This window comes from Azoarcus sp. PA01 (assembly GCA_001274695.2).
Classification (GTDB): Bacteria; Pseudomonadota; Gammaproteobacteria; order Burkholderiales; family Rhodocyclaceae; genus Aromatoleum.
Window position 1 is genome coordinate 1,033,128 of sequence record LARU01000002.1, and the last position, 230,686, is coordinate 1,263,813.

Here is a 230,686-nt window from a genome sequence, read left to right on the forward strand (position 1 = left end):
ACGCTCGCGTTCTTCCGCCAGACGCTCGCGCCCGGCCTGTCGCTACGCGTGGGCCGGCTCCGGGCGCCGTTCTTCATGCTGTCGGATTCGCTCTACGTGAACTACGCGAATCCCTGGGTGCGCCCGCCTGTCGAAGTGTACGGGCTCAACCCGTTCAACGACCTCGACGGCATCGATCTCATCTACCACGCCCGGATCGGCAAGCTCGACGCCGAAATCCACCCTTATTACGGCCGCAGCACGATCCCGTTTCCGCAGGGCAAAGCTCGCCTCGAGGCGAGCCGGGGCATCAATCTGGTGCTGACGCAGGGCAGCTTTTCCCTGCACTTCGGCCGCACTCGCGCGCAGCTCGAGATCGACTATCGCGACCCCCAGCATATCGCGCTTGCCGCGGACCTCAATGCGGCAGGCCTCGGCAGCGTGACGAGGGAGCTCGCGGGCGGCGACGGCAAGGCGAGCTTCGATTCGGCCGGGCTGCAATGGGACGACGGTCGCTGGCAGGTCAGCGGGGAATACGTACGCCGACGCGCCGACCGCTACGTGACGAGTTCGAGCGCGTGGTACGTCAGCGTCGGCAGGCGCTTCGGTGCTTTCACGCCTTACGTCTCGTTCGCCCGCCAGATCCTCGACGCGCCGATCGCGCGTGCGGCGATTCCCTCGTCCTTCGCGGCGCTCGAAGCTGACTGGAAAGCCTATCTGACGTCGCGTAACAACGCCCAAGGCAGCATTACCACTGGAGGACGCTGGGACCTATCCCCCGCCGCCGCGCTCAAGGCGGAATTCACTCACGCCCGCCTGGACCGCAACGCGTGGGGGTCCTACTTCCCGCGCGGCAACGTGCAGACCACTCCGATCGGGGGAAACACCGCGAACACGTTCAGCCTGTCGCTCGATGTGACTTTCTGAGGCGACACACGTGAAACGGCTCCCCTCCGGAATCCTCGTCACGGCGGCGCTGACGCTGTTCGCCCCGCTCGCGGTCGCGCAGATCTTCATCGTCACCGGCACGCGCGGCGCAATCGACGAATTGTCACGACAGCAGGCCGAGCAGTTGTACCTGGGGCGCACCCGCAGCCTGCCCGACGGGACACCGGTCGCGCTTGCCGACCTGCCGGCAGGCAGCGTGCGCGACCGCTTCTACGAGCAACTCACCGGCAAGAATCCGAGCCAGATCCGCGCCTACTGGTCGCGCATGGTTTTCACCGGCCGCGCGCTGCCGCCTCAGCAAGTCGGAAACGTCCGCGAACTCGGCGCGCTCCTCACCGCCAACCCGAATGTCATCGGCTACCTCCCCGCGGCCGACGCGGACTCGCGCATGAAAGTGCTGCTCGAGCTTCCCTGAGCGCGACGTTTTTCTGCCCTCGACTCGAATCGCGAGCGCAATACGCTTGACCGATCCGGCAGGCGATGTTGTAATGCGAATCGTTCCTATTCGTTATATGAAACATGCCAAACGATCTCCCCCTTCCGTCGCGAGCCACGCACCGCCCTCCGGTCGAGGGGGCATCGCAGGCAAGCGCGACGGAACAGCACGCACAGCCGATCCCGAGCACCGAGCTGCTGCTCGGGCGCCCGAGCGTGACGATCGACCACGACGGAATGCATTACGTCCTGCGCGCGACCCGCGCCGGGAAACTTATCCTGACAAAGTGATCCCGCGCCAAGCGGGCGAACAAACGGCACAACGAGGCTAGACTATGTACGTCTGCGTCTGCAACGCGGTAACGGATCGCCACATCGAACAGGCAGTCAGCGAAGGGGCATCGACCTTGCGCGAGCTGCGCGCGCGACTCGGCGTGGCGAGCGAGTGCGGCCGCTGCGCGACGTGCGCCCGTGATTGTCTGCGTTCCGCGCTGGCAGAGCAGACCGCGGCTCCGGCTCCCGCCGGCGTCGCGTCCTCGTTCTCGTTTGCCGTGGAGGCCCTATGAAAGGCGACGTCAAAGTCATCCAGTTCCTCAACAAGCAGCTAACCAGCGAGCTGACTGCCGTCAACCAGTATTTTCTGCATGCGCGCATGTACAAGAACTGGGGGCTCGAACGGCTCGGCCATCACGAGTACGAAGAATCGATCGAGGAAATGAAGCACGCCGACAAGCTCATCGGCCGCGTGCTGTTTCTCGAAGGACTGCCGAACCTGCAGAACCTGAACAAGCTCCTGGTCGGCGAAAACGTCCCCGAGTGCCTGGAAGGAGACCTGAAGCTCGAAGTGGCGGCGCGGACCGACCTCATCGAGATGATCGCGTACTGTGAAACCTGTCAGGACTATGTTTCGCGCGAACTGTTCGAGGAGCTCCTCGAAAATACCGAAGAGCATATCGATTACCTCGAAACGCAGCTGGAACTCATCGGCAAGGTCGGCCTGCAGAATTACCTGCAGTCGCAGATGGAAAGTTCCAGCTAGGCATCGCCGCCGGGGTCGGGCGCGCGTTGCCGCGCCCCTTGCTGCACCCGGTTGCCCCTTCCCATTCACGTCACAGCCCCTTCACACCGACTTCCCAGCCACTCCCGCCCGTTCTCGCGCAGAACCCGCCAGGCACCGGACCCCGATACGAACAGGCGAACATGAACCGACCGATTTCTCCGCTCCGCGGCATGACTCCGCTGCCCGCAGCTTTTGCCGCGCATCGCATCGCGCTCTACCTCGTGGTCGCCGCTGTGGCAATCGACCGTCTTCTCGGATGACCTCTGAGCTGCCTGCAGGCGCCAGCCGATACTTCCGCAGGCGGCGCGAACCAGACCCGATGAACCTTCCGCATAGCCTTTCTTCAGATTCGTTTCTCGACCGCCAGGGTGCCACGCCGCGGCGCGCCGCGTCCGCTGCGCCCCGTCCGGGACCGTCCCGCCCGAGCGTCGCCCGCCAGTCGCGCCTGCCCGTCGGAGCACGCAACCGGCGCGAGCGTCGCCTGATGCTCGTGCTCGTCGCGCTCGCGCACGCCGCCGCGGCGATCGGGTTCGCGCGATTTCAACCGGCGCCGGCCGAAGCGCCGCAGCCTCCGATCACCGTCGCGCTGATCGAGCCTCCCGTCGCGGTGCCGACGCCCGAACCGCCGGCGCCCGTGCCGCCGGCGCCCACGCCGCCGCCGAAACCGGAAGTCAGCAAGCCGCCACCCCCGAAACCCGTGCCGCGGCGCGTCCGCCCCACACCTGCGAAAGTCGCGCCGCCGGTCCCGGTCACGCAGGCGCCTACTGCGGTCAGCCGCGAAGAGCCGCCGCCTGCGCCCGCCGAACCCGTCGCCGAAACGCCCGCACCGCCCGTCGCCGCGCCCGCCACGCCGCCGGCCCCTGCCCGCGCGGCCGAATCCCGGCCGACCGAAACCGTCGCGGCACGCTTCGACGCCGCCTACCTGAACAACCCGGTCCCCGCGTACCCGCCGCTGTCGCGCCGGATGCGCGAGGAAGGCAAAGTCCTGTTGCGCGTCTTCGTGACAGGCGAAGGCCTGCCGGGCAAGATCGAGCTTTCCGCCAGCTCGGGCTCGGCGCGTCTGGACACCGCCGCGCGCAACGCCGTGTCCGGCTGGCGCTTCGTACCGGCGAAGCAGGACGGACGCAATATCGACGCGTGGGTCGTCGTGCCGATCATTTTCAAACTCGAAGGAATGTGAACATGCCTAGCGACACTTTCGGCCTCGCGCACCTGTGGGGCCAATCCGATCTCATCATCAAGCTCGTCGCTTTCGCGCTCGTCGTCATGTCGGTCGCAAGCTGGTACCTGATCCTGGTGCGCAGCGTGCGCCAGCTCCGCGCCCGCCGCTTCGACCACGCCGTCGAAGCGTTCTGGAACGCCCCGCATCTCGACGAAGGCCTCGCGCGGCTGTCCGGCGCGGCACCCGATTCGCCGTTCGAAGCGCTCGCCCGCCAAGGCGCGGCGGCGACTGAACATCTGCGCCGGCACACGCACGACGACACGCTCGGCGGCAAGCTCGACGCCGACGAGTTCGTCACCCGTGCGATGCGCAAGTCGATAGCGCTGTCGACGGCGCAGCTCGAGTCGGGCCTCACGGTGCTCGCGTCGATCGGCTCGACTGCGCCTTTCGTCGGCCTGTTCGGCACCGTGTGGGGCATCTACCACGCGCTGATCGGCATCAGCACGTCGGGGATGGCGACGCTCGACAAAGTCGCCGGCCCGGTCGGCGAAGCGTTGATCATGACTGCGTTCGGCCTGTTCGTCGCGATCCCGGCAGTGCTCGCGTTCAACGCGTTCACCCGCGCGAACCGCCTCGAACTCTCCGAACTCGACGCGTTCGCGCACGACCTGCACGCGTGGTTCACGACCGGCACACGGCTCGCGAGCGCGCCGATCGGCGACGTCGCCGCGGGCGCGAATGCGCGCAGCGCGGCGCCGGTCAAGCTGCACGTGCCGACGCCGGGAGCGGCGTGATGGCTTTCGGCGGATTCAGCCAGGAAGGCCGCGGCGCGCCGATGAGCGAGATCAACATGGTGCCGCTGATCGACGTCATGCTGGTGCTGCTGATCGTGTTCATGATCACCGCCCCGCTGCTGACCCATGCAGTCAAGATCGATCTGCCGACCGCGGCCAGCGCAGCGGCGAACGAGAAGCCCGAAACGGTGACGCTGGCGATCGACGAGGCCGGCACGCTGTACTGGAACGACCGCCTGATCAGCGACGCCGAACTGCAGGCCCGCTTCGCCGAAGCTGCGGCGAAGCCGGTGCAGCCGGAGCTGCACCTGCGCGCGGACCGCGACACGCGCTACCAGAAAGTCGCCGAAGTGATGTCCGCGGCGCGTCTCGCCGGCATTCAGAAAATGGGCTTCGTCACCGTTCCGGAGAACTGACCGGCCCGCGCGCGGGGGCGTCCACATCCACGCTCCCGCCTGCCCGTCTCTCCCGCCTGCCCGTCCCGCCGCCTGCCCGTCCCGCCGCCTGCCCGTCCCTCCCGGCCGCCGTCCGCGCGGCCTGCCGCGCCTGTCTCGCGGCGAGCGGCAAGCCGTGATCACCCGCTCCGCGCGGGGCGCGGGAACCCCTGCCTGCAATACGATACAAAGCAGCGACATGCCTTCCCGTATTCTTCGGGCTGCAATCCTTATCGAATACGCGGCACACTGCGCGCAGGCAACTCCAGTCCGGTCACCGACATGAATCCCTCCGCACCTTCCCCGAAGCGACGCTGGCGTCGCACCGCGATCGCCTTGCTCGGTCTCGCACTGCTCGGCGCAGGCGGCTATTTCGCGTGGTCGAAATATCTCGCGAAACCCGACGAAGCGTCCGGCTACCAGTTCGCGACCGTGACGCGCGGCGACATCGAGGACGTCGTCACCGCGACCGGCATGCTGCAGCCGCGCGACTATGTCGATGTCGGTGCGCAGGTGTCCGGGCAGTTGAAGAAAATTCACGTCGAAGTCGGTTCGGAAGTGAAAGCCGGCGAGCTGCTCGCCGAGATCGACCCGATCGTGCTGCAGAGCCGCGTCGATGCGACGCGCGCGCAGCTGCGCAACCTGCGGGCGCAGCTGATGCAGCGCGAATCCGAGCGGCGACTCGCCGACCTGCAGTTGCGCCGCCAGCGCAACCTGATGGCCGAAGACGCGACCACTGCCGACGCGCTGCAGACGGCCGAAGCGACGCAGCTCGGCGCGCAGGCGCAGGTCGAAGCGCTCGAGGCGCAGATCGACCAGAGCGAATCGAACCTGCGGGCCGACGAGGCGAACCTCAACTACGCGCGCATTTATGCGCCGATCACCGGCACCGTCGTGTCGATCACCGCGCGCCAGGGCCAGACGCTGATCGCGAGCCAGCAGGCGCCGGTGATCCTGCGCGTCGCCGACCTGTCGACGATGACGGTGCAGACGCAGGTCTCGGAGGCCGACGTGAGCCGTCTCACGCTCGGCATGGACGCCTACTTCACGACGCTCGGCGGCGAAGGGCGCCGCTGGCACGGGACGCTGCGCAAGATCGAGCCGACGCCGGTCGTGCAGAACAACGTCGTGCTCTACAACGCATTGTTCGACGTGTCGAATCCCGAGCAGGCGCTGATGGCGCAGATGACGGCGCAAGTGTTCTTCGTCGTCGCCGCCGCGCGCGATGCGCTGCTGGTGCCGATGTCGGCCTTCTCCGCAGCAACGCCGCGCGCGACGCGCACGGCTGCGGGCGGCGACGCCCGCCCGGCGCGCCCGCGCCCGCCGACCAGTGGCACCGCCGGACCGCGTCATCGCACCGTCCGGGTCGCGACGCCCGAGGGCACGCTGCAGGAGCGGCGCGTCGAAGTCGGCGTCAGCAATCGCGTCCAGGCCCAGGTGCTGGCGGGCCTCGACGAAGGCGACCGCGTCGTCTCCGGCGCCGCGCTGCGCCCCGACCCGCCCGCCGCTGCGCGTCGCACGCCGCGGCTATGAAAACGGAGCCGTTCATCGGCGCGCTGCGCGCTGACCGGAAAGTCGGCTCATCCACGGGCGTGCCGCTGATCGAACTGTCCGGCGTGACGAAAACGTTCCGCAACGGCGAGCTCGCCGTCGAGGTGCTGCATGGCATCGATCTGACGATCCTGCCGGGCGAATTCGTCGCCATCGTCGGCAGCTCGGGCTCGGGAAAGTCGACGCTGATGAACATCCTCGGCTGCCTCGACCGCCCGACGAGCGGCAGCTACCGCTTCATGGGCCGCGACGTCGCCGCGTTCGACCGCGACGACCTTGCGCGGCTGCGGCGCGAGACGTTCGGCTTCGTGTTCCAGAGCTACCACCTGATCGGCGGCGCGAGCGCGCGCGAAAACGTCGAAGTGCCGGCAGTCTATTCCGGCATGCCACCGGCCGAACGCCACGCGCGCGCCACCGGACTGCTCGCGTCGCTCGGCCTGGGCGAGCGCCTCGAGCACCGGCCGAACCAGCTCTCCGGCGGCCAGCAGCAGCGCGTGTCGATCGCGCGCGCGCTGATGAACGGCGGGCGCGTGATCCTCGCCGACGAGCCGACCGGCGCGCTCGACAGCAAGAGCGGCGCCGAAGTCATGCAGCTGCTCAACACGCTGTCCGCCGACGGCCACACGATCATCCTGATCACGCACGAGCGCGAAGTCGCCGAGCAGGCGCAGCGCATCATCGAGATCCGCGACGGCCACATCATCGCCGACCCCGGCCCGCGTCCGCGGCCCGGCGTCGAGCCTGACTTCGCGCCGCACGTCGACCGCAGCTCGCCGCTGTCCGACATCGTCGAAGCCGCGCGCACGGCGTTGCGGGCGCTGCGCGCGAACATTTTTCGGGCCGCGCTGACGCTGCTCGGCATCGTCATCGGCGTTGCCGCAGTCATCGCGATGCTCGCGATCGGCGACGGGGCGAAGCAGGACGTCGTCGACCGCATCAGCTCGATGGGGACGAACCTGCTGACGGTGCGCCCCGGCGCGCCGAACCAGCGCGGCCGCGACACGGCGACGCTCGTGCTCGACGACGTGCGCGCGATCGCCGCCTTGCCGAACGTCCTCGCCGCGGTGCCCGAACAAAGTTCGACGGTGACGATCCGCTCCGGCCACGCCGACCACCGCACTTCGGCGAACGCGACCGGCGCCGACTTCACGCTCGCGCGCGCGTGGCCGATCGCCCGCGGCACGTTCTTCAGCGCCGCCGACGAACGCAGCTACGCGACGGTCGCCGTGCTCGGCCAGACGGTCGCGAAGGCGCTGTTCGGCGACGCCGACCCGGTCGGCGAGTTCGTGCTCATCAACAGCATCATGTTCCAGGTGCTCGGCGTCATGGGTCCGCAAGGCGCGACGCCGTGGGGCACCGACCAGGACGACGTGATCTTCGTGCCGTACTCGACCGGCAGCCTGCGGCTGTTCGGTCAGCGCCACCTGCGCAGCGCGACGGTCGCGGTCGAGGACGTCGCCGCGATCGACGACACGCAGGCGGCCGTGCACGAGCTGCTGCAGGCGCGCCACGGCGGCATCGAGGACTTCCAGATCCGCAACATGGCGTCGGTCATCGAGAGCGTGTCCGAAACACAGAACACGCTGACGGTGCTGCTCGGCACCGTCGCCGCGATCTCGCTGCTCGTCGGCGGCATCGGCGTCATGAACATCATGCTGGTGTCGGTGACCGAGCGCACTCGCGAGATCGGCATCCGCATGGCGACCGGCGCGCGGATGAAGAACATCCTGCAGCAGTTCCTCATCGAGGCGCTCGTCGTGTCGGCGCTCGGCGGCGTCATCGGCGTCGTCGTCGGCCTCGGCGCCGCAGCGATCATCGAAGCTTTCGACACGCCGATCGTCTACTCGGCTCCGCCGGTGCTGCTCGCGTTCGGCTGCGCGTTCGCGACCGGCCTCGTCTTCGGCTACCTGCCGGCACGCAAGGCAGCCCGCCTCGATCCGGTCGTCGCGCTCGCTTCGGAATGACTTTCCCGATGTCTTCGTCCGCCTTTCCCGCGCCGCACCGCGGCTCACCCCGACCCGGCCTGCGCCGGCTGCGCACTTTGCTCCCTGCTGCCGTTGCACTGCTCGTCGCCGGCTGTGCGATCACCGAGCCGGCGACGCGGCCCGCGCTGACAATGCCGTCAGGCTGGTCCGAACCGGTGCCCGCAATCGCGCAGCAACCCGGAGCCGGCTGGTGGCGCAGTTTTTCGTCGCGCCAGCTCGAAAGCCTGATCGGCGAAGCGCTCGCCGGCAGCCCGGATTTCCGCATCGCGGCCGAACGCGTGCGCCAGGCCGAGATCCGGTTGCGCACTGCCGGCGCGTCGCTGCTGCCGTTCGCCACCGTCGGCGCCGACACCGACTGGCGGCGCACCGAGCCTGCGAGAGGACGTGCGATCGACAGCGAATCGTCGGGCGCGAGCCTCGCGGTCAGCTACGAAGTCGACCTGTGGGGCCGGCTGGCCGCAGGCGTCGCGGGCGCCGAGGCGAGCCTTGCGGCGACCCGCCACGACTTCGACGCGGTGCGGCTGACGCTCGTTGCCGGCGTCGCGAATACGTATTTCCAGCTGCTCACGACCCGCGCCCGCCTCGACATCGCCGGCGACAACCTCGCGATCGCCGAGCGCGTTTTCGACATCGTCGAGGCCCGTTATCGCAACGGCGCTGCGTCCGCGCTCGATGTCAGCCGCCAGCGCGGTACCGTGCTCGCGCAACGCGCCGCGCTGCTGCCGCTCGAAAACCAGGCGCGCCAGACGCTCACCGCGCTCGCCGTGCTGCTCGGCCGCGTCCCGCAGGACTTCGGCGTCGACGGCGAGACGCTCGTCGCACTCGCGATTCCCGAAGTCGCCCCCGGCCTGCCGGCCGACCTGCTGGTGCGCCGCCCGGACCTCGCCAGCGCCGAAGCGCAGCTCGCCGGGGCGGACGCCGACGTCGCCGCCGCGCGTGCCGCGCTGTTGCCGGCAGTGCAGCTTTCGGGCTCGGCCGGCCTCGCGAGCACCGCGCTGCTGTCGCTCGCAAATCCGTCGAACAGCGTCGCGCTCAGCGCGAGCCTCGCGCAAACGCTGTTCGACGGCGGGCGCCTGCGCGGCGACGTCGAGGCGGCGCGCTCGCGCCGCCGCGAATTCGTCGAGAATTACCGCGCCGCGATCTTCACCGCGCTCAAGGAGGTCGAAGACGCCCTCGGCAACGCCGACCGCAACCGCCGCGAGGAAGACACGCAGCAGCGGATCCGCGATGAAGCGGCGCGCGCGCTGCGGCTCGCCGAGCTGCGCTACCGCGAAGGCGCCGACGACCTCCTCGCGGTGCTCGACGCGCAGCGCACGCTGTTCCAGGCGCAGGACCGGCTCGCGCAGCTGCGCTTCGCGCGGCTCGCCGCCGCGCTCGACCTCTTCAAGGCGCTCGGCGGCGGGTGGGAGCATTGGGGCCCGGCAGCTCCCGGCGACGCCGAAAACATCCGGCAGGTATCCCGGCGCTGACGCCGGGGACTGAGCGGCTGCGCCCGCCTCTTCACCGCCAAACCCGGCGGCGCGCCTGCCCTGCCGACAATCATGGCTCGCGACGGGCCATGCCGAGCCTGACCGGTACGGCCGCGGCCGGACCCCCGCGGCGCCGTTCCTGCCGGCCGTCCTGAGTCCTGCCACCCGTCGTCCCTCGCGGACGGGATATTCATTTCGCAATAGCGCATCTCGAATTGACTATTGCGAATTCTTCTCATTCTTCTTATCATTCTCTCACGTACCGACTCACGCCTGCCATACCCGGCTCACTGCAATTTTTCAAAGGATTCCCGATGCATCGCTTCCCGCTTCGCACCCTCGCCGTCGCCGCGCTGGCGAGCCTGTCGTTCGCCGCCCACGCCCTGGAATACCCGATCGGCGCGCCGCAGCACCGCAACGGCATGGAGATCGCAGCGGTCTATCTGCAGCCGATCGAGATGGAACCGGAAGGCATGATGAAGAAGGCATCGGAGTCCGACATCCACATCGAGGCCGACATCCGCGCGCTCGGGAACAACCCGAACGGCTTCGAGGAAGGCAGCTGGATCCCGTACCTGACGGTCAAGTTCGAGATCGCGAAGATCGGCAGCGACTGGAAGCAGTCGGGCGAATTCATGCCGATGGTCGCGAGCGACGGCCCGCATTACGGCGACAACATCAAGCTCGCCGGACCGGGCAAGTACAAGGTCAAATACACGATCCTGCCCCCCGGTGCCGCCCACCACGGCAGCCACTTCGGCCGCCACACCGACCGTGCGACCGGCGTGCGCCCGTGGTTCAAGGAGTTCGAGGTCGAAAACGAGTTCACGTACGCCGGCGTCGGCAAGAAAGGCGGCTACTGACATGTCGCTGCCGCGATTCGCCCGGACCGCCGTCGCACTCGCGGCGCTCGGGACAACCGGCGCAGGCCTTGCCGCGCCGACCCAGGACAAGGTGCTGGCCGAACTCGCGCGGCTCGCCGAACGCATCGAGAAACTCGAACAGCGCAACAGCGAACTCGAAGCGCGGCTCGCGGCCGCCGCGCCCCCCGCTCCGGCACTCGCGCAACGCGTCGACGCGCTGGAGCAGGCGAACCAGGATCTCGCCACGAGCCTCGAAAGCGACCGCATCAGCGAGCGCGAACCCGAACTCGCGATCCGTCTCAAGGCGATCGAGGAGCGCACCAATGCGATGGGCGCGCCGTCGCGCCTGGCCGAAACCCTCGATGGCATCGCGGTCGAAGGCAGCGTCGCCACGGTCGCGCAGCGGATCGACGGCGATGCGCGCGAAGACGGCAAGCATGAATCGCAACTGTCATGGCGCGGCGACCTCGGCATCACGCTGCCGACCGGGAACATCGGGCGCGGCCAGGGCGAGTTCTACACGCAATTGCGAATGGGCCAGGGCGACAGCTTCACCGGGTTGAAACCGGCGTTCACCGCCGCTTTCAACAGCCTCGCGTTCCAGACCGGCGGCGGTTCGGAGGAAACCTACGCGATCGTCGCGCAGGCCTGGTACCAGCTGACCACCCCGCTCGGCGACAGCGCGAGGTCGCGACACAGCCTGCAGCTCACGGTCGGCAAAATGGACCCGTTCGTGTTCTTCGACCAGAACGCGATCGCCGACAACGAGGCCGAAAAGTTCCTCAACAACGTCTTCGTGCATAACCCGATGCTCGACTCGGGCGGGGGGATCGGCGCTGACAGCTACGGTTTCACTCCCGGCCTGCGCCTCGCGTACCGCAACGAAAGCGGCGCGCCGGACTGGTGGCAGGCGTCGATCGCCGCGTTCGGCGCCGGCGAAGGCGCGCGCTTCGGCCGCAGCTTCGACAAGCCGTTCGTCATCGGCCAGCTCGAGTACGGGCGCAAGACCCACGGTTTCGACGCCACTTACCGCCTGTATGCGTGGCGCAACGGCCAGTACGAAGGCTTCGATGCGACGACCCGCAGCACCAGCGGCTGGGGCGCGAGCGTCGACCAGCGCGTGCATGAGGACGTGACCCTGTTCGCGCGCTACGGCCAGTCGAGCAGCAGCAAGGTGGCGTTCGACCGCGCCGTGACGATCGGCACCGAGATCGCCGGCAACGCGTGGGGACGCGGCGCCGACAGCGTCGGTCTCGCATGGGGCTGGCTGCGCGCGAGCGACGAATTCCGCGACGCCGCACCGCTGCTCGACGATTTCGGCTTCGCTGCGCGCGGCGCCGAGCAGGTTGCCGAGCTGTATTACCGCTGGCACCTAAACGACCAGCTGTCGCTGACCCCGGATCTGCAATACGTGCGTCGCGCCGCCGCCGACCCCGACGCCGACGCGATCACCGTCGTGGGGCTGCGCGGGATGTATGCGTTCTAGGCCTGCGCGCCCCTCCTGCCCCGCCCGGCTGCCCGCCGCGCGGGGTTTTCGTCATTTTCAGTACAGGAATTCCCGATCGTGATTTTTCCGCGCCTGCTCGCCCGTGTACTGGGCATCGTGGCCCTGACGGCGTCGAGCGCCGTGCAGGCCGACCTGCCGACGTTCCAGGTCGTCGCCGAAAACGGCCGCTTCACCCCCGACACGATAACGGTGCCGGCCAACACCCGCTTTCGTCTGCAGCTGACGAACCGCAACGCCGGCCCCGAGGAGTTCGAGACGACGAGCCCGTTCAAGGAGCTGGTCGTCGGGCCGGGCGTGACGCGCAGCACGATTTTTCCGCCGCTGAAGCCCGGCACCTACCCGTTCTTCGGCGAGTTCCACCCCGACACGGCAAAAGGCCGGTTCGTCGCCCAGTAACCGACGCTCAGGAAACATCATGGGTAATTCACTCTTCATCGTGTGGCGCGAGAGCGTCGAAGCGATCCTGGTGATCAGCATCCTCTACACGTGGATTCGCGCCCGCGGCGACGGCCGCATCGGCGTGCATCACCTGTGGGCAGGCGTGGCCGGCGGGCTGCTGCTCGCCGGCGTGCTCGCGCTGGCGATGCTCGGGCTGCAGAGCCAGCTCGCCGGCGACGCGCTGGAGGCCTTCCAGGCCGCGATCGTCATCGTCGCCGCCGGCCTGATCACGCACATGGTGCTGTGGATGCGTGCGCACGGACGGCACATGAAGCGCGAGCTCGAAGCGGGACTGTCGAAAGCGGCCGACGCTGCGGGCGGGGTATCGGTCGCGCTGCTCGCGGCGATCGCAGTCGGCCGCGAAGGCGCCGAGACCGTGCTGTTCCTGTACGGCCTCGGCCTCGAGCAGTCCGGCGACGCGCTCAATCGCATGCTCGCCGGCGCCGCGCTCGGCTTCGTGCTGGCACTCGCAACGGCGTGGCTGATCCAGCGCGGCTCGCACTGGCTTCCAAGCAAGGTGTTTTTCGGCGCGACCGAGATCGTGCTGTGCCTGCTCGCGGCTGCGCTGCTCGTGTCGGGGGTCGAGCGGCTGATCAACCTGGAATGGTTGCCGCCGCTGCTCGAGCCGGTGTGGGACAGCTCGGCGCTGCTTGCCGACGGCAGCGCGGCCGGCGGCATCGCCGCGGCGTTCGCCGGCTACCGCGCGCAGCCGTCGCTGACGGTGCTGATCGCGTGGTTCGGCTACTGGACGCTGTTCGCGTGGCTCGGGCGCGCGCCGCGGAGAGCCCGGCGATGACGAGCTGCGGTCTGCCCGCGGTACGCCCGCCGCGGCTCGCGCGCCTCGGCGACCTGATGCGTCGTCACCGCAGCGCGATCGTCGGGACCCAATGGGCAGTGCTCGTCGCCTACGTTTTCCTCGTCGTCACACCGGCGTTCCTGCCGCTGCCCCCGTCCGGCGCCCACCTGTGGGACAACCTCACGCTGTTCGCGCAGTTCGTGTTCTGGGGCATCTGGTGGCCGTTCGTGCTGGTGTCGATGATGCTGATGGGGCGCGTGTGGTGCGGCGTGCTGTGCCCGGAAGGCTTCGTCGCCGAGCAGGTGTCGCGCGTCGGCCTCGGCCGGCCCGTGCCGCGCTGGATCAAGTGGGGCGGCTGGCCGTTCGTCGCGTTCCTCGCGACGACGGTGTATGGGCAGCTCGTCAGCGTGTATGAATACCCCAAAGCCGTGCTGCTCGTGCTCGGCGGCTCCACGGTCGCGGCAGCTGCGGTCGGCCTCGTATACGGCCGCGGCAAGCGCGTGTGGTGCCGCCACCTGTGCCCGGTCGGCGGCGTGTTCGGCCTGCTCGCGCGCCTCGCGCCGGTGCATTTCCGCACCGACCGCGAAGCGTGGCAAGCGCATCCGGAAAAGCCGGTAACTCCGGTCAATTGCGCGCCGCTGGTTGACATCCGCCGCATGGAAAGCGCGGCCGCGTGCCATATGTGCGGGCGCTGCAGCGGTCATCGCGACGCGGTGCAGCTGGTCGCCCGCGTGCCCGGCGCCGAAGTCGCGAAACTGCGCAGCGATGAAGCCGACATCTGGGAAGCACGCCTGCTGGTGTTCGGCGTCATCGGCACTGCGATCGGTGCGTTCCAGTGGTCGGCGTCGCCGTGGTTCGTGCAGGCCAAGCTCGCCGTCGCCGAATGGCTCGTCGAGCGCGACGCCTTCGCGCTGCTCGACAGCGACATTCCGTGGTGGGTGCTGACGCATTACCCCGAAGCGAACGACGTCTTCACCTGGCTCGACGGCCTGATGATTCTCGGCTATATCGGCACGACGGCGCTCGTCATCGGCGGCTGGATCACGCTGTGGCTGCGTGGCGCCGCGCGGCTCCTCGGCGAAGCGGCAGCGCACCGTCGGCTTGCGTACGCGCTGATTCCGCTCGGCGGCGTCGGCGTGTTCCTCGGCCTGTCGGCGCTGACCGTGACGCTGCTGTCGGCCGAAGGAGTCATGCTCGGGGGCCTGCCGCTCGTGCGCGCACTGCTGCTCGCCGCTGCAGCCATCGCGAGCTTCGTGCTCGGCGCGCTGCACATCGGCCGCGCGACAGCGTCCGCGGGGCGCCGAGCCGCTGCGCTGCTCGCTTTTTGTGCCGCAGCCGCAGGCGCGGTCGCGCCGTGGGTGACGATGTTCTTTGTATGGTGAAACGCGGTGCGGAGGAAGACGGCAGTCCGTCGCACCGACGCATTCAGGCGAAGGGTTCCTGAATGCCGGACGCGATCAGCGTCTGCGCCGCTGCTGCGGACCGAGAGGTCCGCGGCCTTCGATATGACGGAACGTGATGCGCCCCTTGCTCAGATCGTAGGGGGAGAGTTCGAGTGAAACCTTGTCGCCGCACAGGATGCGGATGTGGTGCTTGCGCATCTTGCCCGCGGAGTAGGCAACGAGGTTGTGGCCGTTGTCCAGGGTGACGCGGAAACGGGAGTCGGGCAGGACTTCAACTACCATCCCGCTCATTTCGATCAGTTCTTCCTTGGCGATGACGATGTCTCCAGAAGCAAAGCAGAAAGGGAAAAAGTCCGGCATGCGCCGTAATTTTTCCCTCGGGGAGGCGTTCTTGAAGGAATGCCGCAGTCCCGGCCCCGGCTGGGGCCGAAGGCATGGCGTTGCTGCCATGCCGCGTCCGGGAACGCTCAGTCAGCCGGACGGATGTTCGACGCCTGCTGGCCTTTCGGGCCGGAGGTGACGTCGAAGCTGACACGCTGGCCTTCAGCCAGGGTCTTGAAACCCTGTCCCTGGATCGCGGAGAAGTGCGCGAAAAGATCGTCGCCACCGCTTTCCGGAGTGATGAAACCGAAGCCTTTGGAGTCGTTGAACCACTTCACGGTACCTGTTGCCATGTCTTGAATATCCTGAAAAATGAAGGGACGTGCCCTAGGGTGAGGGCGAAGCTCAAGACGGCAGGGTGATGAGGGAGAGATACCGCAGAAAAGCAGATACTGAACCTGACAACAACGGTGCTACTTGAAGATCGCTGCGGTGCACTGTGGACTGGATCGCCGGGTTTTGCAAACGGAACGCACATTCTTACATCTGCGCGGCTTTGCATGAATGCCTGCAGCATCTCCGGTTCCCGCCGCTCCGGACCCGGCCGAACGGCGGCGGCGGCAAATCCGAGCGGTGCGCCACACGGCGTCGCGGACAGTTATAATCTCCGTCTGCCGAGGAGCGCTGCGAGACTTTCGTCCCAGGCTCGGCTCATTTTCCGCAACTGCGCTCACCTTAACCCGTGCCGGGCACGGGGTGACGAAGGTGAGCCCACCGCAGCACCCCTTCCCGGCCACACGTTCAAGGAATTCACATGAACTCTGTGGCTGAAAACTTCACCGATTACGTCGTCGCCGACCTCGCGCTCGCCGGCTGGGGCCGCAAGGAAATCCGCATCGCCGAGACCGAGATGCCCGGCTTGATGGCGATCCGCGAGGAGTTCGCCGCCGCGCAGCCGCTCAAGGGCGCGCGCATCACCGGCTCGCTGCACATGACGATCCAGACTGCGGTGCTGATCGAGACGCTGACCGCGCTCGGCGCCGACGTGCGCTGGGCGTCGTGCAACATCTTCTCGACGCAGGACCACGCCGCGGCCGCGATCGCGGCGTCCGGCGTGCCGGTGTTCGCGGTCAAGGGCGAGTCGCTCGCAGACTACTGGGACTACACGCACCGCATCTTCGAATGGCCGGCCGCGAACGGCGCGCCGGTCTTCAGCAACATGATCCTCGACGACGGCGGCGACGCGACGCTGCTGCTGCACCTGGGCGCGCGCGCCGAAAAGGACATCGCGGTGCTCGCGAACCCCGGCTCGGAGGAGGAGCGCGTCCTGTTCGCGGCGATCCGCGCCAAGCTCGCGCTCGATCCGACGTGGTACTCGAAGCGGCTTGCCGCGATCCGCGGCGTCACCGAGGAGACGACGACCGGCGTGCATCGCCTGTACCAGATGTTCGAGCGCGGCGAACTGAAGTTCCCGGCGATCAATGTCAACGATTCGGTGACGAAGTCGAAATTCGACAACCTGTACGGCTGCCGCGAGTCGCTCGTCGACGGCATCAAGCGCGCGACCGACGTCATGGTCGCCGGCAAGGTCGCGGTCGTGTGCGGCTACGGCGACGTCGGCAAAGGCTCGGCGCAGGCGCTGCGCGCGCTGTCCGCGCAAGTGTGGGTCACCGAGATCGACCCGATCTGCGCGCTGCAGGCGGCGATGGAAGGCTACCGCGTCGTGACGATGGACTACGCCGCCGAACATGCCGACATCTTCGTCACCTGCACCGGCAACTACCACGTGATCACGCACGATCACATGGCGAAGATGAAGGACCAGGCGATCGTCTGCAACATCGGCCACTTCGACAACGAGATCGACGTCGCGAGCATCGAAGGCTACGAGTGGGAAGAGATCAAGCCGCAGGTCGATCACGTGATCTTCCCCGCTGTGGATGGCAAACCCGGCAAACGCATCATCCTGCTCGCGAAAGGCCGCCTCGTGAATCTGGGCTGCGCGACCGGCCACCCGAGCTACGTGATGTCGTCGTCGTTCGCGAACCAGACGATCGCGCAGATCGAGCTGTTCACGCGCACTGCGGACTATCCGGTCGGCGTCTATACGCTGCCGAAGCACCTCGACGAGAAAGTCGCACGGCTGCAGCTGAAGAAGCTCAACGCGCAGCTCACCGCGCTGCGCCCGGACCAGGCGGCCTATATCGGCGTGCCGGTCGAAGGGCCGTACAAGTCGGCCCACTACCGCTACTGACCGGGGCGCATCATGCACAGACCCGAACTTTCGATCGAATTCTTCCCGCCGCAGACGCCCGAAGGGGAAGAAAAACTGCGGGCGACGCGCGCTGCGCTCGCGGCGCTGAAGCCGACGTTTTTCTCGGTGACGTACGGCGCGGGCGGCTCGACGCGCGAGCGCACGTTCTCGACCGTCAGGGAGATCGCCGCGGACGGCTTTGAAGCCGCTCCGCACCTGTCGTGCATCGGTTCGACGCGCGCCGGCATCCGCGAAATCCTCGACGACTACGCGTCGGCCGGGATCCGGCGCATCGTCGCGTTGCGCGGCGACCTGCCGTCGGGGGTCGGCGATCCGGGCGAGTTCCGCTACGCCAACGAGCTCGTCGAGTTCATCCGCGCGGAAACCGGCGATCGCTTCCGCATCGAAGTCGCCGCGTACCCGGAATGGCATCCGCAGGCGAAGAACCCGAACGACGACCTCGCGGCGTTCAGGCGCAAGGCCGAAGCCGGCGCCGATTCGGCGATCACGCAGTATTTCTACAACCTCGACGCCTACCTGCATTTCGTCGACCAGGTGCGCGCGATGGGCGTGGCGATCCCGATCGTGCCCGGCATCATGCCGATCGCGAGCTTCTCGAAGCTCGCGCGCTTCTCGGACGCGTGCGGCGCCGAGCTGCCGCGCTGGATGCGGCGCAAGTTCGAGGGGTACGGCGACGATGCCGAGTCGATCCGCGGGTTCGGCCTCGACGTCGTGACGAACCTGTGCGAGCGCCTGCTCGCCGCCGGCGCGCCCGGCCTGCATTTCTACAGCATGAACCAGGCGGGGCTGACGACGGCGATCTGCGAGCGGTTGAAGCTCGGTCCGGGGTAAGCGCGGCCGCCGCGGGGAAGATTCAGCCTGCGGCGGGCGCGCCGGTCACACGTCAGCCAATGCCGTGGCGGCGCATCCAGCGATGAAAATCCTCGCGCCCGGCCGCGCTGCGCAATCGTCCCAAGTGCAGCGCCATGTTCTCGACCATCGTGTGCGCGGCGATCGCCGCCATCACTTCGAGCCGTGCTTCGGTGCTCAGCCCGTGCTCGGCGAGCTTGCGGTCGAGCTCGCAGAAGTGGTTCGCCATCAGGCTGCGCGCTTCGTGCTCGTCCAGGGCAAGGCCGTCCAGATCCAGCCGGTCTTCAGCCTCGATCTCGGCGATCAATGATTCAACGGATTGTGGCGTCATCGCGGACCTCCAGCTGGCACTTGGTGGCGATTGGACCCGCGCCACCGTCATCAGTGCCCGCCGCGATCCGCCACCCATCTGCTGCGGGACTGGCGCGCGCGAAAAATCAGCGCTTGCGGCTGCTCCCGCCGAACAGCGAGCCGAGCACGCCGCGCACGATCTGCCGCCCAACCGAACTGCCGATCGTGCGCGCGACGGTTTTCGCCGCGATATCGACGAGCCCGTCGCGCTTGCCGCCGCGCGGGCCGGTCGAACCGAACAGGATGTCGCCCATGCCGCCCATCAACCCGCCCGAACCCGAACCGTCGGCCGCGCCGGAGCCGGACGCCTGGGCTGCCTCCGCCGCACCCGCTGCGGTCGCCGCCGCCGCCTGGGCCCGCAGCAATTCGTACGCCGACTCGCGGTCGAGCAGCTTCTCGTAGTGACCGTACAGCACCGAGCCGCGAATCGCCTGGCTGCGCTCATCAGCCGTCAGCGGACCGAGCCGCGACGCGGGCGCGATGACCGAAACGCGTTCGACGATTTCGGGACGGCCTTTTTCGTCGAGGAAGGACAGCAGCGCTTCGCCGACGCCCAGCTCGGTGATGGCCGTGGCGGCGTCGAACGCCGGGTTCGCGCGCATCGTCTCGGCCGCGGTCCGGACCGCTTTCTGGTCGCGCGGCGTGAACGCGCGCAACGCGTGCTGGACCCGGTTGCCGAGCTGACCGAGCACGGACTCGGGCACGTCGAGCGGGTTCTGGGTGACGAAATATACGCCGACGCCTTTCGAGCGGATCAGCCGCACGACCTGCTCGACCTTGTCGACGAGGGCTTTCGGCGCGTCGTCGAACAAGAGGTGCGCTTCGTCGAAGAAAAACACCAGCTTCGGCCGGTCGAGGTCGCCGACTTCGGGCAGCTGCTCGAAAAGCTCGGCGAGCATCCACAGCAGGAACGTCGAATACAGCGCGGGAGAGTGGTACAGCTTGTCGGCGGCCAACACGTTGATGACGCCGCGGCCTTCGGCATCGGTTTGCATCAGATCGGCGAGGTCGAGCATCGGCTCGCCGAAGAACCGGTCGCCGCCCTGCTCCTCGAGCGCCAGGAGGCCGCGCTGGATCGCGCCGATCGATGCCGCCGAGACGTTGCCGTACTGCGTCGTCAGCGACTTCGCGTTCTCGCCGACGTGCTGCACCATCGCGCGCAGGTCCTTCAGGTCGAGCAGCAGCAGGCCGTTGTCGTCGGCGAGGCGGAAGACGATCTGCAGCACGCCGGCCTGCGTGTCGTTGAGGTTCAAGAGGCGCGCGAGCAGCAGCGGCCCCATGTCGGAGACCGTCGCTCGCACCGGGTGGCCACTTTCACCGAACACGTCCCAGAACACGACGGTGTTCGCGCGCGGCGTGTAGTCGGTGATGCCGATCGCGGCGAGCCGCTGCAGCAGCTTGTCGCTCGCGACGCCGGGCGCGCCGATGCCCGACAGGTCGCCCTTGATGTCGGCGACGAACACCGGCACGCCGATGCTCGCGAAGGATTCCGCCATCTTCTGCAGCGTCACCGTCTTGCCGGTGCCGGTCGCGCCGGCGACCAGGCCATGCCGGTTGGCAAGACGCGGCAACAGGTTGATGTCCTTGTTGCCGGCGCGGGCGATCAAGAGCGGCTCGACCATGGCGAAATCCTCGATGGATGAATTCGCCCGAGTTTAGCAGGATGCCGGGGCGCCGGACCCCGGCACCCCGCGGCGATCACGCCGGAACGCGTTCGATGACCAGCGCGATGCCGTGGCCGACGCCGATGCACAGGCTGACGACCGCGTAACGCCCGCCGCGACGCTCGAGTTCGCGCGCCGCGGACAGCGCGATGCGCGCGCCGGACGCGCCGAGCGGATGGCCGACCGCGATCGCGCCGCCGTTCGGATTGACGCGCGGATCGTCGAACGCGACGTCGAGCAGCTTCAGGCAGCCCAACACCTGCGGCGCGAACGCTTCGTTGATCTCGATGACGTCCATGTCCTTGAGCGTCAACTCGGCGCGCGCGAGCGCCTTCGGGATCGCGTAGGCCGGCCCGACGCCCATGATGCGAGGCTCGACACCGGCGACCGCGCCACCGAGGATGCGCGCCATCGGCGCAGCGCCGGCCCGTTCGCCGGCCGCGCGGCTGCCGACGAGCAGCGCGGCCGCGCCGTCGTTGATGCCCGAAGCGTTGCCGGCAGTGACGACGCCGTCGGCGAACAGCGGCTTCAGTTTCGCGAGCGCCTCGTACGTCGATTCGGGGCGCGGATGCTCGTCCTCGGCGACGACCAGCGGCGGCGTCTTGCGCCCGGTCGGCACCGAGATCGGCAGGATCTCGCCGGCGTAGAAAGCGGCCTCTTTCGCCGCCGCGTATTTCGCCTGCGACGCAGCGGCGAAGCGATCCGCGGCGTCCCGCGTGATGCCGAACTCGGCAGCGACGTTGTCGCCGGTCTCCGGCATGCTGTCGTTGCCGTACTCTTCGACGAGGCGCGGATTCGGGAAGCGCGCGCCGATCGTCGTGTCGAACACCTTGAAATCGCGGCTGTACGCCGATTCGGCTTTCGCGACGACGAAAGGCGCGCGGCTCATGCTTTCGACGCCACCGGCGACGTAAAGCTCGCCTTCGCCGCAGCTCACCGCGCGGGCGCTGTCGAGCACGGCGGCAAGGCCGCTGCCGCACAGGCGGTTGACCGTCTGGCCGGCGACCGTTACCGGCAGGCCGGCGAGCAGCGCGGCGTGGCGCGCGACGTTGCGTGAATCCTCGCCGGCCTGGGCCGCGCAGCCGAGGATCACGTCCTCGACGTCGGCGCCCTGGAACGGCGAGCGGGCGAGCACTTCGCGGATCACGGTCGCGACGAGGTCATCCGGGCGAACCGCGGCGAGCTTGCCGGCGTGGCGGCCGATCGGGGAGCGCAGACCGGCGTAGATGTAAGCGTCGAGCATCAATAGTCCTTGTAGGGAGAGCAGGTTCAGTTTTCGGGAGTCAGCAGCGACACGCCAAGGCGCGCGCGCCGGATCAGCCACGGACTCGGGCGATAGCGCGGGTCGCGGTAGAAATCGTGGAGCCGCTCGAGGATCGTCAGCACCGTCGCGGCGCCGAGCGCATCGCCCATCGCGAGCGGGCCTTTCGGGTAGCCGAGGCCGAGCCGGACTGCGCAGTCGATGTCGTCGGGTGTGGCGACGCGCTGCTGCGCGATGTCGCAGCCGATATTGACGATCATCGCGACGACGCGCTGCGCGACGAAGCCCGGGCTGTCGTGGATCACCGAAACGACGGTGTCTTCGCCTGCGAGCGCGGCCCACGCGGCGTCACGCGCCGCGGGCGTCGTCAACGGGTTCGTCATCAGCGTCAGGTGGCCGTCGAGGAACAGCGGATCGAGCGCGAGCGTGCGCGACGGGTCGAGCCCTTCGGCGAGCGCGGTCGTCGTCGTGTCGAAGCCGACCGGCAGCACGAGGCACACCGAGCTGTCGCCCGGCCGCTCGCCGTAGTCGATCGGAATGCCCCGTCCGGCGAGCAGCGTCAGCACGCGCGCGTGCCCGACCGCGTCGCTCGGGCTGACCCAGATCGGCGTCTGCGTCAGGGCCGGGACTTCCGGCGTCGCGACCGGCTCGGCCTGGCCGTTCGTATACGTATAGAAGCCGCGCCCGCTCTTGCGCCCGAGCAACCCCGCGGCGAGGCGCGTGCGCGTCAGCGGCGACGGACGGTAACGCGGCTCCTGGTAGTACTGCGTGTAGATCGACTCCATGACCGGATGCGAGACATCGAGTCCGGTCAGGTCGAGGAGCTCGCACGGCCCCATGCGAAAGCCCGCGGCGTCGCGCAGGATCGCATCGACCGCCGGAACTTCGGCGATGCCTTCGCCGAGGACGCGCAGCGCTTCAGTCAGATAGCCGCGCCCGGCGTGATTGACAATGAACCCCGGGGTGTCCTTCGCGCGCACCGGCGTGTGCCCCATGCGCCGCGCGAGCGCCGTCAGCGCTTCGCCCGCCCACGGCGCGGTCAAGGCACCGTCGATGACTTCGACGATCTTCATCAGCGGCACCGGGCTGAAAAAATGGAAGCCGGCGACGCGTTCGGGCACGCGGCAGCCGGCGGCGATCGACGTCACCGACAGCGACGACGTGTTCGTCGCGAGCAGGCAGTCGTCGGAAACGATCGCTTCGAGGTCGCGGAACAGCTGGCGCTTGGCGTCGAGATCCTCGACGATCGCCTCGATCACGAGCTCGCAGTCGGAGAGATCCTGCAGCGTGTCGGCGATGTGCAGCCGCGCGACCGCGGCCTGCGCGTCATCGGCACTGAGCTTGCCTTTCTCGGCGAGCTTCGCGAGCATCTGCGCGACCGCGTCGCATGCTTCGGCCGCCGCGCGCGGGCGGCTGTCGAAAAGCCGCACCTGCACGCCGCCCTGCACTGCAATCTGCGCGATACCGCGGCCCATCAGGCCGGTGCCGACGACTCCGAGAGTCAGGTTCTGGCGTGTCGCATCGAGCATGATTCACCTTCCTTCAAAGTTGGCTTTCCGTTTCTCGAGGAAGGCCTGCATGCCTTCCTTCTGGTCCCGGCTCGCGAACAGCAATTGGAATGCCTTGCGCTCGAGCATCAGCGCCGTCTCGAGCGACGCGTCCTGGCCGGCGATCAGCACTTCCTTGATCTGCGCGATCGCCAGCGGCGGCAGCGCCGCGATCTGCGCAGCGAGTTCGAGCGCATGCGCCTGGACGTCGGCGTCGGCGACGACTTCGCTCGCGAGGCCCATCTCCAGCGCGTCGCGCGCGCTGACCGGCTGGCCGGTGAGGACCATCTTCATCGCCTTGAACTTGCCGACCGCGCGCGTCAGACGCTGCGTGCCGCCGGCGCCCGGCATGATGCCGACTTTCACTTCGGGCTGGCAGAACGACGCGGACTCGCCCGCGACGATGATGTCGGCGTGCATCGCGAGCTCGCAGCCGCCGCCCCACGCGTAGCCATTGACCGCGGCGATCACCGGCTTCGGGCAGCTCGCGATCGCCTGCCACAGCCGATGGGTGTGACGCAGCATCATGTCGATCGCCCCGGCATCGGCCATCGCGCGGATGTCGGCGCCGGCGGCGAAGAACTTGTCGCCGCCCGTCAACACGATGCAGCGCACGTCCGGGTCCTGCCCGAACGCGGTGAAATGCGTGGCGAGCTGCTGCCGGACTTCCTGGTTCAGGGCATTGCGAGCGTCGGGCCGGTTCAGGCGCAGCAGCACGATGCCGGGCGCCGGGCGCTCGATGAGGACTTCGTCCATGGCTTTCCCCTTTTGTTTCGCTCTGCGAACGATACGTTTGCACTACACGTTGAATGAACAATACGGTCTTTGCCGTCCGGTGTAAATACTGCGTCGCGGAGCGCCACGTCGCCTTCGCCACTGCGAGTTTCGCTGTGCGAATCACGGTGCCGCATTCGCGTTGACACGTGCGAATTCGCCATGCCACCATGCCTGCGGAAAACGAAACTCGAAACCGCCACGCGGAACCCCCGGGACTTCTTATGGATGACGACATCCAGGTATTTGCCGACGACGAAGAAAGCAAGGACCGTCAGTTCGTCAACGCGCTCGCGCGCGGCCTCGAGCTGCTGCGCTGCTTTCGCCCCGGCGACACCGAACTGAGCAACGCCGAACTCGCGCGCCGCACCGGCCTGCCGAAACCGACCATTTCGCGGCTCACCCACACCTTGACCAAGCTCGGCTATCTCGGTTTTTCCGAGACCCGCGGCACCTACCGTCTGGCCGCCGGCGTGCTCGCGCTCGGCTACGCGCTGCTGTCGAACCTCGACGTGCGCAAGGTCGCGCGGCCGTACATGGAAGAGCTGTCCGAGTACGCCCAGGTGTCGGTGTCGATCGGCGCGCGCGACCGCCTGAGCGTCGTCTATATCGAGAGCTGCCGCAGCAGCGCGAATGTCACGTTGCGCCTCGATGTCGGTTCGCGCATCCCGCTCGCGACTTCCGCGGTCGGGCGCGCGCTGCTGTGCGGCCTGCCGCAGGGCGAGCGCGACTACCTGATGGATCACATCCGCCTGCGCGACGAGGAGAACTGGCCGCGCATCAAAGCGGGCATCGAGCAGGCACTGCGCGACTACCACGAGCGCGGTTTCGTCGTGTCCGCCGGCGACTGGCAGAAGGACGTACACGCGATCGGCGTGCCGATGACCGGCGTCGACGGCGAGCGCGCGATGGCGTTCAACTGCGGCGGCCCGGCTTTCCTGCTGTCGCGCGAGCGGCTCATCGGCGAGGTCGGCCCGCGTCTCGTCGAGCTCGTGCACAAGGTCGAAGCCGATCTCGGCCGCGCCTGAAACACTTTCGGATCGAGTCGTTCCGCGCCGCGCCTCGCGGCGGAACGCGACGAAATACAGCCTGTGGAGATGGAAAAATGAGTCGTGAAGCAATGGAATTCGACGTCGTGATCGTCGGCGGCGGCCCGGCCGGGCTGTCCGCAGCGATCCGCCTGAAGCAGCTCGCCGCCGACGCCGGCAGCGAACTGTCGATGTGCGTCATCGAGAAAGGCTCGGAAGTCGGCGCGCACATCCTGTCCGGCGCGGTGATGGACCCGCGCGCGCTCGCCGAGCTTTTTCCCGACTGGCAGGCGCTCGGCGCGCCGCTGAAAGCCGCGGTCACCGAAGACCGCTTCCTGCTGCTCGGTGACACGGGCGGGCGGCAGCTGCCGAACGCGCTGCTGCCCGACTGTTTCCACAACCACGGCAATTATGTCGTCAGCCTCGGCAACGTGTGCCGCTGGCTCGCGGCCCAGGCCGAAGCGCTGGGCATCGACGTCTATGCCGGCTTCGCCGGAGCCGAAATCCTGTACGACGCCGAAGGCCGCGTGACGGGTGTGGCGACCGGCGACATGGGGCGCCTGAAGGACGGCTCGGAAGGCCCGAACTTCCAGCCCGGCATGGAACTGCAGGCGAAATACACGCTGTTCGCCGAAGGCTGCCGCGGCCACCTCGGCAAACAGCTCGAAGCGAAGTTCGACTTGCGCCGCGACTGCGATCCGCAGACTTACGGCATCGGCATCAAGGAGCTGTGGGAACTCAAGCCCGAACGCCACCGGGAGGGCCTCGTGATCCACACCGGCGGCTGGCCGCTCGACCCGGACACCTACGGCGGCGGCTTCCTGTACCACATGGAAGACAACCTCGTGTCGGTCGGGTTCGTCGTCGGCCTCGGCTACCGCAACCCGCACCTGTCGCCTTTCGACGAGATGCAGCGGCTCAAGACGCACCCGCTGCTGAAGGATTTCTTCGCCGGCGCGCGGCGCGTCGCGTACGGTGCGCGCGCGATCGCGGCAGGCGGCCTGCAGTCGATGCCGAAGCTGGTGTTCCCGGGCGGCGCGCTGATCGGCGACGACGCGGGCTTCCTCAACGCGAGCCGCATCAAGGGTTCGCACTGCGCGATCAAGTCCGGTTCGCTCGCTGCGGAAGCCTGTTTCGCCGCGCTCGCCGCAGGCCGCAACCACGACGAGCTCGCCGCCTACCCCGAAGCGTTCCGCGCCAGCTGGCTGTACGAAGAACTGCACAAGGCGCGCAACTTCAAGCCATGGATGAGCAAGGGCCTGAAGACCGGCTCGCTGATGTTCGGCATCGACCAGATCGTGCTGCGCGGGCGCGCGCCATGGACGCTGAAGAACAGCGCCGACCACGGCAAGCTGCAGCCCGCGGCCGACAGTGTGCCGATCGTCTATCCGAAGCCCGACGGCGTGCTGACGTTCGACCGCCTGTCGTCGGTGTTCATCTCGAACACGAACCACGAAGAAGACCAGCCCTGCCACCTGACGCTCGGCGACGCCGCGGTGCCGATCGACGTGAACCTCGCGCAGTTCGACGCGCCGGAGCAACGCTACTGCCCGGCGGGCGTCTACGAGATCGTGCGCGACGAAGCCGCGTCATCTGCCGACAGCGCGCGGCTGCAGATCAATGCGCAGAACTGCCTGCACTGCAAGACCTGCGACATCAAGGACCCGACGCAGAACATCACGTGGGTCGTGCCGCAGGGCGGCGAAGGGCCGAACTACCCGAACATGTAGCGCCACCGGCGGCCACCGCTTTCGCGAACCGGCGCGGCGCGTGGCGTCATGCCGCCGCACCCCCGAGCCTGCGTCACCCCGACCCCGCATCACCCCGACCCCGCATCACCCCGACCCATTTCGCCCGCGCGAGCGCGGGCAGCAAGGAGACCTCATGAAACCGCCCCGCGTCTATGCCATCGACGGCGTCGTCCCGGTCATCGACCCGAGCGCCTACGTACACCCCTCGGCGGTGCTGATCGGCGACGTCATCGTCGGTCCCGGCTGCTACGTCGGCCCGTGCGCGAGCCTGCGCGGCGACTTCGGCCGGCTGATCCTGATGGCCGGCGTCAACGTCCAGGACACCTGCGTCATCCACAGCTTTCCGGACCACGACACGGTGGTCAACGAGAACGGCCACATCGGCCACGGCGCCGTGCTGCACTGCTGCACGATCGGGCGCAACGCGCTCGTCGGCATGAACGCTGTCGTCATGGACAACGCGGTCGTCGGCGAGAACGCGTTCATCGCCGCGTGCAGCTTCGTCAAGGCCGGCATGCAGGTGCCGCCGGCCACGCTCCTTGCCGGCACGCCGGCGAAAGTCGTCCGCCCGCTGACCGAGCAGGAGATGGCGTGGAAAGTCCAGGGCACGGGCATCTACCAGAACCTCACCCGCCGCTGCCTCGCGACGATGGTCGAGACCGATGCGCTCGCCGCGGTCGAGGCCGACCGCAAGCGCATCGTGATGCCGGAAATCGTGCCGCTGAGCGAGCAAAAACAGCGCAGCTAAAAAAACCGGCCCGACGCGGTTGCGTCGGGCCGGTGAAAACTCCGGCGAATCAGGAAGGAGGAGAGGGAGAAACTTTCGCCGGAGGCAAGACCGGGTTCAGGCGCGGTCTCAGCGCCAAAGCTCAGAGCAAGCGTCGTTCCCTGCGGGGCGGCCCGCGAACGGGCGAAAGCTCGGCGCCGCAAAAAGTCCGGGCAGCCCCCCGGGGGCGGCGTCGAAAGGCCGGAACGGCGGGTGCGGTGCGAACAGCGCCGGCGACACCGCGGACGCCTGGTCGGCAGCCGCGCCGTCCGTAGGAGTGTCGTCAGCGCGCATGCTCGCGGATCAGGTTGCGGGCGATGACGAGCTGCTGGATCTGCGTCGTGCCTTCGAAGATGCGGAACAGGCGCACGTCGCGGTAGAAGCGCTCGATGCCGTATTCGGCCAGATACCCGGCGCCGCCGAAGATCTGCACTGCGCGATCGGCGACGCGGCCGCACATCTCCGACGCGAAGAGCTTCGCACACGCGGCTTCGGTGCCGACGTCGAGCCCTTCGTCACGGCGCCGCGCGGCGTCGATCACCATGCTGCGCGCGGCATAGATCTCGGCTTTGCTGTCGGCGAGCATCGCCTGGATCAGCTGGAACTCGGCGATCGGCTTGCCGAACTGCTTGCGCTCCATCGCGTAGCGCAGCGCGTCGTCGAGCATGCGTTCGGCGACGCCGACGCATACTGCAGCGATGTTGATGCGGCCCTTGTCGAGCACTTTCATCGCAGTCTTGAAGCCGACTTCCTCGCGCCCGCCGATCAGGTTCACGGCCGGCACGCGGCAGTCGTCGAAAATCACGTCGCAGATGTGCGCGCCCTTCTGGCCCATCTTCTTGTCGATCGGGCCGAGCGACAGGCCCGGCGTGCCCTGTTCGACGACGAACGCCGAGATGCCGTGCGGCCCTTTCGCGTCGGGGTTCGTGCGGGCCATCACCGTGAAGATGCCGGCTTCCGGTGCATTCGTGATGTAGCGCTTCGTGCCGTTGAGCACGTAGCAGTCGCCGTCGCGGCGCGCGCTGGTGCGCAGGCTGGCGGCGTCCGAGCCGCTGTCCGGTTCGGTCAGCGCGAACGAGCCGATGATCTCGCCGGACGCGAGCTTCGGCAGGTAATGGCGCTTCTGCTCCTCGGTGCCGTCGATGACGATGCCCTGGGCGCCAATGCCGTTGTTGGTCGCGAACAGCGAGCGGAAGCACGGCGAAGTCTTGCCGATCTCGAAGGTCGCGAGGACTTCTTCTTCCATCGTCAGCCCCATCCCGCCGTATTCCTCGGGAATCGACAGGCCGAACAGGCCGAGTTCCTTCATCTCGTCGACGAGCTCCTGCGGGATCTGGTCGGTTTCGGCGACGTGTGCTTCCTGCGGCACGAGGCGTTCGCGCACGAAGCGCGAGATCGTGTCGAGAAGAATGTTCAGAGTCTCCTGATCGCGGATCATGTCCTTTTCCCTCTCCGGTGCTGTGTTGTGTTTGTCTGGGTCATGCGGTGTGCGCGCTCCGACCGCTTTCTGCCGTAACCGAATACCTCCGTTCGCCCTGAGCCTGTCGAAGGGCAATCGCAGGGCTTCGACAGGCTCAGCCCGAACGGTATTTCGTCAGCGGGTTAATAACCCCCGGCCAGAGCGCAGCGGGCTTATTTGGCGTGCTTGCGGAACTCCGGCTTCCTCTTCTCGCGGAACGCGTTGCCGCCTTCGGCCGATTCGGCCGTTTCGTAGTACAGCTTCAGCGCGTGCATCGCAAGGCCGCCCATGCCGCGGATCATTTCGGTATCGACGTTGAACGATTTTTTCGCCAGCGCGATCGCGGTCGGGCTCTTCTCGACGATCTCGTCGCACCACTTCTTCACTTCGGCGTCGAGCTGGTCGTGCGGCACGACCGCATTGACGAGGCCCATCGCGAGCGCTTCCTGCGCCGTGTAGCGGCGGCACAGATACCAGATTTCGCGCGCCTTCTTTTCGCCGACGACACGCGCGAGCAGCGCCGTGCCGAAGCCGGGATCGACCGAACCGACGCGCGGCCCCGCCTGACCGAGCTGCGCCTTTTCCGAAGCGATCGCAAGGTCACAGACCGTCACGAGCACGTTGCCGCCGCCGATCGCGAAACCATTGACGCGCGCGATCACCGGCTTGGCGATGTCGCGAATCGCGCTCTGCATCTCCTCGACCGGCAGGCCGATGACGCCGCGGCCGCCGTAGCCGCCGTCCTGAGTGCCCTGGTCCCCGCCGGTGCAGAACGCCTTGTCGCCGGCGCCGGTCAGCACGACGACCCCGATGCTCTTGTCGAAGTCCGCGTCCTTCAGCGCGAAGATGATTTCTTCGCAAGTCTGCGCGCGAAACGCGTTGTACTGCGCGGGGCGGTTGATCATTATCGTCGCGATGCCGTCTTCTTTCGTGTACAGAATGTCCTGGTATTCCATTTTGATTTCCTCTGAAGGTTTGATTGGGGGTCGCTTGGCGGGGCTCAGCCGGCCATCGTCAGGCCGCCCGACACGCTCAGCACCTGGCCGGTGATGAACGACGCGTCGTCGCTCGACAGGAACACGATCGCGCCGGGCAGGTCGTCGGGCTGGCCGAGGCGGCCGAACGGCACCGCGCGCGTGAAGGCGGTGCGCAGCTTCTCGCCGCGCTCGCCATCGCCACAGATGTCGTCGAGCAGCGGCGTGTCGGTCGGGCCGGGGCACACGACATTGACGCTGATCTGCTGGCGGGCGAGTTCGCGCGCCATCGTCTTCGAGAACGCGATCAGCCCGCCCTTGCAGAACGAATACACCGCTTCGCCCGACGAACCGCCCCGGCCGGCGTCCGACGCGACGTTGACGACGCGGCCTGCGCCGCGTTCGACCATGCCTTTGACGACTGCGTGGTGCATGTACAGCGCGCCGTACAGGTTGATCGCGACGATCTTGTCCCACAGCGGCTTCTCGGTGCTGAGGAAATTGCCGACCTTGTCCCAGCCGGCGTTGTTGACGAGCACGTCGGTCGGGCCGAGCGCTTCTTCCGCCGCCGCGACCGCGCTGATCACCGACTCCTGGTTCGTCAGATCGACCGCGAACGCCTGGGCGTTGCCGCCTTGCGCGCGGATCTCCGCGGCGACCGCTTCGGCCGCTTCGCGGTTGATGTCGAACACCGCGACTTTCGCGCCTTCCTCGCCGAAGCGGCGGCAGATCGCCGAGCCGATGCCGCCTGCGCCCCCGGTGACGATCGCGACTTTGTCCTTGATTCCTCTCATCTGTGCTTCCTCCTGTTGGATACCGTTCAATTTCCGGCCCGTTTGCATCCGGGCCGCTGTTTGCGTTTCAATGGGCGCCGTTCGAACCCTGCCTGCCCATCCGATGACCGACGTTTCCGCCGCCAAGAACCTCGCCACGATCGAGATCAGCAACCGCCTGTTCTTCCGCTTCTTCCAGGCGGCCAACACGCTGCACACCAAGGGCACCCAGGCGCTCGACGAGTTCGGCGTGACGACCCAGCAGTGGTCGGTGCTCGGCGCGCTGTCCCGCCCGAAGGCGAAAGACGGCATGGGCATCAACGAGCTCTCCCGCTTCCTGCTCGTCAGCCGCCAGAACCTGTCCGGCCTGCTGACCCGCCTCGAACGCGACGGCCTGATCGAACGCGCGACCAGCGAGGAAGACCGCCGCTCGCGCAAGGTCCGGCTCAGCCCCAAGGGCGAGGAGCTGTGGGTCAAGCTCGCCGAGCCGATCCACGCGTTCTACGACCAAGCGCTGAAAGGCTTCTCGTTCGACGACCGCCTGCAGTTCATCCATTACGTGAGCCTGCTGCAGCGGAACATGGCGAAGCTGTAGGGCGGAACAGCGAAGCGCCTTCCGCCGAATGACGATCGCCGGTGGCGGAAACGCGGCGGATAACGCCTTCGGCTCATCCGCCCTACACGCCGTCACGACTCGTTGCGTGCACTGCACTAGACCCTGTGCGCGTCGAGCTTCTCGCGCCCGATGATCATCTTCATGATGTTCGCGGTGCCGTCGCCGATCTGCAGGCCCATGACGTCGCGGTAGCGCTGGCCGAAGTCGTAGTCGCTCGCGTAGCCGCCGTGGCCGTGCGTGAGCAGGCACTGATGGATGATTTCGCACGCGAGCTTCGGCGCCCACCACTTGCACATCGCCGCTTCCGACGTGTGCGGCAGCCCCTGATCCTTCAGCCACAGGGTGCGCAGGCATAGCGCACGGCAGGCTTCGTACATCGTCTCGGCTTCGGCGAGCGGGAACGTGACGCCCTGGAATTCGCCGATCTTCTTGCCGAACGCCTCGCGCTCCTGGATGTAGCGCCAGGTCTCGTCGAGCGACGCGCGCACGACCCCCATGCACTGCAGGCCGATCAGCGCGCGGCTGTAATCGAAGCCCTGCATCACCTGGATGAAGCCCTGCCCCTCGTCGCCGAGCATCATGTCCGCGGATATGCGCACGTCGTCGAAGAAGATCGAGCCGCGGCCGACCGGGCGTGTGCCGATGTCGTCGAACGCGGTGCGCGTGATGCCCGGCAGGTCCATCGGCACGAGGAACGCGCTGATGCCGCGGGCGCGCTCGGCTTCGCTGCCGGTGCGCGCGAAGACGACTGCGACGTCGGACTGCGTCGCCATCGAGATCGACGTCTTCTCGCCGTTGAGGACGAAATCGTTGCCGTCGCGCACCGCCTTGAGCTTCAGGCGCGCGGCATCCGACCCCGCGCTCGGTTCGGTCAGCGCGATCGCGATCGTCTTGTGCCCGGCGATCACCTGGCCGAGCCACTCTTTCGCGATGTCGGGCCGCGCATGGCCGGCGACGATCTGGCCGCACAGCGACGTCAGCAGGTTCACGTACGAGACGTTGAAGTCGCCGTACGAAATCTGCTCGAGCAGCAGCCCGCTAGTGACGCAATCGACGCCGAGCCCGCCGTGCGCCTCGGACAACTCCGGCCCGAGGAAACCGAGTTCGCCCATTTCGCGGATCACTTCGCGCTCGATGCGCTCGGCTTTCTCGCGCACTTTGTAGCCCGGCGCAAGACGTTCGCGGGCAAAGCGGCTCGCGGTATCGACCAGCGCCTGCTGCTCCTGACTGAGACTGAAATCCATGACCTCTCCTCCTTTCTAACGTCGCATCGATTCTAGGAGAGCGAGGGTTTTTGTGTCAATAGATTGTCTTATCTTTAAGTTACGAACGGTAACTCCACACCGCTGCGCCTCCTCCGTTTGGCGATAAACACCTTTCTAACTAGCGGTTCTACGTCAAACTTCCAGTTACCCAGCGCCGAGATACAACGCCGATATATAACAAGATATTGACTTATAAAAATCGAAGCGATAGCTTTGGTGCGCCGTCGGACAAACCGCCGGAAGACGAACCCAAGGAGAGAGACTTGCGCGCACAACGATCAGAAACCGGAGCGACGGACGCCGCGAAATCTGGCGCAGCCGCCGATGCCGCACTGCCGTTCAACGAATCCAGCAGCGAGCTGGTCCGCCAGTGAGCGGGCCGGTCGACAGAGGAAAATGACAATGAACTTCGAACCGGTACTGCTTGCGGACCGCATGGGCCCGATGAAGGCCGCCAGCCTGTGGCGCGACGAGACGATCGACGTGCATTTCCGCCGCGCGCACGAAAACTGCCCCGACAAACCGGCGGTGGTCGCCTATCGCGACGGCCAGCCCGAGCCGGTGCGGCTCAGCTACCGCGAGCTCGACCGCCGCGTCGACCGCATCGCGCGCGGGCTTGCCGCGCTCGGCGTCGGCCGCGGCGACGTCGTCACCTTCCAGTTGCCGAATCGCTGGGAATTCGTCGCGCTCGCGCTGGCGTGCGCGCGCATCGGCGCGGCGGCGAACCCGGTGATGCCGATTTTCCGCCAGCACGAACTCACCTACATGCTGAACTTCGCCGAGTCGAAAGTCTTCATCGTGCCGGCGGTGTTTCGCAAATTCGACCACGCCGCGATGGCGCGCGAACTGCAGCCGAAGCTGCCCCATCTGAAGCAGGTCGTCATCCTCGATGGCGAGGGCGACGACAGCTTCGAGCGCCTGCTGATGCGCGACGATTTGCCGCCTCTGGCCGGCTCCGGGCTCGGACCGGACGACGTCGCACTGCTGATGTACACGTCGGGCACGACGGGCGAGCCCAAAGGCGTGATGCACACGTCGAACACGCTGTTCTCGAACCTGCACGCGTACATCGAGCGGATGGAGCTCGGCGCTTCGGACGTCGTTCTCGGCGCGTCGCCGATGGCGCACCTCACCGGCTACGGCTACCTCGCGATGCTGCCGCTGATCCTGAACTCGACGACCATCCTGCAGGAAACCTGGAACGCGGCGCGCGCGCTCGAGATCGTCCGCGACGAGGACGTCACCTTCAGCATGGCGTCGGCCGCGTTCATCTCCGACATGTGCGCCGCAGTCGAAGCCGGTGCGCCGGTGTCGCCGAAATTCACGAAGTTCAACTGCGCCGGCGCGCCGATTCCGCCGGTCGTCGTCGAGCGCGCCTGGGCACTGATGGGCCTGCGCGTGTGCTCGGCGTGGGGCATGACCGAATGCGGCGCGGTCACGATTACCGAACCCGCCCGGGCGCTCGAGAAGTCCGGCGTATCGGACGGCCGGCCGGTGCCCGGCATCGAAGTGAAGATCGCCGATGCGAACGGTGCGCAACTGGCGCAGGGCGAAACGGGCAGCCTGCTGATCCGCGGCGCGTCGCTGTTCGCCGGCTACCTGAAACGCCCGCAGCTGAACAGCGTCGACGCCGAAGGCTGGTTCGACACCGGCGACCTCGCGTTTCAGGATTCCGAAGGCTACATCCGCATCAACGGCCGCAGCAAGGACATCGTCATCCGCGGCGGCGAGAACATTCCGGTCGTCGAGATCGAGAACCTGCTGTACCAGCATCCCTCGATCACGACGGTGGCGGTCGTCGGCTACCCGGACCGGCGCCTGGGCGAGCGCATCTGCGCGTTCGTGTCGCTCAAACCCGGCTCGACGCTGACGTTCGCCGACCTCACCGCGTATCTCGACCGCCAGCAAGTTGCGAAACAGTACTACCCGGAGCGGCTCGAGATCGTCGCCGATCTGCCGCGCACGCCGGCCGGCAAGCTGCAGAAGTTCAAGCTGCGCGAGACCGCGAAAACCTTCGGCGACGCTGCGAACGCCGCCATGGAGAAGTCCTGATGAATCCCGTGATCCTCGTCGAAACCCGAAACAAGGTCGGCCTGATCCGCATCAACCGGCCCGAAGTGCATAACGCGCTCAACGACGACGTGATGACCGAGCTCGGCCGCGCGCTCGACGCGTTCGAGGCCGACCGGACCATTGCGTGCGTCGTGCTGACCGGCTCCGAAAAAGCTTTCGCCGCGGGCGCCGACATCGCGGCGATGCGCGCGATGGACTTCATGGACGCTTACAAGTCGGACTTCATCACCCGCAACTGGGAGCGGCTGCGCACGTTCCGCAAGCCGGTCATCGCCGCGGTGAATGGGGTCGCGCTCGGCGGCGGGTGCGAACTGGCGATGATGTGCGACATCGTCTTCGCCGCCGACAACGCGCGCTTCGGCCAGCCGGAGATCAAGATCGGCACGATCCCCGGCGCCGGCGGCACGCAGCGCCTGCCGCGCGCGATCGGCAAGACCAAAGCGATGGACATGTGCCTGACCGGCCGGCTGATGGACGCGCAGGAAGCCGAGCGCGCCGGCCTCGTCGCGCGCATCTTCCCGGCCGCCAGCGTGCTCGACGAGGCGCTCGCGGCCGCCGCGCAGCTCGCCGAATATTCGCTGCCGGTGCTGATGATGATGAAGGAGTCGGTCAACCGCGCCTACGAGAGCCCGCTCAGCGAAGGGTTGCTGTTCGAGCGCCGCACGCTGCACGCCACTTTCGCGCTCGCCGACCAGAAGGAAGGCATGAACGCGTTCGTCGAGAAGCGCAAAGCGCAGTTCGCGCACTGCTAGAAGCGCTCGATCCAGGCTCACACCAAAGGGAATCAATGCACAAAAAACAATCCGCCGTCGCAGTCGGCGCTGTTTTGACGGGTTTGGCGTCGGCGCCCGTCACGGCTCAGTCGACGGGGACACTGTACGGCGTCGTCGACGCCTACTTCGGCTACGGAAAAATGGGCGACAACCGGAAGACCGGCATCGATTCAGGGGGCCTCACCGGCTCCCGCATCGGTTTTCGCGGCAGCGAAGCACTGGGCAACGGCGTGGCGGCCGTGTTCGCGCTCGAGTACGGGCTCCTGAACGATGCCAACGAAGGCATCGGCACCACCGGACTGCGCGCCCGCCAGCAATTCGTCGGCCTGAAAGGCAGCTTCGGCTTCGCCGGCCTCGGCCGTCAGTACGCGCCCGGCTACTACGTCTTCAAATACGACGGCGCGATCGGCACGCCGTGGGGGCCGCAGGCGATGCTCGGCATCAAGGCCGGCGCGACGATCGTGCCGGCGAGCCCGGCACGCGCGAACAACGCGCTGAACTACATTTCGCCGAACATGGGCGGCCTCACCGTCAACACGATCTACGCGTTCGGCGAGGAAAATCAGGCGACGAACCGCCGCCAGGGCGATCGCTTCAGCATCGGTGCCGAATATGCGAATGGACCGCTCGGCGCGAACGTGATCTACCACGTCGGCCGGGACATGCCCGCCACAGTCGGCGTCGACGACAAGAAGGAATGGTACGCGGGCGGCTCGTACAATTTCGGCGCCGTCACGTTGCTTGCCAGCTACCAGCAGGTCGAGCAGGATTCGGACACCAACAAGGTCTACCAGATCGGGGCGATCGCGCCGGTCAGTCCGGCCGGCAAGCTCCACTTCGCGATCGGCCACCTCGCTCACGAGAATTCCGACCTCGACGCGACGAACCTGACCGTCGGCTACGGCCACGCGCTTTCCAGGCGAACCACGGCTTACGCTTTCGCCACTCGGGTCAACAACGACTCCGCGCAGAATGCGACATTCGTCGCCAGCGCGGTCGGCCTGGCGGGCGAGAACAGCACGAACCTCATGGTCGGCGTGAATCACACGTTCTGATCCTTTCCCGACCGGGCGCCGCGGCGCCCGCTTTCCTCGGCATGCCCGGCGCACCAGGCGCCGTCAGCGGAGTCAGCCGTTGCGACGGAAGCACTGCGGGCGCTGCTCGATCAGCTCTCGAATGAAGTCCCACACGACGCGGATCCGCTTGATCCGCAGCAGGTCTTCGGGCGCGGCGATCCACAGGGTCCGGGTCACGAGCGACTGTCCGGGGAACACGCACACCAGGTCGTCGGACAGTTCGGCGACGAAAGGCGACAAGGCCACGAGTCCCATGCCGGCCGCGGCAGCCTCGCGCTGGGCAAGCACGCTGGTCGAGGTGAAGCTCCTGCGGGGATGCGGAGTGAGCTCTTCGAGGACGCGGAAGTAGCCGCTGAGCGAGCCGTCGTGGATGTAGTCCACGAAACTGTGCTCGGCGAGGTCGCTCAACTCGCGGATCGGCGGATGGGAGTCCCGGTAGCCCGGCGAGCAGTAGATGGAATAGTCGACGTCGGTCAGCCGCGCGACCTTGTAGCGTCCCACTTCGGGCGGGTCGAGCGTGATCAGGATCTCGACTTCGCGCGTGACCAGGCTCGGATACTGCGGCTGGGGCATCAGCTGGACATGCAGTTTCGGGTGCTCGGAATGCAGTTTCGCCAAGCCCGGTGCGATCAGGTGAATGCCCAGACCTTCAGGCGTGCCCACGCGCACCGATCCCGTCACCCGCACGCCCAGGCCCGCACTTTCCTCGACGGCTTCGAGCAACGCGCTTTCCATTCTTTCGGCATGGGGGATGAGCGCATGACCGGCCTCGGTCAGCGAATACCCGGTGCGCCGGCGATCGAACAGGACGACACCGAGGCGGGCCTCGAGCCGGTCGATGCGGCGTGAAACCGTCGAGTGCTCGATGTTGAGGCGCTCGCCGGCGAGCGAGATCGTGCCGAGCCGTGCAACCGCGAGGAAGATGCGCAGGTCGTTCCAGTCAGGGAGGGCGTCCATGCGGTCCATTGTGCATTCACGCACAAGTCGTGTGCAACCCATTGCTTTGGTGCGAGAAAACCGCCGCCCATAATTCCTGCACGAAGCTCTTCATTCAAGCACCCCGCCGCACGCTTCGAGCTGGAAAACGGAGAACGTTCCGATTTCCGCTCCCGGTCGCAATGCTTTCGCCGCAATCACAGACGTCACCATGATCGACTGCGAAGCGGGTCGGCGAAACCGGTCCGTGCCTGCAGATGGCAGGCACGCACGATGAAGAAAATGAAAGCCGGCTCGTGTGTCGACCAAAGCGCGAGGTCGAAGCGCTCGGGCCAGCAACTTCCCAGGCTAAAAGGAGACAACCCATGGAACTCGATGCCGTCTTGCTCCCCCCCCCGTCGTGCCGTCTGCAGCGCCACCGGCCTGTGGCCCGATCGCACGATCAACGACGAACTCGATGCGTGCGTCGTCGACTTTCCGGAAAAAGTTGCGCTGACCGCGATGCGCGCGGAAACCGGCGAACTGCGGCGGTTTACGTACCGAGAACTGGCTGCGCTGGCCGATCGCGTCGCCGTCGGTCTCGCGCGCCTTGGTGTGGGCCGCAATGATGTCGTCGCGATGCAGCTGCCGAACTGGTGGCAGTTCACCGTGCTGTATCTCGCCTGCACGCGCATCGGCGCGGTCGTCAATCCGCTGATGCCGATTTTCCGCGAGCGCGAGCTGTCGTTCATGCTCGCGCACGGCGAGGCGAAAGTACTGGTCGTGCCGAAGAGCTTCCGCGGCTGCGACCACGAGGCGCTGGCGCGCGGACTGCAGCCGAGCCTGCCGGCGCTGCAGCGCATCGTCGTTGTCGAGGGCGACGGCGCGGATTCGTTCGACGCGCTGCTCACGACGCCGGCCTGGGAGAACGAACCCGACGCTGCGGACATCCTCACGCGCAGCCGCCCGGGTCCTGACGACATCACCTTGCTGATGTACACGTCGGGCACGACCGGCGAGCCGAAAGGGGCGATGCACTCGGCCAACACCGTGATGGCGAACCTCGTCGAGTACGCACGGAAGCTCCGTCTGGACCACGACGATGTCGTGCTGATGGCCTCGCCGATGGCACACCAGACCGGCGCCGCGTACGGAATGATGCTGCCGATCCTGTTGCGCGCGCGCTCGGTGATCCTCGACAAATGGGAGCCCGCGAAGGCGGTCGAGCTGATCCGCACCGAAGGCGCGACGTTCACGATGGCCTCGACGCCGTTCCTGACCGACCTGACGAAGACCGTGCAGGCGCTCGGGCTGCCGGTGCCGACGCTGAGAAGCTTCCTGTGCTCCGGCGCGCCGATTCCGCCGCCGCTCGTCGAGCAGGCACGCAAGGTCCTCGGCACGAAGATCGTGTCGGCGTGGGGCATGACCGAGATCGGCGTGATCACGATGATCGACCTCGACGACGACGACGAGCGCGCCTACTCGACTGACGGCAAGGTGATTCCGGGTGCCGAAGTGCGGATCGTCGATGAAGAAGGGGTCGAGCTTCCGCGCGGATCGGTCGGCCGTCTCGTCGTGCGCACCTGCTCGGCGTTCGGCGGCTACCTCAAGCGGCCGCAATGGAACAACGTCGATGCCGACGGCTGGCTCGACTCCGGGGACGTCGCGAAGATGGACGAGCGCGGCTACATCCGCATCAGCGGTCGCAACAAGGACGTCATCATCCGCGGCGGCGAAAACATCCCGGTGTTCGAGATCGAATCCTTGCTGTATCGCCATCCGGCCCTCGACCAGGTCGCAATCGTCGCCTACGCGGACGAGCGGCTCGGCGAGCGCTGCTGCGCCGTCGTCGTGCCCAAGCCCGGCCAGACGTTCGACTTCGCGGCGATGGTCGACTTCCTGAAAGCGCAAAAAGTGACGCTCCAGTACATCCCCGAGCGCCTGATCGTGCGCGACGCGATGCCGTCGACGGCGACCGGCAAGATCCAGAAGTTCAAGTTGCGCGAGCTGCTGCGCGACGAGCTGCTTTGACCCCCGCAGCGAGGCAGGGTTAGGTCGCGTTCAATCATCAACGCAAAAACAAGCGGATTTCGCGACCCCGTACAACGAAGGAGACAGGCAATGGAAAAGACCGTGAAGACGGCCCGGCAATTGGTGGAGGAGACCGGCACCGGCGTGGTGTCGGTCGGCCCGGACGCGCCCGTGATCGCCGTGCTGCAGGCGATGGCGGACCACGACGTCAGCGCGGTGCTGGTCATGGACGAGCAAAAACTGCTCGGCATCGTCACCGCGCGCGACTGCGTATTGAAAGTCGAATTGCTCGGCCACACGGCGACGGACACACGGGCACACGAGATCATGAGCCGCGACGTCCTTTGCGTCGCCGCCGACGATTCCAGCGAGCGTTGCATGGGGGTCATGCACAACAAGCGGGTGCGCCATCTTCCGGTGATCGAGCAGGGCCGCGTGATCGGAACGCTTTCCATGCGCGACGTGCTGGAAGAAGTGGTCGCCGAGGACGAGCACCTCATCAGGGATCTGGAGCGCGAGCGTATCGAGTCCAGCGGCGAGACCGGCGGCAGCTACTGACCCGGTCTTCCCCCAACGCACTCGAAAGGCTTTTCAAATGTACGAATTCATAGTCGTCCTCGCGGCGCTGCTGTTCCTGATGTTCGTCGCGTACCGCGGCTTCAGTGTGATCATCTTCGCCCCTGTCGCCGCCCTCGGCGCCGTGTTGTTCACTGATCCGTCACTCGTCCCGGCGATGTTCACGAGCGTCTTCATGGACAAGATGGCCGGCTTCATCAAGCTCTACTTCCCGGTCTTTCTGCTCGGCGCGGTGTTCGGCAAGGTCATCGAGCTGTCCGGCTTCTCGAAGTCGATCGTCTCCGCGGTGATCAAGCTCGTCGGGCGCGACCGGGCGATGTTCTCGATCGTGCTCGTTTCCGCGATCCTCACTTACGGCGGCGTGTCGGTATTCGTCGTCGTGTTCGCGGTCTACCCGTTCGCCGCCGAAATGTTCAGGCAGAGCGGCATCCCGAAACGCCTCCTGCCGGGAACGATCGCGCTCGGTGCGTTCAGCTTCACGATGGATGCGTTGCCGGGCTCGCCGCAGATCCAGAACATCATCCCGTCGGCCTTCTTCAACACCAATGCCTGGGCCGCCCCGTGGCTCGGCGTCGTCGGCTCGACCTTTATCCTGCTGGTGGGCCTGACCTATCTGACCTGGCGGCGCAAACAGGCGGCAGCGAGAAACGAAGGCTACGGCGAAGGTCACCTCAACGAGCCCGAGCCGTTCGGCGGCGAGATTCTGCCCAACCCGTTGATCGCGATCCTGCCGCTGCTCGCGGTGGGAGTGTTGAACCGGGTTTTCGGCGTGTGGATTCCGCAGCTGTACGGCAGCATCCACCAATTGACGCCGGCGTCGGGCGCAAGCCCGATCGTCACCGATATTTCCAAGGTCGCCGCGATCTCGGCGGTGGAAGCGGCGCTGCTGGTGGGCATTCTCACCGTGCTGGTGTTCGCGTTCAGGACGGTCAGCGCGAAGTTCGCCGAAGGCACCAAGGCGGCCGTATCGGGAACGCTGCTCGCGTCGGTGAACACGGCTTCGGAATATGGTTTCGGCGCGGTCATCGCGATCCTTCCGGGCTTTCTGATCGTCGCCGACGCACTGCAGGCCATCCCCAACCCGCTGCTGAACGAGGCGATCACGGTTACCACGCTCGCCGGCATCACCGGCTCGGCCACCGGCGGCATGAGCATCGCGCTCGCAGCGATGTCCGAGCAGTTCATCGCCGCCGCCAACGCCGCCGGCATCCCGATGGAAGTCCTGCACCGCGTCGCGTCGATGGCCAGCGGCGGCATGGACACCCTTCCCCACAACGGCGCGATCATCACGCTGCTGGCGGTCACCGGCCTCACCCACCGACAGGCTTACGGCGACATCTTCGCCATTACCTGCATCAAGAGTGTCGCGGTGTTCGTGGTCATCGCTTTTTATTATCTGACCGGTCTGTACTGAGCACTCTCGGAAAACGGCGGCGCGCATGCTGCGCATCGGCCGATGCACTCGACATCGTTCGCAACGTCTTCTAGCGTCCGCGCCCCTTGCCCAGGAACTGCCGCGCGAACTCGTCGCGCGGCAGCGGCCGCCCGAGGAAATACCCCTGGCCCTGGTCGCAGCCGTGCGCCTCGAGGTACGCGAGCGCATCGCCGCTTTCGATGCCTTCGGCGACGACTTCCAGCCCCAGCGTGCGCCCGAGCGCGACGACGGCCTCGACGACTGCGCGGCTCGTCGAATCCTCGCCGATGCCCTCGACGAACGAACGGTCGATCTTGAGCTTGTCGAGCGGCAGCGAGCCGAGATGGGCGAGGCTCGAGCAGCCGGTGCCGAAGCCGTCGAGCACGACCTTGACGCCGAGCGCCTTGACTGCGGCGAGGATTCCCGCAGCATCGTCGGCGTTGTCCATCACCGCGCTTTCGGTGATCTCGAGCAGCAACAATGCCGGATTCATGCCGCCGTCGCGCAGGATGTCCGCGAGGCGCTGCACGAAGCGCCGCTGCCGGAACTGGACGGGCGACACGTTGATCGCGATCGGCACCGGTTCCAGCCCCTCGGCCACCCACGCGACGTGCTGACGGCACGCTTCGGCAGTGACCCACTCGCCGATGGCGCCGATCAGGCCCGACGACTCGGCGACGGGAATGAAGAGCCCGGGGCCGAGCGCCTCGCAGTCCTCGCCGGCAAAGCGGAGGAGCGCCTCGGCTCCCCTGAGGGCGCCGGTTCTCAGGTCGATCACCGGCTGGTAATGCAGCACGAACGTGTTTTTTGCGAGCGCCTGCTTGAGCCGCCCCTCCACCGAAGTCGACATGTCGTCGCGGTGTTCGAGGTCCGGCGCATACACGCAGTAAGCACCGCCGCTACAGTGCTTGGCCTGGTACATCGCCAGATCGGCGGCGCGGATCAGCGCATCGACGCTCATGCCGTGCTGCGGAAACAGGCTGATGCCGATCGACGGTGAAACGGAGACTTCGGCGTCGCGAATCACGAACGGCTGCGACACGCTTTCGACGACGTACTGCGCGATATTCATCGCTTCCTGGGTCTGCTCGAGATACGGCAGCAGGACAATGAACTCGTCGCCGCCGAGCCGCCCGACGATGTCTTCCTTGCGCACGCCCGCTTTCAGCCGGCACGCGACCTCCTGCAGCAACCGATCGCCGGCTTCGTGACCGTAGAGGTCATTGACCGGTTTGAAGCGGTTCAGGTCGATGAACAGGAACGCGCCCTGGCTGTGCTTGCGCCCGGCCGCCGCGAGCAGGTGCTCGGCATATTCGAAGATCAGCCGGCGGTTCGGCAGCGCGGTCAGGGAGTCATGCAGCGCTGCTTCATGGGCGCGCTGTTCCGCCTCTTTGCGGTCGGTGATGTCGATGTTCATGCCGACCCATTTCTCGACCTCGCCGTCCGCGCCGACGAGCGGCGCCGCCCTCACGTTGGCCCAGCGCCACTCGCCCAGGCGGTGACGCAGGCGAAGTTCCGTATCGAACACGCGCCGACCGGTGACCGCCGCGCGCCATTCCCTTTCGACGCGGGCGCGGTCGTCGGGATGAATCGCGTCGAGCCATCCGAAACCTGCCATTTCCTCGAAAGTCTGGCCAGTGTAGGCGGACCACGACGGCGAATGGACGACCAGGGCTCCCGCGGCATCCCCTTCCCACACCGCCTGGGCGGTTTCCTCGACGAGCACGCGGAAACGTTCCTCGCTCTGGCGCAGCCGCTCGCTCGCGAGCTGCCGTGCGAGCGCAGTGCCGGCGGCGCGCGCGAGCACCTCGAGCACCGCGACTTCCTCGTCATCGGGCCGGTGCGGCTCGAGCCAGTATGCGCCGACAGCGCCGGTAGGGATCGCACCGCCGACCGGAACCATCACCAGGCCGCGTTTCGATACCCCTTCGAGCACTTCCGCGGGGACGCGCTCGTCGTCGCGCACATCGACGATTACCGCTGTCCGGCAGTGGCGGACGGTCCAGTCCGCGACGCTCGCGACGAGCGGATGATGGCTGCGTTCCCACACCGCCCCGTTCGTCGCGCCCCTGCCGATGCAGCGGAACCGGCCATTGTCGAGCTCGACCGTGATGCCATCCGCGCCGACCAGCCTCTGCGCCGCACGCAGCAGCTCGGCGAGGAGCTCGGCGCTGCTGTCCGCACGCGAGAGCTGCTCGAGCCCTTCGGACAGGCGGCGGAAGCGGACATGCCCGGCCAGCAGCGCCGCTTCAGTGTGAACCTCGTCGGTGATGTCGCTGAACACGACCGCCACCTGGTGCGCGTCCGGCTTGCCGTAGCGGAACGCGTAGACGTCGAACCAGCGCTCGAGCATCGCGGCGCGCCGCTGAAAACGGATCGGCTCTCCGGTGAGCGCCACTTGGCCATAGATCTGGTACCACGAGGGCTCATGTTCGGGCACGACCTCGCGCATCCGGCGCCCGACCACATCGACCAGCCCGGTGTGCTGGCCGAACGCCGGATTGACCTCGATGAAGCGGTAATCAAGCGCTTTTCCGCGTCGGTCGAAGATCATCTCGATGATGCAGAAGCCTTCGTCGATCGAGTCGAAAAGTGCCCGGTAGCGCGCCTCGCTCGCCTCCTGGCGCCGGCGCGCGAGGATCTGCGGCGTGTCGTCGATGACCGTCACCAGCACACCGCCGACGCTCCCGTCCTCGCAACGAACCGGGCTGTAGCAGTTCGTCACGTACAGGGGCCGGGCGCCGTCACCGGACGACGGATCGACGACCTGCTCGGAGAGCATGACGGCATCGCCGTCGGCCATCACCTGGCGGCACAGCCGTTCGTGGACCTGCCACCCTGCGGCCCCGCTGTCCCTGGCGGTGCGCCCGAGCGCGTCGGGATGGCGCGCGCCGAGCAGCGGCCGAAAGCCGTCGTTATAGATCTGGACGAGATCCGCGCCCCACAGCAACGCCGCCGGAAAACCCGCTCCGAGCACCAGCGCGACGACGGTCTTGAGGCTTTCCGGCCACTGCGCGACGGAGCCGAGCACGGTACGATCCCAGTCGATGCGCCGCACCAGCGCCCCCGTTTCGCCACCGGGGGGGAGCCACTCCGGAGGCGGAGCGCGCCCGTCGCTGAGGGGGTCGTCCAAAGTACACCTCGTCTGTGAATCCGGCATTCGCCGCCGCGCCGAGCGACCATCCGGCGTCGGACTTCCGACGTCGCATGTCCCGCCCTTCCTTGGCAGTGGGAACCCTTGATTCCGCTGGAGATGTTCATGAAAGGACAGGAATCCGTTCCGCGCAAGTCATGAGACTGAAACGTACCCGACGGGGCTCAGCGCTGAAATACCTCGAAACAATGATTTTCATGCTTCGCAGATATTCCGGAAGCAATTTCCGGCCAGCGCGCCTGCCCGCGACGGGCCGAAGGCAGGAGTCAGGGATTCTGACCGAGCAGGTCGCGCAGTGCGCCCTGGAACAGCCGCACGACAATCGCGCGGTCGAGATCCGGGTTGCGGATGCTGCGGCTCGCCAGCCCTTCGAACATCGCGGCAAGCACTTCGACCATGCCGGCGATCGTCGCCTCGTCGTCGTCATGGCCCCCTGCGCGGCGCAGGTCGCGCAACGTGCGCGCGAGGCTGTCGCGGCACACGCGGTCCGCGGATCGGACGATTTCGGCGACATGCGAATTGCGCGCCGCCTCGGCAAGAATCTCGAGATTGAGTCCTGCCGCACGCGGCTCGAGATTGCGCTCAACGCCGTCGGCGACGTGCTCGACCATCGCCTCCTTCATGTTGCACGCGGCGCGCAGCGACGCGGTCAGCGCCAGGACATGTTTGAGGTCCTGCGCGACGATCGCCGCGATGATCGCTTCCTTGTTTTCGAAGTAGTGATAGATGTGTCCCGGACTCATGCCGGCGATCCGGGAGATCTGCGCGATGCTCGCACCGTGGAAGCCCTTGCTGCGAAAGCAGTCGCCCGCGGCGGCGAGAATCTGCGCGCGGCGGACTTCGGCGCGCGGCTGGTCGGAAGGGGCGGAGTCGGGAGGCATTCGCAGGTCTCCGGTGATGTTGAAGAGGTGTTGCATCGATCTTGCACTGCGGAAAATCCTAACATAGAATGATCATTCTAGAATAAACATTCTATTTTTGCACCCGACCCGGACGGTGCGCGTTTTCCAGCACCGGCACAACCATTCGAGAGGCGATTCATGGGGATCAACGGCAATCGGCTGTTCCGGCCAGTGGCCATCGCGCTGGCGAGCACCGTGCTGCTCGCGGCGTGCGGGAACGAGCAGCAACCGGGCTCGGCAGGCGCCGCACCCGCCGCACCTCCTGCACCGAGCGTGACCGTCGTCACGGTGCACACCGAAGCGGTGCCGCTCGTCGTCGAGCTGCCGGGGCGCACGGCGCCTTACCTGATCGCCGAAGTGCGCCCGCAAGTCACCGGCCTCGTCAAGCAGCGCCCGTTCACCGAAGGCAGCGACGTCAAAGCGGGTCAGGTGCTGTACCAGATCGACCCGGCAACCTATCAGGCCGCTTACGACAGCGCCAAGGCGAACCTCGCGCGCGCCGAGGCGAATGTTTACGCCGCGCGCCTCAAGGCCGACCGCTATGCCGACCTGGTCAAGATCAACGCCGTGAGCAAGCAGGCTTTTGACGATGCCACGGCCGCGCTGCAGCAGGGCCAGGCCGAAGTCGCGGCCGCGAAGGCGGCGATCGAGAAAGCGAAAATCGACCTCGCCTTCACTCGCGTCACCTCGCCGATCGCCGGGCGCATCGGGCGTTCCGCGGTCACGCCGGGGGCGCTGGTGACGGCGAACCAGAGCGAGGCCCTCGCCACGGTGCAGCAGCTCGACCCGATCTACGTCGACGTCACCCAGTCGAGCAGCGAGTTGCTGCGCATGAAGCGCGATCTGGCCGAAGGCAGGCTGCAACGCGCCAGTGGCGACACCGTGCCGGTGCGCCTGGTGCTCGAGGACGGCAGCGTTTTCGGTGCCGAAGGCAGGCTCGCGTTTTCCGAAGTCTCCGTCGACCCCAGCACCGGCAGCGTGACGCTGCGCGCGGTGTTCCCGAATCCGCGCGGCGAGCTGCTGCCCGGCATGTATGTGCGCGCGCGGCTGCCGCAAGGCATCAAGAGCGACGCCGCGCTCGTGCCGCATGCGGCGCTCAGCCACGATCCGCGCGGCGCCGCCCAGGTCATGGTCGTCAATGGCGAAAGCAAGGTCGAGGCGCGCCGCGTCACTGCCGAGCAGTCGCTCGGCGACAAATGGGTCGTGACCGCAGGCCTCGCCGACGGCGAGCGGGTGATCGTCGAAGGCTTGCAGCGCGTGCGCCCCGGCGCGCAGGTGCAGGTGACCGAAGCCGGCGCTGCCGCGGCGGCCGCGGCCCCTGCCGCCGCGCAGCAGAACTGAGGACGCGACGATGGCACGCTTCTTCATCGACCGACCGATCTTCGCCTGGGTCATCGCGATCGTCATCATGCTCGCCGGCGCGCTGTCGATCCTGACGCTGCCGGTGTCGCAATACCCATCCATCGCCCCGCCGACGGTCGTCATCAATGCCAGCTATCCTGGCGCATCGGCGAAAGCCGTCGAAGATTCGGTGACGCAGGTCATCGAGCAGAAGATGACCGGCCTCGACGGACTGCTGTACATGGCTTCCGCGTCGGACTCCTTCGGCAGGGCCACGGTGACGCTGACGTTCGACGCCGGCACGAACCCCGACATCGCCCAGGTGCAGGTGCAGAACAAGCTGCAACTGGCGCTGCCGCTGCTGCCGCAGGCGGTGCAGCAGCAGGGCGTGCAGGTGGCGAAATCGTCGCGCAACTTCCTGATGGTCGTCGGCTTCGTGTCGCAGGACGGCAGCCTCAAGCAGGTCGACCTTGCCGACTTCCTCGTCTCGTCGGTGCAGGACCCGCTGTCGCGCGTCACCGGCGTCGGCGAAGTGCAGGTGTTCGGCTCGCAATATGCGATGCGCGTGTGGCTCGACCCGGCGAAGCTGATGAAGTTCGGGCTCACGCCAGGGGATGTCCAGGCGGCGATCCGGACGCAGAACGCGCAGGTCTCGGCCGGCCAGCTCGGTGGCACGCCGGCGGTGGAGGGACAGGGTTTCACCGCATCGATCACCGCGCAGAGCCGGCTCGAGACGGTCGGGCAATTCGAGGAGATCCTGCTGCGCAGTTCCGCACAAGGCGGCGAAGTGCGCCTCGCGGACGTCGCGCGGATCGAGATCGGCGCCGAGAACTACGGCACCGTCGGCCGTTACAACGGCCAGCCGGCGGCGGCGATCGGCATCAAGCTCGCCGCCGGGGCGAATGCGCTCGATACTGCCGCTGCGGTGCGCGCGCGGCTCGATCAGCTCACGCCGTACTTTCCCGCCGGCGTGAATGTGGTGGTGCCTTACGACACCACGCCTTTCGTCGCGATCTCGATCCAGGGCGTCGTCAAGACGCTGCTCGAAGCGATCGCGCTGGTGTTCCTCGTGATGTACCTGTTCCTGCAGAACCTCCGCGCGACGCTGATCCCGACGATCGCGGTGCCGGTGGTGCTGCTCGGCACTTTCGGCGTGATGGCGGCGTTCGGCTTCACGATCAACACGCTGACGATGTTCGGCCTGGTGCTCGCGATCGGCCTGCTCGTCGATGACGCGATCGTCGTCGTCGAGAACGTCGAGCGCGTCATGAGCGAAGAGGGCCTGCCGCCGAAGGAGGCGACGAAGCGCTCGATGGACCAGATCACCGGCGCGCTGGTGGGCATCGGCCTCGTGCTGTCGGCGGTGTTCATCCCGATGGCGTTCTTCGGCGGCTCGACCGGCGTCATCTACCGGCAGTTCTCGATCACTGTCGCTGCGGCGATGGCGCTGTCGGTGCTGGTCGCGATCATCTTCACGCCGGCGCTGTGCGCGACGATGCTCAAGCCGATCGAGAAAGGCCACGAACACGGCGAAGGCGGCTGGTTCTCGGGTTTCTTCCACTGGTTCAACGGGATGTTCGCGCGCAACACGCGGCGCTACGAATCGACGGTCGGCCGCATCCTGCATCGCAGCCTGCGCTTTCTCGCGATCTATCTGGCGATCATTGCCGTGCTCGCGCTGCTGTTCCTGCGCCTGCCGACCTCGTTCCTGCCCGAAGAGGACCAGGGCGTGATGTTCAGCCAGGTGACGCTGCCCGCCGGCGCCACCCAGGATCGCACGCTGGCAGTGCTGAAGAAAGTCGAGGACCATTTCCTCGAGAGCGAAAAGGACACGGTGCGCTCGATCTTCACCGTGGCCGGTTTCAGCTTCGGCGGCAGCGGCCAGAACATGGGCATCGCGTTCGTCAATCTTCAGGACTGGGACGAGCGCGGTGAACCGGGAATGGACGTCAAGTCCGTCGCCGGGCGCGCGATGGCCGCGTTCGCGCAGATCCGCGAAGCGATGGTGTTCGCGTTCGTGCCGCCGGCCGTGCTCGAGCTCGGCACCGCGAGCGGTTTCAACGTCATGCTGCAGGACCGCTCCGGTCTCGGCCACGACGCGCTGATCGCCGCGCGCAACCAGTTTCTCGGGCTCGCGGCGCAGGACAAGCGGCTCGTCGGCGTGCGGCCGAACGGCCAGGACGACATGGCGGAGTACCAGATCGATATCGACCACGCGAAAGCCGGCGCACTGGGCGTCTCGATCGCGGACATCAACGAGACGCTGTCGACCGCGTGGGGCGGCACGTACGTGAATGACTTCATCGATCGCGGCCGCATCAAGAAAGTCTATCTGCAGGCCGACGCGGATGCGCGCATGAAACCCGAAGACCTGTCGAAGTGGTACGTGCGCAACCGCCAGGGCGAAATGGTGCCGCTGTCGGCGTTCTCGACCGCTCACTGGAGCTACGGTTCGCCGCGCCTGGAACGCTACAACGGCCAGCCGTCGGTCGAACTCCTCGGCCAGGCGGCGCCGGGGCTGTCGTCGGGCGACGCGATGGCCGCGGTCGAGGAGATCATCGCGAAGCTGCCGGCCGGCATCGGCTACGAATGGACCGGCACGTCGTACGAGGAGCGCCGCTCCGGCGCGCAGGCGCCGGCGCTGTACGCGCTGTCGCTGCTGGTCGTGTTCCTGTGCCTCGCAGCGCTCTACGAGAGCTGGTCGGTGCCGTTCGCGGTGATGCTGGTGGTGCCGCTCGGCGTGCTCGGCGCGCTGCTCGCCGCGACCGGGCGAGGCCTGTCGAACGACGTCTATTTCCAGGTCGGCCTGCTCGCGACGATTGGCCTGTCGGCAAAGAACGCGATCCTGATCGTCGAGTTCGCGAAAGCGCAGATGGAGCACGAAGGCAAGGAGCTCGTTGCCGCGACGCTCGAAGCGGTGCGCATGCGGCTGCGCCCGATCCTGATGACTTCGCTCGCGTTCGGCCTCGGCGTGCTGCCGCTCGCGATCTCGACCGGCGCCGGCTCCGGCAGCCAGAACGCGATCGGCACCGGGGTGCTCGGCGGCACGATCGCCGCGACCGTGCTCGGCATCTTCTTCATTCCGCTGTTCTACGTCGTGATCATGCGCGTGTTCCGTAAAAAACCCGCTCCGCCCGCAACCATTGCCCCTGTCGCCGAGGAGGCCAAGTGATGACCCGACTGCGCATCCTGACGGCCGCACTCGCGGCCACGGTCGCGAGCGCATGCTCGACGCTCGCGCCGGACTACCAGCGGCCGCCAGCGCCAGTCCCGGCGTCCTTCGCGCAGGCGCCGGACACGGTTCCGGCCAGTGCTCCCGCAGCCGACGCGCTGCCGTGGCGCGATTTCTTCGCCGCGCCCGGCCTGCGCGAGCTGATCGCGCTGGCGCTCGACAACAACCGCGACCTGCGCGTGGCTGCCCTCAACATCGAGCGCGCCCGCGCGCAATACGGCATCCAGCGCGCGGACCTGTTCCCGGCGATCGGCGCGAGCGGCGGCCAGTCCGCGCAGCGCCTGCCCGCGGACCTCGTGCGCGGCAGCAGCGGCGGCAACGGCAACGGCGAGGCGACGATCAGCCGGCAGTACAGCGCGACGATCGGCTTCTCGGTGTGGGAGCTGGATTTCTTCGGCCGGCTGCGCAGCCTCAACGAGCAGGCGCTCGAACTGTACCTCGGGACCGAGGAGGCGCGCCGCAGCGCACAGATCAGCCTCGTCGCGGAAGTCGCGAACGCGTGGCTGACGCTCGCCGCCGACCGCGAACGCCTCGCCCTCGCGCGCAACACGTACCGCACACGGCAGGAGTCGTTTGAACTGACGCGGCGCAGCTTCGAAGCCGGCGCGGTGTCGGCGCTCGACCTGCGCCAGGCCGAGACCCTGCAGGAAGACGCCCGCGCCGACGCCGCCCGTTTCGCCGCGCTCGTCGCGCAGGACGAGAACGCGCTCGCGGTGCTCGCCGGCACGCGCGTCCCGCCCGAGCTGCTGCCGCCGCAGCTCGCCGACACGCTGATGACCGCGGTCGCCGAGCTGCCGGCCGGCGTGCCGTCCGAAGTCCTGGTGCGCCGCCCCGACATCCTCGAGGCGGAACGCCGGCTGCGCGCGGCCAATGCCAACATCGGCGCCGCGCGGGCCGCTTTCTTCCCGTCGATCACGCTGACCGCGGCAGCCGGCAGCGCGAGCAGCACGCTCGACGGCCTGTTCTCGAGCGGCTCCGGCACGTGGAGCTTCGTGCCGCAGCTCCGCATCCCGATCTTCGAGGCCGGCCGCCTGCGCGCGAACCTCGACGTCGCCGAAATCCAGCGCGACATCAACGTCGCCCAGTACGAACAGGCGATCCAGGGCGCGTTCCGCGAAGTCGCCGACGCGCTGGCCGAACGCGCCACGCTCGCCGAGCAGCTCGACGCGCGGCGCCGCCTCGTCGACGCGACCGCTGAAAGCTTCCGCCTGTCCGAAGCGCGCTACAAAGGCGGCGTCGACAGCTACCTCGGCCTGCTCGATGCGCAACGCACGCTGTACGATGCCCAGCTCCAGCTGATCGCCGTGCGCGAGTCCGACGCGGCGAACCGCATCGCGCTGTACAAGGCGCTCGGCGGCGGCTGGCAGTGAAGCTTTAGCGCGCGGGGACGGGCGCGGCAGCTGCGTGGCGACGCCCGTCCCCGCCACTTCCCGGCACGCACCGCAGCGGGCGCTGCATGGAATTGTCCGCGTGCCGCGTGGTCGAATCGCGATCCGCGGCGGTGCGCAGGCAGCAGGTGCGCCCCCGCTCTGCTGACGGTCCACCGGAGGGCGTCTCATGCGCGTTCGATACCCCGCCCCTCTCGCCGCATTCCTCGCCGCGCTCGTCGTGGCCGGCCCGGCGCTCGCGCACCACGGCTGGAACTGGGCCGAGCCCGACAACTCGGCGCTCACCGGCGTCGTGAAATCGGTGCGGCTCGGCAATCCGCACGGGCGCGTGACGCTTTACGTCGACGGCGAGCAATGGGTCGCGGAAGTCGGCCAGCCGTGGCGCAACGCACGCGCCGGACTGCGGGACGAGATGCTCGTCGAAGGCGTGCAGGTCACGATCTCGGGTCACCGCTCGGCGCGCCCCGGCGAGAAACTCATCAAGGCCGAGCGCGTGATCATCGGCGGCACGACGTACGACCTGTACCCTGACCGCGACTAGGGGCGGGAATGTTCGGCGAACTGCTCGCCGCGATCGACGCGTCGGCGCTATCGGTCCATCTGCGGCATTCGATCTGGCTCTACCCGGTCGTCAGCGCCGCCCACATCCTCGGCATCGCGCTGCTGGTTGGGGCGATCGTGCCGATGGACGCGCGGCTGATCGGCGTGTGGCCGTCGCTGCCGGTGGCGCTGTTCGCGCGCACGATCCTGCCGTTCGCTGCCGCAGGCGCGATCCTGGCGATCGCCACCGGCACATTGCTGTTCATCGTGCAGCCCGCCGATTACGCCGCGCTGCCGGTGTTCTGGACCAAGATGGCACTGGTGCTCGCCGGCGTCGCCAATGCGCTCGTGCTGCGGCGCAGCGCGACGTGGCGGCACGCGATCGGCGCCGAGACGACCGGCACGACGCACGCGCTGCGGCTTTCCGGCAGCCTGTCGCTGGCGATCTGGCTGACGACGCTGTTGCTCGGCAGGCTGCTCGGTTTCGTCTGACGGCGGGCAGCGCACCCGCGCCCGCCGCCGTCCCTCCTCAGGTTGCGCGATGACTGTCAGTCTTCGAGCAGGCTGCGCAGCATCCACGCGGTCTTTTCGTGCACTTCGAGGCGCTGCGTCAGCAGGTCGGCGGTCGGCTGGTCGTTCGCGTCGTTGACGACCGGAAACAGGCTGCGCGCGGTGCGGGCGGTCGCTTCCTGCGCGGCGACGAGGCTGCGGATCATGTCGAGCGCTTTCGGCACCCCTTCGATTTCCCTGATCGACGCGCGCTCGACGAACTCGCGGTAGGTCCCCGGCGCGGGAAACCCGAGCGCGCGGATGCGTTCGGCGATCAGGTCGAGCGCGGTCCATTGCTCGGTGTATTGCTGCATGAACATCACGTGCAGCGTGTTGAACATCGGCCCGGTGACGTTCCAGTGGAAGTTGTGCGTCATCAGGTACAGCGTGTAGCTGTCGGCGAGCAGCGCCGACAGACCGTCCGCGATCTTCGCGCGATCGCCTTCGCTCAGCCCGATGTCGATCCTTGCCGCCCCTCTTTCCAGTTTTTCCTGCTTGTCCTGTTTTTCCAGCTTGTCCTGCTTCTTCGATGCCATGCTGTTCTCCTTGTCGAAAGCAAACGAAATCGGTGCATTGCCCGTGCAGGACTATATACGGGATGGGGCGGCAGGACTCAGGACGAAGGCATTATCGCGGCGCTGCGCAGCGTCCGTGTCGGCATGCCGGGAAGATCACGCCCTCAGTGGTCGAGCAGCTGCAGCCCCGGCGGCAGCGATTCGCCGAACGCGCGCCATTTCTCGGCTTCCTCGAGCACGACGACTTCGCGCACCATCGCGGCCCAGCTCGGCGGCGCATTGATCGCCACGAGCCGCCGCGCCACTTCGTCGCGCAGTTCGGCCGGCAGGTCGCGCGTGCGGTCGCCGGTCAGGCGGGCGATCTGCGCGGCGGCGAACGCCGCGGATTCGATGCGCTTCCAGTCGAGCGCGAGGATCGCATCGAGCCAGCGCGCCGCGACATCCGCCGGCACGACGTTGTGCGCGCTGCCATACAGTGGCTCGCGCGCGCCGATGCGCCCGACCGCCCACCACGCGTTGTGCTTTTCCGCGGGTTTCTGCAGCCGCTCGATCAGCCATTCGCCGATCTCGATGCGATGCTCGACGTCGACGCGCTCGAGCGACGCGGCCAGGCGCACCAGATCCTCGAAGCTGCCCCGCGTCCCGACCGGCTGGCGGGCGCGTTGCGCAGCGGCGTCGGCTTCGAGCTGTTCGCCGGCCGCCTGCAGCGCGAGCAGCTGTTCGGGCGCACCCAGGCCTCCCGCGGCGCGGCGCCACAGCGTCCACCATTCCGACCAGTTCTGCCGCTCCCGCACGTACTGGATGCCCTGCCCGAACAGCGTCCACAACTGCTCGACGCGCCAGTCGTCGAGCGGATAGCCGAGCCCGGGGCGCAGGCAGTAGCCGGCGAGGTTGAGCCACAGGCGCTCGTGTTCGGCGGAGCGGCGCCGCCGGCGCACGCGCTCCCACAGCACGTCGAACAATGCGCGCAGCAGCGGCACGTCCCAGCTTTCGCGCTTGCCGAGCAGGTGCTCGAGCTGGCCGCGCAGCTGCCGCACTTCCTTGCCGCTGAGCTCGTGCGAGCGCGAGCCGAAGACGCGCTCGACCGCTTCGACCGCGTCGGCGAAGCGCGGCGGCAGCGCCGCGACCGTCTCGGCCTGCGCCGCGCCGTCGCCGCGCAGCTGGAACGCCAGCAGCCAGCGGCGCGCGGGCTCGGCGATGCTGACGCAATGCATGTCGAGCGTGCCGACTTCGGTCATCGCGGCGACGATCCGCACCGGCACGTCGACGGCACCGCTGCCGGCCGCCGGGATGACGGTCGCGATCGGCGGCAGGCGCACGAAGTCATCGCCGGCGACATCGACGAGATCGCCTGCCCGATGCGGCGTGTCGGCAGCCGACGACACGAGGTGGAACTGCACCGGCTGGCCAAGCTTCAGCGCGAAACTGCGCTCCGGCAGATGCACTTCGACCGCTTCTTCGGTGCCGCGCGGCAGCACGCACACGCCGCGCCGCGACGGCCCGTCGCCCTCGATGACGAGGAAATAGCTGCGCGGCGAGCCGCCGCCGATGCGCGGCCCGTGCCCGGCGCGCACCAGCGCGTACGCGACGGCGCCGCGCGCGACCGCGACGTCCGGGTCGTCGTTGTGCAACAGGCGCAGCGCCTGGCCACGCCAGCCGCCGAGCACGTGCTGCAGCCGCTCGCTCAGCGCATCGGCGCGGAACACGCCGCCGTTGAGCAACACGGTGTCGGGCACCGGCAGCTCGGGCGCTTCGGGCGCCTCCGCGCCGAGCGCTTCGCGCGACGCGGCGGCGTGTCGCTCGAGAAACGCCGCGAGGTGGCGCGTGATCGCGGGATCGGCCGGATACGGCAGGCCGAATTCGACGATGCCGGCGCGCCGCCGGGCAGGGCGCTGATCGGCGCCAATACGCGGCAGGAAGCCGTCGACGATCAGGTGCTCGACTTCGTCGCGCGCGAGCTCGACCGAGCGCGCGCCGCCGACGAGCCGGCTGCCCGCGCCGAGCAGCGTCACCGTCGTGCGCTCGGGCGCGGCCTGGCCGAGCAGCTGTTCCTTCGCGCCGCGGCAGCGCTGCAGCAGCTGCGAGAAGCGGGCCGCGGTGAGCTTGCCGTCGGCCGCGCCGAGGCGCGTCTCGACGACGTGCGCGAGCGCGAGGTCCATGTTGTCGCCACCGAGCATCAGGTGGTCGCCGACGCCGATGCGCGCGAGGCGCGGTTCGCCGTCCTCGATCGCGACGCGGATCAGCGTGAAATCGGTCGTGCCGCCGCCGACGTCGCAGACGAGGATCAGCCGTGTCGCCTCGAGCTCCGCCGCGAGACTCTGGCGATGGCGGAACAGCCAGTCGTAGCACGCCGCCTGCGGCTCCTCGAGGAGGCGCAGCGCCGGCAGCTGCGCGAGCCGCGCCGCTTCGAGCGTCAGCGCCCGTGCACCTTCGTCGAACGACGCGGGCACGGTGAGCACGACCTCTTGGCGCTCCAGCGGCGCATCCGGGAAGCGCGCGTTCCACGCCGCGCGCACGTGCGCGAGGTAGCTCGCGCTTGCCTCGACCGGCGACACTTTCGCGACGTCGTCGCCTGCGCCCCACGGCAGGATCGGCGCGCTGCGGTCGACCCCGGCGTGCGACAGCCAGCTTTTCGCGCTCGCGACGAGCCGTCCCGGCACCTGCGCGCCGAGCTCGCGCGCGAGGGCGCCGACGACGACCGGCTCGACGCCGGCGACATCGCTCGCCGCCCACGGCAGCTGCAGGTCGTCCGGGCTCAGTTCGCCCGGCGCCGCATGGTAGCGCAGCGACGGCAGCAGCGGCGGCGCCGCGACCTGGCCCGCGGCGACGAGCTGATCGATCGGCAGCAGCGCGATCGCGTCATCGCCCGGCGCCGCGTACGCGACGACGGTATTGCTGGTCCCGAGGTCGATCCCGACGAGGTAAGGTTTCACGGCATTCAGGACTGTCCGCCGCGCACGTCGAACGACACTTTCCAGCGCGCGCTGCCGTCCGCGGGCAGCGCTTCGAGTTCGAGCGTGCCGGCTTCGGTGACGCGCGCATGCAGCTTCACGCGCACGATCTCGCCGGCAGCGCGGCCTTCGGCCGGCAGGCTCGCCTCGATCTCCTCGAGCTCCTGCAGCTCGTCAGGCGCCCAGAAGTCGAGCAGCGTGCCGACTTCGTCCTGGCGGCGCACCGACGAACCGAAGAAGCGGAAGCGCACCGGTTCGCCGACGACGAGGCCGAACTCCTGCGCCGGCAGCGCCGCGTCGCTGCCCTCCTCCATGCCGAACGGCGCGAGGCACAGCGCCTGGATCGGCGGCTCGACGCCCGGCACTGCCGGCATCGCGGATTCGACCGCGACGTAGTACGCGCGCGCAGTGCCGCCGCGGATGCGCACGCCGCGGCCGCGCCGCACGTAGCCGTAATATGCGGCGCCGCGCGCGACCGCGAGGTCGAGGTCGGCGCGCTGCAGCACGCGCACCGGTGCCGCGCCTTCGGCTTCGAGCCAGCCGTCGAGCGTCGCCCGCACACGATCGGCGAGCAGCGCGGACTTGAACACGCCGCCGTTGAACAGCACTGCGGTCGGATGCAGGAAGCTCGCGTCGGCCGGATGCTGCGCGCCGAAACCTTCGAGCTCGGCCGTCGCGCCGAGCTGGCGGCCGAGGAACGCCGCGAGGTGGCGCGTGATCGCCGCGTCCTGGGCATACGGCAGGCCGAGCTGCGTGAGGCCGGCGCGGGCGCGCGACAGCGGCCGGTCGCTGACCTGGGCCGGCGGAAAGAAGCCGTCCACGATCGTCACGGTCAGCATCTCGCGCCCGAGTTCGGTGCGTATCGAGCCGCCGATGAGCTTCGCGCCACGGCTCGGCACGACGATCGGCACGGCGTCGACCGTCGCGTCGCCGAGCAGCGTCTCCTTCGCGCCGCGGCACGCGTGCGCGAGCGCGCGCATCTGCCACGCGTCGAGCTGCGTGCCCGCGGCAGCGAGGTTGCGCGCGACCGCGTACGCGAGCGCGAGGTCCATGTTGTCGCCGCCGAGCAGGATGTGCTCGCCGACTGCGACGCGGTGCAGTTCGAGGTTGCCGTCGCGTTCGACGACTGCGATCAGCGACAGGTCGGTCGTGCCGCCGCCGACATCGACGACGAGGAGGATGTCTCCAGGTTTCGCTTCGTCGCGCCACTGCCCTTCGCTCATCTGGATCCAGCTGTACAGCGCCGCCTGTGGCTCCTCGAGCAGCGTCATATGGCGGTAGCCGGCAGTGGCCGCGGCTTCGGCAGTCAGCTCGCGCGCCCCCGGATCGAACGATGCGGGGATCGTCACGGTGATGTCCTGCTCGTCGAACGGCGCGTCGGGCTGTGCGTCGTTCCACGCGTCGCGCAGGTGCGCGAGGTAGCGCACCGACGCTTCGAGCGGCGAAATCCGCGCGACTTCGTCCGGCGCATCGGCTGGCAGGATCGCCGCCTTGCGGTCGACGCCCGGGTGGCACAGCCAGCTCTTCGCGCTCGACACGAGGCGGATCGGCGTGCCGGCACCGCGCGAGCGCGCGAATTCGCCGACGACGTAGTCCTGCGCGCTCGCCCACGGCAGCGTCAGGTCGCCTTCGCCGAGCTCGTTCTCGTGCGGCAGGTAGAGGAAGGACGGCAGCAGCGGCAGCGCCTCGACGGCGCCGGGGCCGGTCAGCTGCGGGATCTCCAGCACCTCTTGCGCGGCGTGTTCGCCGTCGCTGCCGCCAATGTCGACGTACGACAGCGCGCAGTGGGTCGTGCCGAGGTCGATGCCGATGACGAAACGCGGCTCGCTCATAGCTCCACCTCCGCCTGCGCGACGATCGACGCGTCATGATGCTCGGCGAGCTTCGGCAGGCGTGCGTCGGTGACGCGCCAGCCGCGGTGGCTGATCGTGCCGGTGAACGGCGGCTTGCCGACGACGTTGCCGGTGACGCGGATCGCCGCGGCGTCGAAACCCTCGCCGAGCGTCACGCGGCTGCCTTCGGCGTCGGCGCGCACCGGCTCGATGCTGAAATGCTCGCGCAGCACTTTGCGGCAGCCGGCATGCACCAGCCGCGCCGCGCCGCCGACGTCGGCGTCGGAATAGGCCGCGATGTCCTCTTCGACGAAATCGATGAGGCGGGCTTCGCGCTGCAGCATGCCGAGCAGCTGGAGCGCGGCCTCGTGCGGCACTTCGCGCAGCGGAGGCGCAGCAGAGGCCGCTTCGGCGGCCGGCGCGGCGACGTCAGCGCCCGCGCGCAGGCGCATGACCTGCGCGGCGAAGTCGCGGTTGCCGATGATCGAGAAGAATGCGCCGAACGCGAGCGACAGTCGGCGCATGAAAGAAGGAGCGGTCTGAGCCATGAAAAGATCCTGTAGGTCCTGTAGTGGTCCGGCACCGGCGGAGCGGGGATCGCGCCTGCCGGCAGCGGAATGCCCACGCGCGCCAGCGGTTCATGCTCCGGCGATGTCGTCGGCGGGCCGCCGGCACTCCCCGTCCGGGAACCGTTGCGCCGGGCACCGCAATTCAATTCCGGTTGTCACATCATCGGCCGGCGCGGGCTGGCCGGCGCCAGGGATGGTGCGACGCAATATAGTCGATTCTGCGACTGGCGCCCACAATGACAGCGAGACCGGTCAGCAGCCGCGCCAGCGTGCGGATCGTACCATCCGGGCAGGCGCGGCGCGCCGCCCGCGGCACGAGCGCCGACGCGGTTTGCGCCAATCATTGCGGGAGAACGTCCTCATGCGCTACGAACTGTATTACTGGCCCTCGATCCAGGGGCGCGGCGAATTCGTTCGCCTGCTGCTCGAAGAAGCCGGCGCCGACTACGTAGACGTCGCCCGCCTGCCCGAGGAAAACGGCCGGGGCTTGGCCGCGCTGCTGCGGCTTCTCGACGGCGAATCGCTCGAACACGTGCCGTTCGCGCCGCCGTTCCTGAAAGCGGGCGACCTCGTGATCGGACAGACCGCGAACATCCTGCTGTATCTCGGCCCGCGGCTCGGCCTCGCGCCGAAGACCGAAGCGGGGCGGCACTGGGCGCATCAGCTGCAGCTGACGATCGCCGACCTCGTCGGTGAAATCCATGACACCCACCACCCGATCGCGAGCAGCCTGTATTACGAGGATCAAAAACCCGAAGCGCTGCGCCGCGCGAAGGATTTCACGAAGAACCGGCTGCCGAAGTTCCTGCGCTATTTCGAGCAGGTCCGCGCGCAGAACAGCTTTCGCAGCGGCTACCTCGTCGGCGACACGCTGTCGTACGCAGACCTGTCGATGTTCCAGGTCGTCGCAGGCCTGCGCTACGCGTTCCCGCGCACGATGGCGCGCCTCGAACCGGGCTGTCCCGGCCTCGTCGAGCTTCACGCCCGCGTCGCCCGCCGCCCGCGCCTCGCCGCGTATCTCGCGTCGGATCGGCGCCTGCCGTTCAGCGAAGAAGGCATTTTCCGTCACTACCCGGAGCTCGACCGTTAGGCCGGCCCCAGAGCAGGGGCTTTCGTCAGCGTCCGCGCGGCGCCCGTCCGGCGCCACTGCGCTGGCCGTGGTGACCGCTCAGCCCGACACGACCGTGCGACGAGCGTGACATTTTTCACACTCTCGAGCTCGCGCAGCTAAACTTCTCGCCCCCCTAAATGGAATACGAGGTATGGATAACAGACGAGAGAAAAATGAGAGTTTGCGTTCATCGCGGCACACGGCAAATCGGCGGCAGCTGTGTAGAGATCGAACACGAAGGCAGCCGTATCGCCCTTGATTTTGGGCTTCCACTTGACGGGCAGCCGACCGACGCGGCGTTGGTGCCTCGCATCACCAACGAGCTGTCGGCAGTCGTAATTTCCCATCCGCATATCGACCACTACGGTCTGCTCCACCATCTACGGGCTCACACGCCGGTCTGCATGGGCGCAGCGGCCAGGAGAATCATAAAAGCCGCCGCGCCATTCACCGGGCAGCCCTTGCCAGCCTTGGACGGCCCGGAGCTTGAGCACCTGAAGTCTTTGGCAATCGGCCGAGGCTGTGTAAAAACGCCTCTTATGGCATGATATTGGCATTGTTGTCAGGGTGATCGGGTGCCATGAAACGATTCATCGAAGGACAGTGCCGGACACAGAGCGCATTACTACCCGAGAGTCTGGATGACTTTGTCGCCGAGACAAATCCGGTACGGGTGATCGACGTCTTCGTCGATGAGCTTGATCTGCGCAAGCTGGGCTTCGCTGGCGTCGATCCAGCGGCCACCGGACGCCCCGCCTACCATCCGGCCGCGCTCCTCAAACTCTACATCTACGGCTACCTGAACCGGATCCAGTCGAGTCGGCGCCTGGAGCGCGAAGCTCAGCGCAACCTGGAGTTGATGTGGCTCATCGGACGCCTGACGCCCGACTTCAAGACCATCGCCAACTTCCGCAAGGACAATCCGAAGGGCATCCGTGGCGTCTGTCGCCAGTTCGTCGTGCTGTGCCGCGAACTGGGACTGTTCGCCGAAGCGGTGGTCGCGATCGACGGCAGCAAATTCAAGGCAGTCAATAACCGCGATCGCAACTTCACCAGCGCCAAGCTGCAACGGCGCATGGAAGAGATCGAATCGAGCATCGAGCGCTACCTGGTCGAGATGGACAGCGCTGACCGGCAAGAGCCGGCTGTGGCCCAGGCGAAGAAGGAGCGACTGCAGGACAAGATTACGACGCTGAAGGCGCGAATGAAGGAACTCGAAGCGATCGGCGTGCAGCTCGAGAACGCGCCCGACAAGCAGGTTTCCCTCACGGATCCCGACGCCCGCTCGATGAAGACGCGGGGCACGGGCATCGTCGGCTACAACGTGCAGACGGCCGTCGAGACCAAGAACCACCTGATCGTCGCCCACGAGGTAACCAACGACGGGCTGGACCGAGATCAACTGAGCAAGATGGGCAAGCAGGCCCGCAAGGCGATGCGAGTGGAGTACCTCACGGCAATCGCCGATCGGGGCTATTTCAAGAGCGAGGAAATCCTCGCCTGCCACAAAGCCGGCGTCGTGCCGCTCGTTCCGAAAAGCACGACTTCCAACGCGAAAGCCGAGGGGCGGTTCGACCGGGCAGACTTCGTGTACGACCGTGACAACGACGAGTACGTCTGTCCAGCCGGCGAGCGCCTGATCTGGCGCTTTGCGCGAGTCGAGGCGAGGCTGACGATGAATCGCTACTGGAGCTCATCCTGCCCGCGATGTGCCCTCAAGCACCAATGCACCCCGAGTGACTATCGGCGTGTGAGCCGCTGGGTGCATGAGGAAGAGCTGGAGGTCATGCAGGCGCGGCTCGATAAAGCGCCGGACAGTATGCGTATCCGACGTCGGACGGTCGAACACCCCTTCGGCACCCTCAAGGCGTGGATGGGCGCGACCCACTTTCTGACCAAGGGCCTCGAACGCGTCCGAACGGAGATGAGTTTGCACGTTCTGGCGTACAACCTGAAGCGAGTAATGAATCTGATGGGAAACGAGGCACTGATGGCAGCGATGCGGGCCTGAAGCAGGTCTATTACGTCCTCAATAACGCCGCCTCGCCGCCAGCGAATGACTTGAATTGCCAAGAGTCCTGCCGACGCGGACGCCGGGCAGCGCAGGTTGAACCGTTTTTACACAGCCTCGGCCCCTTCCGGATCACGCCGTACCTCGTCGATCATTCTGCTTACGACGCCTATGCCCTCCTCGTGGAGGCGGGTGGCAAGCGTCTGTTCTACAGCGGCGATTTCCGTGCCCACGGGCGAAAGGGAAAGCTATTCAATTTGCTCATCAACCACCCTCCGGAAGATGTCGACACCTTGCTGATGGAAGGATCGACCCAATCCCGCCTGGATGCGAAGGATGATTTTCCGAGCGAAACCGATCTTGAAAAACAGCTTGCGAATATTTTCCGCGCAACATATGGCATAGTTATGCTGCATGCGTCGGCGCAGAACATCGACCGCGTCGTTACCCTATATCGCGCCTGCAAACAAAGCGGACGCACAATGGTCATCGACCTGTATGCCGCTGCAGTGCTCGAGGCGACGGGCAACGAGAACATACCTCAGTCGTGCTGGCCTCAAGTTGCGCTCTTCACTCCCGAGCGGCAGCGCCGTCAGGTTGTGAAGAACCAAGCCTTCGACGTACTGAAACGGCATTCGGTAAATCGGATATATCGGGAAGACCTCAAGGCGATGGCTTCCAAGGTCGTCTTACTCTTCCGACCCTTGCACATGCAGGACTTGGAGGCCGCAGGATGCTTGGAAGGCGCCAGCTTCGTCTATTCGCAATGGCTAGGCTACCTTGAACAGGATTCCTATAGGTCCATGCAACTTTGGCTCGAGCAGCTCGGCATTGAAATGAAATACATTCATACCTCCGGTCATGCGAGCCCAGCAGACCTCACGCGTTTCGCAGCAGCAATTGGCGCAAAGCAGTTGGTACCCATCCACAGCTTTGCACCAGATAAATATGCCCAGCAGTTCGCCAACGTGGTGATAAGGCAAGACGGCGAATGGTGGGACCTATGAACGTACTCTTAAATTGAAGGTGCAAACCATGTCAAGCACAACAGGCTTTATCCCCGAATTGATGAATCACATCATGAAGGGAGCCAACATTCCGAAGGTCCAAGTCGAGCGAGTCGTCGGACCGGTGCTGGGTTTCTTCATCGCGGATGTTCTCACGGCCACACTCGCCGAGGATCCAGTCCTGTCTGGGGACTACGTAATGCTGTGTCCGGAGTTTCCGCTGAAGAAGACGGACGACAATCAATCGACGAACATCGATTGGCTGCTTTTCAACAAGACGCGAAAGGAGTTGGTACTCCTTGAACTCAAGACAACGGATACGACCTTTTCGTCCGAGCAGGCCGGAATCTACTTGAAGAAAAGAGACGAAATCAACGAGGGGGGAGCTGATTTTCTGCTTAACAACTTCCAGACGATCGCAGCAAACTCGACGGAGTCAGGCAAGTACCAATTCGTTCTTGAAGAACTGGATAAGGCGCTTCCCGATTTCCGTCAGGCAGTATCGGAGTGCAGGAAGGCCAGAGTCGTATATCTTGTTCCGAATGTCGTCAAGACAGCCGGGCATTCCGAGTTCGAGCGCATGGACAAAGTCCTCTCCTTTGGCGATCTCGCAGACGATATTGCCGGGCCCTTCTCTGGAGAATGGCGAGCCATCAAGCGATCTCTTGAGGTGCTTGACTCGAGCAGCCGGCGCAGCCGCAACGGGCAACAGGAGGTTTGCGATCGCGACAATTACGATTCCCGAGTCGATTTTTTGATGATTAAGGAAGAATGCGCCAAGAGGGGGGCAACGATCGAGGTCGGATTTACAGGGGGCGAGCCAGCGCTGAGAAAGGCAAGCCCGGAATACCTGGAGTCGCGGCTGTATAAGTGGGACTCGGTCGAAAGTGGCCGAGGCACAAAGATCAGGGCGAATTGGATTCCTGGCGATCGTTTTCTAGAAATCGCCAACGGTGTCGGGCAGCCGATGCCGGGATCGAAGCGAAGCGATATTTTGAATCAGCCTTTCATGCTTTCCTGCGAGCAACGCCAGCAATACGAGGCCTGGGTCAGGAAGCAGTTCAGGGATTTCTTGGGGGAGGGTTGCCTGGAAGGTCTTGAAGTGTCGGTTCGATTCACCTTCGGACCTTTGGGTCGATCCGTGGAAGCCCGTGTTGAGGGCAGCGACGTGCGATTAGCGATCGAGGATGCTCTGCAATCTTGAGAGGAGAGCCGGATGAGCGATCGTTTAATGGGCAAGAAAGCGGACGCAATCCTTCATGTTCAGGTCCCTCTCTCCGATCTGAGGCTCGGCTCCTGGTATGTCGGACGGGGCCGAAACGGAAACGTCGGGCTATGGGATGGGACCGACTTCCGGGTCATTGCCAGGGTGGGTATCAAGACAGGACCCGGCCCTCGCGACTGGACAACTGAATGGGGAATCAAGCGGGAACCCTATTATGGGGAAACAGAAGGCTGCTTCCAGCCCTTCTGCCGAATCGATGAGGGGCAAATAGTGGAACCTTTCGGGGAGCTCGGCTGGGATGCTCATTACGGCAGGAGTTTGCTGCTGGGAAACTAGCTAGGGAGAGAGCCAACCCGATCGGCGGCCGGTCCCCCTTCCGGCCTGTCTTCGGATAGTGCGGCTCGTGTCACCGACCGGCACATAGGAGCCAGTTGATGATCGGCACAATGGAGCCAGCGCGTGATCGGCACATTGAGGCCAGGGCGTGATCGGCACATAGGCGCCAGCGCCGGATCGGCGTAATGGAGCCAGCAAAGTTCTGACGGACGTCTCGACCTTGAGCGGTCCATCGCTACCCTGCCGGGTTTTGGTTTGGCAGGAGGGAGCCGGTGGCCCGCAGGAGCATCGAGATGTACGAGTACCGCCAGGCCCTGATGCGCATGCGCCAGGGCGACTCCGAGCGCGAGATTGCGCGCGCGAAGCTGATGGGACGGGCCAAGGCCGCCCGTTTCCGCGAATTGGCCGCAGCCCGCGGCTGGCTCGATCCGGAGCACCCGGTTCCGGAAGATGCCGAGATCGCCGCGGCGATCGGCCGTCCGCGGCTGCCGGTGACGGCGCAATCATCGATCGCCGCGTTCCGGCCGCTGGTCGAGCAGTGGCTCGCACAGGGCGTCTCCGGCGTGGTGATCCACGCCACCCTTAAACGTGAGCACGGCTTCACCGGGCACTATTCCAGCGTGCGCCGGCTTGTCGCCACGATCGAGCGCGAGCGCCCGCCCGAGGCGACGGTGCGGTTGTCGTTCGCGCCGGGCGAGGCAGCCCAGGTCGATTTCGGCGCCGGCCCGCAGCTCGTCGATCCCGCCTCCGGTGAGCTGCGCCGCACATGGGCCTTCGTGATGACGCTGTGTTTCTCGCGGCACCAGTATGTCGAATTCGTGTGGGACCAGAGCGTGCGCACCTGGCTCGGTTGCCACCGACGTGGCTTCGAGTGGTTCGGCGCGGTGCCTGCGCGCCTCATCATCGACAACGCCAAGTGCGCCATCACCAAGGCGTGCGCGCACGACCCCCAAGTGCAACGTGCTTACGCCGAATGCGCCGAAGGCTACGGCTTTCGCATTGACGCCTGTCCGCCCCAGGAGCCGCAGAAGAAGGGCATCGTCGAGGCGGGCGTCAAATACGTCAAAGGCAACTTCCTGCCCACGCGCAGCTTCCGCGATCTGGCCGATCTGAACGCGCAGGCGCGTGACTGGGTGTTGAAGGAAGCCGGGCTGCGCATTCACGGCACGACCCGGATGCAGCCGCTCGCGAGCTTCGCCGTCGAGCGCAGTGTGCTGCGGCCGTTGCCCGCAGTACCGCCGGATCTGGGCACTTGGCATCAGGTGTCGGTGCATCGCGACTGCCACGTCAGCTTCGAGCGCGCGCTGTACTCCGTGCCTTGCGCCTTGGTCGGCAAGAGTTTGTGGTTGCGTGCGACCGACAGCGTGGTCACGGTCTATCAGGACTTCAAACCCGTTGCCACGCATGCCCGCGCTCGTCGTCCCGGCGAGCGGCGCACCGTCACCGATCATCTGCCGCCCTCGGCGCAACGTTTCTTCGCGCACGACCGCAGTTGGTGTCTGCAACAGGCCGCGGAGATCGGAACCGCGTGCGCCCGGCTCATCGGGCGGCTCTTGAGCGACCGCATCAGTGAGCGGCTGCGTGCCGCGCAGGGCGTGCTGCAGTTGAAGGAGCGCTACGGCGCTGCGCGCCTGGAGGCGGCCTGCGAGCGTGCACTCGCCCACGACAGCCCGCATTACCGCACCGTCAAGACCATCCTCGCCGGCGGCCACGACTTGCAGCCGCTCACCCCCGTGAGTACCGAACCCTACGCCGGCCGCGCCCGTTTCGCCCGCGCGACCGCGGCGCTCTTCGCCGACGATCCGACGTCGTTTCACTGACCGGGTGCACCGCGCGCCCCCTTTACCCAAGGAGTCCCACCATGAATCCCGCCACCGAACTGGCACCGCAACTCAAACAACTGCGCCTCTCCGGCATCCTCGATTCGCTCGACGCGCGCAATCGCCAGGCGATCGACGCGAAGCTCGCCTATACGGAATTTCTCGCGCTGCTGATCCAGGACGAGGTCGCGCGGCGCGAGCAGAAGAAGTTCGCCACGCGGCTGCGTCGCGCCGCGTTTCGCGCTACCAAGACGCTCGAAGGCTTCGAGTTCGACCGGCTGCCCTCGACCAACCGCGCGCTGGTGCATGATCTCGCGACCGGGCGCTACATCGACGAGCGCGCCCCGGTGCTCATCGTCGGCCCCTGCGGCACCGGCAAGAGCCATCTCGCGCAGGCGCTCGGGCACTGCGCGGTGCGCCAGGGTCACGACGTCGTCTTCGCGTCCTGCTCGCAGTTGCTCGCGAGCCTCAACGCCGCGCGGGCTACCGGAGCCTATGAACGGAAGCTCCAGCAACTGGCGCGCGTGCCGGTCCTCATCATCGATGACTTCGGGCTGAAACCGCTGCGTTCGCCCGCCGACGAAGACCTGCATGACCTGATCGCCGAACGCTACGAGCAGACCGCCACCGTCGTCACCAGCAACCTCGACTTCACCGAGTGGGACCAGGCCTTCCCGGGTAACCGCCTACTTGCTTCCGCCACCGTCGATCGCCTGCGTCACAACGCCTACTGCCTGACGCTCGACGGAGCCTCTTACCGCACCCCGCGGCAGGGTCCGAACAAGGCCAAAACAGCCCTTGTCGGAACCCCAAAAAACAGCCAATCTTGAACCCCCGCAGACGTTCGTCAGAGCCCCTTCCAGCTGGCTCCTATATGCCGATCATCGGTGGCTCTATTGTGCCGGTCAGTGACAGCTCGATCAACGCCTGCATCGCCGCCCATGACACGACCGCATCCATCTCGGCGAGGAAGCGCTCGCGCTTCGTGGTCTTTTTCTTGGCCGCGTATACAGCAGGGGCGAAGATAACTTGCTTCATAGTCGGGACGAGAGGCTATTGGGACGGTCTTACGACAAAGGGATGTGCCGATCGTTCACGGGCTTTTCAGAGATTCCCTAAGTCCGATTGACGAAATTCATTCATCTCTTTGGCCATAGGAGTGCCAACGTGCATCGAACGAAATCCGGTTTTCCCATCGGCAAGCTCCTGCTCGAAGTGCTGGTCGCATCGGGGCTGTCCCACCGAAAATTCTTCGAGGCGATAGGCTGTAGGGATTGTCAAAGTGCGAGTGATGATTTCAATCGCTGGCTGGGTGTCGGCGAAGGCGATCCCGGTCTGATAGAGAAGGTGCAGGCGAGTCGTTTCGCGGTACCGAAAGAACGACTCGGTACCGTGATGGCAGCGAATGAAGCACTCGTAAGGAGGCGACAGATTCTCGAATCGGGCTCGGCTGACGAGACAGCCCGTGTCTTGTTCGAGCCCGTGGCTCAAGTAATCCCGGAGTGGATGCGGCCTTCGCAGATCACCATCTTCGGCTTGATGGGCGGAAACGCTCGCCACCACATCCAATTGCCTGCTGACATTGCTTCGTGGCCATTGGCCACTCAAATGGCCTACCTGAAGAAGGTGGTTCCCGAGAAGTATGCGAGTGACAAGGGGCGCACTCACTTCATGGGGCGGATCATGGGATATCTTTATCGGCCTTCCTTCGAGGCCGATCCGGTTAGGTTGACCGTTGAGGGTGAGCCAGACCTTTCGATCGATCCGTATGTGATGACCGGTTCCGTAACCATCACCCTCAAGAACGGAAAACAACTCGGCTAGTGTCCTGAGTTAAAAATTTGTTGAACAACTAGCTCATCCGCTGGTCTCTCATGCCGTACGATTGGCGACAGGAGGCAGCGATGGGCAGACCGAAGGTGGAGATCGTGCTGAACGAGAGCGAGCGCGAGCAGCTTGAAGCCTGGACGCGTCGGCGTAAGACCGCGCAGGCGCTCGCATTGCGCTCGCGGATCGTTCTCGAGTGTGCGACGGGTGTCGACAGCAAGGTTGTCGCGCAACGCTTGTCGGTGTCGCAGCAGATGGTATCGAAATGGCGCAACCGCTTTGACGCGAATCGGCTCGATGGCCTGCTCGATGCCCCGCGCTCGGGGGCGCCGCGTACGATCGACGATACCCGTGTCGATGCGGTGATTGCCAAGACGCTCGAAACGGTGCCGAAGAATGCCACCCATTGGAGTACGCGCAGCATGGCGCGCGAGATGGGGATGTCGCAGACGGCGGTCAGCCGCATCTGGCGCGCCTTCGGCCTGCAACCGCACCGGCAGGAAACATTCAAGCTCTCGACCGATCCGCTGTTCGTCGACAAGGTCCGCGACATCGTCGGGTTGTATCTGGATCCCCCGGTCAAGGCGATGGTGTTGTGCGTCGATGAGAAGAGCCAGATCCAGGCGCTCGACCGCACCCAGCCGATCCTGCCGCTGGCGCCGGGACTTCCCGAACGGCGAACGCATGACTATATGCGCCACGGCACAACGACTTTGTTTGCGGCGCTCGATGTCGCCACCGGAGAAGTCATCGGGGAACTGCACCGACGCCACCGCAGCCGCGAGTTTCTGGCCTTTCTGCGCACCATCGAAGCCAACGTCCCAGCCGGTCTGGACATCCATCTGGTGATGGACAACTACGGCACGCACAAGACGCCAAAGGTCAGGAGTTGGTTTGCCCGTCATCCGCGTTTCCACGTCCATTTCACCCCGACCTCGGCCTCCTGGATCAACCAGGTCGAACGCTGGTTTGCCGAGCTCACCGAAAAACAGATTCGTCGCGGCACCCACCGTTCCACCCGCCAACTCGAGCAGGCCATCCGCGACTACCTTGCTCGCTACAACGATGATCCCAAACCCTTCGCATGGACCAAATCAACTGACGACATCCTCGCCAGCCTTGAACGATTTTGTATGCGAATTTCTAACTCAGCACACTAGGGAAGCTGTGATCTATAGGCGGCTCCCTAAGTCATTGATGTGTTATGGGGATAATCGCATTAATCTCAATAACTGACATACGCCTCCAGAAAACCATGAGGCGCATTTCCCGATTCGACGTACGCGGACAGTGCGACGGCGGCCGATACTGGGCTCATGAAGATCCTCATTCTCGGTTCGTCTGCCGGCGGCGGTTTTCCCCAGTGGAACTGCAACTGCCGCAATTGCGACGGCGTGCGCCACGGCACCGTCCGTGCCCGGGCGCGCACCCAGTCTTCGATCGCGGTCAGCGCCAACGGCGACGACTGGGTGCTGTTCAACGCCTCCCCCGACCTGCTCGCGCAGATCCGCGCGAACCCGTGCCTGCAGCCCGCGCGCGCATTGCGTGACAGCGGCATCGCCGGGGTGGTGCTCATCGACGCCCAGGTGGACCACACGACCGGCCTATTCATGCTGCGCGAAGGCAAGCCGCTGCCGGTGTGGTGTACCGCGCAGGTGCACGAGGACCTCACGACCGGCAACCCCGTGTTCAACGTGCTCTCACATTTCTGCACCGTTGCGTGGCACCGGCTGCAGGTCGCGCCGCCGACGCCTTTCACGGTGCCCGGCGTGGCCGGCCTGCGTTTCACGCCGGTGCCGCTCGCGAGCAAGGCGCCGCCGTATTCGCCGCATCGCGACGACCCGCATCCGGGCGACAACATCGGCGTGCTGATCGAAGATGCGGCCAGCGGGCGCAAGGTTTTTTATGCGCCGGGCTTCGGCGCGATGCAAACCCATCTGGAGCGGTACCTTGCCGACGCCGACTGCGTGCTGCTCGACGGCACGTTCTGGAGCGACGACGAGATGATCCGGCTAGGGATCTCGACGCGCACCGCGCGTGAGATCGGCCACCTGCCGCAAGCGGGCGCCGGCGGCATGATCGAGCTGCTGGCCCGCTACCCGCGACCGCGCAAGATCCTGATCCACATCAACAACACCAACCCGATCCTCGACGAGGACTCGCACGAGCGTGCCGAACTGGCGCGGCACGGCATCGAAGTCGCCGCCGACGGCATGCTGCTCGAATTCGGCCCAGCTGGAGACCTGCAATGACAATGGAGCAAACCGAAGCGTGGAGCGCGGAGACGTTCGAAGCCCGGCTGCGCGCGTTCGGCAGCTGCTACCACATCCACCACCCGTTCCACGTGATGATGCACCGCGGCCAGTGCTCGCGCGAACAGATCCGCGCGTGGGTCGCGAACCGCTACTACTACCAGGTCAGCATCCCGATCAAGGACGCCGCGATCCTGTCGAACTGCCCCGACCGCGAGGTGCGCCGTCACTGGGTGCAGCGCATTCTCGACCACGACGGCCACGGCGGCGAGGATGGCGGCATCGAAGCGTGGATCCGGCTCGGCGAAGCGGTCGGCCTCTCGCGCGAAGCGATCGTCTCCGAGCGCCTGGTGCTGCCCGGCGTGCGCTTCGCGGTCGATGCCTACATCAATTTCGCGCGCCGCAGCACGTGGCAGGAAGCGGCGGCTTCGTCGCTGACCGAGCTCTTCGCCCCGACGATCCATCAATCGCGCCTCGAGCACTGGCCGCAGCATTATCCGTGGATCGAAGCCGAAGGCTATGCGTATTTCCGCCGCCGGCTCACCGAAGCGCCGCGCGACGTCGTCAATGGGCTGCGCATCACGCTCGCGCACTTCAACACGCGGGCGCTGCAGGAGCGGGCGCTCGAGATCCTGCGCTTCAAGCTCGACCTGCTGTGGTCGATGCTCGACGCGATGATGCTCGCGCACTGCGACGTGCAGGTCGCCGGCTGGGGGCGATACACGCCGATGGCCGAAGTTTCCACGACATCATGATTTTCATGAGGCGATTGCGGCGAAATGCCGCTGGCTGCGACGGCGCGGCTTGCAAATAATCAACCAGGGCGCGGCATGGTGCCGCACCATCATCGAGGAGACAGACATGACCTGGGAAACGCCCGCCTACTGCGAGATTCGCCTTGGTTTCGAAGTCACGGCTTACGTGTACGTCCGCTGAACCCCGCCCGGGCGGAGCCGGCCTGCCGGGTCCGCCCATTCGCCAAGGACGCCCTGCCGCCATGGAAACCCTCGCCCTTTCCGCCGACACCCGCCCGCGGCTGTCGCCGCATTTCATGTTCCGCTGGGAAGCGAGCCAGGACGCGTACATCCTGCTCTACCCGGAAGGGCTCATCAAACTCAACCCTTCCGCCGGCGAAATCCTCAAACGCTGCGACGGCGAGCGCACGGTCGCCGCGATCGTCACCGAGTTGCAGGCCGCTTTTCCCGATCACGCGGAAGAAATCACCCGCGGCGTGCAGGCTTTCGTCGACTTGGCCTGCGACAAGGGCTGGCTGCGCACCTGATGCCGGGCGGCTGTCCGTCTGGCGGCATGCCCGCCTTGCCGCGCTTGCCCGAGAGCGCGCCGCGCTTTCCCCGATCCTCGCCGCTCTTTCCCGAATCCTCGCCGTTCGCCATGCATCGCCTCGCGGTCGGCCACGGCCACGTGCTGCACGTCGAGGAATGCGGACGTGCCGACGGCCTGCCGGTGGTTTTCCTGCACGGCGGACCCGGTAGCGGCTGCACGCCGGGCCAGCGCCGCCTGTTCGACCCCTGCCGCTTTCGCGCGGTCCTTTTCGACCAGCGCGGCTGCGGGCGCAGTACGCCCGCAGGCAGCCTGCGGGCCAACACCACTGCCGACCTCGTCGCCGATGTCGAACGCATCCGCGACGCGCTGGGCGTCGAGCGCTGGCTGGTGTTCGGCGGCTCGTGGGGCAGCCTGCTCGCGCTCGCGTACGCGCAGGCGCATCCCGACGCAGTGTCGGGCCTCGTGCTGCGCGGCATCTTCCTCGGCTCGGCCGCGGAGCTGCGCGGCTACGCGCAGGGCGCCGCGACGCCCGCGCCGCGCGCGTGGCAGCGCTTCGCCGACGCCATGCCGCACGGCGAACGCGACGATCTTCTCGACGCCTACACGCGCCGCCTGCTGTCGCGCGATACCCCGACGCGCGTCGCGGCCGCGCGGCACTGGCTCGACTACGAACGCGCGCTGATGGGCGAAGCGCCGCTCGTCGCCGATCCCGACGCGCGCCAGCTCGCGAAGACGCGCATCCAGGCCCATTACCTGTCGCAAGGCTGCTTCGGCGACGCGGAGCGCCTGCTCGCCGGCTGCGAACGTCTGCGGCACCTTCCGGGCGCGATCGTGCAGGGCAGCGCCGACCCGGTATGCCCGCCGCAGGCCGCCGAACGGCTGCGTCGGGCCTGGCCGCAAGCCGAGCGCGTCGCGGTCGACGGCGCCGGCCACGGCGCGCTGCAGCCGCGCATTGCCGCCGCGTGCATCGCCGCGCTCGACCGCATTGCGCGTCGCGCCGCCTGAGCGCTGCGCCTCCGCCCGGCAGCACGGGCTACCCGATCTCCAGAAAATCGCGAGCTCCCATTCCAGCCTTTCTCGTATCGACGCGCCCGCCGGGTGCAAATAATGGGGCTATCAAGGCGGCAATCAAATACAGCCGTTCGCCCCGAGCCCGAACGGTATTGGGTTGCCGGGGCTAATAACGATCGAGGAAACAGGAGAACACGATGCCCAAGGAAACCGGCGGTCTCAGTCTGGACGGACAGGGCAAGCCGCTGTGGCTGTCGCTCGAGCTCACTTACCGCTGCCCGCTCAAATGCAGCTGGTGCAACAACCCGCTCGATTTCGAGGACTACGCCGCGAAGGAGCTTAGCACCGAGGAATGGAAGAAAGTGCTGCGCGAATCCCGCGAGCTGGGCGCGCTGCAGCTCGGCTTCACCGGCGGCGAGCCGCTGCAGCGCCCGGACCTCGAGGAGCTCGTCGCCTATGCCGACAGCCTGGGTTTCTACACCAACCTGATCACCTCCGGCATCGGCCTCGGTGAGGCGCGCCTGATCGCGCTGAAGAACGCCGGCCTGAAGCAGATCCAGCTGTCGCTGCAGGCGACGCGCGCCGACGTCACCGACGCGCTCGTCGGCGCGCGGGCCCACGCCCGCAAGCTCGAAGCGGGCCGCCTCATCAAGGCGCACGGCTTTCCGATGGTGCTCAACATGCCGGTTTTCCGCCAGAACATCGGCATGACCGGCGAAATGATCGAATGGGCGGCCGGGCTCGGCATCGAGTACCTGGAATTCGCGAACATCCAGTACTACAACTGGGCGCTGATGAACCGCGACGAGCTGATGCCGACGCTCGAGCAGGTGCGCGAGGCCGAAAAAGTCGTGCAGCAGTGGCGCGAAAAACTCGGCAAGAAGATGACGATCTATTTCGTCATCCCGGACTACTACGAAGGCCGCCCGAAAGCGTGCATGAACGGCTGGGGCGCGATCCACCTGACGATCGCCCCGGACGGCGTCGCGATGCCGTGCCAGGAAGCCCGCGTCATTCCCGGCCTGGAGTTCGAGTCGGTCAGGGACAAGCCGCTGGCGTGGATCTGGCACGAGTCGCCGCTGTTCCGCAAATACCGCGGCCTCGACTGGCTGCCCGAACCCTGTGGCTCGTGCGCGGAAAAGGAGAAGGATTTCGGCGGCTGCCGCTGCCAGGCTTTCCTGCTGACCGGCGACGCCGGCAACACCGACCCGGCGTGCAGCCGCTCGCCGCGGCATCACGTCGTGCAGGAAGCGGTCGACGCCGTCGCCCGGCCGCTGCGGTTTCGCAAACCGCTCGTAAAGCGCGCCGCCGGCGCGATGTCCACCGCGTTCATGGAGAACTGAATGCGCCACCCCTACGACACCGCGACCGGCACGATCGCGCTCGGCATCGCGCTCACCGCAGTCCTCGCCGCGCTCGTGCGCGTTCTCGCAGGCTGAAGCGCACGATGGACGTGACGCTCGACCTCGCGCTGCGCTGGGCGCATTTTCTCGCCGGCATCATCTGGGTCGGCCACAATTACTCCAGCGTCGTGCAGCGCCCGACCTGGCGCCCGCTGACGGCCGCCGACCTCATCGACGACCGCAGTCCGCGCTTTCAGGCGCTGCTCAATCGCGAGCACGGGTTTTTCCGCTGGGCGTCGGTCGTCACATGGTGCGCGGGCGTGCTGATGCTGTGGCAGCACGGCTGGCTCGCCGGCGCCGTCGCGCTGCAGGGCAGTCTCGCGCCGATCGGCGTCGGCATGTACATCGGCACGCTGATGATGCTCAACGTGTGGTTCGTGCTGTGGCCGCACCAGAAGAAAGTGCTCGGCCTGGTGCCGGCCGGCGTCGAGGAGCGGGTGCGCTGCTCGCGCATTACGCACCTGTCGTCGCGCACCAACACGATGCTGTCGATTCCGCTGCTCTTCTTCATGGCGGCGGGGAGCCACGGCGGCTTTCTGCTCGGCTGACGCGATGTCTCGGTCGCCTGCGTTCAACTTCGCGGCCGGCCCCGCCCGCCTGCCCGACGCGGTGCTCGAGCGGGCGCGCGGCGAACTTTTCGCACGCGGGCCGGACGGCGCGTCGGCGCTCGAACGGCCGTTCACCGGCGATGCGTTTCGCGCGACGCTCGCCCACGCCCGCGAACGCCTCGCCGAACTGCTCGCGTTGCCGCCGAACTACCGCATCCTGTTCCTCGCCGGCGGCGCGATGCACCAGTTCTCGCTGCTGCCGATGAACCTGCTCGGCGACGCACGTCACGCGGCCTACGCCGATTCGGGCTACTGGTCGCGGCGCGCGATGGCCGAAGGCGCTCGCCACGCCGACGTCGTGCTCGCGGCGCGCCACGCGGGCGAGGTGCCGCTCGCGGCGCCGGCGCTCGGTCGCTGGGCGCTGCCGGCCGGCTGCGCGTACTGCCACATCACGCCGAACGAGACCGTCGAAGGCATCGCCTACCCCGGCCTGCCCGACACCGGCGACGTGCCGCTGGTCGCCGATTGCACGTCGTGCTTCCTCACGGCTCCGGTCGATGTGTCGAAGTTCGGCGTCCTCTACGCGAGTGCGCAGAAGAACATCGGCCCCGCCGGCCTCACCGTCGTCGTCATTCGCGAAGACCTGCTCGAGCGCCCCGCGCCGCGCGTGCCCGCGCCGCACTGCTACCGGCGCCAGGCCGAGCACGACAGCTGCGTCAATACGCCGCCGACGTGGGCGATCCACGTCGCCGGCCTCGTTTTCGACTGGATCGCCGACGCCGGAGGCCTCGCGGCAATGGCTGCCGCGAACCGGTGCAAAGCGGAAACGCTGTACGCGGCGATCGACGGCAGCGCAGGCTTCTACACGGCGCCGGTCGCGCTCGGCCATCGCTCCGGCGCCAATGTCCGCTTCCATCTCGCTGACGAGCGGCTCACCGACATTTTCGTCGCCGAAGCCGAGGCGCACGGGCTCACCCACCTGTGCGGCCACCGCGAAGTCGGCGGGCTACGCGCGAGCCTCTACAACGCGATGCCTCAAGCCGGCGCCGCAGCGCTCGCGAACTTCATGGCCGGCTTCGCGAGGCGGCACGGATGAGCCGCGTTCGCCTGCGCTGGCACGAGCGGCCGGGCCTGGCCGGCGGCATCGACAAGGACGGCACGCGGGCGGAGGAGCTGCTGAACCTGGGCTTCGGCAGCGTCGAATTCGGCACCGTCGCTGCGCATCCGCAAGCGCCTTTCAGCGTCGCGGCGCTCGCTCGCCGCCTCGCTGCGCTGCCGCGCGGTGCCGGTCGCAGCGCGATCGGCATCGGCATCGGCCTACCGCCCGGCGCGGCGCCGGCAGCACTGCCCGGGCTGTGGCTCGCGGGCTTCCTCGACGCGTCACCGGTCGCGGACTACGTGAGCTTCAATCTCAGCGCGCAAGCCGCCCAGCCGCTGCTCGCGCGCGAGCACCTGCCGCTCTTGGGCGCAGCGATGAAGTCGATCACCGCCGCACGCGACTGCCTGCCGCGCCGTATCGCGCTGGCGCTGAAGTTTCCGCTCGGCATGCACGGCGAGCCGCTGCCGGAGGTCGCCGAAGCGGCGGCGCAAGCGGGCTTCGACGCGCTGACCGTGGTCCTGCCCACTGCGGACGGGCACGTCGCGCGGCTCGCACGCTTCGCCGCACTCACCGATCGCATCGCCGACGGCCCGGCGCTCGTGGCCGTCGGCGGCATCCGCACCGCCGTCGATGTCTCTGCGGCCCGCGCCGCCGGTGCCGCGGGCGTGCAGGTGCATCGCGCGTTTGTCGACGACGGGCCCGATTGCCTGCGGGCGCTCACCGGCGCGAGTGGCGCACGTCCGCGCACGGCTGTCCTGTCGCGATGATCAGCCCGGCCACGCGCGATCGATCAGCGCCGCCGCGGCGGGTGTCGCGAGCAGGCCCGCGACTTGTCCGGTCGGGCGCTTGAAGCGGCTGTCGATGAACGCCGCCGCGAGCTGCGCCGGCGCGTGCCGCAGCAGCAATCCCGCCTGCACGAGCAGGACGAGCTGCATCGCGACGCGGCGCGCGTGCCATTCGGCGTCAGCCGGCGCGCGCAGCGCGTTGCCGAGGTCGCCGAGCGCCTGCACGAGCGCCCCGTCACCGGCGACGCTCTGCGACAGTTCCCGCGTTAGCGCTTCGACTCCGTCCGGCTCGCGCGCGGCAGCGCGCAGCACGTCGAGGCACATGACGTTGCCGGAGCCTTCCCAGATCGAGTTCACGGGCGCCTCGCGATACAGGCGCGCCATCGGGCCGTCCTCGACGTAGCCATTGCCGCCCCACACTTCCATGCATTCGGCGGTGAATGCGATCGCGCGCTTGCAGATCCAGAACTTCGCTGCCGGCGTGACGATGCGCCGCCACGCGCGCTCCTGCGGGTCGTCGCCGGCTTCGACCGCTTTCGCCAGGCGCATCGCGAGCATCGTCGCCGCTTCGCTCTCGAGCGCGAGCTCGGCGAGCACGTTGCGCATCAGCGGCTGCGCGACGAGCACGTCTCCGAACGCCGAGCGGTGGCGGGCGTGATGGATCGCTTCGACGAGCGCGCGGCGCATCAGCGCGGCGCTGCCGAGCACGCAGTCGAGCCGGGTCTGCGCCGCCATCTCCATGATCGTCGCGATGCCGCGCCCCTCGTCGCCGACGAGTGTGCCGAAAGCGTCCTCGAACTCGACTTCGGCCGACGCGTTCGAGCGGTTGCCGAGCTTGTCCTTGAGCCGCCGGATGCGCACCGCGTTGCGGCTGCCGTCGGGCAGCCGGCGCGGCACGAAGAAGCACGACAGGCCGGCGGGGCTGCGCGCGAGCACGAGGTGCGCGTCGCACGTCGGCACCGAGAAAAACCATTTGTGCCCGACCAGCAGGTGGTCGCGGCTGCCGGCGGCGAGCGGGCGCGCTTCGGTCGTGTTCGCGCGCAGGTCCGAGCCGCCCTGCTTCTCGGTCATCCCCATGCCGATCATCGCCGAGCGTTTGTCGGCGAGCGGCACGTCGCGCCCGTCGTAGTCGCACGAGCGGAACTTGTCGCCGAGTGCGCCGAACAGCGCCGGCTCCCGGCGCAGCACCGGAATCGATGCGAAAGTCATCGTCACCGGGCACAGCGAGCCGGCTTCGGCCTGGCCGTGCAGGAAGAACGACGCGGCCCGCGCGACGTGCGCCCCGGGGCGCGGCTCGAACCATGCCGAGCTGTGCACGCCGTCGGCATAGAGCATCGCGAGCAGCCGGGACCACGCCGGGTGGAAATCGACGTCGTCGACGCGCCGGCCGCAGCGGTCGTACGCGACGAGCTCCGGCACGTGACGATCGGCGAGTTCCGCGAGCCGCTGCGTGTCGGCGCGGCCGAGCACTTCGCCCTGCGCGCGCAGCGCCTCGGCGTGCCACGCCGCGCCTTCACGCACGACCGCTTCGCGCAGCGCGAGGTCGGTGTCGAACAGGTTCCAGTCGCTCAGCACCGGCACCTGGTTGAAAACTTCATGAGTTCGCCACATGGGGCCTCCCGCCGCGACGCTTTGACCGTGCTTCAGCCTAGAACGCGGCCGCAGCGCCTGTCCACCTGCGCACGCTCGCCCGTTTCATCGCGGGCGATGCGGCCGAGCACGTGTTCGTGTTTCTCGAGCGAGGTCCTGCCTGCTACGCGGAGAGCTTTTTGCTTCGGCTGCTACCGCGAGGTTCCTGTTGCCCTCTCTCGGGCGGACAGGCCGACGCGAATCGTCAGATACGGGGAGCGAACATGGCGGAGATCTACGATGCGCTGGTGATCGGCGGCGGGCCGGGCGGCCTGACCGGAGCGCTCTACCTGGCGCGCTTTCGCCGCCGCGTCAGGGTTGTCGACGACGGTTGCAGCCGGGCGACACGCATCCCCCGCTCCCACAACATGCCCGGCTACCCGCGCGGCATTGCCGGGAACAAGCTCGTGGCGGCGATCCGCAAACAGGCCGAAGTGTATGGCGCGGAACTTTCCGTCGGGCGGGTCGAGACCCTGGAGCGGGTAGGCCCAGGCTTCGCGGCCGTTCTGGCCGACGGCACGCGCCTGTCGGCCCGTACGGTCCTGCTCGCGACCGGCGTCTCCGACGTCGAACCGGATCTCCCGCACCTGGTCGAAGCGGTGCGTACGGGAGCGCTGCGCTATTGCCCGGTCTGCGACGGCTACGAAATCATCGACAAAGCGGTCGGTGTGCTCGCAGCCAGCGAAGCCGGCATCCGCGAAGCGCTTTATCTGCGCAATTTCACGGCTCGCCTGCACGTCTTCCGGATATCCCAGGACTTTCGCATCGAAGAGCATTCCGACCGCCTGGCCGAAGCCGGCATCGGCTGGGCTCCCGAACCGGTCGACAGCCTGAGGCTGTGGGACGCAGAGGTCCGCATCCGTCACGGCGCGGCCGAAACCTGCTGCGATTCGGTATATAGCGCGTTGGGTACGCGCATCCACACCGAACTTTCGATGGGCGCCGACACCGACGAAGCCGGTTATCTCCTCACCGACCGCCACCAGCAAACCAGCATCGACGGTCTGTATGCCGCCGGCGACGTCGCGCAGGGGCTGAACCAGATCAGCGTCGCCGCCGGCGGCGCCGCGATTGCCGCTGCCGCGATCCACCTCGCGCTGGCTCCGGCCTGGCGCAAGTGAAACTTTTGCATTTCCCGCGCCTTACTTCTGAACGAATTTTCCCGTCGCAGGAGACGGGGAATACGCTCGCTATTAACCCGGCAACCAAATACCGTTCGGGCTGAGCCCTTCGGCCTCGCTCAGGACAGGCCCGTCGAAGCGGTGGCAGCGCCCTTCGACAAGCTCAGGGCGAACGGTTCTATTTGATTGCCGCCTTAATAACTACGGGGGTGGCAAGGCGGCGCCACAGCTCGCGCACGACGCCGATGAATGCGGCGCTCCATGCGGCAAGCGCGGCATACAGGAAGATCGGCGGCACGAAGCCGAGGAAATCGAACGCCATCACGCCCGCCATCTGCTGCGTGCTCGCCGCGTACATGCCGAGCGGGAACACCGCGCCCCAGTACAGCGGGTCGTACTTCAGCGGGAAGCGCTTGTAGACGTGCCGCCACAGGCCGAGGATCAGCAGCATCGGGATCCACCACGTGCCCGTCGCCCAGTAAAACACCGTGAACCCCTTGAGGAACGGCAGCAGCGAACGCAGGAAAGGCGCGTCGGGGGCATTCGCGATCAGCAGCGAACCGGCGAGCGTCGAGATCGCCATCGCGCCCATGTTGATCCAGTACGGCGGCGCGAGGTCGCCGGGCGAGAACAGGAAGAACGTGTAGCGATAGAAGATCAGCGACATCATCCAGATATAGAGCATGCCGCCCCACAGCACATCGACAGCGCGAGGAAGTTCAGCTCCAGCCGGTAAGGCTGCTCGAGGTGGTTCGCGAGCAGCGCGCCGAGCACCGCGATCGACTGCGTCGCGACCACCGCCAGCAGCCAGCCGCCGCTGATGCCGCGGTCGAGCGTCGGTTTCTGCTCCTTGACGGTGAACGCCGTGAAGATCGTGTAGGTCAGCCCGATCCACAGCGCGATCGCGACGAACCACAGCGCGAGCCCGACTGCTTCGCTGTCGGCGAGGATCAGGAACTGGCTGCCGAGGATGCCGGACGCGGCCACCGCGGTGAAGAACCCGGGCCCGCGCAGGTGATCGACCATGTCGCCGAAAAAGCGCTGCGGAAAGCGGATCATGCGCAGCACGAACAGCGCCGCGATGATGCCGTAGATGCCGACGTTGAGGACGAACAGCGCGTGCGCGAGGCGCGGCAGCGCGAGCAGATGGGCGCCGAGCGAGATGATCCCGGTCGCCATGACCATGCCGAAGTACGCCGGAGACATGCCTTCGAGATCCTGCAGCAGGCGCGCGCCGGCAAGCGCGCGTGCCGCCGGAGCGGCGGTCATCCCTCGCACCCCGGCGGCGGGCGGGCGTACCAGCGGCCCGGTTCACCTTCGTGCAACGTCACGCTGGACCAGAAATTCCAGCTGAAGCCGATGTCCTGCCGGTCGCCGGTGGACCGTGCATGGGCGAAGAACCAGCCGTCGGCAGTGGCGCGGCCGGCGACGACGTGCCCGGACGGGGAGGCCGTGGCCTGCGTACAGCTCATGCCGGAACCGCCGCGCGCGACAACTTCGACTGCGCGGCTCGCGGCCGCCGTATTGCCGGCGCTGTCGGTGGCGCTGTAGGAGCACGCATAGCGGCCCGGGCGGGCGGTGTCGACGCTGCTGCAATCGGCGCTGAGCGCGAGTTCGCCGTCCTCGGGGTCGGTGGCCGTTGCGCCCGGATCGACGAACGCCTGCCCTTCTTCCAGGCGCAGCGGGTTCTCCCCGATGAGCGTGATGCGCGGGCCGCCCGGTTCGGCAGCGCCCGCGCGTGGGTGGCGCTCGAAGAAATTCCACGCGATGTCCGGAAAGCTCGGGCCGCTCCGCATCGACCACTTGCCGTCCCGCCCCTGTTCGCCGCCGATCCAGTAGTGGCCGTGGTCGGTGTCCGACGGGTTCGGCGTCGCCTGCGGACCGTCGTAGAACACCGTCTCGACGACCGAGCGGCTCGTGGTCGCGCCGTCGATCGTGAAGACGGAATGCCGGCAGCCGTAGTCGTCGTCGCCGAAGACGGGCGTACAGGGCATCTGGTGCGCCATTGCGGTCGCCGGCGTATCGTGCCCGGCCGTGCCGAACACCGTCAGCTGCGCGTCGCGCAGTGTGCGGCCGGCCGGCTGGACGACCGTACAGTCGGCATTGTTCTGTACCACCAGCAGCGGGATCGGGTAAGGGTCATCGATTTCGGCACGCATGTCGGCGACGACGCGACTCACCGCGTGGAACGTCGCGCGCCCCGGGCACTGACCCGACAGCGACACCGATGCCGAATCTTCGCCGTACGGAATGCCGGCCACGCTCGCGGCCGCCGCCCAGTATTCGTTGTGCGCGACCGCCGCGACGACCGTCATCGCCCCCCCCGACGACAGGCCGGTGATGTAGCGGCGCGCGGGGTCGATCGAGAAGTTGTCTTCGACTTCGCGCGCGATGCGATGCAGGTCTTCCGGCTCGCCGCGCCCTTCGTGCTGGTGCGCGTCGAACCAGAACCCCCAGCAGTTCGTGTTGCGCAGGCCGTCATAACTGGTGATGCGCGGCGCGACGAGGATGAAGCCGTAGCGTTCGGCTGCGGCGACGAGCCCCCAGTCGCGCAGCACGTCTTCCTCGGTCTGCTGGCAGCCGTGCAGCGCCATGACCAGCGGCGCCGGACCGCTCAGACCGTCCGGGACATAGACTTTGTACTGCCGGTCGCGCGAGCCGGAATAGTCCTGCGCGCGGAACGTGAAAGACTCGGTCGTGCCGGCCACGGCCGCCGCGCCGCCCCCAGCCAGCAGCACCGCGGCCAGCACATTCCGCCCTACCCGTTTCACGCGCATCGACAACTCTCCCTGGGGCTCGCCGCGGAAGATCCGCGGGCAGTTCGTCATCTCGCGCGTCCCGCCGGGCCGTGCGGCAGACTCCGACGCGCCGACCGCTGCGCTCCCTGCCTGCGCTTTCACTGTAACGCAACGTGCGTATTGACACTGTTTTGCGTCGCTTTTGACACGTCGCGCACTGCGGCGGTCTTTTTCTTTTCGGGCTTTCAACCTCGGTCAAACAGGCGCGCGACAGCGACGTAGCTTTTCCCCTCCCCGACGTACGCGCCCTCCGCCGTGTCCAAATGGACAAAGCAGCCACAATAAACACAATCACGTCCCTACTGGAGGCGATGAGCATGAAAGTCCTGTCGGCATGCGATGCCAAAAACCATTTCGGCGAGTTCCTCGACGCGGCCAGGAGCGAACCGGTCGTCACGTCTTGCACCGCTCGTGAAGATGCGTATATTGACGCATAATGTCATCTTTATTGATGACGGTGTCCACATGAGAACGACTGTCACGATCGATGATGACCTGTACGAAAAGGCCTTGGAAGTAGCCGACCCGGCGATGGACCGGGCCGATCTCTTTCGCGAGGCGATGAAAACTTTCGTTCGGGTACAAGCCGCCAAGCGTCTTGCTGCGCTGGGTGGCACCGTGCCGGAGATGCAGGATGTGCCGCGACGGCGCGGCGAGTCCTCGCAATGAAAGGCGTCCTGGTCGATACATCGGTATGGGTTGACCACTTCCGACAACGCAATGATGTCTTGGTGGACTTGCTCGATCTGGACCTGGCGCTCACGCATCCAATGGTCCTGGTCGAACTCGCGTGCGGAACACCCCCTGCACCGCGGGCTCGAACACTCGGCGACATAGGACTCCTTCAACAGACGCAACAGGCGAGTTTGCGCGAGGTGATGGACTTCATTGAACGCGAAAAACTGTATGGGCTTGGGTGCGGGCTGGTTGACATGGTTTTGTTGGCGTCAACGCTGATCACACCGGGCGCAGAGTTGTGGACGCTGGACAAGCGCCTGGTCACGCTGTCAGAACGGTTCGGCGTGATGCATCGATCGGTCTTGCAGTAGAAGCGGTCTGTGGGAATTCCGAAACACGCGTTACGCCCCCGCGAACGCGGCCGGACGGCCGAAGTGGAAGCCCTGGTAGAAATCAAAGCCGAGCGCGCGGCAGCGGCGAGCGCGTTCGGTGGTGTCGACTTTCTCGGCCAGGAGCCGCGCCGGGTAGAGCCGCAGGCGGCGCACGAGCCGTTCGAGCGCGTCGGGGTCGAGCTGCAGCACGTCGATCTTGACGATGTCGACGAGCGCGAGCGGGAAGAATGGGAAGAATGGGGTCAGACTCGATTTTCGCCTGATCCCCCGTAATATCGAAAAAGATCGCTGCGGCGGTCTTTTTTTATTGGCTCCGGTCCGGGCCGCGACAGCGGAAAATGTCACCGCCTGCCGATGACCCTCTGGCGCAGCAACTCGACGGCGGAGACGACTATCGCGCGGCGTGAGGGGTACTCACGCGGCTCGTTTTTGCTCCGGCAGCGGTAGTTGGAAGCGGCCTTCGACGATTCCTCGCACCGTCAGGTCCTCGTCAAGTTCGTCCCAACGAAGTGCAGCGCCGTCGAGCCGCAGGGCGACTTTTTCCAGTTGTTCGTCCGTTGCGGTCGAGAGCAGCCGGAAGCGCGCGGACGGAAAACCAATCACGCGGCCGTCGGTGAGTTCCAGAAAAACCATCCTGTTTTCGCTCCACGCATTCAGGGCGCGGGGGGCAGTCTCGACGTTCGAAGAATTCATGCCGCTTCTCCAGAAAGAATTGCTCGCGTTAGGGCTACGGCCTGACGCCCGTTTAAGGTGTAGCCCAACCTGATCTACCCGCGACTTGGCGTGTTTCATGTTCCGCTTCCCGGGACGCCTGCACCGTTGCCAGCGGCAGGAAAAGCGTCAATGGCGAGTCGGGCAGAGCGATGAAGCCATGATGGCGGTAGAAGGCCGCGGCCGCTTCGTCCTTCGCATCGACCATCAAAGCGTAGGCGGCAATCTCGGAACAGGCGGCACGGGCGAGCGCATCGGCCAGCAACGCACCGCCCAGACCTTGCCCCTTGAAAGCCTGATCGACGGCCAAGCGGCCCATGCGAACCGCTGGCACGGTCGGAAAGCGCGGCAGCTTCTTGCCGGCGCTGGCCGGAAGATCGGCCAGCAGCAGGCTTGCCGACGCCAGGGTGTAGTAGCCCGCGATGCGCTGCCCGTCCGCCAGCGCCACGAAGCAGGCGGCCACACTGCGGCGAACGTCCTGGGTGACTTGCTCCCCCAAGTAACGATCGAGCGGGCCTGAACCGCAGTTGAACGCGGAGCGGTCATGCTCGGCATCAAGGGGCGCGACGCGGAACGGCGCGCTGCTCATTCAGCACGCAGAAGCTTGCGGCGACGCGCGAAAGCGCGCTCCAGGGCCGGTGCCGGTTGCGGCGGCGACAGCAGCGCCCGTGCAAAGCACTCCTGATCGGCCAGCGACAGGCGGATGACTTCGGCCTGCTCGATAGCGCGCTGCGCGGCTTCCTGCACGGCAGCGATGACAAAATCAGTCATGGTGCGCCCTTGAAGTTCAGCGGCGCGCTTGAGCATCGAATGCAGATCCGTGCTGATCCGGGCTTCGAGACGGGCTGTGGAAATGGCTGCAGGCATGGTGTTGTCCTCCTGAGGCAAGGATACGGCAGACTGCCGTACATTGCCACGCCCTTCTCGTACGATTTTCAGCTGCCCCTGTTTCATGCTTCCCCAGAGCCGCCGCCTCACGCCCCCGCGAACGCGGCCGGGCGGCCGAAGTGGAAGCCTTGGTAGAAATCGAAGCCGAGCGCGCGGCAGCGGCGGGCGCGCTCGGTGGTGTCGACTTTCTCGGCCAAGAGCCGCGCCGGGTAGAGCCGCAGGCGGCGCACGAGCCGTTCGAGCGCGTCGGGGTCGAGCTGCAGCACGTCGATCTTGACGATGTCGACGAGCCCGAGCAGCGGCTCGTAGGCGGGCGTGATCGCGCAGAAGTCGTCGAGCGCGAGGCGGTAGCCGAGGTGCTTGAGTTCGGCGCAGCGGTGCACGATCGTGTCGTCGACTTCGATCGTTTCGAGCAGTTCGAGGACTACGTCCTCTTTCGGCAGACATTCGACGCCGCGGCCGAGCAGGGTTTCGGCGTCGAGGTTGACGAACGCGGCGCAGCCACCCATGACGCTGTGCACGCCGAGCCGGCCGAAGACGCGAGTGATCACTTGCGCGGTCGCGCGCGCCCCATCGCTGACTTTCGCTTCGCCCGAGCCGTCGTCGCGGAACAGCAGCTCATAGGCAATCACATTGCGCTCCTTGTTCAGGATCGGCTGACGCGCGACGAACACTTCGTTCTGGCTACCCATGATTGCCTCCATTGGCGTGGTTCCGGCGGCGTATCCTGCCTCGACCGCCCTGCCCGGTGCTTTTCCGAGCCATGACTGCATTGTTCTCCACTGCGGCTGAACGGCTCATGAAAGCGGCATTCACTGCGCGTTCACGTTGAAAAAATGGCCAGAGCCGGTTTTTCTTCCTTGCACTATGACGAAAAACGACACGCTGCCACCGTCCGGCGAAGCCGCCCTGTCTTCGAATTGCATAGGGCGAATGCCGTTGTCGGCGTCGATTCCGTATTGCACCAGGCATGGAGCAAACAGCGGTCCCGCTCGGAATCAGGTCCCGCTCGCTCGCGCGGAAGCGCGACGGCTGCACGAGGGGCCCGCGTGACGGGCCGGGCGTGGTGACAAAAGGCACACATCGACGTAGCATGTCCAGATGAAACCATTTCGCTGGAGTTCGGTGAAAAACGAGACGCTCAGAACGGAGCGAGGCATTTCGTTCGAGAGCATCGTTGTCGCAGTGGAATCGGGCGGGCTGCTGGACATACTGGCGCACCCGAATCAGGCGAAATACCCAAGGCAGCACATCCTTGTCGTCGCGTGCGACGACTACGCCTATCTGGTACCGTTTGTCGAAGAGGAAGACTACATCTTTCTCAAGGCCGTGATCCCGAGTCGCAAGGCAGCGAGGGACTATTTGAATCAAGGTGAAGCAGATGCCGAAAACTGACGACTACGAACGCGAAATTCTCGACGCCTACGAGAAAGGCCAGCTCAAGTCCGTTGCCACCAAAGCCGAGCTTGCGAAGTTCAAGGCAGCGGCGCGTGCGACCGCAATCAAGGATCGTCGGGTCAATATCCGTTTGTCCTCCGGCGACCTGAGCGACATTCAAGTCAAGGCACTCGAAGAAGGGATACCGTACCAGACGCTCATCGCAAGTGTTCTCCACAAGTATGTGACGGGTCGATTGACCGAGCGCCCTGCACCGCCCGCCGCGAGCCCAGAGGCGAAGCGCCGCGTCCGGTCACGTGACTGACGGGGAACGGACTACCGAGAATCAGACCCCCGATCCGTTCATCCCTTGCCCCCGGGGTCGAGGCTCCTGAATCGGGGATGTCGTAACAGACGCTCACCGCAAGTGTTCTCCAGAAGTACGTTACTGTCGGTTGACCGTAATGGAGATGCGAGATGGAAAAATCCAAGGCGGAAAAACCCGACGCGGAAAAACCCGCGCCCATTCCCGTTTCACTGATATTGAGCGGTGGCCTGGCGCTCGGCGCCTACCAGGCGGGCGTTCTCGAAGCGTTCGACGAGTCGGGGCTGGTCGAAACGGTGGCGGTCGCGGGTTCGTCGATCGGCGCACTGAACGGCGCCCTGTTCGTCGGCAATCCGGCGGACAGGCGGACTGCGCAACTGCGCGCCTTCTGGGCGCGCATCACGTCGAACGTGCTGCCGGGAAAATGGCTCCAGCCGGGCGGTCTCGCCGACCCGCGCCTGTTCCGTCACGCGAGGAACTGGATCAATACGCTCGGCGCGCACGTTGCGGGCGTGCCGAACCTGTTCCGCCTGCGCACTTTCCTCGACGCCGGGCCGAGCGAAGTCCCGAGTTTCTACGATTCCTCGCGAACGCGGGTGACGCTCGCCGAAATGGTCGACTTCGACCGGCTCAACGACGGGCCGGTGCGCTATTGCGCGGTCGCCACCGACGTCGAAACGAGCGCCGCGGTGCCGTTCGACACGGCGCACGGGGCGCGGATCACGATCGATCACCTGCTCGCGAGCTCGTCGCTGCTGCCGTCGTTTCCGCCGGTGCGCATCGGCACGCGCCTGCTCGCCGACGGCGGCCTGTGCGCGAACGCGCCGCTCGAGCCTTTTCTTGCGTCCGACCGCGTCGGCAAGCTGCCTTCGCTGTGCATCCTCATCGACCTGTTCTCGCCCGAAGCGAAGCCGCCGCGCACGCTCGAAGCGGCGATGGAGCGCGGGACGGACATCAAATTTGCGGCGCAGACACGCCTGAGACTCGAAGCGATCGAGCGCGAACGCCGCCTCGAAGCCGCTTTCGAGCCCACTGAAGCCGACGAGCGCGGAACGGATCTGATCCACCTCTGCTACCGGCCGCTCCCGCACGATGCGGGCTCGGAAAAGCAGTACGACTTCTCGAGCGAGACGCTCGCGGACCGCTGGCAGTACGGGCGGGCCGACGGCCGGCTCGCGCTCGAGCGGATCCGCGCGCTGGCGCAGGAAACAGGTCAGGGAGCGGGGCTGCGCGTTCATCGCATCGGCGCGTGGACGACGCCGTAGCGCGGAACGGCGGCGCCGCGCCGCGGCAGGCGGAGCGTGCCGGGCGGCTACCGCGCGGCTTTCGCGATCGACGCGACGGTCTCGTCGATGAGCCGGCGCGCGATGCTGAAACGATGGGGCAGGCGGGGCAGGCGGTCGATGCCGAACCAGTCGGCGGCTTCGATCTCGCCGGGCTGCGGGACGATCTCGCCGCTGACGTAGTCGGCGACGAAGGCGATCATCAGCGAATGCGGAAAAGGCCACGGCTGGCTGTCGAAATAGCGCAGGTTCGTGATCTCGACGCCGACCTCTTCGCGCACTTCGCGCTGCAGCGTCTCTTCGAGCGTCTCGCCCGGCTCGACGAAACCGGCCAGCGCGCTGTACATGCCTTCCGGGAAATGCGGCGAGCGCGCGAGCAGCAGTTCGGGTCCACGCCGCACCAGCCCCATCACCGCCGGCGACAGCCGCGGATAGCCCGCAAGCCCGCAATCGGGGCATACGCGCGCCCGCTCCGCCTGCTTCAGCGCCGTCGCCGACCCGCAGCGCCCGCAATACCGGTGGGTGTCGTCCCACTCGACGATCTGGATCGCGCGACCGGCGATCGTCAGCACCGTTTCGTCGAGCCGCCCGAAAAGCCTGCGCAAGCCCTGCCACTGGGCGCGTTCGGGCAGCTCGGGGGATGCTTCGACGGCAGCCGTGAAGCAGCCCCGCTCGCCGAGTCGGCCAAGATAGTGGCGGCAACGCCCGGCGGCGACGCCCAATTCTTCCAGCTCGCGGCGGCACGGGACGCGCGCCTCGGCTCCGTCACTGATCACGAGCAGGCTGCCCGCGTTGAACACGAACCACAGGTCGCTGTCGCTCGCCTGCACAGGTTCGGTGATTCCCGGCACAAAAGTGTCCATGCTCATCGGTTGATTCCCGCTGTTCGTCGCTCGGCGATAGTCTCCACGCTTTGCGCGGCGGCTGGAAGTGCCGGGCCATCTCCTTCGGCGCGCTGCGTGCAGGCCTGCGCCGCCGTGGCGTGCCACGGGCACGAACCACGCCCCTGCCGTCAGCAAGAGACCGGCCCGCGGGCAGCAGCGTCATCGCGCCAAGGGCTGCGCGTCGGCCCGCGGCAGCAGCATGCCGAACGTCGTGACGCCATCGGCCGATTCGGCGCTCATCGTTCCGCCGTGCGCCTCGACGATCGCGCGCGTGATCGCGAGCCCGAGCCCCGCCCCTTCGCCATGGCGCTGGCGGTCGGCGCTGGCGCGATGGAAGCGCTCGAAGACTCGCGACAGCTGGTCGGGCGAAATCGTGTCGCCGTGGTTTCGCACGCGCAGCGCGACCTGCGGGCCTTCGTCCGCGATCGTGATCTCGATCGTCCCCCCCGGCTGCGCATGGCGGATCGCGTTCGACAGCAGGTTCGACATCGCGCGGCGCAGCATCAGCGCGTCGCCGCGCACGCGCGCCTCGCCGCGCACATCGATTCTCACGCCGCGCTCCTCCGCGAGCGCTTCGTAGAATTCGGCGAGGGCGCGGGCTTCGGCGGCGAGCTCGACGGATTCGTCAGGATGCGGCAGGCGACCGTTCTCCGCTTTCGCGATGAACAGCATGTCGCCGACCATGCGTGCGATGCGCTCGTATTCCTCGAGGTTCGACGCCAGCACGTCGCGGTATTCATCGGCGCTGCGCGGGCGCGACAGGCACACCGCGGTCTGCGTCATCAGGTTCGATACCGGCGTGCGCAGCTCGTGCGCGATGTCGGCGGAGAAGTCGGAAAGACGCTGGAACGCGGACTCGAGACGGTCGAGCATGCCGTTGAGCGCTTCGACGAGCTCATGCACTTCGGCCGGCGCATCGGCATCGTCGAGTCGCTCGCCGAGCCGCGCGGCCGACAAGGCGCCGGCGGTCGCCGTCACCCGCCGCAACGGCGCCAGGCCGTGATGCGCGGCCCACCAGCCGAGCATCGCCGCAACCACCGCCGCGACCGAGATGCCGAGCCACAGCCCGCGCCGGGTCGCGTCGAGGAAATGCGCGTGGTGCGTGATGTCGAGCCCGACCAGCGCGGTGACGCGGCTCGCGTCGCCCGCCACCGACGGCAGCGCGAACGTCCTTTCCCGGCCGACGTAATCGCGCCCGTCCTTTTCCCAGCTCGCGACGCCCGGCGGCAGGCGCTGCCCGGCGAGCTGCGGCGCAGTGAACATGGCTGGATGGACGGCGTAGATGACGCTGCCTGCGGCGTCGCGCAGCAGCACGCCGACCATGTCATGGCCGACGAACGCGTCATCGAGGCGCCGCCCGAGCGTGTCGCGCGCCGCGGGCGTCGCGGACGTGCGCAGGTGGTTCTCGATCAGCGCGAACTTGCCGAGCAGCTCGTGGTTGTCGAGCTCGACGAAATGCGCTTCGACCGCGCGCCCGAGCACGACGCCGACGACGATCAGCAGGCTCGCCGTCATCGCCGCGAACAGCAGCGCGAGCCGCGCGGTCAGCGACAGCGGGCGCTTCACCGCGGCTGCGGCGCTTCGAGCACGTAGCCCATGCCGCGCACCGTGCGGATCAGTTTCGGCTCGAACGGGTCGTCGACTTTCGCGCGCAGCCGCCGCACCGCGACTTCGATGACGTTGGTGTCGCTGTCGAAGTTCATGTCCCACACCTGCGACGCGATCAGCGAGCGCGGCAGCACTTCGCCCTGGCGGCGCAGCAGCAGTTCGAGCAGCGCGAACTCCTTCGACGTCAGGTCGATCTTCACGCCCCGCGCGTCACCCGCCGGCGCAGCAGATCGAGTTCGAGATCGCCCGCGCTGTAGATCTCCGGCTCCTTCGCCTTGCCGCGGCGCAGCAGCGTGCGCACGCGCGCGAGCAGCTCGGAAAACGCGAACGGCTTGACGAGGTAATCGTCGGCGCCGAGCTCGAGCCCGCGCACGCGGTCCTCGACCTGGTCGCGCGCGGTCAGGAACAGCACCGGCAGGTCGCGCCCGCTGCGCCGCACCGTCTGCAGCACGCCCCAGCCATCGAGCGACGGCAACATCACGTCGAGCACCATCAGATCGTAGTCGCCGTCGAGCGCGAGATGCAGGCCGTCGAGCCCGTCACGCGCGAGATCGACGACAAAGCCCGCTTCAGCCAGCCCCTGGCGCAGGTAATCCCCGGTTTTCGGCTCGTCCTCGACGATCAGGATTTTCATTGCTCGTATCCCCCGCGGCTATCCGCGAGCGCATTCTGCCCCGGCACACGCCGATACGAGCGGAGATTACAAAGATGTAATCGGCGCGTCAGCCTCCTGACTGCGCCGTCGCGCCGGAGCGATGAAGCTGGCGTGGCCGGCACACTGCAGCCCCCGTCCGGGTGGGTCTCGTGCCGAGGCGTCCGCCGCGCGCCAACGAGGCGCGAGACCCACCTGGACGGGGGCGGGCAGCAACCGTCGATGCCGCAAAGGGAAAGCTCCGCCGCTACTCGATGATCCCGAGCAGCCGCGCGCGGTCCACCGCGTGGCGGCGGTTCGCGGCGTTGAGCTTGGCGAGGAGGTTCTTCATGTGCCACTTGATCGTCTCGGCGCCGACATCGAGCATTTTCGCGATTTCCTTGTTCGAGCGGCCGAGCGACAGCGCGCCGAGGATTTCCATCTCGCGCGCGGAGAGCTGCGCCGGCCGGCTTTTCGGGTCCGCCGTCTTCTGCCCGCTCGCTTCAGGCACCCAGCCGAAGCGGCAGCGTTCGGCCGCGCGCTCGATGAACGCCGGCGTGATGCCGGCGCCCTTCGCGAGGCCCGAACGGTCGAGCTCCGGCAGGCATTCGAGCGCCGCCGGCCAGTCGTCGGCGATGACGCGCACGAGCCGGAAGGATTCGGCGAGGCTCAGCGCTTCGGCGAAAAGCCGCGCCGACGCATCGTCGCCGGCCCCCTCGCAGCACGCGGCGAGCAGCTTGACGGTGAGCTGGTCGCGCCCGCGCCGCAGCCGGGCGGCGATTCCGCCGGCGTGCTCGAGCGCGAGCGCGGCGCCTTCGTCGTTGAAATCGAGCAGCGCGACGCGCGCGGCGGCGAGCTCGCGAATCAGACGCAGCTCCGCCTCCATCCCCTGATCCGGACGGTGCGCGCCGGCGATGATCTCGTCGATCGCGCCGAGCAACATGCGGCACGACACGAGCCGGTTGCGGATCGCGTGCTGGCGGACCTGCTCGCCCAAGCTCGCGACGACGAGGCGCGGCTGGCCGCGCAGCTCGCCGATCGCGGCGAGGCTGTTCAGCGCGTCGAACGCCTTGCCCTCGCGCCCTTTCTGGTTCTCGTAGCGCGCCAGCGTCAGGTAGGCGAGCATCACCGCGTCCGGCAACGCCGCCTGCTCGATCAGATCGAGGCGGTTCGCGAGCAGCGCGCGCGCTTCGTCTTCGGCGCCGAGCTCCCAGCACGCTGCCGCGAGCCCCGCCGCCTGCATCGCCGCCGGCAGCGAACGCCAGCCGGTGCTCGCTTCGGCGCGCTCGAGCGCGGCGCGGAAAACGCCTGCCGCTTCGCTCGCCTGCCCTTCGATCAGGTAGCTCAGGCCGACCGCGAACGCGCCGTACATCGCGTCGTAGAAGTTGCGCACGCCGCGGCCGCGGCCGTCGGAGATCTGCTGGTAATAGCGCGCGCGGTCCGGGAAGCCGGTATGGATCGCGACGAACGACAGGGTATTGCAGTACAGCGGCCCGAGCTCCGGGTCGTAGCTCTCGATGCAGCCGCGCGCGCGCGTGTAGTCGTCGCAGTGGATCGCGACCGCCGAGCGCACGATGTTCGCCTGCAGCGCGATCTCGGGCGTCACGCCCGGCCGCGCGAGGATCACGTCGGTCAGGCGCTCGGCGTCGTGCGGGCGGTAGCACAGCGCGCACGCCCACGCGGCCGTCAACTGGATGCCTTCGCGCCGCGTGATTTCCTCCGGCGGCAGGCGGTCGAGCCACGCGAGGACTTCGACGATGCGCCCCTGCACCCCGAGGTGGCGCAAGCGCTTCTCGATCCAGTCCATCGCCTCGGTGCGCATGCCGGCGACGAACGCGTGGTCGGCCGCCTGCTCGAGCATGTTGTGCGCGGCGAACCACTCGGCCGCGGTCGCGTGCAGCACGCGCAGCTCGTCGGCCGGCAGCGCTTCGAGCAGGCTGTGCAGGTACTCGATGAACAGCGGATGCATGCGGTAGTTGTCGCCGTCGCCGCCGACCGACGTCACGAGCCCGGTGTTCTGCTCGAGCCGCGACAGGATTTCGCCGCTGTCGGCGACACCGCTCAGCGCCGCGCACAGCTCGGGATGCTGCGTCTTCAGGATCGACGCGCGCACGAGCATCGCGACGGCGTCCGGCTCGAGGCTTTCGAGCACGAACTGCGAGAAATAGCGCGCAAGGTCGCCGGTCGCGCCCGACAGCTCCGCGACCGTGCCGGCGACGTCGCTCTTGCGCGCCATCGCGGCGGTGACGATCTGCAACGCCATCGGCCACCCTTCGGTGCGCTCGTGCAGCCGCGCGCAGGTCTCGATGTCGATGTCTTCGCCGAGGCGCCGGCGCAGGAAACCGATCGTGTCGTCGAGGCGCAGGCGCAGGTCCTCGGTGACGAACTGGGTGTACAGGCCATGCGCGTTCAGCTCCTCGACGGCAAACGGCGGGTCGGTGCGCGAACTCGCGACGACATGGAAATTCGGCGGCGCGTTGCGGATCAGGTAATAGACGAACTCAACCGCGTGCGCGTCGGCGAGCTGATGCAGGTCATCGATGAGAACGTAGGTCGGGCGCGCGAGTTCGTGGATCTGCACGAGGACTTCGCTCGCGATCCACAGGTCGGCGCCCGACTGGCCGAGCTGGTCGAACGAGCGCGCCGGCACGTCGAGCCCGACCGCGACGCGGATCGACGCGACCAGCGCCGGGATGAACGTCGCGCTGTCGTCGCTCGCGTCGACCGTCAGCCACGCGACCGCGGCGCCGGTCGCGAGCAGCTCGCGGCGCCACTGCACGAGCAACGAGGTCTTGCCGAAGCCTGCCAGCGACGTGACGACGACCAGCGGCTGCTCGGCGGTCTCGCGCAGGCGCTCGAGCAGGCGCGCCGGCGCGAGCGCCTGCTTCGCCGAATGCGGCGGCATCGTCTTGAGGGCAAAACGATACGGGATTGCCTCGGTGGTCCTGTTCCTCATGCAGCGTCCGTGCGTCGATGATGCGGGAACGCCACGATACCAGCGCTTTCATCCGCGCCGAAGCTTCACGCATCGGCAGGCGGCTTCGCTCCCGGCACCGCTGCCGGCCCTTCCTTGCCGGCATTTTTCGCCCAGAACGCCTGCAGCGCCCGGTCGAACTCGGCAATCTGTTCGGCGGGAACCTGGCTGCCGCATTCGTAGCACGTGCCGTGCATGCGATCGAACCAGCGGCAGCCGCACTGCTCGCACGCGAGTTCGGGGGCGCCGGACGGGTTGTGGAAGATCATCGGCACGCTCCGAGGAAAGCCAGGCCGAGCGTGTCGAGGAACTCCTCGTAGCCCGCGTCCTGCAGTTCGAACTTCGTGCGCAGCACGAAGAACATGATGTTGCCCTGGCGAATCAGGCGCTTGACCGACGACAGCGTGTCGCCGTCGAGCGAGGCGTGCATCACCGCGAGCGCGACGTCGTCGGCGACGAACAGCAGGTCAACCCGCGCGTCCTGGAAGCCCGGATAAGGCTGGACGCTCGCGACCATGCCGCTGCCGTCGGCCATCCAGCGCATCATCTCGACGTCGCTGCCGCTGTCGACGAGCCCGGCGACGTGCTTGCCCGGCTGGATGCCGGAACCCGTGCGCGGCACGAAGCCGACCGCGGAGCCCGGGACCATCTCGGTGAAAAGTTCGCAATGCCGGTCGAGCATCGCCTGCCACACCGCCGGTTCGGCAAACACGCGCGACGCGGTCGCAGGCGGTGCCTCCAGTTCAATCTGCATCTGAACCTCCATGCCTCATCGGAAGAATTCCCTTCATCGCCCGTTCCCCTCGCCCGCACGGCCGTCGCGGCAGTAGCGCGTAAGGCCGGCGCGGATCTGCGGCGGGATCGGGACCGGTTTCATCGTTTCCAGGCAGCACATCACGAGCGTCTGCCGGGCTTTCAGCCGAATCTCGTCGCCGACGCGCCCCTGCACATCGAGGTCGATCGCGCTGTTGCCGATCTTCGTCACCGTCAGCCCGAGCACCAGCCGGTCGCCGAGACGGCTCGGGCGGGAAAACGTGCAGTCCATCTTCGCCGTCGGGGTTCCCATCTTGCGCACCGTCACGAGCTCCGCGGAATCGACGCCGAGCCCGTCGGTGAACCAGTCCTCGACGAGGCCGTTGAGGAGGACGAAATACTGCGGATAGAACACGATCCCGGCCGGGTCGCAGTGCGCGAAGCGGATCAGCTCCTCGCGCTCGAACATCGCCGACACGGCGCACGGTTCGAGCGGCGGCTGCGCGTGCCCTTTCGGTGCGTTCCCCTTCGATGCCTCGACCGGCTTCGCCGCCGGCACGAACGGCAGCAAGCCGAGCAGCGTCTTCCACATCGACGTCATCGTTGCCAGTTTGGCGCCGGCGTCGGCCGAGCGCTGCCCGCGTCGCGCGCGGCCTGCCGCCCCTTCGGGCACGGCTCCCGTGGCCATCACGTTGCCCAAAGCTGTCATGATCTTCCCCCTTGCACGCGCCGCCGGAACGACCGGGGCTGCTGAACATGGAGTGAATATAACGATGCGCCGTGCCCGCCACCCCCCCCACCCGGGAGGGGTGAAGGCAGGCGGGGCCTGTCCGGGCAGGTCAATGTCCTCCACCCGCCCGTGCGTCTCATCGCCTTCAACGACGCGGCGGTTTCAATTCCACAGCATTTTCGCGAACGCTTCGGGCAGCACCGGCTCGCTGAACAGATAGCCCTGCCACGCCTCGCACCCTTCCTGCGCGAGGAAGTCCCGCTGCGCCGGCGTCTCGACCCCTTCGGCGGTGCAGCCGAGCCTGAGGCTCGACGCCAGGCCGAGGATCGCGCGCGTCACCGCCTCCGCGTCGGCGTTGCCGGGCAGATCGCTGATGAACGACTTGTCGATCTTCAGGTGCTGGAGCGGAAACTGCCGCAAGTGACTGAGCGACGAATAGCCGGTGCCGAAATCGTCGAGCGACAGACGCACGCCGAGGTGGGCCAGCCTCGACAGCGTCTCTTGCGCCTTTTCCGGATCGCCCATCACCATGCTCTCGGTGATTTCCAGCTCCAGCATCGCCGGCGCGAGACCGGTCTCGTCGATCAGCGCGGCGATGCGGTCCGCCAGTTTCTTCTGGTTGAACTGACGCGGCGACAGGTTGACGCTGATGAAGCCGGGTTTGCCGTAGCGCGCTTGCCACCGGGCCATCTGCCGGCACGCGGTCTTCAGCACCCATTCGCCGATCGGCTCGATCATGCCCGTCTCTTCCGCGAGGCCGATGAAGCGGTTCGGCAGGATCAGCCCGTGCTCCGGACTTTGCCAGCGCACCAGCGCTTCGGCGCCGATCACCGTCCCGCTCTGCATGCAGATGCGCGGCTGGTAGTTGAGCACCAGTTCGTCGCGCTCGACCGCGCCGCGCAGGCTGTTGGTCAGGAAAAGCCGCTCCTTGGCCTGCTGGCTCATGCCGCCGGAGAAGTAGCTGTAGGCGTTCTTACCCTGGCCTTTCGCGATGTACATCGCCTGGTCGGCGTGGCGTCGCAGCACGTCGGCGGACTTGCCGTCGAGCGGATAGCAGGCGATGCCGATGCTCGCCGACAGGCGCAGCCGCTGGCCGGCGAGATTGAACGGTTCGGCGAGCAGCTCGACGATGTTCTGCGCCATCCAGCCTGCCTCGTCGACGTCGCGCAGCTCGTCGAGCAGCACCATGAATTCGTCGCCCCCGAGCCGCGCGACGGTGTCGGACTTGCGCAGGCAGCAGGTCAGGCGCTGCGCCACCCCCTGCAGCACCTGGTCGCCGACTTCGTGGCCGAGCGCATCGTTGATCGGCTTGAAGTGATCGAGGTCGATGCACAGCACCGCCAGGCGCGAATTGTGCCGTTGCGCCCGCAGCACCATATCCTGCAGCCGTTCCTGCAAAAGGACGCGATTGGGCAGGCCGGTGAGGCTGTCGTGATGCGCGAGGTGGTGCAGCCGCTCCTCGACGGCCCGATTCAACGAAATGTCGGAGAAGACGGCGACGTAGTGGCCGCCGCCGTCGGCGACCCGGCTCAGGCTGACCCACGCGAGATACACTTCGCCACTCCGGCGGCGGCCCGAGATCTCGCCCTGCCACGCGCCGCTGTTGCGCAGCGCCGCGCGTTGCGCCTCGAGTTGCTCGGGCGCGAGCGCGTCCGCGTACAGCATGTCGTACTTTCGTCCGATCACTTCCTCGGCCGCATAGCCGGTGATCGCCGTAAACGCCCGATTGACGGAGAGGATCCGCCCGCCCTGCGAAATCGTGACTCCTTCGCCTGCGCTTTCCAGCGCGCGCGCCGCGAGGCGCAGTTTTTCCTCGGTGCGCCTGCGCCCGGTGATGTCGAGGTGGACGCCTCTGAGCTTGCGCCGCCCGCCGCTTTCCTCGGCCAGCGACAGGCGGCACATCATCCAGCGATCGCTGCCGTTCTTGTGGCGCAAGCGGAATTCCAATTCTCGGGCGGGTGACGGTGCCGCGATGTACCGCTCCATCGCGGCGAGGACCGTCTGCCGATCCTCGGGATGCAGGAGATGGATGAAGTCCGAAAAACCGCCGTTCAGCTCGTCCTCGGCATAGCCGATATGTTGCTTACATTGGACCGACACGTGCATCCGGTCGGTCTCGAGATCCCGCTCCCAGAAACCGAGCTGCGCGATTTCGGCCGACGCCTGCAACTGCGCCCGGGTTTGCTGCAACTGACGTTCGGCGCTGCGTTTCTCCGTCACATCCATCAGCGTCACGGCACAGCCGAGCGGCCGGCCTTTTCCGTCGTTGACCCGATTGGCACTGACCAGCACGTCCACCGCGTCCCCGTAGGCGTTTCTCAACCCCGCTTCGAGGCCCCGCACGGTTTCCCCGGCGCGAATCGCGTGCAAGGAAAAGCTCGCATCCCGCCCGTTCGGCGCGAGCGGAAACGCCTTGGCGAACGGCAGGTACAACGGGTTGCGACCGGCGAGGCGATAAGCCTGCGTGTTGGCCCGGACGATCCGGCCGGTCGCGTCGCACATGACCGTCGCTTCGGCGGCCTGTTCGAGGATCGACGCGGCCAGCCGCTGCGACGCGAGGAAAGCTTCGGTGTGCTTCTGCTCGGTAAGGTCGGTGAGCACGACGCACAGCAGCGGGATGCCGTCGATGCAGGCTTTGCTGACCGACGTATACACCGGGATCGTGTCGTCCCGCGCGGTGGCGAGCCTGATCTCGTCCTTCGATTTTTCGGCGGCCCCTTTCTCGAGCAGCGCCTCCATCACCATCCGGTCGCGCACATCGACGTACGCGTGTATCGGCGAGCCGACGATGCGTGCCGTCGGCAGGCCGATGATTTCGCCGAAGCTGCGGTTGCAATAGAGAATCGTGCCGTCGAGCGCGACGGTCGCCGCCCCCTCGTTCATCTCCTCGACGAGCACCCGATAGCTGTGCTCGGCACCCGACAGGATAAAGATGCTGTCCCCCACCTCCTCGTTGACGACCAGGGCATCGACGCTCCTGCTGCGGATCGCCTCGAGGGTCTCTTCGAGCTCGGCCAGGCGGCCCTCGAGCGCGGCAATCACGGCGGCGGGATCGGGTGCTTTTGAAGTCGTCACTTAAGTAGCGGGGGCGTTTGCCTGGTACAAGAGCTTAGTGTAGTTTCGCGTCCGGAAACAGTTTTCGTTTTCGGTGGCGCGCAGCTCCATACGACGTAGTATCCGTAAAAGATGCAAGAAAAAAACGACATTCAGCAGGAAATCACAACCAGCATGCCCAATTATCCCGATAGCGATCCCGCCCCGCTGGAAAAAGCCCCGACCGGAATCGACGGCTTCGACGACATCACCGAAGGGGGCTTGCCCCGCGGCCGGCCGACCCTCGTCTGTGGATCGGCGGGCTGCGGCAAGACGCTGTTCGGAATGGAGTTCCTCGCGCGCGGTGCGGCGGAGTTCGACGAACCGGGAGTATTCGTCGCGTTCGAAGAAACCCCGGAAGAACTGACCCGCAACGCCGCTTCGCTCGGCTTCGATCTCGCGGCGCTGAGCGCCCAGGGCAAGCTCGCGCTCGAGCATATCTACCTCGAGCGCAGCGAGATCGAGGAAACCGGCGAGTACGATCTCGAGGCGCTGTTCATCCGGCTCGGTTACGCCGTCGACCAGATCGGCGCCAAGCGCATCGTCCTCGACACCCTCGAAGCGCTGTTCGCCGCGCTGCCGAACGAGTTCATCCTGCGCGCCGAACTGCGGCGCCTGTTTCGCTGGTTGAAGCAAAAAGGCCTCACCGCGGTCATTACCGGTGAGCGCGGCGCCGGCACGCTGACGCGCCACGGGCTCGAGGAATATGTCTCCGACTGCGTGATCCTGCTCGACGTGCGGATGGCCGAGCAGGTCGCCACGCGGCGCCTGCGCATCGTCAAGTACCGCGGCTCGCGCCACGGCTCCAACGAATATCCGTTCCTGATCGATCGCGGCTTCACGGTGTTGCCGATCACCTCGGTCGGCCTCGAGCACGAAGCGTCGGAGGAACGCATCTCCACCGGCATCGCCCAGCTCGACACGATGCTCGAGGGCAAAGGCCTCTACCGCGGCAGCAGCGTGCTGTTGTCGGGCACGGCAGGCTCGGGAAAATCGAGCATCGCGGTGCATTTCGCGCAGGCCTCGTGCGCGCGCGGCGAGCGTTGCCTGTACTTCGCGTTCGAGGAGTCGCAACAGCAGATCCTGCGCAACATGCGCTCGATCGGAGTCGACCTCGACCGGTGTGTCACGGGTGGCCTGCTGTCCTTTCACAATGCGCGCCCGACGCAGCTCGGGCTCGAGATGCATCTCGCGCTGATGTACAAGACCATCCGGACGTTCCGGCCGCGCATGGTGATCGTCGACCCGATCTCGAACTTCATGTCGCTCGGCACCCAGATCGAAGTCAGAGCGATGTTCACGCGCCTGGTCGATTATCTGAAGACGGAAGGGATCACCGCAGTCTTCACGAGCCTGACGAGCGGCAGCGCGGCCGAAACGCCGGAGCACACCGAGACCGAAATCTCTTCGATCATCGATGCCTGGCTGCTGCTGCGGGACATCGAGACCGACGGCGAGCGCAACCGCGCGATGTATATCCTCAAGTCCCGCGGCATGTCCCATTCGAACCAGATCAGGGAATTCGTGCTGTCCGAGCGCGGTATCGAACTGATCGAGGTGTACACCGGGCCCGAAGGCGTGCTCACCGGCTCGGCCCGCGTCGCGCGTGAAGCGCAGAGCCGCGAAGCGCAACTCGACCGTGCCGCGCAACTGGAGCTCACGCGCGCCCAACTGGAGCACAGGCGACACGCGATCGAAGCGCAGGTGGCGGCCCTGCATGCGGAACTGGCCGCAGAAGCGGCCGCTTTCGACACCGCGCTGAAGACCGAACAGGGGCGGAACGCGCGCTTTTCCGAGGACCGTGACCGGATGGCGACACAGCGCAAGAAAGGGTCTTCGGCCGCGACCCCGAAACGGAAGGGCAAATGATGGCCGGCACCGCTGACGAGGGGTTCTACGAACTGCGGCTGTATGTGGCCGGGCAGACGCCGAAATCGGTCGCCGCATTCGCGAACCTGAAAAGAATCTGCGAGGAACATCTCGAAGGACGCTACCAGATCGAAATCATCGATCTGCTCGAGCGTCCCCAGCTCGCCAAGGGCGACGAGATCATCGCGATCCCGACGCTCGTGCGGCGCCTGCCCGAGCCGATCAAGAAGATCATCGGCGATCTGTCGAACACCGAAAAAGTGCTGGTCGGATTGCAGTTGAAGCCTCACCATTGAGGCCCTCTACTGCGCCGCACGGGTTGCCCATGCCAGAGCAGTACATCCTGAAGCTCTACGTCACCGGCACGACGCCGAATTCGCTGCGTTCGATCGCGAACATCAAGGCGATCTGCGAAGCGCATCTGGAAGGCCGCTATCAGCTCGAAGTCCACGATCTTTATCAGGAGCCCGAGCTGATCCGCCGGCATCACTTGATCGCCGCGCCGACGCTGGTCAAGGAGCATCCGCTCCCGTACCGGAAGCTGATCGGCGACCTGTCCGACACGGAACGGGTCCTCGCCGGCCTCGGCCTCTAGCGGCCGGCACTCGACCGACTCCGGTTCGATCTTTCCCGACGCCCCGCTGGCAGCGACGAAACGGGGGCCGCCCGCCGCCTTTTGCCGGCGCCCCTGTCCGTCCCCTCCCGCCCGCTTACATCTTGCAGCCGCGGGCCGGGTCCGCGAGCGCTTTTTCGGCGACGCCGACGAGCTTGTTGTCGCGCCCTTCGACTTTGCGCAGATAGATGTCCTGCACCGGGTTGTGCGCGTTCGATATCGTGAAGGGGCCACGCGGGCTGTCGATCTTTGCCGCTTCCATCGCCTTGATCATCGCCGCCTGGTCGAGCTTGCCGCCCTTGACCGCGTCGAGCCCGGAACGCAGCATCTGCGCCGCGTCGTAGCCCTGCACCGCATACACGTCGGGCTGCGTCTTGTAGCTCGTCGCGTAGCCGGTGCGAAAGCTCGCGTCCTTCGCGTGGGAGAGCCCGTCGGCGTAATGCAGCGTCGTCAGCAGGCTCTCGCCGGAGCCGCCCATCGCGTCGAGCGTGCCATCGGTGAGGAAGCCCGAACCGTACAGCGGAATGCTCTTCTTCAGCCCGGCCGCGTCGTAGTCCTTGACGAACTTCGCCGCGCCACCACCGGCAAAGAACACGAACACCGCATCGGGCTTGAGATTCGCGATCTCGGTCAGGAAAGGCTGGAACTCGACGTTCGGGAACGGCAGGTAGAGTTCCTTCGCAACTTTGCCGCCGGCTTTCTCGAACGCTTCCTTGAAACCGGCGACGGCCTGCTCGCCGGCCGCGTATTTCCACGTCAGCGTCACCGTGTTCTTGTGGCCGCGCTCGGCCGCGACCTTGCCCATCGCATAGGCCGGCTGCCAGTTCGTGAACGACGAGCGGAAGATGTTCGGTGCGCACAGCGGGCCGGTCAGCTCGTCGGCGCCGGCGTTCGGGATGATCAGCAGGGTATTGGTGTCGCGCGCGACTTTCGCCATCGCCAGCGCGACGCCCGAATGCACCGTGCCGACGAGCACATCGACCTGGTCGCGCTTGATCAGCTTGCTCGCGTTCTCAGTCGCTTTCGACGGATCCGACTCGTCATCGACGACGAAGTACTCGACCTCACGCCCGCCGAGCGTGCCGCCCTGCTCGGCGACGTGCTGCTTGAAGCCGTTCGTGATCGCGTTGCCGAGCGCCGCATACGTGCCGGTGTACGGCAGCATCAGGCCCACTTTGACTTTCTCGGCGGCCTGTGCGGCGCCGAGCGGAACCGCGACGCCGATCGCCAACGCCAGCACCGCACGACACGCCTTGTTGTGTTGTTCCTTGCGCATCTTCATCTCCTCCCGTCGTTCTCTATGATTGGCGGCAATTGCGGCGGCCGCTCGGCGCCGTCATGCGCCTCCCGCTGTCGCTGTGGCGTTCAGGAGGCGGGATTGCGCAGCCGGAACCGCTGCAGCTTGCCGGTTTCGGTGCGCGGCAGCTGGTCGAGGAACTCGACCGCACGCGGATATTTGTACGGCGCGATCGTGCCCTTGACGTGGTCCTGCAGTTCCCGGACGAGCGCAGGGCCGGCTTCGTGACCGGGTTTGACGACCACGTAGGCTTTGACGATCTGCCCGCGCTCGGCATCCGGCACGCCGATCACCGCGCACTCGGCCACGGCCGGATGCTGCAGCAGCGCGTCTTCCACTTCCGGGGAGCCGATGTTGTAGCCGGCCGACACGATCATGTCGTCGACGCGCGACTGGAAATGGAAATACCCGTCGGCATCCATGATGTAGGCATCACTGGTGTAGTTCCAGCCGTCCCTGACGTAGTCGGCCTGCCGCGGATCGTCGAGGTAGCGGCAGCCGGTCGGGCCCTTCACCGCGAGACGGCCGAGCGTGCCGGGCGGCACTTCCCGTCCGGCCTCATCGACGATGCGCGCACGGTAACCGGGCACGACGGTGCCGGTGGCGCCGGGGCGCGCATGGGCTTCGTCGGCCGAGATGAAGATGTGGAACATCTCGGTCGCGCCGATGCCGTCGATCAGCTCGATGCCGGTGGCGTCTTTCCACAGCGCGCGTGTCGCCGCCGGCAGCACTTCACCGGCGGACACGCATTTCTTCAGCGGCCCGCCGTGCGGCGCACCGAGGCGCCGCTCGCGGGCGCTTTCGGCCATCGCGCGATACGACGTCGGTGCGGTGAAGAGGACCGTCGCGCCGAACTCGCCGATCGCCTCGAGCAGCTGCGGCGGCGACGCCTGCTCGAGCAGGACGGTCGAGGCGCCGACACTCATCGGGAACAACACCAGGCCGCCGAGCGCAAACGTGAACGCCAGCGGCGGGCTGCCGATGAACACGTCGTCGGCGCGCGCTTTCAACACATGTTCGGGCCAGCACGCGCAGCTGGCGAGCAGGTCACGATGAAAATGCATCGTCGCCTTCGGCTGGCCGGTCGTGCCCGACGTGAAGGCAAAAAGACAGGTGTCGTCGGCCGCGGTCGCGACGTTGTCGAAATGCTCGGCGTGGCGCGCCATGTCCGCTTCGAGGCCCGTGCCGGACGGGTCGTTGAAATAGCGCACCTGCGCGAGCGTCGAATGCGCGCGGGCGGCATCTTCGAGTTCGGCGCGCAGCGCGTACTCGCACAGGGCATGCGTGACGCGGCCTTTGTCGATGACCTGGCCCAGCTCCTTCGCGCGCAGCAGCGGCATCGTCGTCACCGCGATGCCGCCGACTTTCATGACCGCGAACCAGCATGCGATCATCATCGGGTTGTTCGGACCGCGCAGCAGCACACGATTCCCGGGCACGACGCCCAGATCGCGAACCAGCACATGCGCGATGCGGTTGGCGTGCCGGTACAAATCGGCGTAAGTCCAGTCGCTGCGGCCGGGCGCCCGCAGGCAGGGACGATCGCCTTGACCCTGCTCGATCCAGCGGTCCAGCAACTCGGTCGCGCAGTTCAGAAGCGGCGGGAACTGCAGCGACGGAAGGTCGAACAGGAATTCGGGCTGCTGCGCCACCGGGGGCAGATTGTCGCGCGCGAACGTATCAACGTGAGCCGTCATGTCATCTCCTCGCATGAGTCGGACGGGTGGCCGACGCCGTCGGACAAGGCGCAAAACGCGGCCGTGCACTCCCCGCTCCCGCTCGCGACGCGGGCGGGGCGGGCGAAACATCCGGGCCTGGCCTTACGGCGTCTTCGTGAAGTCCGGCTTGCGCTTTTCCTGGAACGCGGTGATGCCTTCGCGCGCGGCGTGGGTGCAGGCACTCTCGCCGAACGCGCGATAGCCGACTTCCAGCGCCTCGTCGAGCGTGCCGGCGCAGGCCGCCTCGTGGATCGCCGATTCCATCAGGCGGATGACTTCGGCGCTCAGCACCTGGCCGTTCGCGGCTTTCGGCTCGATGCGGTCGAGCGGGGCGATGTCGATCGCGCCGTTCGGAATCCCCGCCACTTTGCCCGACAGCGCACGGACTCGCGCGACCGCGGCGCGCACCAGCCCGGGGTAGTCGTCGGCCAACTCGTCGATGACGCCGAGTTCGAGCGCGCGGGCAGCCTTGAGGCGTTCGGCGCGGCGCAGCATGCCGTTGAACTCGCGCGAGGCCTGCGGCCAGCGGCGGTACGGCACGACCATCGCGCCGATGCCGTGCACGATGCCGAGCGTGACTTCGGGCAGCTGCATCCACGCGTCCTTGAGCGCGACGATGCCGTGGCAGCGGATCGCCAGCTCGAAGCCGCCGCCGAGCACCATCCCGTTCAACGCCGCGACGACCGGCTTCTTCATGCCGTCAAGATAGACGAGGAGGCGCGAGCAGTCGCGCGCGTACTGCGCGGCGCCCGCCGCGTCGCCCAGGAGGCGCGGAAAGCGGCCGATGTCGGCCCCGGCGCAGAACGCGCGGTTGCCGTAGCCGGTGATGACGAAACCGGTCACTTGCGGGTCGTGTTCGTGCCTGCGGATCACCGACAGGATCTCGTCCGTCATCTCGTCGTGCAGCGCGTTCATCGCCTCGGGGCGGCGCAGCGTGATGACTTTGACGCCGTCGAGGTCGTCGACGAGCACGTGGCGCAGGAAGTCCTGGTACGCGGCAAACGCGCGTCGCGGCTCGGGCATTCCCGGCCGCTCCGCGCAGAAGCGCTCGACGATGCGCCCGGTCGCGTCATCGCCGAGGTCGCGCATCAGGTCGAGCGGTCCCTTGCGGAAGCCGAGCGCCTGGCGACAGCCGAAATCGAGATCCGCCGGTTCGCCGATGGCACGGTCGAGGATGTCCGCACTCTGCGAGAACAGCACGCCGAGCAGGCGCTCGCGCACCGCCGTGGCGGTTTCGGGCGACACCGGCACCGACTTGCCAGGGGCGACCGTCAGCCAGCGATCGACGGAGCGGAACACCGGCGCGGGCGTGTAGTGCGGGCCTTCCATCTCGGCCTGCAGCGTGTTCGTTTCGGTGATGATCGGATTGCCGTTGGCGAGGTTCAGCACGAAGAACGGCCCGGCGTGGACGAACTCGGCCGCGACGCTGTCGATTTCGGCCGCGGTCGCGCGCTCGAGCAGCAGCGCGGACTCGTTGCACCAGTTGTCGAAGATCCGGTCGAGCATGAAGCATGCGACGTCGTCGGTGACGAGCGGCACTTTGCCGGTGCTGCAGAACAGCCAGCGCAGGTATTCGACGACGGCCGGATCGGTCTTCTCCCAGCGCACCACTTCGACGACCGGGTTGCGCCACGCCGGAGCGAAGAAATGCGTCACGGTGGCGCGCTCAGGGCGGCGCAGCTCGGCGAAAATCTGCGCCGCCGGCAGCGAACTGGTGTTCGACGTGATCAGCGCGTCGGGGCGCACGACCGCTTCGACGTCGGCGAAAATCCGGCGCTTCAGAGCGATGTTCTCGGTCGCCGCCTCGAGCACCCAGTCGGCGTCAGCGAGATCGCCGTAATCGAGCGTGCCGGCGAGGTTCGCAGTCACCGCTCGGGCTTCGGCTTCGCTCATCTTGCCCTTCGCGACCGCTTTGGCGGCGTAGTCGTGGAAGCGCTGCAGCGCGCGGTCGAGCGCCGCCTGCGACACATCGACGAGCGTGAGCTTCAGCTCCGGCAGCGCACTCTTGAGGTAGTAGCCGATGTCCGGCCCGATCGTCCCGGCTCCGATGACGGCGACCGCGCGCGGCAGGGGGCGGGACGGGCCCGCGAGCAAGGGATTGGCGAACGAGAGTGCCATGCGTGGGTTCCTTTGGTGTCGAGTGGGTCCGTGAGCGGATCGCGGCAAGGAGCGGCTGCGTCCGACTTTTATGTATACAGTATCCCGTACTCTTCCGCGAAAACGCAACTTCAATGTAGTGCGATCGCCTTGGCCCGGCCGCCGCTCACGCTCGGCCCGCGCTGCCGGGCGAAACGGCTACGCGTCGTGCGATCGTGGCGCTCGCTCGACGCCGTGGCGCAGCATGTCGACCATCGCGTCGGCGATCTCCTTCGGCGAGCGCCGGCCTTCGCGATACCAGATGTACACCCAGTTCATCGCGCTGAGCAGCAGCAGGCGCAGCAGCGTGCGGTCCGTGCCGGGCGCGAGCGGCAGCGCGTCGATGAGTTCGCGGTAGATGTTTTCGTAGGCTTCGCGCACCGGCCGGATTTTCGCGAACAGCCCGTGATGGCGAATCATCGCGAGGTTGTGGCCGGTCACGCGGTCGACCGGAGAGCCGGTCGCGATGCCGCCGACATGGACTTCGCAGGCGCGCATGAGGCGCTCCCACGGGTCGCGAGTTTCACCGATCGCCGCCGTGACCGCCGCCGTCAGCCGACGGAAACCTTCACCGTGCACCGCCAGATAGAGTTCGTCCTTCGACGCGAAATAGTGATAGACCGAGCCCGGCAGCAGCCCGACTTTGCGCGCGATGTCGCGGATCGAGCTGCGGTCGTAGCCCTGCTCGGCGAACAGTTCGGCAGCCGCGTCGAGGATCACCTGGCGACGGTCGATCGGCTCGTCGACCGCCTCTCCCGCCTCCTCGGGCGAGGCGCTGCGGACGAGCCGCGCGGTGAGCGCGCCGCGCTCGAGCAGCCCGCGCTGCGTGTCGGTCAGCGCCGCCAGCCCTTCGTCCGAACTGCCGGCCAGCGCCCGCAGGCGCTTGACCGCGGTCTCGAGGCCGTGCTTCTGCCAGATGTAGCGCACCCCGGACGGCGAGATCGGCAGCCCGGCGCGGCGCAGCCGCTCCGCCACCGCGGCCTGGCCGAGCGCCGGCTCATCGCGCGACAGCCGCAGGATCTCGGCTTCGATCGGGGAAGGCTGCGCGGCGCTGTGTTCGGAAACGGTCGGGGGCTGAGTCATCGAAACCGGGGCATGGGAGGTCGGATTGGGACAGGATCATAGCGAGCGCGGCGCTGGCGCAGCAAATCGCGCGAGTGCGGCGGCACGAGTCGCGGCCCGCGGGACGCTCGCTCCACCCGGACTCGCCTCCGCGACAACTGCATCGGTGCAGGTTCATCGGTCTCCTCGCCTTTACACGCAAAAAAATACTGTATACAGTATTCATTCATCGGCCTTCGGCCCCGCATTTGCCCTACAAGGTTCTGCCCATGGTCCCGTCACTCAAACCCGTCGAACGTCCGCTCGCCCTTGGCGAGCAGGTGTATCACAAACTGCGCTCGCATCTGCGCAACGGCATGATCGTTGCCGGCCAGCCGCTGCAGGAAGTCCAGCTCGCCGAGCAGCTCGGCGTGTCGCGCACGCCGGTGCGCGAAGCCTTGCGCCGCCTGTCGAGCGAAGGCCTGCTGGTGTCCGACGGGCGCAGTTTCGTCGTCCCGGCGCTGACGCTCGACGACGTCAACGACATCTACGAGATCCGCTTTCTCGTCGAAACGGCGGCGATCCGCCGCATCGCCGCGTTCACGCAATCGCCGGCGATGCGCCGCTCGATCGACGAGGCGCTGGCCGCGGCGGTGCGTGCGCACGAAGCGGACGACGCCGATGCGTTCCGTGAAGCCAACATCAGCTTTCGTGCCGCGTGGCTCGCGCTGGTGCCCAATCCGCGCCTCGTGCGGATCGTCGAGCAGTACGCGGACCACATGCAGCGCATCCGCACGCTGACGCTCGGCGACGCGCAGATCCGCACGATCGTGCTGCGCGGGCTCGGCCGCATCGCCGCAGCGCTCGCTGCCGGCGACGGCGACGCCGCGGCAGCCGCAATGCACGAGCATCTGTCGGAAGCGAAGCACGCGTTCATCGTCGCGGTCGGCCTCGACGACAGCGCCGCCGGATAGCCGCTTCGCCTCTCGGCCCCACGGCGCTTCGCCCCGATACGTCATACCTCCCCGCGACCAACCCCGGAGACTGGAACGAATGAACAGCATCCGCACCATCCGCACCGCAAAGGCGGTCCTGTCGTGAGCTACAAGGCCGAAATTCCGTACGGCGCGTACTGGAGCACGCCGTTCGCGCGCTGGCAAGGCAGCTTCGCGAATCTCCACAGCGTGCGCTTCGCCGCGCACGTCGCGCGCGAGGAGCTGGGCCGGCGCGCGATCGACCCCGCGCTGTTCGACTACGGCGTGCTCGGCTTCTCGGTGCCGCAACAGCATGCGTTCTACGGCCTGCCGTGGCTGACCGGCCTGATCGGCGCGACCCGCGCCGGCGGCCCGACGATGATGCAGGCCTGTGCGACCGGAGTGCGCACGCTGCTCGCGGCGGCGCAGGAGATCGAGTCGGACATGGCGAGCGTCGCGCTGGCGATCAACTGCGACCGCACGTCGAACGGCCCGCACCTCTATTACCCGAATCCGCGTGGCCCCGGCGGCACCGGCAGCGCTGAAAACTGGGTCATGGACAACTTCGGCTGCGACCCGCTCGGCGGCCATTCGATGCTCGCCACGGCCGAGAACGTCGCGGCGAAGCACAAGGTCACGACCGCGCAGCAGCACGAGCTGGTGTTGCGGCGCGAGGAGCAGTACGGCGACGCGCTGCGCGACGATTCGGCGTTCCTCCGGCGCTTCATGACGCTGCCTTTCGCGGTGCCGAGCGCGGATTTCCGCAAGATGGCAGCGACACTCGACGGCGACGAAGGGACTTCGCGGTCGACGGCCGACGGGCTCGCGAAGCTCAGGCCGGTCGTCGATGGCGGCAGCGTGACGTTCGGTGCGCAGACGCACCCGGCCGACGGCAACGCCGCGATCGTCGTCACCACGCCCGACAAGGCGCGCGAGCTGTCGGCGAACCCGAAGATCGCCGTCCGCCTGCACGGCTTCGGCCTCGCCCGGACGGAACTTGCGTACATGCCCGAAGCGATGATCCCGGCCGCGCGCCGCGCGCTCGACCAGGCCGGCCGCAGCATCGCCGACCTCGCCGCGATCAAGACGCACAACCCGTTTGCGGTGAACGACATCGTCTTCGCCCGCGAGACCGGCGCCGACCTCGCGTTGATGAACAACTACGGCTGCTCGCTCGTGTGGGGCCATCCGCAGGCGCCGATGGGCACGCGCGCGATCATCGAGCTGATCGAGGAGCTCGCGCTGCGCGGTGGCGGCTTCGGCCTCTTCACCGGATGTGCGGCCGGCGACACGGCGATGGCGGTGGTGATCGAAGTATGTGACGCATAGGCAACACAAGCTGCACGAGCTCCCGTGACGGGGAGCGACGAGAGGCGCAAAAGCGCCCGGACAGACGTACCCCGACCAGAGTGAAAACGTGTTTATAGAGGCGCAAAAAGCGCCCGTGACGAGACAACTGGAGGAGGAGTGGGCATGGAGCTGTCCGAATGGATAGACCGCCACGCCGGGCTCACGCCCGGCAAGACGGCAATCCGGTTCCCGGAGCGCGACCTGTCGTACGCGCAGCTGGCCGAGCTGGTCGAGCGGCTCGCGTCGGCGCTCGAGGCGTCCGGCGTCGGCCATCGCGGCTGCGTCGCATATCTCGGCTACAACAGCCCCGAGATGCTCGCGGCGCTGTTCGCCTGCGCGCGGCTCGGCGCGCTGTTCATGCCGCTGAACTGGCGCCTGGCCGGGCCGGAGCACCGGCAGTTGCTCGCGGACTGTCCGCCGTCGGTGCTGCTCGTCGAGTCGCGCTTCGTCGCGCAGATCGACGCGTTCCGCGACGCGCTCGCGGGCGTAACGCTGGTCGCGTTCGACGCGCCGCCGCAAGGCTGGATATCCTACGACGCGCTGCTCGAGCGCAGCGGTGACGCCGTGCCACGCGACCCGCAAGTCGGCCCGCAGACGCCGCTGTTGATCTGCTACACGTCGGGCACGACCGGCAAGCCGAAAGGGGCGCTGCTGTCGCAAGGGGCGCTGGCGTGGAACGCCCTGAACAGCATCGACCTGCACGAGCTGAGCGCCGACGACCGGATCCTGACAACCCTGCCGCTGTTCCACGTCGGCGGGCTCAACAACCAGACGACTCCGGCGCTCTACGCCGGCGCGACGGTCGTGCTGCATCCGAAGTTCGACCCCGACGCGACTTTCGACGCGATCGAGCGAGAACGCATCACGCTGACCGTGCTCGTGCCGGCGCAGCTCGAGATGATGATCGCCCGGCCGCGCTGGGAGCGCGCCGACCTGTCGAGCCTGCGCATGATCACGACCGGCTCGACGATCGTCCCCGAACGGCTGATCCGCGAAGTGCATCGGCGCGGCGTGCCGCTCGTGCAGATCTACGGCTCGACCGAGACCTGTCCGATCGCCGCGTACGTCAAGGCTGAAGACGCGCAGCGCAAGGCCGGTTCGGCCGGTCGCGCGGCGCCGCACTGCAGCCTGCGCATCGTCGGCGATGACGGGCGCGACGTGAAACCCGGCGCGAGCGGCGAAATCCTCGTGCGCGGCCCGAACGTCATGAGCGCTTACTGGAACGACCCGGCGGCGACCGCCGCGGTGCTCAAGGACGGGTGGTTTCGCACCGGCGACATGGGCCACCAGGACAGCGAAGGCTACCTGTGGGTCGACGGGCGCAAGAAGGAGATGATCATCTCCGGCGGCGAGAACATCTATCCCGCGGAGATCGAGAACCTGCTCGGCGAGTCGCCCGACATCGCCGAAGTGGCGGTCGTCGGCCGGCCCGACGAGCGCTGGGGCGAAGTCGTCGTCGTCGTCGTCGTGCCGGTCGAAGGTCGCCCGCTCGACGCGGGGCACGTGCTGCAACTGCTCGAAGGCCGCATCGCCCGCTACAAGCTGCCGAAAGAGGTGGTGTTCCTCGACGAACTGCCGCGCACCGCGCTCGGCAAGGTCAGGAAGGATGACGTGCGCCGGCTGGTCGCACGGAAAACGTTCATGGAGCAGACCTGATGACACTGAAGATCGGAATCGACGTCGGGGGCACTTTCACCGATTTCGTCGTCACGCGCGACGGCGCCGAGCCAGCGATATTCAAGTCGCTGTCGACGCCGGCCGACCCGTCGATCGCCGTCGTGAATGGCCTCACCGACATCGCCGCGAGCATGGACCCGCCGCTGTCGCTCGAAGCGTTCGCGCCGCTGATCGACACGATCGTCCATGGCACGACGGTGACGACGAACGCGACGCTGACCGGCAACGGCGCGAAATGCGGCCTCCTGACGACCGAAGGCGTGCGCGACGCGCTCGAGATGCGCCGCGGCGTGCGCGAGGAGCAATACAACAACCGCTACACGAACGTGAAGCCGCTCGTGCCGCGTTATCTGCGCGCCGGCATTCCGGGGCGGCTCGACCGCGACGGCAGGGAAACCGCGGCGCTCGACGTCGAGGAAGTCGCGCAGGCGATCGAACTGTTCCGCCGCGAAGGCGTCGAGGCGGTGTCGATCTGCTTCATGAACTCGTTCGCGAACCCGGCGCACGAACAGGCCGCGGCCGAGCTCGTGCGCCGCGAACTGCCCGACGCGTACCTGTCGGTATCGACCGACTTGCTGCCGTCGATCCGCTTCTATGAGCGCGTCAGCACGACCGCGCTCAATTCCTACGTCGGCCCGAAGCTCAACCACTACCTCGACCAGCTCGTCGGTCGGTTGAAAGGCATCGGCTTCGACGGGCTGCTGCTGATCATGCAGTCGAACGGCGGCGTCATCTCGCCGCAGCTCGCCCGCGAGAAAGCGGCGCTGACGCTGCTGTCGGGGCCGGCCGGCGGACCCGGCGCGGGACTTTTCTACGTCCGCACGCACGGCCAGGACCGCTGCATCATCACCGACATGGGCGGCACGAGCTTCGAAGCGTCGGTCGCGGTCGGCATGCCGATGATCAAGAACGACGGCGAGATCGCGCGCCACAAGATCGCGCTGCCGATGCTCGACATCCACACCATCGGCGCCGGCGGCGGCTCGATCGGCTGGCTCGACGAAGGCGGCCTGTTGCGCATGGGGCCGCAGAGCGCCGGCGCCGATCCGGGACCGGCGTGCTACGGCAAAGGCGGAAAGCTTCCGGCAACGACCGACGCGAACGTCGTGCTCGGCTACCTCGACCCGGAGTTCTTCGCCGGCGGAAAGATGAAGCTCGACGTCGCCGCCGCGCGCGCCGCGATCGAGGAGCATATCGCGACGCCGATGGGGCTCACGGTCGAGGAAGCCGCGGCCGGCATGTACCGCGTCGCGTGCAACAACATGGCGCAGGGCGTGCGTGAAGTGACGATCAAGCGCGGCTTCGACCCGCGCGAGTTCCCGTTCATCCCGGCGGGCGGCGCCGGCCCGATCCACTCGTGCCTGATCTGCGACGAGCTCGAGATTCCGCTGCAGATCGTGCCGCGCGAGTCGTCCGTGCTGTGCGCGTTCGGCATGCTGATGAGCGAACTCAAGCACGACTTCGTGCGCACGTTCGTGTCGCGCCTCGACGCGCTCGACTGGCCGAAGCTCGGCGCGATCATCGACGACATGGCCTCCGAGGGCGCGCGCCAGCTGACCGAAGAGCGCATCCCGGACGCGCGCCGCCGCTTCGACGTCAAGCTCGACTGCCGCTACGTCAAACAGTACCACGAAGTGTCGTTCATCGTGCCGCACCGGCTGATCCAGGCCGGCGACGCGGCGGCGATCGCAGCGGCGTTCCACGCCGAGCACAACCGGCTGTACGGCTACTCGCTCGAGCAGGAGGCGACGCCGGTCGAAGTCATCAACGTGCGCGTGCAGGCGATCGGCGTCACCGACAAGCCGGTCGCGCGCGAGGAGGCGTGGGCGGGCGACGACGCGGCGCACGCGCTGAAAGGCCGGCGCGCCGTCTATATCCCCGAGACGAAGACGTTCCGCGACGTGCCGGTCTATGACGGCCACCAGATGCGCCACGGCAACCGCATCATTGGGCCGGCGATGATCGAGCAGGAGACCACCGCGATCTTCGTCAGCGCGTCGTACGACTGCGTCGTGGACGCGCTCGGCTCGTTCGCGCTGTTCCGCAAAGGCCGCGAAGACCTCGTGAAATCGTGCATCAAGGACAAGAAGGAGGCTGTGGCATGAGCGCCGTGACGATCGACCCGATCCTGCTGTCCGTCTATGCGCGGACGTTCCGCTCGATCACCGACGAGATGAGCATCTCGATGGAGCAGACGACGCGCTCGCCGATCCTGTGCGAGGCGAAGGACTACGTCACCGGGCTGTACGACGGCGACGGCAACATGCTCGAACAGACCGAGAACCTGCCGATCCTCGCGTTCTCGCTCGCACCGGTGTGCAAGTACATCAAGGAATATTTCGGCGACGAGATCTACCCCGGCGACGTGATTTTCCACAACGACGTGTTCAGCCTCGGCAACCAGAACAACGACGTCGCGGTGTTCAAGCCGGTGTTCTTCGAAGGGCGGCTCGTCGCCTGGACTGCGGTCAAAGGCCACCAGGCCGACATCGGCGGCAACGTCGCCGGCGGCTACAACCCGAACGCGGTCGAAGTGTGGCAGGAGGCGCTGCGCATCCCGCCGGTGAAAGTCGTCGAGAAAGGGAAACTGCGCAAAGACGTGTGGAACCTGATCTTCGCCAACGTGCGCCTCGACATCGTGCAGCACGACATGAAAGCCGAAATGGGCGCGTGCACGGTCGGCGAGCGGCGGCTGCTCGAGCTCCTCGGCAAGTACGGCGTGCCGAGCTACGACGCGCACAAGCAAGCGCTGTTCGATGCGACGCGCAAGATGATGGAAGCCGAGATCGCGAAGATCCCGAACGGCAGCTACTCGGGCGAAGGAAAAGTGTTCTACGACGGGCGCCACGTCGGCTCCGAATTCACGATCCGCGTCGACATCGAAGTCAAGGACAAGGCGATCCGCTTCGACTATTCGCGCACCGACCCGCAGACCAACGGCTTCGTCAATGGCACGTTCACGTCGAGCGCGTCGGCGACGATCCTCACCTTGCTGCAGATGGTGAACCCGGACATCCCGCACAACGAAGGCATGGTGCAGCCGATCGAGATCGTGATCCCGGAAGGCACGATCCTGAACGCCGCGTATCCGAAAGCGACGACGTTCGGCAACCACCTGTGCCCGCCCAACGCCGACGCGATCCAGCGCGCGCTCGCGCCAGTGATGCCGGAGCGCGTCACCGCCGGCTGGAACAACTTGCTCGCCTCACTCACGACCGGCATCGATCCGAAGACGAACGAGAAATACGTCGACATCGGCTTCATGGGCCTCAAGGGCGGCTCGGGCGCGATGCTCGGCACCGACGGCTACGACCACATCGGCATGATCGATGCATCCGGCGGCGTGCTCGACCAGGACTACGAGATGTTCGAGCAGCAGACGCCGCACCGCCTGATCCGCCACGAGCTCCTGACCGATTCGGCCGGCGCCGGCGAATGGCGCGGCGGCCTCGGCGTCGAGACGATTTTCGAGATCGGCTCGGACGACACGCAGCTCGTGACGTTCGGCGACGGCGACTTCGAGCCGGCGTTCGGGCTTTTCGGCGGCGGCAACGGCGGGCTGAACTTCATCCGCCTGCACTATCCGGACGGGCAGACCGTCGTGCCGAAGAACAAGGACCTGATCACCGGCGTGCCGCGCGGCACGATCTATCATCAGGTCGCGAGCGGCGGCGGCGGCTACGGTGACCCGCAGCGGCGCAACCGCAAGCTGCTCGCCGACGAGGTCAGGAACGGCGTGATTTCGGCCGAGGCGGCGCGCGAGCTGTACGGCTACAAAGCCGAAGGGAGTGCGTGATGGATTTCGATCTGTCACCCGAACAACGCGCGATCCAGGACACTTTCGCGCGCTTCTGCGACGAGCGCATCGCGCCGCAGGCGGCCGCGCTCGACGAGGCGCACGCGTTCCCGCGCGCGCTGTTCCGCGATCTCGGCGAGCTCGGCTTCTTCGGCATGCGCTATCCCGAGTCGGTCGGCGGCTCCGGGCTCGCGCTGTCCGAGTTCTGTCTTGCGCTGTCCGAAGTCGCACGCGGTTCGATGTCGCTCGCCGGGGCGGTCGCGATGCAGTCGCTGATGGGGACGAAGTTCCTGCAGCTCCTGGGCAACGCCGACATCGTCGAGCGCCTCTTCAAGCCGGCGCTCGCCGGCAACAGGATCGGCGCGATCTGCATGACCGAGCCGAACGCCGGCTCCGACCTTGAATCGATCGCGACGACCGCGACCAAAGTCGACGGCGGCTATCTCATCAACGGCCAGAAGACGTGGATCACGTCCGCGCCGGTCGCGGACTTCTTCACCGTGTTCGCGCGCGCCGGCGACGAGAAGAAGCTGACGATCTTCCTCGTCGAGAAAGACTTCCCGGGCCTCACCGTCGGGCGCGAAATCCACAAGATGGGCGTGTGGGCGCTGCCGACGTCCGAAGTCGCATTCAACGACTGCTTCGTGCCCGACAGCCACCGGCTGTCGAAAGAGGAAGGCGACGGCGCAGGGCATCTGAAGAAGACGCTCGCCGAGATCCGCATCATCACCGGCGCGATGGCGCTCGGCGTCGCGCGCGCCGCGCTCGACGCTGCGGTGCGCTACGCCGGCGAACGAAAACAGTTCGGCAAGCCGATCAACCGCTTCCAGGCGATCCAGCTGAAGCTCGCCGACATGGCGACCGGACTCGAAGCGGCGACCACTCTCGTCCACCGCGCCGCGTGGCTGTGCGACATGCAGCGCCCGCACCACAAGGAAGCCGCGATGGCGAAGCTCTTCGCGACCGAGACGGCAGCGGGCATCTGCGACGACGCGGCGCGCGTGCTCGCGTCGTACGGCTACGCGATGGAATACCCGGTGCAGCGGTATCTCCGCGACGTGCGCTTCACGCTGATCGGCGGCGGTACCAGTGAAATCCTGAAACTCGTCATTGCGAAGGAAGTGAGCTCATGAACGACACAGGACAGCAACGCAGGATCAAGGTCCTGCTCGCGAAGCCCGGCCTCGACGGCCACGACCAGGGCGCGAAGATCGTCGCCCGCGCGATGATGGACGCGGGCTTCGAAGTGATTTACACGGGCCTGCGCCAGACGCCCGAACAGGTCGGGCGGATCGCGCTCGAGGAGGACGTCGACGTCATCGCGCTCTCCAGCATGGCGGGCTCGCACCTGCCGTTCTGCCGCAAGTTGAAACCGCTGCTCGAAGCCGGCGGCCTGCAGGACAAGCTGTGGCTGATCGGCGGCAACCTGCCGGCGCAGGACCACGACGCGTTGCGCGAGCTCGGCTTCACGGGCATTTTCCCGACCGGCTCGAAGCTCGACGCGATCGTCGCTTATATCCGTGAGAATGTCCGGGAGCACGTCGCATGAACGACCGCGCGCAATCGACGCTGAAAATCGTCACGAACGAATCCGGGCTCGAAGTCAAGCCGCTCTACACCGCGGCGGACGTCGAGGAGAGCGGCGGCACGACGATGCTCGGCGAGCCGGGCGAATACCCTTTCACGCGCGGCATCCACCGCGAGATGTACCGCAAGCAGGCGTGGACGATGCGCCAGTACGCCGGCTTCGGCAATCCGCACGACACGAACCAGCGCTTCAAGTACCTGATCGCGAACGGCCAGACAGGGCTGAACGTCGCGTTCGACCTGCCGACGCAGATCGGCCTCGACTCGGACGACCCGCTCGCCGCCGGCGAGATCGGCCGCGTCGGCATGTCGATCGACACGTTGCGCGACTTCGAAGTCGCGTTCGACGGCATCGACCTCGACAAGATCACCGTGTCGATGACGATCAACGGCGCGGCGGCGATCGCGATCGCGATGTACCTCGCGATGGCCGAAAAACGCGGCTACGACGTCCGGAAGCTGCGCGGCACCGCGCAGAACGACATCCTCAAGGAGTTCATCGGCCGCGGCACGTGGATCTTCCCGGTCGAGCCGTCGATCAAGCTCGTCGGCGACACGATCGAGTACTGCGCCGAGCACGCGCCGAAATACAGCCCGGTGTCGGTGTGCGGTTACCACATCCGCGAATCGGGCGCGACCCCGGCGCAGGAGATGGCCTACGCGTTCTGCATCGCGAAAGCCTACGCCGACGAAGTCATCGCGCGCGGCTTGGCGGTCGACGAATTCGCCGGGCGGCTGTCGTACAACTTCAACATCTTCGGCAACCTCTTCGAGCAGGTGTGCAAGTTCCGCGCGGGCCGCAGCCTGTGGGCGAAGATCATGAAGGAGGAGTACCACGCCGAAAAACCCGGCTCGATGTGGCTGCGCATGATCGCGGCCGGCGGCGGCGGCGGCCTGACCTTCGAGCAGCCGGAGCTCAACATCGTGCGCGGCGCGTACTACGCGCTGATCAGCGCGCTCTCCGGCACGCAGACGATGGCGCTGTGCTCGTACGACGAGGCCTACACGATCCCGACCGAGTATTCGGCGCGCATCTCGCTGCGCACGATGCAGATCCTCATCGAGGAGATGGGGATGACCGAGACGGTCGATCCGCTCGGCGGCTCGTACTACGTCGAGACGATGACGAACGAGATGCGCAAGAAGATGGAAGAGATCATCGCCGAGACCGACGCGCAGGGCGGCATCGTCAAGCTCGTGTCGGAAGGGATCATCCAGGCGAAAGTCTCGGCGCAGGCGTACCAGATGCAGCGCGACATCGAGTCCGGCAAGTTCCCGAAAGTCGGCGTCAACCGCTACCGCAACGAGCACGAGGACGAGCATCCGGTCGAGTTCCACCCGTACAACGAGGACGACGCGCGCGTGCAGATCGACGGGCTGAACAAGGTGCGCGCCGAACGCGACAGCGCGCACGTCGCGCGCACGCTCGCCGCCGTCAGCGAAGCCGCCCGGGCCGGTGCGAACGTCATGCCGGCGATCGTCGAGGCGGTCAAGGCCTATGCCAGTGTCGGCGAAATCACGAAGGAACTGGTGAAGGTCTATGGCCGCTACCAGGAACCGATCCGCTTCTGAGAGCACCGAGGAAGTCGAGGAAAGAAATGAGCGAAACCATTGAAGCTATCACCACCTACCTGGCGCCCCGGCGCCTCGACGAAGCTTTGCAGGCCATGGCGGACGGCGATGCGACGGTATTGTGCGGCGGCACGGATCTCGCGCCGCAGACCGAATCCGGCGCGCGCCAGTACAAGGCGCGGCTGCTCAACATCAACCGCGTCGAGGGGCTCGGCGGCATCGCGACCGACGGCGCCGAGATCCGCATCGGCGCGACGACGACCGTGGCCGAGATCCGCCGCAGCGCCGCGCTGGCCAAGATCGCGCCGGTGCTGGTCGAGGCGGCCGAGCATTTTGCCAGCGAACAGATACGCAACGCGGCCTCGCTGGGCGGCAACCTGTGCAACGCTTCGCCGGCCGGCGACATGAGCCCGCCGCTGCTGGTGCTGGGCGCGGCGGTCGAACTCGCGTGCTGGCGCGACGGCGCCGCGCATACGCGCCGGGTGCCGCTGGAGCAGTTCTTCGTCGCCCCGGGCAGGACCGTCAAGCTGGCGCAGGAGCTGCTGACCGCCGTCGTGTTCGCGCGGCCCGCACCCGGCTTCGTCGCCCGCTTCCGCAAATCCGGCCCGCGCCCGGCGCTTGAAATCTCCACCGTTTCGGTGGCCCTCGGCGCGCGCGTCGCCGACGGCAGGCTGGGTGACGTGCGCGTCGCGATGGGGTCGGTGGCGCCGACGCCGTTGCGCGCCCGCCATGTCGAAGCCGCGCTCGAAGGCCGGCCGCTCGACGCCGCGACCATCGCGGCGGCGGTCACCGCGGCGGCCGAGGATGCCAAACCCATCGATGACGTGCGTGCCAGCGCCTGGTACCGCAGTCATCTCGTCAAAGTGTTCGTTGAAGAGGTACTCGATGATGTCCGTGGAAACTGAAATCCGCTTCTCGCTCAACGGCCGCCCGGTCAGCCTGAAAGTGCCGACCACGATGAAGGCGCTGGCGATGCTGCGCGACAGGCTCGGCATGACCGGCACCAAGTACGCCTGCGGGGAAGGCGAGTGCGGCGCCTGTACGATCGAGATCGACGGCAAGACCGTCAACAGTTGCCTGATGTACGCCGTCGATTGTGACGGACGCGAGGTCGTGACCATCGAGGGACTGCGCACGCCCGAGGGCCTGCACCCGGTGCAGCAGGCCTTCGTCGATCACGGCGCGGTGCAGTGCGGCTTCTGCATGCCGGGCATGATCATGCAGGCGCGCAACCTGCTCGCCAACAACCCGGAGCTGACGCGGGAACAGGCGCAACGGGGCCTTGAAGGCAATCTGTGCCGCTGCACCGGTTACACCAAGGTGCTGGACGCGGTCGAGGCCGTGGCCGCAACGAACACGTGCGGCGGCCGTGCCAACCCGTAACCCGGATCGGAGTCAAATCATGGAAAAGACCGCCAACGCTACACCCACGGCGAAGCAGACCTTGATCGGCACCCGCGTCAAGAAGCCCGACGCCCCCGACAAGGCCATCGGCAAGACGCGCTACATCAACGACATGGTGCTGCCGCAGATGCTGATCGGCAAGGTGCTGTTCGCCGGCCGGCCGCACGCGAAGATCGTCCGCATCGACACGTCCGCCGCGGAGCAGCTGCCCGGCGTCCACGCCGTGCTCACCGGCAAGGACGCCACCGGCCTCAAGTTCGGTTTCGTGCGCGACAACGTCGCCCTCAAGGACAAGGTGCGCTGCGAGCACGACGAGATCGCCGCCGTCGCCGCCGAGAGCGAGGACATCGCGCGCCAGGCCGTCGCGCTCATCGAGGTCGAGTACGAGGACCTGCCCGGCGTGTTCACGCCCGAGGACGGTGCCGGCGAAGACGCGCCGCTGATCCACGACAACTTCCCCGGCAACAAGAGCCTCGCCTTCGAGTTCCAGCACGGCGATGTCGCCGCGGCCGAGGCAGCGTCCGACTTCGTCGTCGACAACGTCTTCCGTCCGCATCACGTCACCCACTGCTGCATGGGCACCTCCTGCGCCATCGCCGACTTCGATCACAACGGCAAGCTGACGATCTGGACGCAGACTCAGTACCCGTACAACTACAAGATGGACCTGGCGCCGGCGCTCGGCCTGCACCCCGGCGACATCCGCGTCATCCAGCCGCCGATCGGCGGCGCGTTCGGCTCCAAGCTCGACGTCTATCCCTACGAGCCCATCGCCGCCCTGCTGGCGAAGCGCACCGGCCGCCCGGTCAAGGTGATCTACTCGCGCGAGGAGGAGTTCAAGGCCTCGCCGACGCGCCAGCCGGCGATCATCCACATGCGCACCGGCTGCACGCGCGACGGCACGCTGACCTTCCGCAGCGCCGACGTGCTGCTCGACAACGGCGCCTACACCTCTTGGGGCCCGACCATTCCGGTCATCATGATGCGCACCGTCTCGGGCCACTACCGCGTGCCCGTGGTCGACTTCAAGGCCCAGGCGATCTACACCAACAACCCCTACGCCGGCTCGTTCCGCGGCTACGGCAACGTGCAGTGCACCTACGCCACCGCCCAGCAGATGGACATGCTCGCCGACATGGTGGACATGGACCCGCTCGAATTCCACCTCAAGAACTCGCAGAAGTCCGGGGAGATCACGCCGCAGAAATCCTTGCTGCGCGAATGCGCCCTGGTCGAGTGCCTCGAGACCGCGGCCCAGGCCAGCGACTACAGCAAGAAGCGCAAGGAATACGCGGCGCAGCAGGACGCGCCTGGCCGCTACAAGAAAGGCATCGGCCTCGCCTCGTCGATTCACAACGCGGGCGGCGCCAAGATCCACAAGTCGGACGGCATTGGCACCATCCTCAAGATGGACGACTACGCCCGCGTCACGGTCATCACCGGCGCCTCGGAAATCGGCCAGGGCATCGACGCCGTCATCACCCTGATCGTCTCCGAGGAGCTCGGCGTACCGCTCGAGCACGTGACCATCGTCAACAACGACTCCGACATCGCACCCTGGGACGTCGGCGTGCATGCCTCGCGCACCACCTTCATCGCCGGCAACGGCACGCGCCGCGCGGCGCGCAAGGCCAAGGCCCAGATCCTCGCCGCTGCCGAGAAGATGCTCGGCGAGCCGGCGGATACGCTGGAACTGCGCGGCGGCTCGGTCGTGCGCGACCAGTGCGGCACGCCCATCATCAAGCTCGACCGCCTGCTGCGCCAGATGCACTTCCAGGCCGAGCCGGAGCTGGTGATGGTCACCGACTACTACGAGCCGAAGAGCGAGCCCGAGGGCGCCAAGCACATGTCCGACCACTCGGCCGCCTACTCGCACGCCGTGCATATCGCCGAGATCACCGTGGACACGCTGACCGGCGAGATCAAGGTGGACAAGGTCACGATCGCCCAGGACGTCGGCCGCGTCATCAACCGCATGGGCCTCGAGGCGCAGGTCGAGGGCGGGGTGGCCATCGGCCTCGGCTACGCCCTGAGCGAGAACATGGTGCTCGACCACGGCCTGCTGAAGAACCCGAATTTCCGCGACTACAAGCTCATCACCGCGCCGGAGATGCCGCCGCTCGACCTGCACTTCATCGAGAGCGATTGCGCCGAAGGCCCGTATGGCGCCAAGGGCATCTCCGAGCTACCGACCATCGTGATCGCGCCGGCCATCGCCAACGCGCTGTACAACGCGACCGGCGTGCGCATCTTCAACCCGCCGATGTCGCCGGAAACGGTCGCCCGCGCCATCCATGAGCGGCGGATGCAGACAGCATCGGGCAAGGCGACCACGCCCTCGGAAGCGCTGGCGGTGTGAACGCGCATGAAGCTGAAGTACTACGCCTGGCTGCGCGACAGCCTGGGCCGCGAGTCGGAAGAGATCGTGCTGCCAACCGAGATCAGGACCGTGGGCATGCTGCTCGACTGGCTGCCGAGCCAGGGCGAACACTACAAGCTCGCCTTCGAGTACATCGACGTGGTGCTGGTCTCGGTCAATTCGCGTTATGCCGATCGCAACCATCCGGTGCGTGACGAGGACGAAGTCATTTTGGCCCCCCCGATCGCGGGGGGGTGAGGAGAAGCTCTTGATATTCCAGATCCTGCCTGCCGAAAGCACCCGCCGGAGTGCCACATGAGGCGCCGTACCGTCCTGTCGATGGAGCAGGCGCTGTCGATGCCCTACGCGACGCTGCGCTTCGCCCAGCTCGGCTGGCGCGTGATCCGTCTCGAATCGACGCCGTCCCGGGGCGGCCTGCCCGGCGACCCGAACCGCTACATCGGCGCGAACGTCGTCGATGACGACCGGCGCACGTATTTCATCGCGCCGAACGTCGGCAAGGAGGCGATCGCGATCAACCTGAAGGAGCCCGACGGGCAGCTCCTGCTGCGGCGTCTGCTCGTCGAGCTCGACGTCGACGTGTTCTGCTGCAACACCGTGCCGCGCCGCTACGAGCAGCTCGGCATCGACTACGAGACGCTGAGCCGCACGAAGCCCGACCTGATCTGGGCCGCCATCTCGGCGATGGGCCCCGACTACCCGGACGCGCCCGGCTACGACCCGGTGCTGCAGGCGATGGCCGGCTACATGGAGCTCACCGGCGACGCCGACGGCCCGCCGACGCTCGCCGGCGTGCCGATCGTCGACCTCAAGGCGGGCGACGAAGTGTTCGCCAACGTCATGCTGGCGCTGCTCGAGCGCGCCGAGACGGGCAAAGGCAGCCGCATCGACGTGTCGATGCTGCAGGCCGCTGCGTCGTGGCTGATCACGACGCTGCCGCTGCTCGACTTCGACTGCCAGCCGGCCGAGATCACGCGCTGCGGCAACGCGCACCGCAAGTTCATCCCGACCAACGTCTATCCGACCGCCGACGGCTTCATCTACATGGCGATCGGCAGCGACGTGCAGTGGCGCCGGCTCACCGAGATCCCGAAGTTCGCGTCGCTCGGCGCAGCCTCCCGCGCGACGAACGAAGGGCGGCACAAGGAGCGCGACGCGATCCACCGCGACATGATCGCGGTGACGACGCGCTTCGCGACAGCGGAAATCGCCGCGGATTTTCGCGACGCAACGATCCCGCATGCGCCGATCCACGACATTCCCGCGGTGCGCGACATGGATGCGGTGCGCCGCCGCCTGACGACGACGCGCACGCCCGACGGCCGGCTCGTGCACATGCAGCCGATGGCCGTCGACGTCGCCGGCGCGCTAGGTGAACTGGCGTTTCCGGCGAAATACGGACAGGACACCTGCGCGGTGCTTCGCGAAGCCGGCTACGCCGACGAGGCGATCGCGCAGCTGCGCGAACGAGGCATCGTCGCGGGGTACGAGCACGACAACTATTGAACCGGCAATCACTTGCAAGCGTTGGCCCCACGCCCTTCGACTTCGCTCAGGACAGGCTTGTCGAAGGGCGCTGCCACTACCGTTCGCCCCACGCCCGTCGACTTCGCTCGGGACTGCCCCAACCGTTCGCCCCGTGCCCGTCGACTTCGCTCGGGCCTGCCACTACCGTTCGCCCTGAGCTTGTCGAAGGGCGCCGCGAAGGCTTCGACAAGCTCAGCCCGAACGGTCTTTGGCACCGAACCTCCTTTGGCACCGAAGGGTATTTGGCACCGAAGGGTATTTGGTACCGAAGAGTATTTGGCTGCCGCGTTTGATGATCCAACGTCCGCCCGACAGCGTCATGTCGGGCAGGACGGCCTGCGCCTCCGGGGGCGCAGGCCGCCTTCATTCCAATAATCCCGGAAGCCATCGACGGCGAGAGGAGCGCGCGGACACCGGTCCGCGTGTGCGGCAAGAGGTCCTTGTGGTCCACACCGTAGGAGACGATTGAACATGAAAATCCAGAGGCTTCAGATGGCCCTTTCCGGGCTCATCCTCGCGGCATCGCTGTCCGCCCACGCGCAGGTCAAAATCGGCGTGGTTTCGTCCGCGACCGGCCCGACGGCGCTGGTCGGCATCCCGCAGAAGAACACCGTGCCGCTGCTGCCGGCGAAGATCGGCGACCTCACCGTCGAGTACATCGCGCTCGACGACGCGAGCGACCCGACCGCGTCGGTGACCGCGGTCAAGAAGCTGATCTCGGAACAGAACGTCGATGCGATCATCGGGCCATCCGGTTCGCCGAACGCGATGGGCGTGATCCAGTTCATCGCCGAAGCCGGCGTGCCGCTGTTGGCACCGGTCGGCACTGCGGCGGTCGTCACGCCGATGGACGACAAGAAGAAATGGGTGTTCAAGACCACCCAGAACGACGACATCATCGCCAAGGCGTTGATGGAGCACATGGTCAAAAGCGGCGTGAAGACCGTCGGCTTCATCGGCGTCGGCGATCCGTACGGCGAAAACTGGTACAAAGTGTTTTCCGCGCTCGCCGCGGCGAACGGCATCCAGATCACCGCGAACGAGCGCTTCCAGCGCCAGGACGCGTCGGTCACCGGCCAGAGCCTGAAGATCCTCGGCGCGAACCCGGACGCGGTGCTCGTCGCCGCCGCCGGCGGGCCGGCAGTGCTGCCGCAGACGACGCTGCGCGACCAGGGCTACACCGGCCGGATCTACCAGACGCACGGCGCCGCGCTGCCGGACTTCCTGAAGCTGGGTGGCAAGAAAGTCGAAGGCACGATCCTCGCCGCGAGCCTGATGCTGGTGCTGCCCGAGATCGCCGACAGCAACCCGTCAAAGAAGGTCGCGACCGAGTACATCACCGCGTATGAAAAGGCCCACGGCAGCAAGCCGGCGACTTTCGGCGCCAACGTCTATGACGCCGGCCTGCTGCTGGAGCAGGCGATCCCGCTCGCCGCGAAGAGCGCGAAGCCCGGCACGAAAGCGTTCCGTGCGGCGCTGCGCGACAGCCTCGAACAGACCACCGAGCTGGTCGGCACGCAAGGCGTCTACAACATGACGAAAGACGACCACAGCGGCTTCGACGAACGCGGCCGCGTGCTGATCGCGGTCAAGGACGGCGGCTGGACGCTGGCGAAGTAAGGGAAGCGCTGATTAAATCGAAACCGTTCGGGCTGAGCCTGTCGAAGCCCTTGTTGTTGCAGGGAATGCCCTTCGACAAGCTCAGGGCGAACGGAATAAATCAGCGCTTCCTAAGCCTCAACCGGAGCCGGCACAGCGGCCCCGCCCGTCGCGCGCGGTGCCGGGAGCGAGCACCCCGTCGACCCGCCGGGAGAACAAGGCAGGGTGCAGCGTAAAACTGCACCCCGTGACGGCTGTGCTGCCGCTCCGTCGCTCACGGATAACCGGCGCTGCGCGCAGCCTCGTCCCGCGTCATCGTCAGCCGCACCAGCCCCACGCCCCAGTCGATGCGATCCACCGCTTCGACCGGGATCAGGACGTGCCCGCTTCCGACCCAGTTGCGCTTGTCGACGAGCAGGTAGCTGACGCGCCAGTCCTCGTCGTCGATGAGGAAGTCCTCGACGGTGCCGATCGTGCCATCGGTCGCTTCGATGTCGTATCCGATCACTTCCGCGCCACTGCGCAGATGAGAACGTTCAGCGGCCTCGATCTCGCGTTCCGCAATCGCTTCCAACTGGCTCACTTCGTTCCCCGGCTGCAGTTGCGCCGTTCCGAGCAGCCTGCCGAACGCGCCGCCGGCGCGGCTGGGCGGGTCGCTCCAGTAAAAATCGTCGCGATAATGGGCGGCATGCGCCATTTCGCAATGTCTCGAGACAGGGTGACCGGTCGCGACGGGCGGGCTCTTTTCGATCTGCTCGCGCGTCAGGTTCGTCGCAATCGCATCGTCACTGCGGGCTCCCGGGCGAATCGCGCGCGGCGAGATCAGCACCTCGCGCTCGCGCAGCCAGTTCCCGGAGCGGACGACAAAATAGCGCACCCCCCACCCTTCGGCGTCGAAATACACATCCTTGACATTGCCGATCATGCCGTCGATGGCCTCGATCGAATAACCCTGCAGCTTCGTGAGTCGATAGAACATCACGGTCTCCTTTGTGGTCCGCCATTGCAGCGAACGCTCCATGCGGCGGTCACGGTGTCGTCGTTCGCGATGCCGGCATCGGCGTCCTTTCGCGGGGCACCGGCTCGCACCATGGTGTCCGATTGGCAAGCTCCATGCCCGACTCGGGCGGCACGCCGCTTGCATGGATTCCGCCCCGAGCCGCGCGAGGAGACGAGACCATGACAGATTCCGCGATCACCCCGACGAGGGCGCGCGGCGCACCGCACGAGTTGCGAAAGGGAAGCAGGTCGGGCACTCGGTCGAGGCCGCTTTCGGCATCGCGCCGCTTGTCTGGCAGCGGGACGCTCGTCGGGCTGCTGTGCTCGGTGAGCCTCACCGCGTGCACCGAGACCGCGCGGCTCGATCCTTCCGCGAGCCTCGGCCCCGATCCGGTGCTGCCGCCGCCGGCGAAGTCGCTGATCCCGACGGTCGATATCGCCCCGGCGGTCGGCTGGCCGTCGGGCGCGCGCCCCACGGGCGCCCCCGGCACGCATGTCGAGGCCTTCGCCGGCGACCTCGACCATCCGCGCTGGCTGTACGTGCTGCCCAACGGCGACGTGCTGGTCGCCGAGACCAACGCGCCGCCGCGCCCGAAAGACAGGCAGGGCATCAAAGGCTGGATCATGGCGCAAGTGATGAAGCGCGCGGGCGCGGCAGTGCCGAGCGCGAACCGCATCACGCTGTTGCGCGACGCCGACGGCGATGGCGTCGCCGAACAGCGGTTCGCGTTTCTCGAAGGGCTCAACTCGCCGTTCGGCATGACGCTCATCGGCGGCGACCTGTACGTCGCGAACACCGATGCGCTGGTGCGCTTTCCGTACCGCGACGGCGACACGAAAATCGCCGCTGCCGGCGTCCCGGTCGTGGCGCTGCCGGCCGGACCGCGCAACCACCACTGGACGAAGAACGTCATCGCCAGCCCCGACGCCGCGCGGCTCTACGTGACGGTCGGCTCGAACAGCAACGTCGCCGAACACGGCCTCGAGGCCGAGGCCGGCCGCGCGGCGATCTGGGAAATCGACCCGGCGACCGGCGCGCACCGCCTTTTCGCGAGCGGCCTGCGCAACCCGAACGGCCTCGACTGGGAGCCGCACACCGGCCGGCTGTGGACGGTCGTCAACGAGCGCGACGAACTCGGCAGCGACCTCGTGCCGGACTTCCTGACGTCGGTTGCCGACGGCGGCTTCTACGGCTGGCCTTACAGCTACTTCGGCGCGCACGTCGACGAGCGCGTCAAGCCGCCGCGCCCCGACCTCGTCGCGCGCGCGATCAAGCCGGACTATGCGCTAGTGCCGCACAGCGCGGCGCTCGGGCTCATGTTCGGTGAAAAAAGCGCGCTGCCGCCGCCGTTTCGCGACGGCGCTTTCATCGGCCTGCACGGCTCGTGGAATCGCCGCCCGCCGAGCGGCTACAAAGTCGTGTTCGTGCCGTTCTCCGGCGGCGCTCCGTCCGGCGAGCCGATCGACGTGCTGACCGGCTTCGTCAACGCCGACGGCGAGGCGCAGGGGCGGCCGGTCGGCGTCGCGATCGACAAGCGCGGTGCGCTGCTCGTTGCCGACGACGTCGGCAATGTCGTCTGGCGAGTCGCGCCGAGCGGCAAGGCGACAGACGCGGGGACGGCCCGAACCCAGCAGTGAAGTTCTTTCAAGGTGCTGTACTTCTTGCCTGCGCGGCCGGGGCAATGCCGGCCGGCGGCGCACCCCGCCTGTGCGGAACCTCTACGTCTGCGCTTTCGGTGCCTTCCCGACTTCGGCGCGCGCAAGGTTCAGGCGCACTTCGCGGGTCGCCCAATCGACTTTCGCGACGGCGCTGGTCGGCAGCCGCAGGTGGTCGCTCGGCAGCCAGGTGCGCGTATCGATGACGATGTCCGTGATGCGCCAATCGCTGTCGTCGATGAGGAAGTCCTCGACGTGCCCGGCCGGTCCGTCGGTCGCGACGAGACGATAGCCGATCACCTCCTCGCTGCTGCGCAGATGCGACTCGCGCGCGCGCTGCTCGGCTTCCTTCAGCTCGCGCACGCGCTCGCCGGCGACCTCGCCTCGCGGCGTCAGCGTCACCGACGGTTCGCCGCTGACCGGATGCGGCGACGAGCCCCACAGGTAGGGTCCGTCCCAGTAGAACGGGTAGCCGTAGTAGCGCGCGTGCGCTTCCTCGAACTGCCGTGACACCGGCATGTCCTGGTCCGCCCCCGGGCTGTTGCGCACCTGCTCGCGGGTCAGCGCGACCGCGATATCCTTGTCGCTGCCCGCGTCACGCCGGATCGAGGACGGCGAGATCAGCACTTTGCGTCCGCCGACGCCCTCGTCTCCGGCCTCGACTTCCAGATAGCGCACGACCCAGCGCGCGTCGTCCAGATACACGTCGCGCACCGCGCCGATCCTGCCGTCCGTCGCGACGAGATGCCGACTGCACAATTCGCCCTTCGCCCTGAGAAGCATGGCTGCCTCCTTGGATTTGGTGGTCGTAAGCGCTGACGAGCAAACGGCGTTCCGCGCGGCGCGAGGCTCCGGCAGCTCACGACCGGACGCCGAACAGCATCCCGAGTGCCCCGAGCACCGCGAGCCCGAGCGCGACCATCGCCCAACGGTGGGTTGCCCACCACAGCGCCGGAGCGGACGAGGTCGCACGGTCGTCGAAGCGCCCGTGCGCGCCGCGGTCGCCGGGCAGCGGCGCGTGCAGGTTGTCGGGACGCCCGGCAGGATCGGCATGGTCGGTGAGCTGCCCGTCATAAGCGCGAAAAGCCAGGCGCCGGTCGAGAAAGCCCGGCACCAGCCGCGTGCCGAGGATCGCTTGGCCTGCCGGCAAGCCGACCCACAGTTCGCGGCGTCGATGCGTCGCCGCCCAGTAGATGCCACGCGCGGCGATCTCGGGCTGGAAGATCGTGCCGAGCGGCTGCGGGCGTTTGCCCATGCAGTTGCGCGCCCAGTCGAACTGCGGCGTATTGAACGCGGACAACTGCACCATCGTCACGTGGACGCGGCTCTTGTCGTGAATCAGCTCGCTGCGCAGCGAATCGATGAAGCCGCGCGTCGCGCTCTTGGCGCCGCAGTAAGCCGATTGCAGCGGGATCGAGCGATATGCGAGCGCCGAGCCGACCTGCACGATCGTACCGTCGTCGCGCGGCTTCATGTGCCTGAGCGCCGCGAGCGTGCCCCACACCGAGCCGAGGTAAGTGACGTGCGTCGAACGGATGAAGTCTTCCGGGCGGGTGTGCAGGAAATCGCAGAACACCGTCGCCATCGCGTTGTTCACCCACACGTCGATGCGCCCCCACTCGCGCTCGACGCGCGCCGCCGCGGCGTCCACCTGCGCAGGGTCGGCAACGTCGGTCGGCACGGCGAGCGCCTCGCCGCCCGCTTCGGTGACGTCGCGGCACGCCCCTTCGAGGCCTTCGGGGCTGCGCGCGAGCAGCGCGACGCGCCAGCCGTGCCGCGCGAACTCCATCGCAGTCGCCCGGCCGATGCCCGCCGACGCGCCGGTGACGACAACGACTTTCGTGTCCATTTCCCCCCCCCTGGCCGGAAGCAAGGGCGCGACAGCAATCGCAGTGCCCGCCGCGCCCCGCACGCACCGGGGCGCCAGCGGCGACCGCTCACCCCCCCTTCACGGGGAGTGCAGGAATCGTGGGATGTGCCAATAATTTGTTTCCGCACCGCCACGGGAGCTCGACATGGCATTGCAGGAAGCAGCGGCCGTGCAGGCCGTTTCGTTCGGCTCGCTCCGCTACCGCTATTACCATCACCTGATGAACGCCTGCGGCCTCGTCGCCGCGCTGCTGCTCGGCGCGATGGCGCTGCTGGTGTGCGCGGATGTCGTGCTGCGCAACGTCGGCGGCGGGTCGATCGCGTGGAGCACCGAGATGACCGAGTACATCCTGATGGTCGCGACTTTCGTCGCGGCACCGTGGCTGCTCTACCTCGGCGACCACATCCGCGTGGACGTCCTCGTCCGCGAAGTTTCGGCGCCGATGCGCCGGCGCCTCGAACTCGGCACGGACCTGCTGTGCTTCGCCATCTGCGCCGTGCTCGCGTGGCAGGCGCTCGCCGTCGCGCGCGACGCCGCCGCACAAGGCAGCGTCGTGTTCAAGGTGCTGGTGATTCCCGAGTGGTGGCTGAACATCCCGATGATCTTCGCGTGCACGCTGCTCGCGATCGAGTTCGCGCGCCGCTTCGCCCGCGCGCTGCCTGGCGCCGGAGGCGACTGACATGGAATGGTACTGGGCTCTGCTGCTGATGCTCGGCCTGATGTTCGGGCTGATGGCGGTCGGCGTTCCGGTCGCGTTCACGTTCCTCGGCGTGAACCTCGTCGGCGCGTGGATCTTTCTCGGCGGCGAGGCGGGACTCGGCCAGCTCGTGCGCAACTCGGTCGGTTCGATCACCAGCTTCTCGCTGACGCCGATCCCGCTGTTCGTGCTGATGGGCGAAGTGCTGTTCCACACCGGACTCGCGTTCCGCGCGATCGAGGCGATCGAGCGGCTGATCGCGCGCCTGCCCGGGCGCCTGTCGGTCGTGTCGGTGCTCGGCGGCACGACGTTCGCCGCGCTGTCCGGTTCGACGATCGCGAACACCGCGATGATGGGCGGCGTGATGCTGCCCGAGATGTTGAAGCGCGGCTATCACCCGACTCTGGCGATGGGGCCGATCATGGCTGTCGGCGGCATCGCGATGCTGATTCCGCCGTCGGCGCTCGCCGTGATGCTCGGCAGCCTTGCGGGCATTTCGATCGCGCAGCTGCTGATCGGCGGCATCCTGCCCGGGCTGCTGATGGCCGTCTGCTTTCTCCTCTACGTCATCATCCGCTGCCGCCTCGATCCGCAGCTCGCACCGATCGACGAAGCGGCGCCGGTCGCGGGCGCGTGGGCACGCTGGAAGCCGTTCGTGCGCGACGTGCTGCCGCTGTTTTCGATCTTCGCCGTGGTCGTCGGCAGCATGCTCGCCGGCTGGGCGTCGCCGACCGAGTCGGCAGCGATCGGCGCGGTCGCGTCGGTGATCGCGACGATCTGCTACCGCGCGCTGACGCTGCGCGCGCTGCACAAGTCGCTGGTCGAAACCGCGCGGGTGTCGGTCGTGATCCTGTTCGTGCTCGTCGCCTCGACGACTTTCGCGCAGCTCTTGAGCTTTTCCGGCGCGACCAGCGGCCTGCTCGGCGTCGTCAGCGAACTGCAGCTCTCGCCGCTGATGCTGGTGCTCGGCATGCTGCTGATCCTGCTCGTGCTCGGCTGCGTGATCGACCAGATCAGCATGATGATGATCACGCTGCCGTTTTTCATGCCGCTCGCCAACGCCGCCGGCATCGACCCGGTGTGGCTCGGCGTGATGATGCTGGTGTCGATGGAACTCGGGCTGCTGACGCCGCCGTTCGGCCTGCTGCTGATGGTGATGCAGTCGGTCGCGCCGCCGCCGATCCAGCTGCGCCAGATCTACGCTGCCGCGGCGCCGTTCGTGCTGATCGAAGTCGCCGTGCTCGGCCTGATCGTCGCCCTGCCCTGGCTCGCGGTCGGCCTGCCCGCACTGATGAAATAGTTTGCCTTTCACTGCAAACCCGGCAGGCAAGTACCGTTCGGGCCGAGCCTGTCGAAGCCCTGCCGAGCCCTGCCCTTCGACAAGCCTGTCCTGAGCGAAGTCGAAGGGCTCAGGGCGAACGGCGATGGTTCTATTCGATTGCGTTGTCATAACGAGATGGAGAACGAGGAGATGAACATCCGCACCCACAAGCTCGCTGTCGCCGCACTGATCGCGCTGATCGGCAGCGGCGCGAACGCCGCCGAGATCACGCTCAAGGCGGTCAGCGCGTTCGGCCAGGACACGTTCTTCAACCAGCGCTTCAAGACTTTCGTCGAGAAGGTCAACCGCGAAGGCAAGGGGCTCGTGAAGATCCAGGTCGTCGGCGGGCCCGAATCGATCCCGCCGCTCGAAGTCGGCAACGCGGTGCGCGCCGGCGTCGTCGATTTCGCCAACACCACCGGCGTGTTCCACGCGACGCTGGTGCCCGAAGCGATCGCCGGGTCGCTCGCCGAAAAGCCGATCGCCGAGCTGCGCGCGAACGGCGGCCATGCGCTGCTCGACGGCATCCACCGCGAAAAAGGCAACATGGTATGGCTCGCGCGCGTCTCTGACGGGCTGCAGTACCATATCTACACGAACAAGAAAGTCGGCGGCGGCGATTTTTCGGGGATGAAGCTGCGCAGCGTGCCGGTGTATCGCGCGTTCTTCCAGGCGCTCGGCGCGACGCCGCTGCAGGTGCCACCGGGCGAAGTGTTCACCGCGCTCGAGCGCGGCGTCGTCGACGGCTACGGCTGGCCGTCGGTCGGCATCTTCGATCTCGGCTGGCAGGAGAAGACCAGATACCGCGTCGAGCCCGGCTTCTACAACGTCGAAGTCGGCTTCTACATGAACCAGAACACCTGGAAGAAGCTCGACGACGCGCAGCGCGCGTTCCTCGAAAAGCAGGTCGCGTGGGTCGAATCGCACAACGCCGACGATCTTGCCGCTGCCGACGCGGAGAAGGCGCGCCAGGCTGCGGCAAACATCGAGACCCTCCCGATTCCGGCCGAACAGGCCGCGCAGTTCCGCAGCCGGGCGTACGAAGCCGGCTGGAAAGGCATCGAGCAGGCGAGCCCGCAGCACGTCGCGAAGCTGCGCGAGCTGTTCGGCAGCGGCCGCTGACGCGGTGAGCCGGGTCTCGAACCATGGCTGAGCGCTCGTTCAAGAAGGAAGTCGGGCAGCTGCGCATCCCTGCCGGCGAGGAGTTCCGCGGCGAAGGCATCCTCGCGGTGACGAAAGCGCTGCTGCAGTCGGGCGTCGGCTACGTCGCCGGGTACCAGGGCTCGCCGATCTCGCACCTGATGGACGTGCTCGCCGACGCGAAAGACATCCTCGACGAGCTCGGCGTGCATTTCGAGGCGAGCGCGTCCGAGGCGACTGCCGCGGCGACGCTCGCGGCGTCGGTGATGTACCCGATCCGCGGCGCGGTGACGTGGAAATCGACCGTCGGCACGAACGTCGCATCGGACGCGCTCGCGAACCTCGCATCGGGCGGCGTCACCGGCGGCACGCTCGTCATCATCGGCGAGGACTACGGCGAAGGCTCGTCGATCATGCAGGAGCGCTCGCACGCGTTCGCGATGAAGTCGCAGATGTGGCTGCTCGACCCGCGCCCGAACCTCGAATCGATCGTCCAGGCGGTCGAGGACGGCTTCGAGCTGTCCGAAGCGAGCCGCACGCCGGTGATGCTCGAGATGCGCGTGCGCTCGTGCCACGTGCACGGGCGCTTCATCACGCGCGAGAACCGCCGCCCGACTTACACGCTCGCCGAGGCGCTGGAAAATCCGAAGCGCGACGTCGGCCGCATCGTGCTGCCGCCGGCGTCCTTCGCGCACGAGCACGAAAAAGTCCGCGAGCGCTGGCCGGCCGCGGTGAAGTTCATCCGCGAGCGGCAACTCAACGAGTTCTTCGACGGCGATTTTCCGGAAGTCGGCCTGATCCTGCAAGGCGGCCTGTACAACGGCGCGATCCGCGCGCTGCAGTTCCTCGGCCTCGCCGATTCGTTCGGCAACACGCGCCTCCCGTTGTACGTCATGAACGTGACGTATCCGGTCATCGACGACGAAGTGCTCGAGTTCTGCGAGACGAAGCGCGCCGTGCTGCTGCTCGAGGAAGGCCAGCCGGACTTCATCGAGCAGAACCTGCACGCGATCCTGCGCCGCGCAGGCTGTGCGACTGCGCTCGCCGGCAAGGACGTGCTGCCGATGGCCGGCGAATACACGACCGAAGTGATGCGCGACGGCATCGCGGCGTTCCTCGCCGCGCACGCGCCGCACGTCCTCGCCCCGGCGCCGCTTGCCGCGGCCTCGCCACCGCAGCCGGCGACGGTGCCGCTGCGTTTCCACCCGAAAGTCGAAGCGCTCGCGAACGTCGTGCCGCAGCGCCCGGCGGGTTTTTGCACCGGCTGCCCGGAGCGGCCGATTTTCGCCGCGATGAAGCTCGTCGAGGCTGACCTCGGCGAACACCACATCTCGTGCGACATCGGCTGCCACCTGTTCTCGATCCTGCCGCCGTTCAACCTCGGCGCGACGACGATGGGCTACGGCCTCGGCGCGGCGTCGAGCGCGGCGTTCAACGTCAAAGGCGGCAGGCGCGCGATCTCGGTGATGGGCGACGGCGGCTTCTGGCACAACGGCCTCGCGTCCGGAATCGGCAACGCGGTGTTCAACAAGTACGACGGGGTCATCGTTATCGTTGACAACTTCTACGCGTCGGCGACCGGCGGCCAGGACATCCTGTCGTCGCGCGCGGACAACCCCGAGCGCGCGACGAACAACCCGATCGAGGCCGCGGTGCGCGGCGTCGGCGTCAAGTGGCTGCGGGTCATCGACCGCACTTACGACGTCGCGCGGCTGCGCGACACGCTCGAAGAGGCGCTGACGACGCCCGAGCCGGGCCCGAAAGTCATCATCGCCCAGTCCGAATGCATGCTGAACAAGCAGCGCCGGGTGAAGCCGCTGTTCAACAGCGCGGCAAAGGCCGGAAAACGCGTCGTCAGGGAGCGCTTCGGCGTCGATGCGGATGTCTGCAGCGGCGACCACGCGTGCATCCGCCTGTCGGGCTGCCCGTCGCTGACGCTGAAGGACAGCGGCGACCCGCTGAAGGAAGATCCGGTCGCGTACGTCGACAACAGTTGCGTCGGCTGCGGCAACTGCGGCGAAGTCGCCGATGCGGCGGTGCTGTGCCCGTCGTTCTACCGCGCCGACATCATCCACAACCCGACGCGGCGCGACCGCCTGCTCGCGCGCGTGCGCGGCGCGGTGATCGGCTTCCTGCAACGCCGCCGCGCCGCACGTCTCGCCGGCTCCGCGCTGTGAGAAAACCATGACGAACCGCATCACGTTTCACCCCGGCACGCCGATCAGGATCGCGATCCTCGCGATGGGGGGCCAGGGCGGCGGCGTGCTCGCCGACTGGATCGTCGAAATGGCCGAGCGCGCCGGCTGGTGGGCGCAGACGAGCTCGGTACCGGGGGTCGCGCAGCGCACCGGCGCGACCGTCTATTACCTCGAGCTGCTGCCCGAGTCGGCAGCGCAGGCCGCAGGCCGGGCGCCGGTGCTCGCGATGATGCCGACGCCCGGCGACGTCGATCTCGTCGTCGCGGCCGAGCTGATGGAAGCCGGGCGCGCGATGCAGCGCGGCCTCGTGACGCCGGAGCGCACGACGCTGATCACCTCGACGCACCGCAGCTACGCAGTCGCCGAGAAAGCCGCGCCGGGCAACGGCATCGCCGATCCGAACAAGGTCATCGACGCGGGGCGCGCAGCGGCGAAGCGGCTGCTGTGCTTCGACCTGCAGCAGATCGCCGAGCGCGCCGGCAGCGTCATTTCGGCGAGCCTGTTCGGCGCGATCGCCGGCGCCAAAGTGCTGCCGTTCGCGCGCGAAATGTTCGAGGAGACGATCCGCGCGGGCGGCGTCGGCGTCGAGGCGAGCCTCGCCGCGTTCGCGCTCGGTTTCGATTCGGCCGCGCAGGCTCCCGCGGAGGTCGCGCCGATCGACACGTCGCGCCCGCAGCCGCCGGTGCCCGAGCGCGCGGCCAGCCCGCAGGCGCAGGCGCTGCTCGACCGCGTGAAACGCGACTTTCCGGCGCTCGCGCAGCCGCTGCTCGTCGCCGGCCTGCGCCGCCTGATCGACTTCCAGGACATCGCCTACGCGGCCGAATACCTGCGCACGCTCGGCACCTTGCGCGATCTCGACGCGCGCAGCGGCGGCAGCGCGAACGACTGGGCATTGACGCGCGCCGCGGCCCGCCATGTCGCGGTCGCGATGAGCTACGACGACGTGATCCGCGTCGCCGACCTCAAGACGCGCGGCAGCCGCTTTGCGCGCGTGCGCGACGAAGTCGGGGCGAAACCCGACCAGCTCGTCTACACGACCGAATTCATGCACCCGCGCCTCGAGGAAATCTGCGGCGTGTTGCCGGCCGGGCTCGGTCGCCGGCTCGAGCGCTCGACAGCGTTCGGCAGCTTCATTCGCCGCCACGTCGAGAAAGGCCGTCGCGTGCGCAGCGGCACGCTGACGTGGTTTCTCGCGCTCTACTGCGTCGCGGGCATGCGCCGCTTTCGCCGTGGCACGTTGCGCCATCAGGTCGAGACGGCGCACCTGCGGGGCTGGCTTGAACGCGCGACGCGCATCGCTGCTGCCGACTATGCGCTTGCCGTCGAAGTGCTCGAGTGCCGCCGGCTGATCAAAGGCTACAGCGGCACGCACCAGCGCGGCGACAAACGCTTCGCCCGCTTGACGGACGCGGCGGACCAGCTGCTCGGCCAACCGGACGCCGCCGCGACGCTGCGCGGGCTGCGCGAAGCGGCGCTCGCCGACGAGGAAGGCCACGCGCTCGACGCCCAGCTCGCGAGCCTGCTGCGCGGGCCTTTCACGCCACCACAACAAACCCGCCGGACGGGTCATGTCGCGGCCTGAGGACTGCGGCGCCGACGCGTCTCCACGTCTGCCCCCGTCGTTCGTTGCGCACGCTGCTTCGCCCGGGGCCGAATAGAATGAAGCCCCTCGACGAATTTCCCGCTCCGCCGATGCCCCCGCCGCCATTCCCGTCCCTGTCGGCCCCGATGTGGGCGAGCGCTTTCCGGCCGTTCTATCTGCTCGGCGCACTCTATGTACCACTGCTGATGACCGTCTGGACGGGCGCGTATCTCGGCATGTGGAGCATGCCGGTTTCAGCCGCGACGCCGCTCGCGCTGTGGCATGGCCACGAAATGCTGTTCGGCTTCGCCGCGGCGATCATCAGCGGCATCCTGCTGACCGCGTTGCCGAGCTGGGCTGGCACGCCGGAAATCCGCGGCGGCGGGCTCGCGCTGCTGGTCGCGCTGTGGCTCGCCGGCCGGCTCGCGTACTGGATGGCGCCATGGCTGCCGCCGCTGTCGGTCGCGGTCGCCGACAGCCTGCTTTTCGCCGCGATGTTCGTCATGCTCGCGCCGCAACTGTGGCGCGCGGCGAACGCGCTCTACCTGCTGCTGCTGCCGATCCTCGCCGCGCTCTTCGGCGCGAACCTCGCCTATCACATCGGAATTGCCGCGGCCGACGCCGCCCTGGCCGGCCTCGGCCTGCGCGCCGGCGTCTATGCGGTGATCGTGCTGTACGTGCTCAAAGGCGGCCTCCTGACGCCGATCTTCACCGGCAACGCGCTGCGCGAGAAAGGCCGCGGCGACCAGGTGCCGTTCCATGCCGGGCTCGACGCCGCGGCAGTCGTCGTCGTCGTCGTGCTCGCCGTGCTCGATCTCGCGGCAGCGCCGGCGCACTGGACCGGTGCCGCAGCGTTTGCCTGCGCGTCGATCCACGCGTGGCGGGTCGCGCGCTGGCAGGGGTGGCGCGTCGCCGACGTGCCGCTCGTCCTCGTCATGCACCTCGGCTTCGCGTGGCTGATTTTCGCGTTCGCGCTGAAAGCCGCCGCCGAACTGACCGGCATCGTCCCGGAAGCCGCGTGGGTGCACGCTTTCACCGTCGGCAGCCTCGGCATGATGATGGTCGGCCTGATGGTGCGCGTGAGCCTGCGCCACACCGGCCGCCCGCTCGCGCTGCCGAACGCGATGCGCTTCGCCGGCGTGCTGCTGTTCGCCGCCGCGCTGGCCAGGCTCGCGGTGACGGTCCACGAGCTCGGCGCGTGGGCGGTCGCGATCGCGGCGCTGCTGTGGAGCACCGCGTTCGTGATCTACCTCGCGCGCTTCGGCACGATCCTCGTCGGTCCGAGCGTGGCGCGCGGCGGTGGCAAGCGCTAGGGCGAGGGCGAGGGCAAAGCTCCTACGCGCGTAATCGGTCCTGCGGAGCAACCGGACCGATTACGGCAGCCGGACCTGCTCCCCGTCCGGGCGATACATCAGCAGATGGCTGACCAGGCCGCCCTGGATCGACTTGATCATCGATTCGAGCGCTTTCTGTACCGCCTCGTCGCTCGGCTCGCGGTCGCCCTGTCCGCCGAGGCAGCCGACGAACACCATGTCCCAAGGTTTCCCCATGCGGCGTGATTCCTCGACGAGTTCGGCGAAGCTGTGGATTTCGTCGGTCTTCTTGTCCACGTACATCACCGGGGCGAGCGCGCCGCCCTGGCCGTTTTCGAAGCGGCGCTTCTCTTCCGGCGTCGCGCCTTCGGGCAGTTCCGCCCGCGCGAAAACGAACAGCAGCCGCTGCGGTTCGGGCTGCTGCCGCGCCGCCGCCAGGAGACTTTCAAACCCTGAAATGACCATTTTCGTGCCCTTGCCGTGATGGGAATTGATGGGAATGAAGCGCATTCTGGCACAGCGCGCCGGGCAGTTCCTTACGCGTCGCTTCGTCAGCCCGCGGCAACGGCTTTCGCAAGCGCTTCGAACGGAATCAGCACGCAGCCGTGGCGGCTGCGGTGCTGGCGCACCGGCTCGAACACCGCCAGTTCGGCCCAGCCGTCCGGCCGCTCGCCGCCGGCGAGCATCGCCGCGACCGCGGCGCGCAGCGCGTCCGAGTCGGCGGCGGACAGGCCGACGCCGTGCAGGCCGATCACCGACGCGGCGGCGCGGCACAGCAGGCAGCCTTTCACCTCGTGCGCGAGCGCGACGATCCGTCCGTCAGCGACGCTGACTTCCATGCGCACGCGGTCGCCGCACACCGGGCTGTCGCGCATCGCCGAGCCCGACGGCGCGTCGAGCCTGCCGGCGCCGCACGCCGCTGCAGCGAGCTCCTTGATGCGCTGGTTGTAGAGCGCTTCGATCACGTGACCGACTCCTCGACGACGCCACTGCCGGACGGGGCGACCAGCGACGCTTCGGCCTGCGCGAGATCGCCGGGCCGGTCGACATCGACGAAAATCGCGTCGTCGTCGATCGCGACCCGCTTCACGCGCTCGGCGTTATGTTCAAGGAGGCTGCGGGCGCCCTGGTCGCCGGCGATCTGCGCCATCGCGGCGAAGAACTCGCGCGGCCACAGGATCGGGTTGCCGCGGCGGCCGCCTTTCTCGGGCATGACGATCGCCGGGGCCGCAGGGTCGAAGGCCGCGATGAGGCGGTCGACATGTTCGGCAGTGATGCGCGGCATGTCGCCGAGCAGCACGATCACCGCGTCGATGTCGTCGGGTAGCGCCGCGATGCCGTGGCGCAGCGAACTCGACATGCCTTGCGCATGATCGGGATTGGGGACGAGTGTTGCGCCGCTCGCCGCGAGCGCGCTCCCGACCGCTTCGGCCTCGTGGCCGACGACGACCGTCACCGACTCGGCACACGACGCGCGCGCCGCATTGACGGCACGCAGCACCATCGGCACGCCGCCGACCTCGATCAGCAGCTTGTTCGCGGCGCCCATGCGCGCCGACCGCCCGGCCGCCAGCACGAGCGCGGCAACGCGCGGGCCGGCCGACCGGGACGCGGTCGGCGTGGAGCCCGCGCCGTCCTCCGGCTCTTCGACAGCCTCGTCGTCCGCTTCGAGCGGACTGCGGATCAGGCCGCCGACGCCCAGGCGCATGATGTCCTCGCGCGTCGGCGTGAGCCCGGCGAGCAGCCGCTGCAGCACCCAGTCGAGGCCGTTCGTGCGCCGCGAGCGCCCGCAGCCGGGCAGGATCACGACCGGCACGCGGCCGACATGCGCGAGCACCAGCATGTTGCCGGGTTCGACCGGCATGCCGAAATGGTCGATTTGTCCGCCGGCGGCCGTGACCGCGGCGGGCGCGATATCGTTGCGGTCCTTCGCGACCGTAGCCCCCGAGACGAGCACCAGCTCGCAGCCGGACGCGAGCGCCTGGCGCACCATCGCTTCGAGCGCCGCGCGCTCGTGCGCGCAGCGCAGCACCAGCGCGAGGCGGCTGCCGAGCGCGTCGAGGCGATGGCGCGTTGCAGCGACGGTTCCGGCGAAAATGCTTTCCTTCATGCCGGCCAGCTCGCTCATGATCAGCGCGACGCGATGCGGCTTCAACTCGGCGACGCGCAGCAGCGGACCGGCCGAGGCGATCTCGCGGCACGCCTCGATCAGGCGCGCCGGCACCGCGAACGGGATGATCTTGACGGTCGCGACGACCTGGCCCGGCCGTGCGACCGCGTGCTGCGGCAGCGTGCCGATCGCGACCGCTTCGTCGAGCAGGTTGAGGCGATCGATGCGCTCGACGTCCAGCTGCACGAGGCCGCGCCGCGACGCGTGCAGGTTGCAGCGGCCGGTGTAGGGCCGGCGCGTTTCGGCATTCGTGTCCGACCCGGCGAGCAGCGCCGCGATCTGCGCCGCCGCGGCGTCTTCGGCGACATCGTCGGGCGCGAGGCGCGCGCCGAGGACGCTGTCGATGCCCGCGTCACGCAGCCACGCGAGATCGGGCGCAACGAGCGTGCGGCCTTTTTTCAGCGTCCTGCCGCCGACTTTCAGCGTATGCGCAAGCATCACGCCGGCGGCCGCGTCCGTGTCGAATTCACCGAAAATCATGAGGTTCTCCGGGACCGTGGCGGGTCCGTTGCGCGCACGCCGAAGTCATGTTGCGCGATGCCTCGCCTGGACCACTTGGGCGAGGATCGCGACGGCGATCTCGGCCGGGGCGCGCCCGCCCAGATCGAGCCCGACCGGCGCGTGGATGCGGGGGATCGCGTTTTCGAGCCCCGCTTCGGTGAGCCGCGCGACGCGCTTCGCGTGCGTGCGCGTGCTGCCGAGCGAACCGATGTAGAAGGCGTCGCTTTGCAGCGCGACGATCAGCGCCGGATCGTCGAGCTTCGGGTCGTGCGACAGCGTGACGACGGCGGTCTGCGCGTCGATGCCGAGCCGCTCGAGCGCCTCGTCGGGCCATTCGGTCGTCACGCTGACGCCGGGCAGGCGCTGCGGCGTCGCGAACGCGCGCCGCGGGTCGACGACGGTCACTTCGAAGCCGGCGATCGCGGCCATCGGCGCGAGCGCCTGCGCGATATGCACCGCGCCGACGATGACGAGCCGCGGCGCGCTGACGTGGCAGCGCGCGAACAGCGCGCCGTCGGCCGACGCGAGCGCGCCGCTGCGGTCGGCACGCAGGCGCTCGCGCGTCTCGGCGAGCTGCGCCGGCGTCAGCGCCAGTGTGCCGCAAAACCTGTCCTGGTTTTCGTTTGCGCTTTCCGCTGCGTGCACCAGCGCCGCTTCGCCGTCGGCGAGCCGCGTGACCACCGCGACCGGCCGCTTCGCGCGGCGATCGGCGAGAAGCTGCTCGAACATCGCCGCTTTCATTCGATCCGCTCCACGAGAACCTGCACCCGGCCGCCGCACGCGAGCCCGACTTCCCACGCCTGCTCGTCGCTGACGCCGAACTCGAGCACGCGCGGGCTGCCGTCGGCGATGACCTCTTGCGCTTCGCTGATCACCGCGCCCTCGATGCAGCCGCCCGACACCGAACCCAGGAACGCTCCGCTCTCCTCGATCGCGAGATGGCTGCCTTCGGGCCGCGGCGACGAACCCCAGGTGCGCACCACGGTCGCGAGGGCGACGCCCCGCCCGGCCGCGCGCCAGCGCCGCAGCTGCTCGAAAAGTTCGTCGTCGGTCGCGGGCGCGGCCGGCGTCGCGTCGCGCGCCTGCGGCAGCGTCGCGGCGCGCAGCCGCCGCCCGATACCCATGATGCGCGCGTGCGCGTCGATCCGATCGGCGAGTTCGGCGATCCCTTCGCCGCTCGTCGCGACCGTGCGCAGCACCGGCACCGTCCAGCGTTCGTCACGCTGCAGCGCGCCGCTCGTCTGCAGGTCGAGCATCGTGCGCGCGGCGAGCGGCGAGTCGCCTTTGTTCACGACGAGGATGTCGGCGATCTCGAGAATGCCCGCCTTGATCGCCTGCACTTCGTCGCCGAGTCCCGGCGGACACACAACGACGTTCGTGTCGGCGACGCGGCTGATCTCGACTTCGGACTGCCCGACGCCGACTGTTTCGACGATGACGACCTCGAAGCCGGCAGCGTCGAACACGTCGACGAGCTGCGCGGTCGTGCGCGACAGGCCGCCGAGGTGGCCGCGCGACGACAGCGAGCGGATGAACACGCGCTCGTCGGCGCCGTGCCCGCCCATCCGTACGCGGTCGCCGAGCAGCGCGCCGCCGCTGACCGGGCTCGACGGGTCGACAGCGACGACGGCAATGCGCCGCCCGCGCGCGAGCAATTCGCCGAGGAGCGCGTTGATCAGCGTCGATTTGCCGGCGCCCGGGGCGCCGGTGATGCCGACGACGTGGGCACGGCCATGATGCGACGCGAGGCGCACAAGGAGTTCGGCCGCACCCGGGCGGCCGTTTTCGACTGCAGTCAGCGCGCGCGCAAGCGCCGGACGCGCGCCGCCGATGACTGCGGCCGGATCGATGTCTTCGGAAAAGCTCATCGCTGCAGTGCCATTTGTTTGACTTCCAACCATCTTGCCCGTGTGCGCGCCCTCGCGCAACCGCCCACGCAGCGTCAGTGCCGGGGAAACACCAGCCCGAAATCCTCGACGAAATCGGCCAGGCCGGCATCTTCGAGGTCTTCGAGCGTCCTCAGCATGTAAGGATGCAGCTTGCCGCAGCGCACCAGCGGCGCGACCTGCGCGAGCCCGCCGGCGAGCACCGCGGCGAGCGCGTCGCGGTCGGCGACGAGCAGCATCGCGAGGTCGGCGTCGAACTCCCCGCGATAGCCGCGCAGCGCGACGCTCGCGCCCTCGGCCGTGCCGCGCCACACGAGCACGCTGCCGCGGCGCGCGGCGAAATCCGCTTTCGTCAGCACGCCGATCGATGCGTCGGCCGCGCTTACGCCTTCGCGGTCGAGCATCGCTTTCCACGCTGCGCAGTCGAGAAGCGCGTCGCTCATCGCATCGTCGCCGCAGTCGTCACGCAAGGCCGCATTCAGGCCGGCAGCATCGCCGTGACCTCGATCTCGACTTTCGCGCCCTTCTCGACGAAGCCGGCGACCTGCAGCGCCGTCATCACCGGGAAATGCTTGCCGATCAGCTCGCGGTACACGGCGCCGATTTCAGCCAGACGGGCGTTGTACTCGACGCTGTCGGCGAGATACCAGTTCATCCGCACGATGTGGGCCGGACGCGCGTCGGCGGCGGCGAGGATCGCGACGATGTTGCTCAAGGCCTGGCGAATCTGCGCGACGAGGTCGTCGCTGCGGAACTGCTCCTGCTCGTCCCAGCCGACCTGGCCGGCGACGAACACCATGCGCCCGCTGGCGACGATGCCGTTCGAATAGCCTTTGGGGCGTGCCCATCCGGGCGGTTGCAGAAATTGCATTGTCGTTTTCCTCGTTGTTGGGGTCGGTGCGGCAACCAAATACCGTTCGGGCTGAGCCTGTCGAAGCCCTGCCACCGCCCTTCGACAGGCTCAGGGCGAACGGTTGAAGTTGATTGCCGGTTTAACAGAAACGCTCAGATCCGCACGCCGAGCCGGTAGCCTTCGTGGATCGCGGCGTCGAGTCCGCGCGCGATGACCGCGTCGCCGGCGCCGTGCAGCTCATCGACCATCCACTGGAATTCGTGGAACAGGTCGTGGTTCGCCTGGCGCGGCCCGGAGACGATGACGGTGTCGGCTTCGACGAAAATCTCCTCGCCTTTTCCGTTCTTCACCGTCGCGCCTTCGGCCGTCACTTTCGTCAGCACCGACGAAGTCAGCGTGCGGATGCCGAGCTCCTCGATCCAGGCCGAATGGCGCCACTTGAACGACGGCATGACGTCGCCGGCGATGCGCTTGTCTTCCTCGACGAGCACGACTTCGTGGCCCTGCTTGCACAGCGACTCGGCCAGCGTCAGGCCGATCTTGCCGGCGCCGACCATGATCAGGCGCTTGCCCGGCGTCACCTTGCCGGTCGCGACGTCGAGCGCATCGACGAGCTGCTCATGGCCCGGGATGTGACGGTAGGCTTTCATGTCGGTGCGCGAGCCGGCAGCGACGATGCACACGTCGAACTGGTGCAGGATGCTGCGCATGAACTTCGCGTTCGCTTCGGTGTTGAAGCGCACGTCGATCTCCATCTTGCGCGCCATCGTCTCGTAGTACTTGATCACCGAGATCAGGTCGTCGGGCCGCGCCAGGTCGTTCGCGGCGTACCCCGCGAGGCTGCCGCCGATGCGGTCGCCTTTCTCGAACACGGTCACCTCGTGGGCGCGGCGCTTCGCGGTGATCGCCGCTTCCATGCCGGCGGGGCCGGCGCCGATGATCATGATCTTCTTCTTCACCGCTGCCGGCGTGACGTGGTATTCGGGCTCGACTTCATGGCCGAGCGCCGGGTTCATCGCGCACGTGTAAGGCAGGTCGCGGAACAGGCGGGACAGGCAGTTCAGCGAGCCGATGCAGCGGCGCACTTCGTCGAGCCGGTCTTCGGCGGCCTTGTGCAGGAGCTCGGGGTCGGCGAGCATCGGACGGCACACTTCCCAGTAGTCGAACACGCCCTCGGCGATGCACTGGTTCGCCATGACCGGGTCGGGCAGGCGGTTGCCGAACGTGATCAGCGTGTTGGGGAAAAGCTTCTTCGCTTTCGCCGACAGGTAGTTCCAGTGGCCCGGCGCGACGTCGCGGCCGATCGACGACTCGGGCGCTTCCTGCCAGCCGACCGTCACCGAAATCATATCGACGCCCGAATCGACCGCCTGCTGCATCAGCTCGAAGCACTCGTCTTCGCTGTTGCCGCCCCAGCGGTCCATCAGTTCCGCGCCGTTCAGGCGCACGACGAGCGGATGCTCGGGTGTGGCCTGCTTGATCGAATCGATCAGCTCGCGCATGAAGCGGCCGCGGTTCTCGATCGAGCCGCCGTATTCGTCGGTGCGCTGGTTCGTGAAGCGCGAGTTGAAGTTCGCGAGCAGGTAGCCCATGAAGCTCGTCACTTCGGTGCCGTCGAAGCCGGCGCGGATCGCGCGTTTCGCGGCGTCCGCGTGCTGGCCGATGATCGCGCGGATCTGCTCTTTCGTGACTTCCCTGGGCGGGCGGAAATGCGGCAGCGTCTGCGGCACGACCGACGGCTGGATGCAGTAGCCCAGGTCGATGCCGCCGTAGCGCCCGGCGTGCAGGATCTGCTGGATCGCGACCGCGCCGCCGTCGTGGATGTACTGCGCGATGGTCTCGAACTGCGGCAGGAACTTGTCGTCGAACAGCGCCACCTGGCGGAAGTACGACTTGCCTTCGCCGAGCGGGTCGGGATACGCGCCCTGGTTCGTGATGATGCCGGCGCCGGTCGCGGCGATGACGCGCATGCGGGCGAGCTCGCGCGGCGTGATGTAGCCGTCGCGCGTGTTGTAGTTCGACACGCAGCACGCGCCGTACTTGACCATGTTCTTGGTCGGGTACTTGCCGATCTGGCCGGGTTTGAACAGGTGGGGGAGCTTGAGCTCGCCGGGTCGGGTCATGCGGGTCTCCAGTGGATTTCGTTGCTGATGAACGAAGCGTTGCAGGGATAGGGGTAAAAAACGGGAGTCGAAACGGGTCTGCAGGGCGCAGCGGAGCGCGCGCGGGAAAACTGCGCGACGTGCCCCGCTCGGTGCTGCCTGCGTCGCGCCGTCACGCAGCGACGGTCGCGGCCTTTCGTCCTTTCACCGGCGGAAGGGAATCCATGAACGCCCTCAGGCTGTCGCCCTGCATCTCGTGGATGAGCGCGACGACTTCGCCCAGCGACGAGGCGCACACGCACGAACAGGCGGCGGGGAAATCGATCCCGCGGTGCGCCTGCGGCACGGGCGCGTCGGTGGCCGCGTCGTCTTGCTCGAGTTCGCGAATGAGCATCATCACATTGCCCAGTGCTGTCATGGCCTTTCCTCCTTCCAGGAATCCGCCTCGTCATCGAGGCGGCTGAACATGGATTCAATATAGCCATGCGCTGTTTGCGGCACCCCCCCCATGCGGGAGGGGTTTGCGCGATGCTCAGCCGCGCGCCCTTTCGCGCGTGCGCGAAGGACATTCGCCGTACTTGTTGCGGTAGTCGGTGGCGAAATGGCCGAGGTGATGAAAGCCCCAGCGCATCGCGATGTTCGTCACGGTCTTGTCGGCCGACGAAGGGCTTCGCAGTTCCTCGTGCACGCGCGCCATGCGCACCGACTTGAGGTAGGCCATCGGCGTGGTGTTGCGGAATTCGCGGAAGCCGGCGAAAAGTGCGCTGGTGCTGACTTTCGCGTGCGCCGCGAGATCGCCGATCGTCAGCTCCTGGTCCGCGTGCGCTTCGATGAACTCCTCGACGCGCCGGACGTGGCGCGGCGCGATCGACTGCGGCGGGTCGAGCAGCGCGTCGCGGTAATTGTTCGGCTGCACCATCAGCAGCGTCGTCACGAGCAGATGTTCGATCTGCGCCATTGCCAGCGACGAGCCGAACATAGGCGCCTCGCGTTCGAGTTCCGACGCGAGATGCGACACCAGCACCTGCCAGCTCACGCCGCCCTGACTCGACATTTCCATGCCGAGCCGGAACTCGACCGGTTCGGACAGCTCGTGCCCGAGCAGTTGCGCGCAGACGCTCTCGAGCAATGCGCGGTCGATCCTGACCATGATCTGGTCGCAGCCGCCATACACCGTCTGCGACAGGTTCTGCGTCGGGGTCACGACCGACGCGAGCTCGGGCGTCGAGCGGATATGCTGGCTGCCGCAGTGGATGTCCGCGCTGCCGCCCATCGGCATCATCACCAGCACGAAGTCCTTCAGGCAGCCGGCGTCGATCTCCACCGTCGGGCCGTAGCGCAGCCGGTTCAGCGACACGCCGCGAATCCGCGCGTGCTGCATACAAGCGTCGACGGCGCCGCCGCGTCCGGCGATTTTCAGTTCATGCGGACAGAATATGTCGGCAACGCGGTCGCGCGCCTCTTCCGCATCCGTGGTCTGGAACAACGCGTAGCGGGAAAGCGGATCGCGCCCCCCCAGCGTCCTCACGAGCGCGTGGGTCATCCTTCATTCCTCCTCCGGACTGCATTCCCTGCCTCGTTATTTTTCGAAGCATGGGAATTCCAAGCTTGCGCAAGTTGGGGCTTGCGGCTTGGCCGTCGCGTGATCTCGTCTCGCCCGGTTCCTGCCGGCGATTCCACGCGTCCAGGATCCGGCCGATCGCGGCGGCCAGATCCTGTATACAGTACACAGGTATCGAGAGCAAGCGTTTCGCCCGTCCGGCCTGGAGGGGCGATGACCGCCGCCGCCGGCCTCCCTCAGGCCGGGACGAGCGCGAGCACTCTGAGCGGGCTGCCCGAGCCGTCGACGAGCTTCAGCGGCGACGCGACGAGCACCGCACCGGTGGCGGGGAGCTGGTCGAGATTGCACAGGCTCGCGAGGCCGAACTTGCCGTTGCCCTGCATGATGTGGTGCGTCCAGAACGGCGGATCGAACGAGTGGGCCTGGCCGGCGTCGGTGCCGACGGTCTCGACGCCGACGCCGAGCACGTCGCGTTCGAGCGCGAGCAGTTCGGTCGCGTCGCGGTCGAAGCCGGGCGAATGCGGACCGTCTTCGCGGCAGTTCAGGAACTCGGCCGCGCCGACGCGCTTCGACCAGTCGCTGCGGAGCAGCACCCACGCGTTCGGCGGAATGCGCCCGTGCCGGCTTTCCCATTCGAGCAGCGCGTCGCGCGTCAGCAGGTGGTCGGGGTTCGCCGCGGCCTCGCGGCTGATGTCGATGACGCAGGCCGGGCCGACGAGGCGGCGCGCCGGGATCGTATCGACCGTTCCTTCGCTGCGACCCTTGCCGCTGATCCAGTGCACCGGCGCGTCGAAGTGCGTGCCGGTGTGCTCGCCCATGCGGATCGTCCGCCAGTACCATGCCGGCCCCTTGTCGTCATAGTGGGAGATCGTCTCGAAAGTCACCGGCGGCGAATTCGAGAACGGCTCCGGCAGGCCGAGCACCGGCGTGTCCGGGCCGAGCGGCTGGGTCAGGTCGACGACCTGGACGCTGCCCGCGGCGAGCGCGTCGACGAGCTGCGTCAGGACGTTTTCATTCGTTGACATGTTGTTCTCCTCGGTTTCATTGTCGGGGTGCCGGAAGCCGGCGTTTCCGTGGTTGAGCCTGTAACTCAGCCTGTAACTCAGCGCCTGAAGCGCGGCGCGCAGCTCGTTACCGGGTCGTACGCGCCGGCCTTGAACATCAGCACGCGAAATGCATAGTAGCCGGTCAGCTGCGCGCCCGAGACCGCGAGCATCCACGCGAACTGGCGCGGCGCGAGCGCCATCATCAGCGCCGACACGACGAAGCCGAGCCCGATGACGAGCGGGATGAACCAGCGTGCGAAGCGGCCGCGCAGCAGCAGGCCGACGGCGGCGCGGCCGGCTTCGGAGCCGTAGCGCGCGCCGTGCAGCATGCTCAGCACCGTGACCAGGCCGAGGAGCATCAGCGCGATCGCCGCGGCCTGCAGCAGCCGCGTCGCCTCGCCGTCGGCGGCGAGGAACGGCGTGTTGAAACCGAGCACCAGCGTCAGCAGCACGCCGTTGAGCAGCGCGTAGATGAGGCTCGCGATCGGCATCAGGCCGGTGTTCCACAGCGTGATCGCCGACGAATGCGACATCGCGAAACCCTGGTACACCATGATCACGAAACACGCCAGCAACGCCACTGCGCTCACCAGTTCCGACACCGCGCCCGGCAGGAACGGGCTCCTGACGTCGAGAACGTGCAGCGCGCCGGCAGCGGCGAACACGACGATCGCGAGCAACCCGCGGCTGACCCACGAGCTGCGCACTTTCGTCAGCGCGCGCCAGCCGCGCAGCGGCTGGCCCAGATGCAGCAGGTGGCCGCCGGCCTTGCCGAACAGCACCATCAGCAGGCCGACGGTCATGCCGGTGACGAAATCGAAGAACTGCGACACGAAATACAGCCCTGCGCCGGCCTCGCCGAAGAAGAACGCGGTCGCCATATGCACACCCCACGCCTTCTGCATGCGGAAACCGACGCGGAAATCGTCGCTCGCGCCGCGCACGTTACTCGCCATCATCGGAATTGCTCCTTTGTCGCTGCGGATCAGTCGATATAGAAAACGCGCGGATTGGTGTTCTTGTCGGCCAGCGGCTGACGCGCCCGGTGCTCCTGGATGAGCTGCCGCACGCGGCTTTGCGCGTCGTCCAGATCGCCGAAGATGCGCGCTTCGGTCGGACAGGTCGCGACGCACGCGGGCTCCTGGCCGGCATCGACGCGCTCGTGGCAGAACGTGCATTTGACGACCGTGCCGACGGTGAAGCGCGACAGGCCCTGCTCCTCGAACGGCGTAAGCCGCCCGTTGCCGAACAGCCCCTCCTGCAGCATCTCGGGCTCGAGGCGCGTGCGCTGGTCGTACGGACAGGCGACGATGCACGAGCCGCAGCCGATGCACTTGTCGCGATCGACCATGACGATGCCGTCGGCGCGGGTCCAGGTCGCGCCGGTCGGGCAGACGCGCTCGCACGGCGCGTCCTCGCAATGGTTGCAGATCGTCGGGACGTAGGTCCGCGTCGCGTGCGGATACTCGCCGACCTCTTCACTGAGCGTCTTCGTGAAGAACACGCCGTTCGGCAGACTGTTCTCCTGTTTGCACGCGACCGCACAGGCGTTACAGCCGATGCAGCGCCGCAGGTCGAAAACCATGCCCCATTTCGCCATCAGTGCGCCCTCCGCTGCCCGAACACCGAATTGCCCGCGGCGATCCCGGGCGGCATCGCGGCGAGCTTCGTCAGCTTCACTTTCGCGACCGTCTCCGGCTGCCCGCTGCACGCGTCAGTGTGTTTCAGATTCGCCGGCAGCAGCTCGTTGAAGTTGCCGCCGCCGTGACGCACGCCGGTGTTCTGCGTCGCGACCCTCGACAGCGCGTTCGACACGCACACCGCGTCCGGATGCACGCCTTCGGACAGCGCGACGCGGCCGACGATGCTGCCGTACGGCGACTCGATGCGCACGATGTCGCCGTCGCCGAGGCCTTTGCCTTTCGCCGTCGCCGCGTTCAGCAGCACCGCGGTGTGCACCGGGTCCTTGAACACGATGTCGTTGATCCACGGGTTGCCGATGCTCTCGCCGAAGTTGATCTGGATGTCCTTGAACGTGATCGCGTACAGGTCGAAGCCGGCCGGCTCGAGATGCACCGGGTCGAGCACCGCGGTCGGCAGCGGCTGGTAGTCGCCCCATTCCCATTCGTCGCGGATCGACACGTCGGCCGCTTCCATTTTCGCGCGCAGCTCGTCACGCGCGCGGACGATGTCCTCGATGTAGAAGTGCAGCCGCATGCCGTCCCACGGCCGGTACCACTTCTCGGGCCGGCGCGGCGTCACCGCGTGACCGTGCTCGACGTACCAGTCGAGCCCTTTGCCGTTCCACAGGAGGCCTTTGCGCTCGGCGATGTCGCGGTCGGTGTATTTGCGGTTCGGTTCGAGCAGCAGCTCCGGCTTCTGGTGGAAGCCGTTGACGAAGTTCAGGATCGTGTTCCAGGTCTCGAGGATGCCGAGGCGCTCGGAGATTTCGTAGAAGATCTCCTCCTCGCTCTTCGTGTCGTACAGCGGCGGCGTCGCCGGCTGGCGCAGGCACATCCCTTCGTGGTGCGGCGGCTCGATCATCGTCATGTTCCACGACTCCATCAGGTCGTGCGCCGGCAGGATGATGTCCGCCCATTCGTTCGACTCGTTCGGCAGGATGTCGATCGCGACGATGAAGCGCATCGCGCGCATCATCTCGTACCATTTCTCGCGGCTGCCGGAGATGTTCCACAGCGGGTTCGAATGGCACAGCAGCATCGTGTCCGGCGTGTAGTCGAGGCCGAACTTCTCGGCGTTCGCGAGCGTGTGTTGCGTGAGATGCCCGGGATCGACGCCGATCGGGAAATAGCCCATCAGGTGCGTCTCGTTCGGCGGATACGAGAACGGCACTTCCGGGTGCAGCTGGTGCGGCGCGGTCTTCATCATGCCGTTGTCGCCCGCGACGATCTGCCCGACGCCGCCGCGGATCTCCTCCATCTGGTCGTCGAGCGTCGCGCCGACGTGGCCGCCGGGCGCGTCGATCGCGCCGACGAGGAAATTCACCAGCTTGAACGCCTGGTTCGCCATCGCGCTGTACTTGTGCCCTTGCGCGCCGCGGTAGTAGTTGTATGCGGCCGGACGCAGCGGCAGCAGGCGCCCTTCGATCTCGATGAACGAGCCGATCTGCGCCGCTTTCGCGAACTCGCGCGCGATGCGGCGTGTCGTCGCGGCCGGCACCGTCGTCACCGCTTCCATCTGCTCCGGCGAGCATTCGTCGAGGATGTCCTTGAACGTCTGGAACGCCGGTTCGCAAGGCTTGCCTTCGACCTCGAAGCGGCCTTCGAGCGCGAACTCCTTGATGTCCGGGTCGTCCCACAGCTTCGCGCAGTGGTCGGCGGCATCCCAGACGTAGATCTTGCCGTCGGCGTTGCGGACGAAATAGCCGTCCGGGCCGACAAGATACGGCGCGTTCGTGTCTTTCGTCAGGAACTTCGCGTCGTAGAGTTTTTCGCTGACGAGCACATGACACAGGCCGAGCGCGAACTGGCGGTCGGTCGCCGGGCGGATCGGCACCCACTCGTTCGCTTTCGCCGCGCCGATCGACAGGCGCGGCTCGACGACGACGACGCGCATGTTGCGCTCGACGCGCGCTTTCGCGACGTGGTTCGCCTGCGCCGCAGTGTGCAGGTGCGACGAGAAGCCGTCCCCACCGCCGTTGTTGATCCAGTAGTTGCAGTAATTGACGTCGTTCGCGGCAGCGAATGCCGAATGGACGAAGCCGTTCATCGGGTGATAGCCGCCGCCGCAGAAGTTGCCGACCGACGAAAAGTAGTTCGCGTTGCCGAACGCCGCCGGCCACGCCCACAGGAAGAGCTTCTGGAAGTTGTTGATCGCCGGCAGCAGCTTGCGCCGGTCCTCATCCATCGTCCGCTTGAGCTCCCGCCCGACGATGTCGAGCGCCTCGTCCCAGCCGATCGCTTCCCATTTCGGATCGACGCCCGGCCCTTTGTCCGGATTCGTGCGGCGCATCGGCGTCCTGAAGCGCGCCGGGTCGTAATGGCGCAGGATCGCCGCGTTGCCTTTCGGGCACAGGCGGCCGTTGTTGCTCGGGCTGGTCGGGTTGCCTTCGACTTTGTTGACGATGCCGTCGTCGGTGATGTGGATGCGGGTATTGCACGAGTGGATGCACATCTTGCAACTGGAATTCAACCACTTCCCCGGCTTCATCGAATTCTGCACAGGCTGCGTCGGGTTCTGCATTGCAGCTCCTCGTTGGAATTTCAAGACTGCTCACCGTGTTGAAGTTATGGGAGTCGCCACGGGGCAGCTATCCCGTGATTGCGGCACCTATCCCGGAAATGCCCGTCTTTCGAAGGCCCGGGAAAAACGCAGCGCACAAACTGCGGGCGCAGGCCGCGGGTTTCCGGGGCATCGGGAGCGCGCTTCCACTGTCGCAGCTGCCGGCAGTTGCCCGCAGTTGCAAATAGGTCCGCTCGCCGGCAGCATGCGGACGGGCATCAGCACCTTCCCGCCCACGTTCCTGTCGCGCCCTGCATCGCGCCTTCCAACCCGCTGCCCCGATCGATGAACCACCGCGAACGCTTTCTCGATCTGCAATCGGTGCTGCAGCAGCACCAGTCGCTATGGCGACCGCAGCCGTTTCACGTCCGGCGCCCCGCATGGTGCGATCGATGGCCGGCGCTGGCCGATGCGGTGCTCGGGCTCGACGAACCGACGCTCGAGCGATTCACCGCCGATCCCGCCGCGTGCCAGATGTGGCTCGCGCCCCGGCTGCCGGCAGCCGCCAGCCTCGAGCCCTTGTGCGACGTGCCGCAGCTCGTCCCGCGCGTACTGCCGCCCGTCGGCACCCGCTTCGACTGGTCGATTCCCGGACGCAAGCGCGAGCAGATCGAAGCGTTCGCCGCGCACGGGCACGCCGCGCATGCGCCGCTGCTGGAGTGGTGTGCCGGCAAAGGGCACCTCGGGAGACGCCTCGCGCTCGCCGACCACGTGCCGGTCCGCTCGCTGGAGCTCGACCCGGCGCTGTGCGAAGCGGCGCAACGCCTCGCCGAACGCGCGGGCGTCGAGCAGACCGTGCTGTGCGCCGACGCGCTCGCCGCGCGCTCGCGCGAACACGTCCGCGACCACGCCGTCGTCGCGCTGCACGCGTGCGGCGAGCTGCACCGCACGCTGGCGCGCTCGGCAGCCGCCGACCACGCGCACAGCTACCGGATCGCGCCGTGCTGCTACCATCTCGGCGCCGACGACGGCTACCGCGCGCTGAGTTCGCAAGCTTCGCTGCCACTCGACGCCGCGGCGCTGCGCCTCGCGGTGACCGAAACCGTCACCGCGCCGCGCCACGTGCGCCAACGTCTCGCGCGCGACCAGGCGTGGAAGCTCGGCTTCATCGCATTGCGCAACGCGCTCGAAGGTGAGGCGATCCGCCTTTTCCGCCCGGTGCCCTCACCGTGGCTGTCGGGCGATTTCGCCGGTTTCTGTGAAGCGCTGGCGCGGCGCGAGCGCGTGCAGCTCCCCGCTGCGATCGACTGGACCCACTGGCTCGCGACCGGCGAGCGCCGCCGCGCCGAAGTGCGGCGCTTGGAGCTCGTGCGTCACGCGTTCCGCCGCGCGCTCGAGACCTGGCTCGTCATGGATCTCGCGCTCGGGTTCGAAGAGGCCGGGTTCGACGTCGAAGTCGGCAGCTTTTGCGCCCGCGCGCTGACCCCGCGAAATCTGATGGTGGTGGCGCGGCGACGGGAGATTTAGCGGCGCTGTCGCCGCGGCGGGCCGTGACGTCGTTCGCCGGGCATCGATTTCGCAGCCGGTGTGGTCGACCCTGCATCGGCCGCCGACCGACAATGCGTCTCATTACCCACATGAAAACGGGTTTGAGCTATGTTGAACGATGATTTCAAACGGCTGCTGCCCTGCCCCCCAAGGAGGACGTAATGAAAGGCGACAACCAGGTACTCGATCATCTGAACGCGTTGCTGGCAGGCGAAATGACCTCCGTGGATCAGTATTTCATCCATTCGAGGATGTACGACAACTGGGGACTGCCGAAACTGCACGAACGGATTGCCCACGAGATGTCGGAGGAACTCGAACACGCCTCCGGGCTCATCGCGCGCATTCTTTTCCTCGAAGGCACGCCGGATCTATCCAAGCGCGACCCGCTGCAGATCGGTCAGACGGTCCCCGACATGCTGAAGAACGACCTCGCTCTGGAATTGAAAGTCGTCGGCCACCTGAAGGAGGTGATCGCCTACTGCGAAACCGTCAAGGACTACCAGACGCGCGAGATCCTCGAAGGCATGCTGGCGGACACCGAAGAGGATCACGCCTACTGGCTGGAAAAACAGCTCGGTCTGATCGACAAAGTAGGGTTGCAGAATTACCTGCAGTCGCAAATGTGATCCCGGCGGGCGGCGAGGGGCCGGTGTTAAGCCAGGCGCGCGTGCACCGAACCCGCTCTGCCGGGCGACCGCCATTTAGCGCTGGTTTCCTCGCGCTGTCTTCCTCGATAGCCCCGAGCGCGTGATCGTCGATCGCACGCTCGGGAAGTCGCCGGCAGAGTGAGCTCGCAGCCCCCGGAGTCCCCGACGAACTTCGGAATCTCAGGACGTCTGCGCCCCCGCGGCCGTTTCGCCATGGAAAGCGACCACGTGGTCGGCATCGAGGCGGATTCCGATGGTCTCGCCGACGGGGTGGTCGTGGTGGCTCGCAACGAGGGAAAGCACCCGGGCCCCGCTCTTCAGTTTCAAGGTGTAGAGAAACTCCGCACCACGGAAAGCCTTGCCCACGACCTGCGCTTTCAAGTCGCTCACGTCGTCGAGCACGACGTCGTCCGGGCGTAGCAGGACATGTACCGGGCAGCCGCAGGGACAACCGGCGATGCATTCTTCGGGGACGGAACCGTCCAGGACCCCGAGCTCGATTTCCACCTGACGTGGGCCGCGCACCGCGCCCGGCAGGAATACGCCTTCACCGATGAAATCGGCGACGAAACGGTTCGCCGGGCGATGGTAAAGGTGATACGGCGAGTCCCATTGCTGAATACGGCCTTCGTGCATGACTCCGATTTCGTCTGCGACGGCGAAAGCCTCGTTCTGATCGTGCGTGACGAGAATCGCCGTCGTGCCGGTCACCCTGAGGATTTCGCGCACCTCGCGCGACAGTCGCTCGCGCAGATGCACGTCCAGATTCGAGAACGGTTCATCGAGCAGCAGAATCTGCGGCTTCGGCGCAAGGGCCCGCGCCAACGCGACGCGCTGCTGCTGACCGCCCGAAAGCTCATGCGGGAACGCACGCGCCAGCGCGCCGAGGCCGACCGTCGCGAGGACCTCCGAGACGCGCGCCGATCGAGCTTCAGCGGACTGCCGATGCAGTCCGAATCCGACGTTGTCGGCGACCGAGAGATGCGGGAAAAGGGCATAATCCTGGAACACCATGCCGACGCCGCGCCGTTCCGGGGGTATGTGGTGGCCAGGACTGCTGACTACCACGCCGCTCAGGACGATTTCGCCTGCAGCGATCCGTTCGAACCCCGCAATGCAGCGCAACACCGTGGTCTTGCCGCAGCCGGAAGGGCCCAGCAGGCACGCGATGCTTCCTTGATCCAACGAGAACGATAGCGATCTGACGACCGGCCGATCGCCGTAAGCGTACGAGACGTTTCTCAGATCCAGCAATGGCATGGGAGCAGGCGTCTCCTACCAAGAGCAGGTGGCGGGTTTGCACAAATGAAATTAATTATAATTCTCATTCTCAAAAAGGCGATGATTCCGTCCACCATTCGCTGGAGCGCAGACCGGATGGTCGGATCACGAGATGAGCCGGAGTGCTTTGCCGTGGCGCCGCCGGTGACGGCAACGCAGCCAGGACGCCGGTACCGCTGCGTTGCAGTGCGTCAGCCGCCCCTGCCGGGACAGCTGACCCACCTGTCAAGATGAATGCGACTTGTTATCATATGCACAAAAACCCGGAGCAAAGAATGAAAAAACCTGTCGTCATCACAGCGATCCTCGCCGCGATCGCGTTCGTTCCGCCCGCCTTCGCCTCCGGAGCAGCCGAACCGATCAGGCATTACAAAGGCGAACCGGCAAAGACGCTTCCTGAAGCCGTAAAGACCTTTTCCGAATACAACGCCAAGCTCGAAGCCATTCTCAAGGGCGATGTCAGCGATGCCGCGATCGCCGACGTGCATGAGTTGACGTACACGCTCGAAAACGCACTGGGGAAAATGAACGAGGAATTGACGAAGCTCGCCGAGACGCTGGAGAAGCTGCATCAGGCGTCCGAGAAGCTGGATCGCGAAGCCGTCATCCAGCACGGCGACGAATACCTTTCCGTTTCCCGGCAGGTCGTGAAGTAGAGGAGTGCGCGACTCTCGCCGGCTGCGGCGAGCCGGCCCGTCATCGCGAAGGCGCCGTGCATGCCCCGTTCAGCAACGGAACTGAAGGCTGTTCGCGATGCCGCGTGCAGCCCCCACGAAGCTGGTCGGAACTTTTCCCCGTCGACAATCCGTGTGACGCGCCAGGCGCCGCACCTCCCGCCTGAACGCGACGTATCCGTATCGATTGACTGGTCAGTTCAGGCAGACCGCTCCCTGACGCGTTTGACGATGCCCGGATACTGGAAGGTTATTTCGAGGAAAAGGAATGAACAGTCTTCGAGGGGCGCTCGGTGCCGCGCTCGCCTGCGTGGCACAAGCGGCAGGGGCGGCCGACCCTGCCGAGTGTCGGCACATCGACGAAGACGCCGCACGGCTGGCCTGCTACGACGAGGCGTTCCGAAGCGCGCCGACGGAAGTCGGCGCCGAGCAATACACCGCGGTCGACTTTCGCGAGCTGTGGGTCAACCTCAGTGGCCACAGAGGGAAAAAAGTCGAAGTCGAAGGCGAGATTTCCACGTTGGCCGAGCCCGGCCTCGTGTCCTTGGGGAAACGCTTGCCGAGCGCGAACACGATTCAGGTCAAAACCGACCAGCTCGACCGGGCGCTACGCCTGCGGATCCTCGAAGCCTGCAACCGTTCTTGCGCGGTGATCGTGAAAGGCGTGGTCTCGACGCGCGGCCAGAACCACATCCTCGCCGATGACATCGTGTTCAAGAAAGCGTTGACCCCGCAGGAGCGCCGCGAGCAAGGGCGGCGATAGTCACGACGGAATCGGCACCGCGCCCTTCACGTCGGCTGCGGCCAGCTCGCAGCACTGGCCACTATTGCGATTGCGGGAAATCGGCGCGGTGACGACACCGCCAGGCGCAGGGACGCGGTGACGGCGGTTCCCAGTGCCGGTCAGCCGCCGGCGCTCATGCGGCGGCACTCCTCGGCGCAGCGGCGACAGGCCTGAGCGCACTCCTGGCAGTGGGCATTCTGGTGCTTCGCGCACTCGTCGCCGCAGGCTTCGCAGACAGTCGCGCACAACTGGCAGACCTGCTTCGCAAACTCGCTGTCGCGCGCCATCGAGCCCGCTGCGAGGCGACAGACCGCGGCGCAGTCCATGTCGAGCGCGATGCAGCGCGCCATCATCTTGACGTCGGGCTCCTGCAGGCAGGCCGTCGAACAGTGGTCGCAAGCGTCGGCGCAGGCGTTGCAGGCTTCGACGCACGATGCGTATTTCTGATGAGCCATGGGACACCTCTTCAGTGAGTGGAAACGCCGGCTGCGCGGGATCCGGCTCGAAAACCGCCCGCGCGAAACGCATTTGCCGGTGCGGCTGCGCGAGCAAGAACGGGTCCGCGGCAGGACACGCAGCAAGGGTCGCGCGACAGTCGGCGTGATCCACGGCGAGCACCGACGTCGCGTCCGGGGCCGCGCAGCAGATTTGGCGCGCTGCGGCCGGCAGGTCTTGCATCGGCCGGAAAATTCTGCACCCGCCCAACTCGCCGGCAGGCCGCTGCTGCACCGCAGTTTTCCGGCTGGTCAGCGGACTAGCGGGGCGTCGGGGTCGGTCTGCGGGAGCGGGGACCGCTCGACCAGCGGGATCAGGGGTGCGGGATTACGGAAGGGCAGTTGTCCAGCGGAGCACGCAGCGCGGCAGCGTGCGCACGTCATGCCATCCCCGAATCGTTGCGCGCCGCCGCGCCCGTCAGCGCACGAATTGCCGCTTCAAGGCGTTGCCAGTCGTTTTCCGCTCCGGGCAGGCCGAAGCGCAACCCTTGGCAGTCGGCAGCGGCGAAATGGCGAACCAGGATGCCCTGGCGTGCCAGCGCAGCGGCAATCGATTCGGCGGCCGCAGTGGGCAGCCAGACGAACAGTGGATGCACGCGCCGCTTGCCCTGCGGGTCGAGCGGTGCGAGCAGCCCGGCGAGCCGTGCGCTGGCTTCGGCAAGCGTGCGCCGCATGGCGTCCTGCCAGGCGGTATCGGCGAGCGCGCGGCGCGCCACCGTGCGGGCCGGGCCGCACAGCGGCCACGGGCCGGCCGCTTCGCGCAGCGCGGCAAGCAGGTCCGGCCGGGCGGCGACGAAGCCGACGCGCGCGCCGGCGAGGCCGAAGAACTTGCCGAGCGAGCGGAGGACGATCAGGTTCGGCAGGCGAGCGCCGGCCAGCGTGATCACTGAAGCTTCGGGCGTCGCGTCGATGAAAGCTTCATCGACGACCAGATGGCCACCACGCGCCTGCAGGCGTTCGGCGATGTCGATCAGGACCGCCGGCGCGATACAGCCGGCATCGGGATTGTTCGGCTGGCAAATCACGAGCGTATCGAGCGCGTCCGCGACCGCGGGCAGCGCCGCGGCCGCAAAGCGGGTCACTGCATGGCCGGCGCGCTGCCAGTGATGCGGATGTTCGGCGTAGGTCGGCGCGAGCACGCCGACGCGACCGCGCGGCAGCACGAAAGGCAGGCCCTGGATCGCCGGCTGCGAGCCGGCCAGCGCCACCAGCCGCGCAGTGCCGTAGTACGCCGCTGCGGCGTCGAGCAGGCCGTCGTCGTCTTCGGGCAGACGCAGCCAGTCTTCGGCCGCGATCGCCGGCACCGGATAACCGTGCGGACTGATGCCGGTCGACAGGTCCAGCCAGTCGGCTTCCGGGATTGCATAACGCCTGGCCGCAGCGCGACGCCGTCCCCCGTGTTCAAGCATTGAGCGCTCCCCGGACCAGCGCCAGCAGGAAACCGGCGAGCAGCCACAGGGCGATGCCGCGCCGAACCAGCGCGAGCGCGCGGCGGATGTCGGCTGCCGTCGGCGCCGCGCCGGCGCCCAGCGTCGGGCGGGCCTCGCGCTGCCCGTGATACACCGCTGGGCCACCCAGCCTCACTCCGAGGCTGCCGGCGCCCGCGGCCATCACCGGGCCGGCGTTCGGGCTGTCCCATAGCGGCGCCTGCGCGCGCCAGCACGCCAGCGCCCGCCCCCCGCGGCCGAGCGCCGCGTACGTGAGCGCGCAAAAGCGGGCCGGCAAGTAACCGAGCAGATCGTCGACACGCGCCGCCGCCCACCCGAAGTGAAGGTAGCGTTCGTTGCGGTAGCCCCACATCGCGTCGAGCGTATTGGCGAGGCGGAAGAGCAAGGCGCCCGGGCCGCCGAGCAACGCGAACCAGAACAGCGCGCCGAACACCGCGTCGCTGCCGTTTTCCAGCGTCGATTCGACGGCGGCGCGCGCCACTGCCGGCTCGTCGAGCGCCGTGGTGTCGCGCGAGACGATGCGGCCAACCGCTTCGCGGGCGGCGGGCAGGTCGCCGGCGTCGAGCGCGTCGGCGATCGGCACGACGTGTTCGCGCAGGCTCTGCGCGCCAAGCGCGAAGTACAGCAGGACGACATCGAGCGCCACCGCGAGCCAGGCCGGCGCGATACTGCGCAGCCCCAGCGCGACGCCGGCGAAAGGCAGGACGGCGAGCGCCCACGCGGCGATGCCGGCTTTTTTTTGCCGGGTGGGCCGGCTCGGAAAGCGGCGCAGCGCCGTTTCGATGCGTTGCGCCAGCCGGCCGAAACCGACCAGCGGATGAAAGCGACGCGGTTCGCCGAACACACGATCGAGCCCGACGGCGACGAGCGCGCAAAGCGGCAGCTGCAGCAGCTGCAACAGTTCGACCGCGGCCGTCAGGAATTCGGCATTACCGGGCCCGGTGCCGAGCAGATGGACGATCCCGGGTGTGGAGATTACTGACGTCATGGGTTCAGCTCACGGCAGCCGGCTCGGCCAGCGGCTCTTCGAAATTGTTCAGGGGCAGGCCGAGCCGCTCGGCCATTGCGGTCGGCTCGTACGCCGGGGAAAAGTCCGAGCCGCGGCTTCAACCCGGAATTTCCGGCTCGACGAGCCGCGCCAGATGCTCGAGGGACTCCTGCCACCCGAGATAGCAAAACTCCGGCGGAATCGCCTCCGGAATGCCTTCCTGCACGATCTCCACCTCCGTCCCGCAGGCCACCGCGCGCAACGTGAGCGTCATCACCATTTCGCCGCGCAGGTTCGGGTCGTCGAACCTGTCGGTGTGGCGGATGCGCTCGTTCGGAACGAGTTCCAGATAGCTGCCGCCGAAGGACTGACTGTTACCCGTGCCGAAATTCCTGAACGCCATCCTGAACGTGCCGCCAACCCTGGCATCCAGGTGGTCGACCTTGCAGGTGAAGCCGTTCGGCGGCAGCCATTGGGCGAGCGCTTCCGCATCGAGGAAGGCCCGGTAGATCTTCTCGGGGTTTGCGCGCAGCACGCGGTGCAGGCGGACAGTACCGGTAGGCATGATCTCTCCTTTCATCGGGGTTGGATTCGGGGCCGTTGCCGCCTCTTCTCATACTTGGTCGCGGCAGCTTAATAATACTGGCGGATGTAGCTATACGCCTTCTCGAACAGCTCCTCCTCCGCGTGCAGCTTGTACTTGAAGGCGCGTTGCACCGCCACACCGCTTCCCAGCATCCGCTCCAGGACTCCCCGTGGGGAACGTTTCTTGCCTCCGCTCCAGGACTCCCCGTGGGGAACGTTTCTTGCCTCCGCTCGTTCGTGAACCCGCACCGGCCCCTTGACGGCCGGCGGGCGAGGCCGACGCTGTTGCCGTCATCGCTGGCGACGGTGTCGATGGTGCCAACTTGACGAAGCCGGAGTCGTTGTTCCTGTTGTTGCAGCGGCCGGCAAGGAGGACTGGAATGAGAAACCATGCGAGTCGCGTGACGTCGGCCATCCGCGGTTTCAGCCTCGGGATGCTGGCGATGTATCTGTTCGATCCCGATGTCGGCAGGCGCCGGCGTGCGCTGGTCGTCGACCAGTTCGCGAGCACACGCAACCGGTTGACCCACTTCGCCGACACCGCGTACCGCGACGCGGTCAACCGCAGCTACGGCGTCGCGGCCCGGCTGCGCCCGAGTGCCGGACGGAGGCAGCCGATGACGGCGCATCAGGTCGAGGAACGCGTGCGGGCACGCATCGGCAGGGTCGTGCGCAATTCACATGCGCTCAGGGTACAGGCGCGCGACGACGGCACGGTCGTGCTGTCCGGCCCGGTGCTCGCGAGCGAAGTGAACCGGCTGATGAGCGCAGTGTGGTCGGTGTCCGGCGTCACCGGCATCGAAGACCAGTTGCAGGTGCACGAGCAGCCGGGGAACGTTTCCGCGCTGCAAGGGGCGCTGGCGCACGAAGGGCGCCGCGGCGCGGGAATGGCCGAAACCTGGCCGCCTTCGATCCGGCTGCTCGCGGGGATTACCGGCGGCGCGCTCGCGCTGGCCGGGCTGTCGCGCAGCCGTCCGTTCGGCATGGTGCAGGCGCTGCTCGGCGGTGCGCTCGTCACGCGCGCGGTGGCAAACCGCAAGCTCGGCGAAGTCGCCGGCAGGGCCGGCCCGCGCAGCGTCCACATCGACAAGGAAATGTTCATCGCCGCCCCGCCCGAACGGGTCTTCGACTTCTGGCAGCACCAGGAGAATTTCCCGCAGTTCATGCGCAACGTCGAGGAAGTGCGGCCGACCGGCGAAGACTGCTGGCACTGGAAAGTCGCCGGCCCGTTCGGCCCGGTCGAATGGGACGCCCGGATCACCGAGCGTGAACTGAACCGGCGTCTCGCGTGGCATACGGTCCAGGGCGCACCGGTCGAAAGCGAAGGGCATGTCGACTTCGAGCCCGCCGGCGAAGGCACGCGGCTGCGCGTGTCGATGGACTACGCGCCCGCTGCGGGGGCGATCGGCCATGCGGCAGCGCGGCTGCTCGGGCGCGATGCGAAGACCGAGATGGACGAGGACCTGATGCGCGTGAAGTCGTTCCTCGAAACCGGTGTCGCCGCACGCGACTCGGCCGCGGGGCGCGCAGCCGAAAACACGCCGCGGTTCCACTGAGCGCAATCCCGAGCGGGTCGCTACCGACTTTCGGCCGCACAAAAACAACGGCCGCCTCCGGGCGGCCGTTCTGCACAGGACTGGCGAAACTATTAAGGCGGTAATCAAATAGAACCGTTCGCCCTGAGCTTGTCGAAGGGCTCAGCCCGAACGGTATTTGGTTGCCGGGTTAATAGCGAGCACCCGCGCGTTCGCGCAACCCGCCCAGCCCTTTCTCGTTGATGCCTTTCAACACTTTCTCGGGCGTGATCGGCGCTTCCATGAACTGGATGCCGAGGGCGTGATAGATCGCGTTCGCGACCGCTCCGACCGGGCTCACGAGCCCCGATTCGCCGACGCTTTTCGCGCCGAACGGCCCGACCGGATCGGCGTTCTCGACGAGGATCGTCTTGATCTTCGGCATGTCGCTCGGACCGAACATCTTGTAGTCGGTGAAGCTGTTGTTGAGCATCCGCCCCTGGTTATCGTAGTACGTCTCCTCGCTCAGCACGAAGCCGAGTCCTTGCTGGATGCCGCCTTCGAGCTGCCCTTCGACGGCCGCCGGGTTGATCGCGCGGCCGATGTCGTGCGCGTTGACGAGCTCGAGCACGCGCACTTCACCGGTCTCGGTATCGACTTCGACTTCGGCGAACGACGCACCGAAAGGCGGCGAGTTGTGCGGCGCGAAGAAGCTCACGTAGCCCTGGATCTGTCCGGGCGCGCCTTCCGGCTTGCCGGTCATCGGATCGATGAAATGGTACACGCCGGCACGCGTGATGCGCTCGACGTCGATCGAGCGCGCCGGGTCGCTCTTCGCGAAAATCTTCTTGTCGCGGATGTCGATCTCGTCGGCGGGCACCTGCAGCGCTTCGCTCGCGCGGGCGAGAAGCTGCCGCTTCGCGTCCTCACACGCGGCTTTCACTGCCGCGCCGCCGACGTAGATCGTGCGGCTCGCGTGCGCGCCGATGTCGAAGCCGGCGTCCGACCCCGGATTCGCGAGCTGCACGTCGCCGAACGGGAAGCCGAGCGTCTCGGCGGCGATCTGCTTCAGCGCGGTGTGCGAGCCCTGCCCCATGTCCGAGCACGCGAAAATCACTTCGGCCGTCGCGTCCTCGTTGATCTTGACGGTGCACACGGTGTGTTCGAGCAGCATCGGCATCGCGCCGCTGGTGTGGTTCATCACCGCGCAGCCGATTCCGCGGCGCTTCACGCCGGTCTGGTTCGCATATTTGCGGCGTTTCGCCGCCCAGTCGATCGCCGCCGCGCCGCGGTCGAGGCATTCGTCGAGCGCGCACGACGGGTAAGGCACGCCCGCGCACCAGCCGTCGTCGCCGACGCCTTTGTGCCATTTCTTGCGCCATTCGACCGGATCGGCGCCGACCTGCGCGCACGCGCGATCGATCAGCTGCTCGAGCGCGAAGTTCGTCTGCGGGTTGCCGTAGCCGCGGAACGCGCCGGTCAGGCCCTGGTTCGTGAAGTACGACTCGCCCTTGTAGCGCAGCGCCGGGAACTTGTACATGCCCCCGAGCCACGCGCCGGCAGTGAAAGCGGTGCCCGACGCGTCGAGGTAATAAGCACCTTTGTAGTTCTCGAAACGCGCGTCGCACGCGAGCGGCGTGCCGTCTTTCCTGAGCCCGATTTTCATCCAGTACTTGCCCGGGTGGCGGCTCGGCGAGATCGCCCAGTCTTCCTCGCGCAGCGTCTGCAGCTTGACCGGGTGGCCGGGCACCGCCATCGCCATCGCGCACGCTTGCGGCTCCGAAATCATCCCGAGCCGCGCGCCGAAGCCGCCGCCGATCACGGTCGCGTTGATCTTGACGCGGCTCATCGGCAGCTCGAACAGCTTGGCGAGCTTCGCCTGCACGAGCTTGGGCATCTGCGACGACGTCCAGCACGTCAGCCGCCCGGCGTTGTCGAGCTTGGCGATGTACGCGTGCGGCTCCATCTGGCATTGCTTCTGCTTCGGCACGTAGAACACGTCCTCGACGACGATGTCGGCGTCCTGCATCGCCGCCTCGACGTCGCCGCCGCCGAGCGCGTTGCCGGGGAACATCGCTTCAGGCAGCTGGAACGCGCGGTTGCCCGGTTTTTGCGGCGTGAACTGGATCGCATCGGGCTGCTTCGACGCTTCCGCGGTCAGGTACACCGGCAGCGGCTCGTATTCGACGATGACTTTCGCCGCGGCGCGCTCGGCGGCCTCTTCGGATCGCGCGATGATTCCGCAGATCGCGTCGCCCTGGTATTTGACGTGCGTCGTGAAGATGTCCTGGTCGTCGATGTCACCGAGCATGTCGTGCAGCTGCGCGGAGACCATCAGGTCCATGACGGAGGAGTTGTATTTGTTCGACGTGACGTCCGCGGGGCCCAGCACTTTGACGACGCCGGGCGATTTCGCCGCCTGCGACAGGTCGAGGCGGACGACGCGCGCGTGCGCATGCTCCCAGCAGCGCACCACTTTGCCGTACAGCATGCCGGGGAGCTGGATGTCGGCCGCGTAGAGCGCCTGGCCGGTCGCCTTGTCCTTGACGTCGACGCGCTGCGCGCTCGTGCCGACGATGGTTTCCGCGTTCATTGCGCCACCTCCTGACAGGCCGTGTCCGCCTTGATCGGGCGTCCCGGCGCGGTGCGCGCGGCCTTCTGCACCGCCTTGACGATTTTTTCGTAGCCCGTGCAGCGGCAGATGTTGCCTTCGAGCGCATGGCGGATTTCGTGCTCGCTCGGGTCCGGGTTCTTCGCCAGCAGGCTCGCGGTCTTCACGATCATCCCCGGCGTGCAGTAGCCGCACTGGATCGCCGCTTCGTCGTTGAACGCCTGCTGGATGTGGTTGAGCTCGCCGAACTGCGCGAACCCGGCTGCGGTCGTGATGCGCTTGCCGTCCATCGTCGCCGCGAGCGCGAGGCACGAATTGATCGCGCGGTCGTCGACGAGCACCGTACAGGCGCCGCATTCGCCGGTGCCGCAGCCGTATTTGGTCTCGGTCATGCCGAGCTGGTCGCGCAGCACTTCGAGCAGCGTGCGATTGACGGCGACATTGAGCTTGTATTCCTCTCCATTGATATGGAGCGTGATCGCTGCATCCTTCATTCCTGTCTCCTCGTGAAGATCGGCCGCCCGCCGATTCAAGTCGGTCGGGTCGGTTCGGTTCGGTCAGGCGGCGCGGCACGCTTCCTCGATCGCGCGCTTCAACAAAACGCCGGAAACCTGGCAGCGGTATTCGGCGGTCGAACGCTTGTCGTCGATCGGGCTGATTTCCGACGGCACCGACTCGACGAGGCGCGCGAGCAGCTCGGCGGTGAGCTCGCGGCCTCTGAGCAGCGCTTCGGTGTTCTTGAGCCGCAGCGGCGTCGGCGCGACGCAGCCCATCGCGAAGCGCGCCTCGACGCAGGTGTTGCCGAGCATCTCGAGCTGCACCGCGACGTTGAGCTTCGACAGGTCGTCGTTCGTGCGCGTCATGCGCTTGAAAGCGCCGCGCGCGCCGATCGCCGGCGGCGGCAGCACGAGTTCGACGGCGAGCTCGTCGGGCGCGCGCGCAGTGACGCCGTACGACAGCCAGAAGTCGTCGATATCGACTTCGCGCCGGCCGGCCGCGCGCTGCAGCACGAGCTTGCCGCCGATCGCGTAGATCGCGCAGCTGCAGTCGCCGGCGGGCGATGCGCGCAGCAGGTTGCCGAGCACGGTCGCGGTGTTGCGCACCTGGCCGGTCGCGAAGATCTCGGCGGCGTGCCACAGCGCCGGGTAATGCTCTTTGACTTCCGGCTGCGCCAGCAGGTCCGCGATCGTCGCTTTTGCGCCGATGCGCAGGCCTTTCGACGCATCGAACACGACGTATCCGAGCCCGGGGATGCCATCGAGGCTCATGACGTATTCCGGCGACTGCGTGAACTTCATCGCGACCAGCACGTCGGTGCCGCCCGCCATCACGGTGAGGCGCTGCCGGTGCGTCGCCAGCAGCTCGACCGCTTCCGCAAGGCTTTTCGGCAGCAGAAGATCGAAGTCCGGCAATATTCGACTACTCATGGAGTGACTCCTTCGCGAGACGTGAGTGGAGAAAAAGGGACGATCGCCCCGGTTCATCGAGCCGTGAAACCTTTTCCCGCGCGCCGGACAGGCGCGTTCGGACGCGCAGGAACGCCGCTCGAGGAACGCCAAAAGCCGATTCGGGTCATGCTTTCACCCGGCGCGCGGAGGGACCTGTTGCGGATACCGCCATTGATGCCGGCGCGCCGGCTTCGGCGCTATCCGCTGCATCCATCGCCTATCCCGAAAATTCCGGGAAGTTGCGATACAGCCCGAAAGCGGCCCGGAAGGTGAACTCGTATAAAATTTCCCCGCTTACGTGACACCGGATGGCAGGAAGTCCGCGCAGGAGCCCGGCAACGTGAAGCCGGCTGTTACTATGCAAAAGGCAATCCAATACAAACGTTCGCGCTGAGCTTGTCGAAGGGCGATGGCTTCGACCGGCCGGTCCTGAGCGAAATCGAAGGGCTCAGTCCGAACGGTATTTGCTGCCGGGTTATCAAGGCGATCAAATACAACCGTTCGCCCTGAGCTTGTCGAAGGGCGCTGCCGAGGCCTCGACCGGTCTATCCAGAGTCGATAGGCACAAGAGGCGGGGGCGGGTCCATCGACCGTTGTGCCTCGCATCGTTTCAACCGCATCCCCGCTCCGTCCTGGCGTTGCTCGCAGGGCGGGGGGGGGGAACCAATCATGAATGAACAGAACCACGATGCCGACGATCGCGGTGCGTCCGCGCGGCCGGCGGCGTTCCCGATCGTCGGCATCGGCGCTTCGGCCGGAGGCCTCGAAGCTTTCAGCGAGTTCTTCGACCATCTCGCGCCGGACCTCGGCATGGCCTACGTGCTGGTCCAGCATCTGGATCCGACACACCCCAGCATCCTCGCCAGCCTGCTCGCGGGGCGCACGCCCCTGCCGGTCAGCGAGGCGGGCGACGGCATGCGCGTCGAGCCGGATCACGTCTATGTGATTCCGCCGAACACCAGCCTGGCGATCCTCGGCGGCGTGCTGCACCTGATGCCGCTTTCCGAGATGCGCGCACCGCCGCTGACCGTGGACTATTTCCTGCGCTCGCTCGCGCAGGACCAGGGCAGCCGCGCGATCGGCGTCATCCTGTCGGGCGCCGCGTCGGACGGCGTGACCGGCATGAAGATGATCAAGGCCGAAGGCGGCATCACGTTCGCCGAGGACCCGGCCAGCGCCCGTTACAGCAGCATGCCGGACGCGGCGATCGCGAGCGGCTGCGTCGATTTCGTGCTGCCTCCGGCCCAGATCGCCCACGAACTCGCGCGTCTCGGCGGGCGGGTTGCCGCAGCGCCGCCCGCGGCGCCGGCCGTTCCGCCGGACGACGAGCGCCACCTCGACAAGCTCTTCATCCTGCTGCGCCGGCGCACCGGCGTCGACTTCGTCCAGTACAAGCACACGACGATCCATCGCCGCATCCAGCGCCGCATGCTCGTTCACCGCCTCGACCGGCTCGCCGACTACGTCAGGCTGCTGCACGAGCGCCCGGCCGAGATCGACACGCTCTACAACGAGATCCTGATCAACGTCACCGCGTTCTTTCGCGACCCGGGAGTGTTCGACGCGCTGAGGCGCGAAATCCTGCCCCGGATCATCGAACGATGCGCCAACGGCGGCGACCCGGTGCGCATCTGGGTGCCGGGCTGCTCGACCGGCGAGGAGCCGTATTCGATCGCGATCGCGCTGCTCGAAGGCATGGAGGAAGCGGGCGTCAACCTGCCGGTCCAGATTTTCGCGACCGACATCGACACGCACGCGATCGACACTGCGCGCGTCGGAGTTTTCCCCGACAGCATCGCCGCCGACGTGCCGCCGACCCGGCTCGCGCGCCACTTCACGCACAGCGAGCAGGGCTACCTGATCAGCAAGCAGATCCGCGACATGTGCCTGTTCGCGAAACAGAACGTCGTCAAGGATCCGCCGTTCTCGCGCCTCGACCTGATCAGCTGCCGCAACCTCCTGATCTACCTCGGGCCGGTGCTGCAGAAGAAAGTGCTGGCGCTGTTCCACTACGCGCTCAAGCCGACCGGCTTCCTGCTGCTCGGCAGTGCCGAGACCATCGGCAAGCACGCCGACATGTACCGGGCGATCGACACGAAGCACAAGATCGACGTCAAGAAAGCGATCGCGACGGCGCTGCAGCTCGATTTCTGCGCACCACTGTCGGCGTCGTTCAGCGTCGCCGAACCGCCCGCGCACGAACGCGCGGCGCCGCTCGCCGGTCGCGACCTGGCGAAGGCCGTCGACCGGCTGCTGATGAAGAAATACTGTCCGGCGAGCGTCGTCATCAACGAGCAGATGGACATCGTGCAGTTCCGCGGCCAGACCGGCGAGTTTCTCGAACCCGCAGCGGGCGACGCGAGTTTCAACCTGCTGCGCATGGCGCGCGACGGGCTCGCGATGGAGCTGCGCGAGATCGTCGGGGAAGCATTCAGGACGCGCGCCGCGACGCGCAAGGAAGGCCTCGCGTTGCGGCGCGACGACAAGACGCTGCTCGTCGAGATCGAAGTCGCGCCGCTCGACGGTGCCGCGCCGGGATTCTTTCTCGTCGTCTTCCGCGCGACGCCCGGCGCGCAGCTCGCCGCGGGAAGCGCGAGCGCGCCGGGTGCGCAACACGAGGAACGGCTGGCGATGCTCGAACACGAGCTGGCGACGACTCGGGAATACCTGCAGTCGGTGATCGAGCAGGACGAGACGATCAACGAGGAACTGCGCTCGGCGAACGAGGAGATCCTGTCGAGCAACGAAGAGTTGCAAAGCACCAACGAAGAGCTCGAAACCGCCAAGGAAGAGCTGCAGTCGGTCAACGAGGAGTTGTCCACCGTCAACGAGGAGCTGGAGACGCGCAACCGCGAGCTGTCGCAGCTCAACAACGACCTCTCGAACCTGCTCGGCAGTGTCAACGTTCCGATCGTGATCCTCGGCACCGACCTGCGCGTCCGCCGCTACACGCCGCTGGCCGCCAAGCACCTCAATCTCGATGACTCGGACATCGGACGGGCGATCGCCGACATCGAACTCGGCATCCAGGTGCCGGATCTGCCAAAGCTCATCGCACAGGTCATCGACACCGCCACGGTGCAGGAGGTCGAAAGCCAGGCGCGCGACGGGCGCTGGTATTTGCTGCGCATGCGGCCGTACAAGACGCTCGAGAGCCGCATCGAAGGCGCGGTCGTCGCGTTCATCGATATCGACGACACCAAGCGCACGCTGCAGATCGCGCAGGAGGCCCGCGACTACGCGCAAGGCATCGTCGATGCGATCCGCCACCCGTTGCTGGTGGTCGACCGGAACCTCAAGGTCGTGTCGACGAACCCGGCGTTTCTCGACACGTTCCGCGTCGCCCCCGCGGAGACGGTCGGCAACCTTCTTTATCATCTGGGCAACGGGCAGTGGGGGATCCCGCGGCTGCGCCAGGCACTCGAAGGAGTATGCACGCGCGGCCAGGGCTTCGAGGATTTCGTCGTCGAGCATGACTTCGAGAGCATCGGTCGGCGCCGTTTGCGCATCAGCGGCCGGCCGATCGACACGGCCTCGGGGCCGCCATTCCTCGCGCTGATGCAGATCGAGGGCGGCGGCGATGACGCCGGCCTCGCGCACAAGGAGTAGGCATGGACGGATATGGCGAAAACGACAAGTCCCAGAGCGAGCTGGTCGCGCGCATCCGCGAGCTCGAAACCCGCCTCGCAGCGCTGCGCAGCGCCCCGGACGCGTCGTCCCTCGTCGAGGAGCTGCGGGTGCACCAGATCGAGCTGGAAGCGCAGAACACGGAACTCGTCGAGGCGCGGCGGGCGCTCGAGGACGCGCGCGACCGCTACAGCGACCTCTACGATTTCGCCCCGGTCGGCTACATGACGCTCGACGAGAGCGGCGTGATCCTCGAGATCAACCTGACCGGCGCGCGCCTGCTCGGGCACGACCGCGCGCAGGTGATCGGCATGCCGCTGAGCGGCTGGGTGCCGGACGGCGCGGTGGCGCAGCTGTTTCGCCACCTGCGCCGCGTGATGTCGGAGTCGGGCCGCGTGTTCGACCACCTGCCGCTGCGCACGGCGCTGGCGTCCGAGAGTCCGATCCGCCACGTGCGGCTCGAGAGCATCGCATTTACGCAGTACGGCAGCGGGCGCCTGTGCCGCACCGCGTTCGTCGATCTGAGCGACCGCAAACGCGAAGAAGACCGCCTCAACCTGATCGCCCAGGTGTTCGAGCGCAGCACCGACGCGATCATGATCACCGACAGCCTCAACCGCATCGTGTCGGTCAATCGCGCCTTCACTTCGGTCACCGGCTACTCCGCCGACGAAGTGCTCGGCCGCAACCCGAAACTGCTCGCCTCGGGCCGCCATGACCGCGATTTCTACCGCGAGATGTGGAGCGCGATCGAACGCAACGGGTCGTGGAGCGGCGAGATCAGCAATCGCCGCAAGAACGGCGAGATCTACAACGAATGGATGACGATCCACGCGGTGCGCAACGAGGCCGGCGGCATCGATAACTGCATCGCGATCTACACTGAAATCACCGACCAGCGCGCCGCCGCGTCGCGCATCCAGTTCCTCGCCCATTACGACCCGCTGACGCTGTTGCCGAACCGCGCGCTGCTGCAGGACCGCATGCAGCAGGCCCTCACCCACGCGGCGCGCGAGGAGACGCGCGCCGCGGTGCTGTTCCTCGACCTCGATCGCTTCAAGACGATCAACGATTCGCTCGGCCACCTCGTCGGCGACCACCTGCTGCAGGAAGTCGCCAAGCGCCTCAAGGCCAGCGTGCGCGACGACGACACGGTGGCGCGCCGCGGCGGCGACGAATTCATCGTGATGCTGCCGCACGTCGACTCGGCCGAACAGGCGGCGCATGTCGCGGGGAAGATCGTCGAGGCGATGGAACAGAGCATCGCCGTCAATGGCTACGTGCTGAACGTCACGTTCAGCATCGGCATCAGCGTGTTCCCCGACGACGCGACGGACCCGGACACGCTGATCCGCAACGCCGACATTGCGATGTACCGCTCGAAAGCCAGCGGGCGCAACCAGTTCCAGTTCTTCACTGCCGACATGAACGCGCACGCGCTCGAGCGGCTCGCGCTCGAGAACGACCTGCACCAGGCGATCGAACGCGGCGAGTTCAGGCTCATGTTCCAGCCGCAGTTCGACCTCAGCGGCTGCATCGTCGGCGCGGAGGCGCTGCTGCGCTGGCAGCATCCTCAACGCGGTCTCGTCACGCCCGCACAGTTCATTCCGGTCGCGGAGGAAACCGGGCTGATCGTGCCGATCGGCGCGTGGGTGCTCGAACGCGCGTGCCAGCAGGCGCGCGCGTGGCGCGATGCCGGGCTGAAGAAGATCACGGTGTCGGTGAACATCTCGGCGCTGCAGTTCTCGCAGAAGAACCTGCTCGACCTGATCCGTCGGCTGCTCGCCGTGAGCGCGATCGAGCCCGGTACGCTGGAGCTGGAGCTGACCGAAAGCGTGCTGATGCACGATCACGTCGCGACTTCCAGCCTGATGGGCGAGCTCAAGAAAATGGGCGTGCGGATGGCGATCGACGACTTCGGCACCGGCTACTCGTCGCTGAGCTATCTGCGCCGCTTTCCGATCAGCAAGCTGAAGATCGACCAGTCCTTCGTGCGCGACCTCACCGACGGCGGCGACGCGGGCGCGATCACCGGCGCGATCATCGGGCTGGCGAAGAACCTGAACATGCGCGTGATCGCCGAAGGCGTCGAGACCGCGCAGCAGGCAAGCTTCCTGCAAGCGCAGTGCTGCGACGAATTCCAGGGGCACTTCTTCAGCAAGCCGGTGCCGCCGGAAAAACTCGCCGAACTGCTGCGCGTCGGCTAGCCGACGACGGCACCCAGCCACCGCCACCGGGGCAGAGCATGTCCAGCACGAACGCTTCGCATTTTCGCGTGATTGTCATCGGTGCTTCGGCCGGAGGGGTCGAGGCGCTGCGCAGCCTCACGCGCGCGCTGCCGGAAAATCTTCCGGCCGCCGTCTTCGTCGTCCTGCATTTGTCGCGCGACAGCCCGTCGATGCTCGCGGAAATCCTGGGGCGGGCCGGCCCGCTGCCGGTCGGCAGGGCCGTCGACGGCGAGCCGATCCACGCCGGGCGTATCTACGTCGCGCCACCGGATTTCCACCTTCTGCTCAAGCGCGACCGGATGTATACGTCGCGAGGCCCGCGCGAGAACAACGTGCGCCCGGCAATCGATCCGCTGTTTCGCAGCGCGGCGATCGCCTACGGCACCGCGGTGATCGGCGTCGTGCTCACCGGCAACCTGTACGACGGCGCCGCCGGCCTGAGATCGATCAAGCTGCGCGGCGGCACGACGATCGTCCAGGACCCGCGCGATGCGCTTTTCCCGTCGATGCCGCAGAGCGCGCTGCGCGAGACCGAGATCGACCACTGCGTGCCGCTGCACGAGATCCCGCGCGTACTGGTGAGCTTGGCAAAGCCCCTGCCGGCCGCTGCTCCCGCGGCCGCCGTCCCCCCGAACGCAGGCGGGCAGGCCGGCCTGCATTCCGCGCTGCCCGCTGTCTCGGATCCGCCCTCACAGGAGACGAACATGGCGAGCACGGAGATCATGAAGACGGAGATCGATGTCGTCGAAGCGAAGATCGCCGAGGGCGACGCCAACCGCGAAGAGTTGCTGCGCCGCATCGCCTCGCCGGCCCCCTACATCTGTCCCGAGTGCCACGGGGCGTTGTGGGAAATCCGCGACGAGGCGCTGATCCGCTTCCGCTGCCGTGTCGGCCACGCCTACACGCTCGAATCGCTGCTCACGGAACAGGACGAGGTGATCGAGGAAGCGCTGTGGAGCGCAGTACGCGCCCTCGAGGAGCGCGCAGCGCTCAACGCGCGGATGGCCGAACGCGTCGAACAGCAGCAGATCGCCGGGATGCAGCAGCACTTCCGCGACCGCGAGCGGGAGTCGACACACCACGCGCAGGTGGTGCGCCGGCTGCTGCAAGGCGCCCTCGACAAGCTGACGCCCAAATAGCGCGCCTGTTCCGGGCGAACAGGCGCGGGCGCGTGCTGCCGCCGAGGATCACTTTTGCAGGAATATTAAATACTTGGTGCATGCTAATATTTCGTCATTCATCCAAAATTCTGGCGAGATATCGAACCACCGATGAACGGACTGCACCTGATTGCCGACTTGTATCGCTGCGGCGCCACCGCCGCCGCGCTGACCGAGCGCGAAGCGCTCGAAACCCTGTGCGTGACCCAATGCCGGGATGCCGGGCTGACGCCGCTCGGCTCCTATTTCTATCAGTTTCGCGACGAAAGCGGCGCCGCGGCGGGCGTGACCGGGACCGTCGTGCTGGCCGAATCCCACGTGGCCATCCACACCTGGCCGGAGTCGGGCAGTGTGACGCTCGACGTATACGTCTGCAATTTCTCGCGCGACAACAGCGACCGGGCGCGCGTCGTCTATCGCGCCGTCATCGACGCGTTGCAGCCGGCGCAGATCGTCGCGCACGAGGTCGTCCGCGGCCGCCTGCCCGAGAAAGCTGAAGTCGGCCAAATGCCGCTCCCCGCTGTCGAAGGCGTGATTTTCGAGCAGCTCAACGACAACGCCGGCTATTTCACGCGCGGCGCAAAGCTGATCGAAAAAGGTCGCTCGCGCTACCAGGAGTACGAAGTCTGGGAAACCCCGCAGTTCGGCCGCCTGTTCCGGCTCGACGGCTGCTTCATGACGTCCGAGCGCGACGAGTTCCATTATCACGAGAACCTGATCCACGTGCCGTGCATCGCGCATCCGGCGCCGGCGCGGGCGTTGATCCTCGGCGGCGGCGACGGCGGCTCGGCCGAGGAGCTGCTGAAGCAGCCGACGATGGAGAAAATCGTCATCGCCGAGCTCGACGAGAAAGTGATCGAGATCGCGCGCGAGCACCTGCAGGCCGTCCACCGCGGCGCCCTCGACGACCCGCGCGTCGAACTGCGCATCGGCGACGGCTTGCGCTATGTCATGGAAGACGCTCCGGCCACGGCCGAGCGCTTCGACCTGATCGTGCTCGACCTCACCGACCCGGTCGGTCCTGCCGAAGCGCTGTATTCGGAAGATTTTTTCCGCGGTTGCCGCGCGCTGCTCGCGCCGGGTGGCGCGGTCAGCCTGCACATCGGCGCACCGGCGTTCCAGCCCGAGCGCGTGCAAGCGCTCGTCGCGAAGCTGCGCAAGGTGTTCGCGATCGTCCGCCCGTATTTCCTCTACGTCCCGCTGTACGGCACGCTGTGGGGCTTCGCGACCGCCTCCGACACGCTCGACCCGGCCGCACTGAATGCCGAAGAAGTCGACCGCCGCGTCGTGCAGCGGCGCATCCACGCATTGCAGCACTACAACGGCGCAGTCCATTGCGCGCAGTTCGCGCTGCCGAACCACCTGCGCGCGCTGCTCGGCTGATCAGCGCGCATCCCGCGACGGGACCAGCGGTTCCGTCGCCGAGGAACGGTCGATAGCGAGGTCATTGCCCGTGCCGCTGCAGTCGGCGAAGAAGTCGCGCGAAGCGCCCGCGCCGCGCAGCCGGCAGCAAACTTACACGTCCTTGTAAGTTTTTCCCGACCGGTACGCCCGCGTCGCGGCCCGCCAGCGCCGCGCGGACGACCCGCACGTCCGCACCGGCTGATCTGCCCGGTCGGCGAGCGCCGATACCTTGCATCCGTCGAAGCGAACGTTTCACTTTGTCCGGCTGGCTGTGCGCAGCCGGGGCACGCCTATTGCTCAGGATGGGGAGGAAACCGATGGGCGGCCCGGAGCCGTCCCTTTTCCGCCGGGGCGTCTCGGAACCCGGTTTGTTGTCGCCACCTGAGGAGACAGAACATGAAATCGCAGCGTCAGAAAGGCCAGCGTGAACAGGGCTACGGACAGCAGGATTACGAAGAAGAGGAATACGGCCAGTACGGCGGTCGCCAGTCTCAGCAAGGGTCCGGTCAGCAGGGCTGGGGACACCAGCAGCCGCAGCAGGGATTCGGCCAGCAAGGCTACGGCCAGCATCAGCAGGGCTACGGGCAGCAAGGCTACGGCCAGGGCTATGGTCAACACGGTTATGGCCAGCAGTATGACCAGGGTTACGGCCAGCAGGGCTACAGGCAGCAGCAGCCGCAGCAGGGGTTCGGCCAGCAGGACTGGGGCCAGCAGCATGAACAGGGGTTCGGGCAGCAAGGCTACGGCCAGCACGAGCAGGGTTACGGACAGCAGGGCTGGGGTCGGCAACACGAACAGGGTTTCGGCCAGCAGGGCTACGGTCAGCAGCAGCCGCAGCAGGGGTTCGGCCAGCAGGGGTGGGGCCAGCAGCACGAACAGGGATTCGGCCAGCAAGGCTACGGCCAGCAAAGCTATGGTCAGCAGGGCGGCTACGGCCAGCAGGGGTTCGGCCAGCATCAACCGCAGCAGGGGTTCGGCCAGCGCGGATACGGCCAGCAGTCTCAGCAAGGCTTCGGCGGGCAGTCGCAGCAGGGTTTCGGCGGCTACGGGCAGCAGGGCAGTTTCGGTCAGCAAGGCAGCCGCGGCCAGCAGGAATGGAGTCAGCAGGACTGGGGCCAGCAGCCGCAGCAGGGGATGATGGGCACACAGACGTCGTCGCAGACAGGCGGCGGCTACGGCGCCATGCAAGCGTCGTGGGGCCAGTCCGGACTGTCGTCGCGCGGCCGCAAGGGGCCGAAGAACTATGCCCGGTCGGACGAGCGCATCCGCGAAATGGTATGCGAGCGCCTGGTCGAAGAACCGGGGGTGGACGTCAGCGAAGTGAGCATCAACGTCAAGGAAGGTTGCGTGGAACTGGAAGGCACTGTGCCGAGCCGTCAGATGCGTCACCGCATCGAGGATGTGGTCGATGAGTGCTGGGGCGTGCAGGATATCGAGAACCGTATCCGCGTGCAGTCCGAATCGCAATCCCGGTCGCAGTCGCAGTCATCCTCGCAGCAGTCGCAGTCCGGCCAGCAGCGCGGGGCGAGCGGTAGTGAGCACAGCCAGAGCGGCTCATCGTCCGGCGGATTCTCCGGCATGTCCGGTTCATCGAGTGGCAAGTCGGGCTCGAGCGAGAGCCGCGGCAAGAACAAGGAAGATTAGGACGCGTCTCTGCCGTCCGCCCGCCAGCCTGGCGGGCGGCGGGGGGCCGGCCAAGCGATGATGATCGTTCGGCCGGCCCCGTCTAGTTTTCGCCTTCGCGTTTTTCGCTGCGCGGCGCATTGAGGCAGGTGTTTTGCCGCAGCGCCTCCGCCGTGGCCTGGATGTTCTCCCAGTCCGGGTTGGGCAGGGCACTGAAAACTTCGCGCAGCTGCTGGCTCCAGAGCTTGCGGATCAGCGCGAAATAGGCGTTGTCCTCGCGAATGACGCAGTAATGGCCGACGCGCAGCGCGTCGCGCTGATAGACCAGCAAGTCGAGCGGCAGGCCCACCGAGAGGTTCGAGCGGATGCTCGAGTCCATCGATACGAGCGCGCATTTCACCGCTTCGTCGAGCGACGTCGCGTGCGTGATGATGCGCACGATGATCGGCTTGCCGTACTTCGATTCGCCGATCTGGAAATACGGCGTCTCCTGCGTCGCCTCGGTGAAGTTGCCGGCCGCATAGAGCTGGAACAGGCGCGGCTCTTCGCCGCTTATCTGGCCCCCGAGCAGCAGCCCGGCCGAAAAATCGACGCCGAACTCCTTCAGCGATTCGGCATCACGCGCGTGAACTTCGCGCAGGCAGTCGCCGACGTGCTTGGCTGCCTCGAACATCGTCGGCACGTTGCACAGGTTCCTCCCCCCGCCCGACTCGATCCGTTCGCGCAGCGTGTTGACGACCGACTGGCTGATCGACAGGTTTCCCGCGGTCATCAGCACGAGCACCCGTTCGCCGTGGCGCTCGAAGAAATGCATTTTGCGGAAAGTGTTGATGTGATCGACGCCGGCATAGGTACGGGAGTCGGACAGGAAGACGAGACCTGCATCCAGCCGCATGGCGACACAATATGTCATGAACCCCCCGGGTGCGAGCAAAGGAATCCCGCGGGGCTGCCCGCGGCCGCCGATGTGACGTCGGAATTCCTCCGCGTTAACGGGTTACATCGGGCACAGCACGCAAAACTGTCCGGTTAGACCGGGCCAGCCGCATTTCGTGCCGCGCCCGGGCTCACGTCCGAAGCAAGATCGGCTCCCTACCCGCGCCGCAGATTCGTTTCGTACTGGCTGCGCGCGGACAGATACTGTTTCGGCCACGCGACGTCGTCGAAGCCGATCTTCGCCGCTTCATGCAGCGTCCAGGCCGGATCGGCGAGATGCGGCCGCGCGATCGCGCACAGGTCCGCGCGGCCCGCGGCGATGATGCTGTTCGCGTGGTCGGCCTCGTAGAGCGCGCCGACCGCGACAGTCGGGATGCCGGCTTCGTTGCGGATGCGGTCGGCGAACGGGGTCTGGTACATGCGTCCATAGACCGGCCGGTCGCCTTTCCACACCTGGCCCGACGAGCAGTCGATGAGGTCGGCGCCGGCGTCCCTGAAGAGGCGCGCGAACGCGACCGCGTCGTCGGCGGTGTTGCCGCCGGGGAACCAGTCGTGGCACGACAGCCGCACCGACATCGGACGGTTCGAAGGCCACACGGCGCGCATCGCGCGGAACACTTCGAGCGGGAAGCGTGCGCGGTTTTCGTGTCCGCCGCCGAATTCGTCACTGCGCCGGTTCGTCAGCGGCGACAGGAAGCTCGACAGCAGGTAGCCGTGCGCGCAGTGCAGTTCGAGGATGTCGAAACCCGCTTCGGCGGCCATCTTCGTTGCGCGGACGAAGTCGTCGCGCACGCGCTCCATGTCGTCGCGCGTCATCGCGCGCGGCACCTGCGAATGCGCCAGGTACGGCAGTGGCGACGCCGACATCAGCGGCCACGCGCCGGACTCCAGCGGCTCGTCGATGCCTTCCCACGCGAGCTTCGTCGCGCCTTTGCGCCCGGCGTGGCCGAGCTGGATGCCCATTTTCGCCGCCGAATTCGCGTGGACGAAATCGACGACGCGCTTCCATGCATTGACGTGCTCGGGCTTGTACATGCCGGCGCAGCCCGGGGTGATGCGCGCGTCGGGCGACACGCACGTCATTTCCGTGTACAGCAGCCCCGCCCCGCCGAGCGCGCGCGCGCCAAAATGCACGAGGTGGAAGTCGTTCGCGCTGCCGTCGTCGGCCGAGTACATCGCCATCGGCGACACGACGATGCGGTTCGCGAGCGTGAGATTGCGCAGCCGGAACGGCGTGAACATCGGCGGCGGCGCCGCGCCGCCTTCGATCGGCAGCCCCGCGTGGTTCGCGAACCAGCGCTCGTAACCTTCGAGCCACGTCGCGTCGCGCAGCCGCAGGTTCTCGTGCGAGATGCGCTGCGAGCGCGTCAGCATCGAGTACATGAACTGCTCGGGCTCGAGCGTATCGCAGTAGCGCGCACCGCACACTTCGAACCATTCCATCGCGTTCCACGCGGCGTTCTGCAGCCGCAGCACGTCGATGTTGCGCGCGGCCTGGTAGCGCGCGAGCACCGCCGGGATGTGCTGCGGCGTGTCGCCTTCGTCGCGGAACAGGCGCGTGAGCTCGATCGCGTCCTCGAGCGCGAGCTTCGTGCCCGAGCCGATCGCGAAATGCGCCGTGTGCACGGCGTCGCCCATCAGCACGACGTGGCTCGCGCCGTTGTCGTGGTGCCACTGCTCACACTTGACGCGCTGGAAGTTCAGCCACGCCGAGCCGCGCAGGTGGCGCGCGTTCGTCATCAGCGGGTGGCCGTCGAGGTGTTTCGCGAACAGCTGCTCGCAGAACGCGATCGACTGCTCCTGGTCCGCGCGGTCGAGCCCGTGCGCTTTCCAGACATGCTCCGGGCATTCAACGATGAAAGTCGTCGTCGTGTCGTCGAACTTGTAGACGTGCGCCTGAAACCAGCCGTGCTCGGTCTTCTCGAAGAGGAACGTGAACGCGTCGAAAAGCTGGTTCGTGCCGAGCCAGATGTAGCGGTTCGGCCGCGTGACGATGTCCGGCTTGAACACTTCGGCGTACTTGTTGCGGATGCGCGAGTTGATGCCGTCGGCCGCGATGATGAGATCGGCGTCGGGAAACTCGCTGTCCGACTCGACATCGCGGTCGAACACCAGCTCGACGCCGAGTTCCTCGCAGCGCGCCTGCAGGATGTTGAGCATCTTCTTGCGCCCGATGCCGACGAACCCGTGGCCGCCGCTGCGGATCGTGCGGCCCTTGAAATGCAGTTCGATGTCGTCCCAGTGGTTGAACGCGACCTGGATCGCGTCGGCCGTCACCGGGTCCCATTCGCGCATGTTGTCCATCGTCGCGTCCGAGAACACGACGCCCCAGCCGAACGTGTCGTACGGCCGGTTGCGCTCGACGACGGCGATCTCGTGCGCCGGGTTCAGCTTCTTCATCAGGAGCGCGAAATACAGTCCTGCGGGTCCGCCGCCGATACACACGATGCGCATGCCAGGTCTCCTTCGTTCGTTGCGCTTGCGGCTGCGATGCCGGCGCCGTGCCTGCACGCTCCGGCCGAGCCGCGCCACAGCGACAATCTGCCGCACGGCCGCCGGCGGCGCGCCCCCTTTCACGGGGGGGGGCGGAGCGTCGGGGAAGGGACGGGGAAACGCGCCGTTGCGCTCGACAGCGGGAACGTCCTGTACAAGAATTCGCTCCCGGATGGAGCCCGCCGATTAACCCATATCGCATATTTCCTCCTGCCGGCCCGCGCCTCGCTGCGTCACGACCCGGCCCGTTGCTGACAAAAATGTAATCTTCGCGTCAGCCTCCAGTCGGTATTACGAACTCATACTTCATTCCACTCACCGGAAAACAGGATCGATGATGCCCCTCACCCGCGACCTCACCCGCCCCCTCGCCACGTTCGCCCTCCTCGCCACGCTCACGAGCGCCGGTCCGGCGTTTGCCATGAACGGGCACGGACACGATGCCGCTCACGGCGCCACGATGCCCGTCGCCGACGCGAAAGCTTCCCTGTCGGAAGGCACCGTCAAGAAAGTCGACAAGGCCGCCGGCAAGATCACGATCAACCACGGCCCGCTCGAGAACCTCGGCATGCCGCCGATGACGATGACCTTTCGCGCGACCGACCCGTCGATGCTCGACGCGGTCCGGGAGGGCGACAGGATCCGCTTCGCCGCACAGCGCGTCGACGGGGTGTTCACGGTGACGAAGCTGGAGGCCGCCAAATAAGGGCGAAGGAATAACGGCGAAACAGGCGCGACGCCGCGAGAGCCGCGCGACCTTGCGCCTGCGGCTCGGCCGACCCGCCGTTTCGCCTTCGCCCACCTGCCCCGCCCAGCGGCTCCGGCCACCCCACTTTTTCCGGACATCCGATGAAACCGCTTATCGCCGGCCTGCGTTCCCTGCGTCGGGCCGCGGGCATCGCCGTGCTCGCGGCGAGCGCTTTCGCCCACGCGCAGGACGCCGCGCCGCTCTCCGCCGCCGCGGCTCCCCTCGGCGCCGACCTCCCCGGCCTGATCGAATACGCGCGGATGAACAACCCGGCTTTCGCCGTCGACCGCGCCGAAGCGGCCGCCGCGCGCGAACGTGTCGAGCCCGCCGGCGCGCTGCCCGACCCGAGCTTCCAAGTCGAGCTGATGGACTTCACGAACCGCATGCGCGGCGGCCCGACGACGCTCGTGCCGGGCGAAGTCGGCGAAACGCGCTATCGCGTCATCCAGCCGCTGCCGGCGTGGGGCAAGCGCGAGCTCGCCGAGCGTGCGGCGGGCGCGCGCGCGGACCAGGCAGAGGCGGCGCGCGATGCGGCATGGGCGAACGTGGCTGCCGAGATCAAGGCGGGGTGGCTGCGCTATTACGCGGCCGACCGCGAAGCGGGGCTCAACCGCGACGCGCTGGCCTTGCTGCAGAGTCTCGAAGAGATCACGCTGTCGCGCTACCGCCTCGGCCTGCTGCCGCAGCAGGCGGTGCTGCGCGCGCAGCGCGAGATCACGTCGCAGCGGCTCGCGCTCGTCGGCGTCGAACAGCGTCGCCGCGCCACGGCGTCGGCGCTGAACGCGCTGCTCGGACGCGCGCCCGGCAGCGCCCTCGCGGCGCCACACGAACCGGCGCCGCTGCCGCAGGCGATTGCGCTCGCGCCCCTCGTCGAACGCACCCGTGCGACTCATCCGGCGATCGCGGCCGAAGCGCGCGGCATCGACGCGGCCCGCCTCGACCGTGACCGCACGTGGCGCGACCGCTATCCGGACTTCAGCGTCGGGCTGACGAACAACCGCCCGCGCGGCGGCGAAAACTCGTGGGACGTGATGTTCGAAATGATGATCCCGCTGCAGCAGTCGGCGCGCCGCGCACGCGAACGCGAAGCCGCACTGATGGTGACCGCAGCCAATGCGCGGCGCGCGGCGGCCGAAGCGACGCTCCTCGGCGAACTCGGCAGCGCATACGCCGCATACACTTCCGGGCGCGAGACGCTGCAGCTCCTGCGCGGCACGCTGATGCCGCAGGCCGAAGCGACGCGCGATGCGACCCGTGCGGCGTTCTCGACGGGGCGCGTCGACTTCGACACCGTGCTCGAAGCCGAGCGCCAGCTCGTCGATACGCGCGTGGCGCTGCTGCAGGCTGACGTCGAGACCCGCATGGCGCTCGCCGAAATCGAAAAACTTGCAGGAGAACAGCCGTGAAGTCCGCCGTACGACTATCCCTCGCGGCATTCGCCGTCGCGCTCGCGCTCGGCGCCGGCTACTGGGCGGGGAGCCGCAGCGACGACGCTCCCGCGGCCGGCGGCACGACGACAGTCGCTGAAAACACGGCCGCAGGCGCCGGCAGCGAACGCGAGATCCTCTATTACCGCAACCCGATGGGCCTGCCCGACACGTCACCGGTGCCGAAGAAGGACTCGATGGGCATGGACTACCTCCCGGTCTATGCCGACGACAAGCCCGACGACAGCGGCGCCGTCGTCGTCAGCCCGGCACGCGTGCAGACGCTCGGCGTGAAGACCGCGGTCGCCGAGATGCGCGTCGTCGATGCCGCAGTGCGCGCGGTCGGGCGCCTCGAGCTCAACGAGCGCGCGGTCGTCGACGTCGCGCCGCGCTTCGAAGGCTGGATCGAGCGCCTGCACGTCAATGCGGTCGGCGACCCGGTGCGCCGCGGCCAGCCGCTGTTCACGATCTACAGCCCGGAGCTGCAATCGGCCAGCGAGGAGCTGCGCATCGCCGAGCGGCTCGCCCGCGACAGCGCTGCGACCGACCCGATCGCAGCGGAAGCGGCGCGCCGACTCGCCGACGCGACGCGTGACCGCCTGCACAACTGGCAGGTCGCCACGTCGGGCGGCGGCAAAAGTGGCGATGGCGCGCAGCGCCAGACTTTCCATGCACCGGCGAACGGCGTCGTGCTCGAGAAGAACGCGGTGCAGGGCGCGCGCTTCATGCCCGGCGAAGCAGTCTATCGCATCGCCGATCTGTCGAAAGTGTGGGTCATCGCCGACATCTTCGAGCGCGATCTCGCGCGCGTGCGCGTCGGCCAGCCGGCGAGCGTGACGCTCGATGCGTTCCCGGACCGCCGCTTCGACGCGAAAGTCGGCTATCTGTACCCGACGCTGAACGTCGAGACGCGCAGCACGCGCATCCGCGTCGAACTCGACAACCGCGAAGGCCTGCTGCGCCCGGGCATGTTCGCGCACGTCGAGCTCGCGTCCGGCTCGCCGACGCCGCGCGTGACGGTGCCGACGTCCGCGGTCATCGATGACGGCGTGCGCCAGGTCGTGCTGATCGCGCTCGACGAAGGCCGTTTCAGGCCGCAGCCGGTGCGCCTCGGCGAGCGCGGCACCGAGCACGTCGAAGTGCTCGAAGGCGTCGAAGCCGGCGACCGCGTCGTCACGTCGGCGAACTTCCTCATCGATTCCGAAAGCCAGCTGAAAGCGGCGCTGTCGAACCTGACTGACGCCCCGCCGGCAGCGGACACGGCGCCGGAAACCTACGAAGCCGAAGGGACGTTCGACGCCGTGGATCCGGCGACGAACACCGTCACGCTGACGCACGGCGACATCCCCGCGCTGCAATGGCCGGCGATGACGATGGACTTCGCGGTGGCGTCGCCCGACCTCGTCGCCGGCCTCGCGCCCGGCACGCCGGTCCGCTTCGAGTTCGAGCAGGGCGAACCGGGCGAATTCGTCGTCACGCGCATCGAGAAGGCATCGCAAGGCGCAGCCGGGAAACCGGCGGCGCACGGGAGCCACTGACATGCTCGACCGCCTCATCGACTGGTCCGCGAAGAACGTCTTCCTCGTGCTGCTCGCGACGCTGTTCGTCATCGGCGGCGGACTGTACGCGGTCAAGAACACGCCGCTCGACGCGCTGCCGGATCTCTCCGACGTGCAGGTGATCGTGTTCACCGACTTCCCCGGCCAGGCGCCGCAGGTCGTCGAGGACCAGGTCACGTATCCGCTGACGACGTCGATGCTCGCGGTGCCGCGCGCGAAAGTCGTGCGCGGCTTCTCGATGTTCGGCGCATCCTACGTCTACGTGATTTTCGAGGACGGCACCGACATCTACTGGGCGCGCTCGCGCGTGCTCGAATATCTTTCGTCGGTCGCCGGGCGCCTGCCTGCCGGCGTCGCGCCGCAGATCGGGCCGGATGCGACCGGCGTCGGCTGGGTCTATCAATACGCCGTCACCGGCAAGAACCTGTCGCTCGCCGAGACGAGGAGCCTGCAGGACTGGTACATCCGCTACCAGCTGACGAAAGCCGGCGGCGTGTCGGAAGTCGCGAGCGTCGGCGGCTTCGTGCGCGAATACCAGGTCACCGTCGACCCGCACCGGCTCGCGACCTTCGGCCTCGCGCTCGACGACGTCAGCCGCGTGATCCGCGAGTCGAACCGCGACGTCGGCGGACGCGTCGTCGAGATGGCCGAGAAGGAATACATGGTGCGCGGCCGCGGCTATCTCGGTGGCGCCGACGACATCGCGAACCTCGTGCTGAAAAGCGAAGGCGGCACGCCGGTGCGTGTCGCCGACATCGGCCGCGTCGAACTCGTGCCGGCCGAGCGCCGCGGCATCGCCGAATTGAACGGCGAAGGCGAAGTCGCCTCCGGCATCGTCATGGCGCGCTTCGGCCAGAACGCGCTCGACGTCATCGCGAACGTCAAGGCGAAGATCGCCGAGATCGCACCGGGGCTCCCCGAAGGCGCCGAGATCGTGCCGGTCTACGACCGCTCGACGTTGATCGAGCGCGCGATCGGGAACCTCAAATGGACGCTGCTCGAAGAGAGCCTGATTGTCGCCGCAGTGTGCGTGATCTTCCTGCTGCACGTCCGCAGCGCCTTCGTCGCGATCATCACGCTGCCGCTCGGCATCCTGATCGCGTTCATCGCGATGCGCGCCCTCGATCTGGGCTCGAACATCATGAGCCTCGGCGGCATCGCGATCGCGATCGGCGCGATGGTCGATGCGGCGATCGTCATGATCGAGAACGCGCACAAGCGGCTCGAACACCTCCCCGACAATGCGACGCAGGCCGAGCGCTCGGCGACGATCATCCTCGCGTGCAAGGAAGTCGGGCCGGCGCTGTTCTTTTCGCTGTTGATCATCACGGTGTCGTTCCTGCCGGTGTTCACGCTCGAAGGACAGGAAGGGCGGATGTTCTCGCCGCTCGCGTTCACGAAGACGTTCGCGATGGCCGGCGCAGCGCTGTTGTCGGTGACGCTCGTGCCGGTGCTGATGTTGTTCTTCGTGCGCGGGCGCATCCTGCCAGAAGCGAAGAACCCGGTGAACCGTTTCCTGATCTGGGTCTACCGGCCGATCATCCGCGGGGTGATGCGTCACAAGGTGCTGACGCTCGTCGCCGCGCTCGCGGCGATGGCGGTGACGGTGTTCCCGGCTCGCCAGCTCGGCTCGGAGTTCATGCCGACGTTGAACGAAGGCACCCTTTTCTACATGCCGGCAGCGCTGCCCGGCATGTCGGTGACCGAAGCCGGGCGCCTCCTGGCGACGACGAACCGCATCATCAAGACGTTCCCCGAAGTCGAATCGGTGTATGGCAAAGCCGGCCGCGCGCTGTCGGCGACCGACCCGGCCCCGCTCGAGATGTTCGAGACGGTCGTGAACCTCAAGCCGCAAGCGGACTGGCGGCCGGGCATGACGACCGACAAGCTGATCGCCGAGATGGACGCGGCGCTGAAGTTTCCCGGCGTCGCGAACTCCTGGACGATGCCGATCAAGGCGCGGCTCGACATGCTCGCGACCGGCATTCGCACGCCGATCGGCGTCAAGGTGTTCGGCAACGATCTGGCGACGATCGAGCAGGTTGCGAAGGACGTCGAAGCCGCGGTGCGCAACGTGCCCGGCGCCTCCAGCGCGTACGCCGAGCGCGTCAGCGGCGGCTACTACCTCGACATCGTGCCGCGCCGCGACCAGCTCGCGCGCTACGGCCTGACGGTCAATGCGCTGCAGGAAGTCGTCGCGACCGCGCTCGGCGGCGACATGGTGACGACCGCGGTCGAAGGGCTCGAGCGCTACAACGTCACCGTGCGTTACCCGCGCGGCCTGCGTGACGACCCGCAGCGCATCTCAGCCGAAGTGTACGTGCCGACCGCGAGCGGCCCGATCCCGCTCGGCCAGCTCGCCGATGTGCGCCTCGCGCGCGGCTCGCCCGGCATCCGCACCGAAAACGCGCTGCTCGCCGCGTACGTGTATGTCGACACCCGTGACGCCGACCTCGGCGCGTTCGTCAAGCGCGCGCAGCAGGCCGTCGCCGAACAGGTGACGTTCCCGCCGGGCACTTACGCGACGTGGAGCGGCCAGTTCGAGTACATGGAGCGGGCGAAGGAGAAAATGAAGATCGTGCTGCCGCTGACGCTCGGGCTGATTTTCGTGCTGCTGTACCTCAATTTCCGGCGCCTGACCGAGACTTTGATCGTCATGCTGTCGGTGCCGTTCGCGCTCGTCGGCGGCGTGTGGTTGATGTGGGGGCTCGGCTACCAGATGAGCGTCGCGGTCGCAGTCGGCTTCATCGCGCTCGCCGGCGTCGCCGCGGAGACCGGCGTCGTGATGCTGATCTACCTCGATCACGCGTGGGAAGCGATCCGCGCGCAGCGCCTCGCGGCCGGCCGGGAGCCGACGGTGGCCGACCTGTACGAAGCGATCATGGAAGGCGCGGTCGAGCGCGTGCGGCCGAAAATGATGACCGTCGTCGCGATCATGGCGGGCCTGCTGCCGATCATGTGGGGCACCGGCACCGGCTCCGAAGTCATGAGCCGCATCGCCGCGCCGATGGTTGGCGGCATGATCTCGTCGACGGTGCTGACGCTCGGCGTGATCCCCGCGCTCTATGCGCTCGTCAAGCAGTGGCAGCTGCGCCGGGAGAGGCGGCGTCCCGCCCTCGCGCCACGCGCCGAAGCGGTCGCCGGCGGTCCGGCGACATGACGCGGCGTAACCGCCGGCCTTTTCCGCGCGGAGTCCCAAAATGAAGTTTCCGCACGGCGCCGCGTGGCGCCGCCTGCTGCTGCTCGTCGGTATCGCGGCAGCCTCGCCGTTGCCGGCGCAGCCCCTCGCGGCGCACGATGCGACGGCCGGCGGCTTTCGCGACGCGTTCGACGCCGCGTGGCAGCGCAGCGTCGCGGCACGCGCCGGCACGGCGCGGCGCGACGAGCAGGCGGCGCGACGCGACGCTGCGGCGAGCTGGATGCCGGCGCCGCCGAACCTGACGGTGACGCAACGCTCCGACCGCTTGAACCGCGACGCCGGCGAGCGCGAGCTCGAAGCCGAGCTCGAACTGCCGCTGTGGATGCCCGGTGCGCGCGCGGCGGCCGGAGCGCTTGTCGACGCGGAGGGCGAGGCGCTCGACGCGCGGCTCGCAGGTGCCCGGCTGCGTGTCGCCGGCGCGCTGCGCGAAGCGGTGTGGGCGCTGCGGCTCGCAGCAGGCGAAACAGCGGCGGCCGAGCGCCGCGTTGCCGAGGCCAAAACGCTCGCAACCGATGTCGAGCGCCGGGTCGCCGCCGGCGATCTCGCCCGCATCGACGCGAACGTCGCCCGGTCCGCCGTCCAGCGCGCCCTGGCGCGTCAGGCCGAGGCGCGGGCCGCGCTGCGGCGCGAGCAACGGATGTACGTCGCGCTGACCGGCGGCGCCGTAGCGCCTGCCGGCGACGAAGCCGCTCCCGAGGTCGTGGGCGCGGCGACGCTCGACGCCCATCCCGATGTCGTCGAGCTGCGGCGCAGCGCGGCGCTCGCCCGCGCGCGGCTCGGTCAGGCGCGCGCGCAGACCCGCGACGCGCCGGAGCTGATCCTCGGCGTCACGCGCGAGCGCGAGCGCGCCGGCGAGCGCTACGAGACGACGACGACCATTGGCGTGCGCGTGCCATTCGGCACCGACACGCACAACCGCCCGCGCATCACCGCGGCGAACGCGGAACTCGTCGAGGCCGAAACGGCAGCGGCGCTCGAGCACGAACGGCTCGTCGCAGCCGTCGACGCCGCCGCAGCGGAACTTTCGCGTGCGCACGACGCGGAGCGCTTCGCCGCCGAACGCGCCCGCCTCGCCGTCGACACGCAGCAGCTGCTCGCGAAAGCTTTCGACCTCGGCGAGATCGACTTGCCGACGCGGCTACGCGCCGACAACGAACGCTTCGACGCCGAGCTCGGTGTCGAACGTGCCCGCCTCGAGCTCGGCCGCGCGCGCTCCCGCCTCCAACAAGCTCTCGGACTGCTGCCATGATCGCCTTCCGATTCTCCATGCTGCCGCGCGCAGTACTCGCAATCGTGCTCTGCGCCGCCGTCGCCGCGCCGGTGGCTGCCGGTCCCGGCCACGACGGCGGGCACGACCACGACGAAGCGCCCGCGCACAGCGGCGGCCCGACGCTGCCGCGCTTCGAGGCGCATTCCGAGCTGTTCGAAGCCGTCGGCACACTGCACGGGCGCGAGCTCGTGCTGATGCTCGACGATTACGCGACGAACGCGCCGGTCGCCGGAGCGCGCGTCGAGCTCGAATCCGGCCACTACAAGGGCCTCGGCGAGCCGCTCGATGCGGGCACTTACCGCTTCGGCGACACACCGTTCGCCGCGCCCGGAACCTATCCGGTGATGCTCACCGTCAGCGCCGGCAGCGACATCGACCTGCTCGCGGCCGATTTCGGGGTCGCAGAGCCCGCCGTCGAGGCGGCGGCCAGCGGCGCGTCGCGCGGCGAGCGCGTGCTGTGGGGCGCAGGCAGCGTGCTCGCACTCGTCGTGCTCGGCCTCGGCGTGCGCGCCGGCCTGCGCCGCCGCCGGACGGGCGCGTGAAACTTTCGAACGGATCCTCGATGAAGACCTGGCACTGTCCACCCGCTGCGCGCGGGCTCGCCGCGGCGGCCACGCTCGTCGCCCTCCTCGTGCCGGGACCGGTCGCTGCCGACGCCGGCCACGACCACGGCGACGAGACGCCGCTCGTCGTCGGTTCCGACATGCCGAAGCGCCAGCCCGACGGCTCGGTGTTCCTGCCCAAGCGCTCGCAGCGTCAGCTCGGCGTGCGCACCCGCCCCGCCGCACCCCAAGCGCTGCCGCAGACCTGGCAATGGGTCGGCAAAGTCGTCATGGATCCGAACGCCGGTGGTGTCGTGCAGCCGACGGTGGCCGGCCGCGTCCAGGCCGGGCCGCGTGGACTGCCGACGTTGGGGCAGGCGGTGCGCAAGGGCGAAGTGCTCGCCGTCGTCCAGCCATCAGCCGGGACGATGGAACGCGCAAGCCAGGGCGCCGAAGCGGCTGGGCTGCGCGCCGAGCTCGCGCTCGCGAAGTCGCAGCTTTCCCGCCTCGAAGCGCTCGAAGGCAGCGTGCCGCGGAAGGAAATCGACGCCGCACGCGCGCGCGCGACGAGCCTCGCCGAGCGGCTCGCCGCCGTCGGCGGCAGCCTGACCGCGACCGAAGCGCTCGTCGCGCCGGTATCGGGCATCGTCGCCGCCCGCCACGTCGTCGCCGGCCAGGTCGTCGATGCGCGCGAAGTGCTGTTCGAGATCGTCGATCCGCAGCGCCTGCAGGTCGAAGCGATCGCGCACGACGCGTCGCAGGCGAACGGCATCGCCGCGGCGTCCGCGTCCGCCGACGGCGGGCGCAGCACGTTCCCGCTCGAATGGGTCGGCGCCGGCGGCGCGCTGCGCGATCAGGCGCTGCCGGTGCTGTTTCGCACCGTCCCCGGCCGCACGCCGGCGCTCGCGGTCGGCCAGCCGCTGCACGTGATCGTGCAGACCCGCGAAACGATCGAAGGCATCCCGCTGCCGTCGTCGGCGCTGGTCAGGAATCCGGCGAACCAGGAGATCGTGTGGGTGCATGCGAGCGCGGAGCGTTTCGTGCCGCGCACGGTGCGCTACCGGCAACTCGACGGCGCAACGGTCACCGTCACTGACGGCCTCGCCGCCGGCGACCGGGTCGTCGTCGAAGGCGCTTCGCTCGTGAACCAGGTCCGCTGAAGGGAACGGCATGTTCGACTGGCTCGTCCATCAGTCCCTGCGCAACCGCCTGCTGGTGCTCGCACTCGCGGCAGTGATGATGATCTATGGCGGGCTGACGCTGACGCGCACGCCGGTCGACGTCTTCCCCGACCTCAACCGCCCGCAGGTCACGCTGCAGATCGAAGCCGGCGGCATGGCGCCCGAGGAAGTCGAGCAGCTCGTCACGATCCCGCTCGAAGTGTCGATGAGCGGGCTGCCGGGTGTGAGCGCGGTGCGCTCGGTGTCCTCGGTCGGCCTCGCGTTCGTCTATGTCAGCTTCGACTGGGGCGTCGATATCTACCGCGCGCGCCAGATCGTCAACGAGCGCTTCACGACGGTGCGCGACCAGCTGCCCGCCGGCATCGAGCACGCAGCGATGGGGCCGATCAGCTCGATCATGGGCGAGATCCTGCTGATCGCGATGCCGATCGACCCGTCGAAAATCGACCCGATGGCGACGCGCGAGTATGCCGACTTCGTGCTGCGCCCGCGCCTGCTGTCGGTGCCCGGCATCGCGCAGGTGATCCCGATCGGCGGCGAAGTGCGTCAGTATCAGGTGCAGCCCGATACCGCGCGGATGGCCGCGCTCGGCGTCACGGTCGACGACATCGCTGCCGCCCTCAAAGGCTTTTCGGCGAACACCAGCGGCGGCTTCCTCGAACTGAACGCGCGCGAATACCTGATCCGCCACATCGGCCACACGACGCGGCTCCCCGATCTCGAGCGGCTGCCGGTCGCCGCGCGCGACGGCCGCAGCCTGCTGCTCAAGCAGGTCGCCGCGGTGAGCTTCGCGCCGGCGATCAAGCGCGGCGACGCGGGCTTCAACGGCGAGCCGGCAGTGATCCTGTCGGTGCAGAAGCAGCCCGATGCCGACACCGTCAAGCTCACGCGCGAAATCGAGACCGCGCTCGGTGAGTTGCAGAAGACCTTGCCCGCCGGGATGCAGGCGCCGCGCGTGACTTTCCGCCAGGCGAACTTCATCGAGTCGTCGATCGGCAACCTGCAGGGCAAGCTCGTTGCTGCATCTGCGATCGTCGCGGTCGTGCTGTATCTGTTCCTCGCGAACCTGAGGACGACGCTGATCTCGCTCGTCGCGATTCCGGCGTCGATCCTGACGACGGTGCTGGTGTTCCGCTACTTCGGCCTGTCGATCAACACGATGACGCTCGGGGGGCTCGCGATCGCGATCGGCGAGCTCGTCGACGACGCGGTCGTCGGCGTCGAGAACGTGCTGCGCCGGCTCAAGCAGGACCGCCAGCGCGGCGCCGAAGGCCATCCGCGGCTCAATCCGCTCGAGCTGATCGGCAAGGCGACGCTCGAAGTGCGCTCGGCGATCCTCTATGCGACGCTGATCATCGTGCTGGTGTTCGTGCCGCTGTTTGCGCTGCCGGGCATCGAAGGGCGGCTCTTCATGCCGCTGGGCGTCGCGTACATCACGTCGATCCTCGCGTCGATGCTGGTGTCGGTGACGCTGACGCCGGTGATGGCGTACTACCTGCTGCCCGGGATGAAAAGCCTCGGCCACGGCGAGCCGAAGCTCGTGCAGTGGCTCAAGGCGCGCTACGCGCGGGCGCTGGCGTGGAGCTTCGACCACGCGCGAATGCTGCTTGGCGCCGCCGGCCTCGCGGTCGCCGCCGCGCTCGCGATCGTGCCGTTCTTCCCGACGACTTTCCTGCCGCCGTTCAACGAAGGCACGGTGCTCGTCGGCCTGCGCCTGAACCCCGGCACGACGCTGACCGAGTCGGTGCGCATCGCCCGGCAGGCCGAGCTGCTGATCGTCGAAGTCCCCGAGGTCGTCCACGTCGGGCGTCGTTCCGGACGGGCCGAAATGGACGAGCACGCCGAAGGTGTGCATTCGTCCGAGCTCGACATCCAGCTCGCCGCGAGCGACCGCCCGCTCGACGACACTTACGCCGACATCCGCGCGCGGCTCGCGAGCCTGCCGGCGAACATCGGCATCGGCCAGCCGATCAGCCACCGCATCGACCACCTGCTGTCGGGCGTGCGCGCGCAGATCGCGATCAAGATCTTCGGCGACGACCTCGACACGCTGCGCGCGCAGGCCGACGCGCTCAGAGGCCGCCTCGCGCGCGTCGATGGCCTCGCCGACCTCGAGATCGAGAAGCAGGTGCTCACTCCGCAGATCAAGGTGCGCGTCGATTTCGACGCAGCCGAAGCTTACGGCCTGCCGCCGTCGAAGCTGCTCGCCGAGCTGAAGATGCTCGTCGACGGCGAACGCATCACGCAGGTCATCGAAGGCAACCGGCGCTTCAACCTGGTGCTGCGCCTGCCCGACACCGCGCGCTCGGTCGAGGGCCTCGCCAACGTGCTGATCGACACGCCCGCCGGACGCGTGCCGCTCGCGAAGCTCGCCCACATCGACGAATCGGACGGCCCGAACCAGATCAGCCGCGACGACGGCAAGCGCCGCATCGTGCTGTCGGCCAATGTGTCGCAGCGCCCGCTGTCGGACGTCGTCGCCGACGTGCGCCGCGTGATCGCAGCCACGCCGCTGCCGGAAGGTTACTTCGTCGAGCTCGGCGGGCAGTTCGAAGCGCAGGAGGAATCAAGCCGCCTGATCGGCCTGCTGTCGCTGGTGTCGGCGGCGATGGTGTTCATCGTGCTCTACAGCCGCTACCGCAGCACCGCGCTCGCGCTGATGATCATGGCGAACATCCCGCTCGCGCTGGTCGGCGCGGTGATCGGCCTGTGGCTCTCGGGCCAGCCGCTGTCGGTTGCGGCGCTGATCGGCTTCATCACGCTTGCCGGCATCTCGACGCGCAACGGCATCCTGAAGATCAGCCATTACATCAACCTGTGCGCGTTCGAAGGCGAGAAATTCGACCGCACGATGCTCGTGCGCGGCTCGCTCGAGCGCCTGACGCCGGTGCTGATGACCGCGCTCGTCGCGGCGTTCGCGCTCGCGCCGCTGCTGTTGGAAGCCGAGCAGCCGGGCACCGAGATCCTGCATCCGGTCGCCGTCGTGATCTTCTCCGGACTGATCAGCTCGACGCTGCTCGACACTTTCCTGACGCCGGCGATGGTGTGGCTGTTCGGCCGCGAGCCGATCGAGCGCCTCGTCGCCGCGGCCGGCAAGGACGCGTACTGATGTTCCCCGTGAACGCCCCTCCCCCACCCTGAAGGAGAAACCATGAAGACTCTGACCGCCCCTCTCGCCACCCTTCTCGCCGCCGTCGCGATCCTGTCCGCCCCGGCCGCCTTCGCCGGCGCCGGACACGACCTCGCCCCGAAACATGGCGGAACGGTCGTCGAAGTGAAGGAAGTCGTCTACGAGCTCGTCGCGACCCCCGACGCACTGAGCCTCTACCTCGACGATCACGGCAAGAAGATCGACACCACCGGCGCGACGGCGAAAGTCACGCTGCTCAACGGCACCGACAAGAGCGAAGCGAACCTCGCGCCTGCCGGCGACAACCGCTTCACAACCCAGGGCAGCTTCCAGCTCGTCCCGGGCACCAAGGCCGTCGCCGTCGTCACGCTCGCCGGCAAGGCGCCGGCGACAGCGCGTTTCGCGATCAAGTAAGGCAGGCCAGCGGGCGCACCGTCGACCGCCCGCCCGGCTGCCGCCACGGAACGCCTTTTCGACGCGCCGCGGCCAAGATTACAGGAATGTAATCCCGGCGTCAGGCCCTCGTCACCCCCGGCGGCCTATGATGGATTCATGGACAGCAACAGGAGCGGATCATGCGGATTCACACCCCTTCGACGCACAAGGCGCGCGCGCTCGGCCGCGCAGCGAAGCGCTGCATGGGCTGGCGATCAATTCGTCGGTCTTCATCCACTTGGGAAAAGAATCATGAAAACGATCCTGTCCGCACTCGCACTATCCATGGCCCTCGCATTGCCCGCCTATGCCGACGATGCGCACCACCCGGATCAGGCGCCCGCCGTCTCCACCTCGACGCCCGAAACGACGGTGCAGAAAATGCGGGACAACACGACCACGATGCAGTCGCAACTCGATGCCCTCGCCGCAGCCAGGAGTCCCGAGGAGCGGCAGAAACTGCTGATGGAGCACATGCAGACGATGCGCGAGAACATGATGTTGGGCCGGCAGATGGCGGCGGGCCAGACGGGCTGCCCGATGATGGGCGACCCGGCGATGATGCAGGGCATGGGGATGATGCAGGGAATGGGAATGATGGGTCCGGGCGCGGGCGGCCCTTCAGTCGAGGCTCTCGCGAAGCGCATGCACCAGATCGAGCAGCGCCTGGACAGGATACAGAGGGGAAGGGAACAGACGCCCTGACGCGCCAGGGAATTATCATCAGCGGGCGGGCGAGCGTCGTTGCATCCGGGACGGCAGTTGTTCGGCCGCCCCGCACACGGAGCTGAACGGAGGAGGCCGCGATGCTCGGCACGTTGAAGGACCTGCTGCTGCGATTACGGATGTGGATGTCGGCGAACGAGCGCGCTCACCGCAACGCGAAGGCGAGCGCGTGCTGCAGCATGCCGGCGGCGATCTACGCGGCGTCACGCCGGGCGCGCGGAGAAAATCCTCATGAGTGAAATTCGTCCTCCCCCGGCACACGATCATCATCGCCACGACCGTCCCGAACGTGCCGCGCCCCCTGCCCCCACGATCGATCCGGTGTGCGGCATGACGGTGAAACCCGATTCGCGGCACGTCGCGACGCACGACGGGCAGACGTACCGTTTCTGCAGCGCGAAGTGCCTCGACAGATTCCGCGCCGAGCCGACGCGCTATCTGCACCCGGCGCCGGCCGAACCCGAAGCTGCCGCGCCTCCCGGGACCGAATACACCTGCCCGATGCACCCGGAGATCCGCCAGATCGGCCCCGGCAGCTGCCCGAAATGCGGGATGGCGCTCGAGCCGGTGCTGCCGGAACTCGAGGAAGGTGAAAACCCCGAGCTCGCGGACTTTCGACGACGCTTCTGGTGGACGCTGCCGGCGACCGTGCTGGTGACGCTGATCGCCATGTCAGGCGGGCTGTTCGATCCGCTGCTCGGCGCCGCGCGCCCGTGGGTCGAACTGCTGCTCGCGCCCCCCGTGGTGCTGTGGGGCGGCTGGCCGTTTTTCGTGCGCTGGGCGCAGTCGCTCGCGAACCGCAGTCCGAACATGTGGACGCTGATCGGCACCGGCGTCGGCGCAGCCTATGGCTACAGCGTCGTCGCCACGGTCGCGCCGGGCCTCTTCCCCGAGTCCTTCCGCATCGGCGGCCACGTCGCAGTGTATTTCGAGGCCGCCGCGGTGATCGTGTCGCTGACGCTGCTCGGCCAGCTGCTCGAACTGCGCGCGCGCTCCGAGACGGGCGCGGCGATCAAGGCGCTGCTCGGCCTCGCGCCGAAAACCGCGCGCCGGCTCAACGCCGACGGCAGCGAGGAAGACATCCCGCTGACCCATGTGCACTCCGGCGACCGCCTGCGCGTGCGGCCGGGCGAAAAAGTGCCCGTCGACGGCGTCGTGCTCGAAGGGGCGAGCGCAGTCGATGAATCGATGCTGACCGGCGAGCCGCTGCCGGTCGACAAGCGCGCCGGCGACAAGCTGATCGGCGCGACGCTGAACACCAGCGGCGCGCTGGTGATGCAGGCCGAGAAGATCGGCTCGCAGACGGTGCTCGCGCAGATCGTGCAGATGGTCGCGCAGGCGCAGCGCTCGCGCGCGCCGATGCAGCGCATGGCCGACCAGGTCGCGGGGTATTTCGTCGTCGTGGTCGTCGCGATCGCGCTCGTGACGCTGTTCGGCTGGGGGCTGTTCGGCCCGGAACCTTCGTGGGCCTTCGGCCTGATCAACGCGGTCGCGGTGCTGATCATCGCCTGTCCGTGCGCGCTCGGCCTCGCGACGCCGATGTCGGTGATGGTCGCGACCGGCAACGCCGCGACCCAGGGCGTGCTGTTCCGCGATGCGGCGGCGATCGAGAACCTGCGCCGCGTCGACACGCTGATCGTCGACAAGACCGGCACGCTGACCGAAGGCAAGCCGGCGTTCCACGCGACAGTCGCCGCTCCCGGCTGGAGCGGGGACGAAGTGCTGCGCATCGCCGCGAGCCTCGACCAGGGCAGCGAACATCCGCTCGCGCACGCGATCGTCGACGAGGCACGGCGCCAGGGGCTGGCGCTGTCGAAACCGGACAGCTTCGAATCGTCGTCCGGCATTGGCGTGCGCGGGATCGTCGAAGGCCGCAAGATCGTACTCGGCAACACCGCGCTGATGGACGACGAGGGCGTCGCGTGGCAGGACCTCGCCGAACAGGCTGAAGCGCTGCGCAGCGAAGGCGCGAGCGTGATGATGCTCGCCATCGACGGCCGCGCGGCGGGTCTCGTCGCGGTCGCCGACCCAGTCAAGAAGACGACGCCCGAGGCCCTCGACGAACTGCGCGCGAACGGGATCACGCGCATCGTCATGGCGACCGGCGACGGCCTGACGACCGCGCGCGCGGTCGGCAAGCGCCTGGGCATCGGGGAAGTGTTCGGCGAAGTCAAGCCGAAGGACAAGGACGATCTGGTCGCGAAGCTGCAGGCCGCAGGCCGCACCGTCGCGATGGCCGGCGACGGCATCAACGACGCGCCGGCGCTCGCGCGCGCCGATGTCGGCATCGCGATGGGCACCGGCACCGACGTCGCGATGTCGAGCGCGCAGCTCACGCTGGTCAAGGGAGACCTGCGCGGCATCGCCGCCGCACGCCGCGTGTCGGTCGCAACAGTGCGCAACATGCGCCAGAACCTCGCCTTCGCGTTCATCTACAACGCGCTCGGCGTGCCGCTCGCCGCCGGCCTGCTGTATCCCTTCACCGGCATGCTGCTGTCGCCGCTGGTCGCGGCGCTGGCGATGAGCGCGAGCTCGGTATCGGTGGTCACCAACGCGTTGCGGCTGCGTCGCAAGGCCGCTTGAACGGCGGCGACTCGGCCGCGTTCGGGAACGGCGGGATGGACGGCAGTGTCCATAAAGCGCATGCCGCAGCGATGTGTCATTGCCGCTTCCGCCGGTCAAGCAAAGACACCGATTCGCGGCGCCAGCCGGAATATTCCGATGCAGTTGGAGTGTCAGTCAGTCTGCATCCCGCATGGGGTGGTCTAGACTGACAGAAACAAGGAGCTTGCGATGACCACCATCGGTCGGTTCCAGATCGACTACACGCGCTTCCTCGATCCGCGGGGCGAAGCGACCCAACCTTTGCCGGATTTCGCCCTCAATGCGGAAAAACTGATTCCGCTGTATCGCGCGATGGTCCTGACGCGCACTTTCGACACCAAGGCGATCGCGCTGCAGCGCACCGGCAAGCTCGGCACGTTCGCGTCGGCGCTCGGACAGGAGGCGATCGGCGTCGGGGTCGCAGCCGCGATGGGCGCCGAGGACGTGCTCGTGCCGTCGTACCGCGACCACGCGGCGCAGCTGATGCGCGGCGTCACGATGGCCGAAAGCCTGCTCTACTGGGGCGGCGACGAGCGCGGCAGCGATTTCGCCGGGCCGCGCGACGACTTCCCGATCTGCGTGCCGATCGCGACGCAGGTCTGCCACGCAGCGGGCGCGGCATATGCATTCCAGTTGCGCCAGGAAGCGCGCGTCGCGGTGTGTTTTCTGGGCGACGGCGGCACGTCGAAAGGCGACTTCTACGAAGCGCTGAACTTCGGCGCAGTATGGAAAGCGCCGCTGGTCGTGGTCGTCAACAACAACCAGTGGGCGATCTCGGTGCCGCGCAGCATGCAGAGCGCCGCGCAGACGCTGGCGCAAAAGGCGATCGCCGCCGGAATCGAAGGCTGCCAGGTGGACGGCAACGACATCGTCGCCGTCCACCACGCAGCGCGGCAAGCGATCGAGAAAGCGCGCAGCGGCGGCGGCCCGAGCCTGATCGAAGCGCTCAGCTACCGCCTCGGCGACCACACCACCGCCGACGACGCGAGCCGTTACCGCGATCCGGCAGTCGTGCAGGAGCACTGGACGTTCGAACCGGTCGTGCGCCTGCGCAATTACCTCGTGCAGCTGAACGCGTGGGATCCGCAGCGGGAAGAACAGCTCGTCAGGGAATGCAACGAAGCGGTCAATGCTGCCGTCGAGACGTATCTCGCGACGCCGCCGCCGACTCCCGCAGCGATGTTCGATCACCTGTACCGCACGCTGCCGGCGGCCGTACAGGAACAGCGCGCCATGGCGCTGCGGTTCGCACCGCACGAGGGAGGCAGCCATGGCTGAGCTCAATCTGATCGAAGCGATCAACCACGCGCTGGCGCACGAGCTGGCCCAAGACCCGGCGGTCGTGCTGCTCGGCGAAGACATCGGCATCAACGGCGGCGTCTTCCGCGCCACCGCAGGCCTGCAGCAGCGCTTCGGCGCCGCGCGCGTCGTCGATACGCCGCTCGCCGAAACCGCGATCGCCGGCACCGCGATCGGCATGGCGGCGATGGGGCTGAAGCCGGTCGCGGAGATCCAGTTTTCGGGCTTCATCTACCCGACGTTCGATCACGTCATCAACCACGCGTCGCGCCTGCGAAACCGCACCCGCGGCAGGCTGTCGTGCCCGCTGGTGCTGCGTTCGCCATGCGGCGCCGGCATCCACGCGCCGGAGCACCACTCGGAAAGCCCGGAGGCGCTGTTTGCGCACGTGCCGGGGCTGCGCGTCGTGATCCCGTCGTCGCCGTCGCGGGCCTACGGCCTGCTGCTGGCGGCGATCCGCGACCCCGATCCGGTGATTTTTCTCGAACCGACGCGGCTGTACCGTCTGTTCAAGCAGGAAGTCGCCGACGACGGGGAGGCGCTGCCGCTCGACGTGTGCTTCACGCTGCGCTCGGGCAGCGACGTGACGCTGGTCAGCTGGGGCGCGATGGTGCACGAAACGCAGACCGCGGCCGACACGCTGGCGCAGCAGGGAATCATGGCCGAAGTCATCGACGTGGCGACGCTCAAGCCGCTCGACATGGGAACGATACTCGAATCGGTGGGCCGCACCGGGCGCTGCGTGATCGTCCACGAAGCCGCGCGCACGGGGGGTTTCGGCGCCGAAATCGCCGCCAATCTCGCCGAAGAGGGCCTCTACACGTTGCTCGCGCCGGTGCAGCGCGTCACCGGATACGACACGGTGGTGCCGCTGGCGCGCCTCGAATACCAGTATCTGCCGAGCGTCGAACGCATCGTCGCGGCAGTCCACAAGACGCTGGAGGGCGCATGAAGATCTTCAAACTGCCCGACCTGGGCGAAGGCCTGCAGGAAGCGGAAATCGTCGAATGGCACGTCGCGGCCGGCGACGAGATCGAGGCCGACCGGCCGCTGCTGTCGGTCGAGACGGCCAAGGCGATCGTCGAGATCCCTTCGCCGCATTCGGGCCGCATCGAGAAGCTGTTCGGCCAGCCGGGACAGATCGTGCATGTCGGCGCGCCGCTGGTCGGTTTTGCCGGCACCGCCGAAGACAGCGACACCGGCACCGTCGTCGGTGAAGTGCAGGTCGGCCACCAGCTCGCGCCGGAAGCGCCCGCCCCCGTCGGCGGCGGCGCGGCGACGATCAAGGCGACGCCGGCAGTGCGCGCGCTCGCGCGCCAGCTCAACGTCGAGCTCGAAATGGTCACGCCGTCGGGGCCGGACGGCCTGATCACGACGGCTGACGTGCAACGCGTCGCGAAGATCCTCGCCGACGTCGGACCACCGGAGATCCTGCGCGGCGTGCGCCGCGCGATGGCACGCAACATGGCGCTCGCGCAAAGCGAAGTGGCGGGGGCGACGGTCGTCGACGACGCCGACATCGACGCGTGGCTGCCGGACAGCGACGTCACGATCCGCCTCGTGCGGGCGCTGGTCGCGGGCTGCCGGGCCGAGCCGGCGCTCAACGCGTGGTACGAGAGCCACACGATGGGACGCCGCGTGCTCGCGAAAATCGACGTCGGCATCGCGATCGACCTCGCCGAAGGACTGTTCGTGCCCGTGTTGCGCGACGTCGCGAACCGCGACGCGAACGACCTGCGCCGCGGCCTGGACCGGATGCGCGCCGACGTCATCGCACGCAAGATCCCCGCCGACGAACTGCGCGGCAACACGATCACGCTGTCGAACTTCGGCATGATCGCCGGCAAGTACGCAGCGCCGATCGTCATGCCGCCGACCGTCGCGATCCTCGGCGCCGGCCGCGTGCACCAACAGGTGCTCGCGATCGACGGGGCACCGGCCGTGCGCCGCGTGCTGCCGTTGAGCCTGACGTTCGACCACCGCGTCGTGACCGGCGGCGAAGCGGCGCGGTTCCTCGCCGCGGTGATCGCGGACCTCGCGCTGCCGGAGTGACTTCAGGCCGCCCCTGCGTTGGCGAGCAGCTTGCCGCAGGCTCTGATCACGTGCCGGCTCTGCCGCGCCCTGTCGCGGATATCGCGGCCCGCGAGGTTCGACCCGAGCACGGGCTGGCCGAAAAAGCGCAGCTCGCTGTCGACTTCCGTTTGGGCGCGTGTCGGCAGCGGCCGATAATGACCGTGGCGCGCGGCCGGCGCCGCACCGCGCTCAATCCCCCGTTCGAGCCCCAACCTCTGCCCCAGGGACAAGCATGAATTACGAGACAATCCTGTACGACATGACGGACGGCATTGCCGAGATCCGGCTGAACCGCCCGCACCGGCTCAATGCCGTGACCGCGCAGCTGTATGACGAACTCAATGCGGCGCTGAGCCGCGCCGAAGCCGACCGGGAAGCGCGCGTCGTGCTGCTCACCGGAGAAGGCCGCGCGTTCTGCGTCGGCGCCGACCTCAAGGAACACAAGGCGGGCCGCACGCCGTTCGAGCGCCGCCAGTACCTGCAGGGCGAGCAGAAAGTGTGCAAGCGGCTGTTGCAGCTCGGCAAGCCGGTGATCGCCGCGGTCAATGGCTTCGCGCTCGGCGCCGGGGCCGAAATGGCGATCGCTTCGGACTTCGTGCTGATGGCCGAAAGCGCGCAGATCGGCTTGCCGGAAATCTCGATCGGCAACTTCCTCGGCGGCGGCGTCACTTACCTGCTGCCGCGCCTCGTCGGGCTGGCGAAAGCGCGCGAGCTGGTATTCCTCGGCGAGCGCATCGGCGCCGCCGAAGCCGTGCGCATCGGGCTCGCGAACCGCGCGCTGCCTGACGAAAGCTTCCTCGACGCCGCGCGCGACTTCGCGCGCCGCATCGCCGGCAAGGCGCCGTTTTCGATGCAGCTCGCGAAGGAGCAGCTGAACATGGCGGCCGAGCGCACCTTCGACGCCGCGCTGACTGCCGAGCTCGAAGGCATGATGTTCGTCGGCACGACGCGCGACTGGCAGGAGGGCGTGGACGCCTTCGCCGAAAAGCGCGCGCCGGTTTTCCGGGGAGAATGACATGGAGCTCGCCCCGCCGTTGCCCAGAACCAGCCCGCTGCACGATTTCCTCGCCCCCCGCTCGATCGCGATCATCGGCGCCTCGACCGACCCCACCAAGCGCGGCTACAAGGCGATGGTCGGGCTGATCAAGGATGGCTATCCGGGCGCGATCTACCCGATCAACCCGAAAGTGGACAACGTGCTCGGCGTCAGGACCTACGCGACGCTCGACGACATCCCCGGCGCGGTGGACCTGGCGCTGATCTGCACGCCGGCCGCGACGGTACCGGGCCTGGTTGCCGATTGCGGCCGCAAAGGCGTCAAGGGCGCCGCCATCCTCGCGAGCGGTTTCCGCGAGACCGGGCCGGCCGGCGCGCGGCTCGAACAGCAGGTGCTGGCCGCGGCGCGCGAAGGCGGCGTGCGCCTCATCGGGCCGAACACTTCAGGCATGTTCAACCTGCACAGGAAAGTCAATCTGCTGGCGCTGACGAACGTCAAGCCGGGCAACATCGGCTTCATTTCGCAGTCCGGCAACATGCTGCTGTCGCTGGTGCTCGAAGCCGAGCACAACGGCCATGTCGGCTTCAGCACCTATGTCGGCCCGGGCAACCAGACCGACATCGGCTTCAACGACTATCTGCGCTACCTCGGCGAGGATCCCGACACCCGGGTCGCGACGTTCTACGTCGAAGGCTTCCGCGACGGCCAGCGCTTTCTGCACAACGCGCGCGAAATCAGCGCGGTCAAGCCGGTCGTCGTATACAAATCCGGCGCGACCGAGCAGGGCAAGAAAGCGGCGAGTTCGCATACCGGCGCACTCGCCGGCAGCTACGCGATGACGGTCGACCTGCTGCGCCAGGTCGGCGTCAGCGTCGTGCAGCATTCGAACGAGATCCTGCCGGTCGCCGAAGGGCTGGGCCTGCTGCAGCACGCGCCGGGCAAGCGCGTCGTGGTGGTGTCGGACGGCGGCGGCCAGGCGACGATCGCGTCCGACCGCCTTGTCGAAGCGGGGCTGGAGCTCGCAGAACTCGGAGAGGTGACGAAAAAGCGCCTCGGCGCGATCCTGCTGCCGCAGGCTTCGCTGGTGAACCCGGTGGATGTCGCCGGCAGCAGCGACGCGAACCCTGCGCTGCTCGCCGAGTGCCTGGCGATCGTCGCCGACGACGACAACGTCGACGCGGTGTTCCTCGTCGGCATGTTCGGCGGCTACCACATCCGTTTCGCCGAGGACCTGCTCGGCGGCGAAATGCGCGGCGCCGAGTCGATGATCGAGCTCGCGCACCGGATCGACAAGCCGGTCGTCGTGTATAGCCTCTACGCGCCGGTCAAGCCTCCGGCGCTGCGCCGCCTGCACGAAGCGGGCGTGCCGGTGTATTCGTCGATCGAATACGCGGTGCGCGTCCTCGCGGCGCTCGGCGAACGCGGCGTGTATCTCAGGGATGCCGCAAACCAGGCGCCGCTGCCGGCGATGGTGCCGAACGACACCACGCTGGCGATTTTCGCCACCGCCCAGGCGGAGGCTCGCGACCTGTTCGAGTTCGAAGCCAAGGCCTTGCTGCGGGCGCATGGCGTCGATGTGCCCGCCGAAGCACTGGTCCGCGATCTCGACGAACTCGACGAAGTCGCCGTCCGCTTCGGCGACCGGCCGCTCGTGATGAAAGTCGTGTCGAAGGACATCCTGCACAAGTCCGACGCGGGCGGCGTCAAGCTGAACCTGCACGGCCGGGCAGCGCTGCGCGAAGCGTTCGACCAGATCATCGGCTCGTGCCATGCGTACAAACCCTCGGCCGACATCAAGGGCGTGCTGGTCACGCCGATGGCGCGCCAGGGCATCGAAGTCATCATCGGCGTCAGCCGCGATCCGATCTTCGGCCCGGTGCTGATGTTCGGCCTCGGCGGCATATTCGTCGAGATCCTCGAAGACGTCGCGTTCCGCGCGATTCCGCTGTCGCGTTACGCCGCGCGGTCGATGGTCGAGCAGATCAGGGCGCGCAAGATCCTCGAGGGCGCGCGCGGCGACGCGCCGATCGACAAGGAAGCGCTCATCGACCTGCTGCTGAAAGTGTCGAGCATCGTTGCCGCCTATCCGCAGCTCACCGAACTCGATCTCAACCCGGTTATCCTCTACGAAAACGGGTACGCGATCGTCGACGCGCGCGTGATCGTCAACCAGGCGGTGCTGAACCCGAAGGACGAGGCCTGAAGACGCGAACCGCCGTCATGGAGGTGCGGCGCTGCGTCGAAACCCCGCTGCCGACGAAGATCGACGTCGAATCGCGAATCGGGCTCGGCATTGCCGCGCCAGCCCTTACACTCCCAACGTCGGGAAGGCCTCGCCACGTTGCCGGCCAGTTCGCGCCTCCGTACAGTCACGTCCGGCGCCGTGCGCCGGACAGTTTTTCTTCCGCAGGTTTTCAAAGGTTTTTCGATGCACCCCGTCCACGATGTTGATGCGCTCCTCCTGCTCGCCCTCGCCCTGTCTGCAAAACGGCGGCCGGCCGAACTCGCCGAAGTCATGGCCGCGGCCGACCTGATCCAGGGCGCCATTCCTTCCGAAACGAAACTGGGCGACGCCTTTCACCGCCTCTCGACACACGGTCTGATCGATGAGGTGGACGGCCGCTTCACGCTGACGTCGGACGCGCAGAAGATCCTGGCCGGCCAGCCGAAGAAAGCCGAAACCGCAGAACGCATCTTCAGCGTGCGGGAAAAGCTCTCGGCGTACGAGCCGGCGGGGAAACACGCTCCGATCGTGCTCACCGAGGAGCAACTGGCCCAAGCGATCCTCGCGCACCGCAGCGCCGGACAGGGCGCAGGCAAGAACATGCTGGTGCCGAAACCCAAGAGCGCGGACGACGACGCGAAGCGTCCGGACAAGCGCCCCGGTCAATGGCGCCGTCCTTTCGCGTCGCGCAAACGCAAGGCCTGAACAGCTTCGGCGGACGGCAACGAAGCTCGCCCGCCCGAATCGCGTCAATCGGACTGCTGAATGCCGGCGACGACCCAGCCGCAGCTGCCGTCGAGCGCTTTCGCGAGATGCCACCGCTCGTCGAACTCGACCGGTGCCGCCCCCGCTTCTTCACGGATCAGGCCGTGGAAACGCACGCTGACGAGGTGACGCTGCGCCTCTTCGGCGTAGCCGACGACTTCCGCATGCAGATCGACCACTTCAGTGCGCTGGACGGCGTCGCCGCGCTCCTGGATCTGCATTTGCAGCTCCGCGAACATCTCCGGCGTGACGAATTCGCGCAGGTCGTCGAGGTTGCGCGCGTCGTTCGCCGCCTGCAAGCGCACGAAGTTGAGCTTCGCCTGGCGCACGAAAGCGCCCTCATCGAAACCTGCCGGAAGCATGCCTGCGCCGGAAGGCGCAGCCGCCGCCGCAACCCCGGAAGCCTGGGCCGGCATCGCGACCGTTCCGCCGCCCGCCCCCGCTGCCGCGTACTGGATTGCCGGCGCGGTCGAGCGTTTGCGCATCACGAGGCGGAACACGGCGAACGCCGCCAGCGCCAGCAGCGCGATCATCAGGATGTTCGCAAGTCCTTCGCCCATGCCCAGATGCGACGCGAGCGCCGCGAGACCGAGACCTGCCGCAAGGCCGGCCAGCGGACCCATCCAGCTGCTCTTCTTCGCGGCCTGCCCCGCCGTCGCAGCGGCATTCGGCGCCGTATCGGCGCTCCGGGCCATCGGCGCGGCTGGCGCCTGCGTCGTCGCATCCCGCTGAGCGCCGAAGGATTTTCCGCCGCCGAGACGTTTTGCCTCGGCGTCGGGCAGCGTCAGGCCTACACTCAGCACGACGGCGAAAAGGGTGAGGAAAAAGCGTTTCATGTAGCAAGGACTCCGGTCGATTGAATTCGGGAAAACTGTAGGTCGCGCACCACTTTCGTCGCGCAGGGACCGCACGTCACGCGGCGTACGTGCGCCGATATTGCCGCTCGAGCCGGCGCGCCGCGCCTTTCAATGCGTCGTCGATCGACTGCAGCCAGTCGCGCGCGATCGCACTGACGACGACATCGCGCGTGCCGACCACTTTCAGCCTGACCTCGCAGCACTTGTCCGGACCGGCATCGCGGCCGAGGTCCGACAGGCGCACGGTCGCGTGGGGAACGAGCCAGGACAGGCGGCGCAGCGCAAAACGCAGCCGGGCCTCGATCGCGTTCCTGAACCGCATGCCGGCAGCGCGGCCGGATTCGACTTGCACCTCCATCGCAATCCTCCTGTTGAGTGATGACCGGACGACGATAGTTCACATCGGACTTCCTTTGAAGCTTAATTCGGCGTAGTTTCACTTCGTAAAAAAGGAAGTCCACGATGTACCCCATCAACTTTCGCCACCTCTATTATTTCTGGATCGCCTCGAAGGAAGGCGGGATCGCGCGCGCCGCGGAGCGCCTCGACATGGCGATTCAGACCGTCAGCACGCAGGTGCGGGAGCTCGAGCATTCGCTCGGCCACGCCCTTTTTCGCTCCGCGGGCCGCGGCGTCGAGCTCACCGAAGCCGGCGCGACTGCCGTGCGCTACGCCGAACAGATTTTCCAGCTCGCCGAAGCGCTGCCGGAAGCGGTGCGCGAAGCGGCCGCGGAGCCGGGCGTGCGGCTCAGCGTCGGCATCGCCGACAGCCTGCCGAAGCTCGCGGTGCGGCACCTGCTGCAGCCGGCGGTGCAGACTCCGGGCCTGCGGCTGCTGTGCCACGAGAGCAGCTTCGACGACCTGCTCGCCGACCTCGCCCGCCACCGGCTCGACGTCGTGCTCGCCGACCGCCCGGCCCCGACGAACCCGAACCTGCGGGTGTTCAGCCATCGGCTCGGAAAAGCTTCGTTCGCGTGGTATGCGCCCGCGATACTGCTCGACGGACGCGAAAGCGAGTTCCCCGCGTGCCTCGCGCAGCTGCCGCTGCTGCTGCCGACGACTCACTCCGCAGTGCGGGCGCGGCTCGATGACTGGCTCGCGCGCCACGGCATCCGCCCGCGGATCGTCGGGGAATTCGAGGACAGCGCGCTCCTCGCCACGTTTGGCGAAAGCGGGCTCGGCGCGTTCCCCGCGCCCGAATGGTCGTTCGACGAACTGCCGCAGGGACGCGGACTCACGCTGCTCGGGCGCTGTCCGGACGTCGTCGAACATTTCTATGCGATCCTCGCGCACCGCAAAGTCGAGCACCCGGTGGTGCGCAAACTGCTCCTGACCGCCGAGCAGTCCTGAGCTTCGCTCCGGAGACGTTCGCGTCCGATTCCGCTCTCAGCGAGGGGGAATCGGCGCTGCCGAGGATCGGGCGGCGATGACGATGGGCAGCACACGATCGGAGGGTCGGCTGCGCCAAAGCGCGACGGAATGGACGGACGTGGCTGTTGAATCCGCCGACGTGTCGCTGCCGCCAGACCGGCGAAACCGGTCGAGCGGCAGCGATACAACAGCGAGGCCGCGACAGCGGCCTCGCAGCGACTACTGCATCCTGGTTCAGGTGTTGCCGCGGTTTGATCCGCCCTGTCCCTGACCGGGCTGCCTTTGGGTGCCTTGGCTTTGCTCTTCCTGCCTTTGACCGCCCTGGCCGGCTTGTCCCTGGCCGGGTTGCCGCTGGGTACCCATGCCCTGCTCGTGTTGTTGTTGCTGACCGCCCTGGCCTTGGCCCGGCTGCTTCTGCGTGCCCTGGCTTTGCTCCTGCTGCCTTTGACCGCCCTGACCGCCTTGGCCCTGGCCGGGCTGCTTCTGCGTACCCTGGCTTTGCTCTTGCTGCTTTTGACCACCCTGACCGCCCTGGCCGGGCTGCTGCTTCTGGATGTCCTGCTGCTGCTCGCCCTGGTTCTGACCACGCTGGTTCTTCTGTTCCATGATTTTCTCCATGCACAGGGGCGACGGGAAACGTCGCCTGTCGAACTTGTAGCAATGCACGGGCCCGGGAATGTCGAAGTTTCCACCGCGGCCGTCAGGACTGCCCGGCTCGTGGCGTGAACTCCTGCCCCTTGGCCTCGAGCGAGCGGATCAGGCCATCGATCCCGCCCAGGCGGATCTGCTGCGAGAACGTGCCACGGTAATTCGTCACGAGGCTGACACCCGTGACGACGATGTCGAAAATCTTCCATCCGTCGGCGCGCTGCTCGAGGACGTAGTCGACGGTCACCGGCTGCCCCCCGGGCTGGCGGATCTCGGTCTGGACCTTGACGATCTTGTCCGACGGATTCGTGCGCAGCGGGCGAACCTGGACCGTCTGGTCGCGATACTGCGTCAGCGCATTCGAATAAGTCCGCACGAGCATGTTGTAGAACGCGTCCATCAGCCGCTTCTGCTGCTCGGGCGACGCCTCGCGCCAGTCGCGCCCGACGGCCAGCATCGTCATGCGCCGGAAGTTGAAGTGCGGCAGCACCACCTGTTCGACGAGCCCGACGACCTGGGTCGTTTCGCCGGCGCGCAGCGACTCGTTGGTCTGCAGGATTTGCAACACATCGCCGGAGAGCTTGTCGATCAATTGGTCGGGAGCGGGGCCGCCCGCCGAAACGCCGCTCGGCAGGAACGAGAGAACCGAGATGTACAGCGCAAAGAAAGTCGATTTCATGTTGATCACCTCATCGTAAGCAGGTCCGGGAGCGGAATCGTTCCGGACATGCGGGTCAATCAGAGACGCCCGGCAGCCGGACGCGCGTCACTTGCGAATTGCGGCGCGGCAGGCACGAGCGATGCCTCCTCGTCGGGTTCGAAGTCTTCGTATTCCAGCGACGGCTTGCCGTCGTGCACCTTGGCGCGGCGCTGCTGCAGATGGAAATTGCGGGTAAAGGTGTATTTGTCCAGCGTGCCTTCGTCGAGCGTCTTCTCGAATCCGAGCAGGCGCGCGCGCTTGTCGGCAATGCGCAGCCCGACCAGCGAATTGCGCGTCGGCACGTGAGCCACTCGCCACACCGGGTCGCCTGCGCCGTCGAGCGGAAGCACCGCCGCGTCGCGCAACGTGCTCGGGCCGAAAAATGGCACGACGACATACGGCCCTTCGCCCACGCCCCACACGGCGAGCGTCTGGCCGAAATCCTCGTCGTTCTTCTGCAACTCGAGCTCGGACGCGACATCCAGCAGTCCGAAGATTCCGAACGTCGAGTTCACGAGAAAACGCGTCCAGTCGGACAAGCCGGCGCCGACCTTGCCCTGGAGAAAGTTGTTGAAGCCGATCCAGAGGTCGCCGAGATTGCCGAAGAAATTGCCGACGCCGGTCTGCACCGGCGTCGGCGCGAAAGTGTCGTAGATGGTCGCCAGCGGCCGGGCCACTGCCTTGTCGACGCGCTCGTTGAAGCTGAACATCGCCTGGTTGTAGCGCTCGAGCGGATCGTCGGGGTTGCGCGGCACGCTCGAACATCCGCCCGCGACCAGGACCGCACAGGCGATGAGCAGCGCAAAAGCCCGGGACCGCGGTTGGAATGCTCTCATGCTGATCTCTTGTTGTTCCGTTTGTCACTTGAAAGGGGAAGCTGCCGGGTTTCTTACAGCCAGATACATGCCAGAACGCGCAAGCCGTTGATTAGCAATATATTGCTTGGAGAAACCGAGAGATGCACGATAGTGCACGGATGACGCGACCGTTCAGTTCTGAACGTCAAGCGTTCAGTGTTGAACGTTCAGTGCGGCGGGTCGAAAAGTTCGCTGACGTGAGCGCGGCCGAATCGCTGCGCGGCGAGGGGGCGCCGTCCTGCCGCCACGCGAGCCGGGAAAACCCACAATCGAAGTGAAAAATCTGCCTTGTCGCGCTGCCGCCCTCGCTCGTCCGCGCCAGTGCAGCGCAAAAAAAGGCGGCCGGACTTCTGCCCGGCCGCCGTTCGCGAAAGTCACGCCGCGGATTCAAGAGCAAGCCGGGCGTCGATCTCGTCCGGCTTGCAGATGGACGCGGGAGCTCGAAGTCTCCGCTTATCGGGTCGTCGTCTCGCGATCGGTCGGAGAGGTGTCCTGTCCACGCGTCGCGTCCGGCGTCGACGGGCTGCGCATCGTGTCGCCGGCGCCCGGCGTCGTCGTTGTCGGCGACGACGGCGTCACGCTGCGCGACTTGGATTCGTCAGCTTCGAACGCCGAAAACTCGCTGATCGGACGGTCGGTCGGTTCGAGCTCGACGTACTGTTCCGACTCGTATTCCGGCCTCGCCTTCAGCTCATCCTCGGTGGCGCTGACGTGCAGCTTGCCGTCCCGATAACTGAGTTGGTCGAGCGGCACCGCGACTTCCTTGTCGCCCATCCCCATCACGCCACCGGCAGAAATTACTACCTGAATGTTCCGCTCGTCACGGCTACGCACCACTTCCTTCACCGAGCCGATCTCTTTGCCGGTCTGGCTGACGACTTCCTTGCCTTCCAGCTCGCGCGGCGTCATGTTCTGAAGCTGAGTTGCCGCGGCGGTGCTTCCGGTTCCGGCTGCCGCGCCGGTTGTGCCCGACTGGTTCATCGGCTGCGACGTGCCTGATTCGGAGGACTTGTAAGTTTTATCCCCTTCCGCCCATACGGGCGAAGCGACGAATACAGCAATCGCGCTGGCTATCAGCGACTTGCGATAGATCGGGTTCATGGCACTCTCCTCTGTCAAGGTACTTGATCTGACCGGTCCTCCCTGTGCAGGTTACGCAGGGCTCGGAGGCGGTCCGAGGTGAGCGCTGCAAAATCCGGTCCCGCCCCTGCACTGCGAGGGGGCGTTTTCGGCTTCACTGCGGATTTTCGACTTCAAGCGGCCGGAACAGCGCCCGGCCCCGACCTCACTCCACCGTCACCGACTTCGCGAGGTTCCTCGGTTTATCGACGTCGGTGCCCTTGACGAGTGCCGCGTGGTACGACAGCAGCTGCAGCGACACGACGTGCAGCACCGGCGACAGCATGCCGTAGTGCTCGGGCATCGGCAGGATGTGCACGCCTTCGGATTCGGCGATCTCGCTGCCGGCGTCGGCGAAGACGTAGAGTTCGCCGCCGCGCGCGCGGACTTCCTGCAGGTTCGACTTGAGCTTTTCGAGCAGCTCGTCGGCTGGCGCGATCGCGATGACCGGCATGTCGCGGTCGACGAGCGCGAGCGGGCCGTGCTTGAGCTCGCCGGCAGCGTACGCTTCGGCGTGGATGTACGAGATTTCCTTGAGCTTCAGCGCGCCTTCCATCGCGATCGGCCAGTGGCGGCCGCGGCCGAGGAACAGCGCGTGATGCTTGCCGGCGAAGCGCTGCGCCCAGGCTTCGATCTGCGGTTCGAGTTCGAGCACTTTCTGCACCGCGACCGGCAGGTGGCGCAGCGCGACGAGGTAGCGCGCCTCGTCGGCTTCGGGCAGACGGCCGGCGAGCTTCGCGAGCGCGAGCGTCAGCAGCGCGAGCGCGGCGAGCTGGGTCGTGAACGCTTTCGTCGATGCGACGCCGATCTCCGGGCCGGCGCGCGTGATGAAGCGCAAGCAGGCTTCGCGCACGATCGCGGACTCCGGCACGTTGCAGATCGCCAGCGTGCGCGCCATGCCGAGGCTCTTCGCGTGCTTCAGCGCGGCGAGCGTGTCGGCAGTCTCGCCGGACTGCGAAATGACGACGACGAGGGTGTCGGGGTCGGGCACCGAATCGCGGTAGCGGTATTCGCTCGCGATCTCGACGGTGCACGGCACTTTCGCGACCGACTCCAGCCAGTAGCGCGCGACGAGACCGGCGTGGTAGCTCGTGCCGCACGCGAGCACCAGCACGCGGCGCACGCCGCCGAACACGTCCGCGGCCTGGCTGCCGAACAGCTGCGGGCTGATCGAGCCGCCGCCGGCGATCAGCTCGAGCGTGTTCGCGAGCGCCTGCGGCTGCTCGAAGATTTCCTTCTGCATGTAGTGGCGATACTGGCCGAGCTCGACCGCGTCGGCCGACAGGCTCGACACGTGCACGTCGCGCTCGACCGGCACGCCGTCGGGCCGGACGATGCGGTAGGCATCGACGCGCAGCTCGGCGAGGTCGCCGTCCTCGAGGTAGATCACGTTGCGCGTAACCTGCAGCAGCGCCGCCGTGTCGGATGCGGCATACATGCCGTCGTCGCCGACGCCGAGCAGCAGCGGCGAGCCGCGTCGCGCGACGATGATGCGCTCGGGCTCGGCTTCGGCGATCACGCCGATCGCGTAGGCCCCGACGAGCTCGTTCGTCGCGAGCCGCACCGCTTCGAAAAGATCCGCCCCCGATTCGAGCTTCGCGTGGACCAGATGGGCAATCGCCTCGGTGTCGGTCTCGGATTCGAAACGATAGCCGCGCGCTTCGAGCGTCTCCTTGATCGCCTCGAAGTTCTCGATGATGCCGTTATGCACGACCGCGAGTCCGCCGGAGATGTGCGGATGCGCGTTGCGCTCCGACGGCACGCCGTGCGTCGCCCAGCGCGTGTGCGCGATGCCGAGGCTGGCGCGCAGTTCGTTGGACTCGGCGAGCGCCGCGAGCTCGGCGACGCGCCCGGTCGAGCGCAGGCGCTTCAATCCGCTGCCGAGCACCGCCAGCCCGGCCGAGTCGTAGCCGCGGTATTCGAGCTTGCGCAGGCCTTCGAGGAGGACCGGGACGACGTTGCCGGTCGCGATCGCAGTGACGATGCCGCACATGATTATTCTCCCGCCTTTTTCTTGACCGGCCGCTTCCAGCCCGGAATGCTGATCTGTCTGGCGCGCGACACCGTGAGCTGGTCTGCGGGCGCGTCTTTCGTCAGCGTCGTCCCCGCCCCGAGCGTTGCGCCGCGCCCGACCCGAACCGGGGCGACGAGCTGGGTGTCGGAGCCGATGAAGACGTCGTCGCCGATCGTCGTGCGGTACTTGTTCGCGCCATCGTAGTTGCACGTGATCGTGCCCGCGCCGACGTTCACGCGCCGGCCGATGTCGGCATCGCCGATGTAGGCGAGGTGGTTCGCCTTCGAGTCGTCGGCGATCGCGCTGTTCTTGACTTCGACGAAGTTACCCAGATGCACGCCGTCGCCGAGCGTCGTGCCCGGGCGCGTGCGCGCATACGGACCGATGACGCAGTCGCGCCCGGTCACGGTGTCCTCGACGTGCGAGAACGGCGCGAGCCGGGAGCCTGCGCCGATCCTCGCGTTGCGGATCACGCAGTGGGCGCCGATCTTCACGTCGTCGGCGAGCTCGACGCGGCCTTCGAACACGCAGTTGACGTCGATTTCGACGTCGCGGCCACACCGCAGCTCGCCGCGCACATCGAGGCGCGCCGGGTCGAACAGCGTGACGCCGTCCTCCATCAGCCGCGTCGCGATGTTGCGCTGGTGGATGCGCTCGAGTTCGGCGAGCTGCGGCTTGCTGTTGACGCCGAGCGTCTCCCACGCCGCGTCGGGCTGCACGGTCGTGACTTCGACGCCTTCGGCGACCGCCATGCCGATGATGTCGGTGAGGTAGTACTCGCGCTGCGCGTTGTCGTTGCCAAGCCGCGCGAGCCAGTCGCGCAGCCGCGCGACCGGAGCGACGAGGATGCCGGTATTGACTTCGCGCACGCGGCGCTCGTCGGCGCTCGCGTCCTTCTCCTCGACGATGCGCACGACGCGCCCCGCCGCATCGCGCAGGATGCGGCCGTAGCCGGCCGGATCGGCGAGTTCGACGGTCAGCAGCGCAAGGCGCTCGCCGCCGGCAGCGGCTTCGAGGCGGCGCAGCGTCGGCACGCCGATCAGCGGCACGTCGCCGTACAGCACCAGCGCCATGTCGCCGTCGGTCAGATGCGGCAAGGCCTGCAGCACCGCGTGGCCGGTGCCGAGCTGCGGCTCCTGCACTGCCCACTGCACCGCAGCATGCTGCAGCCGCGTCCGCACCGCTTCGCCGCCGTGGCCATGGACGACGCAGACGCGCCGCGCCTCCAGCGCTTGCGCTGCCGCAATGACGTGCTCCAGCATCGGCCGGCCGGCAATCGGCTGCAGCACCTTGGGCAATGCGGATCGCATCCGCTTGCCCTGCCCTGCGGCGAGAATCACGACTTCCATGAACACTCCGGTAACGATCGAAAACCGCGCGGATTCTATCATGCAGCCCCGCTCCGGCCCGGTTACCATCTGCATCGCCGCGGCCACCTGCGGCATTTTTGCGCGCCGCAGCAGAAATAATCGCGAAGGCCGCGTGGCGCCTGGACGCGCCCGCTAGAATTCCGCTTTTGCACCGCCCGGAGGGCAGGACCGATCATGATGCAAGTCGCCACCCAGTTCATCCAGAACCGTGTCTTCGACGAGATCCAGGTAGGCGATCGTGCGGAGCTGGTGCGCACGCTGCGCCCCGATGACATCCATCTGTTCGCGATCATGTCCGGCGACGTCAATCCGACCCATGTCGATACCGAATACGCGCGCTCGAGCCAGTTCCGCGAAGTCGTCGGCCACAGCATGTGGGGCAGCACGCTGATCTCGACCGTCCTCGGCACCGAGTTTCCCGGCCCCGGCACCGTCTATGTTTCGCAGGGGCTGAATTTCTGGCGGCCGATCACGATCGGCGACACCTTGACGATCACCGTGACGTGCCGCGAGAAGTTCGAGCACAACCACCACATCGTCTTCGACTGCGTCGCGCTCAACCAGGACGGGCTGAAAGTCATCGACGGCGTCGCCGAAGTCCAGGCGCCGACCGAAAAGGTCAAGCGCCCGCGCATCGCGCTGCCGGAAGTGACGATTTCCGACCGCGAACTGCGCTACGGCCACCTGTTGTCGATCACTGCCGGCCGGGCGCCGATCCCGATCGCAGTGGCACATCCTTGCGACGCGGAGTCGCTGCGCGGACCGCTGCAGGCCGCTGCGGCCGGGCTCGTCGTGCCGGTGCTGGTCGGCCCCGAAGCGAAGATTCGCGCCGTCGCGGAGCAGGAAGGGCTGAACCTGCAAGGCTTTCGCATCGTCGATGTCCCGCACAGCCACGCTGCCGCCGAAACGGCCGTCGCGCTCGCGCGCGACGGCGTCGTCGAGGCGCTGATGAAAGGGTCGCTGCACACCGACGAGCTGATGAGCGCGGTGCTGTCGAAAGTCGGCGGCCTGCGCACCGCGCGCCGCGTCAGCCACGTCTTCATCGCCGACGTGCCGACCTATCCGCACCCGCTCCTGATCACCGATGCGGCGATCAACATCGAGCCGACCCTCGAGGACAAAGCCGACATCGTCCAGAACGCGATCGACCTCGCGCACGTGCTCGGCCTCGCCGAGCCGAAAGTCGCGATCCTGTCGGCCGTCGAGACCGTGACCTCGAAGCTGCGCTCGACGATCGACGCTGCGGCGCTGTGCAAGATGGCCGACCGCGGCCAGATCCGGGGCGGCCTGCTCGACGGGCCGCTTGCGTTCGACAACGCGATCTCGCTCGTCGCGGCCAAGACCAAGGGCATCAACTCGCTGGTCGCCGGCAACGCCGACATCCTCGTCGTGCCGGACCTCGAATCCGGCAACATGGTCGCGAAGCAGCTCGAATACCTCGCCGACGCGCTGATGGCGGGCGTAGTGCTCGGCGCACGCGTGCCGATCGTGCTGACGAGCCGCGCCGACACGGCCGAGACGCGCACCGCGTCGTGCGCGATCGTGCAACTGATGGCGCACAAGAAGCGCGAGGCAAGACTCGCATGAAAGCGATCCTGGTCATCAACGCGGGCTCGAGCAGCGTCAAGTTCGCGCTGTACGCGAGCGAACCGGAGCTGGCCGCAAAACCCGCGCTGTCGGGTCAGATCGAGGGAATCGGCGCGACGCCGATGCTGTCGGCGCAGGACGCCGCCGGGCTTCGCTACCGGGAGCCGGTGCACAGCGCGGGCGAGCAGGCCGAGCAGCATCGCGACGCGCTCAACCACCTGTTCGCATGGCTCGCCGCACACAACCCGGCGCTCGACATCGTCGCGGCCGGGCATCGCATCGTGCATGGCGGCGAACTCCACAGCGCGCCGGTGCGGCTGAACGAGTTCGTGCTGCGCGACCTCGACAGCTTCGTGCCGCTCGCGCCGCTGCACCAGCCGCACAACCTGCGCGCAGTGCGCGCAGTGGCCGTGCTGCTGCCCGGCATCCCGCAGGTCGGCTGCTTCGATACCGCGTTCCACCGCACGCAACCGCCGCTCGCGCAGGCGTTTGCGCTGCCGCGCGCGATCACCGCCCGCGGCGTCAAGCGCTACGGGTTCCACGGCCTGTCGTACGATTACGTCGCCCGCCAGCTGCCCGACGTCATCGGCCCGCGCGCGAGTGGCGCGGTGCTGATCGCGCATCTGGGCAACGGCGCGTCGATGTGCGCGCTGCGCGACGGCAGGAGCATCGCTTCGACGATGGGCTTCACCGCCGTCGACGGCCTGATGATGGGCACGCGCACCGGCAGCCTCGACCCGGGCGTGCTGCTGTACCTGATGGAACAGCAGCACCTGGACGCGAAAGCGCTGACGAACCTGCTGTACAAGGAATCCGGGCTGCTCGGCGTGTCCGGCATCAGCCAGGACATGCGCACGCTGCTGGCGTCGCCGGCGCGCGAAGCGAAAGAAGCGGTGGATCTGTTCTGCTATCGCATCGCGCGCGAGATCGGCTCGCTCGCAGCCGCCGCCGGCGGGCTCGACGCGCTGGTGTTCACCGGCGGCATCGGCGAACACGCCGCACCGGTGCGCGAACAGGTCGCCGAACTGTCGGCGTGGCTCGGCGTGAAAATCGACGCGCAGGCGAACGCCGCCGACGCCCCGCGCATCGACGCACCAGACAGCCGCGTCGCGGTCGCGGTCGTACCGACGAACGAGGAACGGATGATCGCGCGCTACACGGCCGAGGTGCTGAAGCTGTAAGCGGCGCCGGCTGCGAGCCCCCTCGAACCACACAAACGACAGGGGCGACCCGCAGATCGCCCCTTTCATCCCATCGCGCCCGACGCTCGCTTCAGCGCGGCAGCACGCTCTCGCCCATCAGGAACCGGTCGACTTCGCGGGCGCATTGACGACCCTCGCGCCCTGCGGCCCGGTCGGCCCGCATTCGTCCACTCCCCGCCCGTGGGCGGTCCGCGTCGTTCAGCGGGGAAGGACGCTCTGACCCATGAGGAACTGATCGACTTCGCGGGCGCATTGACGACCCTCGCGCCCTGCGGGCCGGTCGGCCCGCATTCGTCCCCTCCCCGCCCGTGGGCGGTCCGCGTCGTTCAGCGGGGAAGGACGCTCTGACCCATGAGGAACTGGTCGACTTCGCGGGCGCATTGACGACCTTCGCGGATCGCCCACACGACGAGCGACTGGCCACGGCGCACGTCGCCCGCCGCGAACACTTTCGGCGAGGTCGTCGCGTAGCAGCCTTCGCCGTCGGTCGTCGCCTTCGCGTTGCCGCGTCCGTCCCGGTCGACGCCGAACGCTTCGAGCAGGCTCGCAGCCGGGTTCGTGAAGCCCATCGCGAAGAACACCAGATCGGCCTTGACGTCGAATTCCGAGCCCGGCACTTCCGCCATCCGACCGTCCTTCCACTCGAGGCGGACCGCTTTCAAGCCTTCGACCTTGCCGTTCGTGCCATAGAAAGCTTTCGTCGCGACGGCGAAGTCGCGCTCGCAGCCTTCCTCGTGCGACGACGACGTGCGGAACTTGATCGGCCAGTACGGCCACGTCAGCGCCTTGTTCTCCTGCTCCGGCGGCATCGGCATCAGCTCGAACTGCGTGACGCTCGCCGCACCGTGGCGGTTCGACGTGCCGACACAGTCGGAGCCGGTATCGCCGCCGCCGATGACGACGACGTGCTTGCCGGTCGCCGAGATCGGGTTCGGCGCGCCGCCGGCGACCGCCTTGTTCTGCGGGATCAGGAATTCCAGCGCGAAATGCACGCCGTCGAGCTCGCGCCCGGGGACCGGCAGGTCGCGCGGCACTTCGGAGCCGGCAGCGAGGATCACCGCATCGAACTCCTTCGTGATCGCCTCGGCACTGACGACTTCCTTCGCGTCACTGGCGATGCCGGCCGGCAGCTCCGCTGAGCCGACGACGACGCCGGTGCAAAAAGCCACGCCTTCGGCCTGCATCTGCTCGATGCGCCGGTCGATCAGCGACTTTTCCATCTTGAAGTCGGGGATGCCGTAGCGCAGCAGCCCGCCGATGCGGTCGTTCTTCTCGAACACCGTCACGTCGTGCCCGGCGCGCGCGAGCTGCTGCGCGGCAGCGAGGCCGGCCGGGCCGGAGCCGACGACCGCGACTTTCCTACCGGTCTTCGACTTCGGCGGGCGCGGCTGCACCCAGCCCTCTTCCCACGCCTTGTCGATGATCGCGTGCTCGATCGACTTGATGCCGACCGGGTCGGCGTTGATGTTCAGCGTGCACGCGGCTTCGCACGGCGCCGGGCAGATGCGCCCGGTGAACTCCGGGAAGTTGTTCGTCGAGTGCAGCACTTCGATCGCCTGACGCCACTGGTTGCGGTAAACGAGATCGTTCCAGTCCGGAATGATGTTGTTCACCGGGCAGCCGGTGTTGCAGAACGGGATGCCGCAGTCCATGCAGCGCGCGCCCTGCACCGCGGCCTGTTCGTCGGAGAGGCGCATGACGAACTCTTTGTACTTCTTCACCCGCTCCGCAACCGGCTCGTAGGCCTCGGAAAGACGCTGGTACTCCAAAAATCCGGTGGGCTTCCCCATTTTTTATGCGGCCTCCAGTTGCTTCTGCTTCTGCGCGGCCATTTCGGCCAGCGCCCGACGGTATTCATGCGGCATCACCTTGACGAACTTGCAGCGCCAGGCGGTCCAGTTCTCGATGATCTCGCGCGCATGCGCGCTGCCGGTGTAGCGCACGTGACGCTCGATCAGGCCTTTCAGGATCAGCTCGTCGCCCATCTCGAGATGGTCGATGTCGACGCGGCCGTGCGACTCGAGGTCGTCGCCGGATTCGGAGCCCTTGCGCGCTTCGATTTCCTCCGGCACCGGCTCCAGCGCAACCTGCGCCATGTTGCAGCGTTGCTCGAACGTGCCGTCCGCATCGAGCACGTACGCGACGCCGCCCGACATGCCGGCAGCGAAGTTGCGCCCGGTGGGGCCGAGCACGACGACGGTGCCGCCGGTCATGTACTCACAGCCGTGGTCGCCGACACCTTCGACGACCGCGGTCGCGCCCGAGTTGCGCACTGCGAAGCGTTCGCCGCCGACACCGGAGAAATACGCTTCGCCTTCGATCGCGCCGTACAGCACCGTGTTGCCGATGATGATGTTCTCGGTCGACGCGCCGCGGAACGCCGCCTGCGGGCGCACGATGACGCGCCCGCCCGACAGCCCCTTGCCGACGTAGTCGTTGCCTTCGCCGACCAGTTCCAGCGTCACGCCGCGCGCGAGGAAGGCGGCGAAGCTCTGGCCTGCCGTACCGCTCAGCGTGACATGCACGGTGTCGTCGGGCAGGCCGGCGTGGCCGTATTTCGCTGCGACCCGGCCCGACAGCATCGCGCCGACCGTGCGGTTGATGTTGCGCACCGGCAGCTCGATCCGCACTTTCTCGCCGCGCTCGAGCGCGGGCCGGGCGAGCTCGACGAGGTGGTTGTCGAGCGCCTTTTCCAGGCTGTGATCCTGCGCCTCGACGTGGCGGCGCGACACGCTCGCGGGCACGTCGGGTCGATGGAAAATGCGGCTGTAGTCGAGCCCGCGCGCTTTCCAGTGCTCGATGCCTTTCTTCATGTCGAGCAGGTCGACTCGGCCGATCAGCTCGTCGAACCGGCGGATGCCAAGCTCGGCCATCAGCTCGCGCACTTCGTCAGCGACGAAGAAGAAGTAATTGACGACGTGCTCGGGCTGGCCGGTAAAACGCTTCCGGAGTTCCGGATCCTGCGTCGCGACGCCGACCGGGCAGGTGTTCAGATGGCACTTCCTCATCATGATGCACCCTTCGACGACCAGCGGCGCAGTCGCGAAGCCGAACTCGTCGGCACCGAGCAAGGCGCCGACGACGACATCGCGGCCGGTCTTCATCTGGCCGTCGACCTGCACGCGGATGCGGCTTCGGAGGCGGTTCAGCACGAGGGTCTGCTGCGTCTCGGCAAGCCCGAGTTCCCACGGCGAGCCGGCGTGCTTGATCGAGCTCCACGGGCTCGCGCCGGTGCCGCCGTCGTGGCCGGCGATCACGACGTGGTCGGCTTTCGCTTTCGCGACGCCCGCGGCGACGGTGCCGACGCCGATTTCGGATACCAGCTTGACCGAGATCGACGCGGCCGGATTCGCGTTCTTGAGGTCGTGGATCAGCTGCGCGAGATCCTCGATCGAGTAGATGTCATGGTGCGGCGGGGGCGAGATCAGGCCGACGCCCGGCACCGAGTGGCGCAGGAAGCCGATGTACTCGCTGACCTTGTGGCCGGGCAGCTGGCCGCCTTCGCCGGGCTTCGCGCCCTGCGCCATCTTGATCTGGATCTGGTCGGCATTGACCAGATACTCCGCGGTCACGCCGAAGCGGCCCGACGCGACCTGCTTGATCGACGACCGCAGGCTGTCGCCCGGATGCAGCTCGAGGTCGCGCGCGACGCGGTGCTCGCCGATGAGCTGTGACATGCGCATCGCCTGCGTGACCGGCTTGAAGCGCATCGGGTCCTCGCCGCCTTCGCCGGTGTTCGACTTGCCGCCGATGCGGTTCATCGCGACGGCGAGCGTCGTGTGCGCCTCGGTCGAAATCGAGCCGAGCGACATCGCGCCGGTCGCGAAGCGCTTGACGATCTCCTTCGCCGGCTCGACCTCGTCGAGCGGGACCGGAGCTGCCGCGGGCTTGATCTCGAACAGGCCGCGCAGCGTCATGTGGCGCCGCGTCTGGTCGTTGATCAGCTGCGCGTATTCCTTGTAGGTGTCGGCCTTGCCGGAACGCGTCGCGTGCTGCAGCTTCGCGATCGCGTCGGGCGTCCACATGTGGTCGTCGCCGCGCACGCGGTAAGCGTAATCGCCGCCGGCGTCGAGCATGTCGACGAGCACCGGGTCATCGCCGAACGCCCTCTTGTGCAGGCGCAGCGCCTCTTCCATGACTTCGAACACGCCGATGCCTTCGACCTGGCTCTTCGTGCCGGTGAAGTACTTGTCGCACAGCGCCTGCTGCAGGCCGACCACCTCGAAGATCTGCGCGCCCGTGTAGGACATGTAGGTCGAGATGCCCATTTTCGACATCACTTTCATCAGGCCCTTGCCGATCGCCTTGACGAAATGCCTGATCGCCTTGTCCGCCGCTTCGCCCGGGTTCGGCGACTGCGCGGCGAGCTGCTGCAGCGTCTCCAGCGCGAGATACGGATGCACCGCTTCGGCCCCGTAACCGGCGAGCACCGCGAAGTGATGGACTTCGCGCGCGGTGCCGGTCTCGACGACGAGGCCGGCGCGCGTGCGCAGGCCTTTCGTCACCAGATGCTGGTGGATCGCGGAGGTCGCGAGCAGCGCGGGGATCGCCACGGTCTGCGCGTCGACTTTGCGGTCGGACACGATCAGGATGTTGAAGCCCTGCAGCACCGCGTCCTCCGCTTCGGCGCACAGCGTCGCGAGCCGCGCCTCGACGCCTTCCTTGCCCCACGCGACCGGATAGCACACATCGAGCTCGGTCGAGCGGAAGCGGCTGTCGGCGTACGCGGCGATGTTGCGGATCTTCGCCATGTCGGCGAAGTCGAGCACCGGCTGCGTGACTTCGAGGCGGTACGGCGGGTTGATCTCGTTGATCTCGAGCAGGTTCGGCCGCGGCCCGATGAACGACACGAGCGACATCACCAGCTGCTCGCGGATCGGATCGATTGGCGGGTTCGTGACCTGCGCGAAAAGCTGGCGGAAGTAGCTGTAGAGCGTCTTTTCCTTCGCCGACAGCACCGCGAGCGGCGAATCGTTGCCCATCGAGCCGGTCGCCTCTTCGCCGGTCTTGCCCATCGGCTCGAGGATGAACTTGATGTCTTCCTGCGTGTAGCCGAACGCCTGCTGGCGGTCGAGCACCGATGCGGGGCACTCGGGCGCGCCCGCGTCGGCCGGCGCCTGCAGCTCGTCGAACTTGATGTTGATGCGCTGGATCCACTCGCGGTAGGGCTTCGCCGTCGCCAGCGACTCCTTGAGCTCGCGGTCGCCGATGATGCGTCCCTGCTCCAGGTCGATCATGAACATCTTGCCCGGCTGCAGACGCCATTTCTTGACGATCTTGCTGTCGGGGATCGGCAGCACGCCGGATTCGGACGCCATGACGACGAAGTCGTCGTCGGTGACGAGGTAGCGCGCCGGACGCAGGCCGTTGCGGTCGAGCGTCGCGCCGATCTGGCGGCCGTCGGTGAAAGCGACTGCGGCCGGGCCGTCCCACGGCTCCATCATCGCCGCGTGGTATTCGTAGAACGCGCGACGGCGCTCGTCCATCAGCGTGTGCGACTCCCACGCTTCCGGGATCATCATCATCATCGCGTGCGCGAGCGAGTAGCCCCCCATGACGAGCAGCTCGAGCGCGTTGTCGAACGACGCCGAGTCGGACTGGCCGGGGTAGATCAACGGCCAGATCTTCTCGAGATCGGCGCCGAGCAGCGGCGAGGACACGCCTTTTTCGCGTGCGCGCATCCAGTTGTAGTTGCCGCGCAGCGTGTTGATTTCGCCGTTGTGCGCGATGTAGCGGAACGGATGCGCGAGGTTCCACTTCGGGAACGTGTTCGTCGAGAAACGCTGGTGCACCAGCGCCAGCGCGGAGACGGCGCGCCGATCGGCCAGGTCGTCGTAGTATTCGCCGACCTGGGTCGCGAGCAGCAGCCCCTTGTAGTTGATCGTCCGCGCCGACATCGAGACGACGTAGAACTCCTTGCCGTGCTTGAGGCTCAGCGCATTGACCGCGTTCGCGGCGCGGCGGCGGATGACGTAGAGCTTGCGTTCGAGCGCGTCGGTGACGGTGACGTCCGGGCCGCGGCCGATGAACACCTGGCGCATCACCGGCTCCTTGGCTTTCACGGTCGGCGACATCGGCATGTCACGATTGACCGGCACGTCGCGCCAGCCGAGGACGACCTGGCCTTCGGCACGTACCGTGCGGCGGATCTCTTCCTCGCACGCGAGGCGCGACGCCTGCTCTTTCGGCAGGAACACCATGCCCACGCCGTACTCGCCGGCGGGCGGCAGCGTCACGCCCTGCTTCGCCATGTCCTCGCGGTACAGCGCATCGGGGATCTGGATGAGGATGCCCGCGCCGTCACCCTGCAGTTCGTCGGCGCCCACTGCGCCCCGGTGATCGAGATTCTTGAGGATCTCGAGCCCTTGCGTGATGATTTCGTGGCTCTTGCTGCCCTTGATGTGGGCAATGAAACCCACGCCGCAAGCATCATGTTCATTGGCCGGGTCGTACAGACCCTGCTTTTGGGGGAGATCCATCTCGTTGTTCCTCGACACGACACGTTTGCCGGACAAAACCGGCGTTGATCGGGCGACGGGCGCCGCATGCAAAAAACGCACCAAAACTGTGCAGACGTCAAAAAAAGCCGGGTGCACGCGCACACCGGCTCTGTTCAGCCCGTGCGCACGCACACGGCCGCTACGTACGATTCAGCGGGCTAAAGAATATACCTGCGTGAAACTCGTGATTCAAGAGTTTTTTGCGCTGCGGTAACACTATGATGATTCAATGAATTTCGCCCACCGCGAAGAGCCGGCGATGCTCCTTCATCGCATAGCGATCCGTCATGCCGGCGATGTAGTCGGCGATCGCGCGCGGCTGGTCGGCGTGGGCGCGGAGCTGGTACTGCGGCGGCAGCAGCCGGACGTCGCTCATGAAGGCGTCGAACAGGTCGCGCACGATGCGCCGCGCCTTGTCGGTCATCCGCAGCACCTGGTAGTGCAGATAGAGCTTTTCGCGGAGAAAGGACTTCAGCTCCCGCAGCTGCGGCAACAGCGCGTCGGAGTACGCGACGAGGGCTGGCGCCCGGTGCACGTCGGCAAGCGTGACGATGCCGGCCGCGGCGATGTTGGCACGGGTCCTGTCGATCAGGTCGAGCGCCATCACGTTGATCATGCGGCGGATCGTCTCGTGGATCAGCTTGCGCCCGGCGAGCCCCGGCCACTGCGCTTCGACTTCCCGCCGGCGCGTCGCGAAGATCGCGACCGCGTCGAGGTCGGCGAGCGAGATCAGGCCGGAACGCAGGCCGTCATCGACGTCGTGGTTGTTGTACGCGATTTCGTCGGCGAGGTTCGCCAGCTGCGCTTCGAGCGAAGGCTGGGTGCCTTCGATGAAGCGCCGCCCGAGCTCGCCGAGCTGCACGGCATTGGCCCGTGAGCAGTGCTTGAGAATGCCTTCGCGCGTTTCGTGCGTGAGGTTGAGCCCGTCGAACGCCGCATAGTGCTCCTCGAGCACGTCGACGGTGCGCAGCGACTGGAGATTGTGCTCGAACCCGCCGTAGGCCTTCATGCACGCGTTGAGCGCGTCCTGTCCGGCGTGACCGAACGGAGTGTGTCCGACGTCGTGCGCGAGGGCGATGGCTTCGGCGAGATCCTCGTTGAGCGCCAGCACGCGCGCGATCGTGCGGGTGATCTGCGCCACTTCGATGCTGTGCGTGAGCCGCGTGCGGAACAGGTCGCCCTCGTGATTGACGAACACCTGGGTCTTGTATTCGAGCCGGCGAAAAGCCGTGCAATGGACGATGCGGTCGCGGTCGCGCTGGAACTCGCTGCGGATGCCCGGCGACGGCTCGGCGTGCACGCGTCCGCGCGAATTGCCCTCGCTGACCGCATAGGACGCGAGCGCGATCACGCGCAGCGCGCCTCGATCGCCGCGCCGATCATGTCCGGCGCCGCGCCCGCATGAATCACCGCCTTGCCGATCGAGCGCAGCAGGACCAGGCGCAGGCGGCCTTCCTCGACTTTCTTGTCGTTGGCCATCAGCTCGAGATAGGTGGCGACCGGCAGCGGCGGCCCCGCGACCGGCAGCCCGGCGCGCACGTGCAGCGCTTCGATGCGCGCGACTTCGGCAGCGGTCAGCCAGCCCAGCCGGCGCGACAGCTCCGCCGCCATCATCGTGCCGGCGGCGACCGCTTCGCCGTGCAGCCAGTTGCCGTAACCCATGCCGGTCTCGATCGCATGGCCGAACGTGTGGCCGAGATTGAGCAGCGCGCGCTCACCCTGCTCGGTTTCGTCCGCCGCGACGACTTCGGCCTTGTTCGCGCACGAACGCTCGATCGCGAACGCGAGCGCTTCGGGTTCGCGCGCGAGCACGCGCTCGATGTGCGCTTCGAGCCAGGCGAACAGCGCCGGGTCGCGGATCAGCCCGTACTTGATCACTTCGGCAAGCCCGGCTTTCAGCTCGCGGTCCGGCAGCGTGTCGAGCGTCGCAGTGTCCGCGAGCACGACGCGCGGCTGGTAGAAGGCCCCGATCATGTTCTTGCCGAGCGGATGGTTGATCGCGGTCTTGCCGCCGACCGACGAATCGACCTGCGACAGCAGCGTTGTCGGCACCTGGATGAACGGCATGCCGCGCTGGTAGGTCGCCGCGGCGAATCCGGCCATGTCGCCGACGACCCCGCCGCCGAGCGCGATCAGCGTCGTCGAGCGCTCGCAGCGCGTCGCCAGCAGCATGTCGAAGACGAGGTTGAGCGTCTGCCAGTTCTTGTGCGACTCGCCATCGGGAAGGGTGACGACGTCCACCCTGACGCCGTCCGCCTCGAGCGCACGCTGCAGCCGCGCGAGGTAAAGCGGGCCGACGATGTCGTTGGTGACGATCGCGACCCGCGCAGTCCTGAGGAACGGCCGGATCAGGCCGGCGTCGTCGAGCACGCCCGGTCCGATATGAATCGGATAGGCACGATCACCGAGGGCGACGTTCAGTGTTCGCATGTTTTCTTGTGGAAATTCTGGATCGCTTTCTCGACCTGCCTGACCATTCCGCTCGGGTTGCCGCGCCCGCCATCGACGATGATGTCGGCCACAGCGCGATACAGCGGATCCCGTTCGCGATACAGGCTCTCGATGCGCTCGCGCGGGTTCGACACCTGCAGCAGCGGCCGGTTGCGGTCGTTGCGCGTGCGTTCCCACAGCACCTGCGTCGGCACGTTCAGGTACACGACGATGCCGCGCGTCGTCAGGACTGCACGGTTCGCCGGATCGAGCACGACTCCGCCGCCGGTCGCCAGCACGAGCCCGGTCTGGTGGGTGAGCTCGTCGAGGAGCTGGCTCTCGCGACGCCGGAAACCCGCTTCTCCCTCGATTTCGAAGATGGTCGGGATCTTCACGCCGGTGCGAGCCTCGATTTCGTGGTCGCAGTCGACGAAGCGCATCTGATGCCGCTTCGCATACTCGCGCCCCACGGTGGTCTTTCCGGCACCCATCATGCCCACGAGAACGACTAACACCAAACCAGCATCCGGTACGTTGCGGGATCGGGCCCGCGCCCAGTGACGAGCACGCGAGCCTAACGCAGCGTCAGTGAGTCCGCAACTATCCGCGGCGTGATGAAGATCAGCAGCTCGGAGCGATTCGAGATCTTCTGCGTATTGCGAAACAGCGCGCCGACGACCGGGACTTCGCCCAGCAGCGGGATGCGCGACACGGAATCGCCTTCCTCTTCCTCGTAGATGCCTCCGATGACGACAGTTCCGCCATTCTCGACGAGGACTTCGGTCTTGACGGTTTTCGTCGCGATTGCCGGCTCGGTAAAACCGGGCAGGAATTCCGGGCGATCCTTGTTCACCTGCACCCCCAGCTGCACCCGTCCATCCGGCGTGATCTGCGGCTTGACCCTCAGGGACAGGACGGCTTTCTTGAATTCGACGCTCGTCGCTCCGGAACTCGTTTCCTTCCGATAGGCGATTTCCGTACCCTGTTCGATCGACGCCTCGACCTGGTTCGCGGTCAGGACGCGCGGGCTTGAAATGACCCTGCCGCGCCCGTCCAACTCAAGTGCGGCGAGCTCGAGGTTGAGAAAGCGGGTCAGGCCTTTATTGAAGAGCGTCAGGTTGAGCGCCCCGAACGGCGTCCCGGGAAGAAAGCCCTCACCACTCGTAGCCGACTCGCCGACGCGCTGAACCATGTCGGTGATGAGCACATTGGGATCGTCGACAACCGCGCCGTCCTTGAGCGCGACGAACTCGGACGAACCGAACCCGAGTTTCGCCCCTCGCCCCAGATCTCGGGCTCTGCGGTCTCCATAGCCGAGACGCACGCCGAGATCACGCGAAAAATCCTTGTTCGCCTCGACGATGCGCGCCTCGATCATGACCTGGCGCGGCAGCAGGTCGATCTCTTCGACGAGCCGCCGGATCGCATCGAGGCGCGACACGACGTCGGTGACGAACAGCTTGTTGCTGCGCTCGTCCATCACGACGCTGCCACGCTTGGACAGCATCGTCTGGTCCTTGCTTTTCAGGAAATCGAAAATCTCCTTCGCCTTGTGGTAATTGATCTGGAAGCTCTCGGTCTGGACCGGCTCGAGGTCGCCGATCTGGGCCTGCGCTTCGAGCTGCAGCTTCTCGCGCATCGCGAGCTCTTCGCTGGGCGCGATCCAGATCACGTTGCCGGTCTTGCGCATGTCCAGGCCTTTCGCCTGCAGGATGATGTCGAGCGCCTGATCCCACGGCACGTCCTTCAGGCGCAGCGTGAGGTTGCCCTGGACGGAGTCGCTGGTGATGATGTTGAAGTTCGTGAAATCGGCAATGACCTGCAGCACCGACCGGACGTCGATGTTCTGGAAATTCAGCGACAGTTTCTCGCCGCTGTACTGGCCGCGGCTGCCCTGGACCAGCTTGTTCGGGTCCTCGACGACGCGCCGCACTTCGAGGACGAACTGGTTGTCGCTCTGGTACGCGTTGTGTTCCCACAAGCCGGTCGGCGCGACCAGCAGCCTGACGTTGTCGCCTTGGGGCTGGGCGGTCATCGACGTGACCGGCGTGGCGAAGTCGGTGACGTCCGAGCGCCGCCGCAGATGTTCAGGCAACGACGTCCCGAGGAACTCGACAATGAGATTTTCGCCTTGCCGGCGGATGTCGATCCCGGTGTCCGGACTCGACAGCTGCACGACGATGCGCGCTTCGCCGTCCTTGCCGCGGCGGAACGTGATATCCCTGATGCTCCTGGTTTCAGCTGCCGCATCCTGCGCTTTCGGCGCGGCGAAGTTCGCGAGCGCCTGTGAAACCGGCGTCGAAGCCACCGCATCGGGCGCGATCGGCGAAAGCGTGATGATGACGTGGCGCCCGTCGACGCGCGCCTCGTAAGGCGTCGCGCGAGTCAGGTTGAGCACGAGTCGCGTGCGATCGCCCGCCTGGACGATGTTCGCGCTGCGCAGCTCCCCCTGGCCGATGTCCTGCTGCGTGCGTCCGAGCCCGTTGGCGGTGCCGCGGAAGTCGAACGCGAGGCGGGGCGGAGTCGCGACGCTGAAGCTCGGCGGCGGGCTCGCCGGCGGTTCCTTGAGCGTGAGCCGGACAAGGACGCTGCCGCCCTGCTGGGAAACCTCCATGGCCTCGATCCGGTTCGACATCTCGGCCACCGCTGCCGGCGCCTGGGCAAGCGCCGTCGGGACGGCCGCCCCCAGCGCCAGCACTGCATAAAACAGCGCCATCATGCTATTGCGTTTCATCGTTTCGCCTCCTGGCGCTCCTGCAACAGCAACTTGCCGGTGCGTTCCACCCAGTCGCCATCCAAGTCTTCGACGAGTTCCTTGAGGGTGAGATCGGCGTCGGAAATGCCGCTCACCACACCGAAGTTCTGCCCCATGTAGTTGCCGACCCTGACTTGGTAGAGGCTTTTGTCGACCCGGACCAGCGCGTGCACCCTCTGGCCCTGCCTCATCACCCCGACGAGCTCGAGCGATTCGAGCGGAAACGCTTCGAGCGGCTCGCGCCGGCGGTTCAGGTCCGGCCCGCTGCCGGGCCCGCTTTTCGTTTCGGGCTCGAGCCGTTCCGGGGCGAACGGCGGTGTCCGGTCGGCCACCGCATATTCGACGACGGGAAAGGGCCTGACTTCGGGAAGCGGCTTGACTGCGCCGCGCATCCCTTTTTCCTGCTCCGTCATCCAGCTGCGGATGTCTTCCTGGTCGCTCGAACAGGCCGCGAGCGCCGCCGCGCACGCGAGAATCAGAAGGCGCTTCATAGGCTTCTCACTTGCGTCCCTTGGCGCTCTCGGCGGCCTTGGCCTGCTGCCGCTGCCTGGCAAGCTCCTCTTCGTCCAGGTAGCGGTAGGTCGTCGCCCGGGCGTCGAGCTTGAGCGTTCCGTCCTTCTGCCCCTCGATCGCGACATTGTTCAGGGTAACGATGCGCGGCATGCTCGCCACGTCCTCGGCGAACGCCCCCAGATCGTGATAGGCGCCGACGATGCGCACTTCGATCGGCATCTCGGCGTAGAAGTCCTTGACCACTTCGGCGCCGGGCTTGAACAGCTCGAACTGCAGCCCGCGCCCGAGGCCGGCCTGATTGATGTCGGACAGCAGCGAGTCCATTTCCGCGCGGTTCGGCAGCTGCTTGAGGAGGGCGCCGAACTGGCGATCGGTTTCCTCGAGCTGAAGCTTGTAGGCGTCGAGATTGACGGCCAGCTTCTTCTTCGAGACCCAGCTCTGCCGCAGCTCGGTCTCCTCGGCTTCGCGCGTTTCGAGCAGCGCGGCCTGGTCGCGCCAGTCGAACCACCATGCTGCCGCGACCGTTGCGACCAGCAGCGCGATGAAGACCGCGATACGCGGCGCGAGGGGCCACGCACCGGGATCGTTCGGATCGAGCCCGCGAAAGTCCTGGGACAGGCGTTCGAAGTCGATTTGCCGCAGGCGGTCGAGTTTCACGGCTTCGCCCTCTTGTCTTCTTCAACCGGCGGGCTTTCGATGGCGATGTTGAGCGCGAACTCGCTGACGCGGCGGTTGTTCAGCGTGGCCGATTTCACTTCGACCAGCCCCGGCTGCTCGAGAAACGGCGAGCCGTCGAGGTTGCGCATCAGGTGCGAGACCCGCGAGTTCGACTGTGCATACCCGAGCAGCCGGATCTTCGGCCCGTTCTGCTTGATCGACTTCAGATACACGCCTTCCGGCATGTGCACGGCGAGTTCGTTCAGCAGGTGCACGGACTGCGCGCGCGTGCCCTGCAGCGACTCGATTACCTGCTTGCGCGCGACGAGCGCGTCGATCTGCTCGCGCAAGCGCTTGATCTCGGCGATTTCGGCGTCGAGTTTCTTGATTTCCGCGCTGAAGAAGGCGTTCCTTTGCTCCTGGCGCTCGACCCGATCGACCATCACGACATGCACCAGCAGGCCGATTGCCAGGCCTGCGGTCACCATCAGGGCGGAGAAGATGTAGAACTGCTGGCGTCGCTCGCGGCGCTTCAACTCGCGGTGCGGCAGCAGATTGATTCGAATCATGGATCGAATCTCCGAAGCGCCAGTCCGCATGCGACCATCAGCGACGGGGCATCGGCAAGCAGGTTCCTGGCCCTCACGCGCGGCGACAGCGACATCGCGGCGAAGGGGTTGGCGACGGTGGTGTCGACCTGCGTTCTGCTGCTCACGACTTCCGGCAGCCCCGCAATCGCGGCACAGCCGCCGGCGAGCACGATCTGGTCGACCTGGTTGTACTGGGTCGAGGTGAAGAAGAATTGCAGCGCGCGAGACACTTCCAGCGCGAGGCTGTCCATGAACGGGCGCAGCAGGTCGCGTTCGTAATCTTCCGGCAGCCCGCCGGCGCGCTTCGCGGCTTCGGCGTCCTCCGGGCTCATGCCGTACTGCCGGGCGATTTCCTGCGTGAGCTGGTTGCCGCCGAACGCCTGCTCGCGGAAATAGATCTGCTGGCCGTTGCGCAACACCGTGACGCCCATGACGTTGGCGCCGATGTCGACGACCGCGACGATCAGGTTCACCGCGCCTCCGGGCAGTTGCCGGGCGACGAGCTCGAAAGCCGCTTCGGCAGCGAAGGATTCGACGTCCACGACCACCGCCTTGAGGCCCGACGCCTCGACGACCGCGACGCGATCCTCGACTTTTTCCTTGCGCGACGCGGCGATCAGCACCTCGACTTCGTCCGGACCGGCCGGCGACGGGCCGACCGTCTGGAAATCGAGATTGACTTCGTCGAGCGCGAAAGGAATGTACTGGTTCGCCTCGGACTCGACGTGGATTTCCATTTCCTGGTCCCGCAGCCCGGCCGGCAGAATCATTTTCTTTGTGATCACTGCGGACGCGGGCAGCGCGACCGCGACCTGCCTGACGCCGGAGCCCATGCGGCGCAGCGCGCGGCGGATCGACTCGCTGACGCCTTCGATGCTGTTGATGTTGCCATCGACGACCGCGTCGCGGGGCAGCGACTCGATCGCGTAGCGTTCGATCCGATAACCTTCCTTCTCGCCCCCCGACAGCTCGACCATCTTCACCGATGAAGACGAGATATCGAGCCCAGCCAACTGGCGCACCTTAGGACGAAACAGGGATAGGTCGATCACAAGGAAAAGCCTTGAATTTCTTCACGTTACGCACGGCCGTCGAACAGATTCCGGGATGCTAACAACAAGGATGGAAGGTGTAAAGAAGTGTAACCCGGAATGGGGCGAAAGGGCGGCCGGAACCGGCGCGCCTGCATGCGATCGTATAATCGCTTCCCCACCCCCTAATCTGGACTTTCGATGCGTTGGGTTTTCTACCCCGTTGCTGCGCTGATCGTTTTGATCGTTCTCGGCGTCGCAACCCTGGGGGCGATGTCTGCACTGGCCTGGCCGAACCTTCCGTCGTTGCGGGCGCTGACCGATTACCGCCCCAAAATCCCGCTCAGAGTATACACGGCGGACGGTCACCTCCTCGGCGAATTCGGCGAGGAACGGCGCGCGGTCGTGCGCATCGACGCCGTCCCGATGCAGCTCAAGCAGGCGATCCTCGCCGCGGAGGACGAGCGCTTCTACGAGCATCCGGGGATTGACGTGATCGGCATCGGCCGGGCGGCGCTGGCGAACGTGGTGTCGGGCGGGCGCGGCCAGGGCGCTTCGACGATCACGATGCAGGTCGCGCGCAACTTCTTCCTTTCGCGCGAAAAAACCTACAACCGCAAGCTCTATGAAATCCTGCTCGCGCTGAAGATCGAACGCAGCCTGAGCAAGGACCAGATTCTCGAGCTGTACATCAACCAGATCTACCTCGGACAGCGGGCCTACGGCTTCTCGACGGCATCCCTGACGTACTTCGGCAAGTCGCTGCAGGAGCTCACGCTCCCCGAGGCGGCGATGCTCGCAGGGCTGCCGAAAGCGCCGTCCGCATACAACCCGATCGCGAACCTGCGCCGCGCGACGCTGCGTCAGCAGTATGTGCTGCGCCGCATGGTCGAAGCCGGCTATATCGACAACGAAACCTACGAAAAGGCCCGCGACACTCCGCTGCACATCACGACCACGCGCTCGACGACGAACCCGATGCGTGGCGACTACGTCGCGGAGATGGCGCGGCAGATCGCCGTCGAGCAGTTCGGCGACGAGGCCTACCACGCCGGCATCCGCATCATCACGACGGTGGTGCACGAGGATCAGGTCGCGGCGCAGCGCGCGGTGCGCCAAGGCGTGCTCGATTACGACCGGCGCCGCGGCTACCGCGGCCCGGAAGGCTTCGTCGATCTCGGCGAAGTCGCTGACGACGAGGAGCGTCTCGACGAGTTGCTGTCGGAGTTCGAAGAGTACGACGACCTGCTCCCGGCGCTGGTTCTCGAAG

Annotated in this window: 198 protein-coding genes, 4 pseudogenes and 1 riboswitch (2 of these 203 only partly in view); of the genes and pseudogenes, 117 read left to right on the top strand and 85 right to left on the bottom strand. The window is 67.3% G+C overall.

Going from position 1 to position 230,686, the window contains the following annotated elements:
• The 17 genes and pseudogenes from PA01_05840 to PA01_05915 all read left to right on the top strand — a co-directional run.
• Positions 1–906, top strand: the 3' portion of a protein-coding gene (locus PA01_05840; GenBank protein ID KON82337.2) for a hypothetical protein. 321 nt of this gene lie to the left of the window's left edge; 906 of the gene's 1,227 nt are visible here — the last part of the coding sequence; the start codon falls outside the window, past its left edge; it ends in the stop codon at positions 904–906.
• 10 nt (positions 907–916) lie between these two features.
• Positions 917–1,342 (top strand): hypothetical protein, encoded by a 426-nt coding sequence (locus PA01_05845; protein ID KON82338.2) that lies wholly within the window; start codon positions 917–919, stop codon positions 1,340–1,342.
• 104 nt (positions 1,343–1,446) lie between these two features.
• Positions 1,447–1,653: a hemin uptake protein HemP gene (locus PA01_05850; GenBank protein ID KON81193.1), complete on the top strand. Its 207-nt coding sequence runs from the start codon at positions 1,447–1,449 to the stop codon at positions 1,651–1,653.
• Positions 1,654–1,697: 44 nt separating this feature from the next.
• Positions 1,698–1,928 carry a bacterioferritin-associated ferredoxin gene (locus PA01_05855; GenBank protein ID KON81194.1) on the top strand — a complete coding sequence of 77 codons (231 nt, stop codon included), beginning with the start codon at positions 1,698–1,700 and terminating at the stop codon, positions 1,926–1,928.
• A complete protein-coding gene (gene bfr / locus PA01_05860) occupies positions 1,925–2,401 on the top strand; it encodes a bacterioferritin (protein ID KON81195.1) in 477 nt (158 codons plus the stop codon). The genes PA01_05855 and bfr (PA01_05860) overlap by 4 nt, the downstream gene beginning before the upstream one ends.
• A 340-nt stretch (positions 2,402–2,741) precedes the next feature.
• The gene (locus PA01_05865) at positions 2,742–3,602 is read left to right on the top strand and encodes an energy transducer TonB (protein KON81196.2); all 861 of its coding nucleotides are present in this window, start codon (positions 2,742–2,744) and stop codon (positions 3,600–3,602) included.
• A 2-nt stretch (positions 3,603–3,604) separates the two neighbouring features.
• Complete coding sequence (locus PA01_05870; protein KON81197.1) at positions 3,605–4,378, top strand: MotA/TolQ/ExbB proton channel family protein; 774 nt, start codon at positions 3,605–3,607, stop codon at positions 4,376–4,378.
• The gene (locus PA01_05875; GenBank protein KON81198.1) at positions 4,378–4,794 is read left to right on the top strand and encodes a biopolymer transporter ExbD; all 417 of its coding nucleotides are present in this window, start codon (positions 4,378–4,380) and stop codon (positions 4,792–4,794) included. Before PA01_05870 ends, PA01_05875 begins: the two co-directional genes overlap by 1 nt.
• Before the next feature lie 42 nt (positions 4,795–4,836).
• Positions 4,837–4,935: pseudogene (locus tag PA01_18620) on the top strand (polymer-forming cytoskeletal protein).
• A 159-nt stretch (positions 4,936–5,094) separates the two neighbouring features.
• On the top strand, positions 5,095–6,345 hold the full coding sequence (locus PA01_05880; protein KON81199.1) for an efflux RND transporter periplasmic adaptor subunit: 1,251 nt from the start codon (positions 5,095–5,097) through the stop codon (positions 6,343–6,345).
• Complete coding sequence (locus PA01_05885; GenBank protein KON81200.1) at positions 6,342–8,327, top strand: MacB family efflux pump subunit; 1,986 nt, start codon at positions 6,342–6,344, stop codon at positions 8,325–8,327. The genes PA01_05880 and PA01_05885 overlap by 4 nt, the downstream gene beginning before the upstream one ends.
• Before the next feature lie 8 nt (positions 8,328–8,335).
• Entirely contained in the window at positions 8,336–9,817 is a 1,482-nt protein-coding gene (locus tag PA01_05890; GenBank protein KON82339.2) for an efflux transporter outer membrane subunit, read from the top strand.
• A gap of 314 nt (positions 9,818–10,131) precedes the next feature.
• Entirely contained in the window at positions 10,132–10,680 is a 549-nt protein-coding gene (locus PA01_05895; GenBank protein KON81201.1) for an iron transporter, read from the top strand.
• A gap of 1 nt (position 10,681) precedes the next feature.
• Positions 10,682–12,166 (top strand): carbohydrate porin, encoded by a 1,485-nt coding sequence (locus PA01_05900; protein KON81202.1) that lies wholly within the window; start codon positions 10,682–10,684, stop codon positions 12,164–12,166.
• A gap of 78 nt (positions 12,167–12,244) precedes the next feature.
• Entirely contained in the window at positions 12,245–12,583 is a 339-nt protein-coding gene (locus PA01_05905; GenBank protein ID KON82340.2) for a cupredoxin domain-containing protein, read from the top strand.
• A 19-nt stretch (positions 12,584–12,602) separates the two neighbouring features.
• Complete coding sequence (locus PA01_05910) at positions 12,603–13,421, top strand: FTR1 family protein (GenBank protein ID KON81203.1); 819 nt, start codon at positions 12,603–12,605, stop codon at positions 13,419–13,421.
• Complete coding sequence (locus PA01_05915; protein ID KON81204.1) at positions 13,418–14,803, top strand: 4Fe-4S binding protein; 1,386 nt, start codon at positions 13,418–13,420, stop codon at positions 14,801–14,803. Before PA01_05910 ends, PA01_05915 begins: the two co-directional genes overlap by 4 nt.
• A 75-nt stretch (positions 14,804–14,878) precedes the next feature.
• Here the strand turns inward: PA01_05915 and infA are convergent, their stop codons facing one another.
• Together infA and PA01_05925 are read right to left on the bottom strand one after the other, a co-directional pair.
• The gene (gene infA / locus PA01_05920) at positions 14,879–15,139 is read right to left on the bottom strand and encodes a translation initiation factor IF-1 (GenBank protein ID KON82341.1); all 261 of its coding nucleotides are present in this window, start codon (positions 15,137–15,139) and stop codon (positions 14,879–14,881) included.
• Positions 15,140–15,291: 152 nt separating this feature from the next.
• Entirely contained in the window at positions 15,292–15,498 is a 207-nt protein-coding gene (locus PA01_05925; GenBank protein ID KON81205.1) for a cold-shock protein, read from the bottom strand.
• A gap of 317 nt (positions 15,499–15,815) precedes the next feature.
• A riboswitch (S-adenosyl-L-homocysteine riboswitch) is annotated at positions 15,816–15,884 on the top strand.
• A gap of 75 nt (positions 15,885–15,959) precedes the next feature.
• Between PA01_05925 and ahcY the strand changes: the two genes are divergently transcribed.
• Together ahcY and metF are read left to right on the top strand one after the other, a co-directional pair.
• Positions 15,960–17,399 (top strand): adenosylhomocysteinase, encoded by a 1,440-nt coding sequence (gene ahcY, locus PA01_05930; GenBank protein KON81206.1) that lies wholly within the window; start codon positions 15,960–15,962, stop codon positions 17,397–17,399.
• A gap of 12 nt (positions 17,400–17,411) precedes the next feature.
• Positions 17,412–18,251 carry a methylenetetrahydrofolate reductase [NAD(P)H] gene (gene metF, locus PA01_05935; protein ID KON81207.1) on the top strand — a complete coding sequence of 280 codons (840 nt, stop codon included), beginning with the start codon at positions 17,412–17,414 and terminating at the stop codon, positions 18,249–18,251.
• A 52-nt stretch (positions 18,252–18,303) separates the two neighbouring features.
• Here the strand turns inward: metF and PA01_05940 are convergent, their stop codons facing one another.
• The 5 genes from PA01_05940 to PA01_05960 all read right to left on the bottom strand — a co-directional run bounded on the left by PA01_05940 (position 18,304) and on the right by PA01_05960 (position 23,848).
• Positions 18,304–18,600 (bottom strand): hypothetical protein, encoded by a 297-nt coding sequence (locus tag PA01_05940; GenBank protein KON81208.1) that lies wholly within the window; start codon positions 18,598–18,600, stop codon positions 18,304–18,306.
• Between the two features lie 106 nt (positions 18,601–18,706).
• Positions 18,707–20,242 (bottom strand): DUF853 domain-containing protein, encoded by a 1,536-nt coding sequence (locus PA01_05945; GenBank protein ID KON81209.1) that lies wholly within the window; start codon positions 20,240–20,242, stop codon positions 18,707–18,709.
• A gap of 76 nt (positions 20,243–20,318) precedes the next feature.
• Entirely contained in the window at positions 20,319–21,527 is a 1,209-nt protein-coding gene (locus PA01_05950) for a 3-oxoadipyl-CoA thiolase (GenBank protein ID KON81210.1), read from the bottom strand.
• A gap of 26 nt (positions 21,528–21,553) precedes the next feature.
• The gene (locus tag PA01_05955) at positions 21,554–23,074 is read right to left on the bottom strand and encodes a 3-hydroxyacyl-CoA dehydrogenase (protein KON81211.1); all 1,521 of its coding nucleotides are present in this window, start codon (positions 23,072–23,074) and stop codon (positions 21,554–21,556) included.
• 3 nt (positions 23,075–23,077) lie between these two features.
• Entirely contained in the window at positions 23,078–23,848 is a 771-nt protein-coding gene (locus PA01_05960; GenBank protein ID KON81212.1) for an enoyl-CoA hydratase, read from the bottom strand.
• Positions 23,849–24,090: 242 nt separating this feature from the next.
• Here PA01_05960 and PA01_05965 point away from each other — a divergent pair, with 242 nt between their 5' ends.
• The 3 genes from PA01_05965 to PA01_05975 all read left to right on the top strand — a co-directional run bounded on the left by PA01_05965 (position 24,091) and on the right by PA01_05975 (position 27,393).
• On the top strand, positions 24,091–24,894 hold the full coding sequence (locus PA01_05965; protein ID KON81213.1) for an IclR family transcriptional regulator: 804 nt from the start codon (positions 24,091–24,093) through the stop codon (positions 24,892–24,894).
• A gap of 77 nt (positions 24,895–24,971) precedes the next feature.
• The gene (locus PA01_05970) at positions 24,972–26,624 is read left to right on the top strand and encodes an electron transfer flavoprotein-ubiquinone oxidoreductase (GenBank protein ID KON81214.1); all 1,653 of its coding nucleotides are present in this window, start codon (positions 24,972–24,974) and stop codon (positions 26,622–26,624) included.
• A 154-nt stretch (positions 26,625–26,778) separates the two neighbouring features.
• On the top strand, positions 26,779–27,393 hold the full coding sequence (locus tag PA01_05975) for a transferase hexapeptide repeat family protein (GenBank protein KON81215.1): 615 nt from the start codon (positions 26,779–26,781) through the stop codon (positions 27,391–27,393).
• A 301-nt stretch (positions 27,394–27,694) separates the two neighbouring features.
• On the opposite strand, the gene PA01_05980 is transcribed toward PA01_05975, so the two are convergent.
• The 3 genes from PA01_05980 to badH all read right to left on the bottom strand — a co-directional run bounded on the left by PA01_05980 (position 27,695) and on the right by badH (position 30,638).
• A complete protein-coding gene (locus tag PA01_05980) occupies positions 27,695–28,849 on the bottom strand; it encodes an acyl-CoA dehydrogenase family protein (protein KON81216.1) in 1,155 nt (384 codons plus the stop codon).
• 194 nt (positions 28,850–29,043) lie between these two features.
• Positions 29,044–29,826, bottom strand: a complete 783-nt coding sequence (gene badI / locus PA01_05985; GenBank protein KON81217.1) for a 2-ketocyclohexanecarboxyl-CoA hydrolase — start codon at positions 29,824–29,826, stop codon at positions 29,044–29,046.
• Between the two features lie 44 nt (positions 29,827–29,870).
• A complete protein-coding gene (badH, locus tag PA01_05990) occupies positions 29,871–30,638 on the bottom strand; it encodes a 2-hydroxycyclohexanecarboxyl-CoA dehydrogenase (protein KON81218.1) in 768 nt (255 codons plus the stop codon).
• A gap of 103 nt (positions 30,639–30,741) precedes the next feature.
• Here badH and PA01_05995 point away from each other — a divergent pair, with 103 nt between their 5' ends.
• A complete protein-coding gene (locus tag PA01_05995) occupies positions 30,742–31,212 on the top strand; it encodes a MarR family transcriptional regulator (protein KON81219.1) in 471 nt (156 codons plus the stop codon).
• 116 nt (positions 31,213–31,328) lie between these two features.
• Here PA01_05995 and aliB read toward each other — a convergent pair whose 3' ends face one another.
• Positions 31,329–32,477 (bottom strand): cyclohexanecarboxyl-CoA dehydrogenase, encoded by a 1,149-nt coding sequence (gene aliB / locus PA01_06000; protein ID KON81220.1) that lies wholly within the window; start codon positions 32,475–32,477, stop codon positions 31,329–31,331.
• A gap of 423 nt (positions 32,478–32,900) precedes the next feature.
• Here aliB and aliA (PA01_06005) point away from each other — a divergent pair, with 423 nt between their 5' ends.
• From aliA (PA01_06005) to PA01_06015, 3 genes are read left to right on the top strand one after another with little or no spacing between them, the layout of a single operon-like run.
• Positions 32,901–34,550: a cyclohexanecarboxylate-CoA ligase gene (aliA, locus tag PA01_06005; GenBank protein KON81221.1), complete on the top strand. Its 1,650-nt coding sequence runs from the start codon at positions 32,901–32,903 to the stop codon at positions 34,548–34,550.
• Complete coding sequence (locus PA01_06010; GenBank protein ID KON81222.1) at positions 34,550–35,323, top strand: enoyl-CoA hydratase; 774 nt, start codon at positions 34,550–34,552, stop codon at positions 35,321–35,323. Before aliA (PA01_06005) ends, PA01_06010 begins: the two co-directional genes overlap by 1 nt.
• A gap of 35 nt (positions 35,324–35,358) precedes the next feature.
• A complete protein-coding gene (locus PA01_06015) occupies positions 35,359–36,399 on the top strand; it encodes a porin (protein ID KON81223.1) in 1,041 nt (346 codons plus the stop codon).
• Between the two features lie 72 nt (positions 36,400–36,471).
• Here the strand turns inward: PA01_06015 and PA01_06020 are convergent, their stop codons facing one another.
• On the bottom strand, positions 36,472–37,377 hold the full coding sequence (locus tag PA01_06020) for a LysR family transcriptional regulator (protein KON82342.1): 906 nt from the start codon (positions 37,375–37,377) through the stop codon (positions 36,472–36,474).
• 354 nt (positions 37,378–37,731) lie between these two features.
• Here PA01_06020 and aliA (PA01_06025) point away from each other — a divergent pair, with 354 nt between their 5' ends.
• The 3 genes from aliA (PA01_06025) to PA01_06035 all read left to right on the top strand — a co-directional run bounded on the left by aliA (PA01_06025) (position 37,732) and on the right by PA01_06035 (position 41,356).
• Positions 37,732–39,366 (top strand): cyclohexanecarboxylate-CoA ligase, encoded by a 1,635-nt coding sequence (gene aliA / locus PA01_06025; protein KAI5913048.1) that lies wholly within the window; start codon positions 37,732–37,734, stop codon positions 39,364–39,366.
• 90 nt (positions 39,367–39,456) lie between these two features.
• Complete coding sequence (locus tag PA01_06030) at positions 39,457–39,924, top strand: CBS domain-containing protein (protein ID KON81224.1); 468 nt, start codon at positions 39,457–39,459, stop codon at positions 39,922–39,924.
• Between the two features lie 37 nt (positions 39,925–39,961).
• Positions 39,962–41,356: a GntP family permease gene (locus PA01_06035; protein ID KON81225.1), complete on the top strand. Its 1,395-nt coding sequence runs from the start codon at positions 39,962–39,964 to the stop codon at positions 41,354–41,356.
• 70 nt (positions 41,357–41,426) lie between these two features.
• On the opposite strand, the gene PA01_18625 is transcribed toward PA01_06035, so the two are convergent.
• Both PA01_18625 and PA01_06045 read right to left on the bottom strand, forming a co-directional pair.
• Positions 41,427–44,489: an EAL domain-containing protein gene (locus PA01_18625; GenBank protein ID KAI5913049.1), complete on the bottom strand. Its 3,063-nt coding sequence runs from the start codon at positions 44,487–44,489 to the stop codon at positions 41,427–41,429.
• Positions 44,490–44,776: 287 nt separating this feature from the next.
• The gene (locus PA01_06045) at positions 44,777–45,391 is read right to left on the bottom strand and encodes a TetR/AcrR family transcriptional regulator (protein ID KON81226.1); all 615 of its coding nucleotides are present in this window, start codon (positions 45,389–45,391) and stop codon (positions 44,777–44,779) included.
• Positions 45,392–45,550: 159 nt separating this feature from the next.
• On the opposite strand from PA01_06045, the gene PA01_06050 reads away from it, so the two are divergent.
• From PA01_06050 to PA01_06070, 5 genes are all read left to right on the top strand, one after another.
• Positions 45,551–46,753, top strand: a complete 1,203-nt coding sequence (locus PA01_06050; GenBank protein KON81227.1) for an efflux RND transporter periplasmic adaptor subunit — start codon at positions 45,551–45,553, stop codon at positions 46,751–46,753.
• 10 nt (positions 46,754–46,763) lie between these two features.
• On the top strand, positions 46,764–49,925 hold the full coding sequence (locus tag PA01_06055; GenBank protein KON81228.1) for an efflux RND transporter permease subunit: 3,162 nt from the start codon (positions 46,764–46,766) through the stop codon (positions 49,923–49,925).
• On the top strand, positions 49,925–51,355 hold the full coding sequence (gene adeC, locus PA01_06060) for an AdeC/AdeK/OprM family multidrug efflux complex outer membrane factor (protein ID KON81229.1): 1,431 nt from the start codon (positions 49,925–49,927) through the stop codon (positions 51,353–51,355). Before PA01_06055 ends, adeC begins: the two co-directional genes overlap by 1 nt.
• 187 nt (positions 51,356–51,542) lie before the next feature.
• Entirely contained in the window at positions 51,543–51,914 is a 372-nt protein-coding gene (locus tag PA01_06065; protein KON81230.1) for a DUF6152 family protein, read from the top strand.
• 8 nt (positions 51,915–51,922) lie between these two features.
• Entirely contained in the window at positions 51,923–52,405 is a 483-nt protein-coding gene (locus tag PA01_06070) for a hypothetical protein (GenBank protein ID KON81231.1), read from the top strand.
• A gap of 56 nt (positions 52,406–52,461) precedes the next feature.
• Here PA01_06070 and PA01_06075 read toward each other — a convergent pair whose 3' ends face one another.
• From PA01_06075 to PA01_06090, 4 genes are all read right to left on the bottom strand, one after another.
• A complete protein-coding gene (locus tag PA01_06075; protein KON82343.2) occupies positions 52,462–52,998 on the bottom strand; it encodes a DNA starvation/stationary phase protection protein in 537 nt (178 codons plus the stop codon).
• A 143-nt stretch (positions 52,999–53,141) separates the two neighbouring features.
• A complete protein-coding gene (locus PA01_06080) occupies positions 53,142–55,910 on the bottom strand; it encodes a hsp70 family protein (GenBank protein KON81232.1) in 2,769 nt (922 codons plus the stop codon).
• A 5-nt stretch (positions 55,911–55,915) separates the two neighbouring features.
• Positions 55,916–57,760, bottom strand: a complete 1,845-nt coding sequence (locus PA01_06085; GenBank protein ID KON81233.1) for an Hsp70 family protein — start codon at positions 57,758–57,760, stop codon at positions 55,916–55,918.
• Positions 57,757–58,308, bottom strand: a complete 552-nt coding sequence (locus PA01_06090) for a DUF2760 domain-containing protein (protein ID KON81234.1) — start codon at positions 58,306–58,308, stop codon at positions 57,757–57,759. Before PA01_06090 ends, PA01_06085 begins: the two co-directional genes overlap by 4 nt.
• Before the next feature lie 382 nt (positions 58,309–58,690).
• On the opposite strand from PA01_06090, the gene PA01_06095 reads away from it, so the two are divergent.
• The 8 genes from PA01_06095 to istB all read left to right on the top strand — a co-directional run bounded on the left by PA01_06095 (position 58,691) and on the right by istB (position 66,669).
• Positions 58,691–59,419, top strand: a complete 729-nt coding sequence (locus PA01_06095) for a glutathione S-transferase (GenBank protein KON81235.1) — start codon at positions 58,691–58,693, stop codon at positions 59,417–59,419.
• 158 nt (positions 59,420–59,577) lie between these two features.
• Positions 59,578–59,988, top strand: coding sequence for an MBL fold metallo-hydrolase (locus PA01_18630; GenBank protein ID KAI5913050.1), 411 nt, complete (start codon positions 59,578–59,580; stop codon positions 59,986–59,988).
• A gap of 32 nt (positions 59,989–60,020) precedes the next feature.
• Positions 60,021–61,451 carry an IS1182 family transposase gene (locus tag PA01_06100; GenBank protein ID KON81236.1) on the top strand — a complete coding sequence of 477 codons (1,431 nt, stop codon included), beginning with the start codon at positions 60,021–60,023 and terminating at the stop codon, positions 61,449–61,451.
• Between the two features lie 50 nt (positions 61,452–61,501).
• A complete protein-coding gene (locus PA01_06105; GenBank protein ID KAI5913051.1) occupies positions 61,502–62,458 on the top strand; it encodes a hypothetical protein in 957 nt (318 codons plus the stop codon).
• Positions 62,459–62,486: 28 nt separating this feature from the next.
• Positions 62,487–63,662 carry a hypothetical protein gene (locus tag PA01_06110; GenBank protein KON81237.1) on the top strand — a complete coding sequence of 392 codons (1,176 nt, stop codon included), beginning with the start codon at positions 62,487–62,489 and terminating at the stop codon, positions 63,660–63,662.
• Positions 63,663–63,674: 12 nt separating this feature from the next.
• Positions 63,675–64,019, top strand: coding sequence for a hypothetical protein (locus tag PA01_06115; GenBank protein ID KON81238.1), 345 nt, complete (start codon positions 63,675–63,677; stop codon positions 64,017–64,019).
• Between the two features lie 293 nt (positions 64,020–64,312).
• Positions 64,313–65,839, top strand: coding sequence for an IS21 family transposase (gene istA / locus PA01_06120; protein KON81239.1), 1,527 nt, complete (start codon positions 64,313–64,315; stop codon positions 65,837–65,839).
• A gap of 41 nt (positions 65,840–65,880) precedes the next feature.
• Entirely contained in the window at positions 65,881–66,669 is a 789-nt protein-coding gene (gene istB, locus PA01_06125) for an IS21-like element helper ATPase IstB (protein ID KON81240.1), read from the top strand.
• 85 nt (positions 66,670–66,754) lie between these two features.
• Here istB and PA01_18635 read toward each other — a convergent pair.
• Positions 66,755–66,877 (bottom strand): annotated as a pseudogene (locus tag PA01_18635) (IS5/IS1182 family transposase).
• Between the two features lie 129 nt (positions 66,878–67,006).
• Here PA01_18635 and PA01_06130 point away from each other — a divergent pair.
• The 11 genes from PA01_06130 (at position 67,007) to PA01_06175 (ending at position 76,030) form a co-directional block, all read left to right on the top strand.
• Entirely contained in the window at positions 67,007–67,663 is a 657-nt protein-coding gene (locus PA01_06130; protein KON81241.2) for a hypothetical protein, read from the top strand.
• An 80-nt stretch (positions 67,664–67,743) separates the two neighbouring features.
• Positions 67,744–68,826, top strand: coding sequence for an IS630 family transposase (locus PA01_06135; protein ID KON81242.1), 1,083 nt, complete (start codon positions 67,744–67,746; stop codon positions 68,824–68,826).
• Positions 68,827–68,982: 156 nt separating this feature from the next.
• A complete protein-coding gene (gene pqqB / locus PA01_06140; GenBank protein ID KON81243.1) occupies positions 68,983–69,918 on the top strand; it encodes a pyrroloquinoline quinone biosynthesis protein PqqB in 936 nt (311 codons plus the stop codon).
• Positions 69,915–70,673, top strand: a complete 759-nt coding sequence (gene pqqC, locus PA01_06145) for a pyrroloquinoline-quinone synthase PqqC (GenBank protein KON81244.2) — start codon at positions 69,915–69,917, stop codon at positions 70,671–70,673. Before pqqB ends, pqqC begins: the two co-directional genes overlap by 4 nt.
• Before the next feature lie 49 nt (positions 70,674–70,722).
• Positions 70,723–70,854 (top strand): pyrroloquinoline quinone precursor peptide PqqA, encoded by a 132-nt coding sequence (gene pqqA / locus PA01_18640; GenBank protein ID KAI5913052.1) that lies wholly within the window; start codon positions 70,723–70,725, stop codon positions 70,852–70,854.
• Positions 70,855–70,915: 61 nt separating this feature from the next.
• Positions 70,916–71,200: a pyrroloquinoline quinone biosynthesis peptide chaperone PqqD gene (pqqD, locus tag PA01_06150; protein ID KON81245.1), complete on the top strand. Its 285-nt coding sequence runs from the start codon at positions 70,916–70,918 to the stop codon at positions 71,198–71,200.
• 110 nt (positions 71,201–71,310) lie between these two features.
• On the top strand, positions 71,311–72,207 hold the full coding sequence (gene pip, locus PA01_06155) for a prolyl aminopeptidase (protein ID KON81246.2): 897 nt from the start codon (positions 71,311–71,313) through the stop codon (positions 72,205–72,207).
• Between the two features lie 203 nt (positions 72,208–72,410).
• On the top strand, positions 72,411–73,556 hold the full coding sequence (pqqE, locus tag PA01_06160; protein KON81247.1) for a pyrroloquinoline quinone biosynthesis protein PqqE: 1,146 nt from the start codon (positions 72,411–72,413) through the stop codon (positions 73,554–73,556).
• 104 nt (positions 73,557–73,660) lie between these two features.
• Positions 73,661–74,164: a urate hydroxylase PuuD gene (locus tag PA01_06165; protein ID KON81248.1), complete on the top strand. Its 504-nt coding sequence runs from the start codon at positions 73,661–73,663 to the stop codon at positions 74,162–74,164.
• Positions 74,165–74,168: 4 nt separating this feature from the next.
• Positions 74,169–75,260 (top strand): 3-phosphoserine/phosphohydroxythreonine transaminase, encoded by a 1,092-nt coding sequence (gene serC / locus PA01_06170; protein ID KON81249.1) that lies wholly within the window; start codon positions 74,169–74,171, stop codon positions 75,258–75,260.
• Complete coding sequence (locus PA01_06175; GenBank protein ID KON81250.1) at positions 75,257–76,030, top strand: hypothetical protein; 774 nt, start codon at positions 75,257–75,259, stop codon at positions 76,028–76,030. The genes serC and PA01_06175 overlap by 4 nt, the downstream gene beginning before the upstream one ends.
• Here PA01_06175 and PA01_06180 read toward each other — a convergent pair whose 3' ends face one another.
• Positions 76,031–77,659 (bottom strand): isovaleryl-CoA dehydrogenase, encoded by a 1,629-nt coding sequence (locus PA01_06180; protein KON81251.1) that lies wholly within the window; start codon positions 77,657–77,659, stop codon positions 76,031–76,033.
• A gap of 242 nt (positions 77,660–77,901) precedes the next feature.
• Here PA01_06180 and PA01_06185 point away from each other — a divergent pair, with 242 nt between their 5' ends.
• On the top strand, positions 77,902–78,798 hold the full coding sequence (locus PA01_06185) for an NAD(P)/FAD-dependent oxidoreductase (protein KON81252.1): 897 nt from the start codon (positions 77,902–77,904) through the stop codon (positions 78,796–78,798).
• A 178-nt stretch (positions 78,799–78,976) separates the two neighbouring features.
• Here the strand turns inward: PA01_06185 and PA01_18645 are convergent, their stop codons facing one another.
• The 3 genes from PA01_18645 to PA01_06195 are packed head-to-tail and all read right to left on the bottom strand — an operon-like array spanning position 78,977 to position 81,575.
• Positions 78,977–79,483 carry a tellurite resistance/C4-dicarboxylate transporter family protein gene (locus PA01_18645; protein ID KAI5913053.1) on the bottom strand — a complete coding sequence of 169 codons (507 nt, stop codon included), beginning with the start codon at positions 79,481–79,483 and terminating at the stop codon, positions 78,977–78,979.
• Entirely contained in the window at positions 79,465–80,067 is a 603-nt protein-coding gene (locus PA01_18650) for a tellurite resistance/C4-dicarboxylate transporter family protein (protein KAI5913054.1), read from the bottom strand. The genes PA01_18645 and PA01_18650 overlap by 19 nt, the downstream gene beginning before the upstream one ends.
• Positions 80,064–81,575, bottom strand: a complete 1,512-nt coding sequence (locus tag PA01_06195) for a PHB depolymerase family esterase (protein KON82344.2) — start codon at positions 81,573–81,575, stop codon at positions 80,064–80,066. Before PA01_06195 ends, PA01_18650 begins: the two co-directional genes overlap by 4 nt.
• A gap of 438 nt (positions 81,576–82,013) precedes the next feature.
• Here PA01_06195 and PA01_06200 point away from each other — a divergent pair, with 438 nt between their 5' ends.
• Positions 82,014–82,265 carry a type II toxin-antitoxin system VapB family antitoxin gene (locus tag PA01_06200; protein KON82345.2) on the top strand — a complete coding sequence of 84 codons (252 nt, stop codon included), beginning with the start codon at positions 82,014–82,016 and terminating at the stop codon, positions 82,263–82,265.
• On the top strand, positions 82,262–82,645 hold the full coding sequence (locus PA01_06205; protein ID KON81253.1) for a type II toxin-antitoxin system VapC family toxin: 384 nt from the start codon (positions 82,262–82,264) through the stop codon (positions 82,643–82,645). Before PA01_06200 ends, PA01_06205 begins: the two co-directional genes overlap by 4 nt.
• Positions 82,646–82,675: 30 nt before the next feature.
• Here PA01_06205 and PA01_06210 read toward each other — a convergent pair whose 3' ends face one another.
• From PA01_06210 to PA01_06230, 5 genes are all read right to left on the bottom strand, one after another.
• A complete protein-coding gene (locus tag PA01_06210) occupies positions 82,676–82,855 on the bottom strand; it encodes an EAL domain-containing protein (protein KON81254.1) in 180 nt (59 codons plus the stop codon).
• Positions 82,856–83,080: 225 nt separating this feature from the next.
• The gene (locus tag PA01_06215; GenBank protein KON82346.2) at positions 83,081–83,359 is read right to left on the bottom strand and encodes a DUF2442 domain-containing protein; all 279 of its coding nucleotides are present in this window, start codon (positions 83,357–83,359) and stop codon (positions 83,081–83,083) included.
• Positions 83,360–83,411: 52 nt separating this feature from the next.
• Entirely contained in the window at positions 83,412–83,966 is a 555-nt protein-coding gene (locus tag PA01_06220) for a GNAT family N-acetyltransferase (protein KON81255.1), read from the bottom strand.
• Positions 83,963–84,244 (bottom strand): DUF1778 domain-containing protein, encoded by a 282-nt coding sequence (locus tag PA01_06225; GenBank protein KON81256.1) that lies wholly within the window; start codon positions 84,242–84,244, stop codon positions 83,963–83,965. Before PA01_06225 ends, PA01_06220 begins: the two co-directional genes overlap by 4 nt.
• A 107-nt stretch (positions 84,245–84,351) precedes the next feature.
• On the bottom strand, positions 84,352–84,957 hold the full coding sequence (locus PA01_06230; protein KON82347.1) for an EAL domain-containing protein: 606 nt from the start codon (positions 84,955–84,957) through the stop codon (positions 84,352–84,354).
• A gap of 433 nt (positions 84,958–85,390) precedes the next feature.
• On the opposite strand from PA01_06230, the gene PA01_06235 reads away from it, so the two are divergent.
• From PA01_06235 to PA01_06245, 3 genes are all read left to right on the top strand, one after another.
• Positions 85,391–85,660 (top strand): toxin, encoded by a 270-nt coding sequence (locus PA01_06235; protein KON81257.2) that lies wholly within the window; start codon positions 85,391–85,393, stop codon positions 85,658–85,660.
• Entirely contained in the window at positions 85,647–85,967 is a 321-nt protein-coding gene (locus tag PA01_06240; GenBank protein KON81258.1) for a hypothetical protein, read from the top strand. The genes PA01_06235 and PA01_06240 overlap by 14 nt, the downstream gene beginning before the upstream one ends.
• Positions 85,968–86,119: 152 nt before the next feature.
• A complete protein-coding gene (locus tag PA01_06245; protein KAI5913055.1) occupies positions 86,120–87,232 on the top strand; it encodes a patatin-like phospholipase family protein in 1,113 nt (370 codons plus the stop codon).
• A 47-nt stretch (positions 87,233–87,279) separates the two neighbouring features.
• On the opposite strand, the gene nudC is transcribed toward PA01_06245, so the two are convergent.
• The 8 genes and pseudogenes from nudC to PA01_06285 form a co-directional block, all read right to left on the bottom strand.
• On the bottom strand, positions 87,280–88,119 hold the full coding sequence (nudC, locus tag PA01_06250; GenBank protein ID KON81259.1) for an NAD(+) diphosphatase: 840 nt from the start codon (positions 88,117–88,119) through the stop codon (positions 87,280–87,282).
• Positions 88,120–88,293: 174 nt separating this feature from the next.
• Positions 88,294–89,700: a heavy metal sensor histidine kinase gene (locus tag PA01_06255; protein ID KON81260.1), complete on the bottom strand. Its 1,407-nt coding sequence runs from the start codon at positions 89,698–89,700 to the stop codon at positions 88,294–88,296.
• A pseudogene (locus PA01_06260) lies at positions 89,697–90,376 on the bottom strand (heavy metal response regulator transcription factor). Before PA01_06260 ends, PA01_06255 begins: the two are co-directional and overlap by 4 nt.
• A gap of 265 nt (positions 90,377–90,641) precedes the next feature.
• Positions 90,642–93,329 (bottom strand): LuxR C-terminal-related transcriptional regulator, encoded by a 2,688-nt coding sequence (locus tag PA01_06265; protein ID KON81261.1) that lies wholly within the window; start codon positions 93,327–93,329, stop codon positions 90,642–90,644.
• Positions 93,330–93,394: 65 nt separating this feature from the next.
• Positions 93,395–93,616, bottom strand: a complete 222-nt coding sequence (locus tag PA01_06270; protein KON81262.1) for a cysteine protease — start codon at positions 93,614–93,616, stop codon at positions 93,395–93,397.
• Positions 93,613–94,101 (bottom strand): hypothetical protein, encoded by a 489-nt coding sequence (locus tag PA01_06275; protein KON81263.1) that lies wholly within the window; start codon positions 94,099–94,101, stop codon positions 93,613–93,615. The genes PA01_06270 and PA01_06275 overlap by 4 nt, the downstream gene beginning before the upstream one ends.
• Positions 94,102–94,134: 33 nt before the next feature.
• Positions 94,135–94,809, bottom strand: coding sequence for an acyl-CoA thioesterase (locus PA01_06280; GenBank protein KON82348.2), 675 nt, complete (start codon positions 94,807–94,809; stop codon positions 94,135–94,137).
• A gap of 183 nt (positions 94,810–94,992) precedes the next feature.
• The gene (locus PA01_06285) at positions 94,993–97,905 is read right to left on the bottom strand and encodes an EAL domain-containing protein (GenBank protein ID KAI5913056.1); all 2,913 of its coding nucleotides are present in this window, start codon (positions 97,903–97,905) and stop codon (positions 94,993–94,995) included.
• A gap of 153 nt (positions 97,906–98,058) precedes the next feature.
• On the opposite strand from PA01_06285, the gene kaiC reads away from it, so the two are divergent.
• Genes kaiC through PA01_06300 form a run of 3 tightly spaced genes read left to right on the top strand, consistent with a single transcriptional unit; the run spans position 98,059 to position 100,387 of the window.
• Positions 98,059–99,792, top strand: a complete 1,734-nt coding sequence (gene kaiC, locus PA01_06290) for a circadian clock protein KaiC (GenBank protein ID KON81264.1) — start codon at positions 98,059–98,061, stop codon at positions 99,790–99,792.
• On the top strand, positions 99,789–100,088 hold the full coding sequence (locus PA01_06295; GenBank protein ID KON81265.1) for a circadian clock KaiB family protein: 300 nt from the start codon (positions 99,789–99,791) through the stop codon (positions 100,086–100,088). The genes kaiC and PA01_06295 overlap by 4 nt, the downstream gene beginning before the upstream one ends.
• Positions 100,089–100,117: 29 nt before the next feature.
• Positions 100,118–100,387, top strand: a complete 270-nt coding sequence (locus PA01_06300; protein ID KON81266.1) for a circadian clock KaiB family protein — start codon at positions 100,118–100,120, stop codon at positions 100,385–100,387.
• Positions 100,388–100,502: 115 nt separating this feature from the next.
• On the opposite strand, the gene PA01_06305 is transcribed toward PA01_06300, so the two are convergent.
• From PA01_06305 to PA01_06320, 4 genes are all read right to left on the bottom strand, one after another.
• Positions 100,503–101,681, bottom strand: a complete 1,179-nt coding sequence (locus PA01_06305) for an ABC transporter substrate-binding protein (GenBank protein KON81267.2) — start codon at positions 101,679–101,681, stop codon at positions 100,503–100,505.
• Between the two features lie 89 nt (positions 101,682–101,770).
• A complete protein-coding gene (locus PA01_06310; GenBank protein ID KON81268.1) occupies positions 101,771–103,399 on the bottom strand; it encodes an AMP-binding protein in 1,629 nt (542 codons plus the stop codon).
• A gap of 123 nt (positions 103,400–103,522) precedes the next feature.
• Complete coding sequence (locus PA01_06315; GenBank protein ID KON81269.1) at positions 103,523–105,538, bottom strand: 3-hydroxyacyl-CoA dehydrogenase NAD-binding domain-containing protein; 2,016 nt, start codon at positions 105,536–105,538, stop codon at positions 103,523–103,525.
• A gap of 177 nt (positions 105,539–105,715) precedes the next feature.
• Entirely contained in the window at positions 105,716–106,639 is a 924-nt protein-coding gene (locus PA01_06320) for a TetR family transcriptional regulator (GenBank protein ID KON81270.1), read from the bottom strand.
• Positions 106,640–106,887: 248 nt separating this feature from the next.
• Between PA01_06320 and PA01_06325 the strand changes: the two genes are divergently transcribed.
• The 14 genes from PA01_06325 to PA01_06390 all read left to right on the top strand — a co-directional run bounded on the left by PA01_06325 (position 106,888) and on the right by PA01_06390 (position 124,484).
• On the top strand, positions 106,888–107,571 hold the full coding sequence (locus PA01_06325; GenBank protein KON81271.1) for a GntR family transcriptional regulator: 684 nt from the start codon (positions 106,888–106,890) through the stop codon (positions 107,569–107,571).
• A 123-nt stretch (positions 107,572–107,694) separates the two neighbouring features.
• Positions 107,695–108,900, top strand: coding sequence for a thiolase family protein (locus PA01_06330; protein ID KON81272.1), 1,206 nt, complete (start codon positions 107,695–107,697; stop codon positions 108,898–108,900).
• Between the two features lie 144 nt (positions 108,901–109,044).
• Positions 109,045–110,577: a long-chain fatty acid--CoA ligase gene (locus PA01_06335; protein ID KON81273.1), complete on the top strand. Its 1,533-nt coding sequence runs from the start codon at positions 109,045–109,047 to the stop codon at positions 110,575–110,577.
• Positions 110,577–112,703 carry a hydantoinase/oxoprolinase family protein gene (locus PA01_06340; protein KON81274.1) on the top strand — a complete coding sequence of 709 codons (2,127 nt, stop codon included), beginning with the start codon at positions 110,577–110,579 and terminating at the stop codon, positions 112,701–112,703. Before PA01_06335 ends, PA01_06340 begins: the two co-directional genes overlap by 1 nt.
• The gene (locus PA01_06345; GenBank protein KON81275.1) at positions 112,700–114,394 is read left to right on the top strand and encodes a hydantoinase B/oxoprolinase family protein; all 1,695 of its coding nucleotides are present in this window, start codon (positions 112,700–112,702) and stop codon (positions 114,392–114,394) included. The genes PA01_06340 and PA01_06345 overlap by 4 nt, the downstream gene beginning before the upstream one ends.
• Positions 114,394–115,527 carry an acyl-CoA dehydrogenase family protein gene (locus PA01_06350; GenBank protein KON81276.1) on the top strand — a complete coding sequence of 378 codons (1,134 nt, stop codon included), beginning with the start codon at positions 114,394–114,396 and terminating at the stop codon, positions 115,525–115,527. The genes PA01_06345 and PA01_06350 overlap by 1 nt, the downstream gene beginning before the upstream one ends.
• Positions 115,524–115,943, top strand: coding sequence for a cobalamin-dependent protein (locus PA01_06355; protein KON81277.1), 420 nt, complete (start codon positions 115,524–115,526; stop codon positions 115,941–115,943). The genes PA01_06350 and PA01_06355 overlap by 4 nt, the downstream gene beginning before the upstream one ends.
• A complete protein-coding gene (locus PA01_06360) occupies positions 115,940–117,553 on the top strand; it encodes a methylmalonyl-CoA mutase family protein (protein ID KON81278.1) in 1,614 nt (537 codons plus the stop codon). The genes PA01_06355 and PA01_06360 overlap by 4 nt, the downstream gene beginning before the upstream one ends.
• Positions 117,554–117,579: 26 nt before the next feature.
• Complete coding sequence (locus PA01_06365) at positions 117,580–118,458, top strand: xanthine dehydrogenase family protein subunit M (GenBank protein KON81279.1); 879 nt, start codon at positions 117,580–117,582, stop codon at positions 118,456–118,458.
• Entirely contained in the window at positions 118,439–118,936 is a 498-nt protein-coding gene (locus PA01_06370) for a (2Fe-2S)-binding protein (GenBank protein ID KON82349.2), read from the top strand. The genes PA01_06365 and PA01_06370 overlap by 20 nt, the downstream gene beginning before the upstream one ends.
• A gap of 19 nt (positions 118,937–118,955) precedes the next feature.
• Entirely contained in the window at positions 118,956–121,316 is a 2,361-nt protein-coding gene (locus tag PA01_06375) for a xanthine dehydrogenase family protein molybdopterin-binding subunit (GenBank protein ID KON81280.1), read from the top strand.
• 6 nt (positions 121,317–121,322) lie between these two features.
• On the top strand, positions 121,323–121,574 hold the full coding sequence (locus PA01_06380; protein ID KON81281.1) for a MoaD/ThiS family protein: 252 nt from the start codon (positions 121,323–121,325) through the stop codon (positions 121,572–121,574).
• A 57-nt stretch (positions 121,575–121,631) separates the two neighbouring features.
• Positions 121,632–122,843: a CoA transferase gene (locus PA01_06385; GenBank protein ID KON81282.1), complete on the top strand. Its 1,212-nt coding sequence runs from the start codon at positions 121,632–121,634 to the stop codon at positions 122,841–122,843.
• A gap of 492 nt (positions 122,844–123,335) precedes the next feature.
• Positions 123,336–124,484: an ABC transporter substrate-binding protein gene (locus PA01_06390; protein ID KON81283.1), complete on the top strand. Its 1,149-nt coding sequence runs from the start codon at positions 123,336–123,338 to the stop codon at positions 124,482–124,484.
• A 253-nt stretch (positions 124,485–124,737) separates the two neighbouring features.
• Here the strand turns inward: PA01_06390 and PA01_06395 are convergent, their stop codons facing one another.
• Positions 124,738–125,442, bottom strand: coding sequence for a PRC-barrel domain-containing protein (locus tag PA01_06395; protein KAI5913057.1), 705 nt, complete (start codon positions 125,440–125,442; stop codon positions 124,738–124,740).
• A 308-nt stretch (positions 125,443–125,750) separates the two neighbouring features.
• On the opposite strand from PA01_06395, the gene PA01_06400 reads away from it, so the two are divergent.
• Positions 125,751–127,100, top strand: coding sequence for a sorbosone dehydrogenase family protein (locus tag PA01_06400; protein KON81284.1), 1,350 nt, complete (start codon positions 125,751–125,753; stop codon positions 127,098–127,100).
• 81 nt (positions 127,101–127,181) lie between these two features.
• Here the strand turns inward: PA01_06400 and PA01_06405 are convergent, their stop codons facing one another.
• Positions 127,182–127,901, bottom strand: a complete 720-nt coding sequence (locus tag PA01_06405; GenBank protein ID KON81285.1) for a PRC-barrel domain-containing protein — start codon at positions 127,899–127,901, stop codon at positions 127,182–127,184.
• A 76-nt stretch (positions 127,902–127,977) separates the two neighbouring features.
• Positions 127,978–128,967, bottom strand: coding sequence for an SDR family oxidoreductase (locus PA01_06410; protein KON81286.1), 990 nt, complete (start codon positions 128,965–128,967; stop codon positions 127,978–127,980).
• Between the two features lie 166 nt (positions 128,968–129,133).
• On the opposite strand from PA01_06410, the gene PA01_06415 reads away from it, so the two are divergent.
• The 6 genes from PA01_06415 (at position 129,134) to PA01_06440 (ending at position 137,239) form a co-directional block, all read left to right on the top strand.
• Positions 129,134–129,667: a TRAP transporter small permease gene (locus PA01_06415; GenBank protein KON81287.1), complete on the top strand. Its 534-nt coding sequence runs from the start codon at positions 129,134–129,136 to the stop codon at positions 129,665–129,667.
• 1 nt (position 129,668) lies between these two features.
• A complete protein-coding gene (locus tag PA01_06420) occupies positions 129,669–130,985 on the top strand; it encodes a TRAP transporter large permease (GenBank protein KON81288.1) in 1,317 nt (438 codons plus the stop codon).
• A gap of 171 nt (positions 130,986–131,156) precedes the next feature.
• On the top strand, positions 131,157–132,128 hold the full coding sequence (gene dctP, locus PA01_06425) for a TRAP transporter substrate-binding protein DctP (GenBank protein KON82350.1): 972 nt from the start codon (positions 131,157–131,159) through the stop codon (positions 132,126–132,128).
• A 23-nt stretch (positions 132,129–132,151) separates the two neighbouring features.
• Positions 132,152–134,323: an indolepyruvate ferredoxin oxidoreductase subunit alpha gene (locus tag PA01_06430; protein ID KON81289.1), complete on the top strand. Its 2,172-nt coding sequence runs from the start codon at positions 132,152–132,154 to the stop codon at positions 134,321–134,323.
• Positions 134,324–134,330: 7 nt separating this feature from the next.
• The gene (locus PA01_06435) at positions 134,331–135,926 is read left to right on the top strand and encodes an indolepyruvate oxidoreductase subunit beta family protein (GenBank protein ID KON81290.1); all 1,596 of its coding nucleotides are present in this window, start codon (positions 134,331–134,333) and stop codon (positions 135,924–135,926) included.
• Between the two features lie 77 nt (positions 135,927–136,003).
• Entirely contained in the window at positions 136,004–137,239 is a 1,236-nt protein-coding gene (locus tag PA01_06440) for an NnrS family protein (GenBank protein KON81291.1), read from the top strand.
• Between the two features lie 60 nt (positions 137,240–137,299).
• Here PA01_06440 and PA01_06445 read toward each other — a convergent pair whose 3' ends face one another.
• From PA01_06445 to PA01_06510, 14 genes are all read right to left on the bottom strand, one after another.
• Entirely contained in the window at positions 137,300–137,749 is a 450-nt protein-coding gene (locus PA01_06445) for a ribonucleotide reductase subunit alpha (protein KON82351.2), read from the bottom strand.
• 41 nt (positions 137,750–137,790) lie between these two features.
• The gene (locus PA01_06450; protein ID KON81292.1) at positions 137,791–138,204 is read right to left on the bottom strand and encodes an iron-sulfur cluster assembly scaffold protein; all 414 of its coding nucleotides are present in this window, start codon (positions 138,202–138,204) and stop codon (positions 137,791–137,793) included.
• Positions 138,201–139,889, bottom strand: coding sequence for a molybdopterin-binding/glycosyltransferase family 2 protein (locus PA01_06455; GenBank protein ID KON81293.1), 1,689 nt, complete (start codon positions 139,887–139,889; stop codon positions 138,201–138,203). The genes PA01_06450 and PA01_06455 overlap by 4 nt, the downstream gene beginning before the upstream one ends.
• Before the next feature lie 45 nt (positions 139,890–139,934).
• Positions 139,935–140,651: an XdhC family protein gene (locus PA01_06460; GenBank protein ID KON81294.1), complete on the bottom strand. Its 717-nt coding sequence runs from the start codon at positions 140,649–140,651 to the stop codon at positions 139,935–139,937.
• On the bottom strand, positions 140,648–141,778 hold the full coding sequence (gene meaB, locus PA01_06465) for a methylmalonyl Co-A mutase-associated GTPase MeaB (GenBank protein KAI5913058.1): 1,131 nt from the start codon (positions 141,776–141,778) through the stop codon (positions 140,648–140,650). Before meaB ends, PA01_06460 begins: the two co-directional genes overlap by 4 nt.
• A 74-nt stretch (positions 141,779–141,852) precedes the next feature.
• Positions 141,853–142,239, bottom strand: coding sequence for a hypothetical protein (locus PA01_06470; protein ID KON82352.1), 387 nt, complete (start codon positions 142,237–142,239; stop codon positions 141,853–141,855).
• A 35-nt stretch (positions 142,240–142,274) separates the two neighbouring features.
• Positions 142,275–142,667, bottom strand: a complete 393-nt coding sequence (locus PA01_06475) for a RidA family protein (protein KON81295.1) — start codon at positions 142,665–142,667, stop codon at positions 142,275–142,277.
• Positions 142,668–142,801: 134 nt separating this feature from the next.
• Positions 142,802–144,772 carry an NAD(P)/FAD-dependent oxidoreductase gene (locus tag PA01_06480; protein KON81296.1) on the bottom strand — a complete coding sequence of 657 codons (1,971 nt, stop codon included), beginning with the start codon at positions 144,770–144,772 and terminating at the stop codon, positions 142,802–142,804.
• A gap of 151 nt (positions 144,773–144,923) precedes the next feature.
• Positions 144,924–145,169 (bottom strand): hypothetical protein, encoded by a 246-nt coding sequence (locus PA01_06485; GenBank protein KON81297.1) that lies wholly within the window; start codon positions 145,167–145,169, stop codon positions 144,924–144,926.
• 114 nt (positions 145,170–145,283) lie between these two features.
• Positions 145,284–146,294 carry an AraC family transcriptional regulator gene (locus PA01_06490; protein KON81298.1) on the bottom strand — a complete coding sequence of 337 codons (1,011 nt, stop codon included), beginning with the start codon at positions 146,292–146,294 and terminating at the stop codon, positions 145,284–145,286.
• A 254-nt stretch (positions 146,295–146,548) separates the two neighbouring features.
• Positions 146,549–147,337 carry a cyclase family protein gene (locus PA01_06495; protein KON81299.1) on the bottom strand — a complete coding sequence of 263 codons (789 nt, stop codon included), beginning with the start codon at positions 147,335–147,337 and terminating at the stop codon, positions 146,549–146,551.
• A gap of 77 nt (positions 147,338–147,414) precedes the next feature.
• A complete protein-coding gene (locus tag PA01_06500) occupies positions 147,415–148,317 on the bottom strand; it encodes a dimethyl sulfoxide reductase anchor subunit (protein KON81300.1) in 903 nt (300 codons plus the stop codon).
• Between the two features lie 26 nt (positions 148,318–148,343).
• Positions 148,344–148,958: a 4Fe-4S dicluster domain-containing protein gene (locus PA01_06505; protein ID KON81301.1), complete on the bottom strand. Its 615-nt coding sequence runs from the start codon at positions 148,956–148,958 to the stop codon at positions 148,344–148,346.
• Positions 148,958–151,561 (bottom strand): molybdopterin-dependent oxidoreductase, encoded by a 2,604-nt coding sequence (locus PA01_06510; protein KON81302.1) that lies wholly within the window; start codon positions 151,559–151,561, stop codon positions 148,958–148,960. The genes PA01_06505 and PA01_06510 overlap by 1 nt, the downstream gene beginning before the upstream one ends.
• A gap of 324 nt (positions 151,562–151,885) precedes the next feature.
• Here PA01_06510 and PA01_06515 point away from each other — a divergent pair, with 324 nt between their 5' ends.
• Together PA01_06515 and bfr (PA01_06520) are read left to right on the top strand one after the other, a co-directional pair.
• Positions 151,886–153,067 (top strand): SAM-dependent methyltransferase, encoded by a 1,182-nt coding sequence (locus tag PA01_06515; protein KON81303.1) that lies wholly within the window; start codon positions 151,886–151,888, stop codon positions 153,065–153,067.
• A 182-nt stretch (positions 153,068–153,249) separates the two neighbouring features.
• Complete coding sequence (gene bfr / locus PA01_06520) at positions 153,250–153,717, top strand: bacterioferritin (GenBank protein KON81304.1); 468 nt, start codon at positions 153,250–153,252, stop codon at positions 153,715–153,717.
• Positions 153,718–153,918: 201 nt separating this feature from the next.
• Here the strand turns inward: bfr (PA01_06520) and PA01_06525 are convergent, their stop codons facing one another.
• Positions 153,919–154,998, bottom strand: a complete 1,080-nt coding sequence (locus PA01_06525) for an ABC transporter ATP-binding protein (protein KON81305.1) — start codon at positions 154,996–154,998, stop codon at positions 153,919–153,921.
• A 296-nt stretch (positions 154,999–155,294) separates the two neighbouring features.
• Here PA01_06525 and PA01_06530 point away from each other — a divergent pair, with 296 nt between their 5' ends.
• A complete protein-coding gene (locus PA01_06530) occupies positions 155,295–155,675 on the top strand; it encodes a hypothetical protein (GenBank protein KON81306.1) in 381 nt (126 codons plus the stop codon).
• Between the two features lie 286 nt (positions 155,676–155,961).
• The gene (locus PA01_06535; GenBank protein KON81307.1) at positions 155,962–156,456 is read left to right on the top strand and encodes a hypothetical protein; all 495 of its coding nucleotides are present in this window, start codon (positions 155,962–155,964) and stop codon (positions 156,454–156,456) included.
• 140 nt (positions 156,457–156,596) lie between these two features.
• Here the strand turns inward: PA01_06535 and PA01_06540 are convergent, their stop codons facing one another.
• The 4 genes from PA01_06540 to PA01_06555 form a co-directional block, all read right to left on the bottom strand.
• Positions 156,597–156,932: a four-helix bundle copper-binding protein gene (locus PA01_06540; GenBank protein ID KON81308.1), complete on the bottom strand. Its 336-nt coding sequence runs from the start codon at positions 156,930–156,932 to the stop codon at positions 156,597–156,599.
• Between the two features lie 419 nt (positions 156,933–157,351).
• Positions 157,352–158,380: a threonine-phosphate decarboxylase CobD gene (gene cobD, locus PA01_06545; protein ID KON81309.1), complete on the bottom strand. Its 1,029-nt coding sequence runs from the start codon at positions 158,378–158,380 to the stop codon at positions 157,352–157,354.
• Positions 158,373–159,407, bottom strand: coding sequence for an adenosylcobinamide-phosphate synthase CbiB (gene cbiB / locus PA01_06550; GenBank protein ID KON82353.2), 1,035 nt, complete (start codon positions 159,405–159,407; stop codon positions 158,373–158,375). Before cbiB ends, cobD begins: the two co-directional genes overlap by 8 nt.
• Positions 159,408–159,525: 118 nt before the next feature.
• The gene (locus tag PA01_06555) at positions 159,526–159,972 is read right to left on the bottom strand and encodes an SRPBCC family protein (GenBank protein KON81310.1); all 447 of its coding nucleotides are present in this window, start codon (positions 159,970–159,972) and stop codon (positions 159,526–159,528) included.
• Between the two features lie 400 nt (positions 159,973–160,372).
• Between PA01_06555 and PA01_06560 the strand changes: the two genes are divergently transcribed.
• Entirely contained in the window at positions 160,373–161,548 is a 1,176-nt protein-coding gene (locus tag PA01_06560; GenBank protein KON81311.1) for an SRPBCC family protein, read from the top strand.
• A 169-nt stretch (positions 161,549–161,717) separates the two neighbouring features.
• On the opposite strand, the gene PA01_06565 is transcribed toward PA01_06560, so the two are convergent.
• The 3 genes from PA01_06565 to PA01_06575 all read right to left on the bottom strand — a co-directional run bounded on the left by PA01_06565 (position 161,718) and on the right by PA01_06575 (position 165,544).
• On the bottom strand, positions 161,718–164,099 hold the full coding sequence (locus PA01_06565; protein KON81312.1) for a molybdopterin-dependent oxidoreductase: 2,382 nt from the start codon (positions 164,097–164,099) through the stop codon (positions 161,718–161,720).
• Positions 164,096–164,611 carry a (2Fe-2S)-binding protein gene (locus PA01_06570; GenBank protein KON81313.1) on the bottom strand — a complete coding sequence of 172 codons (516 nt, stop codon included), beginning with the start codon at positions 164,609–164,611 and terminating at the stop codon, positions 164,096–164,098. The genes PA01_06565 and PA01_06570 overlap by 4 nt, the downstream gene beginning before the upstream one ends.
• Positions 164,612–164,674: 63 nt before the next feature.
• Positions 164,675–165,544: an FAD binding domain-containing protein gene (locus tag PA01_06575; GenBank protein KON81314.1), complete on the bottom strand. Its 870-nt coding sequence runs from the start codon at positions 165,542–165,544 to the stop codon at positions 164,675–164,677.
• A gap of 690 nt (positions 165,545–166,234) precedes the next feature.
• On the opposite strand from PA01_06575, the gene PA01_06580 reads away from it, so the two are divergent.
• The 6 genes and pseudogenes from PA01_06580 to PA01_06600 all read left to right on the top strand — a co-directional run bounded on the left by PA01_06580 (position 166,235) and on the right by PA01_06600 (position 175,628).
• Positions 166,235–169,174: a PAS domain-containing protein gene (locus PA01_06580; GenBank protein KON81315.1), complete on the top strand. Its 2,940-nt coding sequence runs from the start codon at positions 166,235–166,237 to the stop codon at positions 169,172–169,174.
• 2 nt (positions 169,175–169,176) lie between these two features.
• Positions 169,177–171,399 (top strand): EAL domain-containing protein, encoded by a 2,223-nt coding sequence (locus tag PA01_06585; GenBank protein KON81316.1) that lies wholly within the window; start codon positions 169,177–169,179, stop codon positions 171,397–171,399.
• 38 nt (positions 171,400–171,437) lie between these two features.
• The gene (locus tag PA01_06590; GenBank protein KON81317.1) at positions 171,438–172,559 is read left to right on the top strand and encodes a chemotaxis protein CheB; all 1,122 of its coding nucleotides are present in this window, start codon (positions 171,438–171,440) and stop codon (positions 172,557–172,559) included.
• 132 nt (positions 172,560–172,691) lie between these two features.
• A pseudogene (speD, locus tag PA01_18655) lies at positions 172,692–172,997 on the top strand (adenosylmethionine decarboxylase).
• Positions 172,998–173,087: 90 nt separating this feature from the next.
• Complete coding sequence (gene speE, locus PA01_06595; protein ID KON81318.2) at positions 173,088–173,963, top strand: polyamine aminopropyltransferase; 876 nt, start codon at positions 173,088–173,090, stop codon at positions 173,961–173,963.
• Between the two features lie 417 nt (positions 173,964–174,380).
• Positions 174,381–175,628 carry a BON domain-containing protein gene (locus tag PA01_06600; GenBank protein KON81319.1) on the top strand — a complete coding sequence of 416 codons (1,248 nt, stop codon included), beginning with the start codon at positions 174,381–174,383 and terminating at the stop codon, positions 175,626–175,628.
• 82 nt (positions 175,629–175,710) lie between these two features.
• Here the strand turns inward: PA01_06600 and PA01_06605 are convergent, their stop codons facing one another.
• Both PA01_06605 and PA01_06610 read right to left on the bottom strand, forming a co-directional pair.
• Entirely contained in the window at positions 175,711–176,520 is an 810-nt protein-coding gene (locus PA01_06605; protein ID KON81320.1) for a proteasome-type protease, read from the bottom strand.
• A 179-nt stretch (positions 176,521–176,699) separates the two neighbouring features.
• Complete coding sequence (locus PA01_06610; GenBank protein KON81321.1) at positions 176,700–178,997, bottom strand: bifunctional salicylyl-CoA 5-hydroxylase/oxidoreductase; 2,298 nt, start codon at positions 178,995–178,997, stop codon at positions 176,700–176,702.
• 373 nt (positions 178,998–179,370) lie between these two features.
• On the opposite strand from PA01_06610, the gene PA01_06615 reads away from it, so the two are divergent.
• The 15 genes from PA01_06615 to PA01_06680 all read left to right on the top strand — a co-directional run bounded on the left by PA01_06615 (position 179,371) and on the right by PA01_06680 (position 199,208).
• Complete coding sequence (locus PA01_06615; protein ID KON82354.2) at positions 179,371–179,742, top strand: copper-binding protein; 372 nt, start codon at positions 179,371–179,373, stop codon at positions 179,740–179,742.
• 143 nt (positions 179,743–179,885) lie between these two features.
• On the top strand, positions 179,886–181,190 hold the full coding sequence (locus tag PA01_06620; protein ID KON81322.1) for a TolC family protein: 1,305 nt from the start codon (positions 179,886–179,888) through the stop codon (positions 181,188–181,190).
• Positions 181,187–182,749, top strand: coding sequence for an efflux RND transporter periplasmic adaptor subunit (locus tag PA01_06625; protein KON81323.1), 1,563 nt, complete (start codon positions 181,187–181,189; stop codon positions 182,747–182,749). Before PA01_06620 ends, PA01_06625 begins: the two co-directional genes overlap by 4 nt.
• 1 nt (position 182,750) lies before the next feature.
• On the top strand, positions 182,751–185,930 hold the full coding sequence (locus PA01_06630) for a CusA/CzcA family heavy metal efflux RND transporter (protein KON81324.1): 3,180 nt from the start codon (positions 182,751–182,753) through the stop codon (positions 185,928–185,930).
• A gap of 40 nt (positions 185,931–185,970) precedes the next feature.
• On the top strand, positions 185,971–187,218 hold the full coding sequence (locus tag PA01_06635; protein KON81325.1) for a TolC family protein: 1,248 nt from the start codon (positions 185,971–185,973) through the stop codon (positions 187,216–187,218).
• Positions 187,215–187,781, top strand: a complete 567-nt coding sequence (locus PA01_06640) for a hypothetical protein (protein ID KON81326.2) — start codon at positions 187,215–187,217, stop codon at positions 187,779–187,781. Before PA01_06635 ends, PA01_06640 begins: the two co-directional genes overlap by 4 nt.
• 20 nt (positions 187,782–187,801) lie before the next feature.
• Complete coding sequence (locus PA01_06645) at positions 187,802–188,941, top strand: efflux RND transporter periplasmic adaptor subunit (GenBank protein KON81327.1); 1,140 nt, start codon at positions 187,802–187,804, stop codon at positions 188,939–188,941.
• A gap of 10 nt (positions 188,942–188,951) precedes the next feature.
• Positions 188,952–192,071, top strand: coding sequence for an efflux RND transporter permease subunit (locus tag PA01_06650; GenBank protein KON81328.1), 3,120 nt, complete (start codon positions 188,952–188,954; stop codon positions 192,069–192,071).
• 42 nt (positions 192,072–192,113) lie between these two features.
• Positions 192,114–192,506, top strand: a complete 393-nt coding sequence (locus PA01_06655; GenBank protein KON81329.1) for a hypothetical protein — start codon at positions 192,114–192,116, stop codon at positions 192,504–192,506.
• Between the two features lie 273 nt (positions 192,507–192,779).
• A complete protein-coding gene (locus PA01_06660) occupies positions 192,780–193,232 on the top strand; it encodes a hypothetical protein (GenBank protein ID KON81330.1) in 453 nt (150 codons plus the stop codon).
• Between the two features lie 101 nt (positions 193,233–193,333).
• On the top strand, positions 193,334–193,492 hold the full coding sequence (locus PA01_18660) for a hypothetical protein (protein KAI5913059.1): 159 nt from the start codon (positions 193,334–193,336) through the stop codon (positions 193,490–193,492).
• A 91-nt stretch (positions 193,493–193,583) separates the two neighbouring features.
• Positions 193,584–195,836: a heavy metal translocating P-type ATPase gene (locus PA01_06665; protein ID KON81331.1), complete on the top strand. Its 2,253-nt coding sequence runs from the start codon at positions 193,584–193,586 to the stop codon at positions 195,834–195,836.
• A 210-nt stretch (positions 195,837–196,046) separates the two neighbouring features.
• Positions 196,047–197,135: a pyruvate dehydrogenase (acetyl-transferring) E1 component subunit alpha gene (gene pdhA, locus PA01_06670; protein ID KON81332.1), complete on the top strand. Its 1,089-nt coding sequence runs from the start codon at positions 196,047–196,049 to the stop codon at positions 197,133–197,135.
• The gene (locus tag PA01_06675; GenBank protein KON81333.1) at positions 197,128–198,108 is read left to right on the top strand and encodes an alpha-ketoacid dehydrogenase subunit beta; all 981 of its coding nucleotides are present in this window, start codon (positions 197,128–197,130) and stop codon (positions 198,106–198,108) included. The genes pdhA and PA01_06675 overlap by 8 nt, the downstream gene beginning before the upstream one ends.
• The gene (locus PA01_06680) at positions 198,105–199,208 is read left to right on the top strand and encodes a 2-oxo acid dehydrogenase subunit E2 (protein KON81334.1); all 1,104 of its coding nucleotides are present in this window, start codon (positions 198,105–198,107) and stop codon (positions 199,206–199,208) included. The genes PA01_06675 and PA01_06680 overlap by 4 nt, the downstream gene beginning before the upstream one ends.
• A 2-nt stretch (positions 199,209–199,210) precedes the next feature.
• Here the strand turns inward: PA01_06680 and PA01_06685 are convergent, their stop codons facing one another.
• Positions 199,211–199,441, bottom strand: coding sequence for a hypothetical protein (locus tag PA01_06685; GenBank protein KON81335.1), 231 nt, complete (start codon positions 199,439–199,441; stop codon positions 199,211–199,213).
• A 20-nt stretch (positions 199,442–199,461) separates the two neighbouring features.
• Between PA01_06685 and PA01_06690 the strand changes: the two genes are divergently transcribed.
• The 3 genes from PA01_06690 (at position 199,462) to PA01_06700 (ending at position 203,155) form a co-directional block, all read left to right on the top strand.
• A complete protein-coding gene (locus PA01_06690; GenBank protein KON81336.1) occupies positions 199,462–200,244 on the top strand; it encodes an enoyl-CoA hydratase/isomerase family protein in 783 nt (260 codons plus the stop codon).
• A 1-nt stretch (position 200,245) separates the two neighbouring features.
• Entirely contained in the window at positions 200,246–202,429 is a 2,184-nt protein-coding gene (locus PA01_06695) for an acetate--CoA ligase family protein (GenBank protein ID KON81337.1), read from the top strand.
• 90 nt (positions 202,430–202,519) lie between these two features.
• Entirely contained in the window at positions 202,520–203,155 is a 636-nt protein-coding gene (locus PA01_06700) for a hypothetical protein (protein KON82355.2), read from the top strand.
• A gap of 44 nt (positions 203,156–203,199) precedes the next feature.
• Here PA01_06700 and PA01_06705 read toward each other — a convergent pair whose 3' ends face one another.
• Together PA01_06705 and PA01_06710 are read right to left on the bottom strand one after the other, a co-directional pair.
• On the bottom strand, positions 203,200–204,051 hold the full coding sequence (locus PA01_06705; protein KON81338.1) for a Tim44-like domain-containing protein: 852 nt from the start codon (positions 204,049–204,051) through the stop codon (positions 203,200–203,202).
• Between the two features lie 76 nt (positions 204,052–204,127).
• Positions 204,128–204,430: an HPF/RaiA family ribosome-associated protein gene (locus PA01_06710; protein KON81339.1), complete on the bottom strand. Its 303-nt coding sequence runs from the start codon at positions 204,428–204,430 to the stop codon at positions 204,128–204,130.
• Between the two features lie 104 nt (positions 204,431–204,534).
• On the opposite strand from PA01_06710, the gene PA01_06715 reads away from it, so the two are divergent.
• Positions 204,535–205,422, top strand: coding sequence for a LysR substrate-binding domain-containing protein (locus PA01_06715; protein KON81340.1), 888 nt, complete (start codon positions 204,535–204,537; stop codon positions 205,420–205,422).
• A gap of 318 nt (positions 205,423–205,740) precedes the next feature.
• Positions 205,741–206,169 carry a hypothetical protein gene (locus tag PA01_06720; GenBank protein KAI5913060.1) on the top strand — a complete coding sequence of 143 codons (429 nt, stop codon included), beginning with the start codon at positions 205,741–205,743 and terminating at the stop codon, positions 206,167–206,169.
• Here PA01_06720 and PA01_06725 read toward each other — a convergent pair.
• The 5 genes from PA01_06725 to glmU form a co-directional block, all read right to left on the bottom strand.
• On the bottom strand, positions 206,144–206,770 hold the full coding sequence (locus PA01_06725; protein ID KON82356.1) for an ABC transporter substrate-binding protein: 627 nt from the start codon (positions 206,768–206,770) through the stop codon (positions 206,144–206,146). The genes PA01_06720 and PA01_06725 overlap by 26 nt on opposite strands.
• Before the next feature lie 59 nt (positions 206,771–206,829).
• Complete coding sequence (locus PA01_06730; protein KON81341.1) at positions 206,830–207,627, bottom strand: VacJ family lipoprotein; 798 nt, start codon at positions 207,625–207,627, stop codon at positions 206,830–206,832.
• A 474-nt stretch (positions 207,628–208,101) separates the two neighbouring features.
• Positions 208,102–208,749, bottom strand: coding sequence for a PRC-barrel domain-containing protein (locus PA01_18665; protein ID KAI5913061.1), 648 nt, complete (start codon positions 208,747–208,749; stop codon positions 208,102–208,104).
• Positions 208,750–208,933: 184 nt separating this feature from the next.
• Positions 208,934–210,760, bottom strand: a complete 1,827-nt coding sequence (glmS, locus tag PA01_06740) for a glutamine--fructose-6-phosphate transaminase (isomerizing) (GenBank protein KON81342.1) — start codon at positions 210,758–210,760, stop codon at positions 208,934–208,936.
• A gap of 2 nt (positions 210,761–210,762) precedes the next feature.
• Positions 210,763–212,130 (bottom strand): bifunctional UDP-N-acetylglucosamine diphosphorylase/glucosamine-1-phosphate N-acetyltransferase GlmU, encoded by a 1,368-nt coding sequence (glmU, locus tag PA01_06745; GenBank protein ID KON82357.1) that lies wholly within the window; start codon positions 212,128–212,130, stop codon positions 210,763–210,765.
• Between the two features lie 195 nt (positions 212,131–212,325).
• Between glmU and PA01_06750 the strand changes: the two genes are divergently transcribed.
• Positions 212,326–213,738 carry a bifunctional enoyl-CoA hydratase/phosphate acetyltransferase gene (locus PA01_06750; GenBank protein ID KON81343.1) on the top strand — a complete coding sequence of 471 codons (1,413 nt, stop codon included), beginning with the start codon at positions 212,326–212,328 and terminating at the stop codon, positions 213,736–213,738.
• Positions 213,735–214,919 (top strand): acetate/propionate family kinase, encoded by a 1,185-nt coding sequence (locus PA01_06755; protein KON81344.1) that lies wholly within the window; start codon positions 213,735–213,737, stop codon positions 214,917–214,919. The genes PA01_06750 and PA01_06755 overlap by 4 nt, the downstream gene beginning before the upstream one ends.
• Positions 214,920–215,266: 347 nt before the next feature.
• On the opposite strand, the gene PA01_06760 is transcribed toward PA01_06755, so the two are convergent.
• The 10 genes from PA01_06760 to PA01_06805 all read right to left on the bottom strand — a co-directional run bounded on the left by PA01_06760 (position 215,267) and on the right by PA01_06805 (position 229,437).
• Positions 215,267–216,730, bottom strand: coding sequence for a glutamate synthase subunit beta (locus PA01_06760; protein KON81345.1), 1,464 nt, complete (start codon positions 216,728–216,730; stop codon positions 215,267–215,269).
• A 3-nt stretch (positions 216,731–216,733) separates the two neighbouring features.
• Positions 216,734–221,419 (bottom strand): glutamate synthase-related protein, encoded by a 4,686-nt coding sequence (locus PA01_06765; GenBank protein KON81346.1) that lies wholly within the window; start codon positions 221,417–221,419, stop codon positions 216,734–216,736.
• A 247-nt stretch (positions 221,420–221,666) separates the two neighbouring features.
• Positions 221,667–222,791 carry a deoxyguanosinetriphosphate triphosphohydrolase gene (locus PA01_06770; protein ID KON81347.1) on the bottom strand — a complete coding sequence of 375 codons (1,125 nt, stop codon included), beginning with the start codon at positions 222,789–222,791 and terminating at the stop codon, positions 221,667–221,669.
• Positions 222,788–223,870 (bottom strand): 3-dehydroquinate synthase, encoded by a 1,083-nt coding sequence (gene aroB, locus PA01_06775; protein ID KON81348.1) that lies wholly within the window; start codon positions 223,868–223,870, stop codon positions 222,788–222,790. Before aroB ends, PA01_06770 begins: the two co-directional genes overlap by 4 nt.
• The gene (locus tag PA01_06780; protein KON81349.2) at positions 223,858–224,388 is read right to left on the bottom strand and encodes a shikimate kinase; all 531 of its coding nucleotides are present in this window, start codon (positions 224,386–224,388) and stop codon (positions 223,858–223,860) included. Before PA01_06780 ends, aroB begins: the two co-directional genes overlap by 13 nt.
• 56 nt (positions 224,389–224,444) lie before the next feature.
• Positions 224,445–226,604: a type IV pilus secretin PilQ gene (pilQ, locus tag PA01_06785; protein ID KON82358.2), complete on the bottom strand. Its 2,160-nt coding sequence runs from the start codon at positions 226,602–226,604 to the stop codon at positions 224,445–224,447.
• A complete protein-coding gene (locus PA01_06790) occupies positions 226,601–227,116 on the bottom strand; it encodes a pilus assembly protein PilP (GenBank protein KON81350.1) in 516 nt (171 codons plus the stop codon). Before PA01_06790 ends, pilQ begins: the two co-directional genes overlap by 4 nt.
• 7 nt (positions 227,117–227,123) lie before the next feature.
• On the bottom strand, positions 227,124–227,795 hold the full coding sequence (locus tag PA01_06795) for a type 4a pilus biogenesis protein PilO (protein KON81351.1): 672 nt from the start codon (positions 227,793–227,795) through the stop codon (positions 227,124–227,126).
• The gene (locus tag PA01_06800) at positions 227,792–228,364 is read right to left on the bottom strand and encodes a PilN domain-containing protein (protein ID KON81352.1); all 573 of its coding nucleotides are present in this window, start codon (positions 228,362–228,364) and stop codon (positions 227,792–227,794) included. Before PA01_06800 ends, PA01_06795 begins: the two co-directional genes overlap by 4 nt.
• The gene (locus tag PA01_06805) at positions 228,361–229,437 is read right to left on the bottom strand and encodes a pilus assembly protein PilM (protein KON81353.1); all 1,077 of its coding nucleotides are present in this window, start codon (positions 229,435–229,437) and stop codon (positions 228,361–228,363) included. The genes PA01_06800 and PA01_06805 overlap by 4 nt, the downstream gene beginning before the upstream one ends.
• 180 nt (positions 229,438–229,617) lie before the next feature.
• Here PA01_06805 and PA01_06810 point away from each other — a divergent pair, with 180 nt between their 5' ends.
• A protein-coding gene (locus PA01_06810; GenBank protein KON81354.1) for a penicillin-binding protein 1A crosses the window boundary here: on the top strand, positions 229,618–230,686 show its 5' portion. The gene runs 1,295 nt beyond the window's last position; the window shows 1,069 of its 2,364 coding nt (coding positions 1–1,069); the start codon lies at positions 229,618–229,620; its stop codon lies beyond the right edge, outside the window.

What these genes read in the sequence shown, in the direction of transcription:
- PA01_05850 (KON81193.1), top strand. Translation starts at nt 1,447, where the DNA reads ATGCCAAACGATCTCCCCCTTCCGTCGCGAGCCACGCACCGCCCTCCG.
- PA01_05855 (KON81194.1), top strand. Translation starts at nt 1,698, where the DNA reads ATGTACGTCTGCGTCTGCAACGCGGTAACGGATCGCCACATCGAACAG.
- bfr (KON81195.1), top strand. Translation starts at nt 1,925, where the DNA reads ATGAAAGGCGACGTCAAAGTCATCCAGTTCCTCAACAAGCAGCTAACC.
- PA01_05865 (KON81196.2), top strand. Translation starts at nt 2,742, where the DNA reads ATGAACCTTCCGCATAGCCTTTCTTCAGATTCGTTTCTCGACCGCCAG.
- PA01_05870 (KON81197.1), top strand. Translation starts at nt 3,605, where the DNA reads ATGCCTAGCGACACTTTCGGCCTCGCGCACCTGTGGGGCCAATCCGAT.
- PA01_05875 (KON81198.1), top strand. Translation starts at nt 4,378, where the DNA reads ATGGCTTTCGGCGGATTCAGCCAGGAAGGCCGCGGCGCGCCGATGAGC.
- PA01_05880 (KON81199.1), top strand. Translation starts at nt 5,095, where the DNA reads ATGAATCCCTCCGCACCTTCCCCGAAGCGACGCTGGCGTCGCACCGCG.
- PA01_05885 (KON81200.1), top strand. Translation starts at nt 6,342, where the DNA reads ATGAAAACGGAGCCGTTCATCGGCGCGCTGCGCGCTGACCGGAAAGTC.
- PA01_05890 (KON82339.2), top strand. Translation starts at nt 8,336, where the DNA reads ATGTCTTCGTCCGCCTTTCCCGCGCCGCACCGCGGCTCACCCCGACCC.
- PA01_05895 (KON81201.1), top strand. Translation starts at nt 10,132, where the DNA reads ATGCATCGCTTCCCGCTTCGCACCCTCGCCGTCGCCGCGCTGGCGAGC.
- PA01_05900 (KON81202.1), top strand. Translation starts at nt 10,682, where the DNA reads ATGTCGCTGCCGCGATTCGCCCGGACCGCCGTCGCACTCGCGGCGCTC.
- PA01_05910 (KON81203.1), top strand. Translation starts at nt 12,603, where the DNA reads ATGGGTAATTCACTCTTCATCGTGTGGCGCGAGAGCGTCGAAGCGATC.
- PA01_05915 (KON81204.1), top strand. Translation starts at nt 13,418, where the DNA reads ATGACGAGCTGCGGTCTGCCCGCGGTACGCCCGCCGCGGCTCGCGCGC.
- PA01_05925 (KON81205.1), bottom strand. Translation starts at nt 15,498, where the DNA reads ATGGCAACAGGTACCGTGAAGTGGTTCAACGACTCCAAAGGCTTCGGT.
- ahcY (KON81206.1), top strand. Translation starts at nt 15,960, where the DNA reads ATGAACTCTGTGGCTGAAAACTTCACCGATTACGTCGTCGCCGACCTC.
- metF (KON81207.1), top strand. Translation starts at nt 17,412, where the DNA reads ATGCACAGACCCGAACTTTCGATCGAATTCTTCCCGCCGCAGACGCCC.
- PA01_05940 (KON81208.1), bottom strand. Translation starts at nt 18,600, where the DNA reads ATGACGCCACAATCCGTTGAATCATTGATCGCCGAGATCGAGGCTGAA.
- PA01_05945 (KON81209.1), bottom strand. Translation starts at nt 20,242, where the DNA reads ATGGTCGAGCCGCTCTTGATCGCCCGCGCCGGCAACAAGGACATCAAC.
- PA01_05950 (KON81210.1), bottom strand. Translation starts at nt 21,527, where the DNA reads ATGCTCGACGCTTACATCTACGCCGGTCTGCGCTCCCCGATCGGCCGC.
- PA01_05955 (KON81211.1), bottom strand. Translation starts at nt 23,074, where the DNA reads ATGCTCGATGCGACACGCCAGAACCTGACTCTCGGAGTCGTCGGCACC.
- PA01_05960 (KON81212.1), bottom strand. Translation starts at nt 23,848, where the DNA reads ATGGACGAAGTCCTCATCGAGCGCCCGGCGCCCGGCATCGTGCTGCTG.
- PA01_05965 (KON81213.1), top strand. Translation starts at nt 24,091, where the DNA reads ATGGATGACGACATCCAGGTATTTGCCGACGACGAAGAAAGCAAGGAC.
- PA01_05970 (KON81214.1), top strand. Translation starts at nt 24,972, where the DNA reads ATGAGTCGTGAAGCAATGGAATTCGACGTCGTGATCGTCGGCGGCGGC.
- PA01_05975 (KON81215.1), top strand. Translation starts at nt 26,779, where the DNA reads ATGAAACCGCCCCGCGTCTATGCCATCGACGGCGTCGTCCCGGTCATC.
- PA01_05980 (KON81216.1), bottom strand. Translation starts at nt 28,849, where the DNA reads ATGATCCGCGATCAGGAGACTCTGAACATTCTTCTCGACACGATCTCG.
- badI (KON81217.1), bottom strand. Translation starts at nt 29,826, where the DNA reads ATGGAATACCAGGACATTCTGTACACGAAAGAAGACGGCATCGCGACG.
- badH (KON81218.1), bottom strand. Translation starts at nt 30,638, where the DNA reads ATGAGAGGAATCAAGGACAAAGTCGCGATCGTCACCGGGGGCGCAGGC.
- PA01_05995 (KON81219.1), top strand. Translation starts at nt 30,742, where the DNA reads ATGACCGACGTTTCCGCCGCCAAGAACCTCGCCACGATCGAGATCAGC.
- aliB (KON81220.1), bottom strand. Translation starts at nt 32,477, where the DNA reads ATGGATTTCAGTCTCAGTCAGGAGCAGCAGGCGCTGGTCGATACCGCG.
- aliA (KON81221.1), top strand. Translation starts at nt 32,901, where the DNA reads ATGAACTTCGAACCGGTACTGCTTGCGGACCGCATGGGCCCGATGAAG.
- PA01_06010 (KON81222.1), top strand. Translation starts at nt 34,550, where the DNA reads ATGAATCCCGTGATCCTCGTCGAAACCCGAAACAAGGTCGGCCTGATC.
- PA01_06015 (KON81223.1), top strand. Translation starts at nt 35,359, where the DNA reads ATGCACAAAAAACAATCCGCCGTCGCAGTCGGCGCTGTTTTGACGGGT.
- PA01_06020 (KON82342.1), bottom strand. Translation starts at nt 37,377, where the DNA reads ATGGACGCCCTCCCTGACTGGAACGACCTGCGCATCTTCCTCGCGGTT.
- aliA (KAI5913048.1), top strand. Translation starts at nt 37,732, where the DNA reads ATGCCGTCTTGCTCCCCCCCCCGTCGTGCCGTCTGCAGCGCCACCGGC.
- PA01_06030 (KON81224.1), top strand. Translation starts at nt 39,457, where the DNA reads ATGGAAAAGACCGTGAAGACGGCCCGGCAATTGGTGGAGGAGACCGGC.
- PA01_06035 (KON81225.1), top strand. Translation starts at nt 39,962, where the DNA reads ATGTACGAATTCATAGTCGTCCTCGCGGCGCTGCTGTTCCTGATGTTC.
- PA01_06045 (KON81226.1), bottom strand. Translation starts at nt 45,391, where the DNA reads ATGCCTCCCGACTCCGCCCCTTCCGACCAGCCGCGCGCCGAAGTCCGC.
- PA01_06050 (KON81227.1), top strand. Translation starts at nt 45,551, where the DNA reads ATGGGGATCAACGGCAATCGGCTGTTCCGGCCAGTGGCCATCGCGCTG.
- PA01_06055 (KON81228.1), top strand. Translation starts at nt 46,764, where the DNA reads ATGGCACGCTTCTTCATCGACCGACCGATCTTCGCCTGGGTCATCGCG.
- adeC (KON81229.1), top strand. Translation starts at nt 49,925, where the DNA reads ATGACCCGACTGCGCATCCTGACGGCCGCACTCGCGGCCACGGTCGCG.
- PA01_06065 (KON81230.1), top strand. Translation starts at nt 51,543, where the DNA reads ATGCGCGTTCGATACCCCGCCCCTCTCGCCGCATTCCTCGCCGCGCTC.
- PA01_06070 (KON81231.1), top strand. Translation starts at nt 51,923, where the DNA reads ATGTTCGGCGAACTGCTCGCCGCGATCGACGCGTCGGCGCTATCGGTC.
- PA01_06075 (KON82343.2), bottom strand. Translation starts at nt 52,998, where the DNA reads ATGGCATCGAAGAAGCAGGACAAGCTGGAAAAACAGGACAAGCAGGAA.
- PA01_06085 (KON81233.1), bottom strand. Translation starts at nt 57,760, where the DNA reads ATGAGCGAGCCGCGTTTCGTCATCGGCATCGACCTCGGCACGACCCAC.
- PA01_06090 (KON81234.1), bottom strand. Translation starts at nt 58,308, where the DNA reads ATGGCTCAGACCGCTCCTTCTTTCATGCGCCGACTGTCGCTCGCGTTC.
- PA01_06095 (KON81235.1), top strand. Translation starts at nt 58,691, where the DNA reads ATGCGCTACGAACTGTATTACTGGCCCTCGATCCAGGGGCGCGGCGAA.
- PA01_18630 (KAI5913050.1), top strand. Translation starts at nt 59,578, where the DNA reads ATGGAATACGAGGTATGGATAACAGACGAGAGAAAAATGAGAGTTTGC.
- PA01_06100 (KON81236.1), top strand. Translation starts at nt 60,021, where the DNA reads ATGAAACGATTCATCGAAGGACAGTGCCGGACACAGAGCGCATTACTA.
- PA01_06110 (KON81237.1), top strand. Translation starts at nt 62,487, where the DNA reads ATGTCAAGCACAACAGGCTTTATCCCCGAATTGATGAATCACATCATG.
- PA01_06115 (KON81238.1), top strand. Translation starts at nt 63,675, where the DNA reads ATGAGCGATCGTTTAATGGGCAAGAAAGCGGACGCAATCCTTCATGTT.
- istA (KON81239.1), top strand. Translation starts at nt 64,313, where the DNA reads ATGTACGAGTACCGCCAGGCCCTGATGCGCATGCGCCAGGGCGACTCC.
- istB (KON81240.1), top strand. Translation starts at nt 65,881, where the DNA reads ATGAATCCCGCCACCGAACTGGCACCGCAACTCAAACAACTGCGCCTC.
- PA01_06135 (KON81242.1), top strand. Translation starts at nt 67,744, where the DNA reads ATGGGCAGACCGAAGGTGGAGATCGTGCTGAACGAGAGCGAGCGCGAG.
- pqqB (KON81243.1), top strand. Translation starts at nt 68,983, where the DNA reads ATGAAGATCCTCATTCTCGGTTCGTCTGCCGGCGGCGGTTTTCCCCAG.
- pqqC (KON81244.2), top strand. Translation starts at nt 69,915, where the DNA reads ATGACAATGGAGCAAACCGAAGCGTGGAGCGCGGAGACGTTCGAAGCC.
- pqqD (KON81245.1), top strand. Translation starts at nt 70,916, where the DNA reads ATGGAAACCCTCGCCCTTTCCGCCGACACCCGCCCGCGGCTGTCGCCG.
- pip (KON81246.2), top strand. Translation starts at nt 71,311, where the DNA reads ATGCATCGCCTCGCGGTCGGCCACGGCCACGTGCTGCACGTCGAGGAA.
- pqqE (KON81247.1), top strand. Translation starts at nt 72,411, where the DNA reads ATGCCCAAGGAAACCGGCGGTCTCAGTCTGGACGGACAGGGCAAGCCG.
- PA01_06165 (KON81248.1), top strand. Translation starts at nt 73,661, where the DNA reads ATGGACGTGACGCTCGACCTCGCGCTGCGCTGGGCGCATTTTCTCGCC.
- serC (KON81249.1), top strand. Translation starts at nt 74,169, where the DNA reads ATGTCTCGGTCGCCTGCGTTCAACTTCGCGGCCGGCCCCGCCCGCCTG.
- PA01_06175 (KON81250.1), top strand. Translation starts at nt 75,257, where the DNA reads ATGAGCCGCGTTCGCCTGCGCTGGCACGAGCGGCCGGGCCTGGCCGGC.
- PA01_06180 (KON81251.1), bottom strand. Translation starts at nt 77,659, where the DNA reads ATGTGGCGAACTCATGAAGTTTTCAACCAGGTGCCGGTGCTGAGCGAC.
- PA01_06185 (KON81252.1), top strand. Translation starts at nt 77,902, where the DNA reads ATGGCGGAGATCTACGATGCGCTGGTGATCGGCGGCGGGCCGGGCGGC.
- PA01_18645 (KAI5913053.1), bottom strand. Translation starts at nt 79,483, where the DNA reads ATGCTCTATATCTGGATGATGTCGCTGATCTTCTATCGCTACACGTTC.
- PA01_18650 (KAI5913054.1), bottom strand. Translation starts at nt 80,067, where the DNA reads ATGACCGCCGCTCCGGCGGCACGCGCGCTTGCCGGCGCGCGCCTGCTG.
- PA01_06195 (KON82344.2), bottom strand. Translation starts at nt 81,575, where the DNA reads ATGCGCGTGAAACGGGTAGGGCGGAATGTGCTGGCCGCGGTGCTGCTG.
- PA01_06200 (KON82345.2), top strand. Translation starts at nt 82,014, where the DNA reads ATGCGTATATTGACGCATAATGTCATCTTTATTGATGACGGTGTCCAC.
- PA01_06205 (KON81253.1), top strand. Translation starts at nt 82,262, where the DNA reads ATGAAAGGCGTCCTGGTCGATACATCGGTATGGGTTGACCACTTCCGA.
- PA01_06215 (KON82346.2), bottom strand. Translation starts at nt 83,359, where the DNA reads ATGAATTCTTCGAACGTCGAGACTGCCCCCCGCGCCCTGAATGCGTGG.
- PA01_06220 (KON81255.1), bottom strand. Translation starts at nt 83,966, where the DNA reads ATGAGCAGCGCGCCGTTCCGCGTCGCGCCCCTTGATGCCGAGCATGAC.
- PA01_06225 (KON81256.1), bottom strand. Translation starts at nt 84,244, where the DNA reads ATGCCTGCAGCCATTTCCACAGCCCGTCTCGAAGCCCGGATCAGCACG.
- PA01_06230 (KON82347.1), bottom strand. Translation starts at nt 84,957, where the DNA reads ATGGGTAGCCAGAACGAAGTGTTCGTCGCGCGTCAGCCGATCCTGAAC.
- PA01_06240 (KON81258.1), top strand. Translation starts at nt 85,647, where the DNA reads ATGCCGAAAACTGACGACTACGAACGCGAAATTCTCGACGCCTACGAG.
- PA01_06245 (KAI5913055.1), top strand. Translation starts at nt 86,120, where the DNA reads ATGGAAAAATCCAAGGCGGAAAAACCCGACGCGGAAAAACCCGCGCCC.
- nudC (KON81259.1), bottom strand. Translation starts at nt 88,119, where the DNA reads ATGAGCATGGACACTTTTGTGCCGGGAATCACCGAACCTGTGCAGGCG.
- PA01_06265 (KON81261.1), bottom strand. Translation starts at nt 93,329, where the DNA reads ATGAGGAACAGGACCACCGAGGCAATCCCGTATCGTTTTGCCCTCAAG.
- PA01_06270 (KON81262.1), bottom strand. Translation starts at nt 93,616, where the DNA reads ATGATCTTCCACAACCCGTCCGGCGCCCCCGAACTCGCGTGCGAGCAG.
- PA01_06275 (KON81263.1), bottom strand. Translation starts at nt 94,101, where the DNA reads ATGCAGATTGAACTGGAGGCACCGCCTGCGACCGCGTCGCGCGTGTTT.
- PA01_06280 (KON82348.2), bottom strand. Translation starts at nt 94,809, where the DNA reads ATGACAGCTTTGGGCAACGTGATGGCCACGGGAGCCGTGCCCGAAGGG.
- kaiC (KON81264.1), top strand. Translation starts at nt 98,059, where the DNA reads ATGCCCAATTATCCCGATAGCGATCCCGCCCCGCTGGAAAAAGCCCCG.
- PA01_06295 (KON81265.1), top strand. Translation starts at nt 99,789, where the DNA reads ATGATGGCCGGCACCGCTGACGAGGGGTTCTACGAACTGCGGCTGTAT.
- PA01_06300 (KON81266.1), top strand. Translation starts at nt 100,118, where the DNA reads ATGCCAGAGCAGTACATCCTGAAGCTCTACGTCACCGGCACGACGCCG.
- PA01_06305 (KON81267.2), bottom strand. Translation starts at nt 101,681, where the DNA reads ATGCGCAAGGAACAACACAACAAGGCGTGTCGTGCGGTGCTGGCGTTG.
- PA01_06310 (KON81268.1), bottom strand. Translation starts at nt 103,399, where the DNA reads ATGACGGCTCACGTTGATACGTTCGCGCGCGACAATCTGCCCCCGGTG.
- PA01_06315 (KON81269.1), bottom strand. Translation starts at nt 105,538, where the DNA reads ATGGCACTCTCGTTCGCCAATCCCTTGCTCGCGGGCCCGTCCCGCCCC.
- PA01_06320 (KON81270.1), bottom strand. Translation starts at nt 106,639, where the DNA reads ATGACTCAGCCCCCGACCGTTTCCGAACACAGCGCCGCGCAGCCTTCC.
- PA01_06325 (KON81271.1), top strand. Translation starts at nt 106,888, where the DNA reads ATGGTCCCGTCACTCAAACCCGTCGAACGTCCGCTCGCCCTTGGCGAG.
- PA01_06335 (KON81273.1), top strand. Translation starts at nt 109,045, where the DNA reads ATGGAGCTGTCCGAATGGATAGACCGCCACGCCGGGCTCACGCCCGGC.
- PA01_06340 (KON81274.1), top strand. Translation starts at nt 110,577, where the DNA reads ATGACACTGAAGATCGGAATCGACGTCGGGGGCACTTTCACCGATTTC.
- PA01_06345 (KON81275.1), top strand. Translation starts at nt 112,700, where the DNA reads ATGAGCGCCGTGACGATCGACCCGATCCTGCTGTCCGTCTATGCGCGG.
- PA01_06350 (KON81276.1), top strand. Translation starts at nt 114,394, where the DNA reads ATGGATTTCGATCTGTCACCCGAACAACGCGCGATCCAGGACACTTTC.
- PA01_06355 (KON81277.1), top strand. Translation starts at nt 115,524, where the DNA reads ATGAACGACACAGGACAGCAACGCAGGATCAAGGTCCTGCTCGCGAAG.
- PA01_06360 (KON81278.1), top strand. Translation starts at nt 115,940, where the DNA reads ATGAACGACCGCGCGCAATCGACGCTGAAAATCGTCACGAACGAATCC.
- PA01_06365 (KON81279.1), top strand. Translation starts at nt 117,580, where the DNA reads ATGAGCGAAACCATTGAAGCTATCACCACCTACCTGGCGCCCCGGCGC.
- PA01_06370 (KON82349.2), top strand. Translation starts at nt 118,439, where the DNA reads ATGATGTCCGTGGAAACTGAAATCCGCTTCTCGCTCAACGGCCGCCCG.
- PA01_06375 (KON81280.1), top strand. Translation starts at nt 118,956, where the DNA reads ATGGAAAAGACCGCCAACGCTACACCCACGGCGAAGCAGACCTTGATC.
- PA01_06380 (KON81281.1), top strand. Translation starts at nt 121,323, where the DNA reads ATGAAGCTGAAGTACTACGCCTGGCTGCGCGACAGCCTGGGCCGCGAG.
- PA01_06385 (KON81282.1), top strand. Translation starts at nt 121,632, where the DNA reads ATGAGGCGCCGTACCGTCCTGTCGATGGAGCAGGCGCTGTCGATGCCC.
- PA01_06390 (KON81283.1), top strand. Translation starts at nt 123,336, where the DNA reads ATGAAAATCCAGAGGCTTCAGATGGCCCTTTCCGGGCTCATCCTCGCG.
- PA01_06395 (KAI5913057.1), bottom strand. Translation starts at nt 125,442, where the DNA reads ATGTTCTATCGACTCACGAAGCTGCAGGGTTATTCGATCGAGGCCATC.
- PA01_06405 (KON81285.1), bottom strand. Translation starts at nt 127,901, where the DNA reads ATGCTTCTCAGGGCGAAGGGCGAATTGTGCAGTCGGCATCTCGTCGCG.
- PA01_06410 (KON81286.1), bottom strand. Translation starts at nt 128,967, where the DNA reads ATGGACACGAAAGTCGTTGTCGTCACCGGCGCGTCGGCGGGCATCGGC.
- PA01_06415 (KON81287.1), top strand. Translation starts at nt 129,134, where the DNA reads ATGGCATTGCAGGAAGCAGCGGCCGTGCAGGCCGTTTCGTTCGGCTCG.
- PA01_06420 (KON81288.1), top strand. Translation starts at nt 129,669, where the DNA reads ATGGAATGGTACTGGGCTCTGCTGCTGATGCTCGGCCTGATGTTCGGG.
- dctP (KON82350.1), top strand. Translation starts at nt 131,157, where the DNA reads ATGAACATCCGCACCCACAAGCTCGCTGTCGCCGCACTGATCGCGCTG.
- PA01_06430 (KON81289.1), top strand. Translation starts at nt 132,152, where the DNA reads ATGGCTGAGCGCTCGTTCAAGAAGGAAGTCGGGCAGCTGCGCATCCCT.
- PA01_06435 (KON81290.1), top strand. Translation starts at nt 134,331, where the DNA reads ATGACGAACCGCATCACGTTTCACCCCGGCACGCCGATCAGGATCGCG.
- PA01_06440 (KON81291.1), top strand. Translation starts at nt 136,004, where the DNA reads ATGAAGCCCCTCGACGAATTTCCCGCTCCGCCGATGCCCCCGCCGCCA.
- PA01_06445 (KON82351.2), bottom strand. Translation starts at nt 137,749, where the DNA reads ATGCGCTTCATTCCCATCAATTCCCATCACGGCAAGGGCACGAAAATG.
- PA01_06455 (KON81293.1), bottom strand. Translation starts at nt 139,889, where the DNA reads ATGATTTTCGGTGAATTCGACACGGACGCGGCCGCCGGCGTGATGCTT.
- PA01_06460 (KON81294.1), bottom strand. Translation starts at nt 140,651, where the DNA reads ATGAAAGCGGCGATGTTCGAGCAGCTTCTCGCCGATCGCCGCGCGAAG.
- meaB (KAI5913058.1), bottom strand. Translation starts at nt 141,778, where the DNA reads ATGAGCTTTTCCGAAGACATCGATCCGGCCGCAGTCATCGGCGGCGCG.
- PA01_06470 (KON82352.1), bottom strand. Translation starts at nt 142,239, where the DNA reads ATGAGCGACGCGCTTCTCGACTGCGCAGCGTGGAAAGCGATGCTCGAC.
- PA01_06475 (KON81295.1), bottom strand. Translation starts at nt 142,667, where the DNA reads ATGCAATTTCTGCAACCGCCCGGATGGGCACGCCCCAAAGGCTATTCG.
- PA01_06480 (KON81296.1), bottom strand. Translation starts at nt 144,772, where the DNA reads ATGACCCGACCCGGCGAGCTCAAGCTCCCCCACCTGTTCAAACCCGGC.
- PA01_06485 (KON81297.1), bottom strand. Translation starts at nt 145,169, where the DNA reads ATGACAGCACTGGGCAATGTGATGATGCTCATTCGCGAACTCGAGCAA.
- PA01_06490 (KON81298.1), bottom strand. Translation starts at nt 146,294, where the DNA reads ATGACCCACGCGCTCGTGAGGACGCTGGGGGGGCGCGATCCGCTTTCC.
- PA01_06495 (KON81299.1), bottom strand. Translation starts at nt 147,337, where the DNA reads ATGTCAACGAATGAAAACGTCCTGACGCAGCTCGTCGACGCGCTCGCC.
- PA01_06500 (KON81300.1), bottom strand. Translation starts at nt 148,317, where the DNA reads ATGATGGCGAGTAACGTGCGCGGCGCGAGCGACGATTTCCGCGTCGGT.
- PA01_06505 (KON81301.1), bottom strand. Translation starts at nt 148,958, where the DNA reads ATGGCGAAATGGGGCATGGTTTTCGACCTGCGGCGCTGCATCGGCTGT.
- PA01_06510 (KON81302.1), bottom strand. Translation starts at nt 151,561, where the DNA reads ATGCAGAACCCGACGCAGCCTGTGCAGAATTCGATGAAGCCGGGGAAG.
- PA01_06515 (KON81303.1), top strand. Translation starts at nt 151,886, where the DNA reads ATGAACCACCGCGAACGCTTTCTCGATCTGCAATCGGTGCTGCAGCAG.
- bfr (KON81304.1), top strand. Translation starts at nt 153,250, where the DNA reads ATGAAAGGCGACAACCAGGTACTCGATCATCTGAACGCGTTGCTGGCA.
- PA01_06525 (KON81305.1), bottom strand. Translation starts at nt 154,998, where the DNA reads ATGCCATTGCTGGATCTGAGAAACGTCTCGTACGCTTACGGCGATCGG.
- PA01_06530 (KON81306.1), top strand. Translation starts at nt 155,295, where the DNA reads ATGAAAAAACCTGTCGTCATCACAGCGATCCTCGCCGCGATCGCGTTC.
- PA01_06535 (KON81307.1), top strand. Translation starts at nt 155,962, where the DNA reads ATGAACAGTCTTCGAGGGGCGCTCGGTGCCGCGCTCGCCTGCGTGGCA.
- PA01_06540 (KON81308.1), bottom strand. Translation starts at nt 156,932, where the DNA reads ATGGCTCATCAGAAATACGCATCGTGCGTCGAAGCCTGCAACGCCTGC.
- cobD (KON81309.1), bottom strand. Translation starts at nt 158,380, where the DNA reads ATGCTTGAACACGGGGGACGGCGTCGCGCTGCGGCCAGGCGTTATGCA.
- cbiB (KON82353.2), bottom strand. Translation starts at nt 159,407, where the DNA reads ATGACGTCAGTAATCTCCACACCCGGGATCGTCCATCTGCTCGGCACC.
- PA01_06555 (KON81310.1), bottom strand. Translation starts at nt 159,972, where the DNA reads ATGCCTACCGGTACTGTCCGCCTGCACCGCGTGCTGCGCGCAAACCCC.
- PA01_06560 (KON81311.1), top strand. Translation starts at nt 160,373, where the DNA reads ATGAGAAACCATGCGAGTCGCGTGACGTCGGCCATCCGCGGTTTCAGC.
- PA01_06565 (KON81312.1), bottom strand. Translation starts at nt 164,099, where the DNA reads ATGAACGCGGAAACCATCGTCGGCACGAGCGCGCAGCGCGTCGACGTC.
- PA01_06570 (KON81313.1), bottom strand. Translation starts at nt 164,611, where the DNA reads ATGAAGGATGCAGCGATCACGCTCCATATCAATGGAGAGGAATACAAG.
- PA01_06575 (KON81314.1), bottom strand. Translation starts at nt 165,544, where the DNA reads ATGAGTAGTCGAATATTGCCGGACTTCGATCTTCTGCTGCCGAAAAGC.
- PA01_06580 (KON81315.1), top strand. Translation starts at nt 166,235, where the DNA reads ATGAATGAACAGAACCACGATGCCGACGATCGCGGTGCGTCCGCGCGG.
- PA01_06585 (KON81316.1), top strand. Translation starts at nt 169,177, where the DNA reads ATGGACGGATATGGCGAAAACGACAAGTCCCAGAGCGAGCTGGTCGCG.
- PA01_06590 (KON81317.1), top strand. Translation starts at nt 171,438, where the DNA reads ATGTCCAGCACGAACGCTTCGCATTTTCGCGTGATTGTCATCGGTGCT.
- speE (KON81318.2), top strand. Translation starts at nt 173,088, where the DNA reads ATGCCGCTCCCCGCTGTCGAAGGCGTGATTTTCGAGCAGCTCAACGAC.
- PA01_06600 (KON81319.1), top strand. Translation starts at nt 174,381, where the DNA reads ATGAAATCGCAGCGTCAGAAAGGCCAGCGTGAACAGGGCTACGGACAG.
- PA01_06605 (KON81320.1), bottom strand. Translation starts at nt 176,520, where the DNA reads ATGACATATTGTGTCGCCATGCGGCTGGATGCAGGTCTCGTCTTCCTG.
- PA01_06610 (KON81321.1), bottom strand. Translation starts at nt 178,997, where the DNA reads ATGCGCATCGTGTGTATCGGCGGCGGACCCGCAGGACTGTATTTCGCG.
- PA01_06615 (KON82354.2), top strand. Translation starts at nt 179,371, where the DNA reads ATGATGCCCCTCACCCGCGACCTCACCCGCCCCCTCGCCACGTTCGCC.
- PA01_06620 (KON81322.1), top strand. Translation starts at nt 179,886, where the DNA reads ATGAAACCGCTTATCGCCGGCCTGCGTTCCCTGCGTCGGGCCGCGGGC.
- PA01_06630 (KON81324.1), top strand. Translation starts at nt 182,751, where the DNA reads ATGCTCGACCGCCTCATCGACTGGTCCGCGAAGAACGTCTTCCTCGTG.
- PA01_06635 (KON81325.1), top strand. Translation starts at nt 185,971, where the DNA reads ATGAAGTTTCCGCACGGCGCCGCGTGGCGCCGCCTGCTGCTGCTCGTC.
- PA01_06640 (KON81326.2), top strand. Translation starts at nt 187,215, where the DNA reads ATGATCGCCTTCCGATTCTCCATGCTGCCGCGCGCAGTACTCGCAATC.
- PA01_06645 (KON81327.1), top strand. Translation starts at nt 187,802, where the DNA reads ATGAAGACCTGGCACTGTCCACCCGCTGCGCGCGGGCTCGCCGCGGCG.
- PA01_06650 (KON81328.1), top strand. Translation starts at nt 188,952, where the DNA reads ATGTTCGACTGGCTCGTCCATCAGTCCCTGCGCAACCGCCTGCTGGTG.
- PA01_06655 (KON81329.1), top strand. Translation starts at nt 192,114, where the DNA reads ATGAAGACTCTGACCGCCCCTCTCGCCACCCTTCTCGCCGCCGTCGCG.
- PA01_06660 (KON81330.1), top strand. Translation starts at nt 192,780, where the DNA reads ATGAAAACGATCCTGTCCGCACTCGCACTATCCATGGCCCTCGCATTG.
- PA01_18660 (KAI5913059.1), top strand. Translation starts at nt 193,334, where the DNA reads ATGCTCGGCACGTTGAAGGACCTGCTGCTGCGATTACGGATGTGGATG.
- PA01_06665 (KON81331.1), top strand. Translation starts at nt 193,584, where the DNA reads ATGACGGTGAAACCCGATTCGCGGCACGTCGCGACGCACGACGGGCAG.
- pdhA (KON81332.1), top strand. Translation starts at nt 196,047, where the DNA reads ATGACCACCATCGGTCGGTTCCAGATCGACTACACGCGCTTCCTCGAT.
- PA01_06675 (KON81333.1), top strand. Translation starts at nt 197,128, where the DNA reads ATGGCTGAGCTCAATCTGATCGAAGCGATCAACCACGCGCTGGCGCAC.
- PA01_06680 (KON81334.1), top strand. Translation starts at nt 198,105, where the DNA reads ATGAAGATCTTCAAACTGCCCGACCTGGGCGAAGGCCTGCAGGAAGCG.
- PA01_06690 (KON81336.1), top strand. Translation starts at nt 199,462, where the DNA reads ATGAATTACGAGACAATCCTGTACGACATGACGGACGGCATTGCCGAG.
- PA01_06695 (KON81337.1), top strand. Translation starts at nt 200,246, where the DNA reads ATGGAGCTCGCCCCGCCGTTGCCCAGAACCAGCCCGCTGCACGATTTC.
- PA01_06705 (KON81338.1), bottom strand. Translation starts at nt 204,051, where the DNA reads ATGAAACGCTTTTTCCTCACCCTTTTCGCCGTCGTGCTGAGTGTAGGC.
- PA01_06710 (KON81339.1), bottom strand. Translation starts at nt 204,430, where the DNA reads ATGGAGGTGCAAGTCGAATCCGGCCGCGCTGCCGGCATGCGGTTCAGG.
- PA01_06715 (KON81340.1), top strand. Translation starts at nt 204,535, where the DNA reads ATGTACCCCATCAACTTTCGCCACCTCTATTATTTCTGGATCGCCTCG.
- PA01_06725 (KON82356.1), bottom strand. Translation starts at nt 206,770, where the DNA reads ATGAAATCGACTTTCTTTGCGCTGTACATCTCGGTTCTCTCGTTCCTG.
- PA01_06730 (KON81341.1), bottom strand. Translation starts at nt 207,627, where the DNA reads ATGAGAGCATTCCAACCGCGGTCCCGGGCTTTTGCGCTGCTCATCGCC.
- PA01_18665 (KAI5913061.1), bottom strand. Translation starts at nt 208,749, where the DNA reads ATGAACCCGATCTATCGCAAGTCGCTGATAGCCAGCGCGATTGCTGTA.
- glmS (KON81342.1), bottom strand. Translation starts at nt 210,760, where the DNA reads ATGTGCGGCATCGTCACTGCGATCGCGACCGGCAACGTCGTCCCGGTC.
- glmU (KON82357.1), bottom strand. Translation starts at nt 212,130, where the DNA reads ATGGAAGTCGTGATTCTCGCCGCAGGGCAGGGCAAGCGGATGCGATCC.
- PA01_06750 (KON81343.1), top strand. Translation starts at nt 212,326, where the DNA reads ATGATGCAAGTCGCCACCCAGTTCATCCAGAACCGTGTCTTCGACGAG.
- PA01_06755 (KON81344.1), top strand. Translation starts at nt 213,735, where the DNA reads ATGAAAGCGATCCTGGTCATCAACGCGGGCTCGAGCAGCGTCAAGTTC.
- PA01_06760 (KON81345.1), bottom strand. Translation starts at nt 216,730, where the DNA reads ATGGGGAAGCCCACCGGATTTTTGGAGTACCAGCGTCTTTCCGAGGCC.
- PA01_06765 (KON81346.1), bottom strand. Translation starts at nt 221,419, where the DNA reads ATGGATCTCCCCCAAAAGCAGGGTCTGTACGACCCGGCCAATGAACAT.
- aroB (KON81348.1), bottom strand. Translation starts at nt 223,870, where the DNA reads ATGCGAACACTGAACGTCGCCCTCGGTGATCGTGCCTATCCGATTCAT.
- pilQ (KON82358.2), bottom strand. Translation starts at nt 226,604, where the DNA reads ATGAAACGCAATAGCATGATGGCGCTGTTTTATGCAGTGCTGGCGCTG.
- PA01_06790 (KON81350.1), bottom strand. Translation starts at nt 227,116, where the DNA reads ATGAAGCGCCTTCTGATTCTCGCGTGCGCGGCGGCGCTCGCGGCCTGT.
- PA01_06800 (KON81352.1), bottom strand. Translation starts at nt 228,364, where the DNA reads ATGATTCGAATCAATCTGCTGCCGCACCGCGAGTTGAAGCGCCGCGAG.